The sequence below is a fragment of the Polynucleobacter sp. 71A-WALBACH genome (assembly GCF_018882365.1).
Lineage (GTDB): Bacteria > Pseudomonadota > Gammaproteobacteria > Burkholderiales > Burkholderiaceae > Polynucleobacter.
In genome coordinates, this window is record NZ_JACVOP010000001.1 from 1239341 (window position 1) to 1468974 (window position 229634).

Genomic DNA, 229634 nt, shown 5'->3' on the forward strand with positions numbered 1-229634 from the left:
GCACTGCTAGCGCAGTGCAATCCTTGGCAAAAGACGCAGAAGTGAACGATACCTTTACTGTGAAAGTAGACGATGGTAAGGGTGGTGTTGATGCTCAAGTAGTGACTATCAAGATTGTGGGCACTAATGATGCAGCAGTAATCAGTGGAGAGTCTTCAGGCACGATCACTGAAACTGATGCTGCACAATCTATTATCAAAACACTGACATCAACTGATATAGACGGTACTGCGAACAAATTCATCGCATTAGCTAGTACTGCTGGTAACGGTGGTTATGGCCATTTCACTATGACCGAAGGTGGTACTTGGACTTACTCCATGGATAATGCTCATGACGAGTTTGTAAAAGATCAGAAATACACTGATAGTGTGACGGTTAAAGCTGCTGATGGAACTGAGAAACTCATCTCAGTGACTATTACCGGTGCTGATGAAGTTGTACAGCAGCCTTGTGACTCAGAAGTTCCAACAATATCAAGCCTCAGCATTAGTGATGCTACAGGCATTCAGAATAAATATCTTAATAAGGATGACGAGGTAACCATTAAGGTACACATGTCTGAAAATATATTTGTAACCGGAACTCCAGGACTTCAGATTAATATTAATGGCTCACAAGTAAACACAACCTATGTTGATACGTCCGGATCAGACATTTACTTTAAATATAAAATACTTGATAATCAAAATGACTCAGATGGTATTTCAATTGATGCTAATAAATTAAATATTTCGAGCGCTTCAATCAAAGATTCTGCTGGAAATAATGCTAACCTAACCTATTCAGCAGTTGGTAATAACTCTGATTACAAGATCGATACAGCAGGACCATCAACAGGGGTCAAGCAAATTGGTGTTGATGGCCCAAAATTTAAAGCCGAATTAACTAAAGCACTATCTAGCGACGAAGTGGTTTCATATAGCTTTGATAATTTAACCTGGAAAGAGGTTGTTAATGTCAAGGGTACGGTAGCTGAGGTCACTCAGGCCTCTAATACTAAGATTTACATGAAAGTAGAAGATCTTGCTGGCAATTCATCTAGTGTTTTAAGTTATACGGCACCAAAGAAACCAATTGCTCTTGACCTTGACAGCGACAATCAAATTAGTTACCTAGATCAGTCTGCGGGCGTGACCTATCAATTCTCAGATACATCTGAGCTAGTTTCTACTGCATGGGTTGCCTCTAATGATGGTTTACTTGCTCGCCAAGAATCGAATGGCTCACTGAATATTGTGTTCTCCACACAAAATGACGAGACAGACCTCCAGGGTCTTGCTAAGGTTTTTGACAGCAATCAGGACGGTATCTTGAGTGCTACAGACTCAGAATTCAGCACTTTTGGTGTGTGGCAGGATGCGAATAGTAATGCCGTTGTTGATGCTGGAGAATTTAGTTCATTGACCGATAGAGGTATTGTTAGCCTATCACTTGTTTCTAATGGGTTAAGCTCTACCGCCGCGAATGGAGATGTCTTGATTTATGGTCAGACAGATTATGCTCAAGCTAACGGCGATCTTGGTGTTGCAGAGGATGTAGCATTTATTACAGCCTCCGTTTCCGATGTCGCTTCTGCTCCTGCAGTGGATATTCCTCTAGTGGGCATTGTTCCGGAGCAGGCTGACATTATTCCGGCATAAAACCTGGGTATTTGATGGTGACCAGATTGTTTGGTCACCACCTTTCCAGCTGCCTATAGATTTACCGCATCCAATAACAAAAGCCATATTTAGATAGATGCAAAAATACCTTAAACCCCCTCCAGCGGATAACGAGATTCTCGTTGCCTTATATGGCTACAAGAAGATCTTCCGCTCAGTCGGGTTTTTTACTGCTTGCATGAACTTGCTGTTGTTGGTTCCTTCCATCTATATGTTGGAGGTATATGACCGAGTATTAACCAGTCGTAATGAGTTTACGTTGTTGATGCTCTCGGTAATTATTGTATTTTTATATCTGATTTATGCGGCTCTCGATGCCATTCGCAGTCACACTGTAATTGAGGTGGGCAAGAAGATTGATGCTGAGCTCAATCACCGCACCTATACCGCTGCTTTTGAGCAGAATCTCAAGGTTCGCGGGGGTAATGCAGGGCAGGCCTTAAATGACTTAACCAATATCCGTCAGTTTGTTACAGGTCCATCGCTGTATGCATTTTTTGATGCCCCTTGGTTTCCATTCTATTTGGTAGTGATTTTTATATTTAATGGCTGGTTGGGATTATTCTCCACAGTCTGCGTTCTGATTTTGATTGTGATGGCTTTTCTCAATGAATCTGCTACTCACGAACCCTTAGCGGAAGCTAGTACTTTGTCAGTCCAATCATCTAATATCGCCAGTAATAACCTGCGCCAAGCTGAGGTCCTGGAATCGATGGGCATGCTTCCCGCCTTGCGTGATCGCTGGTTTACTTTGCATAGCAAGTTTTTGCATATGCAGGCGCTTGCCAGTCAGCGCGCTGCCACGATGGGAGCAATGACTAAGTTCTTCCGCACCTTAATGCAATCCTTAGCTTTAGGTTTTGCTGCTTTTTTAGTTCTAGAAAACAAACTCTCACCTGGCATGATGATTGCCGCAACCATTCTGCTGGGCAAGGCGACCGCTCCAGTAGAAATGGTGATTGGTTCTTGGAAACAATGGCGTGGAGTGGTGAGTTCTTATGATCGCCTCAAAAAACTGCTCTCAGATAATCCACCTCGCGTTGTAGGCATGAGCTTGCCAAGACCAAAAGGGTATTTAAGTATGGAGGGCGTCTATGCAGCGCCTCCTGGTGTAACTAAACCCGTACTGAAAAATATTAACTTTGCCATTGAGCCAGGAGATGTGCTCGGTGTCATTGGGCCGAGCGCCTCCGGAAAATCTACTCTAGCTAGGGTAGCAGTGGGCATTTGGCCATCTACACCCAATGCTGCGCGCATCGATGGTGCTGATGTCTATCGCTGGAATAAGGATGAACTTGGGCCGGCCTTAGGTTATGTACCCCAGGATATTGAAGTCTTCCCCGGAACCGTGAGTGAAAACATTGCGCGCTTTAGTAAATTTGAGCCAGAAGAGGTAATTGCTGCAGCTCAATCAGCCGGGGTGCACGACATGATTTTGCATTTTCCGGAAGGGTATGACACGCGCATTGGTGATGGCGGAGTCGGATTATCTGGTGGCCAAAAGCAGCGCTTAGCTCTAGCCCGGGCTTTATATGGCAAACCCAATCTCGTAGTCCTAGATGAACCGAATTCGAATCTAGATGAAGTGGGTGAGGCTGCCTTGGTAAGGGCGATTCAGGAGCTGCAGGCTCGCAAGGCCACAGTGATCGTCATAACCCATCGCATTCCCATTCTGCAGGTGACGAATAAGTTGTTACTGTTGCAAGAAGGTAATGCGCGCATGTTTGGTCCAACCGCTCAAGTCATGCAAGCCCTTCAAGGTAAACCTACTTCTAACGCTACTCCAGCAACTGGCAACGATCAGGTTGCTAATAGCAATCCTACTGCTGCTCCTGCTACTGCTAGTTCCGCTGCTGTTGCTTCCGCTACCGAAGCCCCTGAAGCAAAGTCTCGTAAGAGAATTGCTCGCAAACGAGTGGTTAAAGAAACTGTGGATATGGGCGATATCGTTGAGACCGCTCCAGAAAATCCTACTGAGGCCACCTCATGAATGAGTCAGCAGAAAAAGACTCTATTGAGCACGATGCTCAATCGCCTAATATCAATGTCGCGGCTACTGCATCAAATCCTCTTAAGGCTGATGATTTGAAGGCAAGTACAGCATTGGTTGTCACTAATGCTGCCAATATTACTAAGCAAGCTGTTAGTACGGCAATGACTAAGCTTTCTACTGGCTATGTAGAGTGGCATGATTTACGCACTGGCAAAAAAGACGAAAACTATTTTTCCTGGTTAGGCTGGCAGGTCTTAATTTGGGGATTTGGTGGCGCCTTACTGTGGGCGTTTCTAGCGCCGATTGAGAAGGGTGTATCCGCCTCTGGATACGTCATGACCGATAGCAACCGTAAAGCCATACAGCCCGCTTTTGCTGGTGTGGTGGATGACATCTTTGTTAAGGAAGGTCAAACCGTTAGAACGGGAGAGGTGCTGGTCAAGCTCAACCCAATCAGCGCAAAAGCACAGGCCAATGCCACCAAGGAATCCATTGATGGATTAGATGCTCAGGTCAAAGGCTTGTCTCAAGCTATTGCCCAGAAGAAGCAGCAATCTGCTTTGTTGGAGCGACAATTAGTCAGCTTGCGTGAATTGGCTGCTGAGGGCTATATGGCTCGCAATAAAGTATTGGAATTAGAGCGCCAACAACTACAACTCAAGGCCTCGATCTTAGAAGATGAGGGCAATCTCATTCGGACCAAAAAACAAGTGAGCGAGCAACAAGAAAAGCTCAATCCATTTGAGTATGACTTAGCTAATACCGAGTTGAAGTCTCCTGTTGATGGGCAGGTAGTCAACATCACAATTTTCACTAAGGGCGGAGTTGTGAGTCCAGGTCAAAAATTGATGGAAGTCATTCCGGTGAATGAGGCCATGATTGTGGAGGGCCAGTTACCGGTGCATTTGGTTGATAAAGTGCACGTGGACTTGCCGGTAGAAATGATGTTTACCGCATTTAATACCAACCGTACTCCCCATATTCCTGGAGTATTGATTTCAGTAGGCGCTGATCGAATTGTCGATGAGAAGACGGGTAACCCGTATTACAAGATTCAGGCGATTACGACGCCTCAGGGTGCGAAGCTTTTAAAAGATCTTAAGGTGCGCCCAGGAATGCCAGTGGAGCTATTTGTGAAGACGGGCGAACAATCCATGATGACGTATTTAATGAAGCCGATATTCGATCGAACCCATTCTGCGATGCGGGAGGATTGAGAGTGTTAAAACAACATAACTTACTCTCTAGCAAAGTCAGAGGGATGTTATTGGCCTTGGGTTGTATGGGTGTTATTCAGCCCGTATTAGCGCTAGATTTAATGCAGTCCTATGAGCTTGCCCTGAAGAATGACCCGGTATACCGTTCGGCTTCAAAAGACTATGAAGCAGGTATGGAAAACAATGGCATTGGGCGTTCGGCAGTAATGCCGAAGATTGCGGCGCAATATAACCAAAATGCTAATAGAGCTACTCAATGGGGCGCTCAATATACTGGCGGCCCCAATACTTCTACCAATTGGAGTTATCCGAGTAATTACACCTACGTTCAGTTAACGCAGCCGATCTTTAGTTTGGAGGCCTTTGCCAGATGGCGACAAGGGGTGGCTCAGGCGGATTTCAGTCAATCCAAATTTATCTTCAATACTCAGGATCTCTTAATCAGGGTATTGCAGGCCTATACCGATCTACTATTCTCATTAGATCAATTGCAGTTTCAGACTGCAGAGAGGGATGCTTTCTTGGAGCAATGGAATGTTGCCAAAAAGCTCAATAAAGGTGGTGAGGCATCGATAACGGATATGTTAGAGGCTGAGGCCGCTTATCAAGTAGCCGACGCTAAAGTGATAGACGCCAAGGACGCAGTTGAAAATGCCAGACGAAAATTTAATAGCGTGACTGGCGAGGCAGTAGATGATGCTTCGAAGATTAATAAACTCTCAGGTAATTTTCGCTACCTCAACCTCACTAGTATGAAGTTTGAGGATTGGAAAGAAAAAGCCTTAGCAAGCAATGCTGAGCTGAAAGCCGCTGAAAACAATATGGAAATTGCCAAGCAAGAGTATCGCAAGAACCATGCTGGGCACTATCCTGTAGTGAATCTGATTGGTGCCTTAACAACTCAACAGTCTAATACCGTTACCAGTATTAACAATACGACCAACCAAAGTTACCTTGGTGTTCAGATTAATCTACCCATTTTTAGTGGTGGCGAAACAAATGCGCGTAGCTCTCAGGCCTTAGCTAACTTCGAAAAAGCGCAGGCTGACTATGATGTAACAAAGGATAAGGTTGTTACTGAATTGCGGAAACAATATGACTTAGTGGTGTCTGGAAAGCAAAAGGTCCAGGCACTGACTTCAGCTCAAGAATCTGCTACTCAATTGGTAAAGGCGATGCGAAAGAGTGTGATGGCAGGCGAGCGTATTAATGTCGACGTGCTGTTGGCGGAGAAGGGCTTATTTAATACGAGGCGCGATTTGGCTCAAACTAAATACAACTATTTGGTTGCTTACTTAAAATTAAACCAGTTAGGCGGCAGTCTAGAAGTGGGTGATTTTGAGAAGGTGGCGATTTACTTTAAGAGTTAAGTGGCCGTCTACTTTTGATGAATTAGGTATCCGTTGCACGGCGTTTCGGATGCATCGCGGGATTATCCGTCTTTTGGAATTTCCCACAGAACACATAAAGCTCCATGCGGTTGCGCACAGCCAGCTTGTCGTAAATTGACGCCAAGTGATTACGCAAAGTATGTTCACTGATATGCAGGCTTTCAGCAACTTGCTTTAAAGTCTTCTCTGAATGTTGTTGAATAGCACGCGTGACTTTTTCCTCTTTAGAGGTCAGTGATGCTAATTTCTTTTGTTCGCTAGTCAACTCTTTAGGTGAGTTCGCCTGAGCAATTTGCAACAAAATTCTTGAGGTGGCATTGCGGTTAAGCCATAACTCACCTTCATGAATTTTCTCGATAGCCTTGAGAAGATTCTCAGTGGGCTCTGTTTTGTTAATCACGCCACGAGCACCGTTTACAACAGCTTGATCATGAATCTGTGAATTTCTACTGCCGGTGTAGATAATAATTTTTGCGGAACTTACTTTTAGTAGGGCGGAGATAAGATCGATCCCATTTTCTTCATGCAGATCTGGTTCCATCACAATCACATCAGGCGTAGTCTTGGATGCAAGTTTCAAGGCATCATTACTATTTGATGAAGTTCCGCAAATCTCCATTTGACTATGTGAGGCTAGAAGTTGGGTGATGCCCCAGAGCGTAATCTGGTGGGGATCGATGAGCTGCACCTTAATTTGCGCTTTTTTCGTTGCAGTATTCATAAGCATTCTCGGAGTGTAAATGAATTGGGAATATCTAGTACATTCAACCCATGGGTTTTTGCACCTAAATTGTGCTACTAGTATATATATACTAATTTAGATAAAAAAGACTATTTAAATTTGTAGATTCATTTCTTATTAGCCTTGATTCCATTACATTAATGTTTATAAGGGTAAGAATGATTTATTACCCAATAACGAGCTAAAAATACTGGAGTCCATTTGTTGCGCCGTTTGTTTGTTTTTTTATATATTGGGGTAATTACTAGTTTTATCTTGTTGGCGCAACCCGCATTCGCACTTGAGAAAGTTACTTTGCAACTCAAGTGGAACCATGCGTACCAATTTGCTGGTTACTACGCAGCTAAAGAATTGGGTTACTACCAGGATGCAGGCTTAGATGTACAGATTGCTCCTTTGAGGCCTGGGGCGGACGTATTGCATGAGGTAATCTCTGGAAAAGCAAATTTTGGCACTGGTAGCAGTAGCCTTTTGCTTTCTCGGCAGGACGGAGTCCCAGTAGTCGTATTAGCAACAATCTTTCAGCACTCCCCATATGTATTGATTGCACGTAAATTCAAAGACAATCAATCCATCCATGATTTAGACGGTAAGCCCATTTTATTGCGCAGGCTATCCGATGAATTAATTGCCTATTTAAAGCGAGAGCATATCGATCAAAAAAATTTGATTGGGTCTGCTCCGGGCATGGATACCATTGAGCAACTCAAGGCAGGTAAGGTGAGCGCTATTTCTGGGTATGTAAGTAATGAACCTTATCTCCTTAAATCTGCCGGCGTTCCTTACGAAATTTACTCGCCACGTTCGGCTGATATTGATATTTACGGCGACAATCTTTTTACCTCTGAAGCGGAGATTAAGAAAAATCCCGAACGGGTAGAGTTGTTTAGGCGAGCGAGTCTAAAAGGATGGGAATACATTCTCAGTAACCCCGATAAAGCGGCAGCCTTGGTTCGTAAATATGACCCAACTATCACCCAACAAAAGCTTGATTTTGAGATATCAAAGATTAATCCCTTGATACAGACAGATTTAGTCCCTGTCGGATTTATGAATGAAGTTCGCTGGAAACATACTGTGGATATTTATAGAGAAGCAGGTGTTCTGAATGATAACTTCAGCCTATCTGGTTTTATCTACGACCCAAACCCTAAGAGGGATTTAAAGTGGGTCTATGTTGGGTTATTCATAGTAGTGATTGCATTATTTCTGGTATCAGCATTCCTTTACTACATTGCACGATTAAATCATCGCCTACGACAGTCACTCGAGAAGCTCAGCCATCTCTCACAGCATGATGTGCTCACCGGCTTACCTAATAGAGCGTTATTTACCGATCGTTTGCAGAGGGCTATCTTGAAGGCTAAGCGAGATAAAACCCTGCTAGCCTTATTGTTTATAGATGTGGATCACTTTAAATCTATTAACGATGAGTATGGCCATCAAGAGGGTGATGAGGTGCTGAAAACATTTGCCAAGCGGATGATTGCCTGCATTCGTGATTCGGACTCTTTAGGCCGTATCGGTGGAGATGAATTTGTAATCTTACTGGAGGACTTGCCTAATGCTAGTGGCGCCATGGAAGTGGCTAAAAAGATTCAATCGGCAGTATCAATCCCTGTTTCAGCAAATGGTGGCTTGATTGCCAGCACAGTGAGTATTGGTATTGCTGAATTTCCAGGAGATGCTGATACTGAGGAGGGTTTATTTAAGTGCGCCGATCTAGCGATGTACGAAGCTAAGCAGGCTGGCCGAGATCAGGTGTATTTCTATTCTTCTGCCATTAGTCAAAAGAGAGAAAGTATTTAATGGCTCTAGCCAACCAACTATTTTATTTCTCTTTCGCTGCCGTTATGTTGGTGATGTTCATCGGTGTAATAAAGCGTACAGATACTTTGAAGCAGTCTGTGTATTTGAGTATCTCGTTGGGCTTGACGGCTCTTGCTGGATTTGGGTTTGCGCTTGCCGGTATTACGCCAGTCTTCTTGCTATCTCTTGGGAATACCGGCCTTGTCTTTTCTGGTCTTGCAGTGATTCTTTTTATTCGCTCTTGGGATCCTGACAACAAGGATGTAGATCCGCGCTACTTCTGGTTTGCTTTTTTTATTTTTCTGATTGGCTATGAGTTTTTAAGGATTTTTGCTTCGTTTAGTTTCCGCGTTTACCTGATGACGGGTTTAGTTGGGGCTCTCTCTCTAATGGGACTAGTGGAAACTTTTTTAGCGCCCAAAGAAGGTAAGCGGCTTCAATTTAACATTCTAAAAATAGCATTTATTGTGCAATTTTTACTTTTGGTAATCCGCGCCTTAAATACCACTTACGGATTAACTATCTCCACTGTATTCCAAGAGGAAGTTTTTGCAGCTACCCTACGGATGATGGCCATGGGATCTGTACTGTTGATTTTTTTATCGATCAACAACATCCTATTTGAAAGATTGCTTGGGCATGAGCGTAAGAAGGCGATTGACTCTGAACTGAAGATGCTTTCGAGCTTAAATGCCTTGGCACTAGCGCGTGATAATGAAACTGGCGCGCACATTGTCAGAACTCAGGAATATGTGAAATGTCTGGCCAGAAGATTAAGAAGTCAAGGCGACTATGAAGAGGCTCTATCAGATGAAGACATCAACCTCATGCATAAGGCTGCACCACTGCACGACATTGGTAAGGTTGGTATTCCGGATGGAATTCTGTATAAAAAAGGTGCGCTGACCTCAGAAGAGTGGGGTGTCATGAAAACACATGCCTACATTGGTGAAAATATCCTCACTTCTGCTAAAGCCCAGCTCCCCGATATTGTAGGTAGAGATGTTATTGATGTGGCGATTGAAATCGCTGCTGCCCACCATGAGCAATGGGATGGCGGAGGCTATCCCCGAGGCCTCAAAGGTGCAGAGATTCCCCTGAGCGCTCGCATTATGGCTTTAGCCGATATGTATGACGCTTTAATTAGTGAACGTGTGTATAAATCGGGGTGGAGCCATGATGAGGCTGTTGCTGAAATCCTGAGAAAGCGTGGCACTCATTTTGACCCCGTAGTGGTTGAAGCCTTTGCTACCGAACGAGATCGCTTTCAGGCCATTGCACAACGCCATCGTGACCTTGCTGGGGAGAGTAGGGTTTTTTCTGAGGCTGTTGATACATTTGAGAGGAAGCTTCATCGCTCCGAAGAAAAGTTTGAATTTTTATTCAAATGCTCTCCTATTGGAATGGCTATGGTGGATTATCTGACGGGCAAGTTTGTTGAGGTGAATGATGCATTGCTGGCCTACACGAAATACAGTAAAGAAGAATTTCTGAAGCTATCATTTTGGGACATTACCCCAGGTGAATATCAGAATCAGGAAGAGGCGCAGTTAGAGGACTTAAGAAAGAAAGGCTCCTTTGGTCCTAACCGTAAAGAATACATACGTAAAGACGGTACGCGTTTTCCGATTTCTATCCGAGGCTTCATTTTGACTGATGTAGATAGTCGAAAATTGGTCTGGGGAATTATTGAGGATCTATCTCCTCATTCTTTAAGTTCACCTTCATTAATACAGTAGTTATGTACTAGAAATTTAGGGCTGATCCGAGTGGTTAAGCCCCACACTATTGGGTATAGTGAAGTGTCAATAATGATAAAGATCTGATGGTCTAGAGATGATTCGAGTGCAACATGAATGAGGTTCTAGAAAAATCAACCATCTTAGTTGTCGATGATTCTTCAGATAACTTATCCCTGATATCTGGCTTATTAAAAGACCTTTACAGACTAAAGGTAGCAAATAATGGCGAGAAGGCCATTAAGATTGCGCAAGCCGATAAAAAGCCAGACTTGATTCTGCTTGATGTGATGATGCCGGGCTTATCTGGTTATGAGGTTTGCCAAGCATTGAAGGCCGATCCCTCTACACGAGATATCCCAATTATCTTTTTAACTGCAATGACTGGTGCGGATGATGAGAAAAAAGGGTTTGAACTGGGTGGTTCGGACTACATCACCAAGCCCATTAGCCCGCCAATTGTGTTGGCACGGGTAAAAACTCAATTACAAAACAAAGCGGCTGCCGACTTTTTGCGCGATCAGAATGCGTATTTAGAAAAAGAAGTATCTGAGCGAACCAAAGAAGTTATGGCTATTCAGGATGTCACGATTTTATCGATGGCCTCATTAGCCGAAACTAGGGACTCCGATACCGGAAACCATATTCGTCGTACTCAATACTACGTTTTGGCATTGGCAAACTCCCTTCAAGCTCACCCTCGTTTTTCTGAATACTTGACTGAGCGCAATGTGCGCATGCTTTTTAAATCTGCGCCATTGCACGATATTGGCAAGGTAGGCATTCCTGATCGGATTTTGCTAAAACCAGGAAAATTAGATCCAGACGAGTTTGAGATTATGAAGACCCACACCACCCTGGGTCGCGATGCCTTAGCTAATGCTGAAAAATCTTTAGGGATAGATGTGGAGTTCTTAAAGATGGCTAAAGAAATAGCCTATTCACATCAAGAGAAGTGGGACGGCTCTGGTTATCCAGAGGGCATTGGTGGGGACGATATTCCTATCTCCGCGCGCTTAATGGCGGTTGCCGATGTATATGACGCATTAATTAGTCGGCGTATCTACAAGGATGGGATGCCCCATGAAAAAGCCTGCGGAATTATTCTAGAGGGTGGCGGATCTCATTTTGATCCCGACATGGTAGATGCCTTCATGAAAATTCATGAAGAGTTTAAGGAAATCGCGCAGCGTTATGCTGACGGCGATAGCGATTTAGAGCAAAAGGTCAAATACATTGGCCAGGCAAAAACTTAGCAGTCTTTTTTAAGGAACTTGGCATGTATTCACAATCTCAAATAGCAGACACTCTTAATAAGTTTGAAATTAATGCGACTGACATCGCGCGCATTCGCGAGGCGGGTAAATTACTCAAGCCAGAGTTGGACGATCACATCAAATGCTTTTATGATTGGCTACGAGAGCACAAGGAATATCAAATTTTCTTCGCCTCTAATCCTAAGAGGCTAGAGCGTGTACGAGAACTCCAAAAGATTCACTGGGAAACCTTTTTCGATGCCAGTCTAGATGAAAAATGGTTTGCCTCACGAGTGCATGTCGGTGCTGTTCATGCCCACATTGATTTGCCTAATGATATTTACTTTGCGGGGATGTCGATGTCCGGAAAGTCTTTGGTAGATCGCATCAGAAAAATTAAGCCGGCGTTAAAAGATGCTGGTGAAATGGCGAATTCTGTCATGAAGCTCATCTTTGTTGATAGCTTTATCGTGATTGAGGAAATCTCACGGATCCAGAAGGAAAAAATTACTGCAGGTAGCAAGGCATTGATGGAGATGTCTACTCCTGTGACGCCAATTTGGGAGGGTATATTGTTGTTACCCTTGCTTGGTATCGTTGATTCCTCGCGTACTCAAGACATTATGAATAAAACCCTTGCTGAAATTGCAAAGACGAGGGCTAAGGTGTTTGTGCTGGATATTAGTGGTGTTAGCGCTATGGATACAGCTGTCGCTAACCAGTTAATCAAAATTACCAAAGCAACCCAATTAATGGGCTGTGAAACAATTATTTCTGGAGTGTCGCCAGCGATTGCGCGGACTCTAGTGGAGCTCGGCGTCAGCATAGGGGAAGTAAAAACAACAGCTACCTTGCGCGACTCGTTTGAGTTGGCTCTCAAGGCGGTGGGTGTGGATCGTCAGCTGTTAGGTAAGAACCTGAACCAGTCTTCATAGATGCATAGTTCTGCCGCTTCAAACGTCCTTGCAACTAAGGTCAAAGACTGTCTCATTGTGACGGTGGGAGAGGATTTGTCTGGAGGCGCCCTAGAGGAAGTGAGAAGGGTGGCATTAAGAGATGTTTATGAAAAGGGTTGCCAGAGCATTATTTTTGAATTATCTGCATTGAAATTCATGGACACCATTGAATTCGAGGGCCTTAAGACGATCTCAGAAATGGCATCGATCTTAGGGGCGCAATCTATGTTTGTTGGCTTGCAGCCGGGCATAGTTTCCCACCTGGTGGCTAGTGATGCGCAGACTGGGGGCATCAGTGCCGCCCTAGATTTGAATGAAGCCTTAGAAAAATTAGGAATCACGAATGCCGCTTCAGGAGATTAAATCTAAACCTGAGACCACGGTATTTATGATCAGTGATATGGCTGATGTGCAAATTACCGTGAGTCGGATCAATAACCCCTTGTTCATTAAAGAGGCGTCTGCTATTGATCGCTCCCTCATTGGCACCATGGTTTCTGAATTGGGGACCAATATTATTAAGTATGCCGGTAGAGGTTTAATTCGGATGGCCCAGGCAAAAGGTGACGGTACATTAGATATAGAAATGTGGGCAGAAGATAAGGGGCCTGGAATCGCCAATATTGCTCTGGCAATGAAGGATCACTTCACCACTGGTAATACTTTGGGATTAGGACTGCCAGGCGTCAGAAGAATGGCCGATCACTTTTCGATTCAGTCTGAGCAGGAGGATGGCACGATTGTTTACGCTCGTAAGCGGATCAAGGGAAGTAAGAGAGCTGTATTTTCTGATAAGACGCCTAGCATGAAAGAGTATGTGCCTGTTGAAGCGATCCATGCGATGTGGGATATCGGCTCACATAATCGCCCTATGCCTGGCGAGTATGTTTCTGGGGACTGCATCAGTATTGTTGAGTTCGGTCCTTATTTGCTACTGAGTATTGCAGACGTCTCGGGTCACGGCCTTAAGGCCCATGAATTGAGCGCCATTATTTCCACATACATTCAAGAGAATGTTAGTAGAGATTTGGCAGGATTAATGACTGGCCTTCACAAAATCTTAGTGGGTACGTTAGGTGCAGCTGTGGGGTTTCTGTTGATCGATATCCCAGCCCAAACCTTTCAATATCTTGGTGTTGGTAATACTGGCGCCAATCGCTGCGTAGGTGAACCATGGAAAGGCGTCTCTCGAGATGGCGTCCTGGGTCAACGCCTGCCAGGCTTTTATGCTCAAGCAGGATTTCTGAAAAATGGCGACGTATTTAGTATGTGGTCCGATGGTATATCGGATCATGCTGGCAGTAACTTTGTTAAAACTCATGTCTATGAATCATCAGAAAAAATTGCGCACGATCTCGTTGCTGAATTGGGTAAAGCCCATGACGATGCCAGCTGCATTATTTTTAAGTGGCTAGCATGAGTTTAATTGCTGAAATCAAAATTAATAGCGACGAAGATATTTTCGCGTTTAGACGGAAAATATATGAGCTCGTATCTCAGTCATCTGGTGAGATGCAGTTGGCGGCATCCATTACAAGTAGTGTCTCTGAAGATATGCGGGCAATTAGCAGGGAACTTAAGCAATTTAATGTCGGCGTTCAGTTAAATAGGGCTGATGGCATTCATGTTATGACCTTGATTTATTCAGATGCGGGCTCGAAGGATGATGCCGGTCCACTATTCCGTCGACTGGGACTTCAAATCACTCACTCGACAACTGCTCATGAGCCCCTCTCTGCGGCTAGGAGCTATCGTTTTCCAAAGCCACTCGCTAACGCTCCCTCCGACAGCGCTCTTCGTGAAATCCTAGAAGCCAAAAGCCGAGAAGCTTTATTTGCGGAGATTGATGAACAGCAAAAGGCGTTACAAGAAATTCTGGACAATAGCCCAGTATGTATAGGTTTTCGAGTTGGGGGAACCTTTAGGTATGTGAATGCGCAGTATCAACAGCAGTTTGGATTAAGTGCTGGAGATACCCTTGAGAATATCTATGCCTTTCCTGAGGAGCGCGTGTTGGTGCAGGAGGAATTAAAGCGTGATGGAGCTATTCGCAATAGAGATGTTACGTTTAAGAAGAAAAATGGCGAGCATCGCCCCAGCATCTTCACGATTTTGCCGATGATCTATAACGGCGAAAGCGGCTACATGGCCTGGGTGACGGATATCACTGAACAGAAGGCCGCGGAAGTGGCCATTCTGAACGCAAAGCAGGCGGCAGAAGAAGCCACTAAAGCAAAGAGCGATTTCCTGGCTAATATGAGCCATGAAATCCGTACTCCTATGAATGCCATTATTGGTATGTCGCATTTAGCCTTGCAGGGCAACCTGGATAAAAAGCAAAGAAACTATATTGAAAAGGTGAATAGAGCTGGTGAAAACCTTTTAGGAATCATTAATGACATTCTCGACTTCTCCAAAATTGAAGCTGGCAAGATGTCGATGGAGGCTATCGATTTCAATCTTGAAGATGTCATGGACAATCTGGCTAATCTAGTTGGCATGAAAGCCGAGGATAAGGGTGTTGAGCTCTTATTCAACATTCATCCGGATGTCCCAAGCTCCTTGATTGGTGATTCCCTTAGGCTTGGTCAGATTCTGATTAATTTGGGTAATAACGCAGTCAAATTTACTGAGACTGGGGAAATAGTCGTTGTAGTTGAAAAGATATCTGAAATGAATAAGGAGGTTGAGTTGCACTTTAGTGTGACCGATTCTGGGATTGGCATGAATCCTGAGCAATGCTCGAAGATGTTCCAGTCCTTTAGCCAGGCAGATGCTTCTACCACCAGAAAGTATGGTGGAACGGGTCTAGGATTAGCTATTTCAAAGAATTTAGTAGAGATGATGGATGGACGTATTTGGGTGGAGAGTGAGGCTGGAAAAGGGTCTGTTTTTCATTTCCAAGTAAAACTGGGCGTTCAAGATGGAAGCTCACAAAGGCAGATTACCAAGGCGGAGGAGTTGCTTGGGGTAAAAGTCTTAGTAGCTGATGACAATGCCTCTGCTCGAGAAATTCTGGTATCCATGGTCAGTGGATTGGGTATGGAAGTTGCAGAGGCTCGAGATGGGCTAATGGCTTTGGAGATGATCGGGCAGCACAGCTTAGATAAGCCATTTGATCTTGTTTTAATGGATTGGCAGATGCCCAAAATGGACGGCATGCAAGCTGCTCGAAAATTGATGGATATTGCTGGGGCACCAGCAGTCATTATGGTCACCTCTTTTGGTAAGGAGGACGCTATCAATTCTGCTGAATTGCAGAAAATCAATCTTGATCACGTTCTAACAAAACCGGTTACTCAGTCTAGCTTATTGGAGGCTCTTGGAAGTGCTCTGAAGAAGGCGATTCCAATGGCCGGTCGAGCCCATGAAAAGAGTGCTACTCAGGCAGAGTGGATGAAGCAACTTAGTGGTGCACGGATATTGCTGACTGAAGATAACGAGATGAACCAAGAGTTAGCGATGGAATTATTGAGCCAAGCGGGAATCAGAGTTACGATTGCCAACCATGGTCAAGAGGCATTGGATATCTTAGTTAAAGATCCTCACTTTGATGGCGTTTTGATGGATTGCCAAATGCCGATAATGGATGGTTATACCGCCACTCGCGAAATCAGGAAGTTGCCGCAGTTTGCTAAATTGCCCATTATTGCGATGACAGCAAATGCAATGGCAGGTGATCGTGAAAAGGTATTAGAGGCTGGAATGTGGGATCACATCGCCAAGCCGTTAAATGTTCAAGCGATGTTTGGCACGATTGCAAAATGGATTAAGCCATCAAACCCAGCCGCTCCTCCTGGTGTAACAAACGATACGCTTTCGCTTGTGGTGGATCAACTCCCACTCGCCAATTTGAAGGTGATCGATATTCAGGCTGGTATGGCAACCACTATGCAGAATGAAGGTCTTTATCGGCGCCTCTTGAGTAAGTTTTATCACGGCCAAAAAGACTTTGCTAGCGCCTTCTTAACTGCGCAAGTGGGTGCAGATGGTGATGCTGCCATGCGCTGCGCACATACGCTCAAAGGTAATGCAGGCAATATTGGCGCCAAAGGCGTGCAGCAGGCTGCAGGCGAGCTTGAGGATGCCTGCAAGCGTCAGTTAGCTCCATCTGAGATTCATGACTTATATCAAAAAGTGCTTTTGGAGTTAGATTCTGTCCTGATGGGATTGTCGGCTTTAGATGCCGCTGCCGCCAAGGAATCCTCTGAAGTTACTGTCTTTGATGCCGAGTCAATCAAGGCAAAATTAGATGTCCTGAAATCGCTACTTGAAGATAGTGATGGGGAGGCAGTAGATTGCTTAAATGATATTTTGGAGCAGGTTCAAGGTACTCCATGGGCGCTTCAGTTAAAGCAGGTTTTAAAGGACATCGATAATTTTGACTTTGATGTGGCCTTGGAAAAGTTGAAGCTAGTTCAGGTCTGATTAGCCCTTTTTGAGCTCTTAAAGAGTCTTCCTTCAGATCGGGTGATAATCTCCCCCGTGATGCCCTCAGATATTTGGGTGTCAAATATCAAGCAGAAATCACTTTTGGAACAAAGGCTAGCAAGATGAAAAAATTCGACGTTACATCGATTCTGTTTGGCGTTTTGCTTTCTATCATTGCGCTGTACTTTATGCTGCGCCCATCAACTGCAACCAGCGCGCCTACATCGACTATTTCTATTGTGAAAATTGGTAATCTATCTTGGGATCAAACCGAGATGACGATTGCAGATGTAAAGACCTTTGCCGATGCCACAGGATTTGTGAGTCAGGCCGAGAAAAATGGTGGTGGTCTTTCTTATGAAGGGGGTTTTGTGAAGAAGCCGGGCTGGACCTGGAAAACGCCATATGGTGTTCCTGCAAAATCGGCTGAGCCTGCAACGCATCTCAATCAATCTGAAGCAGCATCGGTGTGCCGTTTTTATGGCAAGCGCTTGCCTACAGATGCTGAGTGGACAGCGGCAGCTTTTTTGGAGCAAAGAGATAATCCTCCGCCTGCTTATAGCAAAGACCAGCGTTACCCATTTCCCGGTGGATTTACGCCCGAGACCTCGCATTGTCTTAGTGGCTGCGGCGACTACCAAGGCGTAGCCCCAGCAGGCGCCTTAAATCGCGGTACAGGCCACGTATTAACAGGAACCACTAAGCCAGGTGTGAATGGATTGCTAGATATGGGTGGCAACGTCTGGGAATGGACTGCCACTGAGCGTAATGGCGGTTTCATCACTCGGGGCGCCTCATGGTGGTATGGCCCGGAGAGGCAAAAAGAGTCTGACGTCGAGTCTAAGGCGGGTGAGATTGCCGTGGTTTATATAGGCTTTCGCTGCGTCAGCTGATCCCATGAAACAATAAGGGGATGACCAATCCCGCAGTCGATCCATCCGCTATTGAAATCACCCCTGAATACCAAGAGGTCATCGACGCCATCGAGCGTCATGACCCTTATATCTTTGTTAGCGGTAAGGCGGGGACTGGCAAGACAACCTTAATTGGTTATCTGCGTGAGAACATCCCTGGTAACGTAGTAGTAGTCGCGCCAACAGGCGTAGCCGCACTACAAGTGAAGGGTGTCACGATTCATTCCTTCTTTCGCTTGCCACCTCGATTGATCTTTCCTGAAGAGGATATCAAGCCCTTAAAAGATAAGCGCCTTTATAAAGATATTCGCCTACTGATCATTGACGAGATCTCGATGGTGAGAGCAGATGTTGTGGATGCGATGGATTTATTCTTGCGTGCCAATGGCCCGCAGAAGAGCGAGCCCTTTGGCGGTATTCAGGTGATGTTTGTGGGGGATTTATTTCAGTTACCCCCTGTGGTCTCTAATGCCGATATGCAAGTCCTATCTGAGCGTGGCTATGAAGGGCCATATTTTTTCTGCGCTATGGCATTACATCGTAAAGATGTGACGATGGTGGAACTATCGAAGATCTTCCGTCAGAAAGATGCGCACTTTGCAGGATTGCTCAATCAGATCCGCATCAATCAAGATATTGATGAAGCGCTTGATACCTTAAATGCCGTTTGCTATGAAACTAAGAAAGAGGCGGATGAGCAAACAATCACCTTAACTACAACGAATGCCCGGGCAGATCAAATTAATAATGCCGGCTTACGGGCGTTAACAACGGATGCCAAGGTCTATACCGGCAACAGTACTGGCAAATTTAATCTCGATGATCGCAATTTGCCATCACCCAACCACCTCACTCTGAAGGTTGGTGCCAAGGTGATGTTTACTGCAACCGATAGCAACTTCCCCAAGCGCTGGGTAAATGGCACGATTGGAGTAGTGCGCGAGTTACTTCCCAATACCGTGAAGGTCATGGTTCAGAATGGACCTTACTCAAATACGGTTGAAGTCAAAGGGCATCAATGGGAGTCTTATCGCTATGACCACGACATGATGTCTGGGAAGATCTCACCAAACATCATCGGCACCTTTGTACAGATTCCCTTAATGCTGGCTTGGGCGGTAACTATTCATAAGAGTCAGGGCAAGACCCTCGACAAAATTAAGGTGGACCTTTCATCAGGCGCCTTTGCATCAGGGCAGGTCTATGTCGCCCTAAGTCGCTGCACCTCCATTGAGGGCATCACCCTAGAGCGACCTATACAGTCAAAAGATGTTAGCTGCGATCAAGAAGTGAAGCGTTTTTATCTGAACTGCTTGCCAGGCTAGTATTTAAAGCCCCTTGACTTTGGTATGAAACAGTTATAACATTGTTATAACTATGAAAAAACAGCTCCATCTACAAATTCGTCAAATCGGTAACTCTCGTGGAGTGGTTATTCCTAAGGCTATTCTTGAGCAGGTGGGTTTTGATAATGAAGCAGATCTGGTGATTGAGGGTGACAAGCTTGTCTTGAGTAAGCCTAAAAAAAATCCCCGAGAAGGCTGGGCCGAAGATTCAAAAGCAATTTCCGAAGCTGGCGAAGATATCTTAGTGTTAGGCGACTTTATGAATGAAGCTGATGAGGATTGGGTTTGGTAAAAAGCATCGTTTCACGCGGAGATATTTGGTTAATTAATCTTGATCCTACTTTGGGTAGTGAGATCAAAAAGACCCGACCATGCGTTGTTGTCTCACCACAAGAGATGCATGACTTTCTACGAACCGTGATTATTGCGCCAATGACCACAAAGGGGAGGTCGGCATCCTACCGAGTGCCGATTACTCATGATGGTAAAAAAGGATTGATATTGCTTGATCAGATTCGCACGATAGATAAGGCGCGATTAGTTAAAAGATTGGGTGCAGTTAGCAATAAAACATTGGGAGCTAGCCTTGATATTCTGCAGACAACTTTTACCTTATAGTTAAGCCTTAGAAACCCGCTGCCAACCCATCTCGACGATGGTCACTGCCGGCAATATAAGCATCCTTAGTTTCTTCGCCCAATAGCGCAATCGCTTGGGCGCTACCAAAGTCCAAACTGTTCGCTGGCATCACACTTACCTCATGTCCCATCGCCTTTAGTCCTTCGACTACTACTGTCGGCATGGATGACTCTACAGTGAGTTTACCCACATCATCAATTCTCCAGCGCGGCGCATCAGAGCAAGCCTGTGGATTGAGATATTCATCTACAAAGCGCATCACAAATTGGATATGACCTTGGGGCTGCATATTACCCCCCATCACACCAAATGCCATTGCGGGTTGATCGCCTTTAGTGAGGAATGCCGGAATGATGGTGTGGAAAGGGCGCTTACCTGGTGCAACTTGATTAGGGTGGCCATCTACCAAGCTAAAGCTCATGCCGCGGTTATGGAAGGCAATGCCACCTGGGGCGACAACTCCAGAACCAAAGCCTTTGAAGTTGGACTGTATATAAGAAATCATCATGCCAGATTGATCTGCAGCGCAAAGATAGACAGTGCCACCAGCGTGGGGATCTCCTGGGCCATAGCTACCTGCCTGATTATGATTGATTAGTGCGGCACGACTGGCTAAATAGTCTCTATCTAATAAAGCACTCGTTGGTACCCTCATGGTGCTGGCATCGGATACATGAGCATAAGCATCGGCAAATGCCATACGCATAGCCTCGATCTGCAAATGTATGCGCTGTGCCGAGTTAGCGGGATACTGCTTGACATTGGCAGCCTGCAAAATTCCCAGGGCAATTTGCGCTGCAATACCAGAGCCATTGGGTGGAATCTCATGCAGTGTGTAATCGCCATAGTCAAAAGCTAAGGGTTCAACCCACTCTGTTGTATTGGCTGCAAAGTCCGCCATAGTGAAACAGCCGCCAGTGCTTTGAGCAAAGTCGACCATGCTTTGGGCTAGTTTTCCAGTATAGAAAGACTCACCTTCGGTATCAGCAATTTCACGTAGGGTGTTAGCTTGAGCTGGGTAACGCCAAATTTGTCCGGCGCTAGGCGCCTTGCCATCAATTAAGAAGGATTCGCTAAAGCCCGGTTGATTTTTTAGAATCGGAATAGCCTCACGCCATTGGCGCGCAATCACGGGTGAAACTGGAAAGCCGTTTTCAGCATAGTCAATCGCACGTTTAAATAGTTGCGCAAAAGGTAGCTTGCCAAATTTACGAGATAGTTCAATCCATCCAGAAACCATGCCCGGCACCGTCACCGTATTCCAGCCAATCAAATCCATTGCAGATTTGCCAGAAAAATATTCCGGCGTCCACGCTGCCGGTGCGCGACCAGAGGCATTCATACCATGGAGTTTTTTACCATCCCAAATGAGTGCGAAGCCATCACCACCTAAGCCATTCATGGTGGGCTCTACTACGGTGAGCGTGATCGCAGTGGCCAAGGCCGCATCGACAGCATTGCCGCCGCTTTGTAAAGCTTCGATACCCGCTTGAGTTGCTAATGGCTGCGAGCTAGCAACTGCATTCTTGGCTAAGACTGGGGCGCGACCGCCACCATAGGGTGAGGAAATTAACATGGGAGGTTCTTCTGGTAAGGAGATGCAGTGAGGAATTAATCGATCTTGATATTAGAGGCTTTAACAATCTTTAACCACTTAGCATGCTCAGCGCTGGTGATGTCTGTGAGTTTTTCTGAGTTGGCAAACTCTGGGTGAATACCTTGATTGGCTAACTTATTTTTAAAATCGGGATTAGTCAAAATCTTGCGAATTTCTTTTTCCAGTCGAGCGATGATGGCTGGAGAAGTTCCCTTTGGGGCATAAATGGCAAATAAATTCTCCACATCAAATTTTTTCATACCATCTTGCTCAAAGGTAGGCACGTTGGGCATGAGTGGTGAGCGTTCTGTGGAGGCAATGGCAATAGGACGTAGTTTGCCGCTTTGAATATGGGGTAGGGAAGCAGTCACGCTATCAAACATCATCAAGGTATTACCAGCGATTAGATCGGGTAAAGCAAAACTGCTTCCTTTGTAAGGAACATGAACTCCAGTAGCGCCGATCCGTTGCATAAACAACTGCGATTCAAGATGGGATAAGGTACCGTTTCCTTGAGAAGCGTAATTAAAGTTGCCGTTCTTTGACTTAATAAAGGCGATCAGCTCCGGCAAATTTTTAGCGGGAACACTGGGATTTACTTCAACAATATGGGGAACAGAGCCCACTAGAGCTACAGAAGCAAAATCTTTTTGGAGATCAGCAGGGGGATTTTTAAAGAGTGCTTGAGAAATCGCTTGATTGGTTAAGGCACTGAAGTGAATGGTGTATCCATCGGGGTTGGCCTTAGCTGCGGCACCCAAACCAATCATGCCGCCAGCACCGGGTTTATTTTCAATGACGACAGCCTGTCCCAGCGCCTCACCCAGAGGAGCTGCAATACTGCGGGCGAACACATCAGTTGAACCTCCGGCAGGAAATGACAGAACCATCTGGATTGGTTTTTTTGGCCAATCAGTATCAGGTGCGGCCATGCTGGCATGCATTAGTCCAAAAGAAAGTGCTGCGCCAAAGAGGGTGCGATGAATCGGATTCATGGAGGCCTTTGTAGAAAATAGATTGAAGTATTGAGTTACTGAATTATTTTTCATCTTTTAACCAATACCACTTATAGAGAACACTTTGCCCTAATCTTCTAAAGGGGGCAAAAGCTTCGGATCGAACTTTGCCGAGAATATTTGGGAATTCTAATGCGGAGTTGTAAATGGGTAGCTTAAACACCTCTGCATTGGTGTTGCTGCCTGCAACGAGTTCAGCCAAGCGCTTTCCTGCCCAAGTGGAAAATGAAACGCCATTACCGCCGTAGCCTAAAGCGTGCCATACCTTTACCTTGGGATCTGGTTGTGTAATCCGCGGCATCATGTCGTGACTCACATCTACCCATCCCCACCAAGAGTAATCAATGGGGATGCCAGCTAACGGTGGAAATTTTCTGGCAATAGCGTCAGTTAACAGTTGGAGATGTTCGGGTGCTTGAGCATCCGCTCCGCTGATGGAGCTTCTGCTACCTAATTGCAGGCGCTTATCCTTTAGGAGGCGGTAATAAAAGCGGAGCGTACGTGTGTCAGTTAAAAAAGTGTGTGAACGAAAGTTGCACGCCTCAATTTCGCTATCAGTGAGTGGTCTGGTAACTACAGAGTTTGAGAGTATCGGCAGAATTCGGTTTTTGATCGGCTTGAGCCCCTGTATACCGTATCCACCAGTACAGATAGCGATCCGCTTAGCGCGTACGACCCCGCCTGGCGTTTGAATGTGATGAATTCCGTTAATTGTTTCCCAGCCTTCAACTGGGCTGCTTGTGTGAATCTTTACTCCCAGTTTTTGGGCTTTTTTAAGCAGGCCAAATGTAAATTTCAGCGGATGAATACCCACACCTTCGCGCTCTAGAAGTGCTCCAGCCGCATCATGATCGTCGCAATATTGTTCTCTGAGTTCTTGGGCGCTCAGCAATAGCGGATCGTAGCCAAAAATAGTTTTACGGACTCTGGCTTCATTTTGAAGGTAAAGCATTTTTTCTGGACGATGTGCAACGTAAAGATGACCGCCATCAAAGGCATCGCAGTCAATGGTATTCACCAGCTCTTTAAAGTTATCGAACCCCGTATGAATTTCTCGATCTAACTTTTTAGCAGTCTCTAAACCCCAACGCTCAATCCATTGTGAACGCGATAATCTGCCACTAGCATTTTGACCCTGCCCACCACTTCGACTTGAGCAGCCCCAAGCAATATTATTTGCTTCCAAGATGGTCGCTTGTATGCCATGTTCTTGGGCTAAATAGAGAGCGGTTGAAACTCCTGTGGAGCCTGACCCAATAATGACGGCGTCGGTATCAATGTCCTGCGTTACGGGCCCATCTGTCTCAGGTGGGATGCCGGCGCTTGCAACCCAATAGCTCGGCGCATAGTCTCGGCCTCTACCTGGGATCAAAGAGGTAAGAGGGTCGTATAGAGGGTCATAGCTTGAGTGTGGCATCTTCAAATTCAGCATTCTGATTTTGCCGCCGGCAAATTGGGGCGGTTCTTACGAAAAACATTTTTCAATTGAATCTTGCCATCTTTGAAAGTAAAAATATCTACGCCATCAGCTTCAACTCGAGAGCCATCAGCTGCGGTGCCAGTAAAGGTCCACTCTGATACCCCAAAGTTGCCATTCACAAAATGTCGATCGTGAAGCCATTGCGCATCTGGAAAATTAATCCAAGCACTTTCAAAGGCCGCTCTTACTGCATGGGTGCCTTCGTGACGTGTGCCACAAGCATCTGGACCTGCAGCTGTTTGGAAAACACAGTTATCACTCATAAATCCCATTAAAGCATCCAGATCGTGGCGGTTCCAGGCTGCGCTAAATTCGGCTAAGAAATGAACTGTGACTTCGTGATAAGTACTTTGCATATTGAATTAGGTAAAGGCGGTTGTTAGGTGAATTCGTTTGAATGATCGAATGAAGTACTATAGTAACGAATAATTCATAAAAAAATACAAGAGACAATGATGGAAAACAATATCAGCTCAGTTGACATGTCGGCCTACTGGCTTCCCTATACGCCTAATCGCTACTTTCATCAGAACCCCAAGGTCATGCGATCAGCCAAAGGAGCTTACTACTTTGATGACCATGGTCGAAAATTATTTGACGGACTATCGGGCCTATGGTGCTCACCTTTGGGGCATGCTGATCCAAGAATTGGTGCAGCCATTCAAAAGCAGTATGAAACCATGGATTACTGCCCGGCATTTCAGATGGCGAGTGAGGCCACATTCACCTTGGCTAGCCGCATTGTTGACATGGCACCCGTTGGTTTAGATAAAGTATTTTTTACCAACTCTGGATCAGAGGCGGTAGATACTGCGCTCAAAATGGCGATTGCCTATCATCGCTCTATGGGAAATGCATCGCGCTTTCGGATGATTGGTCGCGAGCGCGCTTATCACGGCGTAGGCATTGGTGGCATTTCGGTTGGAGGTATTGTTGCTAACCGCAAGGCGTTTGCTGGAATGATGATGCCGGGTGTAGATCACTTACCTCATACACTCAACCTCTCTCAAATGGCTTTCTCGAAAGGTCAGCCAACTTGGGGTGCGCATTTAGCAGATGAGCTGGAAAACATTGTTACCTTGCATGATGCGAACACCATTGCTGCAGTTATTTTAGAGCCCGTGCAAGGATCCACAGGAGTACTGGTACCACCACAGGGCTATCTGCAAAAGATTCGAGATATCTGCACCAAGCATGGTATTTTGCTGATTTTTGACGAGGTCATTACTGGATTTGGGCGCCTAGGAGCGAATTTCGGTGCGGATCGATTTGGTGTAACGCCTGACATGATTACCTTTGCTAAAGCAATCACGAATGGCGTCATTCCCATGGGTGGTGTGCTGGTACGTGGTGATATTTATGATGCGATCATGGCGCAGGGCGGTCAAGAACAAGCTATCGAATTCTTTCATGGCTATACCTATTCTGGACACCCCATTCCTACAGCGGCTGCTCATGCAGTCCTGGATATTTTTGAGTCTGACGACTTAGTCAATCGCGCTAAAGCGCTTGAGCCTGTCCTAGAGAACTCATTACATGCTCTCAAGGGAAAAGCAGGGTTGCTGGATATTCGGAACTTTGGTCTTTCTGGTGCGGTCGATTTAACCCCCATTGCTGGTAAGCCAGGATTGCGGGCCATGAAGACCTTGGAGGCTTGCATTGAAAGAGGCGCTCTGGTGCGTATTACCAATGACACAATCGCAGTGGGGCCACCGTTTATTTCCACGCCAGCCGAGGTGGAATTTTTGGTCAGCGTATTGAGTGATGCGATTGACGCTGCAATGCAGATTAAATAATTTATCGATTAAACAGATGATAAATAACGGGAATGGCTACGGCGCTAATTACGCCGTTCATGCCCATAGCGAGACTGGCATAGGTGCCCGCCTCTGGGTGAATGCTAAATGCACGCGAGGTGCCGATACCATGGGCGCCAATACCAATGGCAAAGCCACGTTGCCACCATGCCTTCATACCTAGCGCATTAAGAATAAACGGCGCCAAAATAGCCCCCAGAATTCCGGTAGTGACGGCGAAGATTGCGGTTAAGGTTGGTGATACGCCAATGCGCTCAGCAATGCCCATAGCAATTGGGGCTGTAACTGATTTGGGATACATGGCGCCAGTGATGCTGGAGTCAGCCCCGAATAATTTAGCAATGTTGACTGCGCTAATGATGGAGACCAAGCCACCAGTAACTAAAGATGCAAGCAGGGGCAGGGATCTTCCTTTTAAGCTGCTTAATCCTCTGTAGATGGGTATGGCTAAAGAGACGGTTGCTGAACCCAATAAGAAATGAATAAATTGCGCACCTTCAAAGTAGGTGGAATAGGGCATCTCAATAAATTGAATGACGCTGGCTACTAGAATGATGGCAATGGCTACGGGGTTGGCCAAGGGATTCTGCTTGGTAGTCTTATAAATCCACAGGCCAATTTGATAAGCGGCCAAGGTAATAAAGAGGGCAAATAAAGGGCTGCCTGATAAGTAGACCCAAATCTCTACGATCGAGTGCTTTTCGCTCATTGATCCACCTCTTTTTGCTTTGCGCTCAAAAAGCGAGCCACTATAGCGCTGGTGGCAATCGTGAGAATGACGCTACCCACTAGGGCGGTCACAATGGCTAGGGCATTTGCTTTGAGTTGGGGAAGGAATAAAACTACCCCAACTGCTGCCGGTACAAATAAGAGCCCCAGGTATTGGCTAAAACCATCTGCCACCATGGCGAGGTCATGATTGATCCCCTTGCGCAGTACCAGCCAAATAATGAGTAGAACCAAGCCGATAACGGGCCCTGGCAGGGTAGGTAGGGCGAACTTGGAAATCAGCTCACCCAGGCTTTGAAATAGAAGAATTTGGACTAGGCCGGAGATCATCGTTCGATCTTACTGCTCCGCAATATATGTTGCAAAGCAATAAGTCATTTCTTGGTTAAGATAAACACAACATAAGCAGGGTCTCTATCTAATAGATAAGACTTCAATACAAAAAATACTTAGGAGAGCTCTCATGGCTGACTTGAACGTCAACGGTAAAAAGTACAAGGTGGATGTTGATCCAGAAACCCCTTTATTGTGGGTCATCCGTGATCATGTCGGCTTAACTGGCACTAAATATGGCTGTGGCGTGGGCCAATGCGGCGCATGTACAGTCCTCTTTGAAGGTCAGGCGATTCGTAGCTGCTCTATTCCAGTGAGTGCGGCTGAAGGTAAGAAGATTGAAACAATCGAAAGCCTAGAGAAGAATGGCCAGCTATCCAAAGTACAAAAAGCATGGGTTGACAATCAGGTTCCCCAATGCGGCTACTGCCAATCTGGCATGGTGATGGCAACTACTGCCTTATTGCGCAATACCCCAAAACCGACTGATGCCCAGATTGATGCTGCTGTAACCAACATCTGTCGTTGCGGAACATTCCAACAAGTGCGTGATGCGATTCATGCTGTGAGTAAGGCATAAGGGGCGATCATGAGCAAAACTATTAATACAGCAACTACTAATAATTCACGTCGCCACTTCATTGTTGGATCCAGCGCTATTGCAACTGGCTTGGCAATCGGCTTTGATTTATCTTTTATCTCCTCAGCCAATGCCGCAATGGGTACTGGCACTACCTCGATGGCGCCACTTGCGACCCCGGAGATTGGTGTTTGGGTCGTGGTCAAACCAAACGATGACATCGTGGTTCGTATCGTGCGCTCTGAAATGGGTCAGGGAACCATTACTGGCTTAGCGCAGATGGTTGCCGAAGAATTACAGTGCGACTGGAAAAAAGTCTCTTATGAGTATCCATCTCCAGCTGAGAGCCTTAAGCGTAAGCAAGCTTGGGGCAGTTATTCCACTGGGGGTAGCCGTGGTATTCGTACTTCTGAACAGTATGTTCGTAAAGGCGGCGCAGCGGCTCGCATCATGTTGGTTCAAGCCGCAGCAAATCAGTGGAGCGTTCCTGCCTCAGAGTGTGTTGCTAAAGATAGCGTGATTACTCATACTCCATCCGGACGTAAAACGACTTTTGGAAAAGTATCTATTGCCGCAGCTCAGCTAGCAGTACCAACAGAAATAACCCTCAAAGATCCTAAAGAATGGACCTTGATCGGTAAACCAGTTGATCGTATTGATGGTGTTGCTGATAAGGTGACTGGTAAGCAGATCTATGCAATTGATTTGAAGATGCCCGGCATGCTTGTGGCGACGATCAAAGAATCTCCAGTGTTTGGCGGCAAGGTAAAAAGCTATGACGCCACTAAAGCCTCCAGCATGAAAGGCGTCAAGAAAGTTGTTCAAGTAGGTGACTCTGCTATTGCAGTAGTGGCAGATACCTTCTGGCAAGCTAAAACAGGTTTAGATGCCGTCAACATTACTTGGGATAACGGCGCTAACGGCGATGTTTCTAGTGCTTCAATCAAGAAGATGCTGGAAGAGGGTCTCACAGCGAATGATGCATTTGTGGGTAACTCCAATGGCGATGCTAAAGAAGCGATTAGCAAAGCCTCCAAAACGATTGAGGCAACTTACTTCTATCCATTCTTAAACCATGCCACCCTCGAGCCGCAAACAGCTACTGCAAAGTGGACGCCAGACTCTTGTGAGGCTTGGGTGCCAACTCAAGATGGTGAAGCCTCTCTTGCGGCTGTGATTGCAGCATCTGGTTTGCCAGCAGAAAAGTGCAATGCCTACAAAGTAAACCTCGGTGGTGGATTTGGTCGCCGTGGCGCTTTTCAGGACTACACAACACAGGCTGTCAATATTGCCAAGCAAATGCCAGGTACGCCAATTAAATTGATTTGGACACGCGAAGAGGATATGACGCAAGGTCGCTATCACCCGGTCATGATGTGCAAGATGACTGCGGCATTAGATGACAAGAAAAATATCACCGGCCTCAATATGCGTTTGTCTGGCCAATCTATTTTGGCTGCAGTGCGTCCAGCAGTGGTTGCTGCTAACAAGGGTAAGGATCCTCTGGTATTTCAGGGCCTGGATCCAACGGGGGAGCATGGTATTACCTACAGCTTCCCTAATCTGATGATTGATAACGCCATGCGCAATACGCATGTGCCGCCAGGTTTCTGGCGCGGAGTCAACGTCAACCAAAATGCGGTCTTTTTAGAGACCTTCATGGATGAGATGGCTGAAGCCGCTGGGGTTGATGCGGTAGAGTTCCGTCGTCAGCATATGGGAAATTATCCTCGCGCGGTAGCTGTACTGAATGCGGTAGCCGATGGCATTGGCTGGACTAAACCCGCCAAACCAGGTGTTTTCCGTGGCCTTGCGCAGATGCGTTCATTCGGTAGTTATGTTGCTGCCGCTTGCGAGTTATCTGTGACCAATGGTAACGAGGTGAAAATTCATCGTATTGTGGCTGCCACTGATCCGGGTTATGTTGTCAATCCAGCTCAGGTTGCTCGTCAGGTTTCTGGTTCCTTTGTTTATGGCTTATCCGCTCTCTTCGAAGAAGAAATTACGCTTGAGAAGGGCGCAGTCGTTCAGAAGAACTTTGATACTTTCAACTCCATTCGTCTTTCACAGATGCCTAAGGTCGAAACTATCATCATCCAGGGCGGCGGTAAAGACTGGGGTGGTGTTGGTGAGCCAACGATCGCAGTTGCAGCACCGGCCGTTCTCAATGCGATCTACCGTGCAACAGGCAAGCGCTTACGCACTGTGCCATTGAAAAATAGTGGCATTAAGTTGGTTTAATCGCCGTAATGAATGGGATAGGGTAGTTAGTGATGGGTAAGCAGGAATGAGCAGAACGCTAGCAGCCTTATTGCTAGGGGTATCGACTCTTTTCCTGCCTTGCTTAGCGCAATCCCAAACCTGGGTAGGGGATTCGATTCTGAATCCCCTAACTTCTTCTCCTGGGGATGTAGCTAGAGGAAGGGCCATTGTGGGTAGTCGTCAAGTTGGCTTATGTTTGCTATGCCATAGCGGGCCGTTCCCAGAGGAGCGCTTTCAGGGCAATTTGGCGCCAGACTTGAGCGCCAGTGTAGGTCACTCCACCGCACCTCAATTGCGGGCGCGCTTGGTAGATCCAGGCCGCTTTAATCCAACGAGCATCATGCCAGCGTATTACCGCACCACCGGCTTAAATCGAGTAGCCCCTAAGTTTGTAGATCAAACTATTCTCAGTGGTCAAGAGATAGAAGATGTTGTCGCCTTTTTAGTAAGCCTTCAATGATAAATTTATTTACGAAATTACGAATCACTATGACTGATTTAAAGCTGAATTCAAACACTACAAAGCCAAGTCGGCGCAGGTATTTATCCGCGCTTGGTCTGTTCGGCTTATCAAGCTGGATGATACCGAGTTGGGTTATAGCTAAAAAGCCAGAGGCAATGGAAGTGATCGCAAAAATTGTGGGCTCAAATTCAATCCGGGACGGCCGGGTGAAGTTGATCATTCCGCCCTTGGTGGAGAGTGGCAACCTAGTGGTTCTAAAACTTTCAGTAGAAAGTCCAATGACGGCAAATGATTATGTGAAGGCTGTACATGTGATTGCAGAGGGCAATCCACTGCCTAATATTTTTACTGCCTATTTCACACCCCGCTCTGGCCGCGCTGATTTAACTACTCGCGTTAGATTGGCTGACTCACAAAGGGTATGGGCTATCGCGCAAATGAGTGACGGTAGTTTTTGGCAAGGCTATGCGGATACTTTGGTAACCCTCTCTGCATGTACGGAGTTGGTATGAGTAAGACTTCCCGCACAGGCATCACCATGCCGGCTCAGGCTCAAAAAGATTCCATTATTGAAATTCGGGCAATTGCCCAGCACGATATGGAGACAGGCTATCGGTATTCCGAAGATGGTAAGCGGATACCTCGCGACATCATTCGACTCTTTACCTGTCAATACAACGGTGAAGAAGTATTCAGGATGGATTTCTATCCGGGGATTGGCGCAAACCCCTTGATTGTTTTCACTACCGTGGCAGTGGCTTCTGGAACGCTAGAGTTCAAATGGGTGGGGGATGATGGTTATGAAGCAGTCAATCACGCGCAAATTATTGTCTCGTGAATCTCTCCGCTTTCTGCTTTCGTTTTCTATCAGTAATAGCAATTCTGCTTGGAGTTAATTCCAGCTTAGCGCTTGAGGCTCCAAAAGATTCTCGTCAATCAAGCTACCAGTTGATGAGCTCAGAGAATCAAGCTATGCAAGATGACCCTAATCTCAACCCCGCCCTATTTTGGGTAATGGATGGGCATAGCCTCTGGAAAGAAAAGACGGGAAAAAAGAATGTGTCTTGCGCATCCTGTCACGGCGATAGTGGGCAAAAGATGGCTGGCGTCGCTACGCAGTTTCCTAAAGTGCAAAAGGGAAAACTACAGACCTTAGAGGGGCAAATCAATCAATGTCGCACGTCAAATCAAGAGGCTGGGCCACTGGCTTATGAAAGCAAAGAGCTTTTAGCTTTAACGACCTTTGTAGCAATGCAATCCAGGGGCTTGCCAATTGCGATTCAAGAAACGCCGCAGAACAGGAAAGATCTTCAGCAAGGCCGCCAGTTCTTTAATGAAAGAATGGGTCAGCTCAATTTGTCTTGCGCACAGTGTCATCAGGATCGCGCTGGATTGAAGCTGGGGGGCAGTCTGATTCCTCAGGGGCACCCAACTGCCTACCCAATTTACCGAATTGAATGGCAGACCATGGGATCTTTACAAAGACGTCTACGTAACTGTATGAGTGGGGTACGCGCTAAACAGTTTGAGTATGGCTCGACTGAGATGGCTCAGTTAGAGCTATTTTTAATGTGGCGAGCAAGAGGAATGACTCTAGAAACTCCAGGGGTCCGACCTTAAATCACGGCTCAGTCTGAGAAGACTACTGAGGTTGTACCGTTAATCAAAACACGGTCATGCAGGTAGTAGCGTAGGGCGCGTGATAGCACGGTGCGCTCCAAATCTCGACCTTTGCGAACTAAGTCTTCGGGTGTATCACCATGGGTAACGCGGGTCACATCTTGCTCAATAATCGGGCCTTCATCTAAATCGCTGGTAACAAAGTGTGATGTTGCACCAATTAATTTAATGCCGCGAGCATGGGCTTGATGGTAAGGCTTGGCACCTTTAAAGCTTGGTAAGAACGAGTGGTGAACGTTGATGCAACGACCCGATAACTTAGTAGACAAATCATCCGACAAAATTTGCATATAGCGCGCCAAAATGACCATATCCACTTTTGAATCTGCAACGATTTCTAAAAGTTTGGCCTCTTGGGCTGGCTTAGTTTCTGGTGTGACTGGCAGGTGATAAAAAGGGATGTCGGCAAAATCAATGCTGGAGTAGACCTCACGCGGGTGATTGGAGACGATTCCGCAAATAATCATTGGCAACTCGCCAATACGCCAGCGATAGAGCAGATCGACTAAGCAATGATCTAACTTGGATGCCATGATGAGCACTCGCTTTAAATCTTTTACAGCACGCAGATCCCAAGTGAGATCAAAGCGTTTGGCAATTTCTACAAAACCCGCCTTGAGACTATTGCCATCGGCGCTGCAGCTAAAGCTCACACGCATAAAGAAGCGCTTAGAGGCTTTGTCATCGAATTGCTGGGCCTCTTCAATGTCGCCACCCAATTCAAAGATGTAAGTTGAAACAGCGGCAACAATGCCTGGTCTATTGGGGCAGGTGAGTGTGAGGTAGTAATTTTCTGTAGTCATGACTTAAATGGGGGTAAAGATTGCTGATAAGGGCTAATTTTAGACTGCTTACTTAGAAGCGGGCGGGCTATCTGCAGGGCCAAGATAGGGTTCGCTCATATCTTTGATTGCGGGAGTGGGAATATCGGTGCAAATAGGCTTGGGCCCTAAAGCATTCAGAAAGTTACAGTCCTGCTTAGTCGCGGCCGAGGCGGCATGCTCTAAGGGGGATTTTCCAGTTGTTGCGGTGGAGATGGCGCTAGCAGCAGTCGATGGATTGGCCACCGCTACAGATACGGCCGCAGTTCCCGCAGAGCTGGCCACGCCGGTAGCCGAACTCCCTAAGGCCATTAATGGCGCTGCGCACCCAGTTAAATTTAGGCAGAGAGTGATAACGCTAAAGGTAAGGCTGCAGTAAAAGAAAAAGGCAGGCCAAACTGTAAAAGTTGGTCTGCCCAGTTTGGCCATCAATAGCAATGATCTATTTACGTTTACAAGCAAGGTTGTAGACACCTGCTGCCCACGAGCCGTTGGCAATTTCTTCGAAAGGGCTGTCTGGCGTTTTGTTGTCTGAAACAACCTTACCAGATCCTTTATTGCCCGCAAATTCTTTAAATTCAATTGGGCGGTATGTTTCGTTGGCGCAATTATATTCATTCAGGCCAACAATCGAATTCACAGTAGCTTTAGTTTTTGGATTCACGCCTGGCTTTTTAAAATCGAGCATAGACATAATTTGAACTTTATCGCCATTGATACTCAGAGTATCTGGATCGGCATAGACTGTAAATAATTCAGGGCCACCCAAGTCCTGCCATGCGGCAACACTATTAGTTATGGGGAGAGTGCAGAGCGAGATAAAAAAGGCCAGTGCAGATATTTTTTTCATAATAGGTAGCGTTGTCATTAAATAGATTAAGCCCAGGCTGGGCCTACAGGGTTCATTCTAAACTCCCTGGCTTATTTTTCCTTAATATTCAGATCCAGTTGCCGAGTAATCTTTTGGGGCTTCATTTGGAGCGGAAGGTATTCATTGCTGGCCCAGAGTGCGCCCATATTTCGGTAAAACTTGTTTTGTACCCAGCCAGATTGCCCAGTTTGGTAAATGAAGAGGGATTGTTCTAAATCTGCGAGATCGTAGAGCGTTCGAAGACTAGGTGCCTGTTTGGTTTCAAAGGGGTTATCAGCTCTGCGTAGCTCTAGCCTGCCCACATTGATGCTAAAGCTATCCCCAGGAAAAGGCTGCGTCAAATTGAAGAGGCTGCCAAGGAGTGGAACCTTGCTTAAAGGGCGGTGTTCCGAGACGGCAATGTGCGCATTGCCCCAAGCCCATTTTTTAGGATTATTACCAAATTGCGCACTCAGTTGTTCTAGGGCTTGATCAAATGCTGCATTCGAAGCATCAGCACAACTCTCGGCTTGCGATGTTTGAGGATCATCGCACCATGGGCTATTCGGGTTCTGTAATTGCAATATCAGCGGATGTCTAAAGTTGCGGTCACCATAATTTTCTGTAAACAGATATCCCAAACGTAAGAAGAGTTTGTTTGTGAGTTGGTTGGCCCAGGCATTGAATAGAAGAGCGCTAGCACTGTCGATTTTCATATCGCCATCAAAGCTCTTGCTCAACTCAGATGCTTGTGGCGCTAGAGGATGTGTTGATTTAGCGGACTTAAATAAGTCTAGAAGTGGTGTAGCGCCCAAAGAGAGGGTATCTGCTTGCATGGATTTCATAGAGGCGAGATCATGAGCCGACTTGCCTTTAATCAATTCTACAATTCTGTCATAGCGTGTTGGTAGATCCCAGTCACCCGTAAGTGGGTTTGGATCATTGCTGGCCAATATTTTTTGGTTGGCTGTTGCAATCCAGTTTGAATCTGGATTATTACTACTAGGGAGTTGATCGAAGGGGACATATCCGGTCCAGTCGTATTGCTTCTCCCAACCCAGGGCAGGCGCTACTCCATATAGTCCTTGGTGTAAGGTACGCTTGGGAGCGACACCAGCCGCCTGATAAGAGATGTTTCCTTCGACATCCGCCATCACCACGTTTTGCATTGGCGCATAGTTTTTGCGAAGTGCCTGCTTAAACGTATCTAAATCTTTGGCGTGATTCATATCAAGCAAACCAGCAACAGATTGATTCTCAATATCCAGAGCAGTCCAGCGCAATGCTAAGACAAAGCGATCAGTATCAATAGCGCGCTTGGCACGTGCATATGATTCTGAAATCACTGGACCATGCCGAGTCTCTTTCACCAAAAAGCGAAGGGGAGATTCACCCTTAATGTCGATGATTTCTTGGCGCACTTTAAAAGGAAGTGGCCCTTCTGGACCCCGATAGACTCCAGGATTTTTAGGATCTAGCTGTTCGATATATAAATCCTGCACATCGGGACCAGTGTTTGTAAAGCTCCAGGCGAACTTATCAGTTCTGCCCAAAACCACCGCCGGAATGCCGGGAAGGGTGGCGCCAATGACATTCATGCCTGGTGCCTCTAAGTGAGCCATGTACCAAATTGCTGGCGCTGATAAGCCTAGGTGTGGATCGTTGGCCAGCAGTGGCTTGCCAGAGGTTGTGAGTTTGCCGTTAAGCGCCCAATTATTGGAACCGATGCCATCTTTGCCGCCCGGCACCTCATTGATGGTTAATTCGGTTGCGGGAAGCTTCTTGGACTTTTGATCTCTTGTGAGTGAGTTTGGATTAAAGATCTTGATGTCGTGATACATCTTGGCAAAGTCAACATTGCTCACCGGTTCTCCCGGTGTATGTGCTGGCATTACTTCCCATACCTCTTTAGTTGTTAAAAATTGGGCTAGCTCAAGTCGTTGCAATTCTTTATGCCAGTTCCCGCCAAGATCAAGCGCCATCATCAGCATCCATGCCACGCTATCAGTAGGCGACCAATGTCCTGGTTTTGATCCAGTCAAAAAGTATTCAACCGGTAGCGCCCAGCCTAAGTGGGCATTACCAGCGTTGACCCCATCTGCGTAGGATTGAAGCAGTCGCTTGGTTTCAATAGGGTAGCGATCAAACTGTTTTTCAGCGGCATGTTTAATTCCTAGCGTACGAATAAAACGATCTATTGCTAGAGTTTCCTTTCCGAGGATTTCAGAAAGACGCCCACTGGACAGTCGGCGATTAATTTCCAATTGCCAGGAGCGCTCGCTAGCATGTAAATAGCCTAATGCAAAGAGCGCATCAGTAGAGCTCTTTGCCTGAATATGAGGGATATCGCTCTCATCAAAGGTGATGGCAACCGAATCCCCGAGAGTTTTAATGATCCGCTTGCCAGAGGGATTGGTTTGAGCGGAGATTAGATAGACAATTCCGGCAGTAATGCTCAAGACCAGAGCTACAGAACTAAGCCAAAAGACGGCTTTTAATAGGGTTTTCAGACCTGAGCTCGGCGTAGGTAATTTCATGGGAATAGTTTAGTGGGTTTGCCACAACTTCTGGCCAAGCTTGATGAAAACAGGCTTCCAGCCACAGAGAGGCCTCGCATGCTAAAATTTTGCTTGTCTTGGTTTATTTAGTACGGCTTTATTGCTCGTGCGAGCCCGAGTGGTGAAATCGGTAGACACAGCAGATTTAAAATCTGCCGACTCAAAAAAGTCGTGCCGGTTCGATTCCGGCCTCGGGCACCAATCGATTGATTTCAGGCATCCTTGAAATATCTCCCTATTCTGATCTTACTTTTGTACCTTGCTCCTAGTTTGGGCGCAGAACGATTGGTTTTTACTTGTGAGCGTTCAGAAAAGAACTACATCGAAGCCTACGAACTCAAGGTCATCCCAGCCTCAAAAAATCAGAAGGCAAAAGTTTTTGTCGATGATCGAGATTTAGATCAATCTAATGAGTTGGGGCGACAAATCATTAAAAATGTTTTGATTACCGAATCTACTGTCCTCATTTCGATGGAAGCATATTTTCTACCAGAGAGTTTTGACGGTGTTCAATATGGATCTGGCTCAGTACTAACGGCGATCACAATTAATCGCCTGAATGGTCAACTTAGAAAAGCGGAGACCATTAAAGGTGGAATTCTTTCGGCCACCCTCGGAGAGGGTACAAAGACCTATCAAGAGCAGTGCGGTAGAGCTAAAAGCCTTAATTAGGCTCCGTTACAAATCCTAACTTCGTTAAGCCAGCGCGACGTGATGCTGCGAGTACTTGGGCAACATATTCATATTTCACTGATTTATCGGCACGCAAGTTGATTTCTGGCTGCGGCTCTTTCTGGGCAGCTTTCTCAGCGTACCCATTGAACGTTTCTAAATCAATTGGGGTGCTGTTCCAGAAAATTTGACCTTTGGCATCAATGGAGAGTTGGATTGACTCTGGCTTGACTTCATTACGTACGCTATTCGCTTTTGGCAATTCAACCTTTACCGCCTGCTGAATCACAGGCAAGGTAATCATAAAAATGATTAAGAGTACCAACATGACATCCACCATGGGAGTCATGTTGATCTCGGCCATGATGCCGCTTTCTTCTTGGTCGTTCTGAAGATTAAAAGACATATTTATTCTCCGGACTTCACGCGGGCGCCAGTCACAAAGTAAGCAAGGAGATCATTGCCAAAGCGATTGAGATCAGCCAGCAATAGTTTGTTGGCGCGGTTAATTGCATTAAAGCCTAACACCGCAGGAATCGCTACCGCTAAACCCAGGGCAGTCATGATGAGTGCTTCGCCAATAGGACCTGCAACTTGATCAATCTGCGCGCTACCAGAGCTGCTGATTGCGATCAAAGCGTGATAGATGCCCCACACTGTTCCGAATAGACCAATAAACGGTGCTGTCGCGCCAGTGGAGCCAAGAAAGGTAAGGCCCTTTTGGAGTTGCGCACCAACACTATCAATACTGTTCTTTAAGCTTCTCGCCATCCACTCAGAGTAATTTAGTGTCTGTAAGAGCTCGCGATGATTGGTCGATTGGCTTTGATGGTGGGTAGAGGCGCCACTAGCTGCTTTGGCAATCTGATAATAAGGATTGCTTGCGTGGCTCGTGAATGCATTGAGGCCTTGGTCATAAGATGTAGCGCGCCAAAATTGATCAAGCTCAGGTTTGAGTTTACGTAGGTTGCGCAAATCCCAGAAGCGGGATAACAAAATTACCCAGGTCACAATTGAGCACGATAGCAGTGCGAGTGCCACAAAGCGCGTAATTGCATCGCCCTCGAGCCATAAATTTGCTAAGCCAAATGGTGTATTCATAATGTTTAATTCTTTAAATTAAATTTAATTAAAAGGTTGGTAGAAATTCTTTGGGGCGAACCATTCACTAAAAATGGTTTAAAGCGATAACGACGACCAATCTCAGTTGCCGCTCGATCTAGTCGTGGAAACGAGCTAGAGCGCAATAAGGCGACATCCTCAACACTGCCAGTCTCATCAATGATGAGACGAACTACTACTTCACCTTGCTCCCCCGATCTCTTAGAGAAGGAGGGGTAGTACGCATCCGCATCGGGTTGATAGACGACGACCAGTTTACCAATGTCAGTCTGGATCGGCGTACCGCTGGATCCAGAGGTAGTTGCGGGTGCAACTGTGGCATTGGGGGTCTGTGATTCGCTTTTAGATTGCTGGGGTGTTGGGGGGGTAGGGGCTTGTTGTTGAGTCTGCGGCGGTGTTGGCGCCTGCGTGGATTTCGCATCCACGGTTTTCTTCTTTTGCTCCTGCTTTGGTTTTGGCGGAGGCGCAGCTGGAGCAGCTTGGGGCTGCTTAGCGGCCTCAGGACTCACGAGGTTGGCCATCACTCGCGCATCATCTAAGTTGTTCTCGTTGTCAGGCTTCATGCCACTCTGAAAGCCAATTAAAAATAGTAGATGTAAGGCAAGGACGATGCCAATAATGATGCGTTCGGTTTTATCGAATGGCAGACGTGCGTTCAATTGGCTGAAGAAAGCACTCATCTGAAAGAGCTCACAAGTTGTGACTCAATGCGGTGCTGATTGAGATCTGACTGCATGAGCTCTTGCGCCATTTGATGTAATAACTCCGCATCTTTGCTACTGATCAATTTAATAGAGCCATATTGACCGTGATCTAAATGCTTACCTTGCGCCTCTAATTTTCTTTTAAGTTGCCGTACCACGGCCTCACTGGTATCAATGAGATTAATTGAATCTCCCAGCAATTTACGAATCGCTTTTCGTAAGAAAGGGTAGTGTGTACATCCTAAGACCAGAGTATCGGCTCCCGCATCTTGAATAGGCTCGAGATGCTCAGCTAAAAGCTCTAGAGCTTCTTCACCATTGGCCTGCCCTGACTCAATTAAAGGAACTAAGCCAGCGCCAGCTTGTTTAATAAACTGACAGTTGGGAAGGGTGGCTAGTAAAGCGCTAAATTTATCGCTCTTCAGTGTGGCTTCAGTTGCCAGAACGCCGACTATGCCATTGGCCGACTGCATTGCCGCAGGCTTGATGCCAGGCTCCACACCGATAATCGGAATGTGGTTCAGTTCATGGCGAATATGTGCGATCGCTTCAGCGGTAGCCGTATTACACGCAAGCAGAATGGCATCGCATCCTTGCGCTACTAAGTATTTGCACAGCTCCATACTGCGTGAAGCAATCCACTCGCTGGACTTTTCTCCATAAGGCGCATTGATAGAGTCAGCCAAGTAAATATAGTCATGCTCGGGAAGCTGGCGCAAAGCCTCATCCAAAATGGATAAGCCTCCAACGCCAGAATCAAATACCCCGATGAGTGCCAAGTAAACGGTCGCTTAACTATGTCTTGCTATTAATGCTTGACTTACGCAATCTTGACTGGAATGTTCCCAATCTTCGCTTGCCACTCTTTTGGACCAGTTTCATGCATCGAGATACCGGCTGAGCTCACAGCGACAGTGACTGGCATATCTTTGACATCGAATTCATAAATAGCTTCCATACCCAAGTCAGCAAAGCCAACCACTTTCGCAGTTTGAATCGCTTTCGATACTAAGTAAGCTGCACCACCAACGGCCATGAGGTAGGCAGACTTGTGTTTCTTGATTGCTTCAATTGCAGTTGGACCACGCTCTGCTTTACCAATCATGGAGATTAAGCCAGTCTTCGCGAGCATCATCTCTGTGAACTTATCCATACGGGTCGAGGTGGTTGGGCCAGCTGGACCGACCGCTTCATTACCAACGGGGTCGACTGGACCAACGTAATAGATCACGCGATTCTTAAAGCTCACTGGTAATTCTTCGCCCCTAGCAAGCATGTCCTGAATACGCTTGTGAGCAGCATCGCGACCAGTCAAAATTTTGCCGTTGAGAAGCAGTGTTTCGCCTTCCTTCCAGCCAGCAACTTCTTCCGCGGTTAAGGTATCCAAGTTCACACGCTTTGATTTTTTGGTATCTGGAGTCCAAGTGACATCTGGCCAATCGGCCAATGAAGGTATCTCTAATTTGGCAGGGCCATCACCATGTAAATGGAAGTGAACGTGACGTGTAGCGGCACAGTTCGGAATCATGGCAACGGGCAATGAGGCTGCATGGGTTGGATAGTCCATGATCTTGATATCAAGCACAGTAGTCAGACCGCCAAGGCCTTGCGCGCCAATGCCGAGTTTATTAACTTTGTCGAAAATTTCTAAACGGAGTTCTTCAATACGATTTTGTGGGCCACGAGCGATCAGCTCTTGAATATCTACTGGACCCATTAATGACTCTTTGGCCATCAACATGGCTTTTTCAGGGGTTCCGCCAATACCGATGCCCAGAATGCCAGGAGGGCACCAACCGGCACCCATCGTTGGGACAGTCTTGAGTACCCAGTCCACGATCGAGTCTGAAGGGTTCAGCATGACCATCTTGGCCTTGTTCTCAGAGCCGCCACCCTTGGCTGCACAAATCACTTCTACGTCATCTCCTGGGACGATTTCATAATGGATTACGGCAGGGGTGTTATCGCCCGTATTTTTGCGTTTACCCGCTGGATCAGTCAAAACGGAGGCGCGTAATGGGTTATCTGGGTTCATGTAAGCCCGACGAACACCTTCATTCACCATCTCGGTCACGCTCATAGTGGCGTCGCCCCACTGGACGTTCATACCAATTTTGAGGAAAACCACTGCAATGCCAGTGTCCTGGCAGAGAGGGCGATGGCCTTCTGCGCACATCCGGCTATTGGTCAGAATCTGAGCGATCGCATCCTTGGCTGCGGCGCCTTGTTCAAGCTCGTAAGCCTTGCCCATAGCGGAGATAAAGTCCTTTGGGTGGTAATAGGAGATGAACTGGAATGCGTCTGCAACGCTTTGAATGAGATCGTTTTGTTTGATATTTGTCATAGTTTTAGGCTTGATTGTGTAAGGTTTCTTCTATTTTAAGGGTTTGCCATAGAGCAAATCCAGCGTGTTTTCACTTATCTTATTAGCTCTTGGGGATGCGTTTCCCTAACTCTGCGCTGTTTTTGCGGAAAAAGACGACCGATTATTGAATAGAAGGGCTGTGAAGCATGGAACCATTAATGCAAGAAAACCGCGTATTTAACCCACCTGCAGACTTTGTTAAGGCTGCCGCCATTCCCGGAATGGAAGCTTACAACAAGCTTTGCGCTGAAGCCAATAAAGATTATGACGGTTTCTGGGGTCGTCTTGCAAAAGAAAATATTTTCTGGAAAAAGCCTTTTACTAAAGTTCTTGATGAATCTAAAGCGCCTTTCTACAAGTGGTTTGAAGATGGCACAACCAATGCTTCATACAACTGCTTAGATCGCCAAGTTGAGAATGGTCTGGGTGGTAAGACTGCCATCATTTTTGAAGCTGATGATGGTACCGTTACTAAAGTAAGTTACCAAGAGATGCTTGAGCGCGTTTGCAAAATGGCAAATGCACTCCGCAAGATGGGCATCAAATCTGGTGACCGCGTCATTATTTATATGGCGATGACAATCGAAGGTATTGTTGCTATGCAAGCCTGCGCCCGTATCGGCGCAATTCACTCTGTAGTGTTTGGCGGCTTTTCTGCGCAAGCCTTGCGTGATCGCATTATTGACGTCGGCGCAATTGCGGTGATTACAGCGGATGGACAGTTCCGTGGTGGCAAATCATTACCTTTAAAGGCGATTTGTGACGAGGCCCTTTCAACTGGTGAATGCGGCAATGTAAAGCATGTCATCGTGAGCAAGCGCACTGGCACTGATGTCACCATGACAGCGGGTCGCGATGTGTGGATGCAAGAAATTGTGGCGAATGAAGCTGCTACTTGCGAGCCAGAGTGGGTAAGCGCTGAGCACCCACTCTTTATTCTGTATACATCTGGCTCAACAGGTAAGCCTAAAGGCGTGCAGCACTCTACTGGCGGCTACCTCTTGTGGGCAATCCTCACAATGAAGTGGACTTTTGACATCAAGCCAAACGATGTGTTCTGGTGCACTGCGGATATCGGCTGGGTAACAGGTCACTCTTATATTACCTACGGCCCACTCGCAGTTGGCGCCACTGAGATCGTATTTGAAGGTGTTCCAACCTATCCAAATGCTGGCCGTTTCTGGGACATGATCCAAAAACACAAGGCAACAATTTTCTACACTGCACCAACAGCGATTCGTTCATTGATCAAAGCGTCTAGCAATGATCAAGCAGTTCATCCAAAGAGCTACGACTTATCCTCATTGCGTCTCTTGGGTTCAGTCGGCGAACCGATTAATCCAGAAGCGTGGATGTGGTACTACGAGAATGTAGGTGGCTCACGTTGCCCAATCGCGGATACGTTCTGGCAAACCGAAACTGGTGGCCATATGATTTCACCATTGCCAGGCGCAACACCAATGATTCCAGGATCATGCACATTGCCATTGCCAGGTATTCAGGCGGCGATTGTGGATGAAGCTGGTGTAGATGTTCCAAATGGTCAAGGCGGCATCTTGGTTGTAAAACGTCCATGGCCTTCCATGATTCGTACGATTTGGAATGATCCTGATCGCTTCGTGAAGTCGTATTTCCCAGAAGAGTTAGGCGGCACTTTGTATCTTGCAGGTGACGGCGCAATTCGCAATAAAGAGACTGGCTACTTCACCATTACGGGTCGTATCGATGACGTGTTGAACGTTTCTGGTCACCGTATGGGTACGATGGAAATCGAATCTTGCTTAGTTGCCAACCCTTTAGTTGCTGAAGCTGCAGTAGTGGGTCGTCCAGACGACATGACTGGTGAAGCTATTTGTGTATTCGTGGTTCTGAAGGGCGGTCGCCCAACAGGCGATGAAGCCAAGAAGATTGCGACTGAGTTGCGTAACTGGGTGGGTAAAGAGATTGGTCCGATCGCTAAACCTAAGGATGTCCGTTTTGGTGACAACTTGCCAAAAACTCGTTCTGGCAAGATCATGCGTCGCTTGCTTCGTGTGATTGCTAAAGGCGAAGAGGTCACTCAAGATACTTCAACCCTTGAAAATCCAGCAATTTTGGAACAACTGAAAGAGTCTGTCTAAGTAGCTAATTGCGCTTTTGGGGCAAACCCTTCCGGCAAACGTATAATCTTGGCAGTACGGAAGGGTGGATGAGCGGTTTAAGTCACACGCCTGGAAAGCGTGCGTAGGTTAATAGCCTACCGCGGGTTCGAATCCCGCCTCTTCCGCCAGTAGTTTGAAACCACCTTCGGGTGGTTTTTTCATTGTTTTTCACGGATTTGCACTCTAAATCGGCTAGTTGGCTAAATTATTTTCACTCTCAACCCCCTGTTTTTAATCAAAAAAAGGGGTTTTTGATCTTTTTGTTGCATTGCCGCAAATAAATCTTGCAGTGCAACAAAAAACTTTTTACAATGGTGCATCGCAATAAATTTTATCAATTTAAAAAAGTTAGGAAAACACCATGTTCCAGAATCAATTAAACGACCAACTCACACAAGCTCAAGCTAAAGCTGTTGAAAACGCTAAGTACTTGGCTCAAGTAGCTGTTGAAAGTGCAAAAGAATTAGCTGAAATCAACCAAGCTGCCGCTAAAGATGCTTTAGTTGTTGCTCAAGATGCTAGCGCGCAATTGTTAGCAATCAAGGACCCACAGCAATTGGCAAAATTGGCTCAGCCAGAAACTGCTCAAGAAGCTGCTAAGTACGCTGCTGCTTACCAAGCTAAAGTAAATAAAGTTGTACGTAACGGTAACAAAGAAGTTGCTCAAGTTGTTGACGCTTCTATTGATGACGCACGTGCTGATATCGTTAAGTTCGTTAAAGAAGCTACTAAGACAGCTCCTGCTGGTTCTGAGGCGTTTGTATCTGCATTCAAAACTGCATTCGAGACTTCACTCCAACAGTTTGACCAAGTTCGCGCTTCAGCAACTGATGCTTTCGCAAACTTTGAGAAAAGTGTTGACGCTGCATTGGCTAACATTCAAGGCCAATACGCTGTAGCTAAGCCAGCTGCAAAAAGCCGTAAAGCTGCTTAATTCGTTTTAAAAGCTTTACACGAGAAACCGCCTTCGGGCGGTTTTTCTTTTTCTACTTGCCGTAAGATCTAGGTTTTAGAGCTCAGTAGGAGACAACATGATTTTTGCAATCCTTTTAATGGATCGTCCCGGCACCGCTGAATTGCGCATTCAGGTACGACCAGAGCATCGCGCCTATTTAGGCCAGCTTGCCGATAAGATGGCGTTTGCTGGGCCACTGACATCAGAAGATGGCCAAACTACAGTGGGTAGCTTATTGGTCATGGACTTTCCAAGCAAAGCAGATGTTGAGGCTTGGTTAGCGGATGAGCCATTCACTAAAGCAGGCGTCTATGAAAAGCCAGTCATTCATGTATTTAATAATAGTTGGGCGCAAAAGGTCGGATTTCCGCCGGCGGCCTAAATTGAGTTTTATATTTCCATTCAAGATTTAAATGACTACATCAATGATTTCTTTCAAGCTCTTAACTGCAAGAGCCTGGTTGCTCCGAATTGCTGGAGGAATTCTTGTATTGGCTTTTTTATTCTGGGGCGCCTGTCATCTTTGGGTCCCAGGCGCCATCAAGAATGCAGCGGAGTCTTACGGTAAAAAAATTGGTTACGAAATCACCTATCAAGATCTCAGCATTTCTCCTTTGCGATTACGTATCGAGATTACTGGCCTTCATATAGCTGATGCTCATCAGGCGAAATTACTTGAGTTAAAGAAATCAACTGTGATGTTGAAGTGGTCTCGTCTCATGCTTGGGGAGGTAGGGTTTGATGAAATTCTTTTTGATGAGCCCAGCGTGTTGCTTGAGAAGCGTGGCGGTAAAGGCAAAGCGGCAGAGTGGAATTGGCAAGAATTGATTTCTGCCGCTACGCGCGATTTACCTACAGCAGATCCTACTACACCGAAAAAGAATATCAAAATTTCAGTAGATGAATTTAAGATTTCGAATGCCGCTTTGGAGGTATCGGATCCCAGTAAAAAATTGCACGAACAACTGAAGCCGCTTTCTATCGAGCTATTTGATATTGCAAACTACGACAAGCAGGGTGATGTCAATGGTGTTCGCGGTCAATATGGCTTGAACCTTGGCGCACTTCACTTCACTTTGCCAGGTCTCAATAAAAAGATCTCTTTTAGACATATTGCTATTAAGGGTGCATTAGATAATCCTGCGCCAGATGTGGCAGGAGCTCAGGTTGATCTAGAAGTTGATGATGGGCGTATTAATTCGCATTGGGACTTGAGGTCTGATAAATCTATCGTCGGAAAGGTCCAAATAGAAAATCTGTCGATTTCACCTTTTATTGGATTACTTCCAGCCAATAAAGAGTTGCAAGCTAAAGGTGGAGTTATTCAATCTAGTTTGGATGTTGGCTTGAAGGGTGATGATCTTAAGGTAGCTGGGGATTTCCATTTACTGGATTTGGACTTGCTTGAGCAAGGGCAAAAGCAATCTCTCATGAGGTGGAAGTCGGGGGATATCAATCAATTTACTTACGAGAGCTCAAAGCGTGCTGGATCCAGTTTTATTGTTGAGGAATTATCTATTCATCAACCGGCACTGCAGTTCGAAATTGACGATAAAGGCTTTTCTAACTTCAGACGTTTATTTTCAAATTCGGGCGCTGAAGCGGTTGACGTTGAGAAGTTGCCTCCAGCAGCAAAAGAAAAATCATCCTTTGTTTTAGACATTAAGACCTTGAAATTACGTGAAGGTGAAGTGTATTTTGCTGACTTGGCTATGAAGCCGAACTTCAAAGTCAATTTGAGAAATTTCAATGCCAGTGTTACGAACATCAATAACCTTCCTGGTCATTTGGCTACGATAGCTTTAGATGGGGTCTTGGCTGGATCTGGATCAATGCGTGGTAACGGTCAGATTGGATTTGATGATCCACGTCGCAATCACGACATCACACTCAACTTTAAGAATGTTCCGCTCAATGCATTTAATCCTGCAGTGATGACGTTTGCTGGTTATCAAATCGCCAGTGGTCGAGTAAACCTCAATTTGCATTACAACTCAAAGGATGGCGAGCTGAAAGGGAGCAATCAAATTGTCATCAAGAAGATCGAGCTTGGTGAGGAGGTAGCTGATTTTCAGGGCAAGAAATTACCCCTGGGTTTAGCGATTGCCTTACTCGAGGATTCTGACGATACGATTGACGTCACCATCAATATTGCTGGTAATGTGGACTCACCAGAGTTCAGTGCAAGTGGCTTGGTATGGCAGGCGATTAGCAATGTACTTACCAATGTCGCAACTGCGCCATTCAGAGCTTTGGGCGCACTCTTGGGTATGGGGGCTAATGATGGGGTCAATGCCGTGTTGGGCGAGGCGGTTTACTTACCCCCAGACCAGGATCGCCTGGAAAAGTTTGGTGACTTCTTGGCCAAGAAACCGAATGCCACTTTAGAGCTGGTGGGAACTTATGATCCTGAGGCAGATAAAGCTGCTTTAGCACGGGCAACTGCCGATCTTGCAATTCGTAAAGCAGCTGGAATGACTGTCGCTCCCAATGATCCTGTTCCTGTACCAGATTTTTCTGATGCGAAGATCCAGTCTGGCCTCCGGTCGGCTTACGCTCAGTACGTCGGCAGAATTAAATTGGGCCAGCGTTTAATTACTCTGCCAGAGGGCGCGGCACGCAATGAACAGTTGCATACAGAGCTCATAGCAAGCATTCCGGTGACGGACGAAGATTTAAAGAACTTGGCTAAAAATCGAGCAAAACTGGCGCTGTCCTTCATGGTGAAGGCTAACCCAGAGCTAAAAGATCGAATTAGCTTGGGTGAGGTGAAAACTGTTAGCTCTGGCAAAGAGGGTGTTCCCCTCGAAGTTGAAGTCAGAATCAAGTAGACTTGCGGTATGAATTTAACTACATTGCGCCCCCTAGCCATTCTGGCATCGATTGCCGCCATTGCCCTATCTGGATGTGGCTCCATTGAGTCTGCAGCCCAAGATGACTGTACGTCTATCGGTTGGCAAATTGGTAGCAAGGGCTACAACGATTGCTTCAAGGCGCGTGTTTATGAGCGTAAGTTGGATTACTCGCTCCCACCTGGCGACAAGCCATCTCCATCAGTTATCTAAATTAGGGTTTACCCTGAATAAATTCACTTGAGCGCCGTCAAGGACTTGAGTGTAGAAATAACCCAAAATCGATCGTGATTTTGGGAATTTCCTATATATAGCGAGACTAATCATTTCTCGCTGATTTGGGCGTTCTTAAGCAAAGCATTCAGTACACAAAAACAGCATCATTATTGCGACTAGAAATTAGAGACTAATACTATGAATCACCCAAAACCCTCAGGAGAGATTAAGGCTGTTGCTGTGGCAACTGCAGATGATCTAAGGGAAACCATTCGTCGCAAGAGCAAACTCAAAGGACGTCAAGCAGATGACGTTTCGTTGGCAGAGGTTCGCCAGTTAATTGGTGAAGCTCCTCATCGCCGCGATTTGCTGATTGAAAATCTACATAAGCTAAATGATGAGTATCGTGCGTTGCATGATCGCCATTTAGTTGCCCTCGCAAAAGAAATGAATTTGCCGATGGCTGAAGTTTACGAAGTCGCTACCTTCTACCATCACTTTGAAGTAGTGCGCGGTAATGATCCGGTTGCGGATATTACAGTGCGAGTATGCGATGGTATTTCTTGTGAGTTAGCGGGCGCACAAAATCTGTTGTCAAAGTTGCCAGCGATTTTAGGTAACCCGAATGTCAAAGTAGTGGCTGCGCCCTGTGTAGGCCGTTGTGAGCAAGCTCCAGTGGCGGTAGTGCATCAGTACCCAGTCTTGTTTGCGACTACCGATAAAGTTGCTGCTGCCGTCAAAAATAATCTGACAACTCAGCCAATGGCTAAAGACAGTGCTAATTTTGATCCTGCGGCCTTAGCTGAAAAAGGCGTATCTCCTCAGGGTCAAAATCAAGTGGTATCACCAGATTATGTGGGCTATGAATCTTATCGCGCACAAGGTGGTTACGCTTTGGCCAAAGAAATTGCTGAAGGTAAAAAAGATGCTGAAAGCATTATCAAGGCTATGGAAAGCTCCGGTCTTCGTGGCTTAGGTGGTGCTGGATTTCCGGCGGGGCGCAAGTGGCGCATTGTGAAAGATCAAACTGCTCCGAAGTTGATGGCGGTGAATATTGACGAAGGTGAGCCGGGTACATTTAAAGACCGCACTTACCTAGAGCGTGACCCACATCGCTTCTTGGAAGGCTTGCTAATTGCCGCTAATGTAGTCGGTATTGATGCTTGCTACATTTACCTCCGTGATGAATACCATGGTTGTCGTGAACTGCTTGAAGCCGAGTTAGCAAAGCTTAAAGCCAACCCGCCATTTAAGTTGCCTTTGATTGAGTTACGTCGTGGCGCTGGTGCTTACATTTGCGGCGAAGAATCTGCCATGATCGAAAGTATCGAAGGTAAGCGCGGTGAACCGCGTATGCGTCCTCCCTATATCGCTCAGGTTGGCTTGTTTGGCCGTCCAACACTGGAACACAATTTTGAAACTCTCTACTGGGTGCGCGATATTGTTCAACGTGGCCCAGAGTGGTTTAGCTCTTTTGGTCGCCATGATCGCAAAGGTCTTCGTAGCTTTAGCGTCAGCGGTCGCGTTAAAAACCCAGGTGTGAAATTAGCCCCAGCTGGAATTACTATTCAGGAATTGATTGATGAGTATTGTGGCGGCATGCAAGATGGCCACAAGTTCTATGGCTACCTACCTGGTGGCGCTTCTGGCGGTATCTTGCCGGCAACGATGAACGATATTCCGCTCGACTTTGATACTTTGCAACCTTATGGTTGCTTCATTGGTTCAGCTGCAGTGATGGTATTCGGTGATCAAGACAAAGCCCGCGATATGGCGCTCAATGTGATGCACTTCTTTGAGCATGAGAGCTGCGGACAATGCACACCATGTCGTGTCGGTACTAGCAAAGCTGCCAAATTGATGCAGTCCACATCTTGGGACCAGGATACCTTAGAGGATTTAGCGACTGTGATGGTCGATGCCTCTATTTGCGGTCTAGGTCAAGCTGCACCCAATCCGATTCGCTGTATATCAAAATATTTCCCCCAAGAAATTGCCTAACTGGCAATCCAAAAACTAAGGGAAAAACGAGACAAATATGAACGCACCAGTAAATCCTAAAGAACTTGAGTTGCAAACAGTTGAGTTCAAGCTAGACGGGCAAACCATCGTTTCTTACGAGGGTGAGACTATTCTCAAGGCTGCTAAACGCCATGGTATCGATATTCCCCATCTCTGTTTTAAGGATGGCTATCGCCCTGACGGTAATTGCCGCGCCTGCGTTGTAGAGATTAATGGCGAGCGTACCTTGGCACCGAGTTGCTGCCGTAGTGCCACACCAGGCATGGATGTCAAAGCCAATAGCGAGCGTGCACTCAAGAGTCAAAAGCTGGTGCTGGAGATGTTGCTCTCAGACATGCCGGATGAAGGCTTTAAGTGGGTTGGCGATAGCAAGGAAGAAGAGCAAAAAAATCAGCATGGAGAACTCAGTACCTGGGCTACTCGTATGGATGTCACAGTGCGCCCAGAGCTCAAGGCATTGCGCCGTGCAAAAGTGAGTCATGATGTTTCTCATCCAGCAATGGCGGTCAACCTAGATGCTTGTATTCAATGTAATCGATGCGTACGTGCTTGCCGTGAAGAGCAGGTCAACGATGTGATCGGCTACGCAATGCGTGGCGCCCATAGCGAAATCGTATTTGATCTTAATGACCCGATGGGTGATAGCACCTGTGTTGCCTGTGGCGAGTGTGTTCAGGCTTGCCCAACTGGCGCATTAATGCCTAAAGGTTTAATTGGTTCACAAATCGTGGATCGCAAGGTGGATTCAGTATGTCCTTTCTGTGGTGTGGGTTGTCAGATTACATACAACGTTAAAGACGAGAAGATTGTGAGTGTCGATGGTCGTGACGGCCCAGCGAATCACAACCGTCTGTGCGTTAAAGGTCGCTTTGGTATGGATTACATCCACAACCCACAGCGCTTAACAAAGCCACTCATTCGTAAAGCGGGTGTTGCAAAAGATGAGGCCTTGCTAGAGGGTAAGCAGGATTGGTCTGACATCTTCCGTGAAGCTAGTTGGGAAGAGGCATTGGAAGTTGCAGGTGGTGGACTTAAGAAGCTCAAAGACCAATACGGTAATAAGGTACTGGCTGGATTTGGTTCCGCTAAAGGCAGTAACGAAGAAGCTTATTTATTCCAAAAACTCGTACGTACGGGCTTTGGTAGCAATAACGTGGACCATTGCACTCGTCTTTGCCATGCATCATCAGTTGCCGCTCTTTTAGAGGGCGTCGGCTCTGGCGCTGTAAGTAACCAAGTGAATGATGTTGAGCACTCAAGCATGATTTTCTTAATCGGATCTAATCCGACCGCCAATCATCCTGTTGCCGCAACCTGGTTTAAAAATGCTGCTAAACGTGGTGCAAAAATTGTGTTGTGCGATCCGCGTGCGACAGAGATTAGTAAGCATGCATGGCGCACGATGCAGTTCAAGCCAGATACTGACGTGGCAATGCTCAATGCCATGATCTTCACTATTATCGAAGAAGGTTTGGTTGATAAAGATTTTATTAAGGATCGCTCTAATAATTTTGAAGCGCTCAAAGAAAATATCAAGGGATATAGCCCAGAAGCAATGGCACCACTCTGCGGTATCCCAGCGGAGACCTTGCGTGAAGTAGCTAGAGAATTTGCGACAACTAAATCCGCCATGATTTTGTGGGGCATGGGTGTCAGTCAGCACGTTCACGGTACCGATAACGCTCGTTGTCTCATTGCCTTGGTCAGTATTACGGGTCAAATCGGTAAGCCTGGTTCTGGCTTGCATCCACTGCGCGGACAAAATAACGTGCAGGGTGCTAGTGATGCCGGATTGATTCCGATGATGTTCCCTAATTACCAGCGCGTTGATAATCCAGAAGCGCATGCTTGGTTTGAAAAGTTCTGGGATACCCCATTGGATAAGAAGCCCGGCTACACCGTAGTAGAGATCATGCATAAGATCACTGCACCTGATAGTGATCCCGACAAGATTCGTGGCATGTATGTCGAGGGTGAGAATCCAGCGATGAGTGACCCTGACTTGAATCATGCACGCCATGCTTTGGCTTCTTTAGATCTTTTGGTGGTTCAAGACATCTTCATGACTGAGACTGCACTTCTAGCAGACGTCGTGTTGCCAGCAAGCGCATGGCCTGAGAAGGTCGGTACTGCAAGTAATACTGACCGTATGGTGCAAATGGGTAAAAAGGCGATTAATCCTCCAGGAGATGCCAAGCCTGATCTGTGGATTATTCAGCAGATCGCTAAGCGGATGGGATTGAGCTGGAACTACCAAGGTCCGGATGATGGTGTTGCAGAGGTGTTTGACGAGATGCGTCAAGCAATGCATGCCGCTATTAACGGTATTACTTGGGAGCGTCTAGAAAAAGAATCTAGCGTGACTTATCCATGTTTATCTGCAGAGGATCCGGGTCGTCCAATCGTATTTGATGACAGCTTTGCTACCGCAGACGGTAAGGTGAAGTTGGTGCCTGCCGATATCATTCCGGCAGATGAGCGCCCAGATGCGGAGTACCCATTTGTGTTGATTACTGGCCGTCAGTTAGAGCATTGGCATACCGGTAGTATGACTCGCCGTGCCACTGTCTTAGATGCGATTGAGCCGATGGCTACCGTTTCCATGCATGGTGAGGATATGACTCAGCTAGGTGTTTCTGCTGGTGATGTCATTACCGTTCAGTCACGTCGTGGTGAGGTAGGTATTCATGTGCGTAGGGACGACGGCACACCACGTGGCGTGATCTTTATTCCTTTTGCATACTATGAGGCTGCAGCCAACCTCATCACCAACTCAGCCTTAGATCCTTTTGGCAAGATTCCGGAGTTTAAGTACTGCGCAGTCAAACTCGCGAAGGGTGGTCAGGCTGCCACAGTAATGGGATACGGCACTAATGATCCTGGTCGGCAGAAGCTTGCTGCTACCCCATAAGTTGAGCAATAAAACCCGACAAAGCCCCTATGTAGGGGCTTTGTTGTTCTAACTCTCCAAAAATACCCAATTACCGATTGCCCTTTAGAATTGACCCTCTATGGCTAGCTCAAAACCCCAAACCCCACCAGCTGATACCAAGGCAGAATTATCCGTCCTGATTATTGGAGCGGGCCTCGCAGGTCTAACTGTAGCTCTGCACATGGCAGAGACCCAGCCAGTGATTGTGATGGCTAAGCGTGGTTTGGGCGAGGCTGCAACTGCTTGGGCGCAGGGTGGCATTGTTGGGGTGGTTGATAAAGAGCACGACAGTATCGATGCCCATGTGAACGACACCTTAGAAGCTGGAGCGGGCCTCGTAGTGGAATCTACCGCTCGATACATTGCTGAAGAAAGTGCTGAAGCCATTCGTTGGTTGGTTGAGCAGGGCGTACCGTTTACAGCAGATGAGACTGGACCCATGGGTTTGCATCTCACGCGAGAAGGTGGCCACAGTCAACGTCGGATTGCACACGTGGCTGACGCCACTGGTAAGGCAATTCATGAGGTTTTGCTAGACAAGGCACGAGCCCATAAAAATATTCAACTACTAGAGCATTGGATTGCTTTAGATCTCATCACCAATCGCCATTTAGATGCGAAGACACAGCGCACTAAGCCAAATCGTTGTTATGGTGTGTATGCCCTTGATATTAAAAATAATCGCGTAGAAACCATTGAGGCGAAGTCAGTGGTATTGGCAACTGGTGGTGTGGGTAAGGTCTATCGATATACCAGCAACCCAGATACCGCTACAGGTGATGGTATTGCCATGGCTTGGCGCGCAGGTTGTCGTGTCGGCAATATGGAATTTATTCAATTTCATCCGACGTGCTTGTATCACCCAAGTGATAGAACTTTTTTGATTACGGAGGCGATGCGGGGTGAGGGTGGTTTACTCAAGCTGCCGAATGGCACTCGTTTTATGCCAGAGCATGATGATCGAAATGAGTTAGCCCCCCGTGACATCGTTGCTCGAGCGATCGACTTTGAAATGAAAAAGCACGGCTTAGATTATGTGCATTTAGATGCGACTCATTTGGGTGAAGCATTTATTAAAGAGCATTTCCCAATGATCTATGCCCGTTGTATGAGCTTGGGATTGGATATTACAAAAGAGCCCATACCTGTCGTGCCGGCGGCCCATTACACCTGTGGTGGTGTAGTTACTGATCTAAAAGGTCGCACTGATTTACCTGGACTCTATGCGGTAGGTGAAGCCACCTATACCGGCTTGCATGGCGCCAATCGCTTAGCTAGCAACTCATTACTGGAGTGTGTAGTCATTGGTAAGGCGGCTGCTCAGGATATCTCGGCACTGAAGACCCCAGTTATGCCTAATTTACCTTTATGGGATGAGAGCCAGGTTGAGGATGCGGATGAACAAGTTGTGATTGCCCATAACTGGGATGAGCTGCGTTCATTGATGTGGAATTACGTGGGCATCGTGAGAACCAATCGACGTCTAGAAAGAGCGCTGCATCGTATTAAGCTCCTACGCTATGAAGTACAAGAGTATTACGCTAACTTTAAAGTAACGCGCGACTTAATTGAGTTACGCAATCTGCTTGAATGTGCGGAACTGATTGTGAGATCAGCCCTCATGCGAAGAGAGAGTCGGGGATTGCATTACAGTCGCGATTACCCAGGTACCTGGGCAGTTTCTTATCCAACTATTCTGACTCCTCAAGCAGAGGGTAATTCTGAAGGTGCTGAAACCTAGAGACTGATAGCTATGCGGATATTCTCATTGAGAAATCCACCGCCTTAATATCCTTAGTGAGCTTTCCAAGAGAGATGCGATCAACACCGGTGGCCGCAATGGCGCGCATTTGATCTAAGTCGATACCACCTGACGCTTCTAATAAAGCGCGACCATTAGTAAAGGCGACAGCCTCTTTCATTTGATCGGTGGTGAAGTTATCGATCAAGATACTTTTTGCACCAGCCTCTAAAGCCTCTTTCAATTCAGCAAAGTTTTCGACTTCCACCTGAATATCCACTCCAGAATTTAAAGCTTGTGCAGCTTTCACTGCAGCAGCAACACCGCCTGCAGCGGCAATGTGATTCTCTTTAATCAAAATTCCATGCCATAGTGCAAGACGTTGATTATGACCGCCGCCCACGCGTACTGCGTATTTCTGGGCTTGACGTAATCCTGGAATAGTTTTGCGAGTATCCAGTACTGCACAGCCTTTTGGATTTGGGCTTACCCCTGCAATGGCATCAACATGTTGCCTTGCAATGCTTGCAGTCCATGACAGCGTCTGCAAGAAATTAATACAGGGGCGCTCAGCAGAGAGAAGAGCGCGAGAGTTGGCTTCAATATCGCAGACCTTGGTATCGGGCTTCATCAAGTCGCCCTCTAGATAATGCCAAGTCACTTTTGCTGAAGGATCTAGTTTTTTGAGGGTTCCCTCGAACCAATCTACTCCACAAAGAACGGCTTCTTGTCTAACAATCAGTTGCGCATGAACTGGCTTACTAGGTACTAATTGTGCGGTCCAATCGCACTTACCAATATCTTCCATGAGCGCATCACTAATATTGCGTTGACGCGCTTGCTCTAAGGTTTCGTTGTAATCAAACATATTTTTCTTTTTATTAAGCTGCGCCAATATTCTTTACAAAGCCATGTTGGGCTCTCGCAAGAAGGTCAGGATGATTCTGGGTGAAGTCGAGCATCCGCTCAATACAGCCTAGCGCTTGAATTCGAACACTTTCCTCGATAAAAATTTCACCAGAGGCATTCTCAAGGCAATTCAAAATACCTTGTAAGCCATTCATGGCCATCCAAGGGCAGTGAGCACAGCTTTTGCAGGTAGCGCTGTTGCCGGCAGTAGGCGCCTCGATCAAGACTTTATTGGGCGCTAATTGGCGCATGCGATGCAAGATGCCTTTATCAGTGGCGACGATGTATTCAGTAGCGGTACCATCCACTACTGCTTTAATCATGGCAGAAGTTGAACCCACTACATCTGCTAGATCAACTACTGCTTGTGGAGACTCCGGATGAACCAAAATCATGGCATTAGGATGTGCTGCTTTGAGCATCTCTAATTCAACGGCTTTAAATTCATCATGAACAATGCAAGCACCATTCCATAGCAACATATCAGCACCAGTCTGCTCTTGAATATATCGACCTAAATGACGATCGGGTGCCCACAGAATTTTCTTGCCCTCAACTTTAAGTTGATGAACGATAGCTAATGCACAAGAGCTAGTAACCATCCAATCAGCCTGTGCTTTAACGGCAGCACTGGTGTTGGCATAAACCACGACAGTGCGATCGGGATGCAAGGCTTTGAATGCCGCAAAGTCGCTAGCATCACAACCTAAATCTAAGGAGCAGGTTGCCTCAAGGTCTGGCATGAAAACCCGCTTTTCTGGACTCAGGATCTTTGCAGACTCACCCATGAAGCGCACACCGGCTACTATCAAATTCTTAGCGGGATGATTTTTACCAAAGCGCGCCATCTCTAAAGAGTCAGCCACATAGCCACCAGTCTCCATTGCGAGATCTTGAATATCGCCATCTACATAGTAGTGAGCCACTAAAGCAGCATCTTTTTCAATCAGTAATTGCTTGATACGAGCAATGACGGCAGCTTTTTCAGCGCCATGGAGTGGGGGTGGTGTTTTGGCCCAGGCTTGGGCTGTGCAGGTCGCCCCGGCAGCGTCTTGCTGGGGGTAGTCAAAGGCTATGGGTGTTGAGGTCATAATCAATTTTAGCTTAGCAGAATCTATTTTGTTGCAAAGATTGTGCGTTAAGCTAGACCCATGAGCATCAAACAATTCAACGCCACCTATCTTGCTCCAGACGATCGTCTCCTGTTTCGCTTCAATACATTGGAGGATACTGAGTTTCGTTTTTGGTTTACCCGCCGGGTAACCCTATTTATTCTTGCGGCTACCCAGCACTTGATCGTTAAAAATTTAGAGCAGACACATTCTCCTGAGGCCGCCAAGGCTATTGCCGAATTTAGTAAAGAGGCGATGCAGGTGGATCCAAGTGCGCAGGGTATTTCACAGGCAGATACTTATCAACCGGCATTAAGCTTTCCCTTGGGGGCTGATCCACTTTTGGTCATGGATGCTAAATGCACTTTGGAGAAGCAGGGGTTGGAAGATGCGCTCTCTCTTGATTTAGTTTTGCCTGGAGGCGCCAATATTAATCTCAAGATGGCTGGCCCAACATTACAGGCCATGTGCACCTTATTAGACCAATTGCGCGGGCATGCTGCGTGGGGTGAGGTGCCTGAAGTAGTTGAGGCTAGTGGTAGTAGCGAAGAAAATAAAAATGAGGGCAATAAGCCTTTGGTGCACTAGGCCCTCTGTTCGTAAAAACTGTAAATTATTAGAATGGTAATTTAGCTTCTGGTTTAGCCGCCAGTAGCACAGCCTTAAATTCCGCTTGAATGCGTTTAATCGCCTCTTCGCTATCTGCCTCAAAACGCATCACTACAACAGGGGTCGTATTAGAAGGTCTAGCTAGACCAAAACCATCGGCATATTCCACGCGTACACCATCAATCGTATTGATTGACTCTGATGTTGGGAACTTGGCATTGGCTTTAATAGTTTCAAGCAAAGCAAATGGCTCACCTTCAGCACAAGCGAGTTGCAACTCTGGAGTGCAGATCGCATTCGGTAAGTTGTTGAGCGTATCGCTCGGATTCTTTTCCTTACTGAGGATCTCGAGCAAGCGTGCGCCCGTGTAAAGACCATCATCAAATCCAAACCAGCGATCTTTAAAGAAAATATGTCCACTCATTTCACCGGCAAGTGGGGCGCCAGTTTCTTTAAGCTTAGCTTTGACTAATGAGTGACCTGTTTTCCACATTAGTGGCTCACCACCATGTTCTTTTACAAAAAGAGCAAGATTGCGAGTGCACTTCACATCGTAAATAATTTGACCACCTGGATTGCGCGAGAGCACATCTTTGGCAAAGAGCATCATTTGACGGTCTGGGAAGATAACCTGTCCATCTTTGGTCACTACTCCTAAGCGATCGGCATCGCCATCAAAGGCGAGCCCTAATTCATTATCGGTAGTTTGCAGGTTCTTAATGAGATCTTGCAAGTTCTCAATGTGAGCTGGGTCAGGGTGGTGGTTCGGAAAATGACCATCCACTTCACAGAACAGCTCTTGAACTTCGCATCCGAGAGCTCTAAATAACTGACCAGCAAATGCACCACCAACTCCATTGCCACAATCTACGGCAATCTTCATTGGGCGAGTAAGTTTTACATCTCCCACAATGTGCTTTAAGTACATTGGGAAGATATCAAAAGTGCTGCGACTTCCTTGCCCGGTCGCAAATTTCTTCGCCTCAATTCGTTTGCGTAAGTCCTGAATCTGCTCACCATAGATGGCTGATGTACCCAAGACCATTTTGAAGCCGTTGTAATTAGGAGGATTGTGGCTACCAGTAATCATGATTCCGGATTTTGGTGTCTTGCCATTAATGGTGTGATTAGCGGCAAAGTACACCATCGGAGTCGCGACCATGCCTAGGTCGATCACGTTAATCCCAGTAGAAAGCAAACCCTCAGTAAGAGCCTCTATTAAGCTAGGGCCGGATAGGCGACCATCGCGACCAATAACGATATCGGTTTCGCCAAGCTCACGCATTTCAGTACCAAAGGCCTGACCAATGAGTTTGGCGATCGAAGGATCTAAGGTCTCATCAATAATGCCGCGGATGTCATAAGCTTTAAAAATCGATGGAGACAATTGCATTGCAGATCCTTTAGTAAACACACTCAGGTATTACCAGAGTGATAACTAGTTATTAGAATTTAGTAGATTAATGCGGGCGGCAGTAACAGCGTCAATATCTGCGCTTGCCTGAATATCATTCTGATGGCTTGCTAGAGCTTTCTCAATCGGCTTAGCCAATACTTTGCCATATTCCACACCGGGCTGATCAAAGCTATTGATATTCCAGAGCGCACCTAATGTTGCCGTGCGGTTCTCATATAAGGCAAGTAGGGCACCGAGATAAAAAGCATTCAGTTTGGGTAGTAGCAAGAGATTGCTTGGGCGCTTGCCCGGATACACATTATTGGGGTTGCTATCGTCTTTACCATTAGCTAAAGCCTGCGCTTGCGCCAAGCAATTCGATAGCAGAATGCGGTGATGCGCTACAGCTTCAGGACGATCGCTCATCGGCTCGCGCACTGCAATGAAATCAATAGGGATGATTTCTGTACCTTGGTGAAAGAGTTGGAAATACGAGTGCTGCGCATTGCTGCCAGCGCTGCCAAATACAACGGGGGAAGAGTGCTTGACGGGTCTACCATCGCGATCAACACTTTTGCCATTGCTTTCCATATCGAGCTGTTGCAACCACTTCGGAAACCAATCTAGCGCATCTGCATAGGGGATGGCGGCATACGCTTTGATGTCATGTTTCTCTTGCTGGTGCAGTAAAGAGAGCGCCATGATGACTGGCAGATTTTCTTCAAGAGGCGCATTCTTAAAATGCAGATCCATAGCTTCTGCACCTGCCAGAAACTGTTTGAAAGTTTCAAAGCCGTATTGCAAAGCGATCGGCAGGCCAACTGCCGACCACACCGAGTAACGGCCGCCGACCCAATCCCAAAAGGGGAAGATATTTTCTTCACTGACGCCGAATTCTTTGGTAGCGGCGATGTTGGCAGTCACAGCATATAAGGCATGAGTAATTTGACTCTTAGTGCAGCCACTGTCTTTGAGCCACGCAACTACTGCTTTAGCATTCATGGATGTCTCTAGCGTCGTGAATGACTTCGAGACCACGATGACGCGGGTGCTATGTGGTTGAGCGCGCGCCAAGATGCGAGCTAGCTCAGCGGTATCAATATTGGCTAAGAAATGCATACGCATGCCACGGCTTTCAATACTGGGAACATGGGCTAAAGCCTCAATGGCAAGGCGAGGGCCAAAATCTGATCCACCAATACCGATATGAATGACATCGGTTACACCAACCCATTTATTGCAAAGCGCTTTAATGCGATGCCAAACCTCAGAAACTGCTGGCATTACATCAACCTCGTTAATGAATACAGGAGTTTTGCTCAGATTGCGAAGGGCGGAATGTAGAGCGGGGCGATCTTCGCTCTTATTGATGTGCTTGCCAGCGAACAGATCAACAATGAATTGCTCCAGGCCACTTTGGCGAGCAGTAGTAAAGAGTTTTTTCCAGTCATCAGCACTTATCCCTTGATAGGCGGTGTCTAGCACCACATCAAGGGCTGAATGAATAGTTTGGGTGGCTAATTGGGCTTGCGCAGACATTTCTAGATTTTATCAATAAGGGCATCAAGATCCCCTTAAAACACTGAAAATGTTACGATTTGAGCAATATAAAGGCTTTCGCTGTGGCAAAAGTCATTACAAAATTGATATATATCTGAAATCAGGTCAGGAAAAGCGGGATGGAGCAGGTTGATTGCGTGGTAGTGGGCGCTGGAGTGGTTGGTTTGGCCGTTGCTCGCGAGATGGCGTTGCAAGGCCGAGAGACTATTTTGCTCGAGCGGGAAGCCGCCTTTGGAACCATTAGCAGTGCGCGTAATAGTGAAGTCATTCATGCAGGAATTTATTACCCAAAAGATTCTCTCAAAGCCAAGCTCTGCGTAGAAGGTAATCGCCTCTTATACGAATACTGCCGCAGTCATCAAGTCAGCACTCAGGCCTATGGCAAATTAATTGTGGCTACAGATTCTAATCAGCTAGATGATCTTCAGGCGATTTTGTATAAAGCCCAAAACAATCAGGTCCCTGATATCAAAATGATTTCTGGAGCGCAGGCCAAGGCACTGGAGCCCCAATTGCACTGTGAGGCAGCGGTACTTTCAAGCTCTACAGGCGTAGTGGATAGCCACGGGCTAATGCTGTCCTTATTGGGAGGTTTTGAGGATGCTGGTGGCATGGTTGCTTATCAATCACCATTGCTCAGCGCTAAACCCATTGGCAATCATGCTGAAGGTGGCTTTGAGTTGACAATTTGTGGTGCTGATGGCATGACGATTCAAACAAAGTTACTGATTAACTGCGCAGGACTCAGTGCCCCAGCGCTGGCCCAAAAAATTGAAGGTCTGGCAAAAGATCAAATACCCAAGGCCTACTTCGCCAAAGGGAATTACTTCTCCCTATCCGGAAAATCTCCATTTGGCCATTTGATTTATCCCATTCCTGAACCTGGCGGTTTAGGTGTTCATCTCACCTTGGATATGGGTGCTCAGGCGAAGTTTGGTCCGGATGTGGAATGGCTCGATATTGACGAGGAAAGTCAGATTAACTATTCGGTTGACCCCCAGCGGGGCGAAGCCTTTTATGCCGCAGTAAGGCAATATTGGCCAGGTCTTCAGGATGGCGCTTTGCAGGCAGATTACTCGGGTGTCAGGGCCAAAATCGTGCCGCCAAATGCTCCGGCAGGAGACTTTTACTTTGAAGGGCCCCAGCAGCATCAACTGCAGGGCTTATTTAATCTGTATGGCTTTGAGTCCCCAGGCTTAACCTCTTGTTTGGCAATTGCCCAGCATTTAGAGGTGCAAATCAAAAGTTCTCTATAATCTATAACTCAAATCGCAAAGGAAGAGTGGCAGAGCGGTTGAATGCACCAGTCTTGAAAACTGGCGAGGATGAAAGTCCTCCGTGAGTTCGAATCTCACCTCTTCCGCCAAATATAGAAACTCCAGCAATCAATTTCTTGTTGGATCAATCTCAGGTTACTGTAACACCCTGCATCATCCCCAAATCCTCATGAACCAACATATGGCAATGCATTACATAGGGCCCGGTGAAATCTCTAAAGCGTGAGCGGAAGGTAATCGAAGTTGGGTTAGATGGAGTGCCACCCACTGGAAGCGCTAAGGTATCACACCAAAAAGGGGTGACTGGTTGCCCATTAATCTTAATAACGTACATTGGGTTGACGTGAATATGAAATGGATGTCCTACTGAATTCATGTTGTAAACGGTCCACTCTTCAACGCTATTTAAGGGCACAGTTTGAGTAATTGCGCTAGCAGATTGAAATGGAAAGTATTGGCTTGGATTTGTTGTAGCTGTGGGTGTCACTGGGGCAGTTGAGGCAGTTGAGGTAGTTGGGGTAGTTGTCGCGACAGATCCAACCGAAAAAACAGTGTTCATTACCGAGGTTAAATCAGTGTTGTAGACCCAGTCTCTTAACTCAGCCCCAGGGGATAGAAGGCCACTTGCTGGAGCTTCTGTAATGGGAGAAAGCTTGGCGGCTGCGGGAGCTAGAGAGGTATTTAGTAGTGCATTGCTGATTGCTCGAAAAACGATATTTCGTTTCATGCCACCATGGGCTGCAAGCTCCGCCTCTGTGATAGGCGCCAGAAAGTCTGTTACTGGGAGCGGTTCAGCGGGGATACGCATTAGATTAGGCGGGGCTACAACTACAATTTCAGCCAAAATATCTTCCGGAACAACGCCTAATGCAGAGGCGCTAACGCTCAGTGTTCGGAGATAGTATGTGCCTGGAATGCCTGCCTGAACAATAACGGATGACCTAGCGCCGGCATCTAATTTAATTCCGGTGCCAGAAGCAAAGTTTTGATATAAGGCGCGTGGATAACCGTCTATCGTATACCTACGCATGGTATGACTATCTAAACTTAAGCTAAGTGGATTGAAGATTTGTGTATTAATGAATCGCCACCGCTGCACCTCACCACTTTGCATCACAATGCGAGGGCGCCGTACACCATTTATTAATACGGGACTTCCGGCTGATGGGTTGTCTGCTACTTGAGAAAAACTTTCCAACTTACCCGTGGATACTCCGTAATTTTTATTGCCATTGCCGGAGTAATAAGGGGCCTGAAACATAAAAATTAATTCAGTAGCTGCTGCCATTTCTGGATCGCTGTCTACCGGTCCGCGAACCATTAAGGCCCCAGACATGAAGCTCGCCACCTGCATGGCTGTTGCACCGTGAAGATGGGGGTGATACCAAAATGGGCCATTAGGATGATTTGACGGAATGTTATATTGGTATTGACGACTCTCGCCTGGTGCAACGCCCTGTCCGAGGCCATCAACTACGTAATCTCCATAAAGGGAGGAGTTAAACATCCCCGGATAAACATGTAAACCATGCGTATGCATGTTTGTATTGTTTGGGTAGCCCAAATAGCTTGGATTTAAAGGTTTGATGGGTGGGTTTGCGGGTAGCGAGTTGTTTAGCTTGATACGCAGGGTGTCACCGGCATTAACCATTAAAGTCGGTCCAGTAATAACGGCTTGACCACCAGATATTCCGTATGCTCTTAGGGATACGTTTTGGGTGACAGCTGGATTTGCAGTGCCGATAGTGGTGTCAAGATAAGAAACTGATAGCGAGACATCGAGCAAACCATTAACAGACTGAAGGGCCTGAGGTTGTACAAAAGTTTGTATGGGTGCTGTTGTCCCATCACCATTGCTACCACCTCCGCAGGAGGAAAGTAGTGGAGGTAGCGCAAGGCCAGCCGAAAGTGAAATACCAAGTTGCAGAAAATCACGACGAGTAACAGGTTTATAGTTTGCCGGTTTCATATCAGACCTTAAGCAATAGAAAGAAATGAATTGGGGCGACTTACTTTTGAGCTAGTGCTACCAATTTGACCAGAGCTATTGTTGCCCCAACCTAAAAGATCTTTTGATGTGAGGGCTACAACATATGTATGTCCGGCAGAAATCGATTTCACAGCCGCTAAGTTCTTAATCATGGTTGGCTGGAATCTATCAATGGAATCCCCAAGACCAAGCTGACCAAACCCATTCCAACCCCAGGCATAAATATTCCCTGTATTGGATAAGGCTAGAGAGAAATGTAAACCTGCAGTGATTCCTGAGATCTTTTCTGGAAGGTCCAGTTTTATAGGTGCTGGTGAGTAGTTGACTGCTTTTGTACCTAGCTGACCCTTATTATTGCTACCCCAAGCAAATACCTCTCCAGCGGGTGATAGGGCTAATACATGAGTAGCGCCAGCTGCTAGGGCGGCCGGCTTCATAGAGGTAATCATTTGCACGGGCTTCGATTGAGACTCCAAATTACCTAGGCCCAATTGGCCCGCGCTATTACTTCCCCAAACAAAAATATCACCCTCTTTTGATAGGGTAAATACAGAGCCTTGACTCATAACAATCGACTTAATGGGAGGCAGGTCCTTGATCACATCTGGTCCGGTATTCAGCTGGGCAGTGGGACGTCCTAAAACACCATCTACATTCATGCCCCATGTATGTACACGTCCTTCTAAGTCGACGATTGCAAAGTTGTGCTCACCCGATGCAATCATCTTTGCATCGGGCAGGTTTGGCAGTAACTCTGGATCTGAGATTGCGACTGATTGGTTATTGCCACCAATGCCTATTGAAGAATTTCCCCAAGATACAACCTTATTATTTTCTGTTAAACCCAGATTGATGCCAAATCCAGCTGATACTAGTTTTAGTTTAAAGCTGGCATTGATTTCAATGGGACGATTTAAGGCGAGGGGGGTTGCACAGATATCTGTTGGACCATCAATAGTTCTTCCACTTCCAATGCCTCCCCATGCCATCATTTTTCCTGAGGAAAGAAGGGCAATGACATGGTCACGGCCGCAGCCGACCTGTAAGACTTGATATGGCGCATTACGCATTAATATGACCCTGACTATATTGTTCCTGAAGAATAGCTGGGTATTTCATTTAATGCAATTTGTAACCAGATGTGACGCATTTCTACTAAATAAAAAACCCCAGCAATTACCTGCTGGGGTTTTGTCTTTCTAGTGGCTAGAAAAGAACTACTACATTCCTACGTTACTTCTTAGCAGCTGGTGCGCTTACTACGGCAGCAATCGCTTCTGTGTAAACCACTTTAACTTGGTCATTTACAGCAATGTCTTTCATCAAGTCAGGATTCTGAACTTTAACTTTGAAGATGTTGCCTTGTGGGCCCTTTAAAGACACGATATTTTTTGCTGCATCAATTGCTTCAACATTGGCAGTTGCCGTGATGGTGTTGGTAGTGATCATGCCTGGCTTATCGCCTTGTGGGGCAGTAGCAGTGCTAGTTGTAACTTGCTCACTAGTCGCGCCTGGGTTTTTCACTTTAACCAATTCAATCGCTACAGCGAGTTCGTAGACCACATCAAAACGGTCACCCACTTTAATTTCAGCAAAGTTCTTTACTTCAGGACCGGCAACGATAGAGGTTTCGCCATCTTTGTTTTTAAGAGTGACAGTGCGAGTTGCAGCATCAATCTTGATCACTTCACCGTCATAAATAAGAGCGGCTTCTTGAGCAGCTACGCCAGCGATAGGTGCCTTTGGTTTGGTAAGTACGAGGTAAGCGCCAATTGCAATAGCAACAATGACGATGGCAATAATAATTTTTTTCATAATAATTTGATCCTTAAGATATTGAGTCACATCACCTTTAAGCGGTAATGCAGTAATTGATAAATGCAGTTTTCGGCATTTATTGAGATTGTATTACTCATGTGAATTATCAGAACCATTTTTTCATCTAGATTTATTGATTTAACTCAAAATACCCGACTATTTTGCTTATTTACCCAAATAATCTGTCACATCCATGGCGCATACTAAGCATACAGACTAATAGGAATATATATGTTTTTGAAGTCATTTTTGGGGTCCGCCTTAATAGGCTTAACACTTTCTGCTGGTGCGGCGACACCATCCGATTTGCTAAAGTCTTATGAAGCTCAGTCTGGCAAAGCCTCTCCTGCCAGGGGAGAGCAATTTTTCAACACCAAGCATGGCAAGGAATGGAGTTGCGCATCCTGCCATGAAAATCCCCCCAATCACGACACCAAACATATTGTTACTGGTAAGGTGATTAAACCCTTGGCCCCAAGTGCTAATCCTGCACGCTTCACCGATGAAGCTAAGACTGAGAAGTGGTTTAAGCGAAATTGCAACGATGTACTCGGTCGAGAATGCACTGCACAAGAAAAGGCTGATGTGCTTTCCTGGTTAATGACGGTTAAATAAGTCCCTATGAAAATCAAATATACGCATTACATTGCCATCTACCTCTTACTCTTAGCTTCTTCTGCCTTTGCAGCGAAGATGCCAATGCCTGCTGATGCACCAGCTTCGTATGAGGCAGAGTGTGCAAGTTGTCACATGGCCTATCCACCTGGCTTATTAAGTGAGCAGAGTTGGAAAAACGTCATGTCTAGCTTGTCAAAACACTTTGGTACAGATGCCAGCGTGGATCAAAAAACACAGGCTGAGCTTACTGCTTGGTTAGTAAAGAATGCGACTACTCGTCAGAAATACAAGGAGACTGCCCCAGATAATCGAATTACTAAAACTGCGTGGTTTATTCGTAAGCATGATGAGATTAGGCCTGAGGTTTGGAAGAGGGCGGGCATAAAAAGCCCGGCAAACTGTGGTGCTTGTCATATCGATGCCGCTAATGGCATCTTCAGTGAAAACAATATAAAGATTCCTACAAAATGAACAATCAAGCAACTGACTTAATTGGCACTACTGGCAAAACGCGGGAAATGATTTTGGTATGGGATATGCCAGTGCGAGTGTTTCACTGGCTACTAGTGATTTGTTTCGCAGGTGCCTGGCTTACTTCTGAGAGTGAGCGACTAGCCATGATTCACTATGCGTTTGGCTATACCGCCTGTCTGCTGGTATTGATCCGCTTGGTGTGGGGTCTAGTTGGAACAAGATATGCTCGATTTACCCAGTTTCTGAAAAGCCCGCGGGCCGTATTGGGGCACTTTCTGGCCATGCTTCGTGGCCATCCGCATCATGATGTTGGGCATAACCCCGCTGGTGGCTTGGTGATGTTTGCTCTCATGCTGTTGATATTGCTTATTGGCTTCACAGGCTACCTAACGGTCAAAGAGTTCCTGGGGGGTTTTGTATCCGAGATTCATGAGGCAGTCGCTAGCATAGCGCTCGCAATAGTTGTAGTTCACATCATCGCGGCGATTGGGGTGAGCGTGATTGAAAAGCAAAATCTGGTGAGATCGATGGTGACCGGTAAGAAAAAAGGCTTCCCAGAGCAGGGCATTCGGTATCCGCAATATCTGATTGGCTCCATGATATTAATGGGGGCACTGTATTTCTTCTACTTAGTTGTTGGCGGATCCTTGCCTGGATTAACTCAGTAGAGATCAGGCACCTATTGGTTAAAGGTCTACTCCCTGTACGATAGAGTGTATGAAGCTTTTGATCGCCCTGTATTTCTACATACTTGCCACTATTCAACTTGGCTTATTGTTAGGCGTCTACCATTACTATCGCTCCCAAAACGCAGTTAAGCCAAGCTCATATTGGTTAGGCTCGTTGGTGATCAGTATTTTGGCTTTAACCACGTTCGGAACAGGAATTGTCACGATTGAGGATGTAGCAAGGCCAGAATTCAATTTCACCGTATCGAATACATTGTTTTATATAGCGGCTACCCTGCAATTTTTATTTTGCAGGTCACTCGTTAAGCCAATTAGCAATCCTATTAAGTACGCCTTCATAGCATCGGTATTTATTTTCATACCTGCTTTTGAATGGATGCGTATATATGGCACATTTGAAGGCCGTACTGCTTTCATGTGCATTATTGCTAGCATATTTTTTATCTGGCAAATTATTGAGCTTAAAGAAAAAAGAAGATCGGCGCCCTCGCAGCAGCTAATTTATTTACAGTACGCCACTACAGCTGAATTATTTTTCGCACTAAGTCGCATATTTGTTTTGCTTGCATCGGGATTAACCATTCGCCAGGTGGAGCAAATTCCTCAATTGCTGATTCTTCTTACCGTAACTCAGCTGGTGATGAATACGCTTTCATACATCGCGTTGGGCGGATACTGGTCTGAGAAGATCGCCTTTGCGAATGTAAGAACTGAGAGTGAAAACCAAGAAATTAAATCTTTGTTGGTAGAGCGCGAACGTTTAATCTCTAACTTACTTAAGGCTAACAAAACCGCAGCAACAGGCGCCTTATCGGCTTCCATTGCTCATGAACTAAATCAGCCTTTAGGCGCATCTCAGCTCAATATCCAGTTTTTGCAAAAGAAATTATCAGATGGAAATTTAACTGCCGAGCAAAACCAGGAAGTACTCACTGCATTACTTGCCGACAATCAACGCGCCGCAAATATTATCAAATCGTTGAGATCCATTTTTTCTGATGAAAAGACTGGGGTTGAGGAGGTCGATGTAAAAGATCTTATTCAATCCGTTTTGCAGATTGCGCATTCTCAAGTCCATGCTAAAAATATTCAAATTGTGTTGCGTTTAACTTCAACCGTTTTAATTAAAGTCAGTCGCAGTGAAGTGCAACAAGTAATTTTAAATTTAATGAACAATGCAATTGAGGCTTTATCCGAATCCGATAGGCCCAATAAAACGCTCATCATGGAAACCCGAGATGTAGATGACGGCATAGAGCTGATTTTTTCAGATAATGGCAATGGCGTCGATCCCGAAGTTCAGCCCCATTTATTTGAGTTGTTTAATGGCTCAATTAAAAAAACTGGCATGGGTTTAGGTTTATGGCTTTGTCAGCATATTGTGACGCGCCATAGTGGGCATATTCATTACGAAGATGTGCCGGATGGTGGGGCTCGTTTTACTGTTTTCCTGCCCCTTGCTCAGGACTAATTTATTAGCCCTAAGGCTAATTGCCACCAGCAAAGGCTCTCTTTAAATTAAGCAAATCTGCCATTTTTTTGCTTTTAAGCTAGGAAACCCATGAAAACTCAACTTACTTATATTGCAATTGCGATTACCCTAATTTCTGCTAATTCTGTATTTGCCGCTGGCGGGGGTGGGGTGGTAGTGGATCCAGGCGCCATGCAGGGTAAGCATTTTGATCCCAAGGGTAAGGCGCCATCAACCTTTACTGTTGACCTCCAAAATGGCTTGCGTAAAACCTTGCCATTCGAGGATAAGCGTGACTTTGAAGAGTCTAAGAAAGGTTTTATTGCGGCACCTGCTTACAAGACCATCATGGCTGACGCTGGTAACGTGGCTTGGGATATGGGTAGCTATGAGTTTTTACTTCAGGGCAAAGATTTTGATAGCGTGCATCCTTCCTTACAGCGTCAAGCCATCCTCAATATGGGTTATGGCTTATATGAAGTGGTTCCAGGAAAAATCTATCAGGTTCGCGGCTTTGACCTAGCCAACATTAGCTTTATTAAAACCGACACTGGCTGGATCGTTTTTGACCCATTAACTGCTAAAGAAACTGCACGTGCAGCACTTGAATTGGTAAATGAAAAATTAGGCAAACGCCCCGTTGTTGCGGTAGTGTATTCGCACTCTCATGGCGATCACTTTGGTGGGGTGCGCGGAGTTGTGGATGAGGCTGATGTGAAAAGTGGCAAGGTAAAAGTAATTGCACCCGCTGGCTTTATGGATCACGCGGTAGCTGAGAATGTCTATGCCGGTAATGCCATGACTCGCCGAATGTATTTTCAGTATGGCGTTTTATTACCCCGTAGCCCGTTCGGTCACGTTGACCAATCGATTGGTAAAAATACCGCAGCAGGCAATCTGGGTCTGATCGAGCCTAATGTCTACATCAATCAGCCGTTCGAAAAGATGACAGTAGATGGCGTTGAGATGGAGTTTCAAAATACGCCAGGCACTGAAGCGCCAGCTGAGATGAATACGTATTTCCCGCAGTTCAAGGCATTCTGGGCTGCTGAGAATATTACCGGAACTATTCATAATATTTACACCTTGCGCGGCGCACTAGTGCGTGATGCTTTGGCATGGTCCAAGAACATTAATAACTCTTTATACCGTTACGGCAATGAAGCGCAAGTGATGTTTGCCTCACACTCATGGCCACGTTGGGGTAATGAGCGTATTCAGGAAGTGATGCGTACGCAGCGTGATAGCTATGCGCACTTGAATAACGAAGTACTGCATTTGGCTAACAACGGTGTGACCATTAATGAAGTGCATAACGTCTACAAGCAACCAGAGAGTTTGAAGTCTCAATGGGCTGCGCATAGTTACCATGGCTCCGAAGAGCACAATAGCCGCGCTGTCATTAATCGCTATTTAGGTTACTGGGATGCAAATCCGGCAACATTGATTCCTTTGTCGCCAAAAGACTCTGCGCCACTCTATGTCGAGATGATGGGTGGTTCCGCAAAAATTATGGCCAAAGGTAAGCAGCTATACAACCAGGGCAAGTACCGCGAAGCCATGGAGATTATGAATAAATTGGTTTACGCAGAACCTAACAATACTGCCGCTAAAGATTTGCTTGCTGATATTTTTGAGCAAATTGGCTACCAAAAGGAAAGCCCTAGTGTGCGCAATAGTTTCTTGGGAGCTGCTTACGAGTTACGGCATGGCATGCCATCTGGTGCATCACCCAAGTCTAATGGCCCAGACATGATTAAAGCCATGACGACTGAGCTTTGGCTAAATTCTTTGGCTATCAGTATGGATAGTAAAAAAGCCGCTGGTATGAAGTTTGTCATCAATCTTGATACCCCAGACAATGGTGAGAAGTTTGTAGTTGAAATGAGTAACTCTGCTTTGACCAACATCAAAGGACAGCAGGCCAAGAATCCAACACTAACCATTGTGATTAATCGCAGTGATTTGGAAAAAGTGATGGGTGGTCAAACTACTTTTGACAAGCTGCAAGCTGAAGGTAAGGTGAAGTTTGAGGGTGATCGCAAGGCATTCGAGCAATTACGTAGCACTCTAACTACCTTTACTCCAGACTTTGAATTAATGCCTGGTACCAAGGCTAAAAAGGCAGCCCCTGTTAAGCCCAATAAAGACCCATTTGAGGCGCAGGAGATGGCTATTACTGCTGGTGAGTAAAGGCAATCCGCATCAAATTAAAGGGACTCCTCGGAGTCCCTTTTTTTCTTTATCAATTCTTGCTCAGGGATTAAAGGCGCCACCATCTTCAAGGGTCTTGAGTTCATCACCGCTAATCCCGAGCTCCTTGAGTAGCTCATGGGTATGCTCCCCAAGTAGTGGGGGGTGCCTCAAGACTTGTTGTGGTGTGCCCATCATCTTGACTGCAAATCCAATATTGGGAACCTTACCTTCAATTGGATGATCAATCTCCATACGCATTTTGCGATGCTTGCCATGCTCGCTATCAAATGCTTCAGGATAGGTATTGATCGGTCCGGCTGGAATTCCAGTTGCCAAAAGAAGTTCAACCCATTCCTCGCTAGTTTTGGTGATGAAGGTCTTTTCAAGCTCGCTTGCCAGAATTAAACGATTGGCTAAGCGTAGCGGATTAGTTCTAAAAAGAGGATCCTCAAATAATTCTGGGCGACCAATCGTGTCGCAAAGTAATTTCCAAAGCTTTTGATTGGTAGCGCCCATCACAAAGTAGTCATCAGAGGCTTTCATAGCCTGATAGGGCGCACTCATGTGATTGGCTGTGCCCAGCTTATAGGGTTCAACGCCTGTGCCCCAGTATTGCGCTGTATCCCAGATGGAGAATGCCAATGCAGAGTCAAATAGAGAGGCGTCGATAAATTGACCCTCGCCGGATTTAGTTTTACCAATATAGGCGGACAAAATTCCATAGACTGCAAAGAGGGCGCAACCAATATCTGCTACTGGAACACCAGCTTTTACGGGAGGACCATCTGGGTAGCCCGTCACACTCATAACCCCTGACATTGCTTGCGCCATCAGATCAAAGCCGGGCCGATCTGCCCATGGCCCTGTTTGCCCAAAGCCGGAGATGCTGGCGTACACCAAGCCTGGATTGATATTCTTTAGTGACGGGTAATCAATGCCCAGTTTTTTCATCACACCAGGACGATAGTTCTCGACCAAGATATCTGCAGTTTTAATAAGCTTAAAGAATACTTTTTTACCAGCATCAGTTTTGAGATTGAGCGTCACGCTCCGCTTGTTGCGATTCATATTCAGAAAGCCCATGCTGTCTGAACCTTTCATCTTGAAACCCATCGCGCCACGAGTTTGATCCCCGGTGCCGGGCGGCTCTATTTTGATGACGTCTGCACCGAGGTCGGCGAGCAACATGCAGCAGTAGGGTCCGGCCATTACTTGACTCACGTCAAGAACTCGGACGCCAGCCAAGGGTAAAGGCTTGCTGATAGGTGTTTTCATCATTGTCTCAATTGTTTTTATATGTTTATATTGCAATGCTAATTGATAGCCCTGAATATAAAACAAATAAATGGAGACTGTATGATCAATAAATCCCCTCGGCGGATTTTGAGTGGCCTTGCTTTCTTGGTGCTAGGCATCTGTGGCGCATTGCCATTCTCTGTTAGCGCTCAAACAAATTACCCAACTAAACCCATTCGTTTAATCGTTGGATTTGCTCCTGGTGGCGGAACCGATATTGTTGCTCGCGCCATTGCTCCCAAGATGGGTGAAATTCTGGGGCAAAGCGTCATCGTTGAAAATAAGTCTGGTGCAGCGGGGACAATTGCAGCAGATCAGGTAGCGAAATCCAATCCAGATGGATATACCTTACTGGTTGGTCACTCTAATTCCAACGCCATTGCACCATATGTATTGCAGAGTGTTCCATACAATCCGGCTACCGATTTCACACCGATTACTTATTTGGGCTATGTTCCCAATGTATTGGTTGTGAAGGCTTCTTTGCCAGTCAATTCTGTGGCGCAATTGATTGCCTTGGCTAAATCGAACCCAGGTCAAATGACTTACGGATCATCTGGAATCGGCAGCACTCAACATCTGGCAGGCGCTTTGTTTGCCAAGATTGCAGGTATCCAGTTAAACCACGTTCCTTATAAAGGTAGTGGCCAAGCCATTATCGACTTGCTTGGTGGCCAAATTACTATGAACTTCGATACCTTGCCACCAAATCTCCAGCAGATTAAAGAGGGCAGCTTGAAGGCCTTGGCTATCTCAACCCCGAAACGACTTTCTATCTTGCCGAATGTGCCTACCTTTAGTGAGGTCGGCATCAATGGATTTGATGTCACTAATTGGTACTCCGTGATGGGGTCTAAAGCGATGGATCCTGCGGTAGTAAACAAGATTGATCAGGCGGTGAGAGCGGCAATGAATGATCCTCAGATTAAGAAAACATTAGATGCTCAGGGTCTACAACCAGAGGGTCCAGCTACGCCTGCTGCTTTCAGCTTGTTCTTGGCAGGTGAGTTAGCGAAATATCAGCGCCTAGTAAAGAGTCTCAATATCAAAGCTGAATAATTCGATTGCCTGCAATTGATCCAACTGCGCTATAGTATTTAACAACCCTCTCTCTTGAATGAGGGGGGGTTTATTTTATGACCACAGCCAAAGATACAAAAGATACTAATTCAGACCGTATTGCTGAAGTTCGCCTAGAGCTTCGCAATAACATTGCTTATATTAGCTTTGATCATGTTGCCGCTCGTAATGCAATGACCGTCGGGATGTATCAGAGCCTGCAATCGATTTGTGAAAATTTAGCCAAGAACTCGACAGCACGAGTCGCTATTTTGCGAGGCGTTGGTGGCAAATCTTTTGTCTCTGGCAGTGATATCGCTCAGTTCTCCAGCTTTAGCTCGGGCGAGGATGGGATTTTGTACGAACAAGGTATCGATCAATACCTGACTCCTCTGGCGACATTGCCCATTCCGACGATTGCTGTGATTGATGGCATGGCAGTTGGCGGAGGCCTTGCGATCGCTAGTTGCTGTGATTTCAGAATCTCCACGCCAGAAGCTCGCTTTGGAGTGCCTATTGCCAAGACATTGGGCAATTGTTTGTCTGCCGCTAATGTCGCCTGGCTCTTGGCGCATCTCGGAGTGAGTATTGTGAAGCGCATGCTGCTATTGGCCGAGCTTGTTACTGCACAAGAGCTACTCAATCAGGGTTACCTCTTGGCAACTTATCCTGCTGAGGCGCTAGAGTATGAGGCAAATCAGTTGGCGGACCGTTTAATGCAGTTAGCGCCCATTACACAGAAATCCAGCAAACAAACCCTTGCGAGATTGATTAAAAATAACTTACCTGATTGCAATGATCTCATTCGGGAGTGCTATGGCAGTGAGGACTTTAAGAATGGGGTTGCTGCATTTCTGGATGGGAGGCCACCCATCTGGACTGGTAAGTAATCAGAATTTCTGAGTCTTACTTTCTGAGCCTTACAAAAACAGCTCTTGTAAATTATTGAGATAGCGCAAACCTTGTTCAGTAGCTTTTAGCTTGCTCGGGTTTAGATCGAGTAAACCTTTTTTACTAGCCTCATCCAATCCTTTGGATACCACATTGAGTGGCAACCCAGTGCGCTCGCTAAAGGTAATGGTGTCGACACCATCGGTCAGGCGCAATGTATTGAGCATGAACTCAAAAGGAAGATCTTTAGCGGGAATTTCTCGTGCCTCAATCAAAGCATTGCCCTGAGTCTCCATTGCCTGCATATAGGTTTCTGGATGACGTTCTCGCACTTGACGCGTAATTTTGTCTGGGAAAGAGACCTTGCCATGCGCTCCTGCACCAATACCAATGTAATCTCCAAAACGCCAGTAATTCAAGTTGTGTTTGCACTCCTGATCTTTCTGGGCGTAGGCAGACACTTCGTAACGACGATAACCTGCCGCTTCTAGCAGTGCTAAGTTTTGCTCAAAGATCGCATCAATTTCATCCTCGCTGGGGAGCTTAGGCGGAAAGGTGGCAAAGTAAGTATTGGGCTCAAGGGTGAGGTTGTAGAAGGATAGGTGTGGCGTCTTGAAGGAAAGGGCGGTTTCAATATCGGCCTTCGCAGCTTCTAGAGTTTGGTTCGGTAAGCCAAACATTAAATCGAGATTGACTGACTTGAAATGCTGTAGCGCAATTGCAATAGCACGCTTGGCTTCGTCACCGTTGTGGATGCGCCCCAAAGCTTTAAGTTGTTCATCCTGAAAGCTCTGAATGCCCAAGGAGACGCGATTGATTCCTGCTTTAGCAAAGCCCGCAAACTTTTCCGCCTCAACCGAGCCAGGATTTGCCTCCATGGTGATTTCGCAGTCAGGCTCTAAGTTCACACGTGCCCGAATTGCTGAGAGCAATTCAGTCATACCATTGGCTGATAGCAAGCTGGGTGTGCCGCCGCCAATAAAAATACTGTGCACCTGACGACCCCAAATACGGGGTAGCTCTGTCTCTAGATCGGCAATGAGCGCTTTGATATAGCGTGACTCATCAAAGCCTTGCCCAGTTGAATTCTTGTCAGCATCTTTGACTTGATGAGAATTAAAGTCGCAATAAGGGCACTTCTTTTCACACCATGGAAAATGAATGTACAAAGACAGTGGGGGCAGAGCGGTGAGTTTTGGCGTAGTTGCCAAAACAGGCTTAAGCGGATTTTGCACGGTGCTGAAGTTGTGCGATGAGTTCGCGTAATGCTTGGCCACGATGGCTGATGAGATTTTTCTCAGATGGCTCTAGTTGAGCGGCAGTGCTACCAAGCCCTGGTAGAAGAAAGTGCGGGTCATAACCAAAGCCATATTCCCCTCTAGCATCATCAATGATTTGGCCATACCAACGGGTCTGGACAATCAAGGGCTCTGGATCATTGGCGCTATTGACCATGACGAGCGCGCAGACGTAATGTGCCCCACGATTAACTTCCCCTTGGAGTGCTGCAATCAACTTTTGATTGTTAGCTGCATTGTCCCCATCAGCGCCAGCATAGCGAGCTGAGTAAACACCTGGAGCGCCATCCAATGCGTGTGCGCAAATTCCTGAATCATCTGCAAGGGCGGGTAATCCGCTTGCAGCGCTAGCATGACGTGCTTTGGCTAGGGCGTTCTCAACAAAAGTATGGTGCGGCTCTTCTGCCGCAGGAATACCCAGCTCACCTTGCGGGATGATTTGAAAATGGAAAGGCGCCAAGAGTTCCTGAAACTCGCGAACTTTGCCCGCATTATTCGAGGCGAGAACCAGCTTTTGCACAATCACAACCTTATTTAAATGCTTCTTGTTGCAGCTGAGTTAAATCACGTATGCCTTCTTGCGCAAGATCTAATAGGGCATTTAATTCATCGCGGGAAAAAGTGGCGCCTTCAGCAGTGCCTTGCACTTCAATCATGCCACCTTTACCTGTCATGACGACATTCATATCGGTATCGCAAGAAGAGTCTTCTGGGTAATCTAAATCGAGTACGGGCACGCCCTGATAAATACCAACGGAAATCGCGGCAACACTATCGATGATGGGGTCAGCTTTGAGTGCGCCACTTTGAAGAAGCGTATTTACTGCATCGCGGGCCGCTACATAAGCGCCAGTAATCGATGCTGTTCTAGTTCCGCCATCTGCCTGCAAAACATCGCAATCCAAGTGAATAGTTCTTTCACCCAAAACTTTTAAATCGAAAACACTGCGCATCGCGCGGCCAATCAAGCGCTGGATCTCCTGCGTACGACCAGACTGTTTACCGCGGGCTGCTTCACGATCGCTACGGGTATGAGTAGAGCGTGGGAGCATCCCGTACTCCGCAGTAACCCAACCTTCGCCAGAGCCTTTTTTGTGTGGAGGTACTTTTTCAAGAATGCTGGCTGTGCAGAGCACTTTGGTGTCGCCGAACGCAATCAGAACAGAACCTTCCGCGTGCTTAGTAAAAGCACGACTGATGCTCACGGGGCGTAACTGCGTCGGAGTGCGGCCACTAGGGCGGGTGATGTTGTGCTTAGTCATGGGGGTTTGGTCCTAAAGATCTACAATGTCCATATGATATCGAGCATGACTGGTTATGGCAGCGCTTCTCGCCAAGTCTCCCTAGGAGCTGGCGTTGTGGCTGATCTGCAAGTGGAATGTCGGGCTGTTAATAGCCGCTTTCTGGATTTGGGCTTTCGTCTTCCGGACGAGTGTCGTGGGGCAGAGCCTGCCTTACGAGAAATGGCTACTCAAAGCCTTTCTCGGGGCAAGGTGGAGTTCCGGGCCGCTTGGAGGGTCAATGCGGGTGCTGCTGGGGCCGCTAAGGCCAACCCACATGCCTTAGGTGCCCTTAATAAAGATCGCCTAGATGCCCTCTATACCCTTCAGGAGCATGCTCAGGTCGCCTTTCCTAATGCCGAAGCATTGCGAATCGCTGATATTTTGCGCTGGCCAGGGATTGTTTCCGAACCTAGGGGTGAAGAAGAGGGTTGGATTGCCGCCACGGTGGAGGCCGGTCGCGCTGCCTTAGCCGAATTAATGGATAGTCGTCATGCGGAAGGTAAGGCCTTGGTAGCAGTTTTAACGAACATCACTACCAAGATGCGTGAGATTGTTAAGGTAATTGAACCTAAAGTACCCGTCTACGTTGCCCAGTATCAAGGGAAACTCACTGAGCGTCTGGCTGAGGCATTAGCCGCTCAAGAGCAGGGAAAAGGTAGTAGCGGGTCTGGCACTGAGTTGATGGAGCGTATTCGTCAAGAGGTCGTGCTCTACGCCGTTCGTATCGATGTGGCAGAAGAATTTGCCCGCCTTAAGACCCATCTTCAAGCCGTAGATACTGCGCTTGCAGGTAAAGGGCCAGCGGGTAAGCGTTTAGATTTCTTAATGCAAGAGCTAAACCGAGAAGCCAATACCTTAAGCTCCAAATCAGTTTCAGAAGAATGTACACAAGCCGCTCTAGAGCTCAAGCTCTTAATTGAGCAGATGCGTGAACAGGTGCAAAATTTAGAGTAATTGATATTCAAATAAATCATTATGGCCAGCCCTAAAATTAAACCCAATCTCTCTCCTGCCTACCAAGGTAGCATGTTGATGATCGTTGCTCCTTCAGGCGCTGGTAAGTCATCCTTAGTCAATGCTTTATTGCAGGAAGATCCAGCGCTCAAGCTCTCTCTCTCAACCACAACACGTTCACCTAGACCGGGTGAAGTGGACGGCAAAGACTACCGCTTTATTACAAGAGAAGCATTTGTAGCTGAACGCGACCAAGATAATTTCCTGGAGCATGCAGAAGTGCACGGTAATTTTTACGGCACTTCAAAAGCTTGGATTGAAACCCAGATGAAAACCGGGCGCGATGTGATGCTTGAGATCGACTGGCAGGGAGCTCAGCAGATTCGCCAAATCATTCCAGAGGTGCAGTGGATTTTCATCTTCCCACCTTCATTTGAGGCTCTTGAGGAGCGCTTGCGTAAGCGAGGGCAGGATGATGAGGCAACTATTCAGAGAAGATTGGCTGCAGCGCATTTAGAGCTCCAGCATGCCCATGAGGCGGATTTCATTGTGATCAATGACGATTTTGAGCAGGCTTTAATTGATTTGCGCCATGTGGTCGCAGCCAGCCGTCTGCGCTCAGGGCCGATTATGGCTCGTAACCCTGCGCTTTTAAGGCGCCTTGGGGTCTAATCAGTTATCCTATAGGTATTGAAGCTAAATTTAAGTGAGTTCAGCATGGCCCGTATTACTGTAGAAGACTGTCTAAAAACTATCCCTAATCGTTTTGAGCTCGTATTGGCTGCGACATATCGCGCACGTCAATTGGTTCAAGGTCACTCCCCACGTGTTGAGTCCAGAGATAAAGCAACTGTTGTTGCGTTGCGTGAAGTTGCTGCTGGTGTAACTGACCGTGACATGTTGACCAAAGTACCTTTGTAATTCAGGGGTTCCGTTGTGGAGCTCCCCTTAGGCGACCCAAACACATCGGAATCAAAAGGTAAGGTCTCGCCTAAAGAGACCGCTAGTAGCGCTAAGTCTTCCATCATCGCGACTTTGTTGGCTCAATCGAGCCGACATTTATTTGGCCCTACCTCTGCGCCAACACTGCCACTAAAGCATCAAGTTGTTTCGATTGAAGGATTGATTTCTAAGTTGGCTTATCTTAAGCCAACAGAGATTACTCTCATTAGGTCAGCTTTTAATTTTGCCGATGCTGCCCATCTAGGTCAGTACCGTCATAGTGGCGAACCTTACATAACTCATCCTGTCGCGGTAGCCGAACTCTGCGCTACCTGGCGTTTGGATGCGTCTTCCATCATGGCGGCCTTATTGCATGATGTGATTGAAGATACGGGCTGTACGCAAGCAGACCTGGTTGGCAAGTTTGGTAGCAAAGTGGCGGAGCTAGTAGAGGGATTGACTAAGCTCGATAAGTTGGAGTTTCAGAGTCATGCCGAAGCGCAAGCCGAGAGCTTTCGCAAGATGTTTATGGCGATGGCGCGGGATGTCCGGGTAATTCTAGTTAAGCTGGCTGACCGAACTCACAATATGCGCACCCTAGATGCTGTCCCAATGGAAAAGCGTCGTAGGGTTGCGGCTGAGACTATTGAGATTTATGCGCCGATTGCCCATCGTCTCGGTCTGAATATTATTTATCGCGACTTACAAGATCTTAGTTTCCGCTACTCCATGCCAATGCGCTTCAGAGTCATCGAAGGTGCCGTGAAGCGGGCACGTGGTAATCGTAAGGAAATGGTAGAGAAGATTTTGCAGAATGCCCGGATGGCTTTCGCAAAAGCCAATCTTGAGGTTGATCTGCAAGGTCGCGAAAAAACCCTCTTCAGTATTTACAGCAAAATGCGCAGCAAGCATTTGAGTTTTTCTCAGGTGCTCGATGTTTATGCATTTAGAGTTACCGTTCACTCGATTGATGAGTGCTATCGAGCCTTGGGTATTTTGCACGCGCTTTATAAGCCGATGCCTGGAAAATTTAAGGATTACATTGCGATCCCCAAGCTCAATGGCTATCAGTCTTTGCATACGACGCTATTAGGCCCATCAGGTGTGCCTGTAGAGTTTCAGATCCGTACGGGTGATATGCATGCAGTGGCTGAGGCTGGTGTTGCGGCGCATTGGGCTTATAAAGACGGCACTCCTGATATGAGTGAGGTGCAAAATCGTGCACACCAATGGTTGCAATCATTAATTGATATTCAAGATAGTAGTGGTGATTCACAAGAATTCTTAGAGCACGTCAAAATTGATTTGTTCCCGGACGCGGTTTATGTATTTACGCCGAAAGGGCAGATCAGAGCCTTACCGCGTGGTGCTACTGCCCTAGACTTTGCTTACTCTATTCATAGTGATGTGGGTAATACTTGTGTAGCCGTCAAGATTAATGGCATGCAGCTGCCTTTACGAAGCGAGCTAAAGAACAGCGATATCGTTGAAGTAGTGACATCGTCCAACTCGCAGCCAAATCCAGGCTGGTTAGCATTTGTCCGAACTGGTAAAGCTCGCGCCTCCATTCGTCATTCACTGAAGACTAAGCACTATGCCGAGTCTTTGCAGTTAGGCGAGCGTCTGCTTGCTAATGCTTTGCGTCAGCAGGGAGTGGATGCGGGACTGCTATCTCCAGAGATCTGGGAAAAGTTATTACATTGGACTGGCGATAAAACGCGGGAAGAAGCCTGCGTCAATATTGCTTTGGGTCGCCGATCCCCTCAAGAGTTGGCAATTCGCTTGAAGATTTTGATTGATGATGAGGGTGGTTCAGAGCAAATGCGCTTGGGCGCGGCAGACTGGGTTTCTCCCCAGCAAGAAATTACCTCTCACCATCATCAGCGTCAGGCTATTTTGGTAGATGGTCGCGAAGGTAATTCCATTAGCTTTCAAACCTGCTGCCATCCGATTCCAGGCGATAACATCATCGGCTATCTTGGTAAGGGTGAGGGATTGCAGGTTCACACTAACGACTGTCCAGTGGCCCTTAGAATGCTCTCCAAGGACAGTGATAAGTGGGTCGAAGTCGAGTGGGGTAAAGAGGTCAACCGAGAATTTGAGGTGGATCTCGCAATCGATACGCGTCAAGGTAAAGGGGTGTTGGCAAGAGTGGCCAGTAGTGTGACTGCTGCTGACTCCAACATCATGAATGTGTCCATGGATGACCGCTACAAAGAAGATGCTGTCACTATTCGTTTCACCATTCAAGTATCAGACCGATTCCATCTCTCCAAAGTCATGCGTAGCTTGCGTACTAACCACGATGTCATGCGTGTGACCCGGGTTCGTGTCGGCTAAGTCTAAATTATCGGTACTGCACGTCTAGGATTTCAATCTCGGTAGGGCCCGTTGGCGTCTGAATTTTGACGCAATCGCCTAAGCGTGCCTTGATTAAGGCTTTAGCAATCGGGGAGACCCAGCTGACGTGGCCCAACTCTAAGTCAACCTCATCGACCCCCACAATCGTGATAGTCGTCTCTTTATTGGCCTCGGCTCCCTCCAGGTTTACATAGGTCACTGTAGCCCCAAAAAAGACCTGCTCGGCATCCGCATCCCCCGATTTTCGGGCTTGGTTATCGACTACTACGGCAAATTCAAGGCGCTGATTTAGGAAGCGAATCCGGCGATCTATCTCGCGAAGCCGCTTTTTTCCGTAGATATAGTCCCCATTTTCAGAGCGGTCGCCATTCGAGGCGGCCCAGTGAACAACCTTGACAACCTCAGGCCGATCAAGGTTCAGGAGCTGTAAAAGCTCACTTTTAATACGCTCATGACCTGCGGGTGTGATGTAGTTCTTCTCTTCCATGGCATAATTATGGCTGTTGCGGCTGTAGCTCAGCTGGATAGAGTACTTGGCTACGAACCAAGGGGTCGTGGGTTCAATTCCTGCCAGCCGCACCAAACCTTTTAGGGCCTAGTTGAAAAACTGGGCCCTTTTTCTTTTTTTGCCCTTTTAACAGTGCATTCATGCGGATCCCTTATAGTGTGTCTATGGGCATTTCTGACGCTAATTCGACGAATTTACCAACTCCAGTAGCTATTTGGTCGCAAACTGACGCAACGCATGCGCAAGTCACTTTGAGTGGTGCGGTCAACGTGTATTCCTTGGCTGGCGTGTGGACTGATATTCGACAAAAGCAAAGCCTCTGGTTAGGGCAGGCAAGTGCTCAAGCTCATGTATTGGTTTTTGATGCATCTAAAGTGAGCTCTTTAGATGGAGCTGCTTTTGCATTCTTGATTGATGTTGAGGAGGCTCAGCAAAAATCAGGGGGTCAATTTGATATTCAGGGTCTAGATCCGAAGTATCAGCCACTCCTGCGTGAATTTGATCCCATTCAAAATCTCTTTCCTGTTCCAAGTCCAAAGCCAAAGCCTAACTTTGTTGTCAGCATCGGAATGGCCGCCGAAGATCTTATAGAAGATGCGCGCGGACTAGTTACATTTACCGGTCATCTGTCTGCCGATTTGGCTTGGTCGATACGGAATATCAGGCAAGTGCGTTGGGGTGATTTTGTGAATGCTGCCGTAGAAGCGGGTATCTCTGCGTTACCAATTGTTGGTTTAGTCGCTTTTTTGATTGGAGTGATTTTGTCCTTTCAGGCCGCTATCGGTATGCAGCAATTTGGCGCCGTTTCTTTTGTTGGACCGCTAGCTGCCTTGGGGATTGTGCGTGAGATGGGGCCACTCATTACCGCGATCTTGCTGGCTGGCCGTTCATCAGCCGCATTTGCTGCGGAGATCGGCACCATGACAGTCAATAGTGAAGTGGATGCATTAGTTACTGGTGGTTTAAGTCCCATTCGATTTTTAGTCGTACCAAGGGTATTGGCGGGAATATTAGTAGCTCCGATATTGACCTTGTTTGCCGATGTCGTGAGCATTTTCTCTTCCATGCTGACAATGCAAATTTATGGGATCCCCTTTATTAACTTTTACAACGGCATGTTATCCGCCGTGGATGTTGAGGATGTGCTGTCGGGTTTAGTGAAGGCCACTTTATTTGGAGTGGTGGTTTCTGCGATGGGCTGTTTACGCGGCATGCAAACAGGTACCGGGGCAGCGGCGGTCGGCATCTCAGCAACTCGCGCAGTAGTGAGCAGTATTGTCATGATCGTTTTAGTGGACGGCATCTTTGCTTACATCTCTTACAGGACGGGCTTCTGATGGATTCGTTGGATAACGCGATCGACGTTCAAAATCTCACTGTGGGCTACGGCTCAAAAGTGCTTCTACAGAACCTCAACTTCTCCGTGAAGAATGGCGAGATCTTCGTTATTTTGGGTGGATCGGGCTGTGGTAAATCGAGTCTCTTAAAGAATTTATTCGGTTTATACCAACCGCTTTCTGGAGACGTGTTGATCGAGGGTCAAAACATCACTACCGCCCAAGGTGCTGAACGTCAAAAAATTATGACAAGCTTTGGGGTGATGTACCAGCAGGGCGCTTTATTTGGTTCTATGAATTTGCTTGATAACGTGACGCTCTTCATGGAGGAGTACACGCAGTTAACCAGAGATCAAATGAATCTATTGGCACGCTGTAAGCTTGATTTAGTAGGCTTACTACCATACGAAACTTATATGCCCAGCGAGATTAGTGGGGGCATGCAAAAGCGGGCAGCCATTGCGCGCGCAATGGCCCTAGATCCTAAAATATTATTTTTGGATGAGCCTTCAGCAGGTCTTGACCCCATCACATCAGCCGATCTTGATAGTACGATTTTGGATCTCTCAAAAAACTTGGGATTTACCTTTGTGATTGTTTCGCATGAGCTGGCAAGTATTTATTCCATCGCCGATAAGGTGATTATGTTGGATAAGGATGCCAAAGGCATTATTGCCGAGGGCGATCCTAAGGTATTAAGAGATACCAGTAAAGATCCTAGAGTGCATCAATTCTTTAACCGCATCATGAGCAAGGACGCAGCATGAGTAATAACTCCAATCCTAATTATTTCCGCCTAGGCATTTTTGTTCTAGCGGCAATCGGTGCATTGCTCGCCATCATTTTGATCTTTGGCTCGGGCCAGCTCTTTAAAAAATCATTCATGGTGGAGACCTATGTCAAGCAATCGGTGACTGGTCTAGATGCTGGTGCGGCGGTGCGCTTCAGGGGTGTAAAGATTGGGCAGGTCACAACCATTGGTTTATCGGGCGATTTGTATGAGAAAGATGTACCGATGGTTCAGAAGCAAGAGTATGTTGTTGTGAGAATGCAGATTTTTGGAGATGCTATTGAGAAAAGTCATCTCGAAACTTTTATCAAAGACAACTTACGTGCCCGTATTCGTTCGATGGGTATAACTGGCGTAAATTATGTAGAGTTAGATTTTTATCCCAAAGCTGATCAGATTGTCACCCTCAAATATCCATGGGAGCCTGAATATCCAGTGGTACCATCAATGCCAAATCAAGCTGATGAAATTATTTCTGGCATTCAAAAGTTGATTGGCGCTTTAAATGGCTTAGACGTAGATGGCACCCAGAAGAAATTTGATGCGCTATTGGGTAATCTCAATAAGTTGATGGCTGGAGATGGCAAAGATAATTCCGGCCTGATCAATTCGGTTAAAGATCTCAATGTATTGTTGGATCGCATTGCTAAAGTCACCGATAAAGATCAGCTGAATATTTTGATGCGTGAATTGGTTGCAACTATGGTTTCTTTACGTCAAACCATCAGTAGCGTTCAGGGTGATACCACTGCGACCCTTGAGAATCTGCGTCAAGCTAGTGAGCAGTTAAATGAATTTACTCGTGTCGCAAGTCAATCACCATCAACCTTGATTTGGGGTGAGCCACCCGCACGAATTACGCCTCCAATGAATGGAGCTCAAAAATGAGAATCCAGATGATGAAAAAATCACGCCTCACTAAGTTTGCCGCTTTTGCATTTATTGTTACCGCATTGAGCGCTTGCTCTCTGCCTAAGCGTCCAGCACTGGAGACAACAAGCTGGATGGTGGCCCCAGAGCGTGCTGGCAGTCCGCGTACACCACGCACAGACTTGTGGCTCAAGATGGGCTCAGTAAATACAACCCCACCGTTTGATGGCAAGTCTTTGGTCTATCGATTAAGCGATCAACGTTACGAAAAAGATTTTTATAACGTTTATTCCGCTTTGCCGAATGAAATGGTTGGAAATGCCACTCGTCAGTGGATGAATAATTCCCAGATCTTTGCTATGACGGTAGGGCAGGGGAACGGCTTTTTCCCTTATTACAACTTGCAGGCTTCCGTAGAAGAATTTTATGGTGACTATCGGGTACGCCCTGAAGCAGTTGTAACCATAGAGTTCTTTCTGACCGTGACTGATACCACCAAAAGAAACCCAGTGATTGGCACCAATCGCTATACCGAGCGTGTTCCGCTCAAAGACAACACTCCAGGCGCCCTAGCTTTAGGTCAACAAGAAGCTTTGGCGAAAATTCTGAAAGAATATGAATCTGAGTTATATAAGTACGCGGGTAATTTGCCTAAGCCCTTGGGGCAGTAAGAAGCGGTTAGTAATCCAGCTGCGTGAAGAATGCGTTGTAACTATAAATAAGATGGAGAAGATATGGATTTAGGACTTCAGGGCAAGGTTGCTTTGGTGATGGCATCTAGTCGTGGTTTAGGTCAAGCGATGGCCGTTTCTTTAGCTCGTGAAGGGGTTAAGGTGGCAGTGACAGGTCGCAATCCTGAGGGATTAAAAAAATCAGTTGAGCTGATTGAAGCGGCTGGTGGAATAGCTTTGGCTTTGAGTTGGGATTTATCGGATGCCTCAGTTATTGATGGCCTCGTGAGTAAGGTTGAAAAAGAACTTGGCCCAATTGATATTTTGATCAATAACACTGGTGGACCTCCTCCAACATTGGCTGCCGGTCAAGATCCTGCTTTATGGCAAAAAAGTTTTAATGACATGGTGCTATCACTGATTAGTATCACTGACCGAGTTCTTCCTGGTATGCGTAAGCGTAAGTGGGGCCGCATTATTACTAGCACCACTTCTGGTGCAATTGCCCCAATTAAAAATCTTGCCATCTCCAACACCTTACGTGCCGCACTGCTAGCGTGGTCTAAAACTTTAGCGGCAGAAGTGGCTGCTGAAGGAGTTACCGTGAATGTGATCATGCCTGGCCGAGTGGCAACCGATCGTTTGCGTCAATTAGACGAGGCGCGTGCTCAACGAGAGAATGTCTCTTATGATTCTGTCGTTCAATCCAGTTTGAAGCAGATTCCGATGGGGCGTTACGGCGATCCTCAGGAGTATGGTGATACCGCTGCCTTTTTAGCTAGCCAAAGCGCCTCTTTTATCACTGGGTCAGTGATCCGTGTTGATGGTGGCCAGATTCAGGCGATTTAAACGTAGTGTTAATGAGCTTTCTGCAGAGCATTCGGCGAGATCTACGATCTAGCGAGCTGCTTGCTCTGCTCGTTGCATTGACGCTTTCTGTCGCAGCCTTATCCAGCGTTAGTTTTTTAGCGGATCGGATGCAGCGGGCTTTCCAGTTTGATGCCCGCCAACTTCTCGCAGCGGATTTATTGCTGGTTTCTGATCAGCCTTTGCCTGAGCAGTTTATTCAAAAGGCAAAAGAGCAAGAACTCAGCTCTGCCCAAACCATTGTCTTTCCGAGCATGGCCACAGTTGGTGCGCAAAGTAAACTTGCCTCCCTCAAGGCGGTGAGCGATGCCTATCCTTTGCGTGGGGCATTACAAGTCTCGCCCCCACAAGTACTCTCAACCCCGCCACCTGGTTCGGTCTGGGTAGATCCTGCGATGCTTAACGCTCTGCAGGCTAAGGTGGGCGATCGGATGCTTCTGGGCGATAAATCATTTGTGATTAGCGGTATCTTGGAGCGCGAGCTCGATCGAGGTGCCGGCTTTATGAACTTCGCACCACGTGTGATGATGTCGCTTGATGATTTATCTGCAACGGGCCTCATTGGCCTAGGAAGCCGCGTTACTTATCGCCTGCTTTTGGCGGGGAATGATCAGACCATCTCTGATTATGAAAAGTGGGCTACACAATGGATTGACTCCAATGGCCTAAGAGGGTTGCGTATTGAGACCCTAGAAAATGCCCAGCCTGTGATGCGTAAAACTTTGGAGCGGGCAGAGCGCTTTTTATCCTTGGTTGCCTTGCTGACTGCAATGGTAGCTGCAGTAGCCATTGCTTTATCGGCACGTCGTTACGTCTTAAAACAAGCCGATGTTTGCGCCGTCATGAAATGCCTAGGCGCAAGCCAAAAGACGATTTTGATAAATCAAATAAAAGTATTGGGCAGTCTATGTATATTGGCCGCCATCATGGGCGCTACTATTGCTTACGGGGTACAAGAGGTATTGATTCGAATGTTGGGTAATTTGGTATTTGCCAATCTGCCTACGCTATCACTCTGGCCACTAGCCTGGAGTGTTTTATTTTCCTTATTTTTATTGATCGGCTTTGCGGGTCCGCCACTCTGTAGTCTGGCGATGATTTCTCCAGTACGGTTGATTCGAAAAGAGTTGGGTTCAGTCAATATTAAAGTAGTGTGGGTAGCGCTTTTTGGCCTAATTACTTGCCTTGCCTTAATTGCTATCGCGGCGCGGGATTGGAAGTTGGCTTCTTGGGTTGCTGCCAGCTTTGGCTTGGCTGTAGCTCTTTTTGCTCTAGTTTCTTGGTGTGCGCTACGTATATTGAATTTCCTTTTTTCTAAATGGGGCGCTCAGAGCTTTGCATTGCGTTTTGCGCTGACTGCGCAAGCTCGACGGGCTGGCTTTGCAGTAATGCAAATTACTGCCTTAGGAATTGCCTTGATGGCTTTATTGTTGATCCTCTTGCTTCGACAAGATTTATTGGCGACATGGCAGGGCAATATTCCAGTCGATGCACCAAATCGCTTCATGATTAATATTCAGGAAGACCAGAAACTTAGTATTGCTCAGTCTCTGACGCATGCAGGAGTATCTAAGCCTAGCTTTAGTCCCATGGTGCGTGCACGCCTAGTTGAGATTAATGGGAAGACTATTGGGCCGAATGATTATGTTGATGAGAATGCACGTCGCTTAGTTGATCGAGAGTTCAATCTTTCCTATACAGAACAGTTGCCCGATGGCAATCGTATTACTGCGGGCAAATGGATTGAAGGGAGTGCGCCGCAGGTTTCTTTAGAAGCGGGGATAGCTAAGACATTGAAGTTGAAGCTTGGCGATCAAATGACATTTGAACTCGCAGGAGAGCGAGTCACTGCGCCAATTACTTCTTTGCGTAAGTTGGATTGGAGTTCCATGAAAGTGAACTTCTTTGTCATTATGCCGCCTGCCATGCTTGCGCAAATGCCTCAATCATGGATTACCTCTTATTACCAAGGTGCTGAGATTGAGGGGCTTGATTACCAGTTAACTCAGACTTATCCCAATCTGACGATAGTGGATGTGGCTACCTCTTTGCAGCAAATACAAGATGTATTAGATCGATTATCTTCTGTGCTGGGTCTATTGTTTGCTTTCACGATTGCTGCAGCGATTCTGGTGCTAGTAGCCGCAATTGCGGCTACCCAAGACGAGCGCTTTAGAAGTGCCGCCCTGCTCAAGGCGGTAGGTGCTTCGCGCGCTTTGCTCAGTAGGATTGCTCTAGCCGAACTCTTGATTATTGGAATACTGGCGGGAGCTTTGGCTGGTACAGCGTCTGGAATAGCTGCATGGGCCCTAGGCCGTTTTATATTGGAGATTGAGTTCAATGCATTCGCGCAATCTATTGCGATGGGCATTGTATTTGGGGTAACTGCTTGCCTTCTAGCGGGCTTTCGTTTTCAGCGAAAAATTCAAACCGCAACCGCCATGGAGTGTTTGCGAGAGATTTAGATTTCCCACTTTTGCATATGAATGCTTATGAGAGTTTTACCAAGTTCTTTGGTAATTCAACTAAACGGGTACCGCCGAAACGGTCTGGCAGACTTTGACGGAGTAGAGGACTGACGCGATCTAAGTAAATACTCAATGGCCATAGAAATAAAGCCACCGTGAACAGCATTTCAATAATCTGCCATCTCTGAAGCTCAAAGAGCCATTGCAGCAGAACGCAGGGCACAAGCCACAAAGAACCAAATACATAGCGCCAGATAGCCTGTCTGCGAGTTAGGTTGTAACCACGAGGACCAATTATGCGCACGCGCCAGGTTTGCATTGCGAGTGTCTGTCCTGACTTGGTCCAATACCAAACAAAGTAAATTCCCAGGACGACATAGAGGTAGAGGAAGGTGAGCCAGCTTGGTAGGGAGATTCCAAATAGCATGCCCAAGCCTAAATTGGGAACTAGGAAAGTAAAGGCGATGACACCTAATAAAACTAACTGCTCATACAGACTGCAAGAGACACGTCGCCAAAATTGCGGAGCAGGTAGTGTATTTAATTCAGCGGGGGTAATCACGGATTAGGGATTGCTTGAACTGCTGTCTGCGCTCGGAGCTGGAACCTCTTGAGTAAGGGGGCTGCTTACTGGCAGGGTTGGCGCTAGATTTGATTTTTGTGTGATGGGATGCTGCTGCAATGTTGGCGCACTTGCAGCGGTAGGCTTCTTCTTATTCACTTCTGCTTGTGCCAATTTCTTTTTTTGCTCATCACTCAGTTTTTGATACGCGCTCCAAGCCTCTGCTTTTTTCTCAGCAGGGAACTTCAAGCTGCTTAAATAGTTTTCTCGCGCAATGCGACGATCTTTTTGGGAGAGATTGGACCAGCTCGCCATACGAGACTGCAGTCGCTGTTGGTCGGTCTCACTCATCTTCGGATACAAATTAGCAACCTGAATCCATTTCTTGCGACTCTCGGGGAGCATGTAATCCCAATCGCCTTCTAGTGGAGCTAGGATTTTCTGTTGCTCTGGTTTAAGGCCTTCCCAAGTACCGTCAGGTTTTTTTTCTGGGATACCAGTCGTTTTGCCGTGAGCACCTGCAGGCGTTTGGGCAAATACGCTGGAACTTTGCAGGGATCCAAAAGCGCCGATTGTCAGCACCATGCTGATGCTAAGCGAAGCACTCAAGGATCTTGGGTTATTTAGCATGCGCTAATAGGACTCGCTTTGAACCTTAGGATGGTGACTTGGCCGAATCAAGACTATCTTGATCAGATTCAGCTAAAGGCCCATTTTTGAGGAATCCCATAAAGCCACTGTCAGCGTAGGCATCTGGTGGTACGTCATCTGTTAAGAGGGCGGCATCCAATTCAGCAATATCGTTAATGCGGGAGTCTTGCTGCCATTGGGCAATGCCAATCAGACCAAACACCAACACAATCAACGGCGCAACCCAGCCGACGTTATCCCAGAAAGAGCGTGAGCCTGAAGACCAGTTTCCAGCAGAGCTGGCTAAAACATGCTGCTGAATGCGAACTTTTTCTGGTTTTTTGACAGAAAGTGCCTTTAGGCGAGCTGCGTACAGACGATCTTTAATACCTGCTGGCAAGGATTGGGATCCTTGGCGGAGTAGGGCGGCAGCTGTCAGACCAAATTGATCTGCTTCTGTTGTGCTTAGGATGTCTTCATTGCGATTCACAGCGTAATTCCTTTTAATTTCAATGCTTTAGCTAGAGTCTGGGTGGCTCTTGAGCAGTGGGTTTTGACGCTTCCCTCGCTACAACTCATCGCAAGGGCAGTTTCAGTAATACTCAGCTCATCCCAATAACGCATTAGGAAGGCTTCTCGTTGACGGGCAGGCAATTTTGATATTTCTGACTCTAGGGACTGCAAAAGCTGAGTTCGTTCGAGTTGATGTGCCCCATCTTGGTGAATTTCACTGTCATCAGGGGCTGCAAGTGACTCTAGGGGGTCAAAATCATCACTTTCATCCGATTTCTTGCCCATATTGGAGAAAAGCGTGACCCAGGTATTTCTGACCTTTTGACGCCTAAACCAGTCGTGAATCCGGTTTTGCAGAATTCTCGTGAAAACCAACGGCAGTTCAGCTGCCGGGCGATCCCCATACTTTTCAGCCAGTTTGATCATGGCATCCTGAACAATGTCCAAGGCAGCATCGTCATCTCGCACAGCGTAGACCGCCTGCTTGAAAGCGCGCTGCTCAACATTACTCAGAAAGTCAGAAAGTTCTTGGGGTGAAGCCATTCAGTAGATTAGACCTGAATCAGATGGAATTCGTCCATTTTAGGGGATTGCTATAGAATATAGGGCTTACTACCTAGAATCTCATTCAAGAAGTGGTTTTTTCCGGTAGCAGCGCCGTTCGAACTCAGGCCACAAGCAGGAGACAGAACAGACCAAACAATTTTTTGCCGAAAATTGCAAAGGACGAAAGAAAATGAATACAAGCAGCGCCGAATTTTTAGCTTCTAAAGCTAACCAAGACACAACAAATACAAATCCCGTAGTCACTCCACCAGAAATCATTGGTGCTGAGATGCTAGTGCGAGCTTTGCACAAAGAGGGCGTCGAATACGTTTGGGGTTACCCGGGCGGATCTGTCCTCTTTATCTACGATGAAATTTTTAAGCAGGATAAGTTTGAGCACATCCTTGTTCGCCATGAGCAAGCAGCGGTTCATGCGGCCGATGGTTATGCACGCGCAACCGGTAAGGTTGGTGTTGCTCTAGTTACCTCGGGCCCTGGCGTAACCAATGCGGTTACTGGAATTGCTACTGCTTACACTGACTCCATACCGCTGGTAGTCATCAGCGGTAACGTGCCAACGTATGCCATTGGTGAAGATGCTTTCCAAGAGGCTGATACCGTTGGTATTACTCGCCCAGTGGTTAAGCACAATTTCTTGGTGAAGGATGTGAAAGATCTTCCTTTGGTTATCAAGAAAGCTTTCCATATTGCGCAGACCGGTCGTCCAGGCCCTGTATTGATTGATATTCCAAAAGATGTATCTGCAGCCAAAGGACCATTCGTCTACCCAGAAACCTTGGAGATGCGTTCATATAACCCAGTTGTAAAAGGGCATAGCGGACAGATTCGCAAAGCAGTTTCGTTACTGCAAGAAGCTGAGCGCCCATTCATCTATACCGGTGGTGGTGTGATCTTGGCTGATGCCGCTCCAGAATTAAAAGAGTTTGCTGACTTATTGGGTTATCCCGTCACCAACACCTTAATGGGTCTTGGTGGCTTCCCCGGCACTAGCCCTCAGTTTGTGGGCATGCTTGGCATGCATGGTACCTACGAAGCCAATATGGCGATGCAGCACAGTGATGTGTTGATTGCGATTGGCGCTCGTTTTGACGATCGCGTTATCGGTAATACCGCCCACTTCGCAAGTCATCCACGCAAGATCATTCATATTGATATTGATCCATCCGTGATTTCTAAGCGGGTGAAGGTAGATGTTCCAATTGTTGGCAACCTCAAAGAAGTATTGCAAGAGATGACCGCTCAGCTCAAAGCTGCAGGCCCACGCAAGAACGATGCCAAAGTGGCAGCGTGGTGGGAGCAGATTAATGAGTGGCGTAAAAAGGATTGCTTGAAGTACGACGAAGCATCGCAAATTGTGAAGCCACAGTATGTTGTTCAGAAGTTATGGGAACTCACTGGTGGCGATGCATTTATTACCTCTGACGTTGGTCAACATCAGATGTGGGCTGCCCAATTCTATAAATTTGATAAGCCTCGTCGCTGGATCAACTCCGGCGGTCTTGGCACCATGGGTGTTGGCTTACCTTACGCTATGGGTATCAAGAAAGCCTTCCCTGAAAAAGATGTATTTGCTATTACTGGTGAGGGCTCGATTCAAATGTGTATTCAAGAGCTTTCTACTTGTAAGCAATACAACACGCCAGTCAAGATTGTTTCTCTAAATAATCGTTACCTCGGCATGGTTCGTCAATGGCAAGAGCTGACTTATAACAAGCGTTATTCCAGTTCTTACATGGACTCATTGCCAGACTTTGTGAAGTTGGCTGAGGCTTTTGGGCACGTTGGTATGCGTATCGAGAAGAAGTCTGATGTTGAGGGTGCCCTCAAAGAGGCGATTCGTTTAAAGGATCGCACTGTGTTTATGGATTTCCAGACGGACCCAGAAGAAAACGTTTGGCCGATGGTCCAAGCAGGTAAGGGTATTACTGAAATGCTTTTGGGTAGCGAGGATCTCTAATGCGACATATTATTTCCGTATTAATAGAGAACGAACCAGGGGCGCTGTCCCGTGTGGTTGGCTTATTTTCGGCTCGTGGCTACAACATTGAAACACTCAGTGTTGCGCCTACTGAAGATCCATCACTTTCTCGCATGACGATTGTCACGATTGGCTCTGAGGATGTGATTGAGCAAATTACCAAACACTTGAATCGTTTGGTTGAAGTGGTTAAGGTGTTTGATTTGACTGAAGGTCCTCATATTGAGCGTGAGCTCATGATGATTAAGGTACGCGCTGTAGGTAAAGAACGTGAAGAGTTGAAGCGTACAACGGATATTTTCCGTGGTCGCATTATCGATGTGACTGACAAGAGTTACACCATTGAATTAACTGGTGATGGCACCAAATTAGATGCCTTTATTGATTCGATTGATCGTTCTTCAATTCTGGAAACCGTCCGTTCGGGCGGCTCTGGTATTGGGCGCGGTGAGCGTATCCTCAAGGTTTAATTTTTTTAACTGATTACTGAATTAATTACATTTTCAAAACAAGGAAAGAGCATGAAAGTTTTTTACGATAAAGACGCTGATTTGTCCCTCATTAAAGGCAAAAAAGTCACCATCATTGGTTACGGTTCACAGGGCCACGCACACGCATTGAATCTGAAGGATTCAGGCTGCAACGTTACTGTTGGTTTACGTAAAGATGGCGCTTCCTGGAGCAAAGCTGCAAATGCTGGCTTGACAGTGAAAGAAGTTGGCGAAGCTGTTAAAGATGCTGATGTCGTCATGATGCTCTTGCCTGATGAGCAAATCGCTGATGTGTACAACAAAGAAGTTCACGGCAATATTAAGCAGGGTGCTGCATTGGCATTTGCTCACGGCTTTAATGTTCATTACGGTCAAGTTCAGCCACGCGCTGACTTGGATGTCATCATGATCGCTCCTAAAGCGCCAGGTCACACTGTTCGCGGCACTTATGCTCAAGGTGGCGGTGTTCCCCATTTGATCGCTGTCTACCAGGATAAATCGGGTTCAGCTCGCGACGTTGCTTTGTCATACGCAACAGCAAACGGCGGCGGTCGTGCCGGCATCATCGAAACGAACTTCCGTGAAGAAACTGAAACTGACTTGTTCGGTGAGCAGGCTGTTCTTTGTGGTGGCGCAGTAGAGTTGATTAAAGCTGGTTTTGAAACTTTGGTTGAAGCTGGCTACGCTCCTGAAATGGCTTACTTCGAGTGCTTGCATGAGCTCAAGTTGATTGTTGACTTGATCTACGAAGGTGGTATTGCCAACATGAACTACTCCATCTCTAACAATGCTGAGTACGGTGAGTATGTGACTGGCCCACGTGTTGTAACTGAAGATACTAAGAACGCAATGCGTCAGTGCTTGAAAGATATTCAGACTGGTGAGTACGCGAAGAGCTTTATCTTGGAAAACAAAGCAGGCGCGCCTACTTTGATTTCACGCCGTCGCTTGAACGCTGAGCATGACATCGAGGTAGTTGGTGCGAAGTTGCGCGCCATGATGCCTTGGATTGCAAAGAACAAGTTGGTTGATCAAACTAAGAACTAAGTAGTTAGCAGTTAGAAACTAATGGCAGTAACTTAAAAGGCTCAGAACAAAGATGATGTATCCGCACCCCATTATTGCGAAAGAAGGTTGGCCGTATTTGGCATTGGTGGGGGCTGTTACTTTGCTGGTCCACTATCTTGGTGGTATTGCATGGTCATGGCCTTTGTGGATCATCTTTATCTTTGTTCTGCAGTTCTTCCGCGATCCTCAGCGCATTGCTGCTTTGGGTCGTGATTTAGTTTTATCTCCTGCCGATGGCCGCATTGTCGTGGTAGAGGTAGCCAACGATCCCTATGCGGGTCGTGAAGCTTTGAAGATTAGCGTTTTCATGAACGTGTTTAATGTTCACTCCAACCGGAGTGCAGTGAACGGCTTAGTAAAAGAGATTCAGTATTTCCCTGGCAAATTTGTAAATGCCGATTTAGATAAAGCCTCTACAGAGAATGAGCGCAATGCTGTGGTGATTGATGCCAATGGCCAAATCATCACACTCGTTCAGGTTGCCGGTTTAATCGCTCGCCGTATCCTTTGTTATATCCACGTTGGCGATAGGCTAAAAGCAGGTGAGCGTTATGGTTTTATTCGCTTTGGCTCCCGTGTGGATGTATATTTGCCATTAACGGCTGAGCCTTTGGTCAGTGTTGGTGATAAAGTTTTTGCTACGAACACCGCATTAGCTCGCGTACCTGGCTTAGATTAATTAAGTCGCTTTAACTGGGAATCCTCATTGAGTACATTTCGTCGTCGTGGCCGTATAGACCGTAGTCGCCTTGCTCCTAAACGCGCAGAGCGTTCACAGGCTGAGTGGGCTGATGAGTTAGGTGATGGGATCGATTTCGAGGTAGAAGAGTTGCATACCGATAAGCCGCGTCTACGCAGCAAAGGTATTTACCTTCTTCCCAACGCCTTCACTACCGCGGCTCTGTTCTGCGGTTTCTTTGCCATCGTCAACGCGATGAACCACCAGTTTGAAATAGCTGCTATTGCCATCTTTGCATCCTTAGTATTGGATGGCATGGATGGTCGCGTGGCACGCATGACCAATACTCAAAGCGCTTTTGGAGAGCAGTATGACTCTCTGGCAGATATGGTGTCATTTGGTGTAGCTCCAGCACTAGTAGCGTATGAATGGGCTTTAAAAGATTTAGGTAAGTGGGGCTGGTTGGCTGCCTTTACCTATTGCGCGGGTGCCGCTTTGCGTTTGGCTCGCTTTAATGTCAATACCGGCGTAGTTGATAAGAAGTTTTTCCAAGGCTTGCCGAGCCCAGCTGCTGGCTCCTTAATGGCGGGTTTTATTTGGCTCGCAGATGACAATAAGATTCCGGTACGCGATACAGCGATTCCCTGGATTACATTCTTTATTGCTGTTTACGCTGGCCTGACCATGGTTTCCAATGCCCGTTTTTATAGCGGTAAAGCTTTGGATGTTCGCTACCGCGTGCCTTTTGGCGTCATGGTCTTGATGATTCTGACCTTTGTCTTAATCTCCTCTAATCCACCCTTAACCCTGTTCGGCCTCTTTGTGGTTTATTCCATATCAGGTTACGTCATTTGGGCCTGGGAGCATTTTAGTGGCCGACGTTTTAGCTAATTTGGAATATTTAGGTTATATTTAATCCATGTTGATGAATTTCTCACCCCTTTCTAACTTGCTTCTACTAGCACTAAGCCTACAGCTTGGGGCAGGTAAGGCCTGAGTTAATGAGATTAAAGTAATTCATTAGCCACGACATACCAGCCCCAGCAAATTGCTGGGGTTTTTGTTTTTAGATTCGCATTGAAGTAGTAAACATAATTAAGCAATATTGAACCGGAGAGTAGTGATGAGCGACAAAGTAATCATTTTTGATACCACCTTACGTGATGGCGAACAATCGCCTGGCGCCTCAATGACAAAAGACGAGAAGGTGCGTATTGCTCGCCAGTTGGAGCGCCTCAAGGTTGATGTAATTGAAGCTGGTTTTGCTGCTAGCTCTGAGGGCGACTTCCAGGCTATCTCTGCAGTGGCGGCAGCCGTGAAAGATTCAATCGTGTGCTCACTCGCCCGTGCCAACGATAAAGATATTAGCCGTGCTGCTGATGCTTTGAAAGCTGCTAATGCCAAACGGATTCATGCTTTCTTAGCAACGAGTCCATTGCATATGGCCGTGAAGTTGCGCATGTCTCCTGAAGAAGTATTGGAACAAGCTAAACGCTCCATTCGATTTGCCCGAAACTTGGCTGAGGATGTTGAATTCTCAGCGGAAGATGGTTATCGCTCGGAGATGGATTTCCTCTGCAGAGTGGTGGAGGGCGTTATTAATGAAGGCGCCACTACTATTAACATTCCAGATACCGTGGGTTACGCAACTCCTGAGTTGTATGGCGACTTTATCAAGACCTTGCGCACTCGCGTTCCCAATTCAGACAAGGCAGTTTGGTCTGTGCATTGTCATAACGACTTAGGGATGGCTGTCGCTAATTCATTGGCCGGCGTCAAAATTGGTGGCGCACGTCAAATTGAGTGCACCATTAATGGCTTAGGTGAGCGCGCTGGTAATACCGCCTTGGAAGAGATTGTCATGGCTTTGCGCACGCGTAAGGATTACTTCGATATGGTGTGCGGTATTGATGCCACTCAGATCGTTCCCGCATCGAAGTTGGTTTCTCAGATCACTGGTTTTGTAGTTCAGCCAAATAAAGCGGTAGTTGGTGCGAATGCTTTTGCACATACTTCAGGCATTCACCAGGATGGCATCTTAAAGAACCGCGATACCTATGAAATCATGCGCGCAGAAGATGTGGGCTGGGCTACCAACAAGATTGTTTTGGGTAAGTTATCAGGACGCAATGCGTTTAAGCAACGTTTGCAAGAGTTGGGTATCGCGATTGAAGCTGAGGCAGATTTGAATGATGCATTTGTCCGCTTCAAATCATTGGCCGATCAAAAATCAGAAATTTTTGATGAGGACATCATTGCCATCATGTCTGATTCTGCTGCTGCTGAAGAAGGTGAGTTTTATAAATTCATTTCTTTGAGCCAGCACTCCGAAACGGGTGAGCGACCAAAGTCTAAGGTGACCTTCCGTGTTGGCGATAAAGAGGCGAGTTCAGAGGCTGAAGGAAATGGCCCAGTGGATGCGAGCTTAAACGCGATTGAAGAAATCGTGAAGAGCGGGGCAGAGCAGTTGCTTTACTCTGTCAATGCAATTACCTCTGGCACCCAATCTCAGGGCGAGGTTACTGTGAGGCTGGCTAAGGGTGGGCGCATCGTCAATGGTGTTGGAACTGATCCGGACATCATTGCCGCCTCAGCGAAAGCGTATTTATCCGCACTGAACAAATTGCATGACCCTAGCCAAGCTAAGCTCAACGCGCAGATGACGCCTTAAGAAGTTCTCGGCGACATCTGTGGATCTGTTTTACTTATTGAGGTCTGTGTTCTTATAGTACTTCGTGCCTTTGCCGGTGATTTCAGCGGCGAGGCCTGAGTCTGTGAGTTGATACATTAATACTCCAGGCGCCACTACCACTGCATCTTGGTAGGCATCCCCATTCTTTTCATATTTGGCTGCAGCGGTAACTTGGCCACCAAAAGTCCAGCCAGAATTAACGAAGTCATTGAGTGCTGCTTGCGTTTCAAAAACAAAGATATTTTGGAAGGACTTAACTCCAAAGCCTAGGCCGGCCTGAACCTCAGCCATGTTCATATAAATGGGTTTGGCGCCATCTTTTTGGATAACTACGCCGCTACCAGTTCCGCCACCAGCAATCAAAATCTTCATGCCAAAGTTACTAAAGGTGGCATATCCAACCGATTTCTCAATCAATTCCTTTGCTTTAGGTTGAGCTTGATACAGCGCCTTTAGGGTGTCATTGCTTGCCTTGAGGATATCCTGACGTTGCTGAGCCACCGTTTTCTGAGCCCCAAAAGGGTTGGAAAATTGGGCAAATGCACCAGTTTGAAAGAGGAGGGTGCCTAAAAATAGGGCAATTATGCGAAGAATGGATAGTTTCATTTTGTTAACTTATTGATTTTATTACGTTTTATATAAAAATCTGACTTTGGGGTATAGGCAAAGCATACCAAGTTTCATGTGGCTTGGCTCAATTTCTGGATTCTCTCTGCTACAATTCGAGGGCTTTGATTTTTAAAGCTTTTTTGTTTTATTTGATTAATAAATGCACGACACAAATTGGGTGAAAGCTCAGGTGTTCGCAAGTAAGGAGTATGAAAATGGCAGTTGCTGATATTAAAACGGCGGAAATCGTCAAAGAAAACGCGCGCAGCGCAAACGATACGGGTAGCCCTGAAGTTCAAGTTTCATTGCTAACAGCCCGCATCAATGAATTAACCCCCCATTTCAAAGCTAACGCTAAAGATCATCACAGCCGTCGTGGTTTGTTGAAGATGGTTTCACGCCGTCGCCGCCTTTTGGATTACCTCAAGGGCAAGGATTTGGGTCGCTATCGCGCATTGATCGAGAAATTAGGTCTCCGTAAGTAATTCTTATCGGTATTGCAATGCCATCTTTCTTAGGGTTGTTTCGTAACAGAATCAGTCTTAAGCAGATGGCATGTTTTTTGAGCGCTTCAAGATTATTTGTGTAGGGGATCGTGTCATTCCAATGAGTTTCTGGGTTGAGAAATCCAGTGTCTCCCTGGAATGGCATCCCTTGTGATCTTCAATCGCTCCAGTGTTGTCGTGACACTGCTTTATCCCACGACAAGCGTGAAATCCATGTGGCTTTTGCGTGAACAATTTGGAGAAGATCAGAATGACTATATTTAAAAAAGCAGTAAAAACGTTTCAATGGGGTAATCATCAGGTAGTTATGGAAACAGGCGAGATCGCTCGTCAAGCCGGTGGTGCCGTGATCGTGAACATTGATGACACCGTTGTCATGGGTACAGTAGTTGCCTCTAAATCAGCTAAGCCAGGCCAGTCATTTTTCCCACTGACTGTTGATTACCTCGAAAAAACTTACGCCGCTGGAAAAATTCCTGGTGGCTTCTTCCGTCGTGAAGGTCGTCCATCAGAAGGCGAGACGTTGATCTCCCGTTTGATCGATCGTCCATTGCGTCCATTGTTCCCAGAAGGTTTCTTGAACGAAGTTCAAGTGGTTATTCATGTGTTGTCTATCAACCCGGATGTTCCTTCTGATATTCCTGCTTTGATCGCCGCTTCTGCTGCTTTGGCCGTTTCAGGCATCCCATTTGCTGGCCCAGTCGGCGCAGCACGCGTTGGTTACGCTAATGGTCAATACCTCTTGAACCCAACACGTACAGAGCAAGCTACTAGCGAGATGGATTTGATTGTTGCTGGTACACAAGCTGCTGTATTGATGGTTGAGTCAGAAGCTAATCAGCTATCCGAAGAAATCATGTTGGGTGCTGTTGTGTATGGCCATGACCAGATGCAAACAGCGATCAACGCAATTAATGAATTAGTCACTGAAGCTGGCAAGCCAGAGTGGGATTGGACTGCAGCTCCTAAAGATGAGCCATTCATTGCCAAGGTAACTGCATTAGCTGAAGGTCCATTGCGTGAAGCGTATCAAATTCGTCAAAAAGGCGCTCGCTCAGACAAGCTCAAAGAAATTACTAAAGAAGTAATGGCTAAGCTATCCGCAGAAGGTGATGTTGATGCAGTAGCGGTTAATGACATCCTATTTGAAATCGAAGCAAAGATTGTTCGTAGCCAGATCTTGAATGGCGAGCCACGTATTGATGGTCGTGACACACGTACTGTTCGTCCGATTGAGATTCGTAATGGCGTATTGCCACGCACACACGGTTCTGCATTGTTTACTCGTGGTGAAACACAGGCTCTCGTAGTTGCTACCTTAGGTACGGCTCGTGATGAACAGATCATTGACGCACTCGAAGGTGAGTACCGTGATCGCTTCATGTTCCACTACAACATGCCTCCATTTGCCACTGGCGAAACAGGTCGTGTAGGTAGCCCTAAGCGTCGTGAAATTGGTCACGGTCGTTTGGCTAAACGTGCATTGATTCCAGTATTGCCAAGTGCAGAAGATTTTGCATACAGCATTCGTGTAGTTTCTGAAATTACTGAGTCCAATGGCTCTTCATCCATGGCTTCTGTTTGTGGCGGCTGTTTGGCAATGATGGATGCTGGTGTTCCAGTTAAAGCACACGTTGCTGGTGTTGCAATGGGCTTGATCCTCGATGGCAATCGTTTTGCCGTGTTGACAGACATCTTGGGTGACGAAGATCACCTGGGCGATATGGACTTTAAAGTGGCCGGTACTGCTAACGGTATTACTGCTCTTCAGATGGATATTAAAGTTCAAGGAATCACTAAAGAAATTATGCAAGTTGCGTTGGCTCAGGCCAAAGAAGGCCGCTTGCATATTTTGAGCAAGATGCAAGAGGCGATGGGTTCAGTTCGCACTGAATTGTCTGCACATGCTCCGCGTATGGTTTCCTTCAAGATTCATCCAGACAAAATTCGTGAAGTAATTGGTAAAGGCGGCGCAACAATTCAGGCCTTGACCAAAGAAACTGGTTGCAGCATCGACATCAAAGATGACGGTACTGTAACAATCGCTTCTACTTCTGCTGAAGGCATGGCTGAAGCGAAAGCCCGCATCGAAGGCATTACTGCTGAAGCTGAAGTAGGCAAGATCTATGAAGGCCCAGTTGTGAAGTTGCTCGAGTTTGGTGCTTTGGTAAATATTCTTCCAGGTAAAGATGGTCTCTTGCATATCTCTGAAATCTCCAATGAGCGTGTAAAAGAAGTTAAGGATTATTTGCAAGAAGGCCAAGTAGTTCGCGTGAAGTTACTAGCTGCTGATGAGCGTGGTCGTTTACGTTTATCTCTCAAGGCTGCAATGGCTGATGAGGGTGGCACGATTGCTCCCTTAGCTGGTGCAACTGAAGCTGCAACTGAAGCGGCTCCAGCATCTAGCGAATCTGCTTAAGTAAATCACTGAGCAAGCGGGAGCTTTTTATATGCGCGCAATAGAAATCAAAGAATTTGGTGCCCCAGAAATGTTGGTGGTTGCCACTCGTCCTGATCCAGTATCTCCGGCTGCTGGCACGGGCGAGATTTTGATTAAGGTAATTGCTGCTGGGATTAATCGCCCGGATGTATTGCAACGTAAAGGCCATTACCCAGTTCCAGCGGGCGCATCTGATATTCCTGGTCTCGAAGTAGCTGGTGAGATTGTTGGCGGTGATTTAGCTCACGCTGATAATCTGTTTGGACTGAAAGTTGGCGATAAGGTTTGTGCGCTTGTGCAGGGCGGTGGTTATGCAGAATTGTGTATCGCACCGATTGCACAATGCTTGCCGTATCCAAAAGGATTTACCGATCAAGAAGCAGCTGCATTGCCTGAAACTTTTTACACGGTATGGAGCAATGTCTTCATGCGTGGCGAGCTATCCGAAGGCGAGACTTTGTTAGTGCAGGGTGGTTCGAGTGGTATTGGTGTTACTGCCATTTTGATTGCTAAAGCCTTGGGTCACAGAGTATTTGTCACGGCTGGCACTGATGAGAAGTGCGCTGCTTGCGTTGCTCTAGGTGCTGACTTAGCCATTAACTACAAGACACAAGACTTTGTAGAAGAAGTAAAGAAAGCTACTGATGGTAAGGGTGTCAATGTTGTACTTGACATGGTTACTGGCGCTTATGTTCAAAAAGAGATCGACTGCTTAGCTGATGATGGCCGTATTGTGATCATTGCGATCCAAGGTGGATCTAAGGCCGAAGTAAGCACCAATCAAATTTTGCGTCGTCGCCTAACCATCACAGGTTCAACCTTGCGTCCACGTCCAGTCTCATTTAAGAAGCAGATCACACAACAGCTGCATGCGCGTATCTGGCCTTTACTAGATGCGGGTAAGTTAAAACCAGTGATTTATAAAACTTTCACCTTGGACCAGGCTGCTGATGCCCATCGCCTGATGGAGTCTTCCGAGCACGTTGGCAAGATTGTTTTAACTGTTTAAGTATTGAATTAGATTTCATGCGTCCACTCACTGTTATCGGCAATTGGAAAATGAATGGCAGTCTTGCAAGTAATGCGGACTGGGTCAAAACCGTTTGTCGCGGCATGGAGCAAGGGATGCCAGCAGGTCGCAAGTACGCAGTGTGCGTTCCGGCGCCTTATCTATCGCAGTGCGGAGATTTAATTCGTGATTGCTCTTTGGCTTTTTTAAGCTTAGGTGCTCAAGATGCTTCCGCCTATGCTGCCGGTGCTTATACCGGTGAGGTTGCTGCATCTATGCTCAAAGAGTTGGACTGTGCTTACGTGATTGTGGGGCACTCTGAGCGTCGCCAATACCATCAGGAGACTGATGAACAAGTTGCTGAAAAAGCGCTGCAGGTGCTTGATAACGGCATGATCCCAGTGATTTGTGTTGGTGAGTCTGCAGATGAGCGCAATTCTGGTCGCGAAGTTGAAGTGGTAAGAGGTCAAATTTCAAAGCAGGTTGCCATCTTGCAAGATCGACTGGCTGACTGCCTGATTGCTTATGAGCCTATTTGGGCTATTGGCACCGGTAAGGTGGCAAGTGCTCAGGCGGCTCAGGATATGCATAGAGCAATTCGTTTGCAGCTGGCAGAGTTTGATGAAGACGTAGCTTCCCATGTGGGAATTTTGTATGGCGGCAGTGTTAAACCTGATAATGCCGTTGAACTGTTTGCAATGCCGGATATTGATGGCGGATTGATTGGGGGTGCTTCTTTGAACCCGCAGGATTTTCTAGCTATTTGTCAGGCCTAGATTTTTTATTTGGAGATAAGCCATGGAATGGTTTAAGACTTTATTGATCGTTTTGCAGGTAATTTCAGCTTTGGCTGTAATCTTGCTTGTGTTGCTTCAACAGGGTAAGGGCGCTGATATGGGCGCTGCATTTGGCTCTGGATCTTCTGGCAGCCTGTTTGGTGCCAGTGGCTCAGCCAACTTCTTGTCCCACACAACTGCCATTTTTGCAGGCGTCTTCTTTGTGTGCACTTTGGGAATTACTTGGATCGGTAATAAGAAGGAAGTTAGTCCTGGTGTTCTATCTGGAACTGTCGCTCCTGCAGTTGCGCCTGCCGCACCAGTAGCACCAGTGCAAGATCCCACTAAGCCAGCTGTTCCAAAGTAAAAAATTGGGTTTTTAGTAGTTTCTATCCCCTTTTTTGGGGTAGTAGAGTGGTGCAATGCAGTAGAATTGACGAGTTTTACAAGATGCCGACGTGGTGAAATTGGTAGACACGCTATCTTGAGGGGGTAGTGGCTTAGGCTGTGCGAGTTCGAGTCTCGCCGTCGGCACCAAATTGTAGAATTTGTAGGGGTTTATGCTGTAAATCAAGCTTTTATGTACTGGAATAATTGATAATTTGTAGCTTCTTAGGACTTACCAGACGAACGACTCAGGGCCATTTTGAATCTCGCTAATTACTTTCCCGTTCTGCTTTTTATCCTTGTAGGTATTGGGGTAGGTTTAGTACCCATGTTCCTCGGAAAAATCTTGGCTCCTTCGAAGCCTGATGCTGAAAAACTGTCGCCATACGAGTGCGGTTTTGAAGCTTTCGAAGATGCGCGTATGAAGTTTGACGTTCGTTACTACCTCATCGCCATCCTATTTATCTTGTTTGACTTAGAAACTGCATTCCTATTCCCATGGGGTGTGGCTTTGCGTGATATTGGTTGGTTTGGCTACGCCTCTATGGTGATTTTCCTTCTGGAATTCATCGTGGGCTTCGTATATATCTGGAAAAAGGGCGCTCTCGACTGGGAGTGATAGATATGGCATTAGAAGGCGTTCTTAAAGAAGGATTTGTGACCACTACTGCAGACCAGTTAATCAACTGGACTCGTAATGGTTCTTTGTGGCCAATGACATTTGGCCTTGCTTGCTGCGCTGTAGAAATGATGCACGCAGGCGCTTCACGTTATGACTTGGATCGTTTTGGCGTAGTTTTCCGCCCGTCTCCACGTCAATCAGACCTCATGATTGTTGCTGGCACTTTATGTAACAAGATGGCACCAGCACTGCGCAAGGTTTATGACCAGATGCCTGAGCCACGTTGGGTAATCTCAATGGGTTCCTGTGCCAACGGCGGTGGTTATTACCATAACTCCTATTCAGTAGTTCGCGGTTGCGACCGCATCGTGCCAGTAGATATTTACGTTCCTGGCTGCCCCCCAACCGCAGAAGCGTTGATTTACGGGATTATTCAGCTGCAATCCAAAATTGCTCGCACCAGCACGATTGCGCGGAAGGCTTAAACCATGTCAGATCGTTTAGTTCAACTCGTCGCCAATCTAGAAAAAGTTTTAGGTAAGCGTGCTCAGTCTATTGAAGTTGCCTTGGGCGAGGTGACTGTAGTCGTCAATGCAGACGCCTATTTTGAATCCGCCATGTTGTTGCGTGATGAGCCTTCTTTGGCTTTCGAGCAATTGATTGATTTGTGTGGCGTGGATTACCAAGATTTTCGTGAAGGGCAATGGGGTGGTCAGCGTTTTGGCGTTGTGACACATCTTTTGTCCTTGGCGCATAACTGGCGTTTGCGTGTACGCGTTTTCGCAGCAGAGGATGCGTATCCAGTAGTAGCTTCCTTGACTCCAGTTTGGGCTGCGGCCAATTGGTTTGAGCGTGAAGCCTTTGACCTCTACGGTATCTTGTTCGATGGTCATGAAGACTTACGTCGGATCTTGACTGACTATGGTTTTATCGGCCATCCATTTAGAAAAGATTTCCCAATCTCTGGCAATGTAGAAATGCGTTATGACCCAGAGTTGAAGCGTGTTGTGTATCAGCCCGTCACGATTGAAGCGCGTGAAATCACGCCACGTATCGTGCGCGAAGAGCAGTATGGAGGTCCGGTTTAAGTCATGGCACAAATCAAGAACTACACCCTCAATTTTGGTCCTCAGCATCCTGCGGCACACGGCGTATTACGTCTGGTCTTAGAGCTTGATGGTGAGGTGATTCAGCGCGCTGATCCGCACATTGGTTTATTGCACCGCGCTACAGAAAAATTAGCAGAGACACGTACTTGGATTCAAAACGTTCCGTATATGGATCGTTTGGACTATGTGTCGATGATGGCAAACGAACATGCTTACGTAATGGCAATTGAAAAATTGCTACAGGTAGATGTTCCGCTGCGCGCTCAATATATTCGTGTGATGTTTGACGAGTTAACTCGTTTGCTCAATCACTTGTTGTGGATTGGTTGTCACGGCTTGGACGTTGGTGCCATGGCTGTGTTCTTGTATGCCTTCCGCGATCGCGAAGATATTTTTGATATGTACGAAGCTGTTTCAGGCGCTCGTATGCATGCCGCTTACTACCGTCCAGGTGGCGTGTACCGTGACTTGCCTACTCAAATGGCTCAGTACTCGAAGTCTAAGATTCGTAGCGCTTCCGCTATCAAGCGTTTGAATGAAAACCGTAGCGGCACATTACTGGATTTTATTGATCAATTTGCCAACGGATTTGACGCTAACGTAGACGAGTATTGCAATCTCTTAACGGATAACCGTATTTGGAAACAGCGCTTGGTCGGTATCGGTGTTGTTACTCCTGAGCGCGCATTGCAGCTTGGCTTTACAGGTCCTATGTTACGCGGCTCTGGTATCGAGTGGGACTTGCGTAAAAAGCAACCTTACGAGACTTATGACAAGCTCGACTTTGATATTCCAGTGGGTGTGAATGGCGACTCTTACGATCGTTATTTAGTGCGCATGGAAGAGATGCGTCAATCCAACCGCATCATTAAACAGTGCGTAGCTTGGCTCAAGGCAAATGATGGCCCTGTCATGAGTGACAACCATAAAGTAGCTCCACCTAAGCGTGTAGATATGAAGACCAATATGGAAGAGTTGATTCACCATTTCAAGCTCTTTACTGAAGGTATGCATGTTCCTGATGGTGAGGCTTACTCCGCTGTTGAGCACCCAAAAGGTGAGTTTGGAATTTACTTAATTTCTGATGGTGCTAACAAGCCATATCGCATGAAGATTCGTGCGCCAGGATTTGTGCATTTGTCCGCAATGGATGAGATGTCACGCGGCCACATGCTAGCTGATGCTGTAACCATTATTGGTACCCAAGATATCGTGTTCGGGGAGATTGACCGCTGATACAGCGCGCCAAGGATTAATTCATGACAACAACCCTTCAACTTTCAGACAAAACGCTCGCAGACATTGCGCGCAATGTCGCGAAATATCCTCCAGAGCAAAAGCAGTCTGCTGTGATGGCTGCCTTAATTGCCGCCCAAACTGAAGTAGGTTGGGTTTCACCAGAGGTGATTGCTACTGTTGCGCAAATTCTAGAAATGCCAACAATTGCAGTAGATGAAGTAGCCACTTTCTACAATATGTACGACACCCAGCCGATTGGGAAGTACAAGTTGGTGATCTGCACAAACTTGCCTTGCCAGTTAACTCATGGCGAAACTGCGGCAACGTATTTAAAAGAAATATTAGGCATTGGCTACAACGAGACAACTCCTTGTGGCACATTTACCTTGAAAGAAGGTGAATGCATGGGTGCTTGCGGAGATTCTCCAGTGATGCTGGTGAATAACAAGCGCATGTGTAGCTTTATGAGTAAAGAAAAGATTGATGCCTTGTTGAATGAACTCCGTGCAGAAGGGAAAGCAGCATGACCAGCTTGCACGATAGACACATCAAACCATTAATCCTTGCTGGATTGAATGGTGAGAACTGGCGTTTAAAGGATTACGAAAGCCGTGGCGGTTATCAACAGCTACGTCGCATCATCAATGACAAAATCGCACCAGATGCGATCATTGCTGAATTAAAAGCATCATCATTGCGTGGTCGTGGAGGCGCAGGCTTCCCAACGGGATTGAAGTGGAGCTTTATGCCACGTCAGTTCCCTGGTCAAAAGTATTTAGTTTGCAATAGTGACGAAGGTGAACCGGGTACTTTTAAAGACCGCGACATCATGCGTTACAACCCGCATGCCTTGATTGAAGGCATGATTATTGGTGCCTACACCATGGGTATCGCTACAGGTTACAACTACATTCACGGCGAAATTTGGGAAGTCTATTCTCGCTTCGAAGAGGCTCTGGAAGAGGCTCGTGTTGCTGGATACCTTGGTGACAAAATCATGGGAAGTGATTTCAACTTCCAATTACATGCATCTCCAGGTTGGGGTGCATACATTTGCGGCGAAGAAACTGCTTTATTGGAATCGCTTGAAGGTAAAAAGGGTCAGCCTCGCTTTAAGCCACCATTCCCTGCAAGCTTTGGTTTGTATGGCAAGCCAACTACGATTAACAATACGGAAACGTTTGCTGCAGTGCCTTTCATTATGGCAATTGGCGGCCAAGCTTATTTGGATCTTGGTAAGCCTAATAACGGCGGTACGAAGATTTTCTCTATCTCTGGTGACGTTACCTATCCGGGCAACTATGAGATCCCATTAGGCACTCCTTTTGCTGAGTTATTGAAGCTCGCTGGTGGTATGCGTGATGGCATCCCATTGAAAGCAGTCATTCCTGGTGGATCTTCTTCTCCGGTAATTCCGGGTGCCCAGATGATGGACTTGACCATGGATTACGACAGCATCGCGAAAGCGGGCTCGATGTTGGGATCTGGCGCAGTGATCGTCATGAATGAAACACGCTGCATGGTTCGCGCTTTAGAGCGTCTGTCTTACTTCTATCACGAAGAGTCTTGCGGTCAATGCACCCCATGTCGTGAAGGTACCGGCTGGTTGTGGCGCATCGTTCATCGCATTGAGCATGGCGAAGGTCGCCCAGAAGATTTGGATTTATTGAATGATGTGGCAGCAAACATTCAGGGTCGTACGATTTGCGCCTTGGGAGATGCGGCTGCTATGCCAGTTCGTGGCATGTTGAAGAATTACATGGATGAATTTGCGTATCACGTAGAACATAAGCGCTGCTTAGATTCTGCGAAACCTTTATAAGACATTGAGCACGGGACATCTTAAAGTGAGCATGGTTGAAATCGAATTAGATGGTAAGGCAGTAGAAGTTCCGCAAGGTTCGATGGTGATGCACGCCGCGAACAAGATCGGCACTTACATTCCTCACTTTTGCTATCACAAGAAATTATCTATCGCTGCTAACTGCCGTATGTGTTTGGTAGAAGTAGAGAAGGCCCCAAAACCATTGCCAGCTTGTGCAACACCAGTAACGCAGGGCATGAAGGTCTTTACGCACTCCGCTAAAGCGGTTGAAGCGCAGCGCTCCGTAATGGAGTTCCTTCTCATTAATCACCCTTTAGATTGCCCAATTTGCGATCAAGGTGGCGAGTGCCAGTTACAAGATTTAGCGGTGGGCTACGGTAAATCGAATTCCCGCTACGAAGAAGAGAAGCGCGTTGTATTTCATAAGAATGTCGGTCCACTCATCTCTATGCAGGAGATGACTCGCTGTATTCACTGTACCCGTTGTGTTCGCTTTGGCCAAGAAGTTGCCGGTGTAATGGAATTGGGTATGGTCAACCGCGGTGAGCATTCTGAAATCACTACTTTTGCTGGTCAAACCATTGATTCCGAATTATCTGGAAATATGATTGATTTGTGCCCAGTGGGCGCATTGACTAGTAAGCCGTTCCGTTACGCCGCGCGTACTTGGGAATTGGGTCGTAAGCGTTCAGTAAGTCCACACGATAGTCTTGGTGCAAATACCACCATTCAAACTAAAGCCAACAAAGTAATGCGCGTTGTTGCTTTAGAAAATGATGCAATTAATGAATGCTGGATTAGCGACCGTGATCGCTTCTCCTACGAGGGTTTGAATAGCGCTGATCGCATCACCACTCCAATGGTGAAGCAGGGCGGCCAATGGTTAGAGACCGACTGGGAATCCGCAATGGATTACGTCGCTCGTTCACTCAAAACCATTTCCTCTGAGAATGGTCCCGAAGCGGTTGCTGCGTTAGCGCACCCGATTTCAAGTGCTGAAGAGTTGTACCTGCTCCAGAAAATGATTCGTGGTTTAGGCTCTAATCAAGTAGAAACTCGCCTGCGTCAAACTGACGTGAAGGGTGCTTCCTCTGCCCCATGGTTGGGTATGCCTATCGCCAAGCTAAGTGAGCTCGATCGCGTTCTCGTGATTGGTAGTTTCTTGCGCAAAGAGCAACCATTGATTGCTACACGTTTACGTGCTGGTGCAAAACGTGGCTTACAGGTCGCACGCATTGATGCTGGTGGTGACGACTGGTTGATTCCTGCGGTCGGTATTGCTGCTGCTCCAAGTGCATGGCTCAATGCATTGAGTGAAGTTGCTTTAGCAGTTGCTAAGGCGAAGTCTGTTTCCGCTCCAGCAGGCACTCCGAACTTGCCAGTTTCCGCTACTGCACAAAAGATTGCTGATAGCTTGCTTTCGGGCGCCTCTTCATCTGTCTTGCTAGGTTCTGCTGCAATCGCCCATCCGCATGCCTCTGATCTGCATGTGTTGGCGCAATTCATTGCAGAGCAAACTGGTGCTACTTTAGGCTTCTTGCCGGTTGGTGGAAATGCTGTTGGCGCTAGTTTGGTAGGTGCTAATGGGGCTGGTGTTGAGTCAGTCCTTTCAGGCGATCGCCGCGCTGTGATCTTAATGAATATCGAGCCAGATGCTGATTTGCCTAACCCGATGCAAGCCCGTGCTGCATTGGCTAAAGCGAATACGGTAATTGCCTTAAGTGCTTATAAGAGCGCCGATCTCTTGGGGGTGGCTGATGTGATTCTGCCTATCTCTACATTTACAGAAACAGTGTCTACTTTTGTGAATGCAGAAGGTCGTGCGCAAACGATTCAGCCTGCTGTAAAACCCTTAGGCGATTCTCGTCCAGCATGGAAAGTGCTTCGTGTTCTAGGTGGTCTATTAAATCTAGATGGCTTCCTCTACAACATGCCTGAAGAGGTGTTGGGTGAGGCGCTTCCAGAAAACTACTGCACTAAGCTCAGCAATCAATCGAAAACTACTAGCTTGAACAATGCCAACGCGGCTCAATCTTCAGGTTTGGAGCGTTTATCCGATGTTGGCATTTATGCTGGCGATCAGATTGTGCGTCGTGCACCTGCATTGCAATTAACGCGTGACGCTAAGCGTGGAAATCAAGTGGGTTTAGGGCAAGCGCTCTTTAACGAGTTAGGCTTAAAAGAGGGCGATGCTGTCCGAGTGACTCAAGATGGTCAATCGGTAGATTTGCCAGCTACATTAGAGGTGAATTTAGCTAAGCGTGCCGTCAGAATTTCTGCGGGTTCTCTGGCTAGCGCGAAATTAGGATCGATGTTTGGTCCTGTAACTGTTAGCAAGGCATAGGGGGCGAGATGGATAATTTCTTGAACCTCGTTACCACCCAAGGTGAGGCTATCTTTGGTTCATTATGGCCGCTTGTCTGGGCCCTAGTACGTATCGTGATCATCGTATTGCCGATGTTTGGCGCTGTTGCTTATATGACTTTGTGGGAGCGTAAGCTAATCGGCTGGATGCATATCCGCCTTGGACCAAACCGCGTTGGCCCTTTGGGCTTATTGCAGCCTATTGCCGATGCCTTAAAGCTGTTGATGAAGGAAATTATTTCTCCAACACAAGCTAGCAAAGTACTTTATTTCATTGCGCCGGTGATGGTAATCATGCCGGCTTTTGCTGCTTGGGCTGTGATCCCATTCCAAGCCAAAATGGTCTTGGCTGATGTCAATGCAGGATTGTTATATGTCATGGCAATCTCTTCTATTGGTGTCTATGGTGTGATCTTGGCGGGTTGGTCATCTAATTCCAAGTATCCATTCCTCGGTGCTATGCGCGCTTCTGCTCAGATGATTTCGTATGAGATCGCTATGGGCTTTGCATTAGTTACCGTGCTGCTCACTTCTGGCTCCTTGAACCTCAGTACGATTGTGGCTTCTCAAGAGCAGGGCTACTTCGCTAGCATCGGCTTGAACTTCCTTTCATGGAACTGGTTGCCATTGCTGCCGATGTTCGTGATTTACTTCATCTCTGGTGTTGCTGAAACTAACCGCCACCCATTTGACGTAGTTGAGGGTGAGTCTGAGATTGTTGCTGGTCATATGGTTGAGTACTCAGGAATGGCCTTTGCCATGTTCTTCTTGGCTGAATATGCCAATATGATTCTGATCGCTGCTTTGGCATCTACGATGTTCTTGGGCGGCTGGTTGCCTATCGTTGATTTGCCAATCCTCCGTGATATCCCCGGTTTCTTCTGGCTGTTTGCGAAAACTTTCTTCCTATTGTCTTGCGTCATCTGGTTGCGTGCCACATTGCCACGCTATCGCTATGACCAAATCATGCGTTTGGGTTGGAAGATCTTTATTCCCATCTCTGTATTCTGGGTGGTTGTGGTTGGTGCATGGGTCGTGTCCCCATGGAATATTTGGAAATAAGTTGATCAATCATGTTTAAGAAAATTTCCCAATTCCTCGATAGCTTGATGTTGAAAGACATTTTGGTCGGTATGTCGATTACCGGTCGCTATCTCTTTAAGCCAAAAATTACCATTCAATATCCCGAAGAGAAGACTCCACAGTCTGCCCGCTTCCGCGGATTGCATGCTTTACGCCGTTATGAAAACGGAGAAGAGCGTTGTATTGGTTGCAAATTGTGTGAGGCTGTTTGCCCGGCATATGCAATCACCATTGAAACTGCAGAGCGCGATGACGGTACTCGCCGCACTAGCCGTTATGACATTGATTTAACGAAGTGTATTTTCTGTGGCTTCTGCGAAGAGGCTTGCCCAGTTGACGCTATTGTTGAAACTAATATTTTTGAGTATTTCGGCGATAAGCGTGGTGACTTGTATTTCACTAAAGAAATGCTTTTAGCAGTAGGCGATAAGTATGAAAAAGATATTGCCGCTAACCGCGCAGCTGATGCGCCTTATCGTTAATCGAATAGAGCACAACGACATATGACATTCGATACCTCTACACTCTTCGCGGCATTCTTTTACGCCTTTGCTGGCCTTTTAGTGCTTTCAGCATTGCGCGTGATTACTGCACGCAACCCAGTGCATGCCGCACTGTTTTTGGTTTTGGCTTTCTTCTGCGCTTCTGGCCTTTGGATGCTACTTAAAGCGGAGTTCTTAAGCTTGGCTCTCATACTCGTATACGTTGGCGCCGTCATGGTGCTCTTCCTGTTCGTGGTGATGATGCTTGACCTTGACCTCGAGCATTTACGCCGTGATTTCAAGAAATTCTTACCTGTAGCATTCCTAATGGGTGCGGTCATCGTATTAGAGCTGTCAATCGTTTTGATTCGTAGCTTTATCGGTACTAACGCACCAGTGCAGCCAATGCTAGAAGAGATGGCAACGAGCAATACTCAGGCCTTGGGTATGTTGATCTTTGTTGATTATGTTTATGCCTTCGAGGTTGCTGGTGTCATTCTGTTGGTGGCCATTATTGCTGCTGTGGCATTGACTTTGCGCAATCGCAAAGATTCCAAATCTCAAAATATTCATGAGCAAGTCAATGTGAACTCTGCGGATCGTATGCGGATCGTGAAGATGGGCTCTGATATGGCTGCAAAGCAAGATGCTCGTGGGGAGAAGAAATGACTATTACCCTGGCTCACTACTTAGTGCTTGGCGCAATTTTGTTTGCGACTAGCGTGATTGGCATCTTCTTAAATCGTAAGAACATCATCGTGCTTTTAATGGCCATTGAATTGATGCTCCTTTCGGTGAACATGAACTTTGTAGCCTTCTCCCATTATTTGGGTGATATGGCTGGTCAAGTATTCGTATTCTTTATTTTGACTGTGGCTGCTGCTGAGGCAGCAATCGGTTTGGCAATTTTGGTTGTTCTCTTCCGTAAGGTCGACACCATTAATGCTGAAGACCTTGACCACCTAAAAGGCTAGTCATGCAATTCACCTTATCTCTTCCTGTTCTCTGCGCAATTCCGCTGGCGCCATTATTTGGCTCCGCTATAGCAGGATTCTTCGGTACTAAATTAGGCGGTAATCGCATCGGTAATGGCGCCTGCCAGTTTGTGACTATTTTGGGTGTGATGATCGCTTTTGTCCTATCTTGCTTTGTATTGGTGCAGGTGATGGATGGCTTCTATTTCAACGGCACTGTCTATCGCTGGATGCAATTAGGTGAGCTCAATTTAGATATTGGCTTCTTAATTGATCCGCTGACAGCAACCATGATGTGTGTGGTGACCTTTGTTTCTTTGATGGTTCACATTTACACCATTGGCTATATGCAAGGTGAAGAGGGCTATAACCGTTTCTTCTCCTACATTTCACTCTTTACCTTCGCGATGTTGATGTTGGTAATGAGTAATAACCTCTTGCAGCTCTTCTTCGGTTGGGAAGCGGTGGGTGTGGTTTCTTATTTGTTGATTGGCTTCTACTTTGAGCGTCAATCTGCTGTATTCGCAAACATGAAAGCCTTCTTGGTTAACCGCGTTGGCGACTTTGGCTTCATTCTCGGTATTGGCCTGTTGTTGGCTAGCACTGGTTCCATGAATTACGACGTTATCTTTGCCCAGAACACGGCATTGGCTGCTCAAACATTGCCAGGAACTAGCTGGAATTTAGTCACTGTTGCCTGTATCTGTCTCTTTATTGGCGCGATGGGTAAATCAGCTCAGTTCCCATTGCACGTTTGGTTGCCAGACTCCATGGAAGGCCCAACCCCAATTTCTGCATTGATTCACGCGGCGACCATGGTTACGGCCGGTATCTTTATGGTTTCACGCATGTCACCTCTATTTGAGTTGTCTGATGCGGCATTGAGTTTCATTTTGGTGATTGGTTCAATTACTGCGCTCTTCATGGGTTTCTTGGGCATAGTCCAAACCGATATCAAGCGCGTAGTTGCTTATTCAACACTATCGCAATTGGGTTACATGACTGTTGCTTTAGGCGTTTCTGCCTATCCAGTGGCTATCTTCCATCTGATGACGCATGCATTCTTCAAGGCGCTCTTGTTCCTTGCGGCGGGTAGCGTTATCTTGGGTATGCACCACGAACAAGATATGCGCAAGATGGGTGGTCTCTGGAAATACATGCCAATTACTTGTCTCATGATGTTGCTGGGTAACTTGGCATTGATCGGAACGCCATTCTTCTCTGGCTTTTACTCAAAAGACTCCATCATTGAAGCGGTAGCGGCTAGCCATATTCCTGGCTCTGGTTTTGCTTACTTTGCAGTCATGGCCAGCGTCTTTGTAACGGCTTTGTATTCCTTCCGCCTGTACTTCTATGTATTCCACGGCAAAGCCCGTTGGGGTCATGCAGATGCTCATGCACACGATCATCATGATCATGCGGAGCAGGGTGATGATCATGCGCATCATGGTTTAGCTCCTGGTCAGAAACCACATGAGTCACCATTTGTTGTGACCTTACCTTTAATCTTGTTGGCGATTCCTTCAGTCATCATCGGTTACTACACAATTACACCTTTGTTGTTTGGCACGTATTTCGGTGATTCTATTTTTGTGGATATCGGCAAGCATCCTGCTATGAAAGAGCTCGCTGAAGAGTTCCATGGCCCGATTGCCATGGCGATGCATTCCTTAACTTCGCCAGTATTGCTATTGGTAGTCTTGGGTGTGTTGACTGCTGCGATTGGTTATCTCTGGGCTCCTAAGTTGCCTGGTGTAGTTGCACAGGCCTTCGCACCAATCAAGAAACTCCTGGATAACAAATACTATCTCGACGATTTAAACCAAGCAGTATTCGCTAAAGGTTTGCTATGGATCGGTGGCGTCTTATGGCACCGCGGTGATCAGCAGGTCATTGACGGCTTCTTGGTTAACGGTAGTGCGCATGCAGTAGGGCGCTTCTCTGGGCTTATTCGCCATTTGCAATCCGGTTATCTATATCACTATGCCTTCGCAATGATTGCGGGCTTGGCGGTATTGTTGGCTTGGGTTTTGTACGCTTACCTGCCTTTTGTTCGCTAGGCCTTTGTTACTTAAGTAGCCATCATGATTCTTTCTTACGCCATCTGGATCCCGATTTTCTTCGGCATCATTATTTTGTTCTACGGTTCGGAGAAGCCGACTGCCGGAGTGCGCTGGTTGGCTCTAGTAGGCTCTATTCTTGGGTTCATTGCCACTCTGCCCCTAGTAATGCAATTTGATATTGCCAACCCTGGTATGCAGTTTGTAGAAAAGCTCAGCTGGATTCCTCGTTATGACATTAACTATCACCTAGGTATCGACGGTATCTCTGTTTGGTTCATCGTCTTGACCGCATTCATCAATATTTTTGTGGTGATCGCCGCATGGGAAGTGATTGATAAGAAGGTTTCGCAATACATGGCTTCCTTCTTAATCCTTTCTGGGTTGATGATTGGTGTATTCGCAGCTTTAGATGCCTTGTTGTTCTACGTTTTCTTTGAAGCAACCTTAATCCCGATGTACATCATCATCGGCGTGTGGGGCGGTCATAACCGTATCTATGCTGCATTTAAGTTCTTCTTGTATACCTTGCTTGGCTCATTACTTACTTTGATTGCCATGCTGTACTTGTACAACGTAACGAATACATTCGACATCCTGGCTTGGCATAACGCTCGCCTTGATATCGTTGAACAGATTCTTCTCTTCTTTGCCTTCTTCATGGCATTTGCTGTAAAAGTGCCAATGTGGCCTTTGCATACTTGGTTGCCTGACGTTCACGTTGAGGCTCCGACAGGTGGCTCTGTCGTGTTGGCTGCGATCATGCTGAAGTTGGGTGCATATGGCTTCTTGCGTTTCTCATTGCCTATCGCTCCAGATGCAAGTCAGTATCTCGGACCATTCGTTATCTTCTTGTCTTTAGTTGCCGTGATCTATGTTGGCGCGGTAGCTTTGGTTCAAAAGGATATGAAGAAGTTGGTGGCTTACTCATCAGTCGCTCATATGGGTTTTGTAACCCTTGGCTTCTTCCTCTTCAGTCCTCTCGGTATTGAGGGCGGTATTGTGCAGATGATTTCTCACGGCTTTGTAGCTGGTGCAATGTTCCTTTCTATTGGCGTGTTGTATGACCGCATGCACACCCGTCAAATTGCTGATTACGGTGGCGTTGTCCACCGCATGCCTGCATTTACTGCATTTGCAGTTTTGATGGCGATGGCAAACTGCGGTTTACCCGCTACCTCCGGATTCGTGGGTGAGTTCATGGTGATTTTGGCTGCTGTGGATTACGATTTTGTAATTGGTATCTTGGCCGCCACTGCGCTTATTCTTGGTGCCGCTTATTCCTTGTGGATGGTGAAACGTGTTTTCTTTGGTGCGATCACCAACAAGCATGTTGAGGAATTAAAAGATCTCAATGCACGTGAGTATTTCATGATGGCTGTGTTGTCCATCTGCGTAATCGGCATGGGTGTATATCCAAAGCCATTTACCGACATCATCCATCCTGCTGTGATTAATCTGTTGCAGCATGTTGCTGTCAGCAAACTCTGAGTAAAAGCTAATGCAAGCATTTGACCTATACGCCGTCCTGCCGGAACTCGTTTTACTCGTAGTCACCTGCCTTTTGTTGGTGGCAAGCGTTTATGTCCCCGAGCGTCAGCCCGCCACCCCTGGTGTAGAGCAAGATATTTTCCATACTCCGCGTGGTGTTGGCTTCGTTTACTTCTTCTCGATCATTTTGTTGGTGTATTTGATCTTTGCATTTGTTGGGCGTATTGGGGATGTCTCTGTTGTAGCAATGAATGGCTTGTTTCAGTCTGATCCATTCTCCAACTTACTCAAGGCCTGTTCATGTGGCGCGGTATTAGTAAGCTTGGTCTACTCTAAGCAGTACCTCTCTGTTCGTGCGATGTTCCGCCCAGACTTTATTGTTTTGGCTTTGCTGGCCTTGTTAGGGCAGTGCGTCCTGATCTCTGGTGCAAACCTTCTCACTCTGTATTTAGGTCTGGAGTTGATGGCTTTACCTACCTATGCTCTGGTAGCTATGCGTCATAGCAATGAGAAGAGTGTTGAAGCGGGTATTAAATATTTTATTCTGGGCGCTTTGGCATCTGGTTTCTTGCTCTACGGTATGTCGATGTTGTATGGCGTAACGGGATCACTCGATTTAATTGAAATCTTTAGAACGGTTGCTGATCCCCGTGTCAATCATCTGGTGATGGCCTTTGGTTTGGTATTTATTGTTTCTGGCCTGGCTTTCAAGTTGGGTGTTGTGCCGTTTCATATGTGGGTTCCTGATGTGTATCAAGGGGCTCCAACAGCGGTAACCTTGATGATTGCCGCAGCACCGAAGCTTGCAGCATTTGCTTTGTTATTCCGTTTGCTAGTCAATACCTTATTGCCACTCTTAGGCGATTGGCAGCCAATGCTAGTCTTGCTGGCAGTCCTATCTCTAGTGGTAGGTAACGTTACTGCTATCGCGCAAACTAATATCAAGCGAATGTTGGCTTACTCAGCAATTGCTCAGATGGGCTTTGTACTGCTCGGTATGCTGTCTGTTTTTGATGATCATGCTTTTAGCGCCTCCATGTTCTATGCCATCACTTACGTACTAACTACATTGGGAAGCTTCGGCCTCTTGATGATGTTGTCACGCAAAGGTCATGATTGCGAGACGATTGATGATCTCAAGGGTTTAAATAAGCGTCACCCTTGGTTTGCTTTTATTGGCTTGGTGATGATGTTCTCTTTGGCTGGTATCCCGCCAACAGTCGGCTTCGCTGCTAAGTTAGGCGTACTCGAAGCCTTGGTGGATGGTGAGCATACTTTCTTAGCCATCATTGCTGTGATCGCATCTTTGATTGGCGCCTTCTACTACCTGAGAGTAGTGAAGGTTATGTACTTCGATGAGCCAAAAGAAGAGCATGCTGCGGAGATATCTGGATCTGGATTTGCACGTGGCCTCTTGAGTCTCAATGCGGTTCTGGTGCTTGCATTGGGAATCTTCCCTGCGGGCCTAATGGCTGTTTGTCTAGATGCGATGCGCCGCACTTTATTGGGCTCATAAGTAGATACACGACTGGCTGCTGATAAAGGCTCCGAATAGGGGCCTTTCTCTTTTCTGTCATCTGGATTTTGTATGATGGGCATTCAATTGATGAAAGATGGTGATGACTGAAAAATCCTTTAAAGACCTCCCAGTTGGCGATGCCCATTTGAAGGAAGAGCGCCTGTCTGGCGAGGACATCTACGGCGGCATCTTTTTGAATATGAAGCGCGATCAGGTAAGTTTGCCCGATGGTAAGCAAGCGGTGCGTGAGTACCTTACGCATCCCGGTGCAGTCGCTATTTTGGCTATCTTGGATGATGGTAGGGTGTTGATGGAGCGCCAGTATCGCTACCCAATCGCCAAGGCATGCATTGAGATCCCTGCGGGTAAGTTGGAAATTGGCGAGGATCGATTACTTTGTGCCCAGCGAGAATTGGAGGAGGAGACGGGCTATTCCGCAAGCAGGTGGAGTTTCATACGCCGGATCCATCCAGTGATCTCCTATTCGACTGAATTTATTGATATCTATCTGGCTGAAGGTTTGGTCTCTGGCAAAAGCCACTTAGACGATGAAGAGTTTTTGGATGTATTTGCTGCGCCCCTGGAACAATTATTGGACTGGGTAGAGCAGGGTGAGATAACAGACGTCAAGACCACGATTGCGACCTATTGGCTGGACCGCTATCGTCGAGGCTTAGTAAGTCCTACGCTAATCTCAGGTTAATTTAGCAATCCTATTAAAATAGACCTATTGATTTTGGTATTTTTGCCCCTATATAGGTCTTATGAAAGTTTATAACCTCGCTTGCCCATTGGATCATCGCTTTGAGGGATGGTTTGCCTCGGAGGAGGATTGCCTTGCTCAGCAAGACAAGGGGATGCTGGCGTGCCCAATTTGCGACAGCACTGAAATTACCCGGATGCCATCAGCCCCCCATATTGCTAAATCGGGCTCTAGTAAAGAGACTCCGACCTCAACTGAGCTGACCATTCCCAATGCTTCGGCCGCTGATAATAGCGGTGTGAGCGGCGCCCTAAGTGGGGATGTTGTTGCACTCACTGGGAGCGATCATTCCCAGTTGGAAGCTCAGGTACAGGCAGCCTTTTTAAAGGGCATGCGCGAATTAATGGGTCGCTCAGAAGATGTCGGCAGTTCTTTTGCTGAAGAGGCTCGAAAAATCCACTACAAGGAATCTCCTGAGCGGAGTATTCGTGGTCAAACCACTTTAGACGAAGCTGAGGCTTTGCGCGAAGAGGGTATTGAAGTCATGGCGATGCCCATGCTCCCCGCCTTCAAAAACACCCTGCAGTAGCCAGCGCCCGCTTAATTCCCCTATACTTGGTGTGCACCCAGAGTCTGGGTATCACCATTCATTAGGATAGGAGAAATACCCATGAAGCGCTTTATTCTGGCATTGTTTGCCGCGGTTCTAGCTCTCACGATTGTGGCTTGCTCCAAGTCCTCAGATACAAAAGAAATTAAGGTCGCTGTATCACCTGCATCCCCACCCATGTTGTTTGATGACAAGGGGCAGATCGTTGGTGTAGACATGGATATTTTCCAAGGCTATTGCCAGTCTCGCGCTTGCACCTTTAAAGTGACCCCCTATGATTGGGCTGGCATGTTGGGTGCCGTATCCAGCGGTCAGGCTGATGTTGCTTTCTCAGGCATCTCTATTACCGATAAGCGTAAAGAGGCGATGGATTTTTCTCAGCCTTACTATGACAATGCTTGGCATTTGGTGAGCATGAAAAACAAAAATATTCAGATCACCGATTTGAATCAGCTCAAGAAATACTCGATTGGCTATCCACGTGGTATGGCTTATGACGACCTCATCAAGAATGAGCTAGAGCCAAAAGGTTATTACTCGCTAAGCAAGGTCAAGCTCTATCCTTCCTATGCTGAGGTGATTACCGATCTTCAAAATGGCAATTTAGACTTAGCTTTTATTGAGGAGCCCGTATTTCTCAATTATGAAAACAAACTGAAGCTACCAATTCAGAGTAGCTATGTGTTTAAAGGTTTTGATAAGCTTGGCTTTGCCTTTGCTAAAGGCTCCAAGTTACGCGATGACTTCGATAAATATCTCAATGAGCTAGGCCCAGAAAAGATAAAAGCCATTCTTGATAAGTGGATGAAATAAGTCCATCAAGTCTTAACAGCCGATAATAGTAGTCGAAAGCCTGCCCTGTGACTTTTCTGGATATTCTTGCCCAGTTAGCCCAGGGCATTTCTTATACGGTTGTGGTGACGCTGGTTTGCTCGCTGACGGGCTTGGTAGTGGGCTTACTCCTTTCAAGTCTGCGCCGGCTCGATATCTCTTGGCTCATCCCTCTGATTGACTGCTATACCTATGTCTTCAGAGGTGTGCCAGTTTTAGTTCTGTTATTCATGGTGTACTTTGGTTTGCCTGGCATTGGCTTTAAGGTTCCACCTCTGATGGCCATGGCGCTCAGCTTGGGTCTTGTGGCATCAGCCTATTTAGCGGAGGTGTTTCGTGGGGCATTTAATTCAGTAGATCCTGCTGAAGTGATTGCTGCTCAAGCTATGGGAATGACTCGCATTCAAGTACTACGATTTATCGAGTTGCCGCAGATGTTACGATTTTCGATTCCGGGTATGGTGAATGAGTTCACCTCAGTTTTAAAGTATTCACCATTTGCCTATACGGTAGGGATTCCAGAGATTACAAAACAAGCTATGACTTTGACCTCAACAACGCTGCGCGGCATAGAAGTATATCTAGCGGTCGGTATCTTATATTTCGTGATTTACCGAATTTGCTTGGTCGGCGTTCAATTGCTGAGCAAGCGTTATCAAATTCCTGGAATGGCTCCTGCATGAGTGCCCATATGACATTATTCAAAGAGGTAATCCTGTGGCGTTAATTCAAGTGAGGGATTTGGTCAAAGAGTTTGATGGGCAAACTGTCTTGTCAAACATTAACCTTGATTTAAAAGAGGGCGATGTACGGGTATTGATGGGTGCCTCTGGCTCTGGTAAATCTACTTTATTGCGCTGCCTTAATCGACTGGTTGAGCCCACCTCGGGATCCATCATTTTCAGGGGCAAGGAAGTATTGGGTCCTGATGTGGATGTAAGAGAGTTGCGTAAGCAAATTGGTTTTGTATTTCAGCAGTTCGCCTTATATAGTCATCTCACTGTATTGGATAACGTCTCCTTGGGGCTGCGCAAGCTACATAAGATGGGTAAAGCGGAGGCCAAAGAAAGGGCCTTACTTGAGTTATCCCATTTTGAAATGACACCCCATCAAGATAAATATCCCTCACAGCTTTCTGGCGGACAGAAACAGCGGGTTGCCATTGCTCGTGCGCTAGCAATGGATCCCGCGGTCTTGGTTCTGGATGAACCTACCTCTGCGCTTGATCCCGTGATGTCTAGAGATGTTGCGGACCTCATTAATCGCTTGCATAGCGAGGGCATCACCATGATTTGCGTTACGCATGATCTCAACTTAGCGCGCAATATTGCAGACACAGTGATGTTCTTGGATCGTGGCGTAATTCGGGCCGATGACCGCATCGAGGTGTTGAGTCAGCATTCCGATCCAGACATTCAAGCCTTTTTTGGTGCCGAGGAAAAGCTTTGATAGGAGGTTGGCCATCCTTTATTCGTGATCTCATGGAGCAGATGCCCTTGATTTTAGCGGGGCTTGTGAAGACCTTGCAGTTGGCGGGTTTGATTAGCGTGTCAGGATTGCTTTTGGGGATAGTAGTGTTTTATCTCACGCTGAGCAAAAATATATACGTGCGAAGTGTCATCAATTCCTATATCTCCTTTTTTATTGGGATGCCCTTAATTGTTCTGTTGTTCTTAATGTATTACGGCTTGCCACAGTGGGGCGTTCGACTTTCACCCTTTGTGGTTGCCTTCATCGGTTTTACATTTAACGTGGCGGCTTATAACGCAGCTTATCTAAAAACAGCCTTCAATGGATTGGATAAGAGTCAGCTGGAGGCGGCTAGCGCGCAAGGGTTTAATCCTCTGCAGATTTTTCAGTTGATTACTTTGCCGCAGGTGATTCGTCTTTCTATTCCAGCATTAACCAATCAAGTGATTGCGAACCTAAAAGATAGTTCCGTTGCTTTCTTAATTCAGTACACCGAATTCTTTGCTCGCGTGCAAGAGTTGGCTGCAACCAACTTCCAGTTCTTTAAGGCATATTTGATGGCTGCCTTGGTTTATCTGGCCTTGGTGTCAGTGATCGTGCTCTTTGCTCGCGCTATTGAGAGGCGTTACTTTATTCCGGCTTAACCGATCAGTTTCGAGGGGATAAAAAAATAGCGACCCGAGGGCCGCTATTTTTATCTGCAGATGCTGACTGCTTTACTGCTGCAGCAAATTACTTAGAGGTTGGCATCACAAACTCTGCGCCCTTATCAATACTCTCAGGCCAGCGCTGCATGACACTCTTTTGCTTGGTATAGAAACGAACGCCTTCTTTGCCGTAGGCATGCATATCGCCAAAGAGGGATTTCTTCCAACCGCCAAAACCATGCCAAGCCATTGGAACGGGGATAGGTACGTTGATACCTACCATGCCGACCTGAACACGGCGTGCAAATTCACGGGCAATATTACCGTCGCTTGTAAAGCAAGCCACTCCATTACCAAACTCACAGGAGTTCACTAAATTCAATGCCTCAGTAAAGTTTGCTACGCGCAAGCAAGCCAATACTGGCCCAAAGATTTCTTCTAGATAGATCTTCATGTCGGGAGTCACACCATCAAAGAGGGTGCCGCCGATAAAGAAGCCATTCTCATGACCTGGCACTTTCAAGCCGCGACCGTCTACTAATAACTTCGCGCCTGAGGCTACGCCACTCTCAATGTAGCCAGTGATGCGCTCTAAGGCCGCTTTAGTCACGATTGGACCCATTTCAGCGTCGAGCTCCATGCCGTTCTTGACCTTCAAGGTCTTGGTGCGCTCAATTAGCTTTGGCATGATCTTTTCCGCCACATCTCCTACCAAAACAGCCACTGATATTGCCATACAGCGCTCACCAGCGGAACCATAAGCTGCACCAATCAAGGCATCAATTGTCTTGTCGATATCGGCATCGGGCATGATGACCATATGGTTCTTTGCGCCACCCAAAGCTTGGGAGCGCTTACCAAAATGAGCACAACGCTCATAGATGTAGTTCGCAATTGGAGTTGAACCTACAAAGCTCACCGCCTTGACATCGGGATTCTCAATCAAGGCATCCACTGCTTCTTTGTCGCCCTGAACCACGTTAAATACACCATCAGGCAAACCAGCATCTTTTAAAAGCTTGGCCATAAACAAAGAGGCTGATGGGTCTGTTGGGCTCGGCTTCAGAATGAAGGTATTTCCACAGGCAATGGCAACTGGGAACATCCACATTGGCACCATTACCGGAAAGTTAAATGGCGTTACACCAGCCACTACGCCTAAAGGCTGGCGCATAACCCAGTTATCGATACCAGTAGACACTTGCTCGGTGTAGTCGCCTTTAAGCAACTCTGGAATGCCGGTAGCAAATTCCACAATATCAATGCCGCGGGTAACTTCGCCCTGAGCATCGGTAAATACTTTGCCGTGTTCCGCGGTAATGATGGCAGCTAATTCGTCGCGATTGGCATTCAGTAGCTCAAGATACTTGAACATGATCCGTGCACGGCGTAGTGGGGAGGTTTGGCTCCAGCTTTCAAAGGCCTTTTGGGCATTAGCCACAGCGGCATCCACCTCTTTACGGCTGGCGAGCGCTACGCGTCGGGCCACAGCTCCTGTGGAGGGATTAAATACATCGGCAAAGCGACCATCTGCTGGGTTGACAAGCTTGCCGCCAACAAAGTGGCCAATATCTTCTTTTGATTCAAAGGCTTGTGGTGCATTCATAGTATTTAGCTTAATAATGATTTCTAGTTTTAGGTTCAATAAACTAATAGTGCGACAGAAGCACAGAAGTTTATGGTCTCGTTTATCCTACTGACTCTATTTTATCGCTTTCATCACTTTTACGCATTTCAGGATCCAAAGGCATTCAAATGAGTCTTCTGTTTTCAAGCTTCACATTGAGCTCTCCTAAAGGGCCGCTAACTCTCCCTAATCGTATTGTCGTGGCGCCTATGTGCCAGTATTCAGCCGTCAATGGGGAGGCGCAGGATTGGCATCTGATGCACTGGGGCAATCTCTTTAATAGCGGGGCAGGCCTATTCATTATTGAGGCCACTGGCGTGACGCCAGAGGGGCGTATTACCCCTGCTTGTCTAGGTTTGTGGGATGACAAGACCGAAGCAGCCCTCAAAGACAAACTGGGTAGAGCGCGTAAGCTAGCGCCCAAAATACCTGTATTTATTCAGCTAGCGCATGCCGGCCGAAAAGCCTCCAGTGCTACTCCTTGGGATGGCGGGCAGTTGCTATCTACAGAGCAGGGTGGCTGGGAGACAGTCGCCCCCTCAGCGATTCCGCAACTCAAGGATGAGCGCTTACCTCATGAACTCTCAAAGACTGAGTTAGATGAACTCATTGCCGCATTTGTTGTTGCGGCGCAGCGAGCTGAGCGTGTTGGCGTAGATGGTATTGAATTACATGGGGCTCACGGCTATCTCTTGCATCAATTCTTATCGCCGATTGCTAATCAGCGCACTGACGAATACGGTGGCTCACATGAAAACCGCATCCGCTTTCCATTGGAATTATTTGCGGCGGTACGCAAGGCTTATCAAGGTGTATTAGGTATTCGGATTTCCGCAAGTGATTGGATTGAGGGTGGCTGGACTCCGGAAGAAACGGCTGACTTCGCTTCGCGTCTGAAACCGCTGGGCTGTGACTTTGTTCACATCTCATCAGGGGGGATTTCACCATTGCAAAAGATTGCGATCGGACCAAACTATCAAGTGCCATTTGCAAAGATTGTCAAAGATCAATCTGGCATTCCGACCATGACAGTGGGCTTAATTACCGAGCCTCAGCAAGCTGAAGATATTTTGCAAGCAGGGGATGCGGATCTGATTGCCTTGGCTAGAGCATTTTTGTATAAGCCCCGCTGGGCCTGGGAGGCTGCGGCAGCCTTGGGCGGCATAGTGCCATCTAACGAGCGTTACTGGCGTTGTTTACCGCGTGAGGCACAAGCCATCTTTGGTGATGTCAAAGTAGGGCAACGATAATTAAATTTACTCAACACAAAAGATTGAGTCATTGGAGACTAGTATGAAAAAAAGTAAATCAATTTACCGTTATTTAGCCAGCATGAGTTTTGCATTGGGATGTAGTCTAGTCCAGGCTCAATCATTCCCTGATCGACCGATTACTTTGGTTGTTCCCAATCCACCGGGCGGTCTAGTCGATACCTCAGCGCGTCTATTAAGCGAGCCACTGACTCGCGTCATTGGTCAGCCAGTGATTGTCGATAACAAGCCAGGGGCTAGTGGAAACACTGCCTACCAATATGTCGCTAAGGCTAAGCCTGATGGCTATACCTTGCTCATTTCTTATTCGGGATATCACGTTGGCAATCCCTCGTTGATGGATAAATTGCCATGGGATCCAGTTAAAGATTTTGCTCCTGTAGCACTCCTCACGGTTTCTACGAATGTAATTGCAGTGCATCCTTCCGTGCCCGTGAATAACTTAAAAGAATTGATTGCTTATGCCAAAGCCAATCCTGGAAAGTTAAATTACGCCTCCCAAGGTAATGGCTCTGTGTCTCACATTGGAACTGAAATCTTTAAGCAAAATACGGGTGTTGATATTGTTCACGTGCCATATAAAGGCTCTGGCCCTGCAGTGCAAGATGTCTTGGCTGGTCAGGTGCAATTGTTTATTACGACACCACCTTCGGTAATGCAGCATGTACAAAGTGGCAAGCTAAAAGGCCTAGCGGTGACTGGAAAAAATCGTCATCCGGGCATGCCTAATGTGCCGACAACTACCGAGGCCGGTTTACCTTCATTCCAGTTAGAGTCATGGGTAGCCTTATATGCTCCAGCAGGTGCACCCGCACCAGTCATTACTAAACTGACTGAGTCAGTGAAGAAAAGCCTTGCTTTACCAGAAGTGAAAGAGCGCTCTGATGCTGCTGGTGTTGAGTTGCGTTACCTCACACCCACACAGATGGATGCCTTACTGAAAAAAGAATTACCTTATTGGGATAAAGCAATTAAATCGGCCAATATCAAGCTGGATTAACTTTAGCGTAAGTACCCCCTTAATTACAGAATTGAATGAACTGCAGATGAAGCAACATACCGTACGAGAATCCTGGCTGGAAGACGCCGTAAGACATTTAGAGCCCGTATTTTCAAAAGCGGGGTATGCCATTCCGCCAGTGAGAGTCTCTTGTGGTTTTCCAGCCTCTAGTAGCCCGAGGACAACACTAGGGCAGTGCTGGCCTCGTGAGCGTTCTGGCGGTGGAGTGAATGAGATCTTTATCTCACCTAAGTTGGATGATCCAGTGCAGCTCTTAGATACCTTGGTGCATGAGTTATGTCATGCAGTCGATGATTGCTTCAGCGGTCACGGTGAAGACTTTAAGGGCATCGCCCAGACTGTTGGTCTAGAAGGGCCCGCCAGAATGGCGCATGCAACTGAAGAGCTGATGGTTCGCTTGATGATGATTAGCCAAGAGCTTGGCCCTTATCCCCACCAGGCGATTGTTTTTCCACCCCCAAGGCCTAGTAATGCAAGTCGTAATAAAGCCAAGTGTGGTCAATGTGGATACGAGGTTACGCTATTAAAGAAGTGGGCTACCTATGGAGCCCCAATTTGCCCCAAAGATAACATTCGAATGCAAGAAGCCGTAATTGAGACTATTGAAAACACGACTGAGTACGATACAGAATCCGTCACAGGAACCAAGCCTAAGACAGATGAAATCCGCCGCGCGATTAGCTAACAGCGATTAGTAATTAACCAGCGATAGCAGAAGGACTCCAAACGGGGTCCTTTTTACTTGCCTTAGCAATTTCACCCAAAATCTTCTCATGTAGTTCGCAATCCTCTGCGTTCGCTGTCATGAGTTTGAGATTAGTAGGAAGGGCTTTCATTTGGCCAGATGCATCTGTGCCCACTGTGTAGTCAATCAAGTCAATCGAGAGATCTTCTTGGCCACGCGTCATAGCTACATAGACTTCAGCCAATAACTGGGCGTCAAGTAAAGCACCGTGTAAGGTGCGATGTTGATTGCTAATAGCAAATCGTTCGCAAAGCGCATCTAGTGAATTACGCTTGCCTGGAAACATTTGACGAGCATCTAATAGGGTATCGGTAACTTTAGATGCAAGACCTCGAAAAGGAGGGCGCTTAAGCAAAGCAAATTCGTTATCAAGGAATCCCAAGTCAAACGCCGCGTTATGAATCACTACTTCGGCGCCATCAACAAACTCAATTAGCTCTTCGACAATACTGCCAAATACTGGCTTATCGGATAAGAATTCGCGGGAGAGTCCGTGAACGGCAAAGGCGCCCGCATCGATATCGCGCTCAGGATTAATGTAGTAATGGAAAGTGCGGTCGGTTAATCGACGGCCTACCATTTCAACGCAGCCGATTTCAATAATGCGATCGCCTGTGGCGGGGTTCAGTCCAGTGGTTTCAGTATCGAGAATAACTTGACGCATTAGGTGCCTTCCAGAACGGATGGAGGAATATCCATTGGGCCAGTGCCCGCATATTTATCCAGATAGAGGTAGATTACTGGCGTAATAATCAATGTGACAAACTGCGAAAAGATCAATCCGCCTGCAACGCTAATACCAAGCGGTTGACGCAGTTCTGCACCGGCACCAATTCCAAAAGCGATAGGGAGGGCGCCCATTAGAGCGGCAAAGGTAGTCATCATGATCGGGCGGAATCGCAATATACAAGCTTCACGAATAGCCTTCTCTGGCGACATGCCTTGATTGCGCTGAGCGTCCAAGGCGAAGTCGATCATCAAGATCGCATTTTTCTTCACAATACCAATCAGCAACAAAATACCAATCGATGCAATGATGGTGAGCTCGAAGCCAAAGATGCGAAGCGCCAAGATGGCACCAATTGCAGCCGATGGAAGACCCGCCAGAATAGTCAGCGGATGAATATAGCTCTCATAGAGAACGCCTAGAAGAATATAAATCACACCTAGGGCAGCAAAAATCAAGATCAACTGACCCGATTGATTGCTCTTAAACACTGCGGCATCACCACCATAACTGGTGATGATGGAGGAGGGTAAATTAATTTCTTTTGTATAGGCCTCAATCTTTTTAGTGGCATCACCCAAGAAGATATCTGGCGCTAAATTGAAGGACAAGGTCACCGCTGGAATTTGTCCTTGATGGTTCACTGCGGTAGGGCCAATAGTTCTAGTGAAGCTGGCCACACTCGAAAGCGGAATGAGTTTGTCGGTAGCGCGTCCACGCACAAAGATCTTGTTGAGATCGGTCTCATATTGGCGGTCTTCCTCCGCGGCCTCAAGAATGACATAGTAAGTATTTACCGGCGTGTAAATGGTAGAGACTTGTTTTTCACCATAGGAGTTATAGAGTGCTGAGCGAATATCGGTAATCGTGACACCTGCACTAGCTGCTTTTTCACGGTCAATATCGATCTTGACATTCAGGCCCTTCAATTGAGAGTCACTGGTAACGTCACGGAACATGGGGTCAGCACGCATCTTCTGCATCAGCTTATCTGCCCACTCATTGACACCTTCAAAACCAACGCTTTGCAATGTAAATTGATAGCGACTCTTACTACTCCTACCGCCGAGTTGTAAGTTCTGAACAGGACGCATATAAACCTGCAAGCCAGGGATTTCTTTGAACTTCGCTCGCAGACCTTCCATGATCTTGGCCATTTTGGCGCGATCACTCTTGGGTTTAAGGATGATGAAGATACGGCCGGTATTGCTACCAGAGCTATTACCACCACCAACGACTGAAATAGAGCTGGCCACATTCGGATCTGCATTAACTAGGGCTGCAGCTTGATCTTGAAGCACTAGCATTGCCTTGAAAGAAATATCTTCCGATGCCTCCGTTGTTGCGAGGATCTGCCCAATATCCTCTTCAGGGAAAAATCCCTTTGGACTATTAATAAAGAGAACGACCGTAATCACGAAGGTGGAGAGGGCGCCCCACAAGACCTTCTTGCGATTAATGAGTGCTAAGTCTAAGTAGTGAATATAGGTCTTGAGCATCCAATCAAAAAAGCGATCAAACTTTTTATTGATGGCGTACTCTTTTGCGTGCTCCCCAGGTTTTGGTAAATAGCGACTGCACAACATCGGAACTACAGTAAGAGATACGAGTGCGGAAACTAGGATCGATAGGGATACAACGACAGCAAACTCTCTAAACAGCAGGCCGATAGGACCGGGCATAAAAAAGAGGGGGATGAAGACTGCAACCAAAGAAATTGAGATGGAAATAATCGTAAAGCCAACTTCCTTACTTCCTTTGAGGGAGGCTTTCAGTGGATCCATGCCTTGTTCCACATAACGCATGATGTTCTCTAGAACCACAATCGCATCATCAACTACCAGGCCCACTGCCAGCGTAATTCCCAATAGGGAAATGTTATCTAGGCTGTATCCCAAGAAATACAGCAAGAAGAAAGCGCCAATCAAGGAGATTGGCAGGCTTATCGACGGGATAATGGTGGCTGATATGTGCTTCAGGAATAAGAAGATCACGAGAACCACGAGTAGTACTGTTAAGGCTAATGTGAGATTGACGTCGTGGATCGCCTCAATAATAGAAAGTGATCGGTCATTTAAAAGCTGTAGCTTGATGGAGTCAGGCATTTGCTTTTGAAGTTGGGGCAGTAGTTCTTTTACAGACTTCACTACTTCAACTGTGTTTGCATTTGGTTGACGCAGAACAGCAATCGCAATGGATCTTTCGCCATTGGCACTGGCCAAGGTTTTTACATCTTCATAGCTCTCTACAACTTCGGCTACGTCTTTCAGGTAAATCGGCAAACCATTCTTTTGGCTAATGATGAGGTTGCCAAATTCTTCAGGCTTTACCAGTTGCGGGTTGGCATAAATAGTGATTGATTGACGGGGGCCATCTAGCACGCCCACAGGGCTATTGGAGTTCGCCTTATTAATTGCCGTAGCAACATCATCCATCGTCAAGTTGCGATTGCCTAGCGCATCGGGATGAACGCGAACACGTACTGCGTAGCGTTTCGCCCCATAGACCAAAACCTGTGCAACACCACTAATGGTAGATAGGTTGGGCGAGAGTAAATTTTCAGCATAAGCATTGAGCTCAGACAGGCTGACGGAGGGGGACTGCATCCGGACAACTAAAACCGGCGTATCGGCAGGATTAATCTTGCGATAAGACGGCGGCACTGTCATCTCAATCGGCAGACGCTTTTGTGCGCGCAGTAGGGCTGCTTGAACGTCTACAGCTGCTTTATCAATATCTCGATCGTTGTTGAACTCTAAGGTAATGCTGGTGCTACCTAAAGAGTTGGTAGAGCTAATGACCTTGACGCCATCGATGGTGGAAAATTCTTTTTCGAGCGGGAGCGCTACCGCGGATGCCATATTTTCTGGAGAGGCACCAGGAAGGGAGGCGCTAACAGAAATAACTGGTGTATTGAAGCTGGGAAGCGCTGCAACGGGAATGTTCAGGTAAGCCACAGTTCCAGCGATGACGGTGGCCACAGACAGCAGCACCGTCATTACGGGCCGGCGAATACATAACTCGGATAGGGTCATTTTTTGTCTGCTACTGGAGGGGTTGCTGGGGCTGGGGTAGTCGGTGAAGCTGGCGCTGGGATTTCTGGAGTTGCTGAAGCAGCAGGAGTAGCAGGGGCGGTAGATGCTATACCTTTAGCTTCTTTAGCCTCTTTGGTTTTGCTACCAGGACGTAAATTCTGCTTGCCCTCAACTACCACTCGATCGCCGGACTCAATACCAGTAATTACAGAGGAGCCTTGATATTCGTAAACGACTTTCACAGGCTTAGAGACCGCTTTGCCATCTTTATCTACCGTGTAGACCAACTTACCGCGTGGGCTAATCACAATTGCTTGAGATGGCACTGCGAGCGCATCTTTCAAATTATTGGCAACAAGCGATACGCGCGCAAACTGGCCAGGCAGAAGCGTCATCGCATCATTTGGAATTTGCGCCTTCACACGGACTGCGGCAATTGAAGGATCTACTTGGTTGTCGATCACAAGGACTTTGCCTTCATAGGTTCTTTTACCGGCATCACCCACGGTTACTTTGACTGTAAGCGGTTCACCATCTAATTGATTCTCTAACAAGACAGGGATATCTTTTTCGGGAATGACGAATTGAACGTTGATGGGATTTAATTGGGTTATGGTGACCATGGAACCGACGCTAGATGTCGCGGTTGAGCTGGTCGCTGTAGTCACTACGTTGCTTGCCTGCACTAAAGATCCAGGAAACACGTTAATGATTCCAGCGCGACCATCAATCGGCGAGCGAATCGAATCGAACGACAGTTGCACCTCCGCAGAGCGGGCGGCTGCTTGTGCTGATTTGGCATTGGCCAGAGAAGTTTCTAAGCCTGCTTTGGAAATAAAGTTTTTCGCTACCAACTCTTTGGCACGCAGGTATTGCTTTTGCGAGTCATCGGCTAAGGCCTTTAATTTCTCGTAGTTAGCCTTGTCGTTACGATCATCGAGGGTAAAGAGGAGTTGACCTGCTTTTACTTCTTCGCCATCTTTAATGTGAATCTTTGCGACCGTATTGGTCACCATGGGACGAATATCCACAATGCTATTGCTCACAATGGTGCCAGTAGCCTCAATCACCAAAGGAATCTCTTTTTTATCCACCACGATGGTGCTGACAGTAACTGGACCACCAGCCTTATCGGCAGTAGGGAAGAAATAATCGATTGCCTTGGATCCCGCATAAAGCACCATGAGCACAGCCAAAATCCGCCACTTGTATTTGATGGTGAATTCTTTAGTGGTTGCGTAGTCTAATTTTTTGACTTTATCGAGATGAGGGGAGAGTTTTTGCCAAAGCGTACACAGGCGAGACTTGATCCCATTTTTAAGGGCTGGTAATTTGGCAACAGCTTTGTCGAGTGCAGATTCAATTTTTGACACGGTCTCGGTATTTTTCTTTGTTCTATATGGGTTAAGCGGTGAATTCTGTACCTGCTTTGAATCCAATCATTCTCTCATAAGACCGCCAAAATTGGGCTTAGGGAGTCCTGTCTGGCTTAGGGCAGAAATTCTTCCACACCTTTGTTTGCGAGGAGGTCCGCAAGCTCATTTCCTGGGTGACCATTGTGCCCACGCACCCAATGCCAAGAGATCTTGTGATCGGGGATGAGGGCATCTAATTCTTGCCATAAATCAGCATTCTTGACCGGATCCTTGCTGGCAGTCTTCCAGCCTCTTTTTTTCCAGCCTTCCAGCCATTCCGTGACGCCTTTTTGGACGTATTGAGAGTCAGTCCAAAGCTCAACTGAGCTGGTTTGTTTGAGAGCCCTTAATGCATGAATCACTGCGCTAATCTCCATGCGGTTATTGGTGGTGTGCTCAGCTCCGCCATGCAGGTGCTTTTCATGGGCTCCAGAGCGTAAAACGGCACCCCAGCCACCAGGGCCAGGATTACCTTTGCAGGCACCATCGGTATAAATGATGATGTGTGGGAGTGATTTGGTATGCGGCATGACGTTAATTTACTTGTTCTTGGCTATTAGCTAAATTCTGCCGACTTTCGGCAGCCGGACTTAATTGGGTTATTGCTGGAATGCGTAAGCCCTGAACTTGCCCAATCAGGCGAATACCTTGCTGCCGTTTAATAGCTGAAACCAAAAAAACAGCTCCAAAAATAGGCCACCAGCGGTTGCCTGCAGGTTCCATGAAGTCCATTCTGGCCATGCCTGACTCACTGCTGAGGGGAAGTTTGTAGCAACCAAAATGACCCCGGTCTAATGAGAAATTCAAAAGCTGTAGCCAATCTTTAATTCTGAGCAGGCCAATAAATTGCCCATCCCTTGGCAGGTAGGGGCTACCTATCAGTCTGCTGAGATATTGGCGCATACCCCAAAGACTGGCTGGGTTAAAGCCCGAAATAATCAAACGGCCTTCTGGGCGCAGGACACGCTCAGCCTCCCTCAGAATTTGATGAGGATCTGCCGCAAACTCCAAAACATGCGGTAGCACTAATAGGTCGATGGTTTCAGAGGCAAAAGGTAGTTCGTTGGCATTGCCTTCAATTTGATGCCAGTTAAATTCATTGACATGTTTTTGGCGGTCATTTGCATGAATTAACAGGGCATGTAAAGGCATGCGGTTTTCTGCCAAGGTATTGATTTGTGGCAAACCGATTTGTACGGCGTAAAAACCAAAGACATCGGCCACGATTTGATTGAAGCATTTCTGCTCCCAGGCAAGCAAATAGCGTCCAGGAGGCGATTGCAGCCACTTTTCCCATGAACTCCATGGTGGTGCAGGCATCTGAGATGGGGAGGGTGGGGTTGGTATCATCGGTCTATGGTGAAGAATACTTTATTGCAGGTTTGGCCGATACCGGCCTTTGATGACAATTACATCTGGTGTATCCATGATGGCCAATCAGCCTTGATCGTGGATCCGGGTGATGCTGCCCCCGTATTGCAATACCTGGAGAGTAAAAATCTCACCCTGACAGGTATTTTAATTACCCATCATCATGCTGACCATACTGGTGGCATCCTAGCTCTATTGCAGGCTCTTGGCTTAGATGTCCCGGTTTATGGCCCTGCCCATATTGATATTCCTGGTCGCACCAATGCGATGATGGAGGGCGACAAGATTGAGATAGCTGCGCCACGTATTAGCCTTGAGGTGTATGAGGTACCTGGTCATACCCTGAGCCATATTGCTTACTTCGCCAATATGCAGGCCAATGTAGTCGAGCCGATGTTGTTCTGCGGAGATACCTTATTTGCTTCGGGTTGTGGTCGTTTATTCGAGGGCACCCCAACGCAGATGAGTCAGTCCCTCGCCAAGTTCATCGCCTTGCCAAAAAATACCCTGGTGTATTGCACCCACGAGTACACCTTATCCAATATTCGGTTTGCTTTAGCGGTTGAGCCCAATAATGCGAACCTTATTACCTGGGCGCAAACTGCCAAGGCTCTGCGCGATCAACATTTACCTACCTTGCCAACGACTATTGGGCAGGAGTTGCAAGTGAACCCGTTCATGCGCTGCGATCAACAGGCCGTGATTGATGCTGCCCTCGAGGTCTCGGGAGAAAAATCCCTACCGACACCGGCACATGTCTTAGCCGTGATTCGGGCCTGGAAGGATCGGTTCTGATGTTGTGGCGCTACGCGGCGATCTTGCTGATTGCCGCACTCTCTGGTTGTGCCACTACGGGAGATTGGTCTTCGGATACTCCGACTCGTAAAGATCCACGTGCTGCCAGAGCGAAGAGGGTGAACTTGCAGAATCAATCCGTGAGTGACTTGTATGCACCTTCAAGCAATCTCTGGATTCGAATTCGGGATGGCTTTGAGATGGAGCCCATGAACACCCCGCTAGAAATCGAGCAGGTACGTTGGCTCAGTGCTCGTCCTGACTATGTCAATCGATCGATGACCCGTTCATCACGTTACCTGTTTTATATCGTGCAAGAAGTGAACGCGCGAAATATGCCGACGGAGATAGCCTTACTTCCATTCGTTGAAAGTGCTTTTGTCACCAATGCCAAATCCAGCGCTAAGGCGATGGGTTTGTGGCAATTTATGCCAGCGACTGGCAAGGACTTCCGTTTGACGCAAAATGTCTTTAGGGATGAGCGTAGGGATGTATTGCAATCTACTGATGCTGCCCTGGATTACTTGCAACGTTTGTACAAGCAGTTTGGCAGCTGGGAGCTTGCATTGGCAGCTTACAACTGGGGCGCGGGTAATGTTGCTAAAGCGCAGAAGCGCAATTTGGCTGCAGGGCTTCCAACAGATTACCTCAGCCTGAATATGCCCAATGAGACACGTAATTACGTGCCTAAGCTCATGGCCTATCGACAGATCGTACTGGATCCGAAAGCCTACGGAATTGTGTTGCCTGAACTTGAAAACCACCCTTACTTTGTAGCGGTGGATGTCGGGTCTGATATTGATGTGGCCCTAGCAATCAAGTTGAGCGAAATTCCAGAAGATGAGTTTCATAGCCTGAATCCATCCTTTAATAAGCCAGTCATTTTGAGTAACGCCAATCAGCAGATTTTGCTGCCTTTCGGGCATGCGGAAATCTTCCAAGAAAACCTCAAGAAGTACAACAAGCCACTCTCTTCTTGGGCGGCCGTTCAGGTGACCAAGACAGAGTCTGTAGACCAAGCCGCTAAAACCTTAGGGGTAGATGCCGATACCTTGCGAGAGGTGAATGGCATTCCGAAGGGAATGCGGATTCGTTCCGGATCAACTGTTTTGGTACCCAAGACTAGCCGGCGCCCAGGGGATATCTCCTTGGCAATGGCAGAAAATGGCAGCCTCAGCCTAGATAAACCAGCGCCACCAGCGCCTAAAAAATGTGCAAAAGGAGCCAAATGCCCAGTTGTGAAGCCGGTAAAAGGATCAACTAAGGGTAATTCTTCTGCAAATAATGCTGCATCTCAGCATAAATCCGCATCGACAGGGCTTGCAAAATCTGCGAAAAATGGAACCGCGAATGCTTCTAGCTCTACTGCCAAGGTTTCGAACAGCAAAGGGGTTAGCAAGATTCAGTAAGCCCAGACACTTTAATTTACTTATTTAGGTTGACCATGTCCTATAAATCAGAACACGAACGCTCCATTAAAGACCCAGATGGATTCTGGGGAGAGCAGGCAAAACTCATTCACTGGGAAAAACCATTTAACAAAGTTCTGGATTACGCAAACCCGCCATTTGCCAAATGGTTTGAGGGTGGCTTAACTAATATTTGCTACAACGCAGTCGACCGTCATCTTAAAGATCGCCCTGATCAAATTGCTCTCGTTGCCGTTTCCACAGAAACCAATTTAGAAAAAGCCTATACATTTAAAGAGCTCTACGAAGAAGTGAATCGTATGGCTGCTATCTATAAAGCCAATGGCGTCAAAAAGGGTGATCGTGTTTTGATCTATATGCCAATGATCGCCGAAGCTTGCTTTGCGATGTTGGCTTGTGTGCGTATTGGAGCAATTCACTCGGTTGTGTTTGGAGGCTTCGCTTCCCACAGCTTGGCATCACGTATTGATGATGCAAAACCAAAAATGATTGTGACCGCAGAGGCGGGCGCGCGTGGCGGTAAAGCGGTGCCTTATAAGCCTTTATTGGATGAAGCGATTACCTTAGCCACTTATAAGCCTGAGAAGGTGTTGATCGTGAACCGCGGTCTGACTGAGTTCACTACAGTAGCTGGCCGTGATTTGGATTACGCGACAGAGCGTCAAAAGCACCTCAACGATATAGTTCCAGTTGAATGGGTAGATGCAACCCATACTTCTTATATCTTGTATACCTCTGGAACCACTGGTAAGCCAAAAGGCGTGCAACGTGATACTGGAGGTTACGCGGTTGCTTTAGCTTCAACCATGAAGCACATCTTTTGTGGCAATCCTGGTGAGACCATGTTCTGCACCTCAGACATTGGTTGGGTTGTAGGCCATAGCTACATCATTTACGCGCCATTGCTTAACGGCATGGCAACGATCATGTATGAAGGCACACCACTGCGTCCTGATGCGGGTATTTGGTGGGAACTGGTAGAGAAGTACAAGGTATCAGTCATGTTCTCAGCGCCAACTGCAGTTCGTGTGCTGAAGAAACAAGATCCTGCCTTCTTAACTAAATATGATCTCTCAAGCCTACGTGCATTGTTCTTGGCGGGCGAGCCCTTAGATGAGCCAACCGCCACTTGGATTCATGATGCGATTAAGAAACCAATTGTGGATAACTACTGGCAGACAGAAACTGGTTGGCCAATGTTAGCTATTCAGCGTGGCGTAGAAGTAATGCCCCATAAGTTTGGTTCGCCTGGCGTTCCTTCGTTTGGTTACAACATGAAGTTGTTGGACGATGCCACTTCAGAAGAGTTGGGCCCAGATCAAAAAGGGGTAATTGCCATTGAGGGTCCTTTACCTCCAGGTTGTATGCAAACTGTTTGGGGTGATGACAAGCGTTTTGTGAGTACCTATTGGGAAACTATCCCCGGCAAGACTATTTATTCCACCTTTGACTGGGGCATCAAGGACGAAGATGGTTACTTCTTCATCTTGGGCCGCACCGATGACGTGATTAACGTCGCTGGTCACCGTTTAGGCACTCGTGAGATTGAGGAGAGTATTTCTGGCCATCCCAATATCTCTGAGGTAGCGGTAGTGGGTATTGAGGACAAGCTTAAGGGCCAGGCTGCGATTGCCTTTGTGATTCCGAAGGATGCGACTAATACCGCTACTTTGGAAGCTGAATGCATGAAGACGGTGGACAGCACCTTAGGTGCAATTGCTCGTCCAGGCCGTGTTTACGTGGTTACAGCGCTGCCAAAAACCCGTTCTGGCAAGATCGTCCGCCGTGCACTTCAGGCTGTAGCTGAAGGGCGCGATCCTGGTGATATCAGCACCATGGAAGATCAGAACGTTTTAGCTCAAATTAAGACCATCATCGAGCAAAGCGCAAAGCCTTAAAAGTCCACCCAGAATTGGTCACAATAAGCCCCTTGGTCTCATGACTCAGGGGCTTATTCCCTTCCAAGCCTAATTGGCTGGGAATCCAAGGGTTTATACGCAAAACTGGTATCATTACTAGGTTCAAAACTTAATAAATTACCCTAGCGCTTAAAGACACTCACCTCCCGCACAAACAGTCCTGGGTTGGTCTTTTTGGGGTGTTGAGCGTCGGATGGAGCAGGGACTGGAGATGGTTTGTCACCCTTGCTTCCTTCTTTTCCTCCCGCCGTGTTGGCTTTAGCTGACGGCACTATATTTCCCGGACTCAGTATTGGCGCCCCTGGCGAAACTACCGGTGAAGTCGTTTTCAATACCGCACTGACTGGTTATCAAGAGATCATTACTGATCCTAGTTACTCACGCCAAATCGTTACCCTAACTTATCCTCATATTGGAAACGTTGGGGTAAATGGTCAGGACGCTGAATCGGATCAGATTCATGCGGCTGGATTGGTCGTAAAAGACCTCTCTAAGCGTGTATCTAACTTCCGCTCTGAAGAAACTCTCGATAGCTACCTGACAAAATCAGGGGTAGTCGGCATCTCTGGTATCGATACACGTAAGCTCACACGAATCCTGCGTGACAAAGGCGCCCAGTCTGGCGCAATTGTTGCTGGCAAGATGGGTGATGACATAGAGACCCTCAGTAAGAAAGCTTTGGGATTGGCTAAAGCTTTTCCAGGTATGGCTGGCCTAGATCTGGCTAAAGTTGTTACCACTAAATCCTCGTATCAATGGCGTGAAGCTGAGTGGGATCTGCATGGTCCTGAAGGCAAGCCTGTCTACAGAACTCTGAATACAAGTAAGCCAATCAAAAAAGTGGTGGCTTATGATTTTGGTATGAAACGCAACATCTTGCGCATGCTCACTGAGCGTGGTTGCGAGTTAACCATCGTTCCCGCACAAACTAGTGCCGCTGAAGTATTGGCGATGAACCCAGATGGCGTGTTCTTCTCGAATGGCCCTGGCGATCCTGGTCCTTGTGATTATGCGATTGCTGCTGCAAAAGAAATTATTGAAAAGGGTATTCCGACCTTTGGTATTTGCTTGGGTCACCAGATCATGGGATTGGCCGCCGGTGCTAAAACCTTGAAGATGAAATTTGGTCACCATGGTGCGAACCATCCAGTTAAAGATTTGGATACTGGGCGCGTAGCGATTACTTCTCAGAATCATGGCTTTGCCGTTGATGCTAATACTTTGCCTGACAACATTCGCGTCACGCACGTTTCTTTATTTGATGGATCGCTACAAGGTCTTGCTTGGAAAGATAAACCTGCCTTCTGTTTCCAGGGCCACCCTGAGGCCTCACCAGGTCCTCATGACATTGCTTATTTATTTGATCGTTTTGTGGAGCTGATGAATGCTGCCGCTGTTGGTAATAAGGGGGGCAAATAATGCCTAAGCGTAGCGACATTAAGAGCATTCTGATTATTGGTGCTGGTCCAATTGTGATTGGACAAGCCTGTGAATTTGATTATTCTGGAGCGCAAGCCTGCAAAGCGTTGCGTGATGAAGGTTATAAAGTCATTTTGGTAAACAGCAATCCTGCAACCATCATGACTGATCCAGAGATGGCAGATGTAACTTACATCGAGCCGATTACTTGGGAAGTAGTGGAGCGCATTATTGCCACTGAAAAGCCAGATGCAATTTTGCCAACGATGGGCGGTCAAACTGCCTTGAACTGCGCACTCGATTTGCATCGTCATGGTGTTCTCGAGAAGTACGGCTGCGAACTTATTGGAGCATCACCAGAAGCAATTGATAAGGCGGAAGATCGTCAAAAGTTTAAAGATGCTATGACCAAAATTGGTCTAGGCTCCGCTAAGTCTGGTATTGCGCATTCGATGGATGAAGCGCATGAAGTGCAGCAGCGCATTCAAAAAGAAACTGGTAGTTTGGGTTTCCCGGTAGTAATCCGTCCTTCATTCACTATGGGTGGATCAGGTGGTGGTATTGCTTACAACCGTGAAGAGTTCGAAGAGATTTGCAAACGCGGTTTAGATTTATCACCAACCCGTGAGCTCTTAATTGAAGAGTCTCTCTTAGGTTGGAAAGAGTTCGAGATGGAAGTGGTGCGTGACCGCGCCGATAACTGCATCATCGTTTGCTCAATCGAAAACTTAGACCCAATGGGCGTGCATACCGGTGACTCAATTACTGTTGCCCCTGCGCAAACATTGACGGATAAAGAGTATCAAATTCTGCGCAACGCCTCAATTGCGGTATTGCGTGAGATTGGCGTAGATACGGGTGGATCAAACGTTCAGTTCTCTATCAACCCAGTTGACGGTCGCATGATCGTCATTGAAATGAATCCACGCGTTTCACGCTCATCCGCCTTGGCTTCAAAAGCAACGGGTTTCCCAATCGCGAAGATCGCTGCGAAGCTGGCGGTAGGTTACACCTTAGATGAATTGAAAAATGACATCACAGGTGGTGCTACTCCGGCATCCTTTGAGCCATCCATTGACTATGTTGTGACGAAGATTCCTCGCTTTGCCTTCGAGAAATTCCCGCAAGCCGACTCTCGTTTAACTACTCAGATGAAGTCCGTTGGAGAAGTGATGGCCATTGGCCGTACTTTCCAAGAGTCATTCCAAAAAGCACTACGCGGTTTAGAAGTTGGCGTAGATGGTCTGGATGAAGTTTCTACCGACTTAGATGACATTATTCAAGAAATCGGTGAGCCTGGCCCTGATCGCATTTGGTATTTAGCGGATGCGTTCCGTATGGGTATGGGCCTTGATGAGGTTTACAACGAGACTAAGATTGACCCTTGGTTCTTGGAGCAGATCGAAGAACTGATCACTATGGAAGCTGAACTCAAGCAACGCAAGATTGATAGCTTGTCTGCTGCCGAGTTACGCTTTATTAAGCAAAAAGGTTTTTCAGATCGTCGCCTAGCGAAATTGTTGGGAGTAGATGCTTCCTCCGTTCGCGCTGCACGCCATCGCTTAAAGGTGGTTCCTGTTTACAAGCGCGTAGATACCTGTGCCGCTGAGTTCTCAACCAATACTGCATATCTCTATTCCACTTACGAAGCAGAGCATGGTGAGTGTGAATCGCAGCCAACGACCAAAGATAAGATCATGGTATTAGGTGGCGGCCCTAACCGTATTGGTCAAGGTATTGAGTTCGACTATTGCTGCGTGCATGCCGCTCTAGCAATGCGCGAAGATGGTTACGAAACCATCATGGTGAACTGCAATCCAGAGACTGTTTCTACCGACTACGATACATCTGATCGCTTGTACTTTGAGCCTTTGACTTTGGAAGATGTTTTAGAGATCGTTGCAATTGAAAAGCCTAAGGGTGTGATCGTGCAGTACGGTGGTCAGACTCCTTTGAAACTGGCCTTAGACCTCGAGGCTAATGGGGTGCCGATTATCGGTACTTCGCCTGACATGATTGACGCTGCAGAGGATCGTGAGCGCTTCCAAAAGTTATTGCATGAGTTGAACTTGCGTCAGCCGCCAAACCGTACCGCTCGCGCGGAAGATGAGGCGCTGAAGCTTGCTGAAGAAATTGGCTATCCATTGGTAGTTCGTCCTTCCTATGTATTGGGTGGCCGAGCAATGGAAATCGTGCATGATGGTCGCGATCTCGAGCGCTATATGCGTGAAGCGGTGAAGGTTTCTCATGATTCACCAGTTTTGTTGGATCGATTCTTAAATGACGCAATTGAGTGCGACGTCGACTGTATTAGTGATGGTCAACAGGTATTCATTGGTGGTGTGATGGAACATATTGAGCAAGCTGGCGTGCACTCTGGTGACTCTGCCTGTTCATTGCCGCCATATTCTTTATCCGATGAAACGATTGCGGAGATCAAACGTCAAACTGCGGCGATGGCCAAAGGTCTGAATGTAGTTGGTTTGATGAATGTGCAGTTTGCGATTCAGAATGTTGATGGTAAAGATGTCATCTATGTTCTCGAAGTAAATCCACGCGCATCCCGTACCGTACCATTTGTTTCTAAAGCAACTGGTTTGCAACTTGCTAAGATTGCAGCCCGCTGTATGGTTGGTCAAACGCTTGAGCAACAGGGCATTAAGAGTGAAGTGAAGCCTGGCTATTTCTCAGTTAAAGAGGCGGTATTCCCATTCAATAAATTCCCAGGTATTGATCCGATTCTAGGACCAGAAATGCGTTCTACTGGTGAAGTGATGGGTGTCGGTAAAACATTCGGCGAAGCCTTATTTAAATCTCAGCTAGGCGCTGGTATTAAGCTACCTAAGAGCGGAACTGTAGTGTTGACTGTGAAAGATAGCGACAAGCCAAAAGCGGTTGAAGTGGCAAAGCTCTTGCATCAGTTGGGTTTCCCAATGGTCGCTACTAAAGGTACTGCTGCAGCAATTGAAGCGGCAGGCTTACCAGTGCGCGTAGTGAATAAAGTAAAAGATGGTCGTCCCCATATTGTTGACTTGATCAAGAATGGTGAGATCTCTCTAGTATTTACTACTGTGGATGAAACCCGAACTGCGATTGCGGACTCACGTTCCATTCGTACTAGTGCACAAGCTAATAACGTGACCTACTACACTACGATCAGTGCGGCACGCGCGGTGATGGATGGCTTGATGACCTCACAAAACGGCAACAAAGAGTCTCTTGAAGTGTATTCATTACAGAATCTGCATAAGACTCTCAATTAATTTAAGTTAGGTAAGAAGCATGAGCACAATTCCAATAACTAAGCGCGGCGCAGAACTTCTCAAAGAAGAGTTGCATCGTCTTAAGCATGTAGAGCGACCATCAGTGATCAATGCGATCTCTGAAGCGCGTGCTCAGGGTGATCTTTCTGAGAACGCGGAGTACGATGCCGCCAAAGAGAAGCAGGGCTTTATTGAAGGTCGTATTCAGGAGCTTGAAGGAAAGCTATCCGCTGCTCAAATCATCGATCCAGCAACTCTTGATGTTAATGGCCGTATCGTGTTTGGTGCGACTGTAGATCTTGAGGACTTAGAAGATGGTACTAAGCTAACTTACCAGATCGTTGGTGATGACGAAGCCGATATTGAATTCAACAAAATTTCGATTAGCTCACCGATTGCCCGTGCCTTAATCAGCAAAGAAGAGGGTGATGTGGTTTCAGTTCAAGCCCCTGGTGGTAATCGCGAAGTAGAAATCCTCGCGGTTCGTTACATCTAATACTGAGCTCAATGAACATGAAGACTTTAGAGGCTCCTAATTACATTGGGGCTCAAAGACTCTTTATTTTGATCGCGGGATTATGGGTTGGTAGCTTACTCGCCGTTGGCTACTTAGTTGCCCCAGCCATTTTTAGCACCATGACTGATCGTCAAGCCGCTGGCATGGTGGCTGGTAGTATCTTTAGACTCGAGGCTTATCTGAGCTTGATTGTCTGTATTGGACTAATGGTTCTGGCTAATCTCTTGGTTAATCGAGGCCTTAATCAATTCCGACTGATTCGTTGGCTCTTATTAATCATGTTGCTTTGCTCAATCGCAGCAGCTTTTATTTTTATTCCCTGGATGAATACTCTCAGAGATAACGCGTTAGCTCAAGGTATGCCAGTAATGCTCTCTCCCTCAGCTACTTTGTTCGGCAGGCTACATGGTGCTTCTAGCATTCTGTTTATGTTGCAGAGCATTTTGGGTGTCTACCTAGTTTGGCGACTTACTAAGAACCGGGAATAGTAAAAAACGCCGACTAGCGGCGTTTTTTATTTAGCAGAGGCGCTCTTTAATGCTCTTGAGATTAGGAGCCCAATGATTTCTTCTTAGTGCTACTCATGCGCACCTTACGTTTCTTAATTGGCGCAGGTGCTGCAGCTGCCTTGCGATAGCCTGGTGATGACCAACCGATTTTGGATTCAGCGGCATCTGCACGCAAAACGCGCTTCTTAGGGGTGGCGCTTTTCACTGCAGCCGCTCTTTCAAATGGAGACTTGCTAGCAGCTGAGCGACGATCCGATCTCTCGGAAGTGCTGGTGCGAACACCTGCTTTTGATACAACGCGATTAGGCTGGCGTTTGGTGCGAGGTGCTTGCAATGATTTCTTGGTTTGCTTGCTCGATCTTCCTAAATTAGAGAAGGCCTCATCCACGATATCAATCGGCTTCCAAAGTACCAGCAATTTTCCGATGTGCTGAACTGGAGCTGCGCCAAGTTTGTCGCAAAGCTCTTCATAAATGGCTAAACGTGCATCACGATCATCGCCAAAAACGCGAATTTTAATGAGGCCGTGATGAGAAATAGCGAGCTTAGCCTCTTTAACGACCGCAGGGGTCAGGCCATCGCCACCAATCATGACGACTGGACTCAGGCCATGGGCGTCAGCTTTAAGGGATTTGCGTTGTGCGGGGGTAATAGTAAGTGCAGTCATGGACTCGATGATAGAGCATTAGGGCTTGTAAATCAGGGCTTTCGACCTCATATAGGCTGATATCAAGATGTTTTAAGTCGATTCCTTTTGCCTTGTAGGGCATAAACAAGGAAAATAGACGCCGAAAGTGGGTAAGTTGTGGCAAAGAATAAATTTAATAAAAGTTGGTTGCAGGATCATCTGAATGATCCCTACGTGAAGATGGCTCAAAAAGAGGGTTATCGTGCACGTGCCGTCTATAAGCTGAGTGAGATAGATGAGCAAGACCGACTTATCAAAGCAGGTATGACTATTGTGGATCTTGGGAGTGCTCCCGGGAGCTGGTCTCAGTACGCCCGTAATCGCCTAACTGAGCTTGGTAAAAATAATCCAAATATAGAGTCTGGTAAGCCCGATGGAATCATTATTGCGATAGATATTCTGCCGATGGAGGATATTGCGGACGTTTCTTTTATACAGGGAGATTTCCGAGAGGATGAGGGTTTAAAGGCGCTGGAAGCGCTTTTACCGGCCAATGCAGAGGGAAAGGTCGATCTGGTGATGTCTGATATGGCGCCCAACCTTTCTGGGGTGGGGGTGGCTGATGCCGCTCGAATGGCCTTTTTGGCTGAAATCGCCTTGGATTTTTCGGTTCAGCACCTCAAGCCAGAAGGAGCCTTACTCATTAAGTGTTTCAACGGAAGTGGCTATAGCCAGATCGTGGAATCCTTTAAAAAGGTCTTTAAAACGGTGGCCTCCAGAAAGCCAAAAGCTTCTAGAGCCAAGTCCTCAGAAATCTTTTTGCTCGGCCGAGAGCTCAAACCACCCAAATAACCCCTAAAAGTAGGGGCTTATTAAATAAATTCGCTCTCAGCCCTTGAAAAAGGCTGGTAGTAGAATCAAATACTTAGGTATAGCAATCCGCTTTAACTCCCGGATTAATCCGGCAAAGGTCTCCTTTTGAATAGCAATATGTTGCAAAAAATCGGTGTGTGGCTCATTGTGGGTCTGGTGCTGTTTACTGTTTTCAAACAGTTTGACAAGCCAAAAGATCAAACTCAAGTCACGTATTCTCAATTCATGGACGATGCCAAAGCTGGCAAAGTTAAGCGAGTTGATGTGCAAGGTCGCACGCTGCAAGTTACCCCTAATGACGGCAACAAATATTCCATCATCTCCCCGGGAGATATTTGGATGGTTGGCGATCTGATGAAGTACGGCGTACAAGTAACAGGTAAGGCGGATGATGAGCCCAATATGTTGGTTTCTGCTCTGTACTATCTTGGGCCTACTTTATTGATTATTGGTTTCTGGTTCTTCATGATGCGACAGATGCAGGGTGGCGGTAAGGGCGGAGCATTCTCTTTCGGCAAATCTAAAGCGCGTTTGATAGATGAGAACAGTAATACCGTTACCTTTGCCGATGTTGCTGGTTGCGATGAGGCTAAAGAGGAGGTCTTTGAGATTGTTGACTTCTTAAAAGATCCGCAAAAGTTTCAGAAGCTCGGCGGTCGTATCCCGCATGGTGTCTTGCTAGTAGGTCCTCCAGGTACTGGTAAGACCTTGCTAGCGCGTGCGATTGCAGGTGAAGCCAAAGTACCTTTTTTCTCAATCTCTGGTTCAGACTTTGTCGAGATGTTTGTTGGTGTTGGCGCTTCACGCGTGCGAGACATGTTTGAGAACGCTAAGAAAAATTCTCCTTGCATCATCTTTATTGATGAGATTGATGCTGTCGGTCGCCATCGTGGCGCAGGTATGGGTGGTGGTAACGATGAGCGCGAACAAACTCTTAACCAAATGCTGGTGGAGATGGATGGTTTTGAAAGTAATAGTGGTGTGATCGTCGTTGCTGCAACCAACCGTTCTGACGTATTGGACAAGGCCTTATTACGTCCTGGCCGTTTCGATCGCCAGGTGCATGTTGGCTTGCCAGATATTCGTGGTCGCGAGCAAATCTTGCAAGTGCATATGCGTAAAGTTCCGATTGATCCAGATGTGGATGCGGCTGTATTGGCGCGTGGTACTCCTGGTTTCTCGGGTGCGGATTTGGCCAACTTGGTAAATGAATCCGCATTGTTTGCAGCACGTCGCAATAAGCGTGCCGTAGATATGAAAGACTTTGAAGATGCCAAAGACAAGATTTACATGGGTCCTGAGCGTAAGTCTGCAGTGATGCGTGAAGAAGAGCGCCGCAATACGGCGTATCACGAGTCTGGTCACGCAGTGGTCGCCAAGGTATTACCTAAGGCGGATCCAGTTCATAAGGTCACCATCATGCCGCGCGGTATGGCCTTGGGTGTGACATGGCAGTTACCGGAGTTTGATCGTGTGAACTTGTACAAAGATCGCATGATGGAAGAGTTGGCTATTTTGTTTGGTGGTCGTGCTGCTGAAGAAGTTTTCTTGCACTCCATGAGCACTGGTGCATCGAATGACTTTGAGCGTGCTACTAAAATGGCCCGCGACATGGTGACTCGTTACGGTATGAGCGATAGCTTGGGTACGATGGTCTATGTTGATACTGAATCTGAAAGTATTTTTGGACGCAACAGCACCAAGACAGTTTCTGAGTTGACGCAACAAAAAGTGGATGCAGAGATTCGTGCGTTGGTAGATAGTCAGTACGCGTTGGCAAGATCGATTCTTGAGCAGAATCGTGACAAAGTTGAAGCTATGGTCGCTGCTTTGCTTGAGTGGGAAACCATTGATGCTGAGCAGATTACTGACATCATGGAAGGTCGTCCGCCGCGTGCTCCTAAGCCACCTCCAGCAACCCAGTTTGGTAACTCTGCTGGCACGCCAGGTCCTGCTGCTGGCGCCGCTCCAGCGACTGCTTAACTAGCCTGCTGGTAAGTCTCTCAGTGGCTATGCAAAATCTGCCCGCAACGTGGCGTTGCGGGCGTTTTCTTTTTGACTTTAGTAAACGTCAACGCCCACTCGTGATGGGTATTCTCAATGCCACACCAGATTCCTTTTCTGATGGTGGCAAGTTCAGAACTCCAAGCGATGCCATTGCCCGAGCCGAACTCATGATTGCCAATGGTGCGGACATTATTGATATCGGTGGCGAATCGACTCGTCCTGGTGCTGAACCCGTCTCTCTACAAGAAGAGTTGGATCGCGTCTTGCCGGTGATTCATGCTTTAAAAGATTGTGGCGTAGCTCTATCTATTGATACTTATAAATCCGAGACCATGTGCCAAGCGCTCAAGGCTGGCGTCGATTGCATCAACGATATCTGGGCATTGCGACAAGAGGGTGCAGTCGAGACTGTCATCGAGAGCGATAAAAATGAGCCAGATAAACAGTGCGGCATTGTTTTAATGCATATGCAACGCGATCCTCAAACGATGCAATTTGATCCCGATTATCAAGATGTGATTGGCGAGGTAAAGCTATTTTTGCAAAAGCGGGCAAGCTTGCTCGAAAACCAAGGTGTCGCAAAAAATAGAATTGCCATCGATCCTGGTTTTGGGTTTGGTAAAAGTCTGGAACACAACCTCAAGATGCTAGCTAATTTTGATCAATTCTCTGAATTAGGCTATCCAGTTTTGGCAGGAATTTCTCGTAAATCCATGCTGGGTAAGTTAACTGGTCGGGATACCAATGAGCGAGTGGCACCTAGTGTCGCTGCTGCCATTTTGGCCGCTGATCGGGGTGCCCGCATTATTCGAGTCCATGACGTTCAGGAGACGGTTGACTCCTTGAAGATCTGGGAAGCGATCAAAGGGTAACTTACTTGTCTAAATACCCACAAGTTTTATAATCAAACCCATGAAAAAACAATTCTTTGGAACTGATGGCATCCGCGGTGAAGTAGGGCAATTTCCAATTGTTCCAGAGTTCATTACGCGCCTTGGTTATGCAGCTGGTAAAGTGCTAAGCAGTCATGCAAAACCCGGTGAGCGCTGCAAGATTTTGATTGGCAAAGACACGCGTGTTTCTGGTTATTTATTGGAGGCGGCCTTAGAGGCTGGCTTTGCTGCCGCTGGAGTTGATGTGATGCTGTGTGGACCTATGCCAACACCAGGCGTTGCTTATCTGACTAAAGCATTACGTTTATCCGCAGGTGTTGTGATTTCGGCATCGCATAATGCTTATCAAGATAATGGCATTAAATTCTTCTCCGCTGAAGGCGGTAAATTAACTGATGAGTTTGAGTTGGCAATTGAGGCGGAGCTTGCAAAGCCGATGGGCTGCGTCAGCTCTAAAGAATTAGGTAAAGCCTTCCGCTTAGATGATGCAGCAGGTCGTTATATTGAGTTCTGTAAATCTACTTTCCCTGGCGACTTAAATCTTAAAGGCATGAAATTGGTTGTGGATTGCGCCCATGGCGCTGCATACCATACCGCTCCTCACGTCTTCCATGAGCTCGGCGCAGAAGTGATTTCAATTGGCGTGCACCCTGATGGACGAAATATCAATGATGGTTGCGGTGCTACAGCTCCCGAGGCATTAATTGCCAAGGTAAAAGAAGAGGGAGCTGATCTCGGTATCGCTTTGGATGGTGATGCTGATCGCTTGCAAATGGTCGATGCTTCTGGTCGGTTGTTTAATGGTGATGAGCTCTTATACGTGCTTGCAAAGGATCGTATTGAGCGGGGTCAAAAAATAGGTGGTGTAGTTGGCACCTTGATGACAAACCTAGCAGTAGAAAATGCGATCAAAGGTTTGGGTATCGGATTTGAACGTGCCAATGTTGGTGACCGTTATGTTTTAGAGATGCTCAAACAAAAAGGCTGGATTATCGGTGGCGAAGGCTCAGGTCATCTGCTCTGCTTGGATCAGCATTCAACTGGTGATGGCACTATTGCCGCATTGCAAGTTCTGGCAGCTATGAGTCAGAGCAAGAAGAGTTTGGCTCAATTATTGGACTCTGTAAAAATCTTCCCCCAAGTTCTTCTGAATATCAAATTCAAATCCGGTTACGACTGGAAGTCCGATGATGCACTCAAATCTAAGATAAGCCAGGTTGAGAGCGATCTCAAGGGTACGGGGAGGGTGCTCATCCGCGCCTCAGGCACAGAGCCTGTTCTACGCGTCATGGTTGAGGCTCAAGATGGTAACGTAGCCATGAACTCGGCTAAGAGCATTTCTGAGCTCATTCCAGCAGCATAAGCAATTGATTATATTGGGATAATTTCTTTTATGACAATTGTCATAAAAGAGTCATACACAGATCGTATCGTTCATATATCGCAATATTGCGTTATTTATCTGAGGATCGATCCACATGAAATCATTCTTGAAAAAAGCGTTAGTTATTAGCGCAATTTCAATTGCTCCAGTCACTTTTGCTGCTGATATGACTGGTGCTGGTGCAACATTCCCATACCCAATTTACGCTAAATGGGCCGAAGCTTTTAAAGCAAAAACTGGCTCTAACTTGAACTATCAATCTATTGGTTCTTCAGGTGGCATTAAACAGATTAAGGCAAAAACTGTAGATTTCGGTGCGACCGATAATCCAGTGAAATTCGAAGATCTAGAAAAAGATGGTTTAGTTCAATTCCCGGCAATTATTGGTGGCGTTGTTCCAGTCATCAACGTCGAAGGAGTAAAACCAGGCGAAATTAAGTTAGATGGCCCAACATTGGCTGATATTTTCCAAGGCGTCATTTCTGATTGGGGTGATAAGCGTATTGCCATCATGAACCCAGGTGTAAAGATTCCTTCAGGTCCTATTACAGTAGTTCATCGTGCTGATGGCTCTGGCACAACAGCTATTTTTACCGACTACTTAGCTAAAACTAGCACACTCTGGAAAGATGCTGTTGGTGCAGGAGCTGCTGTTAAGTGGCCAGCCGCCTCATCTGTTGGCGGCAAAGGTAATGAGGGTGTAGCTGCAAACGTATCCCGTGTAAAGAACTCAGTTGGTTACGTTGAATATGCTTATGCTAAGAAAAACAAAATGACTTATATCTCTTTGAAGAATAAGGATGGTAATTTTGTTGCCCCTGATGATTTGACATTCGCCGCTGCAGCAGCTGGTACTGATTGGGCGAAGGTTCCAGGGATGGGTACATTCATCACTAATGCAGGTGGCGCTAAGTCATGGCCAATTACTGGTGCTTCTTTTATTCTCTTGTACAAGAACCCTGAAAACAAAGCAAATGCTGCTGAAGTTATTAAGTTCTTCGATTTTGCATTCAAAGATGGCAAGAAGATGGCGGAAGAGTTGGATTACGTTCCAATGCCTGATGCAACTACAGAATTTATTCGCAAGAATGTATTCACAAAGGTCATTACTAAGTAAGGATTGATGATTGAGATTTCTCATTCATCTTCAAATAACAGCTCCACTTAACATGGGGCTGTTTCAATATTTATACAAGTAGAATTTATGATTGAATCGACCCAGTCTCATTCAGCTCCGACGCCACAAGCGCTCCGTATTGCTAAGTTACAGCGTATTCAGGATTTCTTATTCCACGGCATCACGCAATTCTTTGCTCTATCTGTATTAATTGCTTTGCTTGGAATCATGATCTCGCTTGCTATCAATGCTTGGCCAGCGCTAAGCACTTTTGGACTTGGATTTTTCTTCACCCAAGAGTGGGATATTGTGAATGGTGAGTTTGGCGGTCTGATAGCTATCTACGGCACCTTGGTAACTTCCTTGATTGCCTTATTGATTGCTGTTCCTCTCAGTTTTGGCATTGCTGTTTTCCTCACGGAATTATGCCCGGGCCCTCTACGTAGGCCCCTAGGTACGGCAGTGGAATTGTTAGCGGCAGTGCCATCTATCATCTACGGCATGTTTGGTTTATTTATTTTTGCACCGCTGTTTGCGGAATATATTCAACCTGCCTTAGCTGTAACCCTCGGGAAGATTCCGGGGTTGGGTATTTTATTCTCCGGCGCATTTAATGGTATCGGTGTTCTGTGTGCGGGCCTAATTTTGGCAATGATGATTCTGCCTTTTATTGCTTCTGTAATGCGAGATGTTTTTGAGATTGTCCCGCCAGTGCTTAAAGAGTCCGCCTATGGCATTGGTTGCACAACTTGGGAAGTGGTGAAGAACGTTGTGCTGCCTTACACCAAAGCGGGTGTGATTGGCGGCGTAATGCTAGGTTTGGGTAGGGCTCTTGGTGAAACTATGGCCGTAACCTTTGTAATTGGTAATGCGCACCGTTTATCACCATCCTTATTCGCCCCCGGAACCTCTATTGCATCCACATTGGCCAATGAGTTTGGTGAGGCTGAGGCAGGTAACCATTTGTCCTCTTTGTTCGCCTTAGGACTAGCGCTATTCATTATTACCTTCGTTGTCTTGGCATTCGCTAAATGGATGCTGAGCAATATGGAGAAGAAGCAGGGCTTAAAAACATGAACAACATTTCGAATATTGATCCAGCTGTTTTTGCAAAACGTAAGCGTGCCAATAAGATTGGCTTAGCTTTGTCTATGGGTGCCATGGGCTTAGGCATGATCTTTCTGCTTTGGATTCTGGGTGTATTGGTAATTAAGGGATTTTCAGCGCTTGATATAACCCTCTTTACTCAAAGCACTCCAGCTCCGGGATCCGATGGTGGCGGTTTAGCTAATGCAATTGTCGGTAGCTTAATGTTGGTGGGTTGCTGTACTTTAATCAGTACACCAATTGGCGTCTTAGCAGGCTTGTATCTTTCGGAATACGGTGACCGCAGTCGCATCGCTTCGATTACTCGTTTTGTTACCGACATTATGCTTTCCGCGCCATCTATTGTGATCGGCTTATTTGTGTATGCATTTGTTGTTGCACAAGTGCGTCACTTTTCTGGTTGGGCCGGCACGATTGCTTTGGCTTTGATTGCTATTCCAGTGGTAGTTCGTACTACTGAGAACATGTTGCGCTTGGTGCCCGGTAGCTTACGAGAGGCGGCCTATGCTTTGGGTACACCAAAGTGGAAAGTGGCTTTCATGATCACATTAAGAGCTGCGCAAAGCGGTGTGATGACAGGTATTTTGTTGGCCTTGGCTCGTGTGAGCGGTGAAACTGCTCCCTTGCTCTTTACTGCTCTTAATAATCAATTTTTCTCTACCAATATGAACGCCCCAATGGCGAACTTACCAGTAGTAATCTTTCAGTTTGCGATGAGCCCCTATGACAACTGGGTTGACCTCGCATGGGGTGGCGCTTTATTGATTACTTTTGCCGTATTGGGCTTAAATATTTTGGCTCGTGTGGTATTCCGAGAGAAAGTACAAGGATGATGAGCAATATGAAAACAATGTTTGACTTAAATCAGGTTGATAGTCAGGGAGCTAGAATGGATACAACCCAACCGACCCAACGAGAAGTTAAAAATGCGCTTGAAGTGCGCAATCTTAATTTCTTTTATGGCACATTTCAGGGTCTGAAGAATATTAATTTGGATATTGAAGAAGGAAAGGTCACTGCTTTTATTGGACCATCCGGGTGTGGAAAATCGACTTTACTTCGCACTTTAAATCGTATGTATGACTTGTATCCCGGCCAGCGTGCTGAAGGCGAGATTAACTTTTATGGCCAGAATATTTTAGAGCCTGGACAAGATCTTAATTTACTTCGCTCAAGAATTGGTATGGTCTTTCAAAAGCCAACACCTTTTCCAATGTCAATTTATGAAAATATTGCATTTGGTGTGCGCCTCTACGAAAAGCTTTCTCGCTCTGAAATGGATGAGCGGGTAGAGTGGGCACTTAATAAGGCCGCCTTGTGGACTGAGGCAAAAGACAAGCTAAATCAAAGCGGCCTATCTCTTTCAGGCGGTCAGCAGCAACGCCTGTGTATTGCACGCGGTGTCGCAGTGAAGCCATCAGTTATTTTGCTTGACGAACCAACTTCAGCCTTAGATCCAATCTCTACTGGAAAAATTGAAGAGTTGATCAATGAACTCAAGCATGAATATACGATTGCTATCGTTACTCACAATATGCAGCAGGCGGCTCGCGTGTCGGATTACACTGCTTACATGTATCTTGGAAGTCTGATTGAGTACGGTAAGACGGATGAAATCTTCATCAAGCCAAAACGCAAAGAAACAGAAGATTACATTACCGGCCGTTTCGGTTAATTGGAGAGCTAAATGCCAGATAAACACCTTTCATCGCAGTTTGATGCCGATTTAAATTCCCTCTCGAGTCGTTTGCTTGAGATGGGGGGCTTGGTAGAGTCGCAGATTTCAACAGCGATGCGCGCCTTTACGCAGATGGACATTGAAACCTGTAATGTTGTGATTCAGAATGAAAAACAGGTTAATGATCTTGAAATTCAGATTGACTTGGCATGTACTGAGTTGATCGCACGCCGTCAACCTACGGCTCGTGACCTGCGCTTGGTAATGGCGGTATCTAAAGCGATTACCAATTTAGAGCGGGCAGGGGATGAAGCTGAGCGCGTTGCCAAAAGAACGAAGCGTTTAATTGAAGCTGGGGCTACTCACAACATTAACGTAGCTGAAATTCGTCTTTCAGGCCAAATGGCAATTTCACTATTGCGTCGAAGCTTAGATGCTTTTGCTCGCTTGGATACCGTAGCTGCAGCAGATGTAGTGCAAGAAGACCGCCAGATCGATGAAGAATTTAGAGGATTCGTTCGTAAGTTGATTTCCTACATGATGGAAGATCCCCACACCATTACCACTGGTCTTGACATGTTGACTATTGCTAAGGCGATTGAGCGTATCGGTGACCATGCGAAAAATATCGCTGAATTCGTAATCTATATTGCTAAAGGGTCTGACGTACGTCATATTCCTCATGAGGATTTGGTTCGCGAGGCAAATAGACCATAAATTAAATCAATACGGAATTCATGATGACTCACCGCATATTGATAGTTGAAGATGAGCCTTCTATTGCAGAGCTGATTGCCATTAACTTGACCCATGCTGGATATGAGGTTGAGAAGGCTATGCAAAGTGATATCGCGCTAAATATGATGCGCGATGAATTGCCTAGTCTACTGATTCTAGATTGGATGTTGCCGGGAAAATCTGGCGTTCAATTTGCCAGGGAGTTGCGCGCAAATGATCGCACTCGATCGTTGCCCATTCTCATGCTTACTGCGAAAAGCGAAGAGTCTGATAAAGTTTTGGGTCTTGACTCCGGGGCTGATGATTACGTCACTAAGCCTTTTTCACCAAAAGAATTGGTTGCACGCGTAAAAGCGCTGTTACGCCGTCAAACTCCAATTGAGGATACCGGGCCATTATCTGTTGGTCCATTGAGGCTGGATCCGCTTTCACACCGCGTTACTGCCATTTGGCCCAATATGGATCCTCAATCACTTTCACTAGGCCCTACGGAATATCGATTGTTGCAGTTTTTAATGGCCAATCCTGAAAGGGTGCATTCCAGAGCTAACTTGTTAGATAAGGTCTGGGGTAATGAGGTCTACATTGAAGAGCGCACAGTTGATGTTCATATTAAAAGGTTGAGGGCTGCTTTAGCTTCATCGGACTGTGATCGCTATATTGAGACTGTTCGGGGAAGTGGTTACAGAATTACTAAGATCCCTACCCAGACCTAATTAGCTTGGGGCTTCCAGGCGGGTTATCTACCCCAGCATCAAGATGCTCTAAGATTGTCGTATGTTATCCGTAATCACCCGTTTTTCCCTGCTCATTTCCCTGGGATTTCTTGCCGGCTATATCGCCTTAATTAATTTAGGCCCCCTATCTGGAATAGCGGCCGGAATCTTTGTTCTTGCTATTCCATTAATCTATTCCTATATTAATTTAGCGCGCTTAAGAAAATTTACGCTGACCGATTCCGTTGAGTCCATGCCATTGCCTAGCGGGTACTGGGAGGAGATTTTTTTCCGACTTCAACGTTTAGTCCGAAACCTTAAGCAAGAAATTAGGACAATAGAAAAACAGCACGATCGTTTTATTGAAGCATTCCAAGCTTCACCTAATGGCATCGTAATGCTTGATGATCAAGATCAAATTGATTGGTGTAATGCCATTGCTGAGCGTTTCTTTGATCTCAACTTTAAGCGTGATGCACTGCAAAGAATTAACTTTCTTATTCGCCGCCCCGAGTTTGTTCAGTATCTCTATAGGCGTCAATTTGAGGAGCCATTGTTACTTGAGCGCATGGGACCCAGCTCGAACCTCAGTCTGATGTTGCAAGCTTTTCCTTTTGGGGATAAACGCCATCTCTTGCTGATCCAGGATGTCACAGATTTACAAAAAGCAGATGCGATGCGGCGAGATTTCGTGGCTAATGTGTCTCATGAAATGCGTACCCCAATTACCGTATTGATGGGTTTTTTAGAAACGATGCAGTCGCTTGATCTGGATAAAGCACAGCAAAATCAGTATTTTGAGATGATGATGTCTCAGGCTCAGCGAATGAGGAGTTTGGTAGAGGACTTGTTAACCCTAGCCAATCTTGAGGCTAATACCTTACCAGCGCCAATGCAGGTAATTGATATTCCCACGATCATGGCACTCCTCAAGAATGATGCGGAAGCGCTTTCGCAGGGGCGCCACGCGTTTCATTTCAATGTCGCTAGCCAAAGCAATTTGATGGGCGAAGAGCGCGAGATTCTCTCGGCATTTGGGAATCTCGTTTCCAATGCGATTCGCTACTCTCCTGATGATGCTTCAGTCAGCGCAAACTGGAGTGTGAATAGCCTTGGTGAGGGTGAATTTTCTGTAACCGATACCGGGCCAGGCATTGCTTCAGAGCACCTCTCTCGATTAACTGAGCGGTTTTATCGTGTAGATAGAAGCAGATCTAGGGATACCGGAGGAACTGGATTGGGATTGGCGATTGTCAAACATATTGCTAATCGCCATCAAGCTCAATTGATTATTGAGAGCGCTCCTGGAAAGGGGAGTACATTTAAGTTGCGCTTTCCAAAAGAGCGCATTGTGGGTTAGAAGCGCTTTATCTGTTTAATCCTTCTTATCCTTCTTATCTTTTTTATCCTTCTTTTCCTTTTTATCTTTCTTCTTTTTGGATTCCTTAGGAAGCTTATCTAGTTGTCCATTGGCATAAAGACACCACACCTTAATTTCCTCGAGAAGCTCATTTAAATCCTCATAGGAGAGATTTTTGAAGTCTTGCAAGCCAATAGCGCCAGACTCTTGAAGCTGTTTAACAGCATCTTCATATTGGTAATTGCTCATGGTTTTCTGGGTATATGTTGTTAGAACGGGGAAATGTTAGCAAAGTAATATGACAAATCTAATATTTCTTGGTTCAGCGGTGATTTAATCTGGATCCGGAGAAATTTCTGAGCCATGCTTGATTCCCGTGATCCTGGCCAGCAATCTTTCAAGGGGGCCCCCGATCATAAGAGTGATCAGGATGGCAAAAAGAGAAAGGCCGCCAAGCATGAGCTCTCCAGCCCCGAAGGCTGCAGCTATGAGGGCGCAAGACCAAATACTGGCCGCAGTGGTAAGTCCGTGAACCCGCTGAGAGCTATGTTCCCGAATAATCACGCCAGCCCCTAGAAAGCCTAAGCCGGTAATTAATCCCTGTAGGACATGGCTTAGGGCTTGAACATCGACCACCCCCAAGCGACTGATCGACATAACCGCAGTCGCTGATCCAATCGCAACTAAGGAGTGGGTTCTGATGCCTGCGGATTTATGATGCATCCAGCGATTAAGCCCCAAAATGGTGCCTGCAAGGAGAGCTAAAAAAAGTCGGAGAATCATTCCGCTGTAGAGGTCAAAATATTCCATATAGTCCTTATTGCGATATTTCGAATACGCGTTTCATTAAATAATTTTTTTCACCTTAAGGCCAAGATACACTGCTGCACCTGCGAGCGCCATCAGGGTCATGACGATATAGAAGGATTCTTTTAGGCCTGGTAAGTCCTCCATATTCATCCCCATAATGCCAGTGAGCAGGGTCATTGGCAAAAAGATCACCGTCATCACAGACAAGACTTGTAAATTGCGGGCATTGAATTCTGCTACATGCGCCGCCTGCTCGTCCTGTAATACCTTGGCCCGATCGTAGAGGTTGGATATTTCTTGAACAAGATAGGACAGTAGATCTACGTCTTCATTTAATCTGAACTTATCATCTTCAGAGAACCAGTAGGGCAATCGTTTTTGTAGTCTATGCAAAGCAATCAGCTCTGGAGAGAATTGACGTCTTAGGCGACTACATTGAATTCGGATGCGCCCAAGATATTCATGTTCAGGTAATTCTTTTCCTTTGAGAAGAATTTCTTCTAAATCATCCATTGTTTCAGATAGACGAATTAGGAGTGTTCTTAAGTATTCTGCGCGCAGGTCAATCAGCTCATGGAACAACTCAATGGTTGAGCGGGGATTTAATAAACCATTTCTTAAGTCAAAACGTAATTTATCAGTTGTTCTCAGGGGGTTATTTCTAAGTGAAATCATGAGACGGGGAGTGAGAATGGCCCACAGAGTGCCCAGGCTTGAGTCACTATCGCCCTCGCCAAATTCTTGATGAAAATCATTCATCACCATGAGCAAGCAATCATCTAGCTTTTCAATGCGCTCAAGTCGGCTACGAGTAACCCCTTCATCAATCATTTCGACAACACGCTCCGGCACTAAGCCAGTGCTTCTGAGCCAGCGTTGTACTTGGGAATTAGAGAGATTCAGGTGTAGCCAAATCGATAACTTGGGATTATTTAATGCAATCGCAATGTCGACAAGGGGAATCTCATGGTTATTCCCCTCGTCAGTCATTGCCCAAGCAAATACAACACCGTTGACTGGAAAAGGATGGTTGTTTAATTCATTCACGGATGGTAGTTGTTTATGGCTAAAAGTTAAATGACTATCGCTCATTGTAAGGTGGCGACATTGCAATCGGAGTCATGACACCTCACTGTCTTATTTGACCTCTATGATCTAAACGTGAAAATTATTTTGATAGGGATTAGCATCTTTCTATAGGCGCCAATATTTTGTTAATAGGATCTACTTATGAAAAGTCTCATGATTGAATTTCTAGCCACATGGCACGAGGTGAGGGTGATCTATCGTAATCGGTATGCAAAACATCGACTCGGCAGTTAATTTTTTGGATTCCCTATTTTGATTGTGATGGGGTAGAAATATTTTGCGGCACGATCAATGGTCGAAAGCTAAAAGGACTCGACTCGTTGGCATTGACATGTATTTCGACGGCTTGCACATTCTCTGCTCCCATTACTTCTAGTCTATAAACATTCTCTATCAGCTTTCCCTTGCTATTACGAAGGGGCTGATCAATCTTCAGTTGGTGACTGTCACCATGGATGAGTAGGATTGGAATGGGGAGTTTTTCAGATTGCTCTTGAAGTAGCTCGATCGTATCTTTATACCCGCTAGAGGGGTTGATTGCCAGGTCCGGACTATAGAATATGTCCGCCTGAAATGCGAAAATGATTCCTGAATACTTCTTATCTTTCGCCACTTCATATGCGCGATGGATCCAGGCTAAATTTGCCTTATTTCGGGATGCATATTCTTGGTCGGATTCTTCATCTCGCCCCAGATTATTGTTTGAACCAGGTATATGCAGGCTGACAAAAAGAAAGCCAGCCTTGCTCCACATTGAATTTTCAACATAGCTTGAAAATTCTGGCATGACATCTGCCTGGCGTTGCAACTTTAATGAAGGCTTACCAAGACTATTGGCATTTAGAAATTGCGTAGAGCGTATGTATTCGAGTCGCTCTAGTGGGTTATATCCACCAGCCAATACACGATGACAGTCTGTCCACTCGTTATCGCCAATACTATAAATGAGCGGGGCTTTAAAAGAATTAAAGTAAGCAGCCATCTTTTTGACATGCTCATTAGTGCAGGGTGTGCTCCCAGATTTTGTATCACCAACAAATATAGAAAAGGCGGGTTTTTGTGTATCAATTGCGCTAATTAAACGCTCAAATCGTGGGAAGTCGGCGGGCTGGGAGTAGGGCATATCTCCTAAAGCCACAAATTTAAATGATTGTGAAAGTACGCTTCCTGCAAATAAAAATTGTGCGGCCAAAATGATGAGCCCCAGCCTGATTGCGCCAAATTGTGTAATGCCCATCAAAACCTCCAAGTTAAGCCAATTTCGGAGCGTGAGGCTCTCACGCCAACATTGCTGATCACAATGCCCATATTCTCGGCACTTTGCATATACGATAACCCGATATCAATATCCTCTGTTGGTGAAAAGATGGCTGCCAATAAGGCATAGTTGGTTAAATATTGCTCGTTACTGGGCGGGTTAGTGGTGAGCCCCACATCTAAAGCCAACTTAAACCCAGGGACCACTGTCCAAACTGGTGCTGCAGACAAAAAAATGATATTGGTGCGGTTGGGTGAGTCGCTCAACCCAATTAGATAATTAGTGTTGTAGAGAGACTTTGTGTATAGGGCGTTGATGTGTAGTTCAATGGGGTCCCAGTAACTTGACCCAATCAAGTTGAGTCCGTAGCTGGGAAGTCCGAGGCCCAATCCATGAACTTGTTGTTGCGGTGTCCCTGGCAGCCCAATGGTTGGCTTGATTGCCAGAGCCCATTTTCCATCACCGTCCTCGGCAAATCGCCATTTAATTGCGATGACTTTATTTGAGGCGGGTGAATAATTTCCGCGGGGACTCGCAAAGTAGGTGGCGCCCAAGGATAGCTCTGTGTTTTCAGCAATACCTCGAGTGTAAGTTAGTGGAAATGCTTTAGCGCTTCCTCCGCCAAAGTACTCCTCTCCCGGGGTGGAAATATCTACTGTGTTGGCTGTTCCGCCGCCGTGGCTGGCTGTTTTAAAGAAGTATTGCTCTATTTGGTTACGGTCTTTAGCAACCGTTCCAGCATCATCTGTATTCAGTGGCTCAAATGCGCAGACGAGCGCTGGTACCAATAGAAGCAGGAGGGCGATGAATCGCATAGCCAAAAAAATGCCATCTAAGTCAATGCTAGAAAGTAACTTACTAATGTGACGAATTTGAGTAAACGACTCTTCCTTGCTGCTTTGTCACAAAAGCTTCATTAAATTGAAACATATAGTTTTTAGTATCCATGCAAACTATCCCATCTTCATCAGTCCAGAGAGGATCACTCACCATGAAGCTAAAAACGAACTTATCTCAATTGTTTCGTCAGCCTGATGTCAAATCAGCTCTTCAATATATGGCGTCAGAAAAGCAGATCCATATGACTCCTGCTTGCTCAGTCAAATCAAAAGATAGACCTTTTTTAGTCGATCGAAAATATGCTTTGCAATTAGATGAAATTATTTAATACTGTTATTAATGACTCGCCCCTATAACATTCTCTTTTTGTGTACTGGTAATTCTGCGAGATCAATTCTTGCGGAAGCGCTAGCAACCACTTTAAGCCACGGGCGATTTATCGGCTATTCAGCTGGTGCGAAGCCCGTTGGGAAGGTCCATCCAATTGCTTTAGATCTCATCAGATCAATGGGCTATCCCTTGCAGTTAGCTCGGAGTAAGAGCTGGGATGAGTTTGGTCGCGAAGGTGCACCTCAGATGGATTTCATTATTACTTTATGCGATTCTGCGGTCGGAGAAAGTTGCCCCTACTGGCCCGGGCACCCATCGACTGCTCACTGGGGCTTTCCGGATCCCTCCGCTGTTGAAGCTGGAGACGAGGCGATGCTGTCCGCATTTAAGCAAGTGGAAATCGGTCTTCGCAATAGGATTGAGTTGTTGCTTGATTTGCCCATTGCTCAATTAGACCGCTCTGAGCTAAGGGATAGACTGCAGACCATTCATCATCGACTGAAGTTTACTAAGTAGTTTGGTGATTCCATGATCAAGACCTGTAATAATAGGCTGATTATTCCCTTGTGAATCTCGTATGTCAGTCACATTAAAAGTATCAAAATCTAAATTACGATCTCAGTCTGCTGAGAAGATTGCCACTCTTGTTCCAGTCGAATCATATCAACACTCAAAGCGCCCCAGCATTAAAAAACGCTTCAGTAATGGCAGGGCTTTACGTAAAAAGGTAAGCCATGTAGAACAGGGCATTTATACCCCACCCAAAGATCGAATCGGTCCGATTGAAGTTTTAGAAAACCAAGCTAAGCAACGCATTAAATCCCTTATCCCGATTCGTTATGAGCGAATGTTGCAATCGCCTTTCGCCTTTTATCGTGGGGGCGCCGCAATCATGGCGCAAGACTTGGCAATTCAACCCACTACTGATATTACGGTTCAACTTTGCGGTGATATGCATGTATCCAATTTTGGATTATTTGGTACCGCAGAGCATCGACTCGTATTTGGAATCAACGATTTTGATGAAACCCTGCCAGGAAGTTGGGAGTGGGATCTCAAGCGATTAGTTGCAAGTGCCGTAATTGCCTGTGAGGCGCTTGGTGGCAGCCAAGACCTTGGCAAAAAATTGGTTTACCGAATCAGCTCTGAATACCAAAAGCGTATGGCCCAGTATGCCCAGATGCCTTACTTGGATCTCGCCCAACAATTTATTGGTGAGAAGGATATCCGCAAACACTTCAATAGTGTTCATCAAAAGAAATTAGATGCCTATCTTAAGGAAACTAAAGGTCAAAACAATATTCAAGTTCTTGAGAAGCTAACCACCTTGGTTGGAAAAAATCGCAAAATTATTAATAAGCCTCCGCTGATTGATCATTTCGACAAGTCAATACATGGCATCCCAATGGCTGGTTTAGTTGAAAAAGCACTTTTCAATTACAGCTCAACTTTGCTGGCCGATCGACAGGTTTTATTCCAGCGATACAACTTGCAGGATTTCGCTGGAAAAGTGGTTGGCATAGGTAGTGTGGGAACCACTTGCATGGTTTTATATTTTGTCGGGGATAGCCCAAAAGACCCTCTTTTTTTGCAATACAAAGAGGCCCAAGAGTCTGTATTGACACCATACTTAGGTAAATCGGCCTACTCTAATATGGGTCATCGAGTTGTGGCAGGGCAGAGATTGCTTCAGGGTGCGCCAGATATATTTTTAAGCCCTGGATATATACAAGATGGCAGCATCAAAGTGCAGGAGTTCTATCTGCGCCAGTTAAGAGATATGAAAGGCGGTATTGATGTTGGTCCTGGGGGTGTTTCGCTTAAGAATTTCCCTGATTATGCAAAATTATTTGGTTGGGCTCTAGCCCTTGGTCATGCCCGCTCTGGGGATGCCGCCATGATCTCTGGGTATTGCGGCCAGTCAAAAGCCTTTGATGAGGCGATGTATCGTTTTGCCACGTCTTACGCTAAGCAGAACCAGGCTGATTACGAGGTGTTCTGTGATGCGGTAAAAAGCGGTCAAATTGAAGTGGCTAAGAAGAAGGCTGCACTTTAATTCTGAGATTTGATTGGATTACTGTCACATTACTGTCATTAAGAGTGTCCATATTCGATAGTTGCATCTTTAACCTCTCATTGACTGATTTGTGACTATGAATACCTCAAGCCTTACGCGCTTAGTTTCTTTTTTAATTTTGCTACTGAATTTAGGCTCTTTACAAGCGGCCGCGCTTTATCCAATTCAGAACGCAGAGATCCTAGCTGGATCACAGTTTGATATCAAAATAGAATTTGATGCTGTGACCTCGATTGAGAATGTGGATGTTCGGCTAAATAACATTCCAGCTGCCACCTCATTAAGAAAACCAGTTTCTTTTATTGCTAATGAAGCTGGGAAGGGTAGCTCCCTCATTTATCGCGATGTCCAATTAAATAAACCTGGAAAATATGTACTGACTGCAAAAGCGGGACAAGAAAATCTGAGCGTGAGCTGGGATGTCTATGCGAGTGGTCCGAGAAGGGTAAAGAATGTCATTCTATTTATTGGTGATGGCATGACGATTGCAAACCGAACATCTGCACGTGTTTTATCAAAGGGAATATCCGAAGGTAAATATCAGGGGAAGTTATCTTTTGATGACATGCCCAACACAGCGCTCATCGGCACATCTGGGTCGGATTCTCTGATTACTGATTCAGCCAATTCCATGAGCGCCTATACAACTGGGCATAAGACGGCAGTCAATGCGATGGGCGTGTACGTCTCGAGGGCTCCTGATAACTTATCTCATCCCAAGGTTGAAACGATTGCTGAGTTGGTCAAGCGCAAGACCAAAATGTCGGTAGGCATCGTGTCTGACGCAGAATTACAAGACGCCACACCCGGCGCAATGGTTGCTCATACACGTAGGCGAGCAGATAAACCATACATTGCCGACCAATTATTAGCCAGTGGCGCGGCAGTCATTTTAGGCGGTGGATCAGCATACTTCTATCCACAGTCAAATCCGGTATCAAAGCGCAAGGATGAGAAAAATCTAGTCGAGCAGTTTAAGAAAGATGGGTACGAAGTTGTATTTACTAAGGATGGGTTGAAAGCAGCAAGCAATGCTACTTCTACCAAAAAGCTCTTTGGCGTTTTTCATCAGGACAATATGGATGGATCACTGGATCGTTTCTTTTTAAAGAAAAATACGGTTGAACAGTATCCCGATCAACCTGATTTAACAGATATGACGAAGTCAGCGATCAGCATTCTCTCTAAAAATCCCAATGGCTTCTTCTTGATGGTAGAGGCAGCCTTGATTGATAAATTTAATCATCCATTGGATTGGGAGCGCGCAGCTTTTGACACCATTATGTTGAGTAATGCCGTACAAGTCGCCAAGGATTTTGCTAAGACCCATCCTGACACCTTAATTATTGTGACTCCAGACCATACCCATAGCGGATCTATTAGCGGCGTTGTTAATGATGCCAAGCCTGGCCCTCTAAGGGAAAGGGTGGGAGTTTATGCCGATGCAGGCTACCCAAATTACCCCAAGGCCAATATTGAGGGTTACCCCGATCAAATTGATGTCTCTAAGCGCTTAGCTTTTTTCTATGGCAACTATCCAGATCATTATGAGACTCTACATCCTAAGTTAGATGGGACTTTCAAGCCTGCCATTAAGAATGATAGCGGTCAATACATTGCCAATCCAAAATACATTCAAATGCAAGAAGACTCTATTCATGTGGGTGGCAATCTTCCGTCGCATCAGGATGTTGGTGTCCATACGGCAGATGATGCGGTATTAAACGCTATGGGGCCAGGTTCCGAAAAATTCCGCGGATTCATGGATAACACCGAAGTTTTTAAAGTAATGGTTCAATCTCTGGGGCTTAGCCAAAAGTAATTTATGTTTATTTATAGCAATATGGAATCGTTCAATAATATTAATTTAATTTCTCTGGCCGATAGCGCCGTAAGCCTTTCAGTCGCCTTCATACTTGGTGGCTTCATTGGTTTTGAGCGTCAGTATCGACAGCGGACAGCAGGTTTGCGAACCAATATCTTGGTCGCTGTGGGTGCGGCCATTTTTGTTGATGCGGCTAATCGCCTAGTAGGACATGAAGGGGCCGTCCACGTCATGGCCTATGTCATCTCCGGAATAGGTTTTCTTGGGGCCGGCGTCATCATGCGAGAGGAAGGTAATATCCGAGGAATTAATACGGCCGCAACCTTATGGGGATCAGCTGCAGTGGGGGTTTGTGCTGGAGCGGATTTGATCTTAGAGGCAGTGCTTGCCACCTTTTTTGTTTTAGCGGCGAATACTTTGTTGCGCCCCGTAGTTAGTTTAATTAATAGACAGCCTTTAGATACCCAATCTGTAGAGGTTACGAATTCCGTTTACATCATTACTCCAAAACATTCTCAAAAACTGGCTCTGAAACAATTTATTGACACCCTAGAGGCGGCCGGGTATCAAGCCCAGGATGTCGAAGTTCATCAATTTGGAAGTGAAGATGTTGAGATTCAGGCGGTATTGACCACATCAGCAGTAGAGGGTGATCAGATGGATGCCTTGATTGCAAGGCTTGCCGCAATGGATTTTGTAAATCAGGCATTTTGGAGTCCAAGCACAACGGACTAAAGGTATTTGAAGCCTTGTCTTCATCCTGAAATATTTGAAGTTCAATATTCGGCTGTGAATACCATTATCCAAAATCAACATTCTGTCATTACCTGCCCGAATTGTCGTGGCCATGAAATCCTGGAGATTCCCCGCGGTTCCTCTCAGCACCTGTATCGTTGCCCATCCTGTAGCACTATTTTGAAGCCCAAGTCTGGCGACTGTTGCATCTTCTGTAGTTTTGGTAGCTCAGATTGCTCGAGTTCTGAGCAGAATTTAGCGGCTTAGACTTATTTCAGCAAGGAAACTAGTAGACTGGCAGATCTTTTCACAAATATGTCATGATAATTTCATAAAATAGACATATTCATTTAAGCGCAGGGCTATTGGAACTATCTTGGCTTCATATAAAGGCGTCCCCGAAATAAATGCATCGGACCTAGTGGCCGCCGTGGACTTGGGCTCGAATAGTTTTCGGATGTTGGTTGCCCAAGTTGTGCACACCCCATCTGGTACCCAACTACGTCCTATTGACACCCTTAGGGAGTCTGTACGACTTGCAGCAGGCCTGACCGACAACAAGTTATTGGGTAACGATGCCTATCAGCGTGGCATTGCTGCGATCCGTCGCTTTGGTGAGCGGATCCGAGGTTTTGATCCCTCCAAAGTTCGTGCAGTTGCCACCAATACATTGCGCGTTGCCAAAAATGCACCTAACTTTGTTCGTGACGCTGAAGAAGCTCTAGGTTTTCCAATTGAAATCATTGCTGGTGTTGAGGAAGCGCGTTTAATTTACATTGGCGCTGCACACGAGGTTCCAGCAGTACATGGCAATCGCCTAGTTGTCGATATTGGTGGCGGATCTACCGAGCTCATTATTGGCAAAGGATATGAGCCAAAGCTCATGGAAAGTCTTTATATTGGTTGTGTATCCCATAGCCTTCGTTTTTTCCCTAGGGGCAATATTGATTCACATGCTTTTAAAGAGGCTGAGCTAGCTGCGCGCCGTGAGATTCAAGTAATCTCTGGCGCTTATTTAAAGAGTGGGTGGAAGCAAGTGATTGGTTCTTCAGGCACTGCCCGTGCGTTAGCAGAGCTGATTGCTGATAACGACTTTAATGGACAGGCTGATGGCCTCACTATGGGTCGAGTGAATGGCTCCAGTGGTTTAATCACACGTGATGGCTTAAGAGCCATGAAAAAACATCTTCTGAAGTACGAGCATGTTAGTCAGGTAGAGTTATTGGGCCTCAAGGATGATCGTCGCTCTGTCTGGCCCGGAGGCCTTGCGATCATGATTGCAGTCTTTGATGAGCTTGGTATTGAGAGTATGGAAGTGACTGATGCCGCGTTGCGTATCGGCGTTCTATATGATCTATTGGGCCGCTCTCAACATGACGATATGCGTTTTGTCACTGTCGAGCAATTTATGCAGCGCTATGCTGTCGATCGAGAACAGGCTAAGCGAGTTGGTAATTTAGCGGCTGAGTTTTTGGCTCAGCTTCCAAAGCCAGATGCAGAAAGTAGGGCGGACAATATCGCCTTATTGCAGTGGGCCGCAAATCTACATGAAATTGGTTTATCGATTTCTCATAACGGATATCACAAGCATTCAGCCTATATTGCAGGAAATGCCGACATGCCTGGATTCTCAAAGAATGATCAGGCGCGACTGGCTGCCTTACTGATTGGTCATACGGGTAAATTAGGAAAGCTGGCCAATAACGCCAGTTTCTCTGATTGGCGCATGTTGTTCTGTTTGCGACTTGCTCAAGTGCTATGCCGTGGACGGAGTGATGGAAGTTTGCCTAAAGTAAAGGTATCGGAGCATGATGGCTCTTACTTAATCAGTCTTTCGCATGCTTGGACTAAGGAGCATCCGTTAACGGAATTTAGTCTACAAAAAGAAGCGGCCGAATGGGAGCGTATCGGCCGACCTTACAGCGTTAGCTTGAAATAATCCTAGAGACCTAAAAAATGCTTCGCGTAGCGTGGATTGATTTCTGATAAACGCAGCATAGTTAGAACGTCTGCTGTATTGAAGTCTGGATCCCAGGCCGGAGCACTACAAATTTTTGCCCCTAATTTAAGGTAACCCTTGATCAAGGGCGGCGGCTCCACCTCTAGGCCACCATTGAGGCGATCCAACGGTAAAGGTAGGCGTGGAAAAGCGTGGTTTTCTACTGGCGCCATTTGATCGTTACTAAGAGAGTTATAAAGGCTAGCAGCAAAGTGACCTCCATCCGCCATAGGAATGCTTGCGCAGCCGAGCATGATTTCATAATCATGTTTTTGCATATATTGAGCCAGACCGCTCCAGAGTGCCATGATCACTGCGCCAGAGCGATAGTCCGCGTGAACACAAGATCTGCCCAACTCAACCATTTTAGGGCGCAAATGATTTAAACGCGATAAATCAAATTCAGAATCGGAATATAAACGCCCAATTTCGGAAGCTTTGTGAGGGGGCAATACGCGATACGTTCCTACAACCTTTAGTGATTCTTGGTCGCGAATAAGTAAGTGGTCGCAATAAGCATCAAACTCATCAATATCTAAGTTTTCTGCATTTTTGGGCAAGTTAGCGCCCATTTCTTCGGCGAATACCTTGTATCGCAAGCGCTGCGCCTCTTTAATCTCACTGGCATTGCTGGCCCATGTAATTTGAAGTGCAGGGCGTTTTGACTTGGCTACTGCCTTTTCAAGGGCGACCGGCTCTTGAATGCTTAACTCAGTACGCGTTCTCGTAGCAAACTTTTTCCCAAATAATTTTTTAGCCATCTTCTTAGAAAAGAGCTTTTTAATAACTTCTGTTTTGTTTTTATTCTTCTTCTTTGGCTTACCCTCAAAGCGTGAGTTGAAGATATCGAATGCGCCTAAGGGGTTTGGAATGTCAGACATAGTTTTCCTTTATTAATTCTTCTGATGTTAGAAGTGCTGTATTACCAATTCATGACAAGTGGCGTGCAGATAGTGATCCAAAGTAGTGCTGCAATTAGCAGGGCCAACATCACCGCAGCTGATCCAAAGTCCTTTGCTCTTTTGGATAGATCATGGTGATCAAATGAGATGCGATCGATAGCTGCCTCAACGCTCGAGTTCAATAGTTCAACTACTAGAACCATCACTATTGAGACGATCAAGACGCATTTTTCAAGAGGGCTAATTGGCAGAAACAGTGCTACTGGGGTAAGCAATACAAGTAGTGTCAGTTCCTGTCTAAATGCACTTTCTTCCTTAAACGCGTAAACAATCCCGCACCACGAGTTTTTGGCTGCATGCCACGCCCTAGTAACCCCACGATTCCCTTTATGGGGATTTTGTTTAATGTTGTAAGGGGTAGTCAAAATAAGGCCTTAAGCTAGAGCAGTCACATGAACTTCGGGTGATGGGACGGGCTTGAGGTGATTAACAAATTGCTCGGAAGCTGCTCTCCAGGAGAATTTCTCGGCATGCTCTCTAGCTAATTCACGAGGGATTTTGAGAGCCTGCATGCAAGCCTCACGCAAATCCTCATTCATTGCGCCTGCAGGTGACTTACCTAGGACATCTATTGGGCCTGTAACTGGATAAGCCGCAACAGGGGTGCCACAGGCCATTGCCTCAAGTAACACCAGGCCAAATGTGTCCGTTTTGCTGGGGAAGACGAATACATCAGCTGCTGCATAGACTTTGGCTAATTCATGTTGCTGTAAAACTCCGAGATAATTAATGTTGGGATATTTTTCTTTAATGGCGGCCATTGCTGGACCATCACCAACAACCCATTTGGAGCCCGGTAGGTCAATCTCTAGAAAAGCATTGATATTTTTTTCAACAGCAACTCGACCAACATACAAAAAAATTGGATGGGCGGTATTAAGCGCCTTGGAATCTTGCATTTTAAAAATATCCAGATCTACACCTCTAGACCACAACACCACATTATTTAAGCCGTATTTTTCTAGATCATCTTTAACTACGATAGTTGGCGCCATCACTGCCATGGAGGGCCCATGGAACCAGCGTATGAACGCGTAGGTAATAGCGAGTGGAATTCCAGTACGGGCTTTGACGTACTCCGGAAAGCGGGTGTGATACGCGGTCGAAAACGGAAGTTTATTTTTGACCGCATAGGAGCGGGCAGATAATCCTAATGGACCTTCTGTAGCAATATGCATAGCATCTGGCGCAAATGCTTTAATTCTGCGGGCAACTTCTTTCCCTGGAAAAAGTGAGAGTGCGATATCGGGGTAGGTAGGGCAGGGAATAGATTTAAACCCATTTGGCGTAATCATCTCCACTTCATGACCCATGCTAATTAATTCGGCGCGAGTTTGTTTGAGTGTTCTCACAACGCCGTTCACTTGCGGATCCCATGCATCGGTGATGATCATAATTTTCATGCGCTAACCTCTTTGATAAGTGTTTCAATTGCGGGTTGGAAGGGGATTTCAGAAGCTTGGACTGGATCGCCTTTAATCTGAGTCCAATAAATAATTTTGAGTTCGCCAGTAGTGGTCTCAACTAGAGCTGAGAGACTTTCAACCCAGTCACCATCGTTGCAATACAACAGGCCATCAATCTCACGGATTTCTGCCTTATGGATATGGCCGCATACGACTCCATCACAATTACGTAAGCGCGCCTCTCTAGCCATAATGTGTTCAAAGTCGGCGATATAACTCACCGCATTCTTAACTTGATGCTTGAGGTATTGAGAAAGGGACCAGTATTGGAGGCCCATCTTTACGCGCAACATATTGAAGTAGCGGTTGATATACAGGATGAAGGAATACATTGAGTCGCCAACATAAGCAAGCCATTTGGCATATTGCATGACTCCATCAAATAGATCGCCATGGGTGACCCAAAGTTTGCGACCATCTAAAGTGGTATGAATAACCTCTTCCTCAACCTTGATATCACCAAAGGACATGCCAAAGTATTGCCGGGCACTTTCATCATGGTTACCTGGAATATAAATTACCTCAGCACCTTTACGGGCCTTGCGTAGTAACTTTTGTACAACATCGTTGTGAGCCTGTGGCCAGTAGAAAGATCTTCTCAGTCTCCAGCCATCGATGATGTCACCAACTAAATAAAACTGATCAGCTTCATTATGTTTTAAGAAATCGAGGAGGTAGTTAGCCTGACACCCCGATGTTCCTAGGTGTACATCCGAAATCCAGATAGCTCTGTAGTGCGTCATGAGTAAGCATTAAGCCTACTCATGATGTAATCCTCGTGACACATTTAAGTCAGTTTGATGACTTGATTTATATTGATACTTGCTTATGAAAAAATCTTCCCAAAATCACAAAATAAATGAGACGCCAATAATCTTGCGTATTTGGGTGTGGACTCAAATTTGGGTTCATGTCATGTGCGGCGTCTGTACCTTGTCACTTGTATTTCCGTTTTTAGATCGCAGAAATAAACATCGAGCGATCCAGAAGTGGTCAAAGCATCTTCTGAGAATATTCAATATTGAGCTTATCGTGCAAGACGGCGCATTGCTCGGAAACATACCTCACTTAATTGCCGCAAACCATATTTCTTGGTTAGATATCCATGTGATTAATGCGTTTAAGCCTATTTGTTTTGTTGCCAAGTCTGAGGTAGAAGGGTGGCCAATATTTGGCTGGATGGCTAAACAACTTGGCACGCTATTTATTAAAAGGGATAGCGCGCGCGACGTAAGGCAAGTAGTGAATCAGATGGCGGAGGTATTGAAAGCCGATTCCGTCTGTATTTTTCCTGAGGGAACATCTACGGCAGGTGAAAGTGTGCTGCCCTTTAAGCCCAATCTTTTTGAGACTGCGATTTTGGCCCAGACCCCTGTTTTTCCGCTTGCGCTTCAGTATTTATCGAAAACTACCGGAAATAGAAGTGAATCTCCCGCTTTTATTGGCGAAATGGGCCTTTTGGAGTCTATGTCTAACATCATTAAAAACCGCGCTTTGGAGGCGAAAATCACCATCCTGCCGGCATTTCCCTGGTCTCAGCAGACAATAATCCCTGCTGATCGAAAGCAAGTGGCGAGCTATTGCGAGAATTTCATTGCCAAAACCCTAGAACAGCAAATGTAATAAAAATGTCATATCCTTGAGATACAAAGAAAGTATTGATTTAGGGGATGAAATGACTTCAAAACATCAAGAGATGGCTGAATGGTATCAGCGTGCTCAAGAAGAAATCTTGGATAGTATGGATGAAGAGCTCGAAATGGAGCTCGATGATGATCGCCTATCTCAGGATGGTGGTAGTGGTTCTGTTATTCCTCGACATATTTATTTCAAGGAACTTTTCCGTTTGCAGGGCGAGCTAGTCAAGTTGCAGGACTGGGTCGTTGAAAATAAACTCAAAGTGGCTGTTTTATTTGAAGGTCGTGATTCTGCCGGTAAGGGCGGTGCAATTAAGCGTATTACACAGCGACTGAACCCGCGAGTGTGCAAGGTGGTTGCATTAAACGCCCCAAGCGAACGAGAAAAGACTCAGTGGTATTTTCAGCGTTACGTATCAAATTTACCTGCTGGCGGTGAAATAGTCTTGTTTGACCGCAGTTGGTATAACCGTGCTGGCGTAGAAAAGGTCATGGGATTTTGTACTGATGATGAGTACGAAGAGTTTTTGCGTACAGTGCCAGAATTCGAACGCATGATCATCAGATCCGGGATTATTTTAATCAAGTATTGGTTCTCGATTTCTGATGATGAGCAGTACAACCGCTTCATGATGCGTATTCATGATCCGCTCAAGCAGTGGAAGCTGAGTCCTATGGACTTAGATGCACGTCGCCACTGGGAGGCCTATACCAAGGCAAAAGAGACCATGCTAGAGCGTACGAATATCCCTGAAGCGCCATGGTGGGTGGTTGCGGCCAATGACAAGAAAAAAGCCCGCCTCAATTGCATCACCCATTTGCTTGATCAGATCCCATACAAAGAAATTAACCACCCTGAAATTACTTTGCCTGCTCGTGTCCATAACCCAGACTACTTGCGTGGACCAGTGCCCCCTGAGATGTATGTGCCCGAGGTATATTGAGCTTCTCTAGAAAGTGTTAATCTCTTATAGACATTAGGGGATTAATACATGAAGTTACATGAATCGATTACCAACCGGGAGTTCAAGCTCCTGATTAAGCCTAAAGGCTTGGATAGACGTCGCAAAATTACTGAATTAAGTGATCAAATCCTGGCTTTCTGCAAAAAGAGCAAAGTGGATTTTTTCCACTTAGACAACGCGACTACCGGTCTTCGCAATATCTACTTTTACGATACACCCGGGGAAGATTTTCGTCGTAACAATGTTATTTTGCGAGTTCGCGAATCCCGTCAAAATATTTGGGTGGACGATTGGTGTGAGGTAACACTCAAATGCCGGTCACATGATCTTCTCGAGTCCTCCAATTTCAATCCCAGTCCTAAGAAGAAAATTAAATCGAGACTACGTTTAAAGGAGGAGATACTGCGCGGTGATGAAGTTGGCTCCAAGCGATCCATCTACTCCAACAATGCAATTTTAGATTCGGTGCCTTTGGATAATTTATTTGATCGATCCTTGGCTAGTGTTGGTAGCTTTTTTCCTGGAATCGCAGATCTGAAGATTGATAAAAAATTACCACTACGTATTGTTGGTGGAAGTACAAATAAAATTCTAGAGGCTTGCTTGCCAATAGGAAATTTGGTTTTTGGGGATGGAGTCCAGGCTCATTGTGATATTGCAATCTGGATGAAAGGCGTAGGCGAACCAATTGTTGGTGAATTAGCGTTCTCTTATCGTGTGAATAATGAAAATCGCTCGCAATCAAAAGCCCATAAGCGTGCTGATAAATTCTTTAAGAAACTTCAATTAGAGTTAGCCGACTGGTTGGAGATAGGCAGCACTAAAACTGCCTTGATTTATGGGAAGCCGGAGTGAATCTAGAGTCGACTGAATTAGTCTCTGCGGCTAATTCACCAACACTGTACGATATTTTTTTACAGTTTTTAGCTATTGGCGCTATCAGCTTTGGTGGTGGAATTATTGCCTATGAACGCATTCTATTAGTGGAAAAGCGTCGATGGTTATCGCCAGATGAGTTCATGGCTTATCTAGCAATTAGTCAAACGATGCCTGGGTTGAATTCAGTCAATATGGCCGTTCTGGCGGGAGATCACCTACGGGGTGCTCGAGGTGCAATTGCTGCAACGATTGGTTTGATTTTTCCTGGTAGCCTCTTTGTGCTGGGTATTGGTATTTTGTATTCCAGCGCAGCCGACCATCCCCTAGCCAATTTGATTTTGATTGGAATCGCAGCGGCCGCTAGCGGCTTGCTTGCGGCGATCACTTACCGAATCGGTGAGGATAGCTGGCGTCATCTTAAATCGATCCTCATTATTGTTGCCACCTTCTTGCTGATGAGCATTGCGAAATTATCTTTGCCTTTAGTTCTCGTAATTATGGCCCCCATCGCGGTATACCTTTATCGACCCACCAAGAGCGCATGAGTCTTTTAATACATCTTGCCCTTAGCTTTGCGCTGCTCTCAATTTTGGCGGTAGGAGGAGGTACGGCAGTGTTGCCGGAGATGCAGTCATTACTAGCCCATCAATTTGCTATAGACCACACTCAATTTGTGCATATTTACAGTATTGGTCAATTGGCGCCCGGACCCAATATGCTGATGGTATTGGTCATTGGCTATAAATTGGCGGGTCTGATTGGTGCTGGAGTTGTTTTACTTTCCTTCTTTCTGCCTTCTAGTGTTCTCTGTTTTTATATAGGCAGACTGTGGAATCGCTTTGGCGAGAGCCCTTGGAGAAGGGCTATTCAAAATGCCCTGGAGCCAATCTCTCTTGGTTTAATGGCTTCTGGCGTATATGCGGTAGGGAAGGCGTCTATCGTCAGTCCCATTACCTTAGTGCTTGCATTAATCACCTTCTACCTCATTCTCAAAACAAAGTTAAATCCTGTTTTCCTCATCTTGGGTTCGGGTGTGATTGGTGCATTGGCAATGCATTACTGGTAATCGGAGTTAGCTCCTAAAAGGCGCCCCTCAATCCCACCATAAGACTTCTGCCCGGTTGTGGCGCATAAAGTCTCACTGCCATTGGTGTTGTGGCATATCGAATCTGCTCATTGAGTAAGTTCTTTAAGTTCGCATACACAGTCCAGTTCACATCCTTCACTCGCTCTGTATAAGAGATCCCAGCGTTTAACAGGTTATATGCTGGAGCAGGGCCTTGTTCCCAGTTTGCTAATCGATTCTGTTGGTAGCTATAAATGTAAGTTGCATTGGTAAGCCAGCCATTGCGCTGATGAGCGACTTCAGCGCCTAGGCGCGGAGCAGGCTGCAATGGTAGATTGCCACCCGCATCAAAAGTGCCTTGGGAGGCATCACCAAATACTCGACCACCTAGACCTGTTTGATTCCAGTTATATGTGAGTTCACCTTCAATTCCTTTAATGGTGGCGGCAGCTTGCTGCGCAGTGACAACGTTAAATCCATTGCCATCTTGCCCGCCGTTGTTGATAACGCTACCCGTGTAGTACCCATAAATATAGTTATTAAATCGATTGGCATAGATACTTGCCTTGCTTCGCATTAACCCACTCGTTTTTTGTACATTGAATTCGAGATTATGTGAGGTCTCTTTTGTGAGATTAGGGTTGCCAATATCAAAGGTTGCAGTAGATTCATGCGCGCCATAGGAATAGAGTTCTTGGGCGCTTGGAGCGCGTTGTGAAACTGTGTAGGCCACTCCAGCTCCATATCCCTGTAAGAAATTCCATAAGCCACCCGCAGAGTAAGACATCAGGTTGAATTTGCGATTCTGCAGGGTAATGCTGGGCGTGGTTCCAGTAGGATCAATTGTGGGCTGAGGCTCTAAAGTGGTTCCTAAATTGGGATTCTTGGCTACATTGTTATACCTAAGTCCCAGGCTTCCTTGTAAGGAATTCCATTTGCCTTCCTCAATCCAAAATAAGGCATTGGAATTAGTCTTTGTTGGCGGAACAATCGCGTAGCTTCCAGACCCAACTTCTGTAGCATTAAGTGAAGCCGCGGAGAATTGCGCTCCGAAAGTACCTTTCCATCCAACGACAGGATTATGTGCTAGCTCAAAGCGGGCCTCATTAGCAATATTTTTCCAGATCGAAGCTGCTCCACCGGAACTATTAAATTCAGTATGGTTGTAATTCGAATTGGCGGCGCTCAATTTAAATGAGGAGAATCCTTCAAATGGGTCACGCGTTTGATGTTGAAGGTCGTAGCGATTCTGCGACTGATTAATAGACCCACCCTCAGGGGTCGGAATGCCATAGTTATTATTTAATCGTTCTACAGATACTCCGGTGTAAGCAGATTCTCCAATATAGGAGACCCCAAATCCTAAGTTGTTTTGATTGCTAAAGGAGTTGGGTAACTTGCCGCTGTAATTATTTCCACCGTTGCCCCCTGGAGGTACTGTCCAGCCCCCTGCAGGCTCACCTTGCGATTGTGTTGAGTTACCCGGTATACGGTAATTATTCGCATTGTTAATAGCGGTATCTACGTGAACAGCAACAGAACCAAAGGCACCATCTACTTCGACTGCTCCAGCCCTGCCATTGTTTACTGTTTCATAGCTGGTATTAATGGCTCCCGTAGGCCTATCAGGCAGGTTGGTCAGGATGCGATCATTGACTACGTTGACGAGTCCACCGCTTGAGCCGGATCCATAGAGTAGGGCGGCTGCACCGCGCAAAATTTCTACTTGATGGGCATTTTGCATATTGTTTCCAACGGCGTGATCTTGTGAGATGTTAGATACGTCACCAACTGATAGACCATTTTGCAAAATTTGCACTCGAGAGCCTTCAAGACCCCGAATGACTGGTCGAGAAGATCCGGCGCCGTAGCCTGTTGCCGCAACCCCTAATTCATTGGCGAGCGTGGCGCCGAGTGTTGTCCCAAGCTTATTCAGTAGCTCATCGCCTTGCAAAATCTTTGTTGGCGTCAAAATGCTTTGAGTTGCTTCCTGAGAGCCTGTCGCAGTAATTTCTAAGTTTGGGGTCGCTGATTGAGCGGTGGCAACTGAGCTTAGCAAGCCCGAGATAAGGGCAAAAATCAGTTTTTGCTTGCATAAAAAATGATGGGGGTGCTGCATCGTGAAGCCTTCATTCTGAAAAGTATCCCCAGTAAAGTGGAGGTACTCAATAAATCGGTAGGCCAAGCATTGGCTTGGCATGATTAAAGATTACAGAATGAGGTTGGGTGGAGCTCTAGATTGGTAAAGCCCAATGGGAGCACGGGCAGGCGAAGCGTCGTTCGTGGCGACTTGTACTTCATGAAAGAAGTTGGCGTCAATTACTGACCTAGGAGTTGAGGTGATGAAGCCGGCCAGTGTGAGCGCATCTAATAGATGGCAACTAACAGCGCTATGACCGAGGGTAGGGGCTTGATCTACACAGCTAAGTTGGATGTTTTGATGATGGATGCCTGAGTGTGAAATGCCGTGGGCAAAGCCAACCCAGTGGGTGCCTAATAAGCTAATCAGCAGAAAACCGAGGGCGATAACCCCTGTTATTTGCTTTCTGAATTTGCTTAAAAATAAGGCTTCCATCCTCCGAATCTTACAGTATTTGCCCTTCTAGGCCATCTCGGTGTAGAATATCGATTCCGTCGGAGTGTAGCGCAGCCTGGTAGCGCACCTGCTTTGGGAGCAGGGGGTCCAAGGTTCGAATCCTTGTACTCCGACCACTTTCCCCTCAGTTTTACGAATTTTAGTCCCAGTACATACTGCCTATAGCTCAGCTGGATAGAGCAACGCCCTTCTAAGGCGTAGGTCGCACGTTCGAATCGTGCTGGGCAGGCCACCCCCTCCACATTCCTGCATTTCCCGCTTCTTTTGCCCCTATTGAGGGATATTCATACTATTCATTTTGATATCTATGGATATACTAGTGTGGACATTTTGATGTTTATAGACAATAGGAGACATTCGTGAAAAGTAAAAAACTCAGTACAAACTGTTTAATCGCCGCATCATTGTTGATGGGCGCTGTAAACGTGAACGCCGCAAGCCAGACTTTGGATAAAATTAAATCTACTGGTGCGGTAACCATGGGTGTTCGTGAATCGTCTATTCCAATGTCTTACACCACTGGTGATAGCCGCTTTGATGGCTATCACGTTGAGATCTGCCGTATGATTTTGGCTGATGTAAAAGATAAGTTGGGTTTGAGTACTTTGCGCATTAACTATCAACCCGTTACATCACAGAACCGCGTGCCTTTGGTTCAAAATGGCACGGTAGATATTGAGTGCGGTACGACTACCAATAACACTGCGCGCGCCAAGGATGTTGGCTTTGCTAATACCCTTTACGTTGAAGAAGTTCGGATTGCGGTGAAGGCCAACTCTGGCATTACTTCAATCTCTCAGTTAGCTGGAAAAAAGGTTGCCACAACTACGGGTACTACTTCCGTACAGTTGCTGCGCAAACATGAAAAAGCTAACGGTGTGAATTTCGAAGAAGTATTTGGCAAAGATCATGCTGACAGCTTCTTATTGCTTGAGTCTGGTCGTGCCGATGTTTTTGTAATGGACGGTTCAATCCTGGCTGGAAACATTGCGAACTCCAAGAATTCAAAGGATTACAAGATTGTGGGTGAGGTGCTTGCAACTGAGCCTATCGCGATCATGGTTCCTAAGAACGATCCTGAATTTAAGGCTGCTGTGAATGCTGCGATTGCTAAGATTGTGGCTAATGGCAATATGCCTAAACTCTGGAATAAATGGTTTTTAGCTCCAATTCCACCAAAGAATATTGTTGTAGGTCTTGAATTGTCTCCAGCAACTAAAAATGCATGGGCCAATCTCAACGATAAGCCTGCTGAAGATTACAACAAGAAATAAGCTGCATTCACTAAATACGAGTTAATAATATGTCTTTAGATTTAGGTGTTTTTTGTAAGAACACCTTAGATGGAGAAGTGGTAGATCACTGCTTCTCCGCTCTTTTTGGCTTAGCCCAGAATAGCGATCCAAGCTATCTAGACTGGCTGATGAAGGCTTGGGGTTGGACTTTGGCTGTAGCTGGTCTTGGTTTGACTATCGCCTTGATTTTGGGTGCAGTGATGGGTACGCTGCGTACTCTTCCAAATACCACTTCACTCAATAGATGGCTTATTCGTATTTCTACTGCTTGGGTGGAGTTATTTAGAAATATTCCGATCTTGGTTCAAGTGTTTCTTTGGTATCACGTGATCCCATCTTTTGTGCTGCCCCTAAAGTCTTTGCCATCCTATTGGTTGGTAAGCATTGCTCTTGGATTTTTCACATCTGCCCGTATTGCGGAGCAGGTTAGAGCGGGGATTCAGGCCTTGCCCAGTGGGCAAACAGCTGCCGCAACTGCATTGGGCTTAACCACTGCGCAGAGTTATCGCTATGTCATCCTGCCAATGGCATTACGAATAGTGATTCCACCTCTAACGTCTGAGAGTATGAATTTAATTAAAAACTCCTCAGTTGCCTTTGCGGTTTCTGTGCCAGAGTTGACCTTATTCGCTATGCAAGCTCAAGAAGAAACATCTAAGGGTGTTGAAATCTACTTGGCAGTAACGTTCTTATATGCTCTATCAGCATTTGCAGTTAACCGAGTGATGACTCTGATTGAAAAACGCAGTCGCATTCCCGGTTTTATTGTCTCTAATGATGCAAGCTTGGCTCACTAAAGGTTGATGATATGTTGAGCTTAGATCTGAGTTTTTATAATTGGGAATTATTTACCAACTACATTCTGAAGGGCTTGCTCTTTAGCGTTCAGTTAACTGTTTTTGCAACGGTAGGCGGCATCCTATTTGGGACCTTCTTAGCCCTGATGCGCTTGTCTGGTAGACCAGCATTGGTTTATCCAGCCACCTTTTATGTGAATACGATGCGGTCCATTCCCCTGGTGATGGTCATTCTTTGGTTTTTCTTGCTGATTCCAATGTTAATTGGTAGGCCAATTGGCGCAGACCTTTCTGCCACGATTACCTTCATTGCATTTGAAGCGGCATTTTTCTCGGAGATTGTTCGCGCTGGTATTCAGTCTGTGCCAAAAGGCCAGACCTATGCGGGGGAGGCCTTGGGTATGACTTATGGCCAGAACATGCGTCTTGTAGTTTTACCCCAGGCCTTTAGAAACATGATCCCAATTTTTATGACCCAGACGATTGTTTTGTTTCAAGATACGTCTTTAGTCTATGCAATTGGCGCATACGACTTACTCAAAGGATTTGAGATTGCCGGTAAAAATTATGGCCGTCCAATTGAAACCTATATCTTGGCAGCAGCCACTTATTTTGTAATTTGTTTCTCGCTTTCCAAGGTGGTGCGCAAGATTCAAGCTAGAGTCGCCATTATTCGCTAATCTCATCCAGTGCAAATTAAATAGATCATCATGATTGAACTTCAAAATGTTTCCAAATGGTATGGCTCATTTCAGGTATTAACTGATTGCTCCACATCGATTAAAAAGGGTGAGGTTGTTGTGATTTGCGGCCCTTCAGGTTCCGGTAAATCTACCCTGATTAAAACCATTAATGCTCTTGAGCCTTTTCAGGCTGGCGAGATTTCGGTTGATGGAATTGCCTTACATGATCCCAAAACCAATTTACCTAAACTACGCTCACGTGTGGGCATGGTTTTCCAGCACTTTGAGTTGTTCCCACACCTCAGCGTTACCGAAAACCTGACGCTTGCTCAGATGAAAGTCTTGGGTAGATCTGCGGATGAAGCTAAGGCTCATGGTCTGAAGTATCTAGAGCGCGTTGGCCTAATGGCTCAAAAAGATAAGTTTCCAGGGCAGTTATCTGGAGGTCAGCAGCAACGTGTGGCGATTGCCCGTGCTCTAAGTATGGATCCAATTGTGATGCTATTTGATGAGCCAACCTCGGCCCTTGATCCCGAGATGGTGGGTGAGGTGCTAGATGTCATGGTGAAGTTAGCCAATGAGGGTATGACAATGTGCTGCGTTACCCATGAGATGGGTTTTGCTCGCAAGGTAAGCCACCGTGTGATCTTCATGGATCAAGGCAAAATTATTGAGGATTGCAGCAAAGATGAGTTCTTTGGTAATCCTGAGGCTAGGTCGCCAAGAGCTAAAGATTTCTTGTCAAAAATCTTAGATCACTGATCTAAACTCTGATTACTATGCGCATTGCCATCCTGTTTTTCGCGCTCGCTCTACTAGGTGCCTGTACTGTTGATAAGCTTGAAGCGAGACTTCAGGCTGACCCCCAATGCAAGTCGGTAATGAATGCCAAAACGGGTACTTTAATGCCTTGCCCCGGTACCGACAAACAATTTTATCAATCTATTCCAGCCTTGAATGTAGGTGTACCCAAAGTGAGCCAGGCTGCAGTTACTCAGCTACCTTCCTCAGAAGTAAAAGCTGGCGCAAAAGTCGTAGATGCACCAGTAGAGTGCAAGCCGCAATTACATCAAAAGTCTGGCAGTCTAATGCCTTGTCCAGCACCATAGATAAGCTTAATTCCTCGCCCTTAATGAGCGTATGATCTGATAAAAATAGCTTAAGAGCTAACACCAATAACCCAACACACTGGACGTAAAAAATGAATAAATTAGGCACTTTAGTTGCAGTAATCTCTGCAGCTACTTTATTGGCTGCTTGTAGCAATACTCCTAAATTATCAAGCCAACCAATGCCAAAGTCTGGCTTCTTATCGAATTACTCAGTGCTGGTTCCAATGGCCACCTCCGAGGCGGATACTCGCATTTGGAGATACCGTAAAGCGGGAGTCAACCCAGGTTCATACACCGCTGTTATTTTGGATCCCATTTACTTGAATCAGAACGCTACTAAAGAAATTTCTCCGCAGGTAATTAATCAGGCTAAGGTGGCATTACAAGACTCAATGGTGAACGCAGTCATTAGTCGTGGCAATATTAAGATTGTTAATCAGCCTGGTCCAGGCGTAGCCCGAATCTCTGTTGGTATTACTGGCGCAGAGAGCTCAACCGATAGTTTGCAGCCATGGAATTTCACACCAATTGGTTTGGCAATGAACGCAGCTGCTTATGCTGGTGGTGTGAACTCTAAAACTCCGGCGATGTTAGTTGAGAGCAAGATCACAGACAGTCAAAGCAAAGAAGTCATTGGTGAGGGCTTGGTAACCATTCAAGGTGAATCATTCCGCACTGGTGGTGGTTCAGTCGAATCATTTGTTGCCATGGCTAAGAAAGTTGTCAAGGTAGCAATGGAGACCTCTGCTGATCCAAGAGCTACTACTGCAAGATGAATATGCGAAATCTTATTACATACCTAGGCCTCATTGGCGCGATGGCACTCATGTTTGTCGCGGCCCCTGCGCGTGCTGATGACGCTTCTCGTAATAAAGAAATTCAAGAGCGATTTTCTAAATGCGATCTTAATCGTGATGGCAGACTCACTCTTGATGAGGCCAAAGGTTGCATGCCTCGGGTCTATGATAATTTCAGCAGAATTGATGGGCAAAATAAAGGCTATGTCACTGCTGCAGAAATTGAGGCGATGGCCGCTAGGTAAGAGTTGATAAATTGAAAGAGCCTCATCTGAGGCTCTTTTTTATTGGAGTAGATGATGACGTATGTGATTGAAGGTTTTAAAGACTCCATCATTGCAGTCCCCTCGGCAGATGGTCCTATTGATATTGCTTGCCAAACAGCGGGCTCTGGGCCTGCTTTGCTCCTGCTACATGGCTTTCCTCAAACTAAAGCTATCTGGAGACATATAGCCCCTGAGTTAGCGAAACGATTTTCTGTTGTTGTGACAGATCTTCGGGGTTATGGCGCTTCATCAAAGCCTGTAGGTAGACCAGATCATTCGACTTATTCTAAGAGGTCAATGGCTGCTGATCAGCATGCTGTGATGCAAGCTCTTGGGCATCATCAATTCTCAGTATTAGGCCATGATCGGGGTGGTCGGGTTTCGCATCGCTTGGCGATGGATTTTCCTGAAAGCGTAGAGCGTTTGATGGTTCTTGATATTTCTCCAACGCTGACTATGTATGAGAACACCAGCATGGAGTTTGCTAAGGGATATTGGCATTGGTTTTTCTTAATCCAGCCTTCTCCTATTCCAGAAACGCTGATTGGCGCCAACCCAGAGTTTTGGCTCAGAAATCATATGGGTAGACATGCTGGCACTGGCATTTTTGACCCAGAATCCTGGGCTGAGTATCTTGCGGGTGCAAGTAATCCAGAGTCCATGCATGCAATGTGTGAGGACTATCGTGCGGCTGCCTCAATTGATTTAATCCATGATCGAGCTGACCGAGATGCTGGCAAGAAACTACCAATGCCATTTCGTGTCCTATGGGGAGATCACGGCCTAGTGGCTAAGTGTTTCTCGCCAATTGAAGATTGGAGGAGGGTAGCCGAGGACGTTTCTGGAAAAGGAGTACCTTGCGGTCACTATATTCCTGAAGAACTACCGCAAGAGTTGCTGGCTGAAGCAGAACTATTCTTTTCGTAGGAAGCTGGCTTGATTGCCAAAATAGCAAAGAGGCTACTTAAAGAGCTTGGGTAGCGCCTTAGAATTTGTTGGGCATGCCATCACAATCTTTGGATCAATCTTGAGGATTTTCTTGTCCTTATCTGGATAGTCAACTCGTGATAACAAGTCGGCGATTAGGTTAAGGTGTGCAAGCTTTTTATCGTTAGCATTAATCACCGTCCATGGTGCATCTGTTGAGCTGGTTTGCTTGAGCATTTTATTTCTTGCCTCAGAGTAAGCATTCCACATCTTTTGTGCCTTTTGATCTATTGGACTAATCTTCCACTGCTTTAACGGATCTTTAGCGCGATCTTTGAGTCTATCCGCTTGCTCTTCCTTGGAGATATCTAGGTAATACTTTATTAGCTCTATATCGGATCCAATCAGCAAAGATTCAAAATCATTTACTGTATTCATGAACTGCTTGTATTGCTCATCGGTACAAAAACCCATCACCTTTTCAACGCCAGCACGGTTATACCAACTGCGGTTAAATAATACGAATTCACCAGCGGTGGGAAGTTCGGCAACATACCTTTGAAAGTACCATTCACCTTCCTCGCGAAGAGAAGGCTTGTTCAGGGCTACGACTCTGCTATCTCTTGGGCTTAAATGCTCGGTAATACTTTTGATAGAACCATCTTTACCTGCCGTATCGCGTCCTTCAAAAATTACTAAGAGGCGCTTACCTTTTTGAATAATGTGACGCTGTAGTTTGACTAGTTCAATTTGAAGAAGTCGTAAGTCTGCCTCGTAAGTATGTTCGGTAATTAAAGATTTACTCACGGGCAGCCTTTGCTGAGAAATTGATTAAGCAGCGGTCACTGGTGCAACTTTTTTCGCAACAACCTTTTTGGCAGCTACTTTTTTAGCTGGGACCTTTTTAGCAACCACTTTCTTTGCTGGTGCTTTTTTCGCTGGCGCCTTTTTGGCAGGAACTTTTTTAGCCGGCGCTTTCTTAGCAGGCGTTTTTTTATCGAGCTTATCTAGTGCTTTTGCAAGCTTGTCGATTAACTTTTCTCTATCAGCCTCGAGCTTGTCTAGTTTTTTTAATAACTGCTTAACTAATTTTTTTTGACTCATGATGTATTCCTTTGAAGAGAGTGCTTTGTTAATCTATGTAATTCGTCATTGTTTACTTGCCTATCCTACGTTTTATTGGGGGGAGTTTCAAGTGATTATGACAGTCGGAACCATATTTAATTTGATGCTACATTGAGTCAATATGTTTAAGACATTATTTTCTCTTCCGCAAACTGTCTGGCTCATCGGTCTAATCAGCTTTGTGAATGATGCTGCTAGCGAGATGCTCTATCCATTGATGCCCCTCTATTTAGCAAGCGTCCTCATGGCCGGTCCCAAGGCGCTAGGCTTGATTGAAGGGATTGCAGAGGCCACCTCAAGCATCTTTAAATTGGTTTCTGGTGTGATTGTTGATCGCACGAAGACGACTAAGCCCTGGATTGTGATTGGCTATTTCTTAGCCGGCATAGGGAGACCTTTGGTTGCGATCGCCAATTCCTGGACATGGGTTTTATGTATTCGGTTTACTGATCGCCTTGGTAAGGGATTGAGAAGCTCTCCAAGGGATGCATTATTGGCTGAAAGTATTGAGCCTAATCAACGTGGGATTACTTTTGGTCTGCACCGATCAATGGACAATGCGGGTGCAGTCTTTGGACCCTTGATGGCAGCATTCTTGCTATCGATACATATTCCTTTGAGGGATATCTTTTTATGGGCGATCATTCCCGGAGTTATTGCCGTGGTTTTAGCCCTTTGCCTCAAAGAGCCGCCACGTGAGCAAGCGGTGGTGCAGCCATTTTCATGGTCACTTGAAGGCTTACCGCCTCAATTCAAACGCTACATTTTAGTTGCTGGTATTTTTGCTCTAGCAAACTCATCTGATATGTTTTTATTATTGCGTGCGAGGGAGCTCGGTGTTCCTCAGGAGCAAATTCCCTTGCTGTGGGCTGCCATTTCTTTGATCACCACTGTTTTTGGAACACCACTCTCATCCTTGTCGGATAGGTTCAGTCGTAAGAATTTCATTTTGATTGCCTGGTGTGCTTTTGCATTCTTCTATATTGCTATGAGCTTTTCTGGCCTCTCTTTGTGGATTCTCTGTGGGCTATTTGCGGTCTATGGCTTATTTAAGGCTGCGACTGAAGGGGTTGAGAAGGCCTTAGTAGCTGATCTGGCTCCCAAGGGAATGGCCGGTACAGCCTTCGGGTGGTTCAATCTGGTTTCAGGCTTGATGTTGCTACCGGCTTCCCTGATATTCGGCTGGCTTTATGAATCTTTCAATCCCAGCTACGCCTTCTTGTTTTCAGGCTCCTGTGCTGGATTCGCCTTTCTCTTGTTGGCTTTTTGGGTGTTTAGCCCCAAGCAAGAACATCAAGTTAATATTTAACTCTTCTACCAATTTAGATTAGAAAGTATCGATATGTATTACTCCAAAAAATACTTCTTCGCGATGCTGATATTACTCATCAGCACATTGTCTGCGGCGCAGCAAAATGATGCCATTATCCAGACGGGGCAAGTGCAGGAGGCACTAGCGCGAGGCGCAATCGTTTGGGATGTTCGAGATGAAAAGAGTTACTTAGAAGGGCATATTCCTGGCGCTATCAATATCGGTGATGCTGGTAATACGCTGAGGGATGCAAATAAAGAAGACTACATTTCTACAGCCAAGATTCAGGCAATTTTTAATCAGGCCGGGCTTGATGTGAATAAAGATATCGTGGTCTATGGCTCGCGCGGAAATCCTTATGCTTACTTCGGCCTGTATACGATTAATTATTTCGGTGGTAAGCAGGCTCAAATCTATCACGATGGTATTGATGCCTGGAAATCAGCTGGCTTACCCTTGCAAAAAGAGCGCTCCATTCTGCCAGCCGTCTCTGTAGTGTTGGCCCCTCAGCCTCAGTTACTAGTGAGCAATGAGGAGATGTTGAAGCTGGCTCAATCCAAATCGGTTCAAATCATTGATGCCAGAACTCCAGATGAATTTTCCGGAAAGGATGTTCGTGCGATTCGTGGGGGTCATATTCCCAATGCAATCAATATTCCCTTTGAGGAAAACTGGCAGGATCCCGCTACCTCTATCAAGCTTGGTAAGAAGCAGGTCTCCGATAATTCTGGGATGGCATTAAAAAGCCAGACGGATTTGAAAAAGCTCTATTCGGGCTTGGATCCAAATCAAGAGACGGTTGTCTATTGTCAGAGCGGCGTACGCGCTTCAGAAACGGCGACAGTGTTAAAAAACCTAGGCTTCAAGAAAGTGAAGGTTTATGACTCATCTTGGCTAGGCTGGGGAAATAACCTAAAAGCTCAGGTCTCAGATGAAAGCTTCTTAAATGTGGGTGCGCTAAACGCAAAAATAGCTGCAATGCAAAACAAGATTAATCAGCTCGAAGAGGCTTTAAAAGCTAAAAGCAATTAACTCCCGCCATTTGATGGCTCGGAAGTAAAAAATCCCAGAAAAGCTGATTTTCTGGGATTTTTTAAATGCGGAGAATTATTCTGGGTGAAAGTTATTACTTGCCATAAAGCTAATGGTGCGCTCAAAGCCCAAAATACGGATGTAACGCCAAGCGATATCGCGGTATTTGCTATCTAAATAGCCAATAGCGACCTCAGGCGTCCTTTTGGACAAGTCGATCTGTTGAATTGCACGGGCCCAACGTTTGAGTCTTGTTGACATATTTGCCACCTCCATGAGCATACAACGCATGGAAAAGTGGCTGAGATGACAGGAATAAGTAATATTTTTGGATAAATCAGTAAAAATCACTCTAATTGATAGATTTTTACCTTTTAAGCCTGTTTTTCAGCCTGAGCTTGTTCTTTTTTTGCTGCCTTGGCCCGTGCTTTGATGGGTTTAAGGTAGATGAGCAGGCAAACAAAGGCAATCGTGCCTATGGTGGTTTCCAAGAGTGCCATCCAGAAATTGGCCCCAGTTTCTAGAATACGGACTAATCCCTCGGTGATGTAAAGCAAGATCAGCATGGACGCCCACTGCATGGTGTAAACATTGCCTCTCCATAGTCCAGGAATAGCAAATAGCAGGGGGATGGCCTTCAGGATAAGCCATGAACCTCCGGGTCTGAGTGGGGAGATAAACCATTCCCAGGAAATGCACAGAATGAAGAGATCGACGAAGGCAGCGGTAGCGATCAGTTGGCATGGATTTTTTGAGAGCCAGCTTTTAAGCATGAAATACCCTTAAATGAGTTTGAGTGCTGTAAGTGCCAAGCGTTTGCCTTGGGCAATCGCTAGGCGTTGCTCTTCAGCGCTAATCGGCGCTCTGCCATCGGCATGGGCTAGGTGGGTAACGCCATAAGGGCTGCCACCAGTCGAGGTACTCATCAAGTCGGACTCGCTATACGGCAGGCCCATAATCATCATGCCGTGATGGAGGAGGGGAATCATCATGGTGAGCAGGGTGCTCTCTTGTCCGCCATGCAAACTGCCGGTGCTGGTAAAGACGCAAGCGGGTTTACCGATCAGGGCTCCATTTAGCCACTCTGAAGAGCTACCATCCCAAAAGTATTTCATGGGAGCAGCCATATTGCCAAACCGGGTTGGAGAGCCTAGGGCTAGGCCAATACATTCTTTGAGATCTGCATATTCAACATAAGGGGCGCCATCGGCGGGAACGGCAGCCTCAGTAGATTCGCAAACGGTAGAGATGGCTGGGACCGTGCGCAGTCTGGCATTGGCGCCTGGGACACTTTCAATACCTTCAGCAATGAGGCGTGCCAAGTCTCTGGTTGCTCCGTAGCGTGAGTAGTACAAAACTAAAATGTCGGATTGGCTCATATTGGTCTCTTATCTCTTATGATATGGGCGATGCGCTTTATTCAGAATCCTCAATTATGGCTCTCTCTTGGAAAAGAGATCTGGGAGCGCAATCGCGGTCAGAATCTCAAGCAAGTAGCTGCTAGTTTGGCTTTTACGACCACACTTGCCTTGGTGCCCATGCTAACTGTGGCCTCCATCCTGATAGGCTATCTACCCAGCGTGGTGCGAATTAAGTATGCCTTTCAGGCTTGGTTGCTCGATACCTATATGCCCGGCGGATTAAATCAGCAGGTCTTTAATTATTTAGATCAATTTTCAGCTCAGGCCAAGGGTCTGACCTTAATTGGTTTGCTTGGTCTGGTCATTACGACGATCATGACAATGGCAGTCATTGAGAGTGCTTTTAATCAGATCTTTCGTGTTACTCAGAGAAGACCCATTCTGAAGAAAGTGGCGATCTACTCTGCCGCAACGATATTGGGTCCAATTTTGCTGGGTGTCGGAACTTACTTGAGTGGTCTTTTATTTAGTGCGGCTGAGGGCTGGACAGAAAACTTAAGCTTTGGTTTGGGATTTGTTGCTACGGTAGTACCGGTGCTTCTGGCAATGTCCGTATTCTCGGTGGCCTACAAAATACTTCCTTATGCTCAAATTCAGTGGCGTGATGCGTTGAGTGGGGCCTTCTTTGCGGCCCTTACTTTTGAGCTGATGAAGTTTGGCTTTGGCCTCTTTTTAACGAATGTGGCCTTTTATAAAACAGTCTACGGCGCCTTTGCTATTTTCCCCTTGGCGCTCATTTGGATTTACCTGACCTGGTGGATTACCTTGGCTGGAGCGGTTCTGGTTGCCAACCTGCCAAGTATTCGGAGTGGGGTGGTTAGGGTTATTCGTTACTGAAATATCTCATTTCACCCTTGATTCTGTATGGGCTTGAGAATATATTGTTCCTATAAGAACTGATTGCTGGAGACCAAATGAAAGTTTGTGACATTTTGCGTGTAAAGGGGAGCACACTATTTACAGTGGCCCCAGAGACTGCCTTACAAACTGCCGTCTTGGTAATGAGTGAGCACGATATAGGCTCTTTGGTGGTGATGGAGTACGACAAGCTTGTGGGCATCCTGACATTCCGTGAGGTGATTGCGGCTTTAGCCAAACACCACGGTAAATTGGACGATCTTAAGGTGAAGAGCGTGATGAATGCCAAGCCGCTGACCTGCAATATGGAAACTGAGATTGATGAAGTGCGTCGGATGATGCTTGTCGATCATGCCCGCTATCTCCCGGTAATTGATCAAAAGATGCTGATGGGTGTGATTTCTTTCTACGATGTGGCTAAATCCGTGGTTGAGGCTCAAGACTTCGAAAACACCATGCTCAAGGCCTATATCCGCGACTGGCCTGAAGAGGCTGAAAAGACATCCTCCTAAGTAGCTTAGCCTGATAGTCCTGACAAATGACATAATGTCGATATGTCAGGAAATACATTAGGCCTTCTCTTTACTGTCACCACTTTTGGTGAATCCCATGGTCCCGCGATTGGCGCTGTTGTGGATGGTTGCCCTCCAGGAATGTCTTTATGTGAAGCGGATTTGCAGATTGATTTGGATCGTCGCAAGCCGGGAACTTCGCGTCATGTAACTCAACGTCAAGAGGCTGACAAGGTTGAAATTCTGTCTGGGGTTTATGAGGGCAAAACGACTGGTGCGCCAATTGGCTTGTTAATTCGAAATACTGATCAACGCAGTCAAGATTACGGCAATATCCTGCAAACATTTAGACCAGGCCACGCTGACTATGCCTATCAATATAAATATGGTTTACGTGATCCTCGCGGTGGTGGACGCTCTTCAGCAAGATTGACTGCGCCAGTAGTAGCGGCAGCAGCGATTGCCAAGAAGTGGCTTAAAGAACAATATGGCACCGAGTTTTATGGCTATATGAGTCAGCTTGGTGAAATTGAAATTCCATTTCAAGATGCGTCGTTGATCGAGAGCAATCCTTTCTTTGCTGCGAACGCCGATATCGTGCCTCAGTTAGAAACTTACATGGATTCACTGCGCAAAGCAGGGGATTCTTGTGGGGCAAAGATTGAAGTGCGTGCTCGCAATGTTCCGGTTGGACTTGGCGAGCCTTTATTTGATAAGTTGGATGCTGATATCGCGCATGCCATGATGGGTATCAATGCTGTGAAGGGTGTTGAGATCGGCGCCGGTTTTAAGTCGGTGGCGCAACGCGGTAGCGAGCATGGCGATGAGCTTCATCCTGATGGCTTTGCTAGCAACAATGCCGGCGGCACCTTGGGTGGCATTAGTAGCGGTCAAGATTTGCGCGTTTCGATTGCAATCAAGCCAACCTCTAGCATCCTGAGCCCAAAAGAATCCATTGATTTGGATGGTAAGCCCATCACTGTGCAAACCAAAGGCCGTCATGATCCTTGTGTCGGCATTCGGGCAACGCCAATTGCTGAGGCGATGTTGGCTTTAGTGTTGATTGATCATGCTTTGCGTCATCGTGCTCAATGTGGCGACGTTCAGCATGCTGTTCCGCCGATACCGGCTGCACGTCCTGGCTCTCAAACTGACTAATTCAATAATGGGTCTAAGAAAAAGAAAATGACACCTTCAGTGCGTTGGGCCTTCGGGTCCTTTTTCTTTTTATATTTTGCTTATGTTGGCTTAGTTTCTCCTTACGCCAGCCTCTTTTTTCTGGATCGTGGCTTTAGCGTGATTGAGATCGCGGTCTTAATGTCGATGCTACAAATTACGCGAATAGTGGGGCCATTCTCCTGGGGATGGTTATCTGACTACCTATCGGATCGTATTGGCATCATTCGCTTCTGCGCTTGCTTAGCAGCAGTCACTTTTTTATGCATCTTTTTTCTGCATAGTTATATTGCGTTTTTCGTTTGGATGTTTGTACTGCACACCATCTTAAGCAGCCTAATGCCTTTGGGTGAGTCGGCTACAGTGCATGCCTTATTTAAAGATAATTCATTTGATAAACGTTATGGCCGCTTACGTTTATGGGGCTCCATTGGATTTATCGTGATGGTCTTGTTTGCTGGTGAGCTGTTTCAACGTAAAGGTATTGAGCTTTATCCTATTGTGGGCGCGGTGATTCTCACCTTCTTGGCATTAATTACTTTTCGCTTGCACGAGCCCAAGATGGAGCGTCGCAAGATGGTCAAGGGCGAACTCCTCATTGTTCTGTTTAATCCTGATGTGCGTTGGTTCTTGCTATCCGGATTTTTCATGATCTTTGCGCATGCCGCTTTATATGTTTTTTATTCACTCTACTTAGCTGATCTAGGCTACGACAAACTGCAGATTGGTTTGTTCTGGGCTTTGGGTGTGATGGCTGAAGTCATCTTCTTTTATTTCCAGAGCAAAGTGTTGAGTCGCTTGGATGCTGAGATTGTTTTGCAAATTGCGTTTGGTATCGGCGTATTTCGGTTTATCTTGATCGCCTTCTTCCCAGTGACTTGGGTGTTGATTTTGGCTCAACTTATGCACGCTGGTACTTTTGGTGCTCACCATAGTGCCGCTACCAAGTTATTGCAACGCTGGTTTACTGGCCCACTGCAGGCGCGAGGCCAGGCTTTGATGGCAACAGTGTCTTATGGCTTAGGTGGAACGCTCGGTGGTTTAGTTGCTGGCTGGCTTTGGGAAGCAACTCAGCCCCGCAATGTGTTCGTAATGTCGGCTTTAGCCTGTGGTCTAGCGGGTATGGCGATTGGGAAACTGCGTCCTCGTCGCTACCCAGCTAGATAGTTGACTCAATACCCTTTACATTGATCCATAGTTAGGGCCACCACCACCTTCAGGGGTGATCCAAACAATGTTTTGACTCGGATCTTTGATATCACAAGTCTTGCAATGTACGCAGTTTTGCGAATTGATTTGTAGCTGTGGTTGACCATCTTTTTCCACGTACTCATAAACACCAGCAGGGCAGTAACGTTGCTCAGGACCTGCGTAGGTTTTGAGATTCAAGCTCACGGGTACTGATGCGTCTTTCAAGGTGAGATGAATGGGTTGATTCTCAGCATGATTGGTGTTGGAGATAAATACTGAAGAGAGGCGATCAAACGTAATCTTGCCATCTGGCTTTGGATAGTTGATTGGCTGATGCTGTGCTGCGGGCTCTAGACATTCGTGATCTGCATGCTTTAAATGAATCGTCCACGGCATATTGCCGCCTAAGATTTTTTGCTCAAGACCAACCATGATAGTGCCGAGATAAAGTCCTTTGGACATCCACGGCTTAAAGTTACGCGCTTGACTTAGCTCGGTATGGAGCCAGCTATTTTTAAAGGCGCTTGGGTAAGCAGCCAATACATCAGCCGAACGATTTTCAGCAAGTGCGGAAACCGCTGCTTCAGCTGCGAGCATGCCAGTCTTAATGGCAGCATGACTTCCTTTAATACGCGATGCATTCAAGAAGCCAGCATCACAACCAATTAATGCGCCACCAGGGAATACGGTTTTGGGCAGGCTATTTAAGCCTCCTGCAGTCAGGGCTCGAGCACCATAGGCAATGCGCTTGCCACCTTCAAAAGTTTCTCGGATCTTTGGATGTAATTTGTACCGTTGGAATTCTTCGAAAGGTGAGAGGTAAGGGTTCTTATATGAAAGACCCACTACCAGACCTACTGCAACTTTGTTGTCACCCAAGTGATACAGGAAAGAGCCGCCATAGGTATCGCTTTCTAATGGCCAGCCTGCGGTGTGAACAACCAGTCCAGGCTTGCTCTTGGAGGGTTCAACTTCCCATAGTTCTTTGATGCCGATGCCATAGCTTTGTGGGTCAGCATCTTTATCTAGCGCAAACTTGGCAATCAGTTGTTTTCCTAAATGGCCGCGGGAACCTTCTGCGAATAAGGTGTACTTGGCGCGTAATTCCATGCCCAGTTGAAATTGATCGGTAGGTTGACCTTCTTTATCCAAACCCATTGCGCCAGTAATGACGCCACAAACCGCACCTTCTTCGTTGTAAAGAATTTCCGCAGCAGGGAAGCCTGGGAAAATTTCTACACCCAGATTCTCAGCTTGCTGACCAAGCCAGCGAGTCACATTGGCCAGGCTAACGATGAAGTTGCCTTCATTCTTAAAGCAATGGGGCAGCATCCAATTGGGAACTTGAAATGAGCTATCTTTTGTAAGAAATAAAAATTGATCCTGACTTACTTCAGTCTCGAGGGGTGCGCCCAATTCTTTCCAGTTGGGAAAGAGTTCTGTGAGTGCTTTTGGATCCATGACCGCGCCAGAAAGGATATGCGCGCCCACTTCGGATCCCTTTTCGAGAACACAGACGCTAATCTCTTTGCCTGACTCGTTGGCCAGTTGTTTTGCTTTAATAGCTGCCGATAACCCTGCAGGACCTCCTCCAACGATGACTAGGTCATAGTCCATAGATTCTCTTGGTCCAAACTGTTCGAGTAATTCCTGGGCAGTCATTTCATATCTCCGACATTACATAAAAATAGGGTGATAAAGAGATTTTTAGCATTTATGCCATTTATCAAGCTTTAACCCACAACTATAGTTTAGTTCTAAGCCAGAAATGCTAGGTTAGCGCCCATTCCCAACAGCTTAAGGAGGCTAAAGCGTTATGATTGCTTTTTTACCCTTTTTGGCAATATTAGGACGAATTTATGAATAAAACTTACCCATCAGCTGTAGATGCCCTACGGGATATCTTGAAAGATGGCCAGAAGCTCGCTGTTGGCGGTTTTGGTCTGTGTGGCATCCCTGAGGCACTGATTCAGGCTGTAAAGGATCTTGGTGCGCAAAATCTAACGGCAATTGCGAATAATGCTGGGGTAGATGGCTTTGGTTTGGGTTTGCTTTTGAACTCAAGACAGGTTAAGAAGATGGTCGCATCCTATGTGGGTGAAAACAAAGAATTTGAGCGTCAATTTTTAGCTGGTGAGCTTGAGCTGGAATTTACACCGCAAGGAACTTTGGCAGAGAAGCTCCGAGCTGGCGGCTGCGGCATTCCTGCTTTTTATACCAAAACAGGCGTGGGTACTTTGGTTGCTGAGGGTAAAGAAGAAAAAGAATTTGATGGCGAGAAATACATCATGGAGCGTTCAATCGTTTCTGATATCTCCCTCGTGAAAGCATGGAAAGCTGATAAATCTGGGAATTTGGTATATCGCTATACCGCTCGTAACTTCAATCCAGTAGTTGCAATGGCTGGCAAGATCACTGTTGCTGAGGTCGAAGAGATTGTAGAGAACGGGGAATTAGATCCGGATCAGATTCACACGCCAGGAATCTACGTTCATCGCCTGGTGCTCAACACATCGCCTGAGAAGCGTATTGAGCAACGCACTTTATCAGCCGCTTAACTAGCGCAACTTACCGAACAGAATACTTAGGAAGATCGATATGCCTTGGAATAGAGATGAGATGGCAGCACGCGCTGCTAAAGAATTAAAGGATGGTTACTACGTGAATTTGGGTATTGGTATGCCAACAATGGTAGCCAATCATGTGCCCGAAGGAATGGAAGTGTGGCTGCAGTCCGAAAATGGTTTATTGGGTATTGGCCCATTCCCAACCGAAGAAACGATTGATGCCGATTTAATTAATGCGGGCAAGCAAACAGTTACCACTTTGCCAGGTTCCTCAATCTTTTCTTCTGCGGATTCATTTGGAATGATTCGTGGCGGGAAAATCAATATTGCCATTTTGGGTGCAATGCAGGTGAGCGAGCATGGTGACTTAGCTAACTGGATGATCCCTGGAAAGATGGTAAAGGGCATGGGCGGCGCCATGGATTTGGTTGCTGGTGTTAAACATGTCGTTGTGTTGATGGAACACGTTGCCAAGAAGAAGGATGGCACCGAAGAAATCAAGATCCTTCCTAAGTGCACTTTGCCTTTAACTGGTGTGGGTGTCATTAGCCGCATAATTACGGATCTGTGTGTACTCGATATCACCCCCAAGGGCTTGAAGTTGGTCGAGTTAGCTCCTGGCGTGACTAAGGAAGAGGTAGTGTCTAAAACGGGTGCCCCTGTCGACACTACAGGCTTCTAAGTTTTGTCATTAATTGATGAAATAATGGGGTCGTAATGACCCCATTTCCATTTCTAGGGATTTCTTTATGAATGCAGTTGATCACTCACTACATGCCCACAAGAAGGGCGATGCCAAGCATTCCCATAGCAAGGAAGTCTCCAATCAGAATCTATTGCTGATTGCCTTAGTTCTGACCTTGGGATTTTCTGGTGTAGAGGCTGCGGCCGCTTACTTTGCTGGATCGCTTGCCTTAATTTCTGATGCAGGTCATATGGTGACCGATGCGGCAGCATTGGGCTTAGCGCTCTTGGCGCAAATGATTGCCAGAAGACCTCCATCACCAAAGCACTCCTTTGGCTTTGGCCGAGCAGAAGCGCTCGCTGCTTTTGTGAATGGTATCGCCATGCTGGCCTTGGTTGCTTGGATTGTTGGTGAAGCATTAACACGATTCTTTACCCCACACCAAGTCGATGGATTGACTGTAACCATCGTTGCGGCGGTTGGCTTGTTAATGAATATTGTGGTTGCCTGGGTTCTATCGCATGACAAAAAGAGTGTCAATACCCGCGCTGCTTTAGTGCATGTGATGGGTGATCTCCTAGGTTCTGTAGGAGCATTGGCCGCTGGTCTGGTAATCCAATTTACTGGTTGGATGCCCATTGATGCCTTGCTCTCTATTTTCGTATCGCTATTGATTCTGAAATCTACTTTCTCCATCTTGCGTGAGTCTTATCATTTCTTGATGGAAGGCGTACCTCTCCATATTGATTATTTGGAAGTCGGTAGTGATTTAAAGAAAGTCTCTGGCGTATTGGCAGTACATGATTTACATGTCTGGGAAATGACGCCTAGCTTCCCTGCGTTGATTGGTCATATTGAAATCGAGCACATGAGTGAGTGGCCGGAAATCATGGCGCGTATCAATACGATGCTCTTGGATAAACATGGCATCGATCACGTGACATTGCAACCTGAAGTTGCGGGAATTGATGACGGGCATACACATAATGAGCATCTTCATAATGAGATTAAAAAATCGAATGTTGTTCATCAAGGTGATACTTTCTTCGTAACTTGCACCAGCCCTGACGGCTCGCATCGCATGGCTTATCACGCCTGGGGAAATCCTGGCAATCCAAAGGTCTTGGTCTGTGTTCATGGCTTAACTCGCAGAGGAAGTGATTTCAGAACCCTCGCAGAAGCAATGAGTCAGGATTACTACGTCGTTTGTCCGGATGTAGTCGGTCGAGGCGACTCCGACCGCCTCAAAAATCCAATGCTCTATGCCGTTCCTCAATACGTTGCAGATATGGCAAGCCTGATCAAACAGCTCGGTGTTTCACAAGTGGATTGGTTTGGTACCTCTATGGGCGGCCTGATTGGTATGGTCTATGCCTCAATGCCCAAGAATCCAATTCGTCGAATGTTAATTAACGATGTTGGCCCCCGTATTGAGCCTGAGGCTATCAAACGTTTAGGTTCATATGTTGGGCAGCCATTTGTATTTAATAATCGCGCTGATGCGCTAACCCGCTTAAATCAGATCTGTGCATCTTTTGGTAGCCACACGCCAGAAGAGTGGGAGATTTATAACGGTCCGATGCTGGTGCAAAAAGAGGGTCTTTGGGTAATGCACTACGACCCGGATATTTCAGTACCATTTGCCTCGGTTAATCCGATCATGGCAAAGGCTGGAGAGATGGCAATGTGGCATGCTTTTAAGCAAATCCATATCCCGATGCTGATTGTGCGTGGCGGTGAATCGGATTTGTTATCCGCTAAAACAGTAGCCGAGATGTGCAAGGTCAATCCTTACATTCGTAGTATTGAAATTCCAGGGGTGGGGCATGCACCCGCTTTTGTGAAGCCAGAACAAATCGCTTTAGCAAAAGAATTCTTTAGTTAAGGATTTCGTTCGCTCATGTCAAATGCTGGTCATGCGCCTAAGAACATCACCATAGTTGATGGCTGGTATGGTGAGCCCTCTGAGAATCATGCTACCGGCGTTCTCGGTATTCTCAAAGGGCTTCATCTAGACGAGGCTACGCTAACGGCCGCAAGTAATATTGCGCGCGCACACGGCAAAGAGGCGTTGATCAAGCTCATCGGTGATGAGCCAGCCAAGCTTCTTATTGGATACCGTGGCTTGAGGCAGGCTCAGGCGAAGCTCGTTCGCAATGATGGGGGTGTGAGCATCTCTGGGCAAGAAGAAATGCTCAGAAAGATGTTGCTCGCTTTTGGCGATGATTTGCGCGTCGTTCTGATTTACCTTGCCTCTCGCTTGCAAACCTTGCGTTGGATTACCCAAGAAAAGATAGTTATGCCGAAGGCTTGGGCGCAAGAGATTCTCAATATCGATGCAACGCTAGCAAACCGCCTCGGTATTTGGCAAATGAAATGGGAGATGGAGGACCTGGCGTTCCGAGTGCTCTCTCCAGAGGTCTACCGCGATATTGCCAAGATGTTGGATGGTAAGCGTGTCGAGCGCGAATCTTTCATTGAGTTGATCGTCAGAAAGCTCATGGAGGAGTTACATGCTGCCCATATCCATGGCGAAGTTCAGGGCCGTCCAAAGCACATCTACAGTATCTGGAAAAAGATGCAAGGTAAGTCATTGGACTTTGCCAATCTCTATGACGTGCGGGCTTTTAGAGTTCTTGTGGATGACGTTAAATCTTGTTATGCGATTTTAGGAATAGTGCATAACATCTGGCAGCCAGTACCACGTGAATTTGATGACTACATTGCAAGGCCTAAGCCAAATGGTTATCAGTCTCTGCATACTGTGGTGATGGATGAGCATGGCACGGCGTTTGAGATTCAGGTTCGTACCCATGAAATGCATCAACAGGCTGAGTATGGATTGGCTGCGCATTGGCGTTACAAGGAGGGCGCTTATGTTGGCGCAGCAACTCCGCCTAAAGCAAAGTCGACGCATTCGCAATCTTCTGGCTCGCCAAGCTCCAATCATCAAACAGGTACACATAGCGCAGCAGTCGCATATGAGCGCCAAATTGCTTGGGCAAGACAGCTTATCTCCTGGAAAGAAGATGCTTGGGAGCAGCTTAAGCATCATGAGATTGATGATCATATTTATGTCCTCACTCCATTGGGGAAGGTGATTTCACTGGAGAAGGGTTCATCGCCTATCGACTTTGCTTATGCAGTACATACTGATCTTGGGCATCGCTGTCGGGGTGCTCGGGTAGATGGCGCCATGGTGCCATTGGATACGCCACTACAAAATGGCCAGACTATTGAAATCATTGCTGTAAAGCATGGTGGTCCCTCGCGAGATTGGATTAGCCCCAGCAGAAATTATTTGCGCTCTCAACGTGCCCGCACACGTGTACGCACTTGGTTTAATGCCTTGGATGATGAAGAGGCGGGTACTAAGTCTGCTGATATCAAAACAGAGCAAAGGCCTGAAGCTAAGACAATTACAGCGGCGCCAGAAATTATTCTCAAGCAAAGCACCCGTAAGCAGGGGCAAGCTGGGGATGTTTTAGTGGTCGGGGTGGATTCTTTGCTGACTCAGTTGGCGCGTTGCTGCCGGCCAGTGCCGCCAGATGTCATTGCGGGTTTCGTAACCCAGGGTCGCGGTGTATCTATTCATCGCCGATCTTGTAAAACATTTAGAGGACTATTGGAGCGAGCTCCTGAGCGCGTTATTCAGACCGCTTGGAATGAGTCTGGTACCGAAACTCCGATTGGAAATGATGCTAAGCGAGTATTTCCTGCCGATTTGGCTGTAACCGGCCTAGATCGTCCGGAGCTGATGCGTGAGTTGTTTGAGATCCTCACAAGGCAGGGTGTTCATGTCATTGATCTACGTAAATCCGCTAAACGAGGTCTCGCTCAAATACTGTTGACCGTGGAAATTAAAGACTCGGAAGCCTTACGTTTGGTTCAAAACAGTCTCGAAGAGGTCAAAGGGGTGACCCAAGTGCGCCGCCGGTGATAAACTCTATGGCTATATAGGCTCGTAGCTCAGCTGGTTAGAGCACCACCTTGACATGGTGGGGGTCGTTGGTTCGAGTCCAATCGAGCCTACCAACGAATAAAGACCCAAAAGTGCGCGGTTGCCCAAAAGCTACCGCGCTTTCTTTTTGGTGGATGTTACGAAGTACATCAGTCAAACGGCTGAATCTTATTAAGATGGGGTGGTCATGCTTGTAGTTACTCTGCCAGATGGATCAAAACGTGAGTTTGATGCTCCCGTTCGTGTTCTCGATGTTGCCCAAAGCATTGGAAGCGGTTTAGCCAAAGCCGCCCTCGGTGGCATAGTCGACGGCAAGATGGTTGATGCCAGCTTTGTGATCGACAAAGATAGTCAGCTGGCCATCATCACAGATAAGAGCCCGGAAGCTCTCGAAATCGTGCGTCACTCTACTGCGCACTTACTAGCTTATGCGGTTAAAGAGCTCTTCCCAGAGGCGCAAGTCACCATTGGACCGGTGATCGATAACGGTTTTTATTACGATTTCTCATTTCATCGCCCATTCACACCTGAAGATTTGGTAGCGATTGAAAAGAAGATGTCGGAACTCGCCAAAAAAGATGAACCAGTGATTCGTACCGTAATGCCGCGTGATGAGGCGGTGAAGTTTTTTAAAGATCAGGGCGAAAACTACAAAGCAGAAATTATTTCCAGCATCCCGCAAGGCGAAGACGTTTCTTTGTATGCTGAAGGAAAGTTCACCGACTTATGTCGTGGACCACACGTGCCATCTACTGGCAAGCTCAAGGTATTTAAGCTTCTGAGCGTTGCTGGTGCTTACTGGCGTGGCGATAGCAAGAATGAGATGTTACAGCGGATCTACGGCACAGCTTGGTTGAAAAAAGAAGATCAAGATGCGTATTTACATATGCTTGAAGAAGCTGAGAAGCGCGACCACCGCCGCCTTGGCAAGTTCCTGGACTTGTTCCACTTCCAGCCTGAAGCACCCGGTTTGATTTTCTGGCACCCCAAAGGCTGGTCCATTTGGCAAGAGGTTGAGCAGTACATGCGACGCGTTTATCAGCGCGAAGGCTACCAAGAAGTCAAAGCCCCGCAGATTTTGGATCGCGGTCTTTGGGAGAAGTCTGGCCACTGGGATAACTATAAAGAAAACATGTTTACGACAGAGTCGGAAAACCGTGCTTATGCCTTAAAGCCGATGAACTGCCCGGGACATGTTCAGATTTTTAATTCAGGCTTGCATAGTTATCGTGAGTTGCCATTACGCTACGGTGAGTTTGGGCAGTGTCATCGTAACGAACCATCAGGCGCTTTACACGGTTTAATGCGTGTACGTGGTTTCACACAAGACGATGGTCATATTTTCTGTACTGAAGATCAGATTCAGTCTGAAGTGGCTGCTTTTGATAAAGCAGTTCGTGAGGTCTATCAAGATTTTGGCTTTACTGAAGTTGCCGTCAAGCTCGCATTGCGTCCCGCAAAGCGCGTTGGTGATGACGCTATTTGGGATAAAGCGGAAGCTGCCCTGCGTGGTGCTTTGACAGCTTCAGGTCAAGAATGGGAAGAATTGCCGGGCGAGGGCGCTTTTTATGGTCCAAAGATCGAATATCACCTCAAGGACTCGATTGGGCGTACTTGGCAATGCGGCACTATTCAGGTGGATTTCTCGATGCCAGCTCGTTTAGGTGCGGAATATGTCACAGAAGAGAACACTCGCAAGGCTCCAGTGATGCTTCACAGGGCAATTGTGGGCTCTTTAGAGCGTTTTATCGGCATTTTGATCGAAAACCACGCTGGAAATATGCCAGTTTGGCTTGCTCCTACCCAGGCTGTAGTCCTCAATATCTCCGATAATTCTGCTGCATATGCACAACAAGTCCAGCAATCTCTGAAAAAACAAGGGTTTAGAGTTGATTCTGATTTGCGGAATGAGAAAATTACGTATAAAATACGCGAGCACGCATTACAGAAGCTCCCATTTTTGTTAGTTGTAGGGGATAAAGAGGCTGAAAGTAATTCGGTGGCCGTTCGTGCCCGTGGCGGAGTGGATCTAGGCGTAATGCCTCTTGATGCCTTCGTTGCCCGACTCCAGCAGGATATTTCCCAGAAAGTCGGACCCGAGCTTAGCTAGGGGTGGAATGGTTTTTATTGTTTTTTTAAAGGAATTAAGAAGATCGCTACTGATAAATCGCAGCGCATAAATCGGGAGATTACTGCTCCTGAAGTGCGTCTGATTGGACTGGATGGAGAACCCATCGGTGTAGTTAAGTTGAGTGAAGCCCTGGCTTTGGCGGAAGAGAAAGAGACCGATTTGGTTGAAATTGCTCCGACGGCCGTGCCACCTGTAGTCCGCATCATGGACTTCGGCAAATTCAAGTACCAAGAAGCCAAACGTTTGCACGAAGCTAAGCTTAAGCAAAAAGTGATTCAGGTGAAGGAAGTTAAATTCCGTCCCGGCACAGATGATGGTGACTATGGTGTGAAGCTACGCAATCTAATCCGCTTTTTGGAAGATGGCGATAAGACAAAGATTACGCTGCGGTTTCGGGGTCGTGAAATGGCCCACCAAGAAATCGGAGTCAGAATGTTGGAACGTTTGAAGTCGGATTTGATTGAGTTTGGTCAAGTAGAGCAGTTTCCAAAGATGGAAGGTCGGCAGATGGTGATGGTATTGGCCCCCATTCGTAAGGCTAAGTAATAAACCTCATCGCGAGATTGGGTTTGTTGTTTAAGTAGGGAGGAGTCCCTAAGAATGAATAAGGACTCTGGTAGTGAGAAGTGCTCCTAGGTACAGGAAGCGTAACCGTCGGTTACCACCTAAGTTGCACATGCAGAAGAAGGGGTGCTTTATGCCCAAGATGAAGAGCAAGAGTAGCGCTAAAAAGCGCTTCACGGTTCGCGCAGGCGGAACGATCAAACGAGGTCAGGCTTTCAAACGCCACATCCTCACCAAGAAGACCACAAAGAACAAGCGTCATTTGCGTGGTACTACAGAAGTTGCGAAGGCAGACGTTAAGTCAATTCGCTCTATGCTTCCATACGCTTAACCTCAGACTAGATCAGGAGAAATAAATGCCAAGAGTCAAACGTGGGGTTACAGCAAGAGCCCGTCATAAGAAAATCACCGATGCCGCTACAGGCTATCGTGGACGTCGTAAAAATGTATTCCGCATTGCTAAGCAAGCAGTTATGCGTGCTGGTCAATATGCATACCGCGACCGTCGTAACAAGAAACGTGTATTCCGCGCATTGTGGATTGCTCGTATCAATGCGGCAGTTCGTCAGCATGACATGACCTATAGCGTATTCATGAATGGTATGAAGAAAGCTGCGATCGAACTCGACCGCAAAGTGCTTTCTGACATGGCCATTGCTGACAAAGCGGCTTTTGCTGCTTTGGTTACTCGGATCAAATCCGTAGTAAGCGCTGCAGCTTAATTCTTAGTTCATTTAAAAACTAAGCTGCAATGGTTTCTCTCGACCACATTGTCGAGGATGCTAAACGTGATTTCCTCGGAGCTGCCGATGCGGCAGCTCTTGAGGACGCGAAAGCCAAGTATCTCGGTAAGTCAGGTGTTCTCACTGAGCGTTTAAAGGCGCTTGGTGGAATGTCGCCTGATGAACGCAAGAGTGCTGGCGCCCAAATTAATCAAATCAAAACCCAAGTTGAAGCAGCCTTACAAGAGCGTCGCCAAGCATTGGCTGATGGGGTATTACTGCAACGTCTTGCGGCGGAATCCATTGATGTCTCCTTGCCTGGCCGTGGCCAAGCCGTAGGTAGCTTGCATCCAGTGATGCGCACCTGGGAACGGGTTGAAGAGATCTTCCGCTCGATTGGTTTTGATGTGGCTGATGGCCCTGAAATTGAAACCGATTGGTTTAACTTCACCGCCTTAAATAGCCCTGAGAATCATCCTGCACGCTCGATGCAAGATACTTTTTATATTGATGGTAAAGATTCCAATGGGAAGCCTTTGCTATTGCGCACACATACCAGTCCCATTCAAGTTCGATATGCAAGCGAGCATGTAAAGAAATACGCCAATGCTGATGTAATGCCTCCAATCAAAGTGATTGCACCGGGCAGAACATATCGCGTTGATAGCGATGCGACACACTCACCAATGTTTCATCAGGTTGAGGGCCTTTGGATTGCAGAGAGCGTTTCCTTTGCCGATCTTAAAGGTGTGTATACCGATTTCTTAAGAACCTTTTTTGAAACGAATGAATTACAAGTTCGTTTCCGTCCATCGTATTTCCCATTCACTGAGCCTTCGGCTGAAATTGATATGGCCTTTGGTAGTGGCAAGTTAGCCGGCCGTTGGCTAGAGATTTCTGGAGCAGGGCAGGTGCATCCAAACGTATTGCGTAATATGGGTATTAATCCAGAGCGCTATACCGGTTTTGCTTTTGGCTCTGGCTTAGAGCGCTTGACGATGCTGCGTTATGGCGTTGATGATTTACGTCTTTTCTTTGAGAACGATCTCCGTTTCTTAGCGCAATTTCCGGCTTAATTCGCCAACCTTCTAATAGTAGATAGCGCATATGCAATTTTCTGAATCTTGGTTACGCCAATATGTAAATCCTTCGCTTGACAGCAATGCTTTAGGTCACGCAATGACTATGGCCGGCCTTGAAGTGGAAGAGCAGCATTCAGTAGCGCCTGCATTTACGAAGATTGTGATTGCACAAATTTTGTCAGCTGAGCAGCATCCCGATGCAGACCGCTTACGCGTTTGTAAGGTCGATGCAGGTACTGGCCAAGAGTTACAAATTGTCTGTGGCGCTCCAAATGCACGCCCTGGTATTAAGATTCCTTGCGCAATGGTTGGTGCTGAATTACCTCCAGCTGAAGCGGGTGGTAAGCCATTCATGATCAAGGTAGGTAAATTGCGTGGCGTAGAAAGCCAAGGCATGCTGTGCTCTGGACGTGAACTTGGGCTAGGCGATGATCACGAAGGAATCTTAGAGCTACCTGCAGATGCCCCAGTCGGTGAAGATATTCGTAAATACTTAGACCTAGATGATCAGATCTTTGTAATTAAGTTAACGCCGAACAAAGCTGACTGTCTTTCACTCATGGGCATGGCTCGTGAGGTATCAGCCATTACTGGCGCTGCTTTATGTGCGCCCAAGTGGACTCCTATTAATGTCACTATTGCCGACAAGCTCAAAGTCACTGTTGAAAACTCCGATCTTTGCGGCCGTTTTGCAGGACGCATAATTCGCGGTGTTAATCCTCAAGCTAAAACTCCGGATTGGATTGTGAAGCGTTTGTCTCGCGCCGGCCAAAGAAGTATTTCTGCTTTAGTCGATTTATCTAACTATGTCATGTTAGAGATGGGTCAGCCGACCCATGTATTTGATATTGATAAATTGACTGGTGAGCTATCTGTTCGTTGGGCAAAGCCAGGCGAGAGTCTTGAGCTCTTAAATGGCCAGACGGTTACTTTGCAAGGCCCTGATTCTGCCGGCAAGATTCAAGAGGCTGGTGTAGTTGCAGATCAAACGGGTCCAGTGGCCTTGGCTGGGATCATGGGTGGCAATCATTGCGCAGTAACAAATGACACAAAAAATATTTATGTTGAAGCTGCTTATTGGCAGCCTTCAGTAATTCAAGGCCGTGCCCGTCGCTTTAATTTCAGTACAGATGCGGCACATCGCTTTGAGCGTGGAGTTGATCCACAAAATACGGCTAACTGCTTAGAGTATTTAACTGCCCTGATAGTTGAGGTCTGCGGTGGCCAAGTTGGTCCGATTGATGATCAAGTATTAGCTATTCCAGAGCGTAAACCAGTCAGCATGCGTTTGGCTCGCGCTATGAAAGTCATTGGCATTCCACTGACTGCTGAAATTGTGGCTGATGTGTTCAAGCGTCTCGGTTTTGAGTTCAAGCAGGAGGCTGGTGACGTATTTGTTGTGATGCCTCCAAGCTATCGATTTGATATTGAAATTGAAGAAGATTTAATTGAAGAAGTCGCACGTATATACGGCTTTGAAAATATTCCTGATGTGCCGCCTGTTTCATCTTTAAAGATGAGTGCTAAAGCTGAAGCAAAGCGCGGTGTGCATTTATTGCGCCAACGTTTAGCTCTCCAAGGCTATCAAGAGGCGGTGAACTTTGGATTTACCGATCTTGAGAGCGAGCAACGCTTAGCGGCCGCTACTGAAAAAGATTTAATTGCCGTACTCAATCCAATTGCCAGCCAGTATGGCGTGATGCGCAGCAATCTCTGGGGTGGCTTACTGACCAATCTTAAGTCAAACCTGAATCGTGGCGCTGGCCGTGTGCGTTTATTTGAAACTGGCCGTGTATTTAAGCGTGATGCAAGCATTCAAGAGGAAGCTGGTAGGGTGGCTGGTTTTCATCAGCCGCAGAAAATTGGTGGCTTGGCTTACGGCTCATTTGTTCCTGAGCAGTGGGCAAGCTCAGATCGCGCAGTTGATTTCTTTGACGTGAAGGGCGATCTGGAGCGTGTGCTTGATCCTTTGCATTTCACGACTGAGGCCGCTGTTCATCCTGCGCTACATCCTGGCCGCAGCGCACAAGTTCAGTTATTGACCTCATCTGGGAAGCAAAATATTGGCTGGATTGGTGAATTGCATCCTGGTCTGCAGCAGGCTTATGAATTACCTCAAGCACCTGTCCTTTTTGAGCTGGATCTTGAGGCTATACGTAATCTGGGGATTCCTCAGCCAGAAGAGTTAAGTAAGTTTCCTGCAGTGCAGCGTGATTTAGCAGTTGTTGTTAAGCAGGATATCTCTGCGCAGTCTTTGCTGGATGCAATGAATGCCAAGAAGCAGAACTTCGTTAAAGCAATCGAGCTATTTGATGAGTTCAAGCCAAAGGCTGGTTCTAGCAGCATGGGTGATGATGAGAAGAGTTTGGCATTCCGCGTAACCTTGCTGAACCCGCAAGAAACCCTGCAGGATGCTCAAATTGAAGCGGTGATGACAGCTTTGTTGACTGCCCTTGAGAAAAATTGCGCAGCCCGTCTGCGCTAGGTTTAGTATTAGTAAAAGACACAGTACGAAGAGACTTCCGCCATGAATGAATTAGTTAGCAACGATACCGTTACCAAGAATGAGCTCTCAGAAGCACTCTTCGATCAAGTGGGCCTGAATAAACGTGAAGCCAAAGACATGATTGATGCTTTTTTTGATCGTATTGGACAGTCTTTGGAGACTGGCGTTGAGGTAAAAATTTCTGGGTTTGGTAATTTCCAATTACGTAATAAATCTGCTCGACCAGGGCGCAATCCAAAGACCGGTCAAATGATTCCTATTGCAGCCCGTCGAGTTGTTACATTTCATGCAAGTCAAAAGCTCAAGGACGTAGTTGAGTCTCATGCTCGAGAAAACAGCATTTGATACCGGGTCGGCGCTGCTCAGTTCGCAGCTCCCCCCGATTCCAGCGAAACGTTACTTCACTATTGGTGAGGTCTCGGACTTGTGCGGCGTTCGCTCCCACGTCCTACGTTATTGGGAGCAAGAGTTCTCGCAATTAAGTCCGCAAAAGCGTCGTGGCAATCGTCGCTACTATCAGCATCATGAGGTTGTCTTAATCCGCAAGATAAGAGCGCTTTTATATGAAGAGGGCTTCACTATCAGTGGCGCCAGAAATCGCCTAGATGAAGCTCGTGGCGAGCTTCGCTTACGCGATGAGTTGCAGGCTGTACTACAAATTCTCTCGAAATAGTTACTGATACAATTTTGTTTCTCGTCGGGGCGTAGCGCAGCCTGGTAGCGTACATGCATGGGGTGCATGTGGTCGGAGGTTCAAATCCTCTCGCCCCGACCATCCATTCAATTTCAAATTTCCTATGACATCCAGTTCAAACGACACCACTTATTTTGGTCTAACTATTCCTTTTTTAGCTCATCTAGGGGTTGTGCCCGAGTATGCCGAGGGCGGTAAGTCACGTATTAGCTTGGTGATTAAGCCGGAGTTTGAGAATAGTTTTCACATTGCTCATGGGGGAGTCGTCATGACCCTATTGGATTTTGCGATGGGGGCGGCGGCACGTAGCACCATTGATCAGCCACTTGGCGCCATGACGATTGATATGAGCGTCAGCTTCTTGCGCCCAAGCGTTGGCAAGATCGTAGTGGAGGGTAGCGTCCTGAAATCCGGAAAAACGATTAATTATTGCGAGGCCGTAGTTTTAAATGAGGCTGGTGAAGTTACTGCTAAAGCCAGCGGTACATTTATGCTGAGAAGATAGTTTTATATACTTATAATCAATATAATATTTATAATGATTATGTTATATATTTAAGAGAAAATACTCTAATAAGCTTATTTCAATAGGGTTATAGCCTCTTTTCCAATATATATTCTTATTTATTAATATCTGTATATAATGTCCATTCAGGAATAGCTAATCCTTAGTTATTCCTTAAAATTAATATTCGGAGAAATTAATACATGTCTTCTTATAAAGAACTCTTAGCTCAACGCGAACTGTTGGACAAGCAGATTAAAGAAGCGGTTTTACGTGAAAAAGCTGATGGCATTGCTAAGGCTAAGCTCATCATTGAGCAGTATGATTTAACGGCATCTGATCTATTTAGTCGTAAAGCTGGTGGTGCTCGCAGTCCAAGTGGCAAGGTCGCTCCTAAGTACCGTAACCCATCTACTGGTGATACATGGACTGGTCGTGGCAAGGCTCCAAAATGGATTGAAGGCAGAGACCGTAGCAGCTTTCTGATCTAAGATATTGATTTAAATAGATTTAATTATTTAAATGGCCGCTCAACGCAAATTGAGCGGCCTTTATTTTATGGATGAGTTTTAATTAAGCTGCTATGCGCACTTTCTATTTAGTGCTTGGATAAATATGGGCTCCAGGAGCTCGTGCCGATTTTTGTCCCCAAAGGCAGTCTCAAGCTCTGGATTGGTGGCTGGATAGCCAATAATGAGCGGGTTTTGGTCAATTAGGCCATTTTCAACTTCTTCCTGGAGTGCCTTTGGGTATTGCGACCTCACTCCAACTGTATTTTCATCAGCTAGACCCATAACCCCTGGATGTAGACGAATAAATCCCTCATCTACCAAGATAGGAATACGCTGTGTGTCCTTGTTTTTGCTCAGATAATGGATTAGATGTACTTGCTCAACTGGCGGTATTAAGGCATCGAGAAATATCAAGTCTGGAGAAATTGAAACCGCCTTCATGAGACCTTCGAGGCTATCCACTGAGACCTCCATATCTACTTTTAACTGCCAGCATTGAATGGATTCGATTAACTCATGGCTATTTTCCACCCTCCGAAATATTCCCATGGCAATACAGTTTTGAGTTGTCTTTTGGCGCATAGCTCTTTTACGACGGGCTAGCTGTTGATCAAGGGAGCTGGCAAGAATACGGCGGTGACCTCCACGAGTCTTCCACGCGATTAATTCACCTAATTCAACCATTTTCTGGACGGTACCAAGAGATACTTGTAATACTTTTGCACTTTGACGGGTGCTTAGATATTCCAATTCAGGGGTAATTGCTTTCATATTTCCTTAATCTCATTAATTCATTTGAAGATTTAGAGAATACGAACCAAATCCAAGGGAATCTGTCAGGAGTGGTTTAAATCAGAGTAGGAAAATTCTTATTCGGGGCTTAAATAGGGAAATACCCCTGAAACCTTTAAAATCAGGGAAAGCCCTTTATGAATCAATGGGTAATCGTGTTAAATTAGCACCGTTGTAAGAGTATTCGCACAGATCAATTCGTAAAGCGGTTTAGCCGTAGAGCGAATGGTTTTAACCACAGTTTTTATTCGGGAAACCCGATGAAAGGTGAGCATCATGATGCAGGATCAAAGAGATAATTCCTATCTCTTCGGTGGAAACGCCCCCTACGTAGAAGAACTCTACGAATCCTACTTGCACGATCCAGCTTCTGTAGCTGATCACTGGCGAGATTATTTTGATAATGTGAAGCAAATTCCAGCGGTCGATGGTTCGTCTAGAGCAGATATCGCCCATGGACCGATTGTTGCTTCCTTTGCTGAGCGCGCGAAGCAGGGCCCCATTCGCACAGTGTCTGCTGATTCAGCTGATTCTGCTATGGGCCGCAAGCGCGTTGCTGTTCAGCAGTTGATCGCGGCGTATCGTAACGTCGGCAATCGCTGGGCAGATACCGATCCGTTGAAGCGCACAGAGCGCCCAGATATTCCTGAGTTAGATCCCGCTTTTTATGGCTTTACTGATGGCGATATGGATATCGTCTTCAATACCAGCAATACTTTCTTTGGTAAAAACGAGATGACCTTGCGTGACTTATTGCAAGCATTGCGTCAAACTTACTGTGGCACCCTCGGTGCCGAGTACATGTTTATTGCCGACCAAAAGATTAAAAAGTGGTGGCAAGAAAAATTAGAGTCCATTCGCTCAACCCCACATTTCAATGTGGATCAAAAGAGCCAAATCCTAGATCGCGTTACCGCTGCTGAAGGTTTGGAGCGTTATCTCCAGGCTAAGTATGTTGGTCAAAAACGCTTCTCTCTTGAGGGCGGTGAAAGCTTTATCGCCTGTATGGATGAGTTGATTCGTGAAGCTGGTGCCAAAGGCGTTCAAGAAATCGTGATTGGCATGGCTCACCGCGGTCGCCTTAATGTTCTAGTAAATACCTTGGGCAAGATGCCTACAGATTTATTTGCTGAGTTTGAGCATAAGGGCCCAGAAACATTGCCTGCAGGTGATGTGAAGTATCACCAAGGTTTCTCTAGTGATATTTCCACTCCAGCTGGCCCCGTCCATTTGTCATTGGCATTTAACCCATCCCATTTGGAAATCGTTAATCCAGTAGTAGAGGGTTCCGCGCGTGCTCGTATGGAACGTCGTGGGGATTTATTGGGTGAGCAGGTATTGCCAGTATTAGTTCACGGTGATGCTGCGATTGCAGGTCAAGGTGTCATGCAAGAGACGTTAGCGATGGCGGAAGTTCGCGGCTATTCCACTGGCGGCACGATTCATATTGTGATTAATAACCAGATTGGTTTCACCACATCTGACCCGCGTGATTTACGTTCAAGCTTGTATTGCACCGACATCATGAAGGTGATTGATGCACCGGTACTGCATGTGAATGGTGATGATCCTGAGGCGGTGGTGTTAGCAACTAAATTGGCAGTCGAGTTCCGCAGCCTGTTCCATAAAGACGTGGCGATTGATATTGTTTGCTTTAGAAAATTAGGCCATAACGAGCAAGACACTCCAGCCATGACGCAGCCTTTGATGTACAAAATCATCGCTGCTCATCCTGGTACTCGCAAGCTCTATGCAGATAAACTAGAGGCGCAGGGCGTATTGCCTGCCGGTACTGGCGATTTGATGGTCAAGGAGTATCGCGCCGCAATGGATGAAGGGAAGCAAACTTCTGATCCAGTATTAAGTAACTTTAAAGGTAAGTTCGCGGTTGATTGGTCGCCGTTCTTAAACAAGAAGTGGACTGATGAATCTGACACTGCTATTCCATTAACCGAATGGAAGCGTTTGGCTGAAAAGATTTCCACCATCCCCGAAGACTTTAAGGCGCACCCCTTGGTAGAGAAGGTTTACCGTGACCGTGCTGCAATGGGTCGCGGCGAGGCGAATATCGATTGGGGTATGGGTGAGCACATGGCCTTCGCATCCTTAGTGGCCAGTGGTTACCCAGTGCGCTTATCTGGCGAGGATAGTGGTCGCGGTACCTTTACCCATCGTCATGCAGTGCTACACAATCAGAATCGCGAAAAGTGGGATACCGGTACTTATATTGCACTTCAGCATGTCGCTAAAGATCAAGCCCCATTTCTAGTAATTGACTCTATCTTGTCGGAAGAGGCTGTACTTGGTTTCGAGTATGGTTATGCTGCCGCAGAGCCTAATACATTGACTATTTGGGAAGCTCAGTTCGGAGATTTTGCAAACGGCGCCCAAGTGGTGATTGATCAATTTATCGCCTCAGGTGAGGTGAAGTGGGGTCGTGCCAATGGCTTGGTCATGATGTTGCCTCATGGTTATGAGGGCCAAGGTCCTGAGCATTCTTCTGCGCGTTTAGAGCGCTTTATGCAGTTATGTGCCGACACAAACATGCAGGTGATTCAGCCGACGACCGCATCGCAGATCTTCCACGTATTACGTCGTCAGATGATTCGTCAGTTCCGCAAACCGCTGATCTTGATGACGCCAAAATCTTTGCTACGTAACAAAGAAGCTGCTTCGCCATTAACTGAGTTCACTAAGGGTGGTTTCCAAACCATTCTGCCTGAGCGCGATGAGAGTCTTGATGGCAAGAAAGTTACTCGCTTGGTGATGTGCTCCGGCAAGGTTTATTACGACTTAGCTAAAGCGCGTACTGAAAAGAAAATTGAAGATGTGGCGATTATTCGTTTGGAGCAGCTCTATCCGTTCCCACATAAAGCATTGACTGCTGAGTTGAAGAAGTATCCAAATCTGGAAGAGGTTGTGTGGTGTCAGGATGAGCCGCAAAACCAAGGTGCTTGGTTCTTTGTTCAGCACAATATTTTGGAGAACATGTCCGAAGGTATGAAGTTGGCATATGCGGGTCGTCCAGCATCAGCTTCACCAGCTTGCGGTTATGCCCATCTCCATCAAGAACAACAGAAGTCTCTTCTTGCCGCAGCATTCGCAAAACTAAAGGGTTATGTCATTACGAAGTAATCGTAGACGTCACTCAATATACAAACACTAAATAGGATTAATCATGGCTATTTTTGAAGTTAAAGTTCCACAACTTTCTGAGTCAGTAGCAGAAGCTACTTTGTTGCAATGGAAAAAGAAAGTCGGCGATGCCGTCGGTCAAGATGAGATCTTGATCGAAATTGAAACTGATAAAGTGGTGCTAGAAGTTCCAGCGCCATCTGCAGGTGTTTTGACAGAAATCGTGGTTGCTGATGGCGGTACTGTAGTTGCCGAGCAGTTAATTGCAAAGATTGATAGTACTGCCGTTGCCGCTGCTGCTCCCGCAGCTGCTGCACCAGCACCTGTGGCCGCTCCAGCTGCCGCACCTGCTAAAGCTGCTGCCCCAGCTGCCAAGTCATCTGGCGCCGCTGCTGCGCCATCTGCATCAAAAATTCTTGCTGAAAATAATCTGAGCGCTGGTCAAGTTGCTGGTTCTGGTCGTGATGGTCGCATCACTAAGGGTGATGCAATCAATGCGGTGGCCGGTGGTTCAGCTGCCGCTGCTTTGCCAAGCGCACCGATTCCGTTGGGCGATCGTCCTGAAGAGCGTGTACCAATGAGCCGCTTGCGTGCACGTATTGCTGAACGTTTGCTTGAATCCCAAGCGAACAATGCAATCTTGACTACTTTTAATGAAGTCAATATGGCTCCAGTAATTGCGATGCGCAACAAGTACAAGGACCAGTTTGAAAAAGTTCATGGTGTGAAGTTGGGCTTCATGTCTTTCTTCGTTAAAGCTGCCACCCATGCTTTGAAGAAATTCCCACTGCTAAATGCTTCTGTTGATGGCAATGACATCGTGTACCACGGTTACTTTGATATTGGTATTGCAGTGAGCTCACCACGCGGATTAGTAGTTCCTATTTTGCGTGATGTTGATCAAATGAATTTGGCTGATATTGAAAAGAAGATTGCCGAGTTTGGTGTTAAAGCGCGCGAAGGTAAATTGTCATTAGAGGATTTAACTGGCGGTACATTCTCCATCTCTAATGGTGGCGTATTTGGCTCCATGCTGTCGACTCCAATTATTAATCCTCCACAGTCTGCGATCTTGGGTATTCATGCCACTAAAGAGCGCGCTGTTGTTGAGAATGGCCAGATTGTGATTCGTCCGATTAACTATTTAGCTTTGTCATACGACCATCGCATTATTGATGGACGTGAAGCGGTACTGGGCTTAGTTGCCATGAAGGATGCTTTGGAAGATCCTTCACGTCTTCTCCTTGATTTGTAAGAGGGAAGAACATGAGCCAATCATTTGACGTATTAGTAATCGGCGGTGGCCCTGGTGGCTACATCGCCGCAATTCGTGCTGCGCAACTGGGTTTTAAAGTTGCCTGTGCCGAATCAAATGCATACGACGATCCTAAAGGTGAGATTCGCTTAGGTGGAACTTGCTTGAACGTCGGTTGCATTCCCTCTAAAGCTTTGCTTGCCTCTTCTGAAGAGTTTGAGAAGATTAGTCATCACGTTGCAGATCACGGTATCACCGTTGGATCAGTGAAGTTGGATTCTGGCAAGATGATTGCTCGTAAAGATACGATTGTGACCAAGATGACTGCGGGTATTCAGTTCTTGTTCCGTAAAAATAAGATCACTTTGTTAAAAGGTCACGCCTCTTTTGAAGGCAAGGGAGCTGACGGTTATCAGGTGAAGATTGACGGTAAAGACAAAGAAGTGGTTACGGCTAAAAACGTCATCATCGCTACTGGATCTAAAGCACGTCACTTGCCAGGCATTCCTGTCGATAACGTATTGATTAGCGATAACGAAGGTGGTCTTAAGTTTGATTCTATTCCGAAGAAGCTGGGCGTAATTGGCGCTGGCGTAATTGGTTTGGAGCTCGGGTCCGTATGGCGCCGCGTTGGCTCCGATGTAACTATCTTAGAAGCTCTGCCAACTTTCTTGGGTGCGTGCGATCAAGGTATTGCTAAAGAAGCGCACAAGATTTTCACCAAGCAAGGCCTTAAAATCAATATGGGCGTCAAGATTGGTGAAGTGAAGGCGGACAAAAAAGGTGTTGTGGTTAACTACACTGATGCGGAAGGTAAGGCTCAGAAACTAGAGTGCGACCGCTTAATTGTTTCTGTTGGCCGTGTTCCCAATACTGAAAAATTAGGTCTCGACAAAATTGGCCTCAAAGTGGATGAGCGTGGCTTCATTCCGATTGATGACCATACTTGTGCAACTTCAGCGCCTGGCGTTTACGCAGTCGGTGACGTAGTGCGTGGACCAATGTTGGCTCATAAAGCTGAAGATGAAGGTGTACTTGTTGCTGAAATAATTGCTGGTCAAAAGCCGCACATTGATTACAACTGTATTCCTTGGGTAATTTATACCGATCCCGAAATCGCTTGGGTTGGTAGAACTGAAGAGCAGCTCAAACAGGCTGGTATTGCTTATAAAGCTGGTCAGTTCCCTTTTGCCGCTAACGGTCGTGCATTAGGTATGGATCGTGCCGATGGTTTTGTCAAAGTATTAGCTGATGAAAAAACTGATGAAATCTTAGGCGTTCATATTATTGGACCCAATGCTTCTGACTTAATTGCTGAGGCAGCTGTAGCAATGGAATTCAAAGCGGCAGCTGAAGATATTGCCCGTATCTGTCATCCACATCCAAGCTTGTCGGAAGTGGTTCGCGAGGCAGCATTAGCGACGGATAAACGTGCACTAAACATGTAATTGAAAGCATTAGAGTATTACCATCAAGAGTTAAAGGCGCGCGGGTATCAAAGTGATCCCGCGCAGCTTGCTGCCATGGAGCGCTTGCAGCGCTGCGAAGATGAGTGGATTGCTTATAAAGAAATCCGTAGCAGTGGCTTAAAAAAGAAACTCTTTAAACCAAAATTGCCCCGTGGCGTCTATTTGTGGGGTGGAGTGGGTCGCGGTAAATCCTTCTTAATGGATTGCTTCTTTGCGGCATCCCCCTTAGAAAAAAAGATTCGTATTCATTTTCATGAGTTCATGCGAGAAGTGCATCGCGAGCTTCATGAACTTTCTGGTTTGTCTGATCCGTTGGATGAGCTTTCTAAAAGAATTGCAAAACGATATCGACTCATCTGTTTTGATGAGTTTCATATTAATGATATTGCCGATGCCATGATTTTGTATCGCTTGCTGAGCGCGCTTTTTCAAGATCGCGTCCAGTTTGTTATGACTTCGAATTATCAGCCTAACCAACTTTATCCCAATGGCCTGCATCGAGATCGCTTACTGCCCGCTATCAAATTATTAGAGGAACAGCTTGATGTGATGAATGTTGATGCTGGTAATGACTATCGTCGCGTACAGATGGCGCAGGTTGAGGCCTATCTCACGCCAGTGAATGCGGAAACTCACGCAGTCTTGATGCAAATGTTCCAGACACTGATTGGCAATCAAAAGGAAACTGTCCGCCCAGTTTTGCGAATTGAATCACGAGAGCTGAGACCTTTGCATATGGCTGAAGGGGTAGTTTGGTTTGATTTTCAAACTCTATGCTGTGGCCCAAGGTCGCAAAATGACTATTTGGAGATTGCCAACCAATTTCATACGGTGATTTTGTCAGGGGTGCCCTATATGCCCCCTAGAATGACAAATGAAGCACGTCGTTTTATTTGGCTCATTGACGTCTTATATGACCATAAAATCAAATTAATCATCTCTGCAGAGGTTCCAGCGGTAGATTTGTATACCGAGGGTCAAATTACCAGCGAGTTCGCCAGAACGGTTTCTCGCTTAATTGAGATGCAGTCCCGTGATTACCTAGATGCGCCTCGCCGGGTAATTGATACCAGCTTGACCTAAAATAGGGTCATGACTAGTAATTCCAGCCTAAACGCAGATTTACACTGCCATTCCGTTGTTTCCGATGGAACCTTAACGCCTGAGCAGTTGGCTGAACGCGCCCATGCTAATGGCGTCCATTTATGGGCCTTAACCGATCATGATGAATTGGGGGGTCAAGAGAGGGCTCGAGTTGCCGCAAGCTCTCTTGGCATGGATTATCTCTCTGGAGTAGAGATTTCTGTAACCTGGATGGGGCAGACTATTCATATTGTTGGTTTAGGAATTGATCCTGCTCATGCGGGGATTATCGAAGGCTTGCGCCGTACTCGTGAGGGCCGCGGTAATCGAGCTAAGCAGATGGCGGAACAATTATTAAAAGCAGGCATACCAGGTGCATATGAGGGCGCACTGCATTTTGCTGGTAATCATGATCTCATTTCTCGCACACACTTTGCGCGCTTTCTAGTAGAGCAGGGCGTATGCCGCGATACCGAGCAAGTCTTTAAAAACTATCTGGTTGAAGACAAGCCTGGCTATGTGCCGCATCTTTGGGCAACACTAGATGATGCTGTTACTTGGATCAAGGGAGCGGGTGGGGCTGCTGTGATTGCCCATCCAGGTCGCTATAAGCTAAGCGCCATGCAAATGGATGAGCTCTATAAGCACTTCAAAGAAATCGGCGGTATGGCTATTGAGGTGATTACTGGTAGCCATAGCCCGAATCAATATCAGACCTATGGCAAGATTGCTCAGCATTATGGATTTTTAGCTTCTCGAGGATCCGATTTTCACGATCCAGATGAGAGCTATATTGACCTTGGTACCTTGCCGCATTTGCCCGACCATTTGACTCCAGTGTGGTCGCTATTTCATTAAGCTAGTTTTCACGCTTTTTCATACTTAACCATTTTTAATTACCCTTAAAGAATAAAGATCAAGATGTTTGCAGAACGCGTTCTCTCTGGCATGCGACCAACTGGTAGCTTGCACCTAGGCCATTACCATGGCGTTTTAAAGAATTGGGTTCGCTTGCAGTCCGAGTATCCCTGCTACTTCTTTGTAGCAGACTGGCATGCCTTAACGACTCACTATGAAACCCCGGATGTGATTGAGCAATCGGTGTGGGATATGGTGATTGACTGGTTGGCCTGTGGGGTTGATCCAAACCAAGCCACTTTATTTATTCAAAGCAAAGTGCCCGAACATGCAGAGCTATTTTTATTGCTAGCCATGGGCACACCTTTAGGTTGGTTAGAGCGTGTACCAACCTATAAAGATCAAATTGAAAAACTCAAAGAGAAAGACTTGCAGACCTATGGTTTTCTGGGTTACCCCTTGCTGCAGGCTGCTGATATTCTGATGTATCGCGCACAATTTGTGCCGGTAGGTGAAGACCAGGTGCCACACGTAGAGATGACTCGTGAAGTGGCGCGTCGCTTTAATTATCTTTATGGTCGGGAGCCTGGCTTTGAAGAGAAGGCGCTAGAGGCGGTGAAAAAATTAGGTAGTAAACGCGCCAAGATGTACGCTGAATTGCGCGTCGCTTTTCAGGAGCGGGGCGATGATGAGGCTCTAGAGCAAGCTAAAGCATTACTGCAAGAGGCACAAAGTCTCTCAATGGCAGATCGCGAAAGGTTGTTTGGCTTCTTAGAGGGCGCTCGTAAAATTATTCTGCCAGAACCTCAAGCATTGTTGACGACTGCATCACGCATGCCTGGTATTGACGGTCAAAAAATGTCAAAGTCTTACGGTAATACGATTGGTATTCGTGAAAAGCCTGAAGAGGTTATTCGTTCAATTCGTACTATGCCAACGGATCCTGCGAGGGTGCGTAGAACTGATCCAGGTGACCCTGCGCGTTGTCCGGTATGGCAGTTGCATACGGTGTATTCCAATGAAGAAACTAAGACTTGGGTTCAAAAAGAATGTAAGTCAGCAGGTATCGGGTGCTTGGAGTGTAAGCAGCCTGTGATTGATGCCATTCTCGCTGAGCAGCAACCAATGTTCGAGCGTGCCCAGAAGTACTTGGATGATCCTAGCTTGTTGCGTTCCATCATTGCGGACGGTTCCGATAAGGCGCGTAAGGTTGCTCAAGAAACCATGCGTGAGGTCCGTGAGTCTATGGGCCTAGCGTACGACTAAGGTCACATTTTGACTTTAATGCATGCTGAGATTGCGGACGCCTCTCCTTGGGTAAGGCGTTTTGCACCAGCCATTTCACAGGGCGGTAGGGTCTTGGATCTGGCTTGTGGTGCTGGCAGACATGCCGCTTTACTAGCATCGCTAGGCCACACTATATTGGCCGTCGATCGAGATATTTCCGGAGTTGAGTTACTCCAGGGCACCTCTTTTCAAACTCGAGAGCTTGATCTTGAGGGTTCTGATTGGCCTTTGCTGGGCCAGCTTTTTTCTGGAATTGTGGTGACCAATTACCTTTACCGCCCATTTCTAGATGAATTGCCCAAAATGCTGGCTGACGGCGGTGTTTTAATCTATGAAACCTTCGCCGATGGGAATGCTCAGTTTGGCAAACCCTCAAACCCCAATTTCTTGCTAAAAACAGGGGAATTGCTTGCTTTGGCTGAACGTTCAGGCTTGAAAGTGATTGCCTACGAGGATATTTACCTCGATCGACCTAAACCAGCTATGGTTCAGCGGATTTGTGCTGTAAAAGGGCATTTAAAAGGGTGCATTCCGTTACAATTTGGTGGTTAACATTCAGATAATTCAGACGCATTCAGTGACTAATACAACACAATCCCAAGCTAGTAAAAAGCCTATTGCAGGCAGTATGCCTGCCATTGTGACGCCGATGTTCGAGGATGGAAGTCTGGATTTTCCAGCCTTACGTTCCTTGTTGGATTGGCATGTTGCCGAAGGTTCCGATGGCATTGTCATCGTTGGTACGAGCGGGGAATCTCCTACGGTATCCGTGGAAGAGCATTGTGAGCTCATCAAAGTAACCGTCGATCATATAGCCGGACGTATTCCGGTAATCGCCGGCACAGGCGGTAATTCCACCACTGAGGCAATTGAGTTAACTCATTTTGCTAAGTCTGTTGGTGCCGATGCCAGCCTCCAAGTAGTTCCTTACTACAACAAGCCCACCCAAGAGGGTATGTTTGCCCACTTCAAGAAAATTGCTGAGTCAGTTGATTTACCCGTCATTCTTTACAACGTCCCCGGTAGGACTGTTGCGGATCTTGCTGGCGAGACAACAGTTCGTTTAGCAGGTGTTCCAGGCATTATTGGCATCAAAGACGCTACCGGCAGTATTGAACGCGGCACTTTATTGCTCGCCGATCTCAAGGCTGCTGGACATCAAGATTTCTCTGTATTTTCTGGTGATGATCTGAGTGCGGCAATGCTGATGCTCATGGGTGGTAAGGGCAATATTTCTGTTACCGCCAATATCGCACCCCGTTTGATGCATGAATTATGTCAGGCAGCGATGTCTGATGATGTTGTGAGGACGCGCGCTATTCAATATCAATTACTGGCTGTTCATAAAGCCATGTTTATTGAGGCAAATCCAATTCCAGTTAAATGGGCCCTGCATGAAATGGGTAAAGTCACCTCTGGAATTCGTTTACCTTTAACCCCTTTGAGCGTTGCTTTGCGTGAACCTTTGAAGACTGCAATGAAACAGGCTGGCTTACTATGACGAATTTGATTCAAACCCTGCGCCAACATTGCGCAACCCTACTGATCCTCTCTTTAACAAGCATTGCTTTGGTCGGCTGCAAATCGGTAGCAACTAATGACACCGTGGACTACAAGTCGGCTGGTGCGGTACGTGGGCCTAATTTATCCTACCCTCCAGATCTCATTACCGCCCAGGCAGATCGTCGTTACATTGTTCAGGACGGCTCCGCCACTATGTCTGAATACAATGCCGCTGTTAAAAAATCGGTGCAAACTCGCAAGAACGTAATGACTGGCATTCCAGGTATGCGTATTGAGCGTGATGGCGAGCGTCGTTGGTTAGTGGTGGATAAACCAGCACCAGAGCTCTACCCGCAAATCAAAGATTTTTGGCAGGAGAATGGCTTCCTGCTCACCATTGATTCACCTTCAACAGGAATCATGGAAACCGACTGGGCCGAGAACCGCGCAAAAATTCCTCAAGATTTCATTCGTCAAGCTCTTGGTGGTGCATTGGATTCCATCTATGACACTGGTGAGAGAGATCGTTACAAAACTCGCTTAGAAGTAAGCAAGCCTAATCAAACTGAAATTTTTATTACTCAGCGTGGTGCGATTGAGAAATGCGTAAGCGATAACAGTGGTGCTTGTAACTCTACGATCTGGACATCACGCCCAAATGATCCCGAGCTTGAGGCAGCATTTTTAGCTCGCTTAATGGAGCGCCTTGGGATGACTCAAGAAATGGCTAAGGCTCAAGTCGCAGTTCCACTGGGAGCTAAGACTCCAAAGGCAAAATTAGTTCAGGAAGGCGTTAATACTGCGCATATTGAGATGGCAGCAGGTTTTGATCGCGCATGGCGTGATACAGGTCTTGCCTTAGATCGCTCTAACTTTACTGTTGAGGATCGCAATCGCGCCAATGGTGTTTACTATGTGCGTTACGTCAATCCTAAAGATTTAGGTGACACCAAAGGCTTCTTCTCAAATCTCTTTAGTAGCAAGGATGACTCAAGTCTGAAAGCTAAGAAGTATCTTGTTGTAGTTAAATCAACTGGTGATAATTCTTCAAGCATCTATGTTCAAGATGCTGATGGTAAGCCAGAAAATACTGCAGCAGGATTGCAGCTTTTAACTCTACTAACTGAGCAAATGTCTAGATAAGTTATTGCATTACAAAAATTCTAGCCAATAAAAAAGCCGCTTCTCAGCGGCTTTTTTTCTTCAAGAAGAAGATTACTTCTTAGCGTCAGCAGCTGGAGCAGCTGGAGCAGCAGGTGCAGCAGCAGGAGCGTCAGCAGCTGGAGCTGCAGCAGGAGCAGCAGGAGCAGCTTCTACAGGTTTTGCTTCTTCTTTTTTACCGCAAGCGGCCAAAGCGATTGCCAACATTGCTACTAGTGCGAGTGACTTCTTCATTTGTAATTTCCTCTTAAAAAATTATCATTAATAACCGGTTATTAATACTAAGAAAGTACAGGGTTACCCCTTAGGTACTTTCCAGCGATCATTATAGCCATGTCCTAATCGAGAGTTAAAAAACTAGCCAACCGGCTTCAAAAGCCTCAAAAAGGCTATTGTCTGCCTGAAATCGTCCTAGGCCACCCTTGAATTGCCTGTTTGCGGCAAGTGAGCACCAGGCAATCTGTATCGGACTGGATTGCCCGGTAGTGACATCTTCGCCATTACAGTAAATTTTCTCTCCTAGAGCTAGCAATCGAGTTTGGGGGTGCGGCTCTAAGACATGCTTTGCAATCTGGCGCTGAAATTCTTCAGGAGAAAGATTATTTTTTGACCCATCGAAATAGGTCTGGGGTTTTGGTTCGCTGAGATAGGCGGCAATTCCAGGTAGAAATGTTTCCACGCGATCGAGTTTTAAGCTTTTTAATTTTTGCTCTAACTGTTTAATCATTTCCTCTGGTAGTTGCTCGGCCTGGTTAGTCGCCTTTTGCTTGGGATCGGCAAAGCGTTTTTCTAGCTCCAGAATGCCTTCTAGTGATTCGGCTAAACGCCATAGACCCTCTTGCAAAATTTCTTTATAGCTTTGCGCTCTAAATCCAACTGACCAGGTTTGGCAACCTGGATCTAGAGCAACGCCATCATGAGCAATATGAGGGGGCAAATAAAGCATATCGCCAGGCTCTAACACCCACTCCTGCTCAACTTTAAAGTCCTGCAGAATCTTCAGTGGAAGATGGGGGTTTAAAGTCAAATCTTTCTGCTCGGAAATACGCCAACGCCTTCGTCCCGACATCTGAATTAAAAAGACGTCATATGAATCAAAGTGGGGGCCTACGCCACCACCAGGACCAGCGATGCTAATCATTAAATCATCTAAGCGTGCATCTGGTATGAAGCGAAACCAGGAAAGAATTTTTGCAGCAGCGGGGTGCCTTGCCTCCATGCCTTGGAGAAGTAGCGTCCAGTCTGGAGATTCAAGTGAAGGGATGGATTTCTTTTTAAATGGCCCGTCAGCAAAGCCCCAGGGTTTGGCTTTAATTAATCTAGACTCGACTGCATCGTCACTTGCTATCTTAAAGAGCTCTTCGGCTGAAATTGCGCTATCCAATGGCTCGCCTACCTGTTTTGAGAGTTCAAAAGCAGGAATGGCACCGCGTACTAAAAGTGGCTTTTTATGCCAATGGGATTTCATGAACTGTTGGGGGCTAGCACCCCCTAGAAGCGCCCATGGGCGATCCAGCAGGAGGTTTTGGGGTGCCTGCGGTGGGTCATAAGGCTTGCTCAAGTAAAATGCTGTCATATAAGTAAGAGGCTGTTTAAAACACAATGTTGAATGAATTACGCATGAAGATCGAAAAAAATACCGTTGTATCCCTGCGCTACAAATTAACTGATGCGCAAAACAATATTATCGAGGAACCTGATTCTCCGATGGTATACCTGCATGGCGGGTATGAGGGCACTTTTCCCAAGATTGAAACCATGTTGGACGGTCAAGATGTGGGTTATGAAGCCAGCATTCAGCTTGAGCCCAGCGAGGCTTTTGGCGAGTACGATCCTGAGTTACTCAAGATCGAACCACGCGCTCGATTTCCAGAGCCTTTAGAGGTGGGTATGCAGTTTGAGGGCGTTCCTGATTCTGAAGAAGATGAATCTAGCGAAGCGGATGATGAGCCTTTAATTTATACCGTAACCGATGTCGCTGATAGTCAAGTAGTCCTAGATGGAAATCATCCTCTCGCTGGTATGGCCTTGCGTTTCTGGGTTCAGGTTGAAGATATTCGCGCTGCTACTGATGAGGAGATTGAGAATCGCCATCCCGAAGGTGGTGAAGCATTTGCATTCGGAATGCCTAATGATTCCGATGACGGCGATGATGAATTAACAGACGACATTTCCAATGCTGGCGGTACAGCACCAACTCTGCATTAAATTACTCTTTGAGCCATTCTTTTAAGGCTCCAAGATCACGCTTAGTGTCGCTCGACTCGCCAGCATTAGACGCTGGTGCGTTGCTTAATTTTGCTAGCGCTTTCTCGAGCGCTGTAATTTTGGCTTCTTGCTCTAGAGTGGCATCAATCAAACCTTTTAATGCCATAGACACAGGGTCATCTACATTCGGTGTCACGCCATAAGCGGAGAAGTATTCTTTGGCCTTGCTATCAGGCGTACTTGCCTGAGGTAGGTCGGGATGCAAGATGCGAGCAGGAATTCCTACTGCGGTTGCTCCCGCAGGGATTTCTTTTAGTACAACGGCATTAGATCCAACTCGAGCGCCATCACCAACGGTAAAACCGCCAAGCACTTTAGCTCCTGCGCTAATGACAACTCCTTTGCCCAAGGTAGGGTGACGCTTTACACCTTTGTACAAACTGGTTCCGCCTAAGGTCACGCCTTGATAGATGGTGCAATCATCACCAATTTCAGTGGTCTCACCGATAACAATGCCCAGGCCATGGTCTAAAAAGACTCGACGACCAATCTTTGCGCCCGGATGAATTTCAATGCCAGTAATCCAGCGCGACACCATCGACAGAAGACGCGCAATCCATTTCAAGCCCAGGTTCCACAGGGCATGAGAGGCGCGATGAATCCATACAGCATGTAAACCTGGGTAGCAGGTAATGACCTCTAAGCGATTTCTAGCGGCAGGGTCGCGAACAATGATGGAGTCGACTTGGTCGAAAAGCGAATTAAACATGAAGCGATTTTAACGGGTAAAGGCTGAATTTATTTTCTCAGGAGCATCTGCTTGGCAATGCCACGCAGAAGGTCAATTTCTTCTTTTTGAAGACGAGTTCTCGCAAATAGGGCTTGCAAGCGAGGCATGAGCTTTTTGGGGTTAGCAGGGTCAAGGTACCTAATTGCCTCTAGCCCTTGGCGCCAGTGCTCTAGCATGGCCGCTACGGCAGCTGGATCAGCATAGTCAACTGACTCGGGGGCATCTGGAACCAGAGAATTAACGCCTTGGCAGAATGACTCCCTGAGAGTAAAGGCGCAAACCATGAGGGCTTGAGCTAAGTTAAGCGAGGGGTAGAGTGGGTTAGCGTCCAGCCAGACCCGATGCGTACAAAGGGATAGATGTTGGTTATCTAGTCCAGTTCGCTCTGGTCCAAATAGTAAGGCAACCCTTTGATTGCCTGCGACGGCAGCCTGAATAAGGGGGCGAGCATCTTGCCAATTTAATGCTGGTGGTCCAAATTCACGATCACGACTCGTAAGCCCCAGGACTAAGGCGCAGCCTTGAACAGCAGACTCCAGCGATGGCGACTCTTGACTGGACTCTAAGATATCGGCGGCGCCACTGGCTAAAGCAATCGCTTCGGGTGCTTGGGCAACCCCTGAAATTTTTGGTGAAATCAGGCGTAGATCGCTAAATCCCATGGTTTTAAGCGCACGCGCTGCTGAGCCTACGTTACCGGGGTGACTGGTTTCAACCAAAACCCAGCGTAGCAACTGTGCTTGTGCGGTATTCATATGTACAGGAAATCGTTAGGGACTTGGGAGTTCATGGGGCAATCGTTTAGAATCAGGGTGTTAGCTCCTTATTGTCCTGCAGTTTGCAATCTGTTGAGCTTGTTCTTATTTAATTTGTCCATCAATACTATGCATCCCATGTTAAATGTGGCCGTTAAGGCTGCCCGTCGTGCCGGAACCGTGATTAATAGAGCGTCTCTGAATCTAGAGCGACTCCAGGTTGACCGCAAACAACATAATGATTTTGTGACTGAGGTGGACAGGCAGGCTGAAGCAGCCATTATTGAGACTTTGAGCGAGGCCTATCCTTCACACGGATTTCTAGCTGAAGAAACTGGCGCCCAAAATACCGATGCCGAAAATGTGTGGATCATCGACCCCCTTGATGGCACAACCAACTTTATTCATGGTTTCCCTCAATATGCGGTTTCTATCGCATTGTCTGTCAACGGGGTAACCCAACAGGCAGTCGTGTATGACCCAACTCGAGATGAACTTTTCACGGCTACCCGTGGTGCAGGCGCATATTTGGACCGCCGGCGTTTACGTGTTGCTACTCAAGATCGCTTAACGAATGCCTTGTTGGGCACTGGTTTTCCATATCGTGAAGACCAGGACTTGGAAAAGTATTTAAAAATCTTTGCTGACATGTCACGTCAGTGTGCTGGCCTTCGTCGTCCAGGCGCTGCATCACTTGATTTAGCTTATGTTGCTGCCGGTCGATACGATGGGTTTTTTGAAAGTGATCTCAAGCCTTGGGATATGGCTGCGGGCGCCTTGCTAATCACTGAGGCTGGTGGTTTAGTCGGCAACTACCGTGGTGAAGAGGGTTTCTTGCAAAGCGGCGAAGTAATGTGTGCAAACCCACGTATCTTTGCTCAGATGGTGCAGTGCTTATCTAAATATTCCACCTGCTAAATCAACTCAATTTAGTTAGCAAAATAACTTATTAATTCTTGATCAGATCGGCGTAACGCACGCCATCTTGATTAATGTGGAGCGCACTTGCACGTGGTCGACCGCTTTCCGGGTGATCCAAATCCCAGTCTGATAAGACCCAGCGTTGCCATTCTTGATCTTGTAGCCGTTCTTGATGATGCTTTGGCAAATGGGTATGACCATGAATCAATTGATTGGCGGCTTGATCCCTCAAGACTGCGGCGCAGGCCGCTAAGGTCACATCCGTTTTAGCTTGTCCGCCTGGTGCTGAGGATTGCATTGCGCGTTGGTATTGCAAGCCGCTATTACTGCGAAGGTGATTTGCAATAGAGCGACGCCAAGTTAAGGGTAAGCTTAAGAATAACTTTTGGATCCAGGTTTTACGAACCCATCCGCGGAAGACTTGATAGCCAATATCCGCCGTGCAAAGGGAGTCACCGTGACAGAGAACATATTCAGAGCCAGCAATATTAATTTTGCTCGGGTCAGACATGAGTGTCATGCCAGTTTTAAGTAAGAATTGCTTTCCAATGAGGAAGTCACGATTACCGTGTAGGTAATAGGTTTTCACTTTGGTGGAAAGTGTTGCCAGCGCATGCTTCACCTCTTGTTGAAATGGCGAGTGAAGGGCGGCATCATCTCCAACCCAATACTCAAATAAGTCCCCCAAGATAAATACAGCTTCTACCTTAGGGGCATCCTTTTCACAAAAATCAAAGAAACGTTGCGCCGTCAAAGGCATTGACGGCGTGAGATGCAAATCAGAAATGAGCAGCGCGCTCGCGTATTGCGGAATCATTCCTCGAGGATGCTAGCCTTTTCAATCACAACGTCTTCCGCAGGTACGTCTTGATGAAATCCAGCATTGCCAGTTTTAACTTTGCGAATTGCGTCAACCACATCAAGGCCATCAGTGACCTTGCCAAAAACAGCATAGCCCCAACCTTGAGCGTTTGGAGCAGTGTGATTTAAGAAGTCATTGTCATTAACGTTAATGAAAAATTGCGCTGTTGCTGAGTGCGGATCGCTAGTGCGAGCCATGGCCACTGTGCCACGTTCGTTCTTGAGGCCATTATTTGCTTCGTTTTCAATTTGGGCGCCAGAAGATTTTTCTTTAAGGCCAGCAGTCATGCCGCCACCTTGAATCATAAAATTATCAATCACACGATGAAAAATAGTGCCATCGTAGTGGCCGCTTTTTACATACTGTAAAAAGTTAGCAACAGTTTTTGGTGCTTTAACAGCATCGAGTGTGAGGGTGATGTCACCCTTGTTTGTTTTGAGTAGAACTTTAGCCATGATGAATTAACTTTCTATGAGTTAGTAGATAAAAAGGGTAAAAAAAATTACTTCGAAGTCAGTGGTGCTGGGATTGCTGGTACCGCTGGCGCAACTCCCTTTTTGGGTGGGGTGAGTATTTCCATTAATGCTTTTGCGCGATTGGTATATTGACGTTGATTGAGCGCGGCATCTTTTGCCGCATTGTCATAGGCTTGGGCCCCTAGACGGATATAAACCTCTCCTAAGTTGGCAGAGGCAACCGTATAGCTTGGGCGTAATTTCAAAGCGAGCTCCAAGTAGTCTCTGGCCTCAATCCAGTTTCCCTGGTTGGCTGCTAGTGCAGCTAAGTTGTTGTAAGGCTCAGGCAGCTCTGGAAATTGTTGGGTAATTTCAACTAGCGTCTTTTTGGCTGCCTCCCATTGACGCATCTCAATTTGCATGCGAGCCTTGACGTAACGTAATTGCACATTGCCGGGTGTTTTCTTGAGTCTCTTATCAATGCTTTCAATAGCTTCAGGATATTTCTTGGCTTTTACTAGCTTTTCAATTTCGGATGGAACCCCGTTTTTAGTCACTGGATCCGGCTCAATAATCAAAAAAGAGAGAAATGGAACAGCCACAGAATCAGACAAATCTTGATTAAATTGATCGTAACCTAATGAATTACTGGCCAATCTAGGCGGCTCCCCCGGCGTATAGGAGCCTAAATAGGGTTGAGGTGTTTGAGGTGTCGCTGGTTGGGCGGGGCAAGAGCAAGGCGTATTCAGGGCCTTAATTTCAGCATCTGCCAACTGTTGCCCGGGAGTGCTACACCCCAAAAGGAGTAAAGCGGCAAAAATGGCGCTTAAGCTTGCAAAATGGGCTGGACGTAGTGAAAACAGGGTAGCTGGCATAGGGGGTGGGGTGAAAAACTGGCTCATTCGATATACTCAGCGCTCAGTCTAACAAATTGGCGCTACTTGCCCACCTTTATAGCCCCTATGCTGCAAATCTATAACACTCTCAGTCGTTCTAAGCAGGCCTTTAAACCCATCGAGCCAGGCAAAGTGAAGATGTATGTCTGTGGGATGACTGTTTATGATTTTTGCCATATCGGGCATGCCCGCGTAATGATTGTGTTCGATATGGTGGTCCGCTGGCTAAGGGTTAGCGGCTATGAAGTTGTTTATGTCCGCAACATCACCGATATCGATGACAAGATCATCAACCGCGCAGTTGAGAACGGTGAGCCTATTTCCGTGTTGACACAGCGTTTTATCGATGCCATGCATGCGGACTCAGATGAGTTAGGTTTGATGCACCCCGATCATGAGCCTCGCGCTACGGATTACATCACTCAAATGCAAGGCATTATTGGTCGCTTGATTGAAAAAGAATTAGCCTATCAAGGTGAGGATGGCGATGTGAATTTTGCTGTTCGCTTATTCCCGGAATATGGACGCCTCTCTGGCAAATCTTTAGATGAATTGAATGCAGGCGAGCGCGTCGCTGTTGGTGGTGGCAAGCGTGATCCATTGGATTTTGTGTTGTGGAAAAGCGCCAAGGCAGAGGAGCCTGTCGATACGCGTTGGAAATCACCTTGGGGCGAAGGTCGCCCTGGATGGCATATTGAATGTTCGGCCATGTCATGTGATTTGCTAGGCGAGCATTTTGATATTCATGGTGGTGGCGCTGATTTGCAGTTCCCTCATCATGAGAATGAGATTGCCCAAAGTGAAGGCGCCTTATACGGCAGAGATCACCAGGCGAACGACCAACCTTTTGTCAACTACTGGATGCATAACGGCCACATTCGGGTAAATGAAGAAAAAATGTCCAAGTCGCTGGGTAATTTTTTCCTGATCCGTGACGTGCTGAAAAATTTTGATCCAGAAGTATTACGCTTTTTTATGTTGCGTGCTCACTATCGCAGTCCTATTAACTATAGCGATGCGCAACTCGAGGAAGCTCGTGCAGGATTAGTTCGTCTTTACACTGCTCTGGCTCACGTATCAGTTAGCGATCAGTCTGTAGACCCTCATTCTCCTTGGGCTAAGCGCTTTGCTGATGCTATGAATGATGACTTCAATACGCCTGAGGCCATTGCGGCGCTATTTGATTTGGCGAGTGAGGTAAATCGTGCTCAGGGTGAAGAGAGGATGCGTTTGGCTAGTGTCCTCAAGGGATTGGCGGGAACTCTGAACTTTTTACAACGTGACCCAACTGACTTTTTACAAGCAGGATCGCGAAGTGATGTGGTTGGCTTATCGGCTGACGCTATTGAAGCTCAAATCGCTGCTCGAGTTACCGCAAAGCAGGCAAAAGATTTTGCTGCGGCCGATTTAATTCGCAAGAATTTGTTGGAGCAGGGCGTAGTATTGGAAGATAAGCCCGGTGGCCTAACTGAGTGGCGCAGAAGCTAAGTAATTTAATTTGTGATTGAGAATGTATTTTGACTAAAGTAGTTGAGCAAGCGATTTTTGAGGAGTTAGCCCCCGAGTATTGGGAGCAGGCTTGCGCCGAGTTGATGAAGCACGATCGTATTTTAAAAAAATTGATTCCAAAATTTGGCTCAGGTTTTCTGAGAACTCGAGGTGATTCCTTCACCACCCTAGCAAGGTCGATTGTTGGTCAGCAAATTTCTGTTGCGGCTGCTCAGACTGTTTGGGGCCGGGTCTTATTGGCATCCAAAAACAAAGTAAATCCTAAAAATATCCTCGCCTTAAGCGTTGAAGACTTGCGCGCAGCTGGTTTGTCGGGTCGCAAGGTGGAATACATTCGCGATTTGGCTGAACACTTCGATTCTGGCCGTTTACAGGCTAATCAGTTGAAAGGCATGGAGGACGAGGCCATCATCAAGGAATTGTGTGATATTCGGGGTATTGGCCGCTGGACAGCTGAAATGTTCCTTATTTTTAATATGGTGAGGCCCAATATCCTTCCTTTAGACGATGTAGGCTTAATTAAGGCTATTTCCCTCAATTATTTCAGTGGAGAGCCTGTCAGCAGGCATGAGGCCCGGGAAGTAGCTGCAAATTGGGCTCCTTGGCGGACTGTAGCAACCTGGTATATGTGGAGAAGTATCGACCCCGTTCCCGTTGAATATTAAAATCAAGCTATGAAAACGACTTTCCTGGATTTTGAGCAGTCAATCGCTGAACTAGAGTCAAAGATTGAAGAGCTGCAATTTGTGCAAGATGAATCATCGGTAGATATTTCTGATGAGATCAAAACACTTACTGAAAAAAGTCAGCAACTGACTAGAGACATTTATGCCAACTTAAGTCCTTGGCAAGTTTCGCAAGTGGCGCGTCATCCACAGCGTCCCTATACCTTGGATTATGTGAGTGCGTTGTTTACTGATTTTCATGAGCTTCATGGAGATCGTAACTTTGCAGATGATCAATCCATCATTACTGGCTTAGCCCGTTTCGAGAATCAACCTTGTGTAGTGATCGGCCATCAAAAAGGTCGCGATACTAAAGAGCGTGCCTTAAGAAACTTTGGTATGAGTCGCCCTGAGGGTTATCGTAAAGCGAAGCGTGTCATGCGTTTAGCGGAAAAATTTAAAATACCGGTATTCACTTTCGTGGATACCCCAGGTGCATTCCCAGGTATCGATGCGGAAGAGCGCAACCAGTCCGAAGCGATTGGACACAACCTCTATGTTCAGGCTGAACTAGAAGTGCCTATCATTGCCACCATTATTGGTGAAGGTGGTTCTGGTGGTGCTTTAGCAATTGCTATGGGTGACGTAGTGTTGATGTTGCAAAACTCAACTTACTCCGTGATTTCGCCTGAAGGCTGTGCATCTATTCTTTGGAAGACTGCGGAAAAAGCCCCTGAGGCTGCTGAGCAGTTAGGTTTGACCGCGCAACGTTTAAAGACACTGGGCTTGATTGATAAGATTGTTACCGAGCCAACGGGTGGTGCCCACCGTGACTACGATGCCATGATGAATAGTATGCGCAAAGCTTTGGCTGAGTCGCTTAAAACCTTCGATGGCATGAAAGTAGATGCGCTTCTTGAGCGTCGGCATGAACGCTTAATGAGTTATGGCAAATTCAAGGAAATCGAAGCCAAGTCTTAAGGTGGCTACAACAGCAGCCAAACGTATTGGGCTTGCCTTAAGTGGTGGGCTTGATTCGGTTGTGTTGCTTGATACCGTTTGCAAAGCAGTTCAGGCAGACTCCAATAAAGATTTCACCGAGGTCTGGGTGTTTCATATCCACCACGGATTGCAAAAACCAGCCGACCAATGGCTGGAGTTTTGTGAGAAGCTGGCCAAAAAATACCAAGTACATTTTGACTTTCGTCTCTTGTATTTTGCTGATAAATCTCAAGGCAATATCGAAGCTAGAGCAAGAGTAGAGCGGTATGATGCTTTGACCGATTTATGCATCGAGCATGGCATTGAGGATCTTCTCCTGGCGCACCACCAAAATGACCAAGCTGAAACAATCCTTTTACAGTTGTTGCGAGGTTCTGGGGCGGCCGGTCTCTCTGGTATGCCACTCCATCGCATCAACAATAAAGGTGCTCATTCTATTACTTTGTGGCGCCCATTGTTAAATCAAAGTAGGGTAGATCTGGAGGCTTACGCTAAACAGCATAAGCTTAAGTGGGTGGAAGATCCTAGCAATCAAAATACACGCTATCGACGTAATGCCATTCGCAAAGACATCATTCCAAGGTTAGAAAAAATTCAACCTGGTGCAATTGCCAATTTAGCTCGCAGCGCAGACTTAATAGCTCAATCACAAGTACTTCTTGATCGTTTAGCCAAGCAGGATGCGAAAGGTATTCTGCTAGGTAAAAACTTAAAACTGACGCCTCTCTTGGCCCTCTCTAAATCAGATAGACCTGCCGCTAATAATTTGTTGCGTTATTGGCTCAAGTTAAATGGTTTAGCAATGCCTTCCCAAGAGCGCCTTGAATCTTGGTGGAAAGAT

222 protein-coding genes and 9 tRNA genes (1 of these 231 cut by a window edge) are annotated in these 229634 nt (G+C 46.5%); 166 read left to right on the forward strand and 65 right to left on the reverse strand.

Annotation, left to right across the window (positions count from 1 at the left end; genetic code table 11):
* The 4 genes from ICN42_RS06280 to ICN42_RS06295 all read left to right on the forward strand — a co-directional run.
* Window positions 1-1643: VCBS domain-containing protein (locus tag ICN42_RS06280; protein WP_216252301.1), on the forward strand; the 1643-nt coding region annotated here is incomplete at its 5' end.
* Between the two features lie 97 nt (window positions 1644-1740).
* The gene (locus ICN42_RS06285) at window positions 1741-3654 is read left to right on the forward strand and encodes a type I secretion system permease/ATPase (RefSeq protein WP_216252303.1); all 1914 of its coding nucleotides are present in this window, start codon (window positions 1741-1743) and stop codon (window positions 3652-3654) included.
* Window positions 3651-4874, forward strand: coding sequence for an HlyD family efflux transporter periplasmic adaptor subunit (locus ICN42_RS06290; protein WP_255539263.1), 1224 nt, complete (start codon window positions 3651-3653; stop codon window positions 4872-4874). The genes ICN42_RS06285 and ICN42_RS06290 overlap by 4 nt, the downstream gene beginning before the upstream one ends.
* A 2-nt stretch (window positions 4875-4876) precedes the next feature.
* A complete protein-coding gene (locus ICN42_RS06295; RefSeq protein ID WP_216252305.1) occupies window positions 4877-6244 on the forward strand; it encodes a TolC family outer membrane protein in 1368 nt (455 codons plus the stop codon).
* A gap of 22 nt (window positions 6245-6266) precedes the next feature.
* Here ICN42_RS06295 and ICN42_RS06300 read toward each other — a convergent pair whose 3' ends face one another.
* Window positions 6267-6986, reverse strand: coding sequence for a response regulator transcription factor (locus ICN42_RS06300; RefSeq protein WP_216252306.1), 720 nt, complete (start codon window positions 6984-6986; stop codon window positions 6267-6269).
* 222 nt (window positions 6987-7208) lie between these two features.
* Between ICN42_RS06300 and ICN42_RS06305 the strand changes: the two genes are divergently transcribed.
* The 11 genes from ICN42_RS06305 (at window position 7209) to ICN42_RS06355 (ending at window position 20076) form a co-directional block, all read left to right on the forward strand.
* The gene (locus ICN42_RS06305; protein WP_216252307.1) at window positions 7209-8816 is read left to right on the forward strand and encodes a GGDEF domain-containing protein; all 1608 of its coding nucleotides are present in this window, start codon (window positions 7209-7211) and stop codon (window positions 8814-8816) included.
* Window positions 8816-10555, forward strand: coding sequence for an HD domain-containing phosphohydrolase (locus ICN42_RS06310; RefSeq protein ID WP_216252316.1), 1740 nt, complete (start codon window positions 8816-8818; stop codon window positions 10553-10555). Before ICN42_RS06305 ends, ICN42_RS06310 begins: the two co-directional genes overlap by 1 nt.
* Before the next feature lie 113 nt (window positions 10556-10668).
* On the forward strand, window positions 10669-11811 hold the full coding sequence (locus tag ICN42_RS06315) for a two-component system response regulator (protein WP_216252317.1): 1143 nt from the start codon (window positions 10669-10671) through the stop codon (window positions 11809-11811).
* A 23-nt stretch (window positions 11812-11834) separates the two neighbouring features.
* Entirely contained in the window at window positions 11835-12746 is a 912-nt protein-coding gene (locus tag ICN42_RS06320; RefSeq protein ID WP_216252318.1) for a protoglobin domain-containing protein, read from the forward strand.
* Entirely contained in the window at window positions 12747-13130 is a 384-nt protein-coding gene (locus ICN42_RS06325; RefSeq protein ID WP_216252319.1) for an STAS domain-containing protein, read from the forward strand.
* The gene (locus tag ICN42_RS06330) at window positions 13111-14187 is read left to right on the forward strand and encodes an ATP-binding SpoIIE family protein phosphatase (protein WP_216252320.1); all 1077 of its coding nucleotides are present in this window, start codon (window positions 13111-13113) and stop codon (window positions 14185-14187) included. The genes ICN42_RS06325 and ICN42_RS06330 overlap by 20 nt, the downstream gene beginning before the upstream one ends.
* Window positions 14184-17195, forward strand: a complete 3012-nt coding sequence (locus ICN42_RS06335) for a PAS domain-containing hybrid sensor histidine kinase/response regulator (RefSeq protein ID WP_216252321.1) — start codon at window positions 14184-14186, stop codon at window positions 17193-17195. The genes ICN42_RS06330 and ICN42_RS06335 overlap by 4 nt, the downstream gene beginning before the upstream one ends.
* Before the next feature lie 125 nt (window positions 17196-17320).
* Window positions 17321-18091 (forward strand): SUMF1/EgtB/PvdO family nonheme iron enzyme, encoded by a 771-nt coding sequence (locus ICN42_RS06340; protein WP_216252322.1) that lies wholly within the window; start codon window positions 17321-17323, stop codon window positions 18089-18091.
* Between the two features lie 20 nt (window positions 18092-18111).
* The gene (locus ICN42_RS11995) at window positions 18112-19437 is read left to right on the forward strand and encodes an ATP-dependent RecD-like DNA helicase (RefSeq protein ID WP_216252323.1); all 1326 of its coding nucleotides are present in this window, start codon (window positions 18112-18114) and stop codon (window positions 19435-19437) included.
* Between the two features lie 52 nt (window positions 19438-19489).
* Window positions 19490-19750 carry an AbrB/MazE/SpoVT family DNA-binding domain-containing protein gene (locus ICN42_RS06350; RefSeq protein WP_216252326.1) on the forward strand — a complete coding sequence of 87 codons (261 nt, stop codon included), beginning with the start codon at window positions 19490-19492 and terminating at the stop codon, window positions 19748-19750.
* Between the two features lie 5 nt (window positions 19751-19755).
* The gene (locus ICN42_RS06355) at window positions 19756-20076 is read left to right on the forward strand and encodes a type II toxin-antitoxin system PemK/MazF family toxin (RefSeq protein WP_216252974.1); all 321 of its coding nucleotides are present in this window, start codon (window positions 19756-19758) and stop codon (window positions 20074-20076) included.
* 7 nt (window positions 20077-20083) lie between these two features.
* Here ICN42_RS06355 and ICN42_RS06360 read toward each other — a convergent pair whose 3' ends face one another.
* From ICN42_RS06360 to ICN42_RS06375, 4 genes are read right to left on the reverse strand one after another with little or no spacing between them, the layout of a single operon-like run.
* Window positions 20084-21673, reverse strand: coding sequence for a gamma-glutamyltransferase family protein (locus ICN42_RS06360; RefSeq protein ID WP_216252328.1), 1590 nt, complete (start codon window positions 21671-21673; stop codon window positions 20084-20086).
* 35 nt (window positions 21674-21708) lie between these two features.
* Window positions 21709-22743, reverse strand: a complete 1035-nt coding sequence (locus ICN42_RS06365) for a tripartite tricarboxylate transporter substrate binding protein (protein ID WP_255539264.1) — start codon at window positions 22741-22743, stop codon at window positions 21709-21711.
* Window positions 22733-24142 (reverse strand): FAD-binding oxidoreductase, encoded by a 1410-nt coding sequence (locus ICN42_RS06370; protein WP_216252330.1) that lies wholly within the window; start codon window positions 24140-24142, stop codon window positions 22733-22735. The genes ICN42_RS06365 and ICN42_RS06370 overlap by 11 nt, the downstream gene beginning before the upstream one ends.
* Window positions 24136-24546, reverse strand: coding sequence for a nuclear transport factor 2 family protein (locus ICN42_RS06375; protein WP_216252332.1), 411 nt, complete (start codon window positions 24544-24546; stop codon window positions 24136-24138). Before ICN42_RS06375 ends, ICN42_RS06370 begins: the two co-directional genes overlap by 7 nt.
* A gap of 96 nt (window positions 24547-24642) precedes the next feature.
* Between ICN42_RS06375 and ICN42_RS06380 the strand changes: the two genes are divergently transcribed.
* Window positions 24643-25986, forward strand: a complete 1344-nt coding sequence (locus ICN42_RS06380) for an aminotransferase class III-fold pyridoxal phosphate-dependent enzyme (protein ID WP_216252334.1) — start codon at window positions 24643-24645, stop codon at window positions 25984-25986.
* 1 nt (window position 25987) lies between these two features.
* Here ICN42_RS06380 and ICN42_RS06385 read toward each other — a convergent pair whose 3' ends face one another.
* Both ICN42_RS06385 and ICN42_RS06390 read right to left on the reverse strand, forming a co-directional pair.
* Window positions 25988-26716 (reverse strand): LrgB family protein, encoded by a 729-nt coding sequence (locus ICN42_RS06385; protein WP_216252336.1) that lies wholly within the window; start codon window positions 26714-26716, stop codon window positions 25988-25990.
* Window positions 26713-27066 carry a CidA/LrgA family protein gene (locus ICN42_RS06390; RefSeq protein WP_216252338.1) on the reverse strand — a complete coding sequence of 118 codons (354 nt, stop codon included), beginning with the start codon at window positions 27064-27066 and terminating at the stop codon, window positions 26713-26715. The genes ICN42_RS06385 and ICN42_RS06390 overlap by 4 nt, the downstream gene beginning before the upstream one ends.
* 133 nt (window positions 27067-27199) lie before the next feature.
* Here ICN42_RS06390 and ICN42_RS06395 point away from each other — a divergent pair, with 133 nt between their 5' ends.
* The 6 genes from ICN42_RS06395 to soxA are packed head-to-tail and all read left to right on the forward strand — an operon-like array spanning window position 27200 to window position 31994.
* A complete protein-coding gene (locus ICN42_RS06395) occupies window positions 27200-27649 on the forward strand; it encodes a (2Fe-2S)-binding protein (protein ID WP_216252340.1) in 450 nt (149 codons plus the stop codon).
* A gap of 9 nt (window positions 27650-27658) precedes the next feature.
* Window positions 27659-29890, forward strand: coding sequence for a xanthine dehydrogenase family protein molybdopterin-binding subunit (locus ICN42_RS06400; protein WP_216252342.1), 2232 nt, complete (start codon window positions 27659-27661; stop codon window positions 29888-29890).
* A gap of 46 nt (window positions 29891-29936) precedes the next feature.
* Window positions 29937-30371, forward strand: coding sequence for a sulfur oxidation c-type cytochrome SoxX (gene soxX, locus ICN42_RS06405; RefSeq protein ID WP_216252345.1), 435 nt, complete (start codon window positions 29937-29939; stop codon window positions 30369-30371).
* A 29-nt stretch (window positions 30372-30400) separates the two neighbouring features.
* On the forward strand, window positions 30401-30886 hold the full coding sequence (locus tag ICN42_RS06410; protein WP_216252347.1) for a SoxY-related AACIE arm protein: 486 nt from the start codon (window positions 30401-30403) through the stop codon (window positions 30884-30886).
* Window positions 30883-31212: a thiosulfate oxidation carrier complex protein SoxZ gene (locus ICN42_RS06415; RefSeq protein WP_216252349.1), complete on the forward strand. Its 330-nt coding sequence runs from the start codon at window positions 30883-30885 to the stop codon at window positions 31210-31212. The genes ICN42_RS06410 and ICN42_RS06415 overlap by 4 nt, the downstream gene beginning before the upstream one ends.
* On the forward strand, window positions 31209-31994 hold the full coding sequence (gene soxA / locus ICN42_RS06420; RefSeq protein WP_370626004.1) for a sulfur oxidation c-type cytochrome SoxA: 786 nt from the start codon (window positions 31209-31211) through the stop codon (window positions 31992-31994). The genes ICN42_RS06415 and soxA overlap by 4 nt, the downstream gene beginning before the upstream one ends.
* 8 nt (window positions 31995-32002) lie before the next feature.
* On the opposite strand, the gene purU is transcribed toward soxA, so the two are convergent.
* The 4 genes from purU to ICN42_RS06440 form a co-directional block, all read right to left on the reverse strand.
* The gene (gene purU, locus ICN42_RS06425) at window positions 32003-32857 is read right to left on the reverse strand and encodes a formyltetrahydrofolate deformylase (protein WP_216252352.1); all 855 of its coding nucleotides are present in this window, start codon (window positions 32855-32857) and stop codon (window positions 32003-32005) included.
* Window positions 32858-32905: 48 nt separating this feature from the next.
* Window positions 32906-33307: a hypothetical protein gene (locus ICN42_RS06430; protein ID WP_216252354.1), complete on the reverse strand. Its 402-nt coding sequence runs from the start codon at window positions 33305-33307 to the stop codon at window positions 32906-32908.
* Window positions 33308-33317: 10 nt separating this feature from the next.
* Entirely contained in the window at window positions 33318-33725 is a 408-nt protein-coding gene (locus ICN42_RS06435; RefSeq protein ID WP_216252356.1) for a surface-adhesin E family protein, read from the reverse strand.
* Window positions 33726-33796: 71 nt separating this feature from the next.
* Window positions 33797-36262 (reverse strand): penicillin acylase family protein, encoded by a 2466-nt coding sequence (locus tag ICN42_RS06440; protein ID WP_216252358.1) that lies wholly within the window; start codon window positions 36260-36262, stop codon window positions 33797-33799.
* Window positions 36263-36395: 133 nt separating this feature from the next.
* On the opposite strand from ICN42_RS06440, the gene ICN42_RS06445 reads away from it, so the two are divergent.
* Both ICN42_RS06445 and ICN42_RS06450 read left to right on the forward strand, forming a co-directional pair.
* A tRNA-Leu gene (locus ICN42_RS06445) sits at window positions 36396-36484 on the forward strand.
* A 21-nt stretch (window positions 36485-36505) separates the two neighbouring features.
* The gene (locus tag ICN42_RS06450; protein ID WP_255539266.1) at window positions 36506-36955 is read left to right on the forward strand and encodes a hypothetical protein; all 450 of its coding nucleotides are present in this window, start codon (window positions 36506-36508) and stop codon (window positions 36953-36955) included.
* On the opposite strand, the gene ICN42_RS06455 is transcribed toward ICN42_RS06450, so the two are convergent.
* From ICN42_RS06455 to ICN42_RS06475, 5 genes are read right to left on the reverse strand one after another with little or no spacing between them, the layout of a single operon-like run.
* Complete coding sequence (locus ICN42_RS06455; RefSeq protein WP_216252360.1) at window positions 36948-37361, reverse strand: biopolymer transporter ExbD; 414 nt, start codon at window positions 37359-37361, stop codon at window positions 36948-36950. The genes ICN42_RS06450 and ICN42_RS06455 overlap by 8 nt on opposite strands.
* A 2-nt stretch (window positions 37362-37363) precedes the next feature.
* On the reverse strand, window positions 37364-38056 hold the full coding sequence (locus tag ICN42_RS06460) for a MotA/TolQ/ExbB proton channel family protein (RefSeq protein ID WP_216252362.1): 693 nt from the start codon (window positions 38054-38056) through the stop codon (window positions 37364-37366).
* Window positions 38057-38061: 5 nt separating this feature from the next.
* Window positions 38062-38757: an energy transducer TonB gene (locus ICN42_RS06465; RefSeq protein WP_216252364.1), complete on the reverse strand. Its 696-nt coding sequence runs from the start codon at window positions 38755-38757 to the stop codon at window positions 38062-38064.
* Complete coding sequence (gene murI, locus ICN42_RS06470; RefSeq protein ID WP_216252366.1) at window positions 38754-39560, reverse strand: glutamate racemase; 807 nt, start codon at window positions 39558-39560, stop codon at window positions 38754-38756. Before murI ends, ICN42_RS06465 begins: the two co-directional genes overlap by 4 nt.
* Before the next feature lie 41 nt (window positions 39561-39601).
* A complete protein-coding gene (locus ICN42_RS06475) occupies window positions 39602-41125 on the reverse strand; it encodes a fumarate hydratase (protein WP_216252368.1) in 1524 nt (507 codons plus the stop codon).
* 167 nt (window positions 41126-41292) lie between these two features.
* Here ICN42_RS06475 and acs point away from each other — a divergent pair, with 167 nt between their 5' ends.
* The 9 genes from acs (at window position 41293) to nadB (ending at window position 54005) form a co-directional block, all read left to right on the forward strand.
* Window positions 41293-43266: an acetate--CoA ligase gene (gene acs / locus ICN42_RS06480; protein ID WP_216252370.1), complete on the forward strand. Its 1974-nt coding sequence runs from the start codon at window positions 41293-41295 to the stop codon at window positions 43264-43266.
* 58 nt (window positions 43267-43324) lie between these two features.
* Window positions 43325-43415: transfer RNA gene (locus tag ICN42_RS06485), tRNA-Ser, on the forward strand.
* Between the two features lie 233 nt (window positions 43416-43648).
* Window positions 43649-44221 (forward strand): phasin family protein, encoded by a 573-nt coding sequence (locus tag ICN42_RS06490; protein ID WP_216252372.1) that lies wholly within the window; start codon window positions 43649-43651, stop codon window positions 44219-44221.
* Between the two features lie 97 nt (window positions 44222-44318).
* On the forward strand, window positions 44319-44624 hold the full coding sequence (locus ICN42_RS06495) for a YciI family protein (RefSeq protein WP_216252374.1): 306 nt from the start codon (window positions 44319-44321) through the stop codon (window positions 44622-44624).
* Window positions 44625-44655: 31 nt separating this feature from the next.
* Window positions 44656-47073: a DUF748 domain-containing protein gene (locus ICN42_RS06500; RefSeq protein ID WP_255539267.1), complete on the forward strand. Its 2418-nt coding sequence runs from the start codon at window positions 44656-44658 to the stop codon at window positions 47071-47073.
* Between the two features lie 9 nt (window positions 47074-47082).
* On the forward strand, window positions 47083-47307 hold the full coding sequence (locus ICN42_RS06505) for a hypothetical protein (RefSeq protein WP_216252375.1): 225 nt from the start codon (window positions 47083-47085) through the stop codon (window positions 47305-47307).
* A gap of 201 nt (window positions 47308-47508) precedes the next feature.
* Window positions 47509-49311: an NAD(P)H-dependent oxidoreductase subunit E gene (locus ICN42_RS06510; RefSeq protein WP_216252376.1), complete on the forward strand. Its 1803-nt coding sequence runs from the start codon at window positions 47509-47511 to the stop codon at window positions 49309-49311.
* A gap of 37 nt (window positions 49312-49348) precedes the next feature.
* Window positions 49349-52243 (forward strand): formate dehydrogenase subunit alpha, encoded by a 2895-nt coding sequence (gene fdhF / locus ICN42_RS06515; protein WP_216252377.1) that lies wholly within the window; start codon window positions 49349-49351, stop codon window positions 52241-52243.
* A 100-nt stretch (window positions 52244-52343) separates the two neighbouring features.
* Window positions 52344-54005 (forward strand): L-aspartate oxidase, encoded by a 1662-nt coding sequence (gene nadB / locus ICN42_RS06520; RefSeq protein ID WP_216252380.1) that lies wholly within the window; start codon window positions 52344-52346, stop codon window positions 54003-54005.
* Between the two features lie 10 nt (window positions 54006-54015).
* On the opposite strand, the gene nadC is transcribed toward nadB, so the two are convergent.
* Window positions 54016-54873: a carboxylating nicotinate-nucleotide diphosphorylase gene (nadC, locus tag ICN42_RS06525; protein WP_216252381.1), complete on the reverse strand. Its 858-nt coding sequence runs from the start codon at window positions 54871-54873 to the stop codon at window positions 54016-54018.
* Window positions 54874-54886: 13 nt separating this feature from the next.
* Window positions 54887-56005 (reverse strand): quinolinate synthase NadA, encoded by a 1119-nt coding sequence (gene nadA / locus ICN42_RS06530; RefSeq protein WP_216252383.1) that lies wholly within the window; start codon window positions 56003-56005, stop codon window positions 54887-54889.
* Window positions 56006-56065: 60 nt separating this feature from the next.
* Between nadA and ICN42_RS06535 the strand changes: the two genes are divergently transcribed.
* A complete protein-coding gene (locus ICN42_RS06535; RefSeq protein WP_216252385.1) occupies window positions 56066-56614 on the forward strand; it encodes a hypothetical protein in 549 nt (182 codons plus the stop codon).
* Between the two features lie 28 nt (window positions 56615-56642).
* Here ICN42_RS06535 and ICN42_RS06540 read toward each other — a convergent pair whose 3' ends face one another.
* A complete protein-coding gene (locus tag ICN42_RS06540) occupies window positions 56643-58028 on the reverse strand; it encodes a phosphomannomutase/phosphoglucomutase (protein ID WP_216252387.1) in 1386 nt (461 codons plus the stop codon).
* Between the two features lie 45 nt (window positions 58029-58073).
* Window positions 58074-59570: a glucose-6-phosphate isomerase gene (pgi, locus tag ICN42_RS06545; RefSeq protein WP_216252389.1), complete on the reverse strand. Its 1497-nt coding sequence runs from the start codon at window positions 59568-59570 to the stop codon at window positions 58074-58076.
* A 140-nt stretch (window positions 59571-59710) separates the two neighbouring features.
* Between pgi and ICN42_RS06550 the strand changes: the two genes are divergently transcribed.
* Together ICN42_RS06550 and ICN42_RS06555 are read left to right on the forward strand one after the other, a co-directional pair.
* The gene (locus ICN42_RS06550) at window positions 59711-60847 is read left to right on the forward strand and encodes an NAD(P)/FAD-dependent oxidoreductase (protein ID WP_216252391.1); all 1137 of its coding nucleotides are present in this window, start codon (window positions 59711-59713) and stop codon (window positions 60845-60847) included.
* Between the two features lie 20 nt (window positions 60848-60867).
* Window positions 60868-60957 (forward strand) — tRNA-Ser (locus ICN42_RS06555).
* Window positions 60958-60998: 41 nt separating this feature from the next.
* Here the strand turns inward: ICN42_RS06555 and ICN42_RS06560 are convergent.
* From ICN42_RS06560 to ICN42_RS06570, 3 genes are all read right to left on the reverse strand, one after another.
* Window positions 60999-62837 carry a multicopper oxidase family protein gene (locus ICN42_RS06560; RefSeq protein WP_216252394.1) on the reverse strand — a complete coding sequence of 613 codons (1839 nt, stop codon included), beginning with the start codon at window positions 62835-62837 and terminating at the stop codon, window positions 60999-61001.
* A gap of 8 nt (window positions 62838-62845) precedes the next feature.
* Entirely contained in the window at window positions 62846-63928 is a 1083-nt protein-coding gene (locus tag ICN42_RS06565; protein ID WP_216252985.1) for an RCC1 domain-containing protein, read from the reverse strand.
* A gap of 163 nt (window positions 63929-64091) precedes the next feature.
* Entirely contained in the window at window positions 64092-64673 is a 582-nt protein-coding gene (locus ICN42_RS06570) for a hypothetical protein (protein WP_216252396.1), read from the reverse strand.
* Between the two features lie 234 nt (window positions 64674-64907).
* On the opposite strand from ICN42_RS06570, the gene ICN42_RS06575 reads away from it, so the two are divergent.
* The 5 genes from ICN42_RS06575 (at window position 64908) to ICN42_RS06595 (ending at window position 70121) form a co-directional block, all read left to right on the forward strand.
* Window positions 64908-65291: a DUF1924 domain-containing protein gene (locus ICN42_RS06575; protein ID WP_216252398.1), complete on the forward strand. Its 384-nt coding sequence runs from the start codon at window positions 64908-64910 to the stop codon at window positions 65289-65291.
* Window positions 65292-65297: 6 nt separating this feature from the next.
* Entirely contained in the window at window positions 65298-65765 is a 468-nt protein-coding gene (locus ICN42_RS06580) for a diheme cytochrome c (protein WP_255539268.1), read from the forward strand.
* The gene (locus tag ICN42_RS06585) at window positions 65762-66436 is read left to right on the forward strand and encodes a cytochrome b/b6 domain-containing protein (protein WP_255539269.1); all 675 of its coding nucleotides are present in this window, start codon (window positions 65762-65764) and stop codon (window positions 66434-66436) included. The genes ICN42_RS06580 and ICN42_RS06585 overlap by 4 nt, the downstream gene beginning before the upstream one ends.
* 49 nt (window positions 66437-66485) lie before the next feature.
* The gene (locus ICN42_RS06590; RefSeq protein ID WP_216252400.1) at window positions 66486-67928 is read left to right on the forward strand and encodes a sensor histidine kinase; all 1443 of its coding nucleotides are present in this window, start codon (window positions 66486-66488) and stop codon (window positions 67926-67928) included.
* 90 nt (window positions 67929-68018) lie between these two features.
* Window positions 68019-70121 (forward strand): alkyl/aryl-sulfatase, encoded by a 2103-nt coding sequence (locus ICN42_RS06595; protein ID WP_216252402.1) that lies wholly within the window; start codon window positions 68019-68021, stop codon window positions 70119-70121.
* 63 nt (window positions 70122-70184) lie between these two features.
* Here the strand turns inward: ICN42_RS06595 and ICN42_RS06600 are convergent, their stop codons facing one another.
* A complete protein-coding gene (locus ICN42_RS06600; protein WP_370626005.1) occupies window positions 70185-71399 on the reverse strand; it encodes a CaiB/BaiF CoA transferase family protein in 1215 nt (404 codons plus the stop codon).
* Between the two features lie 81 nt (window positions 71400-71480).
* On the opposite strand from ICN42_RS06600, the gene ICN42_RS06605 reads away from it, so the two are divergent.
* Complete coding sequence (locus tag ICN42_RS06605; RefSeq protein WP_216252414.1) at window positions 71481-72479, forward strand: tripartite tricarboxylate transporter substrate binding protein; 999 nt, start codon at window positions 71481-71483, stop codon at window positions 72477-72479.
* 77 nt (window positions 72480-72556) lie between these two features.
* On the forward strand, window positions 72557-73369 hold the full coding sequence (locus ICN42_RS06610) for an enoyl-CoA hydratase/isomerase family protein (RefSeq protein WP_216252415.1): 813 nt from the start codon (window positions 72557-72559) through the stop codon (window positions 73367-73369).
* A gap of 30 nt (window positions 73370-73399) precedes the next feature.
* On the opposite strand, the gene hemW is transcribed toward ICN42_RS06610, so the two are convergent.
* Genes hemW through rph form a run of 3 tightly spaced genes read right to left on the reverse strand, consistent with a single transcriptional unit; the run spans window position 73400 to window position 75930 of the window.
* On the reverse strand, window positions 73400-74605 hold the full coding sequence (gene hemW / locus ICN42_RS06615; RefSeq protein WP_216252991.1) for a radical SAM family heme chaperone HemW: 1206 nt from the start codon (window positions 74603-74605) through the stop codon (window positions 73400-73402).
* Complete coding sequence (gene rdgB, locus ICN42_RS06620) at window positions 74589-75188, reverse strand: RdgB/HAM1 family non-canonical purine NTP pyrophosphatase (protein WP_216252417.1); 600 nt, start codon at window positions 75186-75188, stop codon at window positions 74589-74591. The genes hemW and rdgB overlap by 17 nt, the downstream gene beginning before the upstream one ends.
* A gap of 10 nt (window positions 75189-75198) precedes the next feature.
* Complete coding sequence (rph, locus tag ICN42_RS06625) at window positions 75199-75930, reverse strand: ribonuclease PH (protein WP_216252420.1); 732 nt, start codon at window positions 75928-75930, stop codon at window positions 75199-75201.
* A gap of 33 nt (window positions 75931-75963) precedes the next feature.
* On the opposite strand from rph, the gene ICN42_RS06630 reads away from it, so the two are divergent.
* The 4 genes from ICN42_RS06630 to ICN42_RS06645 are packed head-to-tail and all read left to right on the forward strand — an operon-like array spanning window position 75964 to window position 80187.
* Window positions 75964-76905 carry a YicC/YloC family endoribonuclease gene (locus ICN42_RS06630; RefSeq protein WP_216252422.1) on the forward strand — a complete coding sequence of 314 codons (942 nt, stop codon included), beginning with the start codon at window positions 75964-75966 and terminating at the stop codon, window positions 76903-76905.
* Window positions 76906-76926: 21 nt separating this feature from the next.
* Window positions 76927-77577 carry a guanylate kinase gene (gmk, locus tag ICN42_RS06635; RefSeq protein ID WP_216252424.1) on the forward strand — a complete coding sequence of 217 codons (651 nt, stop codon included), beginning with the start codon at window positions 76927-76929 and terminating at the stop codon, window positions 77575-77577.
* 45 nt (window positions 77578-77622) lie between these two features.
* On the forward strand, window positions 77623-77826 hold the full coding sequence (rpoZ, locus tag ICN42_RS06640) for a DNA-directed RNA polymerase subunit omega (RefSeq protein WP_011902918.1): 204 nt from the start codon (window positions 77623-77625) through the stop codon (window positions 77824-77826).
* Between the two features lie 15 nt (window positions 77827-77841).
* A complete protein-coding gene (locus ICN42_RS06645) occupies window positions 77842-80187 on the forward strand; it encodes a RelA/SpoT family protein (RefSeq protein ID WP_216252425.1) in 2346 nt (781 codons plus the stop codon).
* Between the two features lie 7 nt (window positions 80188-80194).
* Here the strand turns inward: ICN42_RS06645 and greB are convergent, their stop codons facing one another.
* A complete protein-coding gene (gene greB / locus ICN42_RS06650; protein WP_216252427.1) occupies window positions 80195-80695 on the reverse strand; it encodes a transcription elongation factor GreB in 501 nt (166 codons plus the stop codon).
* Between the two features lie 18 nt (window positions 80696-80713).
* Here greB and ICN42_RS06655 point away from each other — a divergent pair.
* From ICN42_RS06655 to ICN42_RS06685, 7 genes are all read left to right on the forward strand, one after another.
* Window positions 80714-80790 (forward strand) — tRNA-Arg (locus ICN42_RS06655).
* A gap of 90 nt (window positions 80791-80880) precedes the next feature.
* Window positions 80881-82053: an ABC transporter permease gene (locus ICN42_RS06660; protein ID WP_216252429.1), complete on the forward strand. Its 1173-nt coding sequence runs from the start codon at window positions 80881-80883 to the stop codon at window positions 82051-82053.
* A complete protein-coding gene (locus ICN42_RS06665) occupies window positions 82053-82820 on the forward strand; it encodes an ABC transporter ATP-binding protein (RefSeq protein ID WP_216252431.1) in 768 nt (255 codons plus the stop codon). The genes ICN42_RS06660 and ICN42_RS06665 overlap by 1 nt, the downstream gene beginning before the upstream one ends.
* On the forward strand, window positions 82817-83731 hold the full coding sequence (locus ICN42_RS06670) for an MlaD family protein (protein WP_216252433.1): 915 nt from the start codon (window positions 82817-82819) through the stop codon (window positions 83729-83731). The genes ICN42_RS06665 and ICN42_RS06670 overlap by 4 nt, the downstream gene beginning before the upstream one ends.
* Complete coding sequence (locus ICN42_RS06675; RefSeq protein ID WP_255539270.1) at window positions 83728-84384, forward strand: ABC-type transport auxiliary lipoprotein family protein; 657 nt, start codon at window positions 83728-83730, stop codon at window positions 84382-84384. Before ICN42_RS06670 ends, ICN42_RS06675 begins: the two co-directional genes overlap by 4 nt.
* 63 nt (window positions 84385-84447) lie before the next feature.
* Entirely contained in the window at window positions 84448-85233 is a 786-nt protein-coding gene (locus ICN42_RS06680) for an SDR family oxidoreductase (RefSeq protein WP_216252435.1), read from the forward strand.
* Between the two features lie 11 nt (window positions 85234-85244).
* Entirely contained in the window at window positions 85245-87716 is a 2472-nt protein-coding gene (locus tag ICN42_RS06685; RefSeq protein ID WP_216252437.1) for an ABC transporter permease, read from the forward strand.
* A gap of 25 nt (window positions 87717-87741) precedes the next feature.
* On the opposite strand, the gene ICN42_RS06690 is transcribed toward ICN42_RS06685, so the two are convergent.
* From ICN42_RS06690 to ICN42_RS06705, 4 genes are read right to left on the reverse strand one after another with little or no spacing between them, the layout of a single operon-like run.
* Complete coding sequence (locus tag ICN42_RS06690; RefSeq protein ID WP_370626006.1) at window positions 87742-88281, reverse strand: RDD family protein; 540 nt, start codon at window positions 88279-88281, stop codon at window positions 87742-87744.
* Between the two features lie 3 nt (window positions 88282-88284).
* Window positions 88285-88911: a DUF3106 domain-containing protein gene (locus ICN42_RS06695; protein WP_216252440.1), complete on the reverse strand. Its 627-nt coding sequence runs from the start codon at window positions 88909-88911 to the stop codon at window positions 88285-88287.
* A 25-nt stretch (window positions 88912-88936) separates the two neighbouring features.
* The gene (locus ICN42_RS06700; protein ID WP_216252443.1) at window positions 88937-89401 is read right to left on the reverse strand and encodes a DUF3619 family protein; all 465 of its coding nucleotides are present in this window, start codon (window positions 89399-89401) and stop codon (window positions 88937-88939) included.
* The gene (locus ICN42_RS06705) at window positions 89398-89967 is read right to left on the reverse strand and encodes an RNA polymerase sigma factor (RefSeq protein ID WP_216252445.1); all 570 of its coding nucleotides are present in this window, start codon (window positions 89965-89967) and stop codon (window positions 89398-89400) included. The genes ICN42_RS06700 and ICN42_RS06705 overlap by 4 nt, the downstream gene beginning before the upstream one ends.
* 193 nt (window positions 89968-90160) lie before the next feature.
* Here ICN42_RS06705 and ICN42_RS06710 point away from each other — a divergent pair, with 193 nt between their 5' ends.
* From ICN42_RS06710 to ICN42_RS06735, 6 genes are all read left to right on the forward strand, one after another.
* A complete protein-coding gene (locus ICN42_RS06710) occupies window positions 90161-91948 on the forward strand; it encodes an acetolactate synthase 3 catalytic subunit (protein WP_216252448.1) in 1788 nt (595 codons plus the stop codon).
* Window positions 91948-92439, forward strand: a complete 492-nt coding sequence (ilvN, locus tag ICN42_RS06715; protein ID WP_216252450.1) for an acetolactate synthase small subunit — start codon at window positions 91948-91950, stop codon at window positions 92437-92439. The genes ICN42_RS06710 and ilvN overlap by 1 nt, the downstream gene beginning before the upstream one ends.
* Window positions 92440-92490: 51 nt before the next feature.
* The gene (gene ilvC, locus ICN42_RS06720; RefSeq protein WP_216252452.1) at window positions 92491-93507 is read left to right on the forward strand and encodes a ketol-acid reductoisomerase; all 1017 of its coding nucleotides are present in this window, start codon (window positions 92491-92493) and stop codon (window positions 93505-93507) included.
* 52 nt (window positions 93508-93559) lie between these two features.
* Window positions 93560-94207: a phosphatidylserine decarboxylase gene (locus tag ICN42_RS06725; protein WP_216252455.1), complete on the forward strand. Its 648-nt coding sequence runs from the start codon at window positions 93560-93562 to the stop codon at window positions 94205-94207.
* Window positions 94208-94234: 27 nt separating this feature from the next.
* Window positions 94235-95098 carry a CDP-diacylglycerol--serine O-phosphatidyltransferase gene (pssA, locus tag ICN42_RS06730; RefSeq protein WP_216252456.1) on the forward strand — a complete coding sequence of 288 codons (864 nt, stop codon included), beginning with the start codon at window positions 94235-94237 and terminating at the stop codon, window positions 95096-95098.
* Window positions 95099-95330: 232 nt separating this feature from the next.
* Window positions 95331-96878, forward strand: a complete 1548-nt coding sequence (locus tag ICN42_RS06735) for a 2-isopropylmalate synthase (RefSeq protein ID WP_216252459.1) — start codon at window positions 95331-95333, stop codon at window positions 96876-96878.
* 30 nt (window positions 96879-96908) lie between these two features.
* Here ICN42_RS06735 and ICN42_RS06740 read toward each other — a convergent pair whose 3' ends face one another.
* Entirely contained in the window at window positions 96909-97505 is a 597-nt protein-coding gene (locus tag ICN42_RS06740; protein WP_216252461.1) for a YSC84-related protein, read from the reverse strand.
* 218 nt (window positions 97506-97723) lie between these two features.
* Between ICN42_RS06740 and rpsO the strand changes: the two genes are divergently transcribed.
* From rpsO to ICN42_RS06870, 26 genes are all read left to right on the forward strand, one after another.
* Window positions 97724-97993, forward strand: a complete 270-nt coding sequence (gene rpsO, locus ICN42_RS06745) for a 30S ribosomal protein S15 (RefSeq protein WP_015420915.1) — start codon at window positions 97724-97726, stop codon at window positions 97991-97993.
* A 271-nt stretch (window positions 97994-98264) separates the two neighbouring features.
* Complete coding sequence (pnp, locus tag ICN42_RS06750; protein WP_216252464.1) at window positions 98265-100433, forward strand: polyribonucleotide nucleotidyltransferase; 2169 nt, start codon at window positions 98265-98267, stop codon at window positions 100431-100433.
* A gap of 31 nt (window positions 100434-100464) precedes the next feature.
* Window positions 100465-101463 (forward strand): NAD(P)H-quinone oxidoreductase, encoded by a 999-nt coding sequence (locus tag ICN42_RS06755; protein ID WP_216252466.1) that lies wholly within the window; start codon window positions 100465-100467, stop codon window positions 101461-101463.
* 17 nt (window positions 101464-101480) lie between these two features.
* Window positions 101481-102239: a triose-phosphate isomerase gene (gene tpiA / locus ICN42_RS06760; RefSeq protein ID WP_216252468.1), complete on the forward strand. Its 759-nt coding sequence runs from the start codon at window positions 101481-101483 to the stop codon at window positions 102237-102239.
* Between the two features lie 22 nt (window positions 102240-102261).
* On the forward strand, window positions 102262-102606 hold the full coding sequence (gene secG, locus ICN42_RS06765) for a preprotein translocase subunit SecG (protein ID WP_216252470.1): 345 nt from the start codon (window positions 102262-102264) through the stop codon (window positions 102604-102606).
* A gap of 85 nt (window positions 102607-102691) precedes the next feature.
* Window positions 102692-102776, forward strand: a tRNA-Leu gene (locus ICN42_RS06770).
* Window positions 102777-102885: 109 nt separating this feature from the next.
* Window positions 102886-103245 carry an NADH-quinone oxidoreductase subunit A gene (locus tag ICN42_RS06775; RefSeq protein WP_011902892.1) on the forward strand — a complete coding sequence of 120 codons (360 nt, stop codon included), beginning with the start codon at window positions 102886-102888 and terminating at the stop codon, window positions 103243-103245.
* A gap of 5 nt (window positions 103246-103250) precedes the next feature.
* A complete protein-coding gene (locus tag ICN42_RS06780) occupies window positions 103251-103733 on the forward strand; it encodes an NADH-quinone oxidoreductase subunit B family protein (protein WP_011902891.1) in 483 nt (160 codons plus the stop codon).
* Between the two features lie 3 nt (window positions 103734-103736).
* Window positions 103737-104336, forward strand: a complete 600-nt coding sequence (locus ICN42_RS06785; RefSeq protein ID WP_216252472.1) for an NADH-quinone oxidoreductase subunit C — start codon at window positions 103737-103739, stop codon at window positions 104334-104336.
* 3 nt (window positions 104337-104339) lie between these two features.
* The gene (locus ICN42_RS06790) at window positions 104340-105593 is read left to right on the forward strand and encodes an NADH-quinone oxidoreductase subunit D (protein WP_216252474.1); all 1254 of its coding nucleotides are present in this window, start codon (window positions 104340-104342) and stop codon (window positions 105591-105593) included.
* A gap of 23 nt (window positions 105594-105616) precedes the next feature.
* Complete coding sequence (gene nuoE / locus ICN42_RS06795) at window positions 105617-106123, forward strand: NADH-quinone oxidoreductase subunit NuoE (RefSeq protein WP_216252476.1); 507 nt, start codon at window positions 105617-105619, stop codon at window positions 106121-106123.
* Window positions 106120-107418: an NADH-quinone oxidoreductase subunit NuoF gene (gene nuoF / locus ICN42_RS06800; RefSeq protein WP_216252478.1), complete on the forward strand. Its 1299-nt coding sequence runs from the start codon at window positions 106120-106122 to the stop codon at window positions 107416-107418. The genes nuoE and nuoF overlap by 4 nt, the downstream gene beginning before the upstream one ends.
* A 31-nt stretch (window positions 107419-107449) precedes the next feature.
* Window positions 107450-109765 carry an NADH-quinone oxidoreductase subunit NuoG gene (nuoG, locus tag ICN42_RS06805; protein ID WP_216252480.1) on the forward strand — a complete coding sequence of 772 codons (2316 nt, stop codon included), beginning with the start codon at window positions 107450-107452 and terminating at the stop codon, window positions 109763-109765.
* Window positions 109766-109773: 8 nt separating this feature from the next.
* Entirely contained in the window at window positions 109774-110847 is a 1074-nt protein-coding gene (gene nuoH, locus ICN42_RS06810) for an NADH-quinone oxidoreductase subunit NuoH (protein ID WP_216252482.1), read from the forward strand.
* 11 nt (window positions 110848-110858) lie between these two features.
* Window positions 110859-111350: an NADH-quinone oxidoreductase subunit NuoI gene (nuoI, locus tag ICN42_RS06815; RefSeq protein ID WP_216252484.1), complete on the forward strand. Its 492-nt coding sequence runs from the start codon at window positions 110859-110861 to the stop codon at window positions 111348-111350.
* A 21-nt stretch (window positions 111351-111371) separates the two neighbouring features.
* The gene (locus tag ICN42_RS06820) at window positions 111372-112019 is read left to right on the forward strand and encodes an NADH-quinone oxidoreductase subunit J (RefSeq protein WP_216252486.1); all 648 of its coding nucleotides are present in this window, start codon (window positions 111372-111374) and stop codon (window positions 112017-112019) included.
* Window positions 112016-112324 (forward strand): NADH-quinone oxidoreductase subunit NuoK, encoded by a 309-nt coding sequence (gene nuoK, locus ICN42_RS06825; protein ID WP_015420930.1) that lies wholly within the window; start codon window positions 112016-112018, stop codon window positions 112322-112324. Before ICN42_RS06820 ends, nuoK begins: the two co-directional genes overlap by 4 nt.
* 2 nt (window positions 112325-112326) lie before the next feature.
* Window positions 112327-114384 carry an NADH-quinone oxidoreductase subunit L gene (gene nuoL, locus ICN42_RS06830; protein ID WP_216252489.1) on the forward strand — a complete coding sequence of 686 codons (2058 nt, stop codon included), beginning with the start codon at window positions 112327-112329 and terminating at the stop codon, window positions 114382-114384.
* Between the two features lie 24 nt (window positions 114385-114408).
* Entirely contained in the window at window positions 114409-115875 is a 1467-nt protein-coding gene (locus tag ICN42_RS06835) for an NADH-quinone oxidoreductase subunit M (RefSeq protein WP_216252491.1), read from the forward strand.
* Between the two features lie 10 nt (window positions 115876-115885).
* The gene (gene nuoN, locus ICN42_RS06840) at window positions 115886-117391 is read left to right on the forward strand and encodes an NADH-quinone oxidoreductase subunit NuoN (RefSeq protein ID WP_216252493.1); all 1506 of its coding nucleotides are present in this window, start codon (window positions 115886-115888) and stop codon (window positions 117389-117391) included.
* A 103-nt stretch (window positions 117392-117494) separates the two neighbouring features.
* Window positions 117495-118097: an NUDIX domain-containing protein gene (locus ICN42_RS06845; RefSeq protein ID WP_216252495.1), complete on the forward strand. Its 603-nt coding sequence runs from the start codon at window positions 117495-117497 to the stop codon at window positions 118095-118097.
* 61 nt (window positions 118098-118158) lie between these two features.
* The gene (locus ICN42_RS06850; RefSeq protein WP_216252498.1) at window positions 118159-118686 is read left to right on the forward strand and encodes a DUF1178 family protein; all 528 of its coding nucleotides are present in this window, start codon (window positions 118159-118161) and stop codon (window positions 118684-118686) included.
* A gap of 81 nt (window positions 118687-118767) precedes the next feature.
* Window positions 118768-119520 (forward strand): transporter substrate-binding domain-containing protein, encoded by a 753-nt coding sequence (locus ICN42_RS06855; protein ID WP_216252500.1) that lies wholly within the window; start codon window positions 118768-118770, stop codon window positions 119518-119520.
* A 47-nt stretch (window positions 119521-119567) separates the two neighbouring features.
* Entirely contained in the window at window positions 119568-120221 is a 654-nt protein-coding gene (locus tag ICN42_RS06860; RefSeq protein ID WP_216252502.1) for an amino acid ABC transporter permease, read from the forward strand.
* A 34-nt stretch (window positions 120222-120255) separates the two neighbouring features.
* Entirely contained in the window at window positions 120256-120987 is a 732-nt protein-coding gene (locus tag ICN42_RS06865; protein ID WP_216252512.1) for an amino acid ABC transporter ATP-binding protein, read from the forward strand.
* Between the two features lie 41 nt (window positions 120988-121028).
* The gene (locus ICN42_RS06870; protein ID WP_216252514.1) at window positions 121029-121652 is read left to right on the forward strand and encodes an amino acid ABC transporter permease; all 624 of its coding nucleotides are present in this window, start codon (window positions 121029-121031) and stop codon (window positions 121650-121652) included.
* An 88-nt stretch (window positions 121653-121740) separates the two neighbouring features.
* On the opposite strand, the gene ICN42_RS06875 is transcribed toward ICN42_RS06870, so the two are convergent.
* The gene (locus tag ICN42_RS06875) at window positions 121741-123261 is read right to left on the reverse strand and encodes a CoA-acylating methylmalonate-semialdehyde dehydrogenase (RefSeq protein ID WP_216252516.1); all 1521 of its coding nucleotides are present in this window, start codon (window positions 123259-123261) and stop codon (window positions 121741-121743) included.
* 149 nt (window positions 123262-123410) lie between these two features.
* On the opposite strand from ICN42_RS06875, the gene ICN42_RS06880 reads away from it, so the two are divergent.
* The 3 genes from ICN42_RS06880 (at window position 123411) to ICN42_RS06890 (ending at window position 126259) form a co-directional block, all read left to right on the forward strand.
* A complete protein-coding gene (locus tag ICN42_RS06880; RefSeq protein ID WP_216252518.1) occupies window positions 123411-124532 on the forward strand; it encodes an NADH:flavin oxidoreductase/NADH oxidase in 1122 nt (373 codons plus the stop codon).
* 82 nt (window positions 124533-124614) lie between these two features.
* On the forward strand, window positions 124615-125553 hold the full coding sequence (locus ICN42_RS06885) for a tripartite tricarboxylate transporter substrate binding protein (RefSeq protein WP_255539313.1): 939 nt from the start codon (window positions 124615-124617) through the stop codon (window positions 125551-125553).
* A 46-nt stretch (window positions 125554-125599) separates the two neighbouring features.
* Window positions 125600-126259, forward strand: coding sequence for a SprT family zinc-dependent metalloprotease (locus ICN42_RS06890; protein WP_216252522.1), 660 nt, complete (start codon window positions 125600-125602; stop codon window positions 126257-126259).
* A gap of 13 nt (window positions 126260-126272) precedes the next feature.
* On the opposite strand, the gene dnaQ is transcribed toward ICN42_RS06890, so the two are convergent.
* The 5 genes from dnaQ to ICN42_RS06915 form a co-directional block, all read right to left on the reverse strand.
* A complete protein-coding gene (dnaQ, locus tag ICN42_RS06895) occupies window positions 126273-126983 on the reverse strand; it encodes a DNA polymerase III subunit epsilon (RefSeq protein ID WP_216252524.1) in 711 nt (236 codons plus the stop codon).
* Window positions 126983-130081 carry an efflux RND transporter permease subunit gene (locus ICN42_RS06900; protein WP_216252527.1) on the reverse strand — a complete coding sequence of 1033 codons (3099 nt, stop codon included), beginning with the start codon at window positions 130079-130081 and terminating at the stop codon, window positions 126983-126985. The genes dnaQ and ICN42_RS06900 overlap by 1 nt, the downstream gene beginning before the upstream one ends.
* Entirely contained in the window at window positions 130078-131454 is a 1377-nt protein-coding gene (locus ICN42_RS06905) for an efflux RND transporter periplasmic adaptor subunit (protein WP_216252529.1), read from the reverse strand. Before ICN42_RS06905 ends, ICN42_RS06900 begins: the two co-directional genes overlap by 4 nt.
* Before the next feature lie 116 nt (window positions 131455-131570).
* Complete coding sequence (gene rnhA / locus ICN42_RS06910) at window positions 131571-132026, reverse strand: ribonuclease HI (protein WP_216252539.1); 456 nt, start codon at window positions 132024-132026, stop codon at window positions 131571-131573.
* A gap of 4 nt (window positions 132027-132030) precedes the next feature.
* On the reverse strand, window positions 132031-132846 hold the full coding sequence (locus tag ICN42_RS06915; RefSeq protein ID WP_216252541.1) for a class I SAM-dependent methyltransferase: 816 nt from the start codon (window positions 132844-132846) through the stop codon (window positions 132031-132033).
* Between the two features lie 6 nt (window positions 132847-132852).
* On the opposite strand from ICN42_RS06915, the gene gloB reads away from it, so the two are divergent.
* From gloB to ICN42_RS06950, 7 genes are all read left to right on the forward strand, one after another.
* Window positions 132853-133662: a hydroxyacylglutathione hydrolase gene (gloB, locus tag ICN42_RS06920; RefSeq protein WP_216252543.1), complete on the forward strand. Its 810-nt coding sequence runs from the start codon at window positions 132853-132855 to the stop codon at window positions 133660-133662.
* Window positions 133662-135071: a transglycosylase SLT domain-containing protein gene (locus tag ICN42_RS06925; RefSeq protein ID WP_216252546.1), complete on the forward strand. Its 1410-nt coding sequence runs from the start codon at window positions 133662-133664 to the stop codon at window positions 135069-135071. Before gloB ends, ICN42_RS06925 begins: the two co-directional genes overlap by 1 nt.
* Before the next feature lie 35 nt (window positions 135072-135106).
* Entirely contained in the window at window positions 135107-136990 is a 1884-nt protein-coding gene (locus tag ICN42_RS06930) for a propionate--CoA ligase (protein WP_216252548.1), read from the forward strand.
* A gap of 246 nt (window positions 136991-137236) precedes the next feature.
* Entirely contained in the window at window positions 137237-138430 is a 1194-nt protein-coding gene (gene carA / locus ICN42_RS06935; protein WP_216252997.1) for a glutamine-hydrolyzing carbamoyl-phosphate synthase small subunit, read from the forward strand.
* Window positions 138430-141693 (forward strand): carbamoyl-phosphate synthase large subunit, encoded by a 3264-nt coding sequence (gene carB / locus ICN42_RS06940; RefSeq protein ID WP_216252549.1) that lies wholly within the window; start codon window positions 138430-138432, stop codon window positions 141691-141693. The genes carA and carB overlap by 1 nt, the downstream gene beginning before the upstream one ends.
* A 19-nt stretch (window positions 141694-141712) precedes the next feature.
* Window positions 141713-142189: a transcription elongation factor GreA gene (gene greA, locus ICN42_RS06945; RefSeq protein ID WP_216252551.1), complete on the forward strand. Its 477-nt coding sequence runs from the start codon at window positions 141713-141715 to the stop codon at window positions 142187-142189.
* Window positions 142190-142200: 11 nt separating this feature from the next.
* Window positions 142201-142698 (forward strand): DUF4149 domain-containing protein, encoded by a 498-nt coding sequence (locus tag ICN42_RS06950; RefSeq protein ID WP_255539272.1) that lies wholly within the window; start codon window positions 142201-142203, stop codon window positions 142696-142698.
* Window positions 142699-142759: 61 nt separating this feature from the next.
* Here the strand turns inward: ICN42_RS06950 and ICN42_RS06955 are convergent, their stop codons facing one another.
* On the reverse strand, window positions 142760-143386 hold the full coding sequence (locus ICN42_RS06955) for a YhbY family RNA-binding protein (RefSeq protein WP_216252553.1): 627 nt from the start codon (window positions 143384-143386) through the stop codon (window positions 142760-142762).
* Between the two features lie 138 nt (window positions 143387-143524).
* Here ICN42_RS06955 and ICN42_RS06960 point away from each other — a divergent pair, with 138 nt between their 5' ends.
* The 11 genes from ICN42_RS06960 to phoR all read left to right on the forward strand — a co-directional run bounded on the left by ICN42_RS06960 (window position 143525) and on the right by phoR (window position 155220).
* A complete protein-coding gene (locus ICN42_RS06960; RefSeq protein WP_216252555.1) occupies window positions 143525-144199 on the forward strand; it encodes an RlmE family RNA methyltransferase in 675 nt (224 codons plus the stop codon).
* Window positions 144200-144325: 126 nt separating this feature from the next.
* A complete protein-coding gene (gene ftsH, locus ICN42_RS06965) occupies window positions 144326-146203 on the forward strand; it encodes an ATP-dependent zinc metalloprotease FtsH (RefSeq protein WP_216252556.1) in 1878 nt (625 codons plus the stop codon).
* Between the two features lie 29 nt (window positions 146204-146232).
* A complete protein-coding gene (gene folP / locus ICN42_RS06970; RefSeq protein WP_216252558.1) occupies window positions 146233-147099 on the forward strand; it encodes a dihydropteroate synthase in 867 nt (288 codons plus the stop codon).
* A gap of 40 nt (window positions 147100-147139) precedes the next feature.
* Window positions 147140-148483 (forward strand): phosphoglucosamine mutase, encoded by a 1344-nt coding sequence (gene glmM, locus ICN42_RS06975; RefSeq protein WP_216252560.1) that lies wholly within the window; start codon window positions 147140-147142, stop codon window positions 148481-148483.
* 115 nt (window positions 148484-148598) lie between these two features.
* On the forward strand, window positions 148599-149621 hold the full coding sequence (pstS, locus tag ICN42_RS06980) for a phosphate ABC transporter substrate-binding protein PstS (protein WP_216252562.1): 1023 nt from the start codon (window positions 148599-148601) through the stop codon (window positions 149619-149621).
* Between the two features lie 87 nt (window positions 149622-149708).
* On the forward strand, window positions 149709-150698 hold the full coding sequence (gene pstC, locus ICN42_RS06985) for a phosphate ABC transporter permease subunit PstC (RefSeq protein WP_216252564.1): 990 nt from the start codon (window positions 149709-149711) through the stop codon (window positions 150696-150698).
* Entirely contained in the window at window positions 150695-151561 is an 867-nt protein-coding gene (gene pstA / locus ICN42_RS06990) for a phosphate ABC transporter permease PstA (RefSeq protein ID WP_216252566.1), read from the forward strand. The genes pstC and pstA overlap by 4 nt, the downstream gene beginning before the upstream one ends.
* 56 nt (window positions 151562-151617) lie before the next feature.
* Entirely contained in the window at window positions 151618-152403 is a 786-nt protein-coding gene (gene pstB / locus ICN42_RS06995; protein WP_216252569.1) for a phosphate ABC transporter ATP-binding protein PstB, read from the forward strand.
* A gap of 12 nt (window positions 152404-152415) precedes the next feature.
* Entirely contained in the window at window positions 152416-153123 is a 708-nt protein-coding gene (gene phoU / locus ICN42_RS07000; protein ID WP_216252571.1) for a phosphate signaling complex protein PhoU, read from the forward strand.
* A gap of 23 nt (window positions 153124-153146) precedes the next feature.
* Entirely contained in the window at window positions 153147-153860 is a 714-nt protein-coding gene (gene phoB, locus ICN42_RS07005; RefSeq protein ID WP_216252573.1) for a phosphate regulon transcriptional regulator PhoB, read from the forward strand.
* A gap of 61 nt (window positions 153861-153921) precedes the next feature.
* On the forward strand, window positions 153922-155220 hold the full coding sequence (phoR, locus tag ICN42_RS07010) for a phosphate regulon sensor histidine kinase PhoR (RefSeq protein WP_216252575.1): 1299 nt from the start codon (window positions 153922-153924) through the stop codon (window positions 155218-155220).
* 15 nt (window positions 155221-155235) lie between these two features.
* Here the strand turns inward: phoR and ICN42_RS07015 are convergent, their stop codons facing one another.
* The 5 genes from ICN42_RS07015 to ICN42_RS07035 all read right to left on the reverse strand — a co-directional run bounded on the left by ICN42_RS07015 (window position 155236) and on the right by ICN42_RS07035 (window position 159192).
* On the reverse strand, window positions 155236-155469 hold the full coding sequence (locus ICN42_RS07015; RefSeq protein WP_216252577.1) for a hypothetical protein: 234 nt from the start codon (window positions 155467-155469) through the stop codon (window positions 155236-155238).
* 84 nt (window positions 155470-155553) lie between these two features.
* A complete protein-coding gene (locus tag ICN42_RS07020; protein ID WP_216252579.1) occupies window positions 155554-156030 on the reverse strand; it encodes an MgtC/SapB family protein in 477 nt (158 codons plus the stop codon).
* A gap of 36 nt (window positions 156031-156066) precedes the next feature.
* Window positions 156067-157077 carry a CorA family divalent cation transporter gene (locus ICN42_RS07025; protein WP_216252582.1) on the reverse strand — a complete coding sequence of 337 codons (1011 nt, stop codon included), beginning with the start codon at window positions 157075-157077 and terminating at the stop codon, window positions 156067-156069.
* Between the two features lie 289 nt (window positions 157078-157366).
* Window positions 157367-158356, reverse strand: a complete 990-nt coding sequence (locus ICN42_RS07030; protein WP_216252584.1) for a hypothetical protein — start codon at window positions 158354-158356, stop codon at window positions 157367-157369.
* A complete protein-coding gene (locus tag ICN42_RS07035) occupies window positions 158356-159192 on the reverse strand; it encodes a hypothetical protein (RefSeq protein ID WP_216252586.1) in 837 nt (278 codons plus the stop codon). Before ICN42_RS07035 ends, ICN42_RS07030 begins: the two co-directional genes overlap by 1 nt.
* A 176-nt stretch (window positions 159193-159368) precedes the next feature.
* Between ICN42_RS07035 and ICN42_RS07040 the strand changes: the two genes are divergently transcribed.
* The 7 genes from ICN42_RS07040 to ICN42_RS07065 all read left to right on the forward strand — a co-directional run bounded on the left by ICN42_RS07040 (window position 159369) and on the right by ICN42_RS07065 (window position 166123).
* Complete coding sequence (locus tag ICN42_RS07040; RefSeq protein WP_216252588.1) at window positions 159369-159545, forward strand: hypothetical protein; 177 nt, start codon at window positions 159369-159371, stop codon at window positions 159543-159545.
* A gap of 11 nt (window positions 159546-159556) precedes the next feature.
* On the forward strand, window positions 159557-160063 hold the full coding sequence (locus ICN42_RS07045) for an arsenate reductase ArsC (protein ID WP_216252591.1): 507 nt from the start codon (window positions 159557-159559) through the stop codon (window positions 160061-160063).
* A 61-nt stretch (window positions 160064-160124) separates the two neighbouring features.
* Window positions 160125-161603: a DUF2252 domain-containing protein gene (locus tag ICN42_RS07050; protein ID WP_216252593.1), complete on the forward strand. Its 1479-nt coding sequence runs from the start codon at window positions 160125-160127 to the stop codon at window positions 161601-161603.
* A gap of 97 nt (window positions 161604-161700) precedes the next feature.
* Complete coding sequence (locus tag ICN42_RS07055) at window positions 161701-163446, forward strand: alkaline phosphatase (RefSeq protein ID WP_216253001.1); 1746 nt, start codon at window positions 161701-161703, stop codon at window positions 163444-163446.
* A 21-nt stretch (window positions 163447-163467) separates the two neighbouring features.
* Window positions 163468-164184, forward strand: coding sequence for an MgtC/SapB family protein (locus ICN42_RS07060; RefSeq protein WP_216252595.1), 717 nt, complete (start codon window positions 163468-163470; stop codon window positions 164182-164184).
* Between the two features lie 54 nt (window positions 164185-164238).
* Window positions 164239-164451, forward strand: coding sequence for a GDCCVxC domain-containing (seleno)protein (locus tag ICN42_RS12000; protein WP_370626008.1), 213 nt, complete (start codon window positions 164239-164241; stop codon window positions 164449-164451).
* A gap of 190 nt (window positions 164452-164641) precedes the next feature.
* Window positions 164642-166123, forward strand: a complete 1482-nt coding sequence (locus tag ICN42_RS07065) for a Ppx/GppA phosphatase family protein (protein WP_216253004.1) — start codon at window positions 164642-164644, stop codon at window positions 166121-166123.
* 2 nt (window positions 166124-166125) lie between these two features.
* On the opposite strand, the gene ICN42_RS07070 is transcribed toward ICN42_RS07065, so the two are convergent.
* Genes ICN42_RS07070 through ICN42_RS07085 form a run of 4 tightly spaced genes read right to left on the reverse strand, consistent with a single transcriptional unit; the run spans window position 166126 to window position 169354 of the window.
* Window positions 166126-167064 (reverse strand): GNAT family N-acetyltransferase, encoded by a 939-nt coding sequence (locus tag ICN42_RS07070; RefSeq protein WP_255539273.1) that lies wholly within the window; start codon window positions 167062-167064, stop codon window positions 166126-166128.
* 41 nt (window positions 167065-167105) lie between these two features.
* Window positions 167106-167510 (reverse strand): diacylglycerol kinase, encoded by a 405-nt coding sequence (locus ICN42_RS07075; protein ID WP_216252597.1) that lies wholly within the window; start codon window positions 167508-167510, stop codon window positions 167106-167108.
* 9 nt (window positions 167511-167519) lie between these two features.
* A complete protein-coding gene (locus ICN42_RS07080) occupies window positions 167520-168548 on the reverse strand; it encodes a glycosyltransferase family 1 protein (RefSeq protein ID WP_216252598.1) in 1029 nt (342 codons plus the stop codon).
* Complete coding sequence (locus ICN42_RS07085; protein ID WP_216252600.1) at window positions 168545-169354, reverse strand: UDP-2,3-diacylglucosamine diphosphatase; 810 nt, start codon at window positions 169352-169354, stop codon at window positions 168545-168547. The genes ICN42_RS07080 and ICN42_RS07085 overlap by 4 nt, the downstream gene beginning before the upstream one ends.
* An 85-nt stretch (window positions 169355-169439) precedes the next feature.
* On the opposite strand from ICN42_RS07085, the gene ICN42_RS07090 reads away from it, so the two are divergent.
* From ICN42_RS07090 to ICN42_RS07110, 5 genes are read left to right on the forward strand one after another with little or no spacing between them, the layout of a single operon-like run.
* Window positions 169440-170234 (forward strand): 1-acyl-sn-glycerol-3-phosphate acyltransferase, encoded by a 795-nt coding sequence (locus tag ICN42_RS07090; RefSeq protein ID WP_216252603.1) that lies wholly within the window; start codon window positions 169440-169442, stop codon window positions 170232-170234.
* A 52-nt stretch (window positions 170235-170286) separates the two neighbouring features.
* Window positions 170287-171192 (forward strand): polyphosphate kinase 2, encoded by a 906-nt coding sequence (gene ppk2 / locus ICN42_RS07095; RefSeq protein ID WP_216252605.1) that lies wholly within the window; start codon window positions 170287-170289, stop codon window positions 171190-171192.
* 48 nt (window positions 171193-171240) lie between these two features.
* Complete coding sequence (locus tag ICN42_RS07100; protein ID WP_216252607.1) at window positions 171241-172068, forward strand: hypothetical protein; 828 nt, start codon at window positions 171241-171243, stop codon at window positions 172066-172068.
* The gene (locus ICN42_RS07105) at window positions 172065-172637 is read left to right on the forward strand and encodes a chromate transporter (RefSeq protein WP_216252609.1); all 573 of its coding nucleotides are present in this window, start codon (window positions 172065-172067) and stop codon (window positions 172635-172637) included. The genes ICN42_RS07100 and ICN42_RS07105 overlap by 4 nt, the downstream gene beginning before the upstream one ends.
* Complete coding sequence (locus tag ICN42_RS07110; RefSeq protein WP_216252612.1) at window positions 172634-173158, forward strand: chromate transporter; 525 nt, start codon at window positions 172634-172636, stop codon at window positions 173156-173158. The genes ICN42_RS07105 and ICN42_RS07110 overlap by 4 nt, the downstream gene beginning before the upstream one ends.
* A gap of 13 nt (window positions 173159-173171) precedes the next feature.
* On the opposite strand, the gene ICN42_RS07115 is transcribed toward ICN42_RS07110, so the two are convergent.
* Together ICN42_RS07115 and ICN42_RS07120 are read right to left on the reverse strand one after the other, a co-directional pair.
* Window positions 173172-175358, reverse strand: coding sequence for a TonB-dependent receptor (locus ICN42_RS07115; protein ID WP_255539274.1), 2187 nt, complete (start codon window positions 175356-175358; stop codon window positions 173172-173174).
* 9 nt (window positions 175359-175367) lie between these two features.
* Window positions 175368-175733: a hypothetical protein gene (locus tag ICN42_RS07120; protein WP_216252615.1), complete on the reverse strand. Its 366-nt coding sequence runs from the start codon at window positions 175731-175733 to the stop codon at window positions 175368-175370.
* A gap of 60 nt (window positions 175734-175793) precedes the next feature.
* Here ICN42_RS07120 and ICN42_RS07125 point away from each other — a divergent pair.
* The 10 genes from ICN42_RS07125 (at window position 175794) to ICN42_RS07170 (ending at window position 181631) form a co-directional block, all read left to right on the forward strand.
* Window positions 175794-175870, forward strand: a tRNA-Pro gene (locus ICN42_RS07125).
* A 39-nt stretch (window positions 175871-175909) separates the two neighbouring features.
* Window positions 175910-175986: transfer RNA gene (locus ICN42_RS07130), tRNA-Arg, on the forward strand.
* 178 nt (window positions 175987-176164) lie between these two features.
* Window positions 176165-177028 carry an amino acid ABC transporter substrate-binding protein gene (locus ICN42_RS07135; RefSeq protein WP_216253011.1) on the forward strand — a complete coding sequence of 288 codons (864 nt, stop codon included), beginning with the start codon at window positions 176165-176167 and terminating at the stop codon, window positions 177026-177028.
* 29 nt (window positions 177029-177057) lie between these two features.
* On the forward strand, window positions 177058-177846 hold the full coding sequence (locus ICN42_RS07140; RefSeq protein ID WP_216252617.1) for an amino acid ABC transporter permease: 789 nt from the start codon (window positions 177058-177060) through the stop codon (window positions 177844-177846).
* An 11-nt stretch (window positions 177847-177857) separates the two neighbouring features.
* Window positions 177858-178526, forward strand: coding sequence for an amino acid ABC transporter permease (locus ICN42_RS07145; protein ID WP_216252619.1), 669 nt, complete (start codon window positions 177858-177860; stop codon window positions 178524-178526).
* Window positions 178527-178556: 30 nt separating this feature from the next.
* Window positions 178557-179291 (forward strand): amino acid ABC transporter ATP-binding protein, encoded by a 735-nt coding sequence (locus ICN42_RS07150; RefSeq protein ID WP_216224742.1) that lies wholly within the window; start codon window positions 178557-178559, stop codon window positions 179289-179291.
* 17 nt (window positions 179292-179308) lie between these two features.
* A complete protein-coding gene (locus tag ICN42_RS07155; RefSeq protein ID WP_216252621.1) occupies window positions 179309-179638 on the forward strand; it encodes a hypothetical protein in 330 nt (109 codons plus the stop codon).
* A 92-nt stretch (window positions 179639-179730) separates the two neighbouring features.
* The gene (locus ICN42_RS07160; RefSeq protein ID WP_216252623.1) at window positions 179731-180417 is read left to right on the forward strand and encodes a DUF3313 domain-containing protein; all 687 of its coding nucleotides are present in this window, start codon (window positions 179731-179733) and stop codon (window positions 180415-180417) included.
* 2 nt (window positions 180418-180419) lie between these two features.
* A complete protein-coding gene (locus ICN42_RS07165; RefSeq protein WP_255539275.1) occupies window positions 180420-180683 on the forward strand; it encodes a hypothetical protein in 264 nt (87 codons plus the stop codon).
* 51 nt (window positions 180684-180734) lie between these two features.
* Window positions 180735-181631 carry an alpha/beta hydrolase gene (locus ICN42_RS07170; RefSeq protein ID WP_216252624.1) on the forward strand — a complete coding sequence of 299 codons (897 nt, stop codon included), beginning with the start codon at window positions 180735-180737 and terminating at the stop codon, window positions 181629-181631.
* A gap of 33 nt (window positions 181632-181664) precedes the next feature.
* Here ICN42_RS07170 and ppk2 (ICN42_RS07175) read toward each other — a convergent pair whose 3' ends face one another.
* A complete protein-coding gene (ppk2, locus tag ICN42_RS07175; protein WP_216862469.1) occupies window positions 181665-182444 on the reverse strand; it encodes a polyphosphate kinase 2 in 780 nt (259 codons plus the stop codon).
* Between the two features lie 18 nt (window positions 182445-182462).
* Window positions 182463-182735, reverse strand: coding sequence for a serine/threonine protein kinase (locus tag ICN42_RS07180; RefSeq protein WP_216252626.1), 273 nt, complete (start codon window positions 182733-182735; stop codon window positions 182463-182465).
* A gap of 142 nt (window positions 182736-182877) precedes the next feature.
* Here ICN42_RS07180 and ICN42_RS07185 point away from each other — a divergent pair, with 142 nt between their 5' ends.
* Window positions 182878-184065: an MFS transporter gene (locus tag ICN42_RS07185; protein ID WP_216252628.1), complete on the forward strand. Its 1188-nt coding sequence runs from the start codon at window positions 182878-182880 to the stop codon at window positions 184063-184065.
* Between the two features lie 33 nt (window positions 184066-184098).
* The gene (locus ICN42_RS07190; RefSeq protein WP_216252630.1) at window positions 184099-185100 is read left to right on the forward strand and encodes a sulfurtransferase; all 1002 of its coding nucleotides are present in this window, start codon (window positions 184099-184101) and stop codon (window positions 185098-185100) included.
* Between the two features lie 75 nt (window positions 185101-185175).
* Here ICN42_RS07190 and ICN42_RS07195 read toward each other — a convergent pair whose 3' ends face one another.
* The 3 genes from ICN42_RS07195 to wrbA form a co-directional block, all read right to left on the reverse strand.
* Window positions 185176-185361, reverse strand: coding sequence for a hypothetical protein (locus ICN42_RS07195; RefSeq protein WP_015420997.1), 186 nt, complete (start codon window positions 185359-185361; stop codon window positions 185176-185178).
* 113 nt (window positions 185362-185474) lie between these two features.
* A complete protein-coding gene (locus ICN42_RS07200) occupies window positions 185475-185873 on the reverse strand; it encodes a DUF2069 domain-containing protein (protein WP_216252632.1) in 399 nt (132 codons plus the stop codon).
* A gap of 9 nt (window positions 185874-185882) precedes the next feature.
* Complete coding sequence (wrbA, locus tag ICN42_RS07205; protein WP_216252634.1) at window positions 185883-186479, reverse strand: NAD(P)H:quinone oxidoreductase; 597 nt, start codon at window positions 186477-186479, stop codon at window positions 185883-185885.
* Window positions 186480-186509: 30 nt separating this feature from the next.
* On the opposite strand from wrbA, the gene ICN42_RS07210 reads away from it, so the two are divergent.
* The 4 genes from ICN42_RS07210 (at window position 186510) to ICN42_RS07225 (ending at window position 190234) form a co-directional block, all read left to right on the forward strand.
* Window positions 186510-187358 (forward strand): YihY family inner membrane protein, encoded by an 849-nt coding sequence (locus ICN42_RS07210; RefSeq protein ID WP_216252636.1) that lies wholly within the window; start codon window positions 186510-186512, stop codon window positions 187356-187358.
* Window positions 187359-187435: 77 nt separating this feature from the next.
* A complete protein-coding gene (locus tag ICN42_RS07215) occupies window positions 187436-187891 on the forward strand; it encodes a CBS domain-containing protein (protein ID WP_216252638.1) in 456 nt (151 codons plus the stop codon).
* A 42-nt stretch (window positions 187892-187933) separates the two neighbouring features.
* A complete protein-coding gene (gene aroC, locus ICN42_RS07220; RefSeq protein ID WP_216252640.1) occupies window positions 187934-189049 on the forward strand; it encodes a chorismate synthase in 1116 nt (371 codons plus the stop codon).
* A gap of 27 nt (window positions 189050-189076) precedes the next feature.
* A complete protein-coding gene (locus ICN42_RS07225) occupies window positions 189077-190234 on the forward strand; it encodes an MFS transporter (protein ID WP_216252642.1) in 1158 nt (385 codons plus the stop codon).
* A 15-nt stretch (window positions 190235-190249) separates the two neighbouring features.
* Here ICN42_RS07225 and ICN42_RS07230 read toward each other — a convergent pair whose 3' ends face one another.
* Complete coding sequence (locus ICN42_RS07230; RefSeq protein WP_216252644.1) at window positions 190250-191920, reverse strand: electron transfer flavoprotein-ubiquinone oxidoreductase; 1671 nt, start codon at window positions 191918-191920, stop codon at window positions 190250-190252.
* Window positions 191921-192117: 197 nt separating this feature from the next.
* Between ICN42_RS07230 and ICN42_RS07235 the strand changes: the two genes are divergently transcribed.
* The 16 genes from ICN42_RS07235 to ICN42_RS07310 all read left to right on the forward strand — a co-directional run bounded on the left by ICN42_RS07235 (window position 192118) and on the right by ICN42_RS07310 (window position 206166).
* A complete protein-coding gene (locus ICN42_RS07235) occupies window positions 192118-192816 on the forward strand; it encodes a CoA transferase subunit A (RefSeq protein WP_216252648.1) in 699 nt (232 codons plus the stop codon).
* Between the two features lie 40 nt (window positions 192817-192856).
* Complete coding sequence (locus ICN42_RS07240; protein WP_216252650.1) at window positions 192857-193507, forward strand: CoA transferase subunit B; 651 nt, start codon at window positions 192857-192859, stop codon at window positions 193505-193507.
* 67 nt (window positions 193508-193574) lie between these two features.
* Window positions 193575-195395: an alpha/beta fold hydrolase gene (locus tag ICN42_RS12030; protein ID WP_216252652.1), complete on the forward strand. Its 1821-nt coding sequence runs from the start codon at window positions 193575-193577 to the stop codon at window positions 195393-195395.
* Between the two features lie 15 nt (window positions 195396-195410).
* Complete coding sequence (locus tag ICN42_RS07250; protein ID WP_216252654.1) at window positions 195411-197450, forward strand: bifunctional (p)ppGpp synthetase/guanosine-3',5'-bis(diphosphate) 3'-pyrophosphohydrolase; 2040 nt, start codon at window positions 195411-195413, stop codon at window positions 197448-197450.
* Window positions 197451-197468: 18 nt separating this feature from the next.
* Window positions 197469-197545: transfer RNA gene (locus tag ICN42_RS07255), tRNA-Val, on the forward strand.
* A gap of 113 nt (window positions 197546-197658) precedes the next feature.
* Window positions 197659-199581 (forward strand): threonine--tRNA ligase, encoded by a 1923-nt coding sequence (thrS, locus tag ICN42_RS07260; protein WP_216252655.1) that lies wholly within the window; start codon window positions 197659-197661, stop codon window positions 199579-199581.
* A gap of 42 nt (window positions 199582-199623) precedes the next feature.
* A complete protein-coding gene (gene infC, locus ICN42_RS07265; RefSeq protein ID WP_088527465.1) occupies window positions 199624-200148 on the forward strand; it encodes a translation initiation factor IF-3 in 525 nt (174 codons plus the stop codon).
* 151 nt (window positions 200149-200299) lie between these two features.
* Window positions 200300-200497 (forward strand): 50S ribosomal protein L35, encoded by a 198-nt coding sequence (gene rpmI / locus ICN42_RS07270; protein WP_046330084.1) that lies wholly within the window; start codon window positions 200300-200302, stop codon window positions 200495-200497.
* 25 nt (window positions 200498-200522) lie between these two features.
* Window positions 200523-200888 (forward strand): 50S ribosomal protein L20, encoded by a 366-nt coding sequence (gene rplT, locus ICN42_RS07275; RefSeq protein ID WP_015421011.1) that lies wholly within the window; start codon window positions 200523-200525, stop codon window positions 200886-200888.
* Window positions 200889-200917: 29 nt separating this feature from the next.
* Entirely contained in the window at window positions 200918-201964 is a 1047-nt protein-coding gene (pheS, locus tag ICN42_RS07280; RefSeq protein WP_216252658.1) for a phenylalanine--tRNA ligase subunit alpha, read from the forward strand.
* 31 nt (window positions 201965-201995) lie between these two features.
* Window positions 201996-204455 (forward strand): phenylalanine--tRNA ligase subunit beta, encoded by a 2460-nt coding sequence (gene pheT / locus ICN42_RS07285; protein WP_216252667.1) that lies wholly within the window; start codon window positions 201996-201998, stop codon window positions 204453-204455.
* Between the two features lie 42 nt (window positions 204456-204497).
* The gene (locus ICN42_RS07290) at window positions 204498-204821 is read left to right on the forward strand and encodes an integration host factor subunit alpha (RefSeq protein WP_215334892.1); all 324 of its coding nucleotides are present in this window, start codon (window positions 204498-204500) and stop codon (window positions 204819-204821) included.
* Window positions 204799-205149, forward strand: a complete 351-nt coding sequence (locus tag ICN42_RS07295) for a MerR family transcriptional regulator (RefSeq protein ID WP_216252668.1) — start codon at window positions 204799-204801, stop codon at window positions 205147-205149. Before ICN42_RS07290 ends, ICN42_RS07295 begins: the two co-directional genes overlap by 23 nt.
* A gap of 25 nt (window positions 205150-205174) precedes the next feature.
* Window positions 205175-205251 (forward strand) — tRNA-Pro (locus ICN42_RS07300).
* A 22-nt stretch (window positions 205252-205273) separates the two neighbouring features.
* Complete coding sequence (locus ICN42_RS07305; RefSeq protein ID WP_216252670.1) at window positions 205274-205675, forward strand: PaaI family thioesterase; 402 nt, start codon at window positions 205274-205276, stop codon at window positions 205673-205675.
* A 203-nt stretch (window positions 205676-205878) separates the two neighbouring features.
* A complete protein-coding gene (locus ICN42_RS07310; protein ID WP_216252672.1) occupies window positions 205879-206166 on the forward strand; it encodes an H-NS family nucleoid-associated regulatory protein in 288 nt (95 codons plus the stop codon).
* Window positions 206167-206256: 90 nt separating this feature from the next.
* On the opposite strand, the gene ICN42_RS07315 is transcribed toward ICN42_RS07310, so the two are convergent.
* Window positions 206257-206958, reverse strand: a complete 702-nt coding sequence (locus tag ICN42_RS07315; protein WP_216252674.1) for an excisionase family DNA-binding protein — start codon at window positions 206956-206958, stop codon at window positions 206257-206259.
* Between the two features lie 297 nt (window positions 206959-207255).
* Between ICN42_RS07315 and ICN42_RS07320 the strand changes: the two genes are divergently transcribed.
* The 9 genes from ICN42_RS07320 to bamC all read left to right on the forward strand — a co-directional run bounded on the left by ICN42_RS07320 (window position 207256) and on the right by bamC (window position 218712).
* Window positions 207256-210114 (forward strand): 2-oxoglutarate dehydrogenase E1 component, encoded by a 2859-nt coding sequence (locus ICN42_RS07320; protein WP_216252676.1) that lies wholly within the window; start codon window positions 207256-207258, stop codon window positions 210112-210114.
* A gap of 43 nt (window positions 210115-210157) precedes the next feature.
* Window positions 210158-211369, forward strand: coding sequence for a 2-oxoglutarate dehydrogenase complex dihydrolipoyllysine-residue succinyltransferase (gene odhB / locus ICN42_RS07325; RefSeq protein WP_216252680.1), 1212 nt, complete (start codon window positions 210158-210160; stop codon window positions 211367-211369).
* Between the two features lie 11 nt (window positions 211370-211380).
* Window positions 211381-212817 carry a dihydrolipoyl dehydrogenase gene (gene lpdA, locus ICN42_RS07330; protein ID WP_216252682.1) on the forward strand — a complete coding sequence of 479 codons (1437 nt, stop codon included), beginning with the start codon at window positions 211381-211383 and terminating at the stop codon, window positions 212815-212817.
* Window positions 212818-213921, forward strand: coding sequence for a cell division protein ZapE (gene zapE, locus ICN42_RS07335; RefSeq protein WP_216252684.1), 1104 nt, complete (start codon window positions 212818-212820; stop codon window positions 213919-213921).
* 9 nt (window positions 213922-213930) lie between these two features.
* Window positions 213931-214779 (forward strand): 3',5'-nucleoside bisphosphate phosphatase, encoded by an 849-nt coding sequence (locus ICN42_RS07340; protein ID WP_216252688.1) that lies wholly within the window; start codon window positions 213931-213933, stop codon window positions 214777-214779.
* Window positions 214780-214842: 63 nt separating this feature from the next.
* Window positions 214843-216045, forward strand: coding sequence for a tryptophan--tRNA ligase (locus tag ICN42_RS07345; RefSeq protein WP_216252691.1), 1203 nt, complete (start codon window positions 214843-214845; stop codon window positions 216043-216045).
* 18 nt (window positions 216046-216063) lie between these two features.
* On the forward strand, window positions 216064-216618 hold the full coding sequence (locus ICN42_RS07350; protein ID WP_216253018.1) for a bifunctional 2-polyprenyl-6-hydroxyphenol methylase/3-demethylubiquinol 3-O-methyltransferase UbiG: 555 nt from the start codon (window positions 216064-216066) through the stop codon (window positions 216616-216618).
* 76 nt (window positions 216619-216694) lie between these two features.
* Window positions 216695-217567, forward strand: a complete 873-nt coding sequence (gene dapA / locus ICN42_RS07355; RefSeq protein WP_216253021.1) for a 4-hydroxy-tetrahydrodipicolinate synthase — start codon at window positions 216695-216697, stop codon at window positions 217565-217567.
* On the forward strand, window positions 217564-218712 hold the full coding sequence (bamC, locus tag ICN42_RS07360) for an outer membrane protein assembly factor BamC (RefSeq protein WP_216252693.1): 1149 nt from the start codon (window positions 217564-217566) through the stop codon (window positions 218710-218712). Before dapA ends, bamC begins: the two co-directional genes overlap by 4 nt.
* Before the next feature lie 72 nt (window positions 218713-218784).
* Here the strand turns inward: bamC and ICN42_RS07365 are convergent, their stop codons facing one another.
* Both ICN42_RS07365 and ICN42_RS07370 read right to left on the reverse strand, forming a co-directional pair.
* Window positions 218785-218964, reverse strand: a complete 180-nt coding sequence (locus ICN42_RS07365; RefSeq protein ID WP_062308574.1) for a hypothetical protein — start codon at window positions 218962-218964, stop codon at window positions 218785-218787.
* 115 nt (window positions 218965-219079) lie between these two features.
* The gene (locus ICN42_RS07370) at window positions 219080-220306 is read right to left on the reverse strand and encodes a cupin domain-containing protein (protein WP_216252695.1); all 1227 of its coding nucleotides are present in this window, start codon (window positions 220304-220306) and stop codon (window positions 219080-219082) included.
* 44 nt (window positions 220307-220350) lie between these two features.
* Between ICN42_RS07370 and ICN42_RS07375 the strand changes: the two genes are divergently transcribed.
* On the forward strand, window positions 220351-220938 hold the full coding sequence (locus tag ICN42_RS07375) for a peptidylprolyl isomerase (protein ID WP_216252697.1): 588 nt from the start codon (window positions 220351-220353) through the stop codon (window positions 220936-220938).
* Window position 220939: 1 nt separating this feature from the next.
* Here the strand turns inward: ICN42_RS07375 and cysE are convergent, their stop codons facing one another.
* Entirely contained in the window at window positions 220940-221707 is a 768-nt protein-coding gene (gene cysE / locus ICN42_RS07380) for a serine O-acetyltransferase (protein WP_216252698.1), read from the reverse strand.
* A gap of 29 nt (window positions 221708-221736) precedes the next feature.
* Window positions 221737-222483: an RNA methyltransferase gene (locus ICN42_RS07385; protein ID WP_216252700.1), complete on the reverse strand. Its 747-nt coding sequence runs from the start codon at window positions 222481-222483 to the stop codon at window positions 221737-221739.
* A gap of 129 nt (window positions 222484-222612) precedes the next feature.
* Between ICN42_RS07385 and ICN42_RS07390 the strand changes: the two genes are divergently transcribed.
* Window positions 222613-223401, forward strand: a complete 789-nt coding sequence (locus ICN42_RS07390; RefSeq protein ID WP_216252703.1) for an inositol monophosphatase family protein — start codon at window positions 222613-222615, stop codon at window positions 223399-223401.
* Window positions 223402-223432: 31 nt separating this feature from the next.
* Here the strand turns inward: ICN42_RS07390 and ICN42_RS07395 are convergent, their stop codons facing one another.
* From ICN42_RS07395 to ICN42_RS07405, 3 genes are read right to left on the reverse strand one after another with little or no spacing between them, the layout of a single operon-like run.
* Entirely contained in the window at window positions 223433-224221 is a 789-nt protein-coding gene (locus tag ICN42_RS07395; RefSeq protein ID WP_216252705.1) for a UDP-2,3-diacylglucosamine diphosphatase, read from the reverse strand.
* Window positions 224218-224721, reverse strand: coding sequence for a peptidylprolyl isomerase (locus ICN42_RS07400; protein WP_216252707.1), 504 nt, complete (start codon window positions 224719-224721; stop codon window positions 224218-224220). Before ICN42_RS07400 ends, ICN42_RS07395 begins: the two co-directional genes overlap by 4 nt.
* Window positions 224722-224768: 47 nt before the next feature.
* On the reverse strand, window positions 224769-225596 hold the full coding sequence (locus ICN42_RS07405) for a lipopolysaccharide assembly protein LapB (RefSeq protein WP_216252710.1): 828 nt from the start codon (window positions 225594-225596) through the stop codon (window positions 224769-224771).
* 87 nt (window positions 225597-225683) lie between these two features.
* Here ICN42_RS07405 and cysS point away from each other — a divergent pair, with 87 nt between their 5' ends.
* The 4 genes in view from cysS to tilS are tightly spaced (at most 29 nt apart) and all read left to right on the forward strand, a layout consistent with a single transcriptional unit that may run on beyond the window.
* The gene (gene cysS, locus ICN42_RS07410) at window positions 225684-227105 is read left to right on the forward strand and encodes a cysteine--tRNA ligase (protein WP_216252719.1); all 1422 of its coding nucleotides are present in this window, start codon (window positions 225684-225686) and stop codon (window positions 227103-227105) included.
* A gap of 29 nt (window positions 227106-227134) precedes the next feature.
* Window positions 227135-227791, forward strand: coding sequence for a DNA-3-methyladenine glycosylase (locus ICN42_RS07415; RefSeq protein WP_370626009.1), 657 nt, complete (start codon window positions 227135-227137; stop codon window positions 227789-227791).
* A 9-nt stretch (window positions 227792-227800) separates the two neighbouring features.
* Window positions 227801-228772, forward strand: a complete 972-nt coding sequence (locus ICN42_RS07420) for an acetyl-CoA carboxylase carboxyltransferase subunit alpha (protein ID WP_216252721.1) — start codon at window positions 227801-227803, stop codon at window positions 228770-228772.
* Window positions 228738-229634, forward strand: the 5' portion of a protein-coding gene (gene tilS / locus ICN42_RS07425; RefSeq protein ID WP_216252723.1) for a tRNA lysidine(34) synthetase TilS. 420 nt of this gene lie beyond the right edge of the window; only the first 897 of its 1317 coding nucleotides appear in the window; it begins with the start codon at window positions 228738-228740; its stop codon lies beyond the right edge, outside the window. The genes ICN42_RS07420 and tilS overlap by 35 nt, the downstream gene beginning before the upstream one ends.

What these genes read in the sequence shown, in the direction of transcription:
- ICN42_RS06850 (WP_216252498.1), top strand. Translation starts at nt 118,159, where the DNA reads ATGAAAGTTTATAACCTCGCTTGCCCATTGGATCATCGCTTTGAGGGA.
- ICN42_RS06600 (WP_370626005.1), bottom strand. Translation starts at nt 71,399, where the DNA reads ATGAAAACACCTATCAGCAAGCCTTTACCCTTGGCTGGCGTCCGAGTT.
- ICN42_RS06500 (WP_255539267.1), top strand. Translation starts at nt 44,656, where the DNA reads ATGACTACATCAATGATTTCTTTCAAGCTCTTAACTGCAAGAGCCTGG.
- nadB (WP_216252380.1), top strand. Translation starts at nt 52,344, where the DNA reads ATGGCTAGCTCAAAACCCCAAACCCCACCAGCTGATACCAAGGCAGAA.
- ICN42_RS06505 (WP_216252375.1), top strand. Translation starts at nt 47,083, where the DNA reads ATGAATTTAACTACATTGCGCCCCCTAGCCATTCTGGCATCGATTGCC.
- ICN42_RS06300 (WP_216252306.1), bottom strand. Translation starts at nt 6,986, where the DNA reads ATGAATACTGCAACGAAAAAAGCGCAAATTAAGGTGCAGCTCATCGAT.
- ICN42_RS06575 (WP_216252398.1), top strand. Translation starts at nt 64,908, where the DNA reads ATGTTTTTGAAGTCATTTTTGGGGTCCGCCTTAATAGGCTTAACACTT.
- ICN42_RS06360 (WP_216252328.1), bottom strand. Translation starts at nt 21,673, where the DNA reads ATGTTAATTTCCTCACCCTATGGTGGCGGTCGCGCCCCAGTCTTAGCC.
- pstC (WP_216252564.1), top strand. Translation starts at nt 149,709, where the DNA reads ATGATTGAATCGACCCAGTCTCATTCAGCTCCGACGCCACAAGCGCTC.
- nuoK (WP_015420930.1), top strand. Translation starts at nt 112,016, where the DNA reads ATGACTATTACCCTGGCTCACTACTTAGTGCTTGGCGCAATTTTGTTT.
- dnaQ (WP_216252524.1), bottom strand. Translation starts at nt 126,983, where the DNA reads ATGCGTCAAGTTATTCTCGATACTGAAACCACTGGACTGAACCCCGCC.
- ICN42_RS07235 (WP_216252648.1), top strand. Translation starts at nt 192,118, where the DNA reads ATGAATAAAACTTACCCATCAGCTGTAGATGCCCTACGGGATATCTTG.
- ICN42_RS07230 (WP_216252644.1), bottom strand. Translation starts at nt 191,920, where the DNA reads ATGACTGCCCAGGAATTACTCGAACAGTTTGGACCAAGAGAATCTATG.
- ICN42_RS06340 (WP_216252322.1), top strand. Translation starts at nt 17,321, where the DNA reads ATGAAAAAATTCGACGTTACATCGATTCTGTTTGGCGTTTTGCTTTCT.
- glmM (WP_216252560.1), top strand. Translation starts at nt 147,140, where the DNA reads ATGAAAAAACAATTCTTTGGAACTGATGGCATCCGCGGTGAAGTAGGG.
- ICN42_RS06320 (WP_216252318.1), top strand. Translation starts at nt 11,835, where the DNA reads ATGTATTCACAATCTCAAATAGCAGACACTCTTAATAAGTTTGAAATT.
- ICN42_RS06880 (WP_216252518.1), top strand. Translation starts at nt 123,411, where the DNA reads ATGAGTCTTCTGTTTTCAAGCTTCACATTGAGCTCTCCTAAAGGGCCG.
- ICN42_RS07400 (WP_216252707.1), bottom strand. Translation starts at nt 224,721, where the DNA reads ATGGCTAAAGTTCTACTCAAAACAAACAAGGGTGACATCACCCTCACA.
- folP (WP_216252558.1), top strand. Translation starts at nt 146,233, where the DNA reads ATGCAAAATCTGCCCGCAACGTGGCGTTGCGGGCGTTTTCTTTTTGAC.
- ICN42_RS07050 (WP_216252593.1), top strand. Translation starts at nt 160,125, where the DNA reads ATGTCAGTCACATTAAAAGTATCAAAATCTAAATTACGATCTCAGTCT.
- ICN42_RS07390 (WP_216252703.1), top strand. Translation starts at nt 222,613, where the DNA reads ATGCATCCCATGTTAAATGTGGCCGTTAAGGCTGCCCGTCGTGCCGGA.
- rpoZ (WP_011902918.1), top strand. Translation starts at nt 77,623, where the DNA reads ATGGCCCGTATTACTGTAGAAGACTGTCTAAAAACTATCCCTAATCGT.
- ICN42_RS07170 (WP_216252624.1), top strand. Translation starts at nt 180,735, where the DNA reads ATGATGACGTATGTGATTGAAGGTTTTAAAGACTCCATCATTGCAGTC.
- phoB (WP_216252573.1), top strand. Translation starts at nt 153,147, where the DNA reads ATGACTCACCGCATATTGATAGTTGAAGATGAGCCTTCTATTGCAGAG.
- ICN42_RS06475 (WP_216252368.1), bottom strand. Translation starts at nt 41,125, where the DNA reads ATGACAAATATCAAACAAAACGATCTCATTCAAAGCGTTGCAGACGCA.
- ICN42_RS06790 (WP_216252474.1), top strand. Translation starts at nt 104,340, where the DNA reads ATGGCACAAATCAAGAACTACACCCTCAATTTTGGTCCTCAGCATCCT.
- ICN42_RS06740 (WP_216252461.1), bottom strand. Translation starts at nt 97,505, where the DNA reads ATGAAACTATCCATTCTTCGCATAATTGCCCTATTTTTAGGCACCCTC.
- ICN42_RS07140 (WP_216252617.1), top strand. Translation starts at nt 177,058, where the DNA reads ATGTCTTTAGATTTAGGTGTTTTTTGTAAGAACACCTTAGATGGAGAA.
- ICN42_RS06785 (WP_216252472.1), top strand. Translation starts at nt 103,737, where the DNA reads ATGTCAGATCGTTTAGTTCAACTCGTCGCCAATCTAGAAAAAGTTTTA.
- nuoN (WP_216252493.1), top strand. Translation starts at nt 115,886, where the DNA reads ATGCAAGCATTTGACCTATACGCCGTCCTGCCGGAACTCGTTTTACTC.
- ICN42_RS06950 (WP_255539272.1), top strand. Translation starts at nt 142,201, where the DNA reads ATGAACATGAAGACTTTAGAGGCTCCTAATTACATTGGGGCTCAAAGA.
- pstB (WP_216252569.1), top strand. Translation starts at nt 151,618, where the DNA reads ATGGATACAACCCAACCGACCCAACGAGAAGTTAAAAATGCGCTTGAA.
- ICN42_RS07225 (WP_216252642.1), top strand. Translation starts at nt 189,077, where the DNA reads ATGACACCTTCAGTGCGTTGGGCCTTCGGGTCCTTTTTCTTTTTATAT.
- ICN42_RS06455 (WP_216252360.1), bottom strand. Translation starts at nt 37,361, where the DNA reads ATGTCTTTTAATCTTCAGAACGACCAAGAAGAAAGCGGCATCATGGCC.
- ICN42_RS07405 (WP_216252710.1), bottom strand. Translation starts at nt 225,596, where the DNA reads ATGCCAGCTACCCTGTTTTCACTACGTCCAGCCCATTTTGCAAGCTTA.
- ICN42_RS06400 (WP_216252342.1), top strand. Translation starts at nt 27,659, where the DNA reads ATGAGCAAAACTATTAATACAGCAACTACTAATAATTCACGTCGCCAC.
- ICN42_RS07065 (WP_216253004.1), top strand. Translation starts at nt 164,642, where the DNA reads ATGTTGGTTGCCCAAGTTGTGCACACCCCATCTGGTACCCAACTACGT.
- ICN42_RS06570 (WP_216252396.1), bottom strand. Translation starts at nt 64,673, where the DNA reads ATGAAAAAAATTATTATTGCCATCGTCATTGTTGCTATTGCAATTGGC.
- ICN42_RS07350 (WP_216253018.1), top strand. Translation starts at nt 216,064, where the DNA reads ATGCATGCTGAGATTGCGGACGCCTCTCCTTGGGTAAGGCGTTTTGCA.
- ICN42_RS07385 (WP_216252700.1), bottom strand. Translation starts at nt 222,483, where the DNA reads ATGAATACCGCACAAGCACAGTTGCTACGCTGGGTTTTGGTTGAAACC.
- ICN42_RS07215 (WP_216252638.1), top strand. Translation starts at nt 187,436, where the DNA reads ATGAAAGTTTGTGACATTTTGCGTGTAAAGGGGAGCACACTATTTACA.
- ICN42_RS06915 (WP_216252541.1), bottom strand. Translation starts at nt 132,846, where the DNA reads ATGATACCAACCCCACCCTCCCCATCTCAGATGCCTGCACCACCATGG.
- ICN42_RS06835 (WP_216252491.1), top strand. Translation starts at nt 114,409, where the DNA reads ATGATTCTTTCTTACGCCATCTGGATCCCGATTTTCTTCGGCATCATT.
- ppk2 (WP_216252605.1), top strand. Translation starts at nt 170,287, where the DNA reads ATGACTTCAAAACATCAAGAGATGGCTGAATGGTATCAGCGTGCTCAA.
- greA (WP_216252551.1), top strand. Translation starts at nt 141,713, where the DNA reads ATGAGCACAATTCCAATAACTAAGCGCGGCGCAGAACTTCTCAAAGAA.
- ICN42_RS07305 (WP_216252670.1), top strand. Translation starts at nt 205,274, where the DNA reads ATGACATCCAGTTCAAACGACACCACTTATTTTGGTCTAACTATTCCT.
- ICN42_RS06955 (WP_216252553.1), bottom strand. Translation starts at nt 143,386, where the DNA reads ATGACTGCACTTACTATTACCCCCGCACAACGCAAATCCCTTAAAGCT.
- ICN42_RS06630 (WP_216252422.1), top strand. Translation starts at nt 75,964, where the DNA reads ATGATATCGAGCATGACTGGTTATGGCAGCGCTTCTCGCCAAGTCTCC.
- soxX (WP_216252345.1), top strand. Translation starts at nt 29,937, where the DNA reads ATGAGCAGAACGCTAGCAGCCTTATTGCTAGGGGTATCGACTCTTTTC.
- ICN42_RS06725 (WP_216252455.1), top strand. Translation starts at nt 93,560, where the DNA reads ATGATGTATCCGCACCCCATTATTGCGAAAGAAGGTTGGCCGTATTTG.
- ICN42_RS07070 (WP_255539273.1), bottom strand. Translation starts at nt 167,064, where the DNA reads ATGTCTGACATTCCAAACCCCTTAGGCGCATTCGATATCTTCAACTCA.
- ICN42_RS07200 (WP_216252632.1), bottom strand. Translation starts at nt 185,873, where the DNA reads ATGCTTAAAAGCTGGCTCTCAAAAAATCCATGCCAACTGATCGCTACC.
- ICN42_RS06710 (WP_216252448.1), top strand. Translation starts at nt 90,161, where the DNA reads ATGAATACAAGCAGCGCCGAATTTTTAGCTTCTAAAGCTAACCAAGAC.
- ICN42_RS06885 (WP_255539313.1), top strand. Translation starts at nt 124,615, where the DNA reads ATGAGTTTTGCATTGGGATGTAGTCTAGTCCAGGCTCAATCATTCCCT.
- ICN42_RS07110 (WP_216252612.1), top strand. Translation starts at nt 172,634, where the DNA reads ATGAGTCTTTTAATACATCTTGCCCTTAGCTTTGCGCTGCTCTCAATT.
- ICN42_RS07015 (WP_216252577.1), bottom strand. Translation starts at nt 155,469, where the DNA reads ATGAGCAATTACCAATATGAAGATGCTGTTAAACAGCTTCAAGAGTCT.
- ICN42_RS07060 (WP_216252595.1), top strand. Translation starts at nt 163,468, where the DNA reads ATGGAATCGTTCAATAATATTAATTTAATTTCTCTGGCCGATAGCGCC.
- ICN42_RS06415 (WP_216252349.1), top strand. Translation starts at nt 30,883, where the DNA reads ATGAGTAAGACTTCCCGCACAGGCATCACCATGCCGGCTCAGGCTCAA.
- ICN42_RS06585 (WP_255539269.1), top strand. Translation starts at nt 65,762, where the DNA reads ATGAACAATCAAGCAACTGACTTAATTGGCACTACTGGCAAAACGCGG.
- ICN42_RS07120 (WP_216252615.1), bottom strand. Translation starts at nt 175,733, where the DNA reads ATGGAAGCCTTATTTTTAAGCAAATTCAGAAAGCAAATAACAGGGGTT.
- ICN42_RS07185 (WP_216252628.1), top strand. Translation starts at nt 182,878, where the DNA reads ATGTTTAAGACATTATTTTCTCTTCCGCAAACTGTCTGGCTCATCGGT.
- ICN42_RS06330 (WP_216252320.1), top strand. Translation starts at nt 13,111, where the DNA reads ATGCCGCTTCAGGAGATTAAATCTAAACCTGAGACCACGGTATTTATG.
- pgi (WP_216252389.1), bottom strand. Translation starts at nt 59,570, where the DNA reads ATGTCTGCGCAAGCCCAATTAGCCACCCAAACTATTCATTCAGCCCTT.
- ICN42_RS07310 (WP_216252672.1), top strand. Translation starts at nt 205,879, where the DNA reads ATGTCTTCTTATAAAGAACTCTTAGCTCAACGCGAACTGTTGGACAAG.
- ICN42_RS06375 (WP_216252332.1), bottom strand. Translation starts at nt 24,546, where the DNA reads ATGCAAAGTACTTATCACGAAGTCACAGTTCATTTCTTAGCCGAATTT.
- ICN42_RS06705 (WP_216252445.1), bottom strand. Translation starts at nt 89,967, where the DNA reads ATGGCTTCACCCCAAGAACTTTCTGACTTTCTGAGTAATGTTGAGCAG.
- ICN42_RS06390 (WP_216252338.1), bottom strand. Translation starts at nt 27,066, where the DNA reads ATGATCTCCGGCCTAGTCCAAATTCTTCTATTTCAAAGCCTGGGTGAG.
- ICN42_RS06610 (WP_216252415.1), top strand. Translation starts at nt 72,557, where the DNA reads ATGACCACAGCCAAAGATACAAAAGATACTAATTCAGACCGTATTGCT.
- lpdA (WP_216252682.1), top strand. Translation starts at nt 211,381, where the DNA reads ATGAGCCAATCATTTGACGTATTAGTAATCGGCGGTGGCCCTGGTGGC.
- ICN42_RS11995 (WP_216252323.1), top strand. Translation starts at nt 18,112, where the DNA reads ATGACCAATCCCGCAGTCGATCCATCCGCTATTGAAATCACCCCTGAA.
- gmk (WP_216252424.1), top strand. Translation starts at nt 76,927, where the DNA reads ATGGCCAGCCCTAAAATTAAACCCAATCTCTCTCCTGCCTACCAAGGT.
- ICN42_RS06315 (WP_216252317.1), top strand. Translation starts at nt 10,669, where the DNA reads ATGAATGAGGTTCTAGAAAAATCAACCATCTTAGTTGTCGATGATTCT.
- ICN42_RS06495 (WP_216252374.1), top strand. Translation starts at nt 44,319, where the DNA reads ATGATTTTTGCAATCCTTTTAATGGATCGTCCCGGCACCGCTGAATTG.
- ICN42_RS06845 (WP_216252495.1), top strand. Translation starts at nt 117,495, where the DNA reads ATGACTGAAAAATCCTTTAAAGACCTCCCAGTTGGCGATGCCCATTTG.
- ICN42_RS07115 (WP_255539274.1), bottom strand. Translation starts at nt 175,358, where the DNA reads ATGCCAAGCCAATGCTTGGCCTACCGATTTATTGAGTACCTCCACTTT.
- ICN42_RS06565 (WP_216252985.1), bottom strand. Translation starts at nt 63,928, where the DNA reads ATGCGTAATGCGCCATATCAAGTCTTACAGGTCGGCTGCGGCCGTGAC.
- ICN42_RS07190 (WP_216252630.1), top strand. Translation starts at nt 184,099, where the DNA reads ATGTATTACTCCAAAAAATACTTCTTCGCGATGCTGATATTACTCATC.
- ICN42_RS06350 (WP_216252326.1), top strand. Translation starts at nt 19,490, where the DNA reads ATGAAAAAACAGCTCCATCTACAAATTCGTCAAATCGGTAACTCTCGT.
- ICN42_RS06875 (WP_216252516.1), bottom strand. Translation starts at nt 123,261, where the DNA reads ATGAATGCACCACAAGCCTTTGAATCAAAAGAAGATATTGGCCACTTT.
- ICN42_RS06435 (WP_216252356.1), bottom strand. Translation starts at nt 33,725, where the DNA reads ATGAAAAAAATATCTGCACTGGCCTTTTTTATCTCGCTCTGCACTCTC.
- nuoL (WP_216252489.1), top strand. Translation starts at nt 112,327, where the DNA reads ATGCAATTCACCTTATCTCTTCCTGTTCTCTGCGCAATTCCGCTGGCG.
- ICN42_RS06535 (WP_216252385.1), top strand. Translation starts at nt 56,066, where the DNA reads ATGAGCATCAAACAATTCAACGCCACCTATCTTGCTCCAGACGATCGT.
- rph (WP_216252420.1), bottom strand. Translation starts at nt 75,930, where the DNA reads ATGACTAAGCACAACATCACCCGCCCTAGTGGCCGCACTCCGACGCAG.
- cysE (WP_216252698.1), bottom strand. Translation starts at nt 221,707, where the DNA reads ATGTTTAATTCGCTTTTCGACCAAGTCGACTCCATCATTGTTCGCGAC.
- ICN42_RS06460 (WP_216252362.1), bottom strand. Translation starts at nt 38,056, where the DNA reads ATGAATACACCATTTGGCTTAGCAAATTTATGGCTCGAGGGCGATGCA.
- ICN42_RS07365 (WP_062308574.1), bottom strand. Translation starts at nt 218,964, where the DNA reads ATGAAGAAGTCACTCGCACTAGTAGCAATGTTGGCAATCGCTTTGGCC.
- pnp (WP_216252464.1), top strand. Translation starts at nt 98,265, where the DNA reads ATGACTATATTTAAAAAAGCAGTAAAAACGTTTCAATGGGGTAATCAT.
- nuoG (WP_216252480.1), top strand. Translation starts at nt 107,450, where the DNA reads ATGGTTGAAATCGAATTAGATGGTAAGGCAGTAGAAGTTCCGCAAGGT.
- ICN42_RS07395 (WP_216252705.1), bottom strand. Translation starts at nt 224,221, where the DNA reads ATGATTCCGCAATACGCGAGCGCGCTGCTCATTTCTGATTTGCATCTC.
- ICN42_RS07090 (WP_216252603.1), top strand. Translation starts at nt 169,440, where the DNA reads ATGAAAAAATCTTCCCAAAATCACAAAATAAATGAGACGCCAATAATC.
- ICN42_RS06325 (WP_216252319.1), top strand. Translation starts at nt 12,747, where the DNA reads ATGCATAGTTCTGCCGCTTCAAACGTCCTTGCAACTAAGGTCAAAGAC.
- ICN42_RS06490 (WP_216252372.1), top strand. Translation starts at nt 43,649, where the DNA reads ATGTTCCAGAATCAATTAAACGACCAACTCACACAAGCTCAAGCTAAA.
- ICN42_RS06595 (WP_216252402.1), top strand. Translation starts at nt 68,019, where the DNA reads ATGAAAACTCAACTTACTTATATTGCAATTGCGATTACCCTAATTTCT.
- ICN42_RS07160 (WP_216252623.1), top strand. Translation starts at nt 179,731, where the DNA reads ATGAATAAATTAGGCACTTTAGTTGCAGTAATCTCTGCAGCTACTTTA.
- ICN42_RS07145 (WP_216252619.1), top strand. Translation starts at nt 177,858, where the DNA reads ATGTTGAGCTTAGATCTGAGTTTTTATAATTGGGAATTATTTACCAAC.
- ICN42_RS06395 (WP_216252340.1), top strand. Translation starts at nt 27,200, where the DNA reads ATGGCTGACTTGAACGTCAACGGTAAAAAGTACAAGGTGGATGTTGAT.
- ICN42_RS06665 (WP_216252431.1), top strand. Translation starts at nt 82,053, where the DNA reads ATGGATTCGTTGGATAACGCGATCGACGTTCAAAATCTCACTGTGGGC.
- nadA (WP_216252383.1), bottom strand. Translation starts at nt 56,005, where the DNA reads ATGACCTCAACACCCATAGCCTTTGACTACCCCCAGCAAGACGCTGCC.
- thrS (WP_216252655.1), top strand. Translation starts at nt 197,659, where the DNA reads ATGCTTGTAGTTACTCTGCCAGATGGATCAAAACGTGAGTTTGATGCT.
- ICN42_RS06755 (WP_216252466.1), top strand. Translation starts at nt 100,465, where the DNA reads ATGCGCGCAATAGAAATCAAAGAATTTGGTGCCCCAGAAATGTTGGTG.
- ICN42_RS06605 (WP_216252414.1), top strand. Translation starts at nt 71,481, where the DNA reads ATGATCAATAAATCCCCTCGGCGGATTTTGAGTGGCCTTGCTTTCTTG.
- ICN42_RS12030 (WP_216252652.1), top strand. Translation starts at nt 193,575, where the DNA reads ATGAATGCAGTTGATCACTCACTACATGCCCACAAGAAGGGCGATGCC.
- ICN42_RS06900 (WP_216252527.1), bottom strand. Translation starts at nt 130,081, where the DNA reads ATGACCCTATCCGAGTTATGTATTCGCCGGCCCGTAATGACGGTGCTG.
- ICN42_RS06335 (WP_216252321.1), top strand. Translation starts at nt 14,184, where the DNA reads ATGAGTTTAATTGCTGAAATCAAAATTAATAGCGACGAAGATATTTTC.
- purU (WP_216252352.1), bottom strand. Translation starts at nt 32,857, where the DNA reads ATGACTACAGAAAATTACTACCTCACACTCACCTGCCCCAATAGACCA.
- ICN42_RS07370 (WP_216252695.1), bottom strand. Translation starts at nt 220,306, where the DNA reads ATGACAGCATTTTACTTGAGCAAGCCTTATGACCCACCGCAGGCACCC.
- ICN42_RS07155 (WP_216252621.1), top strand. Translation starts at nt 179,309, where the DNA reads ATGCGCATTGCCATCCTGTTTTTCGCGCTCGCTCTACTAGGTGCCTGT.
- pheT (WP_216252667.1), top strand. Translation starts at nt 201,996, where the DNA reads ATGCAATTTTCTGAATCTTGGTTACGCCAATATGTAAATCCTTCGCTT.
- ICN42_RS06465 (WP_216252364.1), bottom strand. Translation starts at nt 38,757, where the DNA reads ATGAGTGCTTTCTTCAGCCAATTGAACGCACGTCTGCCATTCGATAAA.
- ICN42_RS06735 (WP_216252459.1), top strand. Translation starts at nt 95,331, where the DNA reads ATGAGCGACAAAGTAATCATTTTTGATACCACCTTACGTGATGGCGAA.
- rpmI (WP_046330084.1), top strand. Translation starts at nt 200,300, where the DNA reads ATGCCCAAGATGAAGAGCAAGAGTAGCGCTAAAAAGCGCTTCACGGTT.
- bamC (WP_216252693.1), top strand. Translation starts at nt 217,564, where the DNA reads ATGACGAATTTGATTCAAACCCTGCGCCAACATTGCGCAACCCTACTG.
- wrbA (WP_216252634.1), bottom strand. Translation starts at nt 186,479, where the DNA reads ATGAGCCAATCCGACATTTTAGTTTTGTACTACTCACGCTACGGAGCA.
- ICN42_RS06310 (WP_216252316.1), top strand. Translation starts at nt 8,816, where the DNA reads ATGGCTCTAGCCAACCAACTATTTTATTTCTCTTTCGCTGCCGTTATG.
- ICN42_RS06385 (WP_216252336.1), bottom strand. Translation starts at nt 26,716, where the DNA reads ATGAGCGAAAAGCACTCGATCGTAGAGATTTGGGTCTACTTATCAGGC.
- ICN42_RS06540 (WP_216252387.1), bottom strand. Translation starts at nt 58,028, where the DNA reads ATGCAATTGTCTCCATCGATTTTTAAAGCTTATGACATCCGCGGCATT.
- ICN42_RS07045 (WP_216252591.1), top strand. Translation starts at nt 159,557, where the DNA reads ATGACTCGCCCCTATAACATTCTCTTTTTGTGTACTGGTAATTCTGCG.
- ICN42_RS07085 (WP_216252600.1), bottom strand. Translation starts at nt 169,354, where the DNA reads ATGACGCACTACAGAGCTATCTGGATTTCGGATGTACACCTAGGAACA.
- ICN42_RS06380 (WP_216252334.1), top strand. Translation starts at nt 24,643, where the DNA reads ATGATGGAAAACAATATCAGCTCAGTTGACATGTCGGCCTACTGGCTT.
- pheS (WP_216252658.1), top strand. Translation starts at nt 200,918, where the DNA reads ATGGTTTCTCTCGACCACATTGTCGAGGATGCTAAACGTGATTTCCTC.
- rnhA (WP_216252539.1), bottom strand. Translation starts at nt 132,026, where the DNA reads ATGCCGCATACCAAATCACTCCCACACATCATCATTTATACCGATGGT.
- phoU (WP_216252571.1), top strand. Translation starts at nt 152,416, where the DNA reads ATGCCAGATAAACACCTTTCATCGCAGTTTGATGCCGATTTAAATTCC.
- ICN42_RS06685 (WP_216252437.1), top strand. Translation starts at nt 85,245, where the DNA reads ATGAGCTTTCTGCAGAGCATTCGGCGAGATCTACGATCTAGCGAGCTG.
- pstS (WP_216252562.1), top strand. Translation starts at nt 148,599, where the DNA reads ATGAAATCATTCTTGAAAAAAGCGTTAGTTATTAGCGCAATTTCAATT.
- ICN42_RS06695 (WP_216252440.1), bottom strand. Translation starts at nt 88,911, where the DNA reads ATGCTAAATAACCCAAGATCCTTGAGTGCTTCGCTTAGCATCAGCATG.
- ICN42_RS07290 (WP_215334892.1), top strand. Translation starts at nt 204,498, where the DNA reads ATGAATGAATTAGTTAGCAACGATACCGTTACCAAGAATGAGCTCTCA.
- ICN42_RS07340 (WP_216252688.1), top strand. Translation starts at nt 213,931, where the DNA reads ATGACTAGTAATTCCAGCCTAAACGCAGATTTACACTGCCATTCCGTT.
- ICN42_RS07375 (WP_216252697.1), top strand. Translation starts at nt 220,351, where the DNA reads ATGAAGATCGAAAAAAATACCGTTGTATCCCTGCGCTACAAATTAACT.
- ICN42_RS07100 (WP_216252607.1), top strand. Translation starts at nt 171,241, where the DNA reads ATGAAGTTACATGAATCGATTACCAACCGGGAGTTCAAGCTCCTGATT.
- greB (WP_216252427.1), bottom strand. Translation starts at nt 80,695, where the DNA reads ATGGAAGAGAAGAACTACATCACACCCGCAGGTCATGAGCGTATTAAA.
- ICN42_RS07035 (WP_216252586.1), bottom strand. Translation starts at nt 159,192, where the DNA reads ATGCGATTCATCGCCCTCCTGCTTCTATTGGTACCAGCGCTCGTCTGC.
- ilvN (WP_216252450.1), top strand. Translation starts at nt 91,948, where the DNA reads ATGCGACATATTATTTCCGTATTAATAGAGAACGAACCAGGGGCGCTG.
- carB (WP_216252549.1), top strand. Translation starts at nt 138,430, where the DNA reads ATGCCTAAGCGTAGCGACATTAAGAGCATTCTGATTATTGGTGCTGGT.
- ICN42_RS06590 (WP_216252400.1), top strand. Translation starts at nt 66,486, where the DNA reads ATGAAGCTTTTGATCGCCCTGTATTTCTACATACTTGCCACTATTCAA.
- ICN42_RS06675 (WP_255539270.1), top strand. Translation starts at nt 83,728, where the DNA reads ATGAGAATCCAGATGATGAAAAAATCACGCCTCACTAAGTTTGCCGCT.
- ICN42_RS07040 (WP_216252588.1), top strand. Translation starts at nt 159,369, where the DNA reads ATGAAGCTAAAAACGAACTTATCTCAATTGTTTCGTCAGCCTGATGTC.
- ICN42_RS07345 (WP_216252691.1), top strand. Translation starts at nt 214,843, where the DNA reads ATGTTTGCAGAACGCGTTCTCTCTGGCATGCGACCAACTGGTAGCTTG.
- nuoH (WP_216252482.1), top strand. Translation starts at nt 109,774, where the DNA reads ATGGATAATTTCTTGAACCTCGTTACCACCCAAGGTGAGGCTATCTTT.
- ICN42_RS07295 (WP_216252668.1), top strand. Translation starts at nt 204,799, where the DNA reads ATGCTCGAGAAAACAGCATTTGATACCGGGTCGGCGCTGCTCAGTTCG.
- ICN42_RS07020 (WP_216252579.1), bottom strand. Translation starts at nt 156,030, where the DNA reads ATGGAATATTTTGACCTCTACAGCGGAATGATTCTCCGACTTTTTTTA.
- ICN42_RS06925 (WP_216252546.1), top strand. Translation starts at nt 133,662, where the DNA reads ATGTTGTGGCGCTACGCGGCGATCTTGCTGATTGCCGCACTCTCTGGT.
- ICN42_RS07080 (WP_216252598.1), bottom strand. Translation starts at nt 168,548, where the DNA reads ATGAAAATTATGATCATCACCGATGCATGGGATCCGCAAGTGAACGGC.
- pstA (WP_216252566.1), top strand. Translation starts at nt 150,695, where the DNA reads ATGAACAACATTTCGAATATTGATCCAGCTGTTTTTGCAAAACGTAAG.
- aroC (WP_216252640.1), top strand. Translation starts at nt 187,934, where the DNA reads ATGTCAGGAAATACATTAGGCCTTCTCTTTACTGTCACCACTTTTGGT.
- ICN42_RS06780 (WP_011902891.1), top strand. Translation starts at nt 103,251, where the DNA reads ATGGCATTAGAAGGCGTTCTTAAAGAAGGATTTGTGACCACTACTGCA.
- ICN42_RS06365 (WP_255539264.1), bottom strand. Translation starts at nt 22,743, where the DNA reads ATGAAAAATAATTCAGTAACTCAATACTTCAATCTATTTTCTACAAAG.
- dapA (WP_216253021.1), top strand. Translation starts at nt 216,695, where the DNA reads ATGCCTGCCATTGTGACGCCGATGTTCGAGGATGGAAGTCTGGATTTT.
- ICN42_RS07055 (WP_216253001.1), top strand. Translation starts at nt 161,701, where the DNA reads ATGAATACCTCAAGCCTTACGCGCTTAGTTTCTTTTTTAATTTTGCTA.
- ICN42_RS07150 (WP_216224742.1), top strand. Translation starts at nt 178,557, where the DNA reads ATGATTGAACTTCAAAATGTTTCCAAATGGTATGGCTCATTTCAGGTA.
- ICN42_RS07420 (WP_216252721.1), top strand. Translation starts at nt 227,801, where the DNA reads ATGAAAACGACTTTCCTGGATTTTGAGCAGTCAATCGCTGAACTAGAG.
- ICN42_RS07250 (WP_216252654.1), top strand. Translation starts at nt 195,411, where the DNA reads ATGTCAAATGCTGGTCATGCGCCTAAGAACATCACCATAGTTGATGGC.
- ICN42_RS07135 (WP_216253011.1), top strand. Translation starts at nt 176,165, where the DNA reads ATGGGCGCTGTAAACGTGAACGCCGCAAGCCAGACTTTGGATAAAATT.
- ICN42_RS06370 (WP_216252330.1), bottom strand. Translation starts at nt 24,142, where the DNA reads ATGCTGAATTTGAAGATGCCACACTCAAGCTATGACCCTCTATACGAC.
- ICN42_RS07195 (WP_015420997.1), bottom strand. Translation starts at nt 185,361, where the DNA reads ATGTCAACAAGACTCAAACGTTGGGCCCGTGCAATTCAACAGATCGAC.
- ICN42_RS06580 (WP_255539268.1), top strand. Translation starts at nt 65,298, where the DNA reads ATGAAAATCAAATATACGCATTACATTGCCATCTACCTCTTACTCTTA.
- ICN42_RS06560 (WP_216252394.1), bottom strand. Translation starts at nt 62,837, where the DNA reads ATGAAACCGGCAAACTATAAACCTGTTACTCGTCGTGATTTTCTGCAA.
- cysS (WP_216252719.1), top strand. Translation starts at nt 225,684, where the DNA reads ATGCTGCAAATCTATAACACTCTCAGTCGTTCTAAGCAGGCCTTTAAA.
- ICN42_RS06680 (WP_216252435.1), top strand. Translation starts at nt 84,448, where the DNA reads ATGGATTTAGGACTTCAGGGCAAGGTTGCTTTGGTGATGGCATCTAGT.
- fdhF (WP_216252377.1), top strand. Translation starts at nt 49,349, where the DNA reads ATGAACGCACCAGTAAATCCTAAAGAACTTGAGTTGCAAACAGTTGAG.
- ICN42_RS06930 (WP_216252548.1), top strand. Translation starts at nt 135,107, where the DNA reads ATGTCCTATAAATCAGAACACGAACGCTCCATTAAAGACCCAGATGGA.
- ICN42_RS06440 (WP_216252358.1), bottom strand. Translation starts at nt 36,262, where the DNA reads ATGAAATTACCTACGCCGAGCTCAGGTCTGAAAACCCTATTAAAAGCC.
- nadC (WP_216252381.1), bottom strand. Translation starts at nt 54,873, where the DNA reads ATGTTTGATTACAACGAAACCTTAGAGCAAGCGCGTCAACGCAATATT.
- ICN42_RS06285 (WP_216252303.1), top strand. Translation starts at nt 1,741, where the DNA reads ATGCAAAAATACCTTAAACCCCCTCCAGCGGATAACGAGATTCTCGTT.
- secG (WP_216252470.1), top strand. Translation starts at nt 102,262, where the DNA reads ATGGAATGGTTTAAGACTTTATTGATCGTTTTGCAGGTAATTTCAGCT.
- ICN42_RS06290 (WP_255539263.1), top strand. Translation starts at nt 3,651, where the DNA reads ATGAATGAGTCAGCAGAAAAAGACTCTATTGAGCACGATGCTCAATCG.
- ICN42_RS06670 (WP_216252433.1), top strand. Translation starts at nt 82,817, where the DNA reads ATGAGTAATAACTCCAATCCTAATTATTTCCGCCTAGGCATTTTTGTT.
- gloB (WP_216252543.1), top strand. Translation starts at nt 132,853, where the DNA reads ATGGTGAAGAATACTTTATTGCAGGTTTGGCCGATACCGGCCTTTGAT.
- ICN42_RS06550 (WP_216252391.1), top strand. Translation starts at nt 59,711, where the DNA reads ATGGAGCAGGTTGATTGCGTGGTAGTGGGCGCTGGAGTGGTTGGTTTG.
- ICN42_RS06660 (WP_216252429.1), top strand. Translation starts at nt 80,881, where the DNA reads ATGGGCATTTCTGACGCTAATTCGACGAATTTACCAACTCCAGTAGCT.
- odhB (WP_216252680.1), top strand. Translation starts at nt 210,158, where the DNA reads ATGGCTATTTTTGAAGTTAAAGTTCCACAACTTTCTGAGTCAGTAGCA.
- nuoI (WP_216252484.1), top strand. Translation starts at nt 110,859, where the DNA reads ATGTTTAAGAAAATTTCCCAATTCCTCGATAGCTTGATGTTGAAAGAC.
- ICN42_RS07165 (WP_255539275.1), top strand. Translation starts at nt 180,420, where the DNA reads ATGCGAAATCTTATTACATACCTAGGCCTCATTGGCGCGATGGCACTC.
- phoR (WP_216252575.1), top strand. Translation starts at nt 153,922, where the DNA reads ATGTTATCCGTAATCACCCGTTTTTCCCTGCTCATTTCCCTGGGATTT.
- ICN42_RS06870 (WP_216252514.1), top strand. Translation starts at nt 121,029, where the DNA reads ATGCCCTTGATTTTAGCGGGGCTTGTGAAGACCTTGCAGTTGGCGGGT.
- nuoE (WP_216252476.1), top strand. Translation starts at nt 105,617, where the DNA reads ATGACAACAACCCTTCAACTTTCAGACAAAACGCTCGCAGACATTGCG.
- ICN42_RS07320 (WP_216252676.1), top strand. Translation starts at nt 207,256, where the DNA reads ATGATGCAGGATCAAAGAGATAATTCCTATCTCTTCGGTGGAAACGCC.
- ICN42_RS06410 (WP_216252347.1), top strand. Translation starts at nt 30,401, where the DNA reads ATGACTGATTTAAAGCTGAATTCAAACACTACAAAGCCAAGTCGGCGC.
- ICN42_RS06855 (WP_216252500.1), top strand. Translation starts at nt 118,768, where the DNA reads ATGAAGCGCTTTATTCTGGCATTGTTTGCCGCGGTTCTAGCTCTCACG.
- nuoF (WP_216252478.1), top strand. Translation starts at nt 106,120, where the DNA reads ATGACCAGCTTGCACGATAGACACATCAAACCATTAATCCTTGCTGGA.
- ICN42_RS06890 (WP_216252522.1), top strand. Translation starts at nt 125,600, where the DNA reads ATGAAGCAACATACCGTACGAGAATCCTGGCTGGAAGACGCCGTAAGA.
- ICN42_RS06820 (WP_216252486.1), top strand. Translation starts at nt 111,372, where the DNA reads ATGACATTCGATACCTCTACACTCTTCGCGGCATTCTTTTACGCCTTT.
- ICN42_RS07240 (WP_216252650.1), top strand. Translation starts at nt 192,857, where the DNA reads ATGCCTTGGAATAGAGATGAGATGGCAGCACGCGCTGCTAAAGAATTA.
- rpsO (WP_015420915.1), top strand. Translation starts at nt 97,724, where the DNA reads ATGGCAGTTGCTGATATTAAAACGGCGGAAATCGTCAAAGAAAACGCG.
- ICN42_RS07210 (WP_216252636.1), top strand. Translation starts at nt 186,510, where the DNA reads ATGCGCTTTATTCAGAATCCTCAATTATGGCTCTCTCTTGGAAAAGAG.
- ICN42_RS07315 (WP_216252674.1), bottom strand. Translation starts at nt 206,958, where the DNA reads ATGAAAGCAATTACCCCTGAATTGGAATATCTAAGCACCCGTCAAAGT.
- ICN42_RS07180 (WP_216252626.1), bottom strand. Translation starts at nt 182,735, where the DNA reads ATGAGTCAAAAAAAATTAGTTAAGCAGTTATTAAAAAAACTAGACAAG.
- ilvC (WP_216252452.1), top strand. Translation starts at nt 92,491, where the DNA reads ATGAAAGTTTTTTACGATAAAGACGCTGATTTGTCCCTCATTAAAGGC.
- acs (WP_216252370.1), top strand. Translation starts at nt 41,293, where the DNA reads ATGGAACCATTAATGCAAGAAAACCGCGTATTTAACCCACCTGCAGAC.
- rplT (WP_015421011.1), top strand. Translation starts at nt 200,523, where the DNA reads ATGCCAAGAGTCAAACGTGGGGTTACAGCAAGAGCCCGTCATAAGAAA.
- tpiA (WP_216252468.1), top strand. Translation starts at nt 101,481, where the DNA reads ATGCGTCCACTCACTGTTATCGGCAATTGGAAAATGAATGGCAGTCTT.
- ICN42_RS07030 (WP_216252584.1), bottom strand. Translation starts at nt 158,356, where the DNA reads ATGGGCATTACACAATTTGGCGCAATCAGGCTGGGGCTCATCATTTTG.
- ICN42_RS06510 (WP_216252376.1), top strand. Translation starts at nt 47,509, where the DNA reads ATGAATCACCCAAAACCCTCAGGAGAGATTAAGGCTGTTGCTGTGGCA.